Annotated in this window: 208 protein-coding genes, 5 pseudogenes and 1 riboswitch (1 of these 214 cut by a window edge); of the genes and pseudogenes, 98 read left to right on the top strand and 115 right to left on the bottom strand. The window is 70.2% G+C overall.

The features are described 5' to 3' along the window. The 7 genes in view from ACWIHT_RS35675 to ACWIHT_RS35645 are tightly spaced (at most 31 nt apart) and all read right to left on the bottom strand, a layout consistent with a single transcriptional unit that may run on beyond the window. A protein-coding gene (locus ACWIHT_RS35675; RefSeq protein ID WP_456172463.1) for a beta-ketoacyl-[acyl-carrier-protein] synthase family protein crosses the window boundary here: on the bottom strand, positions 1 to 516 show its 5' end (the start). It extends 720 nt beyond the left edge of the window; the window shows 516 of its 1,236 coding nt (coding positions 1-516); it begins with the start codon at positions 514 to 516; the stop codon falls past the left edge of the window. Then, entirely contained in the window at positions 516 to 782 is a 267-nt protein-coding gene (locus ACWIHT_RS35670; protein ID WP_456172462.1) for an acyl carrier protein, read from the bottom strand. Before ACWIHT_RS35670 ends, ACWIHT_RS35675 begins: the two co-directional genes overlap by 1 nt. Next, entirely contained in the window at positions 743 to 1,870 is a 1,128-nt protein-coding gene (locus ACWIHT_RS35665; protein ID WP_456172461.1) for a beta-ketoacyl-ACP synthase III, read from the bottom strand. Before ACWIHT_RS35665 ends, ACWIHT_RS35670 begins: the two co-directional genes overlap by 40 nt. A gap of 13 nt (positions 1,871 to 1,883) precedes the next feature. Continuing rightward, positions 1,884 to 2,723, bottom strand: a complete 840-nt coding sequence (locus tag ACWIHT_RS35660; RefSeq protein WP_456172460.1) for an SDR family NAD(P)-dependent oxidoreductase — start codon at positions 2,721 to 2,723, stop codon at positions 1,884 to 1,886. Beyond that, positions 2,720 to 3,790 carry a 3-oxoacyl-ACP synthase III family protein gene (locus tag ACWIHT_RS35655; RefSeq protein WP_456172459.1) on the bottom strand — a complete coding sequence of 357 codons (1,071 nt, stop codon included), beginning with the start codon at positions 3,788 to 3,790 and terminating at the stop codon, positions 2,720 to 2,722. Before ACWIHT_RS35655 ends, ACWIHT_RS35660 begins: the two co-directional genes overlap by 4 nt. Then, positions 3,787 to 5,634: an acyl-CoA dehydrogenase family protein gene (locus ACWIHT_RS35650; RefSeq protein WP_456172458.1), complete on the bottom strand. Its 1,848-nt coding sequence runs from the start codon at positions 5,632 to 5,634 to the stop codon at positions 3,787 to 3,789. The genes ACWIHT_RS35655 and ACWIHT_RS35650 overlap by 4 nt, the downstream gene beginning before the upstream one ends. 31 nt (positions 5,635 to 5,665) lie before the next feature. Continuing rightward, a complete protein-coding gene (locus tag ACWIHT_RS35645; RefSeq protein ID WP_456172457.1) occupies positions 5,666 to 6,670 on the bottom strand; it encodes an acyltransferase domain-containing protein in 1,005 nt (334 codons plus the stop codon). Between the two features lie 217 nt (positions 6,671 to 6,887). Here ACWIHT_RS35645 and ACWIHT_RS35640 point away from each other — a divergent pair, with 217 nt between their 5' ends. Beyond that, entirely contained in the window at positions 6,888 to 8,273 is a 1,386-nt protein-coding gene (locus tag ACWIHT_RS35640; RefSeq protein ID WP_456172456.1) for a tetratricopeptide repeat protein, read from the top strand. A 166-nt stretch (positions 8,274 to 8,439) separates the two neighbouring features. Then, the gene (locus tag ACWIHT_RS35635; protein WP_456172455.1) at positions 8,440 to 9,528 is read left to right on the top strand and encodes a 4-hydroxy-3-methylbut-2-enyl diphosphate reductase; all 1,089 of its coding nucleotides are present in this window, start codon (positions 8,440 to 8,442) and stop codon (positions 9,526 to 9,528) included. A 217-nt stretch (positions 9,529 to 9,745) separates the two neighbouring features. Here the strand turns inward: ACWIHT_RS35635 and ACWIHT_RS35630 are convergent, their stop codons facing one another. Then, entirely contained in the window at positions 9,746 to 12,037 is a 2,292-nt protein-coding gene (locus ACWIHT_RS35630) for a LuxR C-terminal-related transcriptional regulator (protein ID WP_456172454.1), read from the bottom strand. Positions 12,038 to 12,416: 379 nt separating this feature from the next. Here ACWIHT_RS35630 and ACWIHT_RS35625 point away from each other — a divergent pair, with 379 nt between their 5' ends. The 6 genes from ACWIHT_RS35625 to ACWIHT_RS35600 all read left to right on the top strand — a co-directional run bounded on the left by ACWIHT_RS35625 (position 12,417) and on the right by ACWIHT_RS35600 (position 20,457). Next, positions 12,417 to 15,176 (top strand): AAA family ATPase, encoded by a 2,760-nt coding sequence (locus tag ACWIHT_RS35625; RefSeq protein ID WP_456172453.1) that lies wholly within the window; start codon positions 12,417 to 12,419, stop codon positions 15,174 to 15,176. A 419-nt stretch (positions 15,177 to 15,595) separates the two neighbouring features. After that, on the top strand, positions 15,596 to 16,477 hold the full coding sequence (locus tag ACWIHT_RS35620) for a hypothetical protein (protein WP_456172452.1): 882 nt from the start codon (positions 15,596 to 15,598) through the stop codon (positions 16,475 to 16,477). Between the two features lie 252 nt (positions 16,478 to 16,729). Next, complete coding sequence (locus ACWIHT_RS35615; RefSeq protein WP_456172451.1) at positions 16,730 to 17,491, top strand: SDR family NAD(P)-dependent oxidoreductase; 762 nt, start codon at positions 16,730 to 16,732, stop codon at positions 17,489 to 17,491. 53 nt (positions 17,492 to 17,544) lie between these two features. Beyond that, positions 17,545 to 18,588, top strand: a complete 1,044-nt coding sequence (locus tag ACWIHT_RS35610; protein WP_456172450.1) for a zinc-dependent alcohol dehydrogenase — start codon at positions 17,545 to 17,547, stop codon at positions 18,586 to 18,588. Between the two features lie 88 nt (positions 18,589 to 18,676). Beyond that, complete coding sequence (locus ACWIHT_RS35605; protein WP_456172449.1) at positions 18,677 to 20,161, top strand: MFS transporter; 1,485 nt, start codon at positions 18,677 to 18,679, stop codon at positions 20,159 to 20,161. A gap of 113 nt (positions 20,162 to 20,274) precedes the next feature. Further along, complete coding sequence (locus ACWIHT_RS35600; protein ID WP_456172448.1) at positions 20,275 to 20,457, top strand: hypothetical protein; 183 nt, start codon at positions 20,275 to 20,277, stop codon at positions 20,455 to 20,457. A 65-nt stretch (positions 20,458 to 20,522) separates the two neighbouring features. On the opposite strand, the gene ACWIHT_RS35595 is transcribed toward ACWIHT_RS35600, so the two are convergent. After that, positions 20,523 to 20,945 carry an SRPBCC family protein gene (locus ACWIHT_RS35595; RefSeq protein WP_456172447.1) on the bottom strand — a complete coding sequence of 141 codons (423 nt, stop codon included), beginning with the start codon at positions 20,943 to 20,945 and terminating at the stop codon, positions 20,523 to 20,525. Between the two features lie 188 nt (positions 20,946 to 21,133). On the opposite strand from ACWIHT_RS35595, the gene ACWIHT_RS35590 reads away from it, so the two are divergent. The 3 genes from ACWIHT_RS35590 (at position 21,134) to ACWIHT_RS35580 (ending at position 23,603) form a co-directional block, all read left to right on the top strand. Continuing rightward, the gene (locus ACWIHT_RS35590) at positions 21,134 to 22,282 is read left to right on the top strand and encodes a thiolase C-terminal domain-containing protein (RefSeq protein WP_456172446.1); all 1,149 of its coding nucleotides are present in this window, start codon (positions 21,134 to 21,136) and stop codon (positions 22,280 to 22,282) included. Further along, positions 22,279 to 22,731: a Zn-ribbon domain-containing OB-fold protein gene (locus ACWIHT_RS35585; RefSeq protein ID WP_456172445.1), complete on the top strand. Its 453-nt coding sequence runs from the start codon at positions 22,279 to 22,281 to the stop codon at positions 22,729 to 22,731. Before ACWIHT_RS35590 ends, ACWIHT_RS35585 begins: the two co-directional genes overlap by 4 nt. 113 nt (positions 22,732 to 22,844) lie before the next feature. After that, the gene (locus ACWIHT_RS35580; protein WP_456172444.1) at positions 22,845 to 23,603 is read left to right on the top strand and encodes an SDR family NAD(P)-dependent oxidoreductase; all 759 of its coding nucleotides are present in this window, start codon (positions 22,845 to 22,847) and stop codon (positions 23,601 to 23,603) included. A 177-nt stretch (positions 23,604 to 23,780) separates the two neighbouring features. Here the strand turns inward: ACWIHT_RS35580 and ACWIHT_RS35575 are convergent, their stop codons facing one another. Next, the gene (locus ACWIHT_RS35575; RefSeq protein ID WP_456172443.1) at positions 23,781 to 24,653 is read right to left on the bottom strand and encodes an amidohydrolase family protein; all 873 of its coding nucleotides are present in this window, start codon (positions 24,651 to 24,653) and stop codon (positions 23,781 to 23,783) included. 64 nt (positions 24,654 to 24,717) lie between these two features. On the opposite strand from ACWIHT_RS35575, the gene ACWIHT_RS35570 reads away from it, so the two are divergent. The 4 genes from ACWIHT_RS35570 to ACWIHT_RS35555 all read left to right on the top strand — a co-directional run bounded on the left by ACWIHT_RS35570 (position 24,718) and on the right by ACWIHT_RS35555 (position 30,598). After that, positions 24,718 to 25,482, top strand: coding sequence for a GntR family transcriptional regulator (locus tag ACWIHT_RS35570; protein ID WP_456172442.1), 765 nt, complete (start codon positions 24,718 to 24,720; stop codon positions 25,480 to 25,482). A gap of 34 nt (positions 25,483 to 25,516) precedes the next feature. Further along, a complete protein-coding gene (locus ACWIHT_RS35565; protein ID WP_456172441.1) occupies positions 25,517 to 26,794 on the top strand; it encodes an MFS transporter in 1,278 nt (425 codons plus the stop codon). Positions 26,795 to 27,219: 425 nt separating this feature from the next. After that, the gene (locus tag ACWIHT_RS35560; RefSeq protein WP_456172440.1) at positions 27,220 to 28,677 is read left to right on the top strand and encodes a GntP family permease; all 1,458 of its coding nucleotides are present in this window, start codon (positions 27,220 to 27,222) and stop codon (positions 28,675 to 28,677) included. A 646-nt stretch (positions 28,678 to 29,323) separates the two neighbouring features. Further along, a complete protein-coding gene (locus ACWIHT_RS35555; protein WP_456172439.1) occupies positions 29,324 to 30,598 on the top strand; it encodes a sialidase family protein in 1,275 nt (424 codons plus the stop codon). Between the two features lie 84 nt (positions 30,599 to 30,682). On the opposite strand, the gene ACWIHT_RS35550 is transcribed toward ACWIHT_RS35555, so the two are convergent. From ACWIHT_RS35550 to ACWIHT_RS35520, 7 genes are all read right to left on the bottom strand, one after another. Beyond that, positions 30,683 to 31,348 carry a response regulator gene (locus ACWIHT_RS35550; RefSeq protein WP_456172438.1) on the bottom strand — a complete coding sequence of 222 codons (666 nt, stop codon included), beginning with the start codon at positions 31,346 to 31,348 and terminating at the stop codon, positions 30,683 to 30,685. Continuing rightward, complete coding sequence (locus tag ACWIHT_RS35545; RefSeq protein WP_456172437.1) at positions 31,345 to 32,592, bottom strand: sensor histidine kinase; 1,248 nt, start codon at positions 32,590 to 32,592, stop codon at positions 31,345 to 31,347. The genes ACWIHT_RS35550 and ACWIHT_RS35545 overlap by 4 nt, the downstream gene beginning before the upstream one ends. Before the next feature lie 181 nt (positions 32,593 to 32,773). Then, on the bottom strand, positions 32,774 to 33,589 hold the full coding sequence (locus tag ACWIHT_RS35540) for an ABC transporter permease (RefSeq protein WP_456172436.1): 816 nt from the start codon (positions 33,587 to 33,589) through the stop codon (positions 32,774 to 32,776). Next, on the bottom strand, positions 33,589 to 34,509 hold the full coding sequence (locus tag ACWIHT_RS35535; protein ID WP_456172435.1) for an ABC transporter ATP-binding protein: 921 nt from the start codon (positions 34,507 to 34,509) through the stop codon (positions 33,589 to 33,591). Before ACWIHT_RS35535 ends, ACWIHT_RS35540 begins: the two co-directional genes overlap by 1 nt. A 148-nt stretch (positions 34,510 to 34,657) precedes the next feature. Beyond that, positions 34,658 to 35,650, bottom strand: coding sequence for a TAXI family TRAP transporter solute-binding subunit (locus ACWIHT_RS35530; RefSeq protein WP_456172434.1), 993 nt, complete (start codon positions 35,648 to 35,650; stop codon positions 34,658 to 34,660). Beyond that, positions 35,647 to 37,068 (bottom strand): ATP-binding protein, encoded by a 1,422-nt coding sequence (locus ACWIHT_RS35525; RefSeq protein WP_456172433.1) that lies wholly within the window; start codon positions 37,066 to 37,068, stop codon positions 35,647 to 35,649. The genes ACWIHT_RS35530 and ACWIHT_RS35525 overlap by 4 nt, the downstream gene beginning before the upstream one ends. A gap of 11 nt (positions 37,069 to 37,079) precedes the next feature. Continuing rightward, the gene (locus ACWIHT_RS35520) at positions 37,080 to 37,748 is read right to left on the bottom strand and encodes a response regulator transcription factor (RefSeq protein WP_456172432.1); all 669 of its coding nucleotides are present in this window, start codon (positions 37,746 to 37,748) and stop codon (positions 37,080 to 37,082) included. 176 nt (positions 37,749 to 37,924) lie between these two features. On the opposite strand from ACWIHT_RS35520, the gene ACWIHT_RS35515 reads away from it, so the two are divergent. Genes ACWIHT_RS35515 through ACWIHT_RS35505 form a run of 3 tightly spaced genes read left to right on the top strand, consistent with a single transcriptional unit; the run spans position 37,925 to position 41,293 of the window. Then, a complete protein-coding gene (locus ACWIHT_RS35515) occupies positions 37,925 to 38,950 on the top strand; it encodes an amidohydrolase family protein (RefSeq protein WP_456172431.1) in 1,026 nt (341 codons plus the stop codon). A gap of 5 nt (positions 38,951 to 38,955) precedes the next feature. Then, a complete protein-coding gene (locus ACWIHT_RS35510; RefSeq protein ID WP_456172430.1) occupies positions 38,956 to 39,876 on the top strand; it encodes an amidohydrolase family protein in 921 nt (306 codons plus the stop codon). A gap of 58 nt (positions 39,877 to 39,934) precedes the next feature. Continuing rightward, positions 39,935 to 41,293 (top strand): MFS transporter, encoded by a 1,359-nt coding sequence (locus tag ACWIHT_RS35505; RefSeq protein ID WP_456172429.1) that lies wholly within the window; start codon positions 39,935 to 39,937, stop codon positions 41,291 to 41,293. 727 nt (positions 41,294 to 42,020) lie between these two features. Here ACWIHT_RS35505 and ACWIHT_RS35500 read toward each other — a convergent pair. Then, on the bottom strand, positions 42,021 to 42,236 hold the full coding sequence (locus ACWIHT_RS35500; RefSeq protein ID WP_456172488.1) for a hypothetical protein: 216 nt from the start codon (positions 42,234 to 42,236) through the stop codon (positions 42,021 to 42,023). 341 nt (positions 42,237 to 42,577) lie between these two features. Then, positions 42,578 to 43,321, bottom strand: coding sequence for a glycine-rich domain-containing protein (locus ACWIHT_RS35495; RefSeq protein ID WP_456172428.1), 744 nt, complete (start codon positions 43,319 to 43,321; stop codon positions 42,578 to 42,580). 522 nt (positions 43,322 to 43,843) lie between these two features. Here ACWIHT_RS35495 and ACWIHT_RS35490 point away from each other — a divergent pair. From ACWIHT_RS35490 to ACWIHT_RS35475, 4 genes are all read left to right on the top strand, one after another. Beyond that, a complete protein-coding gene (locus tag ACWIHT_RS35490; protein ID WP_456172427.1) occupies positions 43,844 to 45,034 on the top strand; it encodes an IS110 family RNA-guided transposase in 1,191 nt (396 codons plus the stop codon). Positions 45,035 to 45,133: 99 nt separating this feature from the next. Further along, positions 45,134 to 45,559 carry a hypothetical protein gene (locus ACWIHT_RS35485; protein WP_384450256.1) on the top strand — a complete coding sequence of 142 codons (426 nt, stop codon included), beginning with the start codon at positions 45,134 to 45,136 and terminating at the stop codon, positions 45,557 to 45,559. 276 nt (positions 45,560 to 45,835) lie between these two features. Beyond that, a complete protein-coding gene (locus ACWIHT_RS35480) occupies positions 45,836 to 47,044 on the top strand; it encodes a cytochrome P450 family protein (RefSeq protein WP_456172426.1) in 1,209 nt (402 codons plus the stop codon). Positions 47,045 to 47,092: 48 nt separating this feature from the next. After that, positions 47,093 to 47,863, top strand: coding sequence for a crotonase/enoyl-CoA hydratase family protein (locus ACWIHT_RS35475; protein WP_456172425.1), 771 nt, complete (start codon positions 47,093 to 47,095; stop codon positions 47,861 to 47,863). 579 nt (positions 47,864 to 48,442) lie between these two features. Here the strand turns inward: ACWIHT_RS35475 and ACWIHT_RS35470 are convergent. From ACWIHT_RS35470 to ACWIHT_RS35460, 3 genes are all read right to left on the bottom strand, one after another. Next, positions 48,443 to 48,820 carry a HEAT repeat domain-containing protein gene (locus ACWIHT_RS35470; protein ID WP_456172424.1) on the bottom strand — a complete coding sequence of 126 codons (378 nt, stop codon included), beginning with the start codon at positions 48,818 to 48,820 and terminating at the stop codon, positions 48,443 to 48,445. Beyond that, on the bottom strand, positions 48,762 to 49,769 hold the full coding sequence (locus ACWIHT_RS35465; protein WP_456172423.1) for an ankyrin repeat domain-containing protein: 1,008 nt from the start codon (positions 49,767 to 49,769) through the stop codon (positions 48,762 to 48,764). The genes ACWIHT_RS35470 and ACWIHT_RS35465 overlap by 59 nt, the downstream gene beginning before the upstream one ends. An 886-nt stretch (positions 49,770 to 50,655) precedes the next feature. Then, positions 50,656 to 54,324, bottom strand: coding sequence for an nSTAND1 domain-containing NTPase (locus ACWIHT_RS35460; RefSeq protein ID WP_456172422.1), 3,669 nt, complete (start codon positions 54,322 to 54,324; stop codon positions 50,656 to 50,658). 273 nt (positions 54,325 to 54,597) lie between these two features. Between ACWIHT_RS35460 and ACWIHT_RS35455 the strand changes: the two genes are divergently transcribed. Further along, positions 54,598 to 54,876 (top strand): hypothetical protein, encoded by a 279-nt coding sequence (locus ACWIHT_RS35455; protein ID WP_456172421.1) that lies wholly within the window; start codon positions 54,598 to 54,600, stop codon positions 54,874 to 54,876. Positions 54,877 to 54,878: 2 nt separating this feature from the next. Beyond that, a complete protein-coding gene (locus ACWIHT_RS35450) occupies positions 54,879 to 55,127 on the top strand; it encodes a hypothetical protein (protein ID WP_456172420.1) in 249 nt (82 codons plus the stop codon). 227 nt (positions 55,128 to 55,354) lie between these two features. Here the strand turns inward: ACWIHT_RS35450 and ACWIHT_RS35445 are convergent, their stop codons facing one another. Then, the gene (locus tag ACWIHT_RS35445; RefSeq protein WP_456172419.1) at positions 55,355 to 56,305 is read right to left on the bottom strand and encodes a hypothetical protein; all 951 of its coding nucleotides are present in this window, start codon (positions 56,303 to 56,305) and stop codon (positions 55,355 to 55,357) included. 430 nt (positions 56,306 to 56,735) lie between these two features. After that, complete coding sequence (locus ACWIHT_RS35440) at positions 56,736 to 56,876, bottom strand: ATP-binding protein (protein WP_456172418.1); 141 nt, start codon at positions 56,874 to 56,876, stop codon at positions 56,736 to 56,738. Positions 56,877 to 57,038: 162 nt separating this feature from the next. Here ACWIHT_RS35440 and ACWIHT_RS35435 point away from each other — a divergent pair, with 162 nt between their 5' ends. The 8 genes and pseudogenes from ACWIHT_RS35435 (at position 57,039) to ACWIHT_RS35400 (ending at position 68,260) form a co-directional block, all read left to right on the top strand. Next, on the top strand, positions 57,039 to 57,641 hold the full coding sequence (locus ACWIHT_RS35435) for an O-methyltransferase (RefSeq protein ID WP_456172417.1): 603 nt from the start codon (positions 57,039 to 57,041) through the stop codon (positions 57,639 to 57,641). Between the two features lie 460 nt (positions 57,642 to 58,101). Then, positions 58,102 to 64,338 (top strand): DNRLRE domain-containing protein, encoded by a 6,237-nt coding sequence (locus tag ACWIHT_RS35430; RefSeq protein WP_456172416.1) that lies wholly within the window; start codon positions 58,102 to 58,104, stop codon positions 64,336 to 64,338. 71 nt (positions 64,339 to 64,409) lie between these two features. Further along, positions 64,410 to 64,862 (top strand): hypothetical protein, encoded by a 453-nt coding sequence (locus ACWIHT_RS35425; RefSeq protein WP_456172415.1) that lies wholly within the window; start codon positions 64,410 to 64,412, stop codon positions 64,860 to 64,862. A gap of 1,020 nt (positions 64,863 to 65,882) precedes the next feature. Then, a complete protein-coding gene (locus ACWIHT_RS35420; protein WP_456172414.1) occupies positions 65,883 to 66,503 on the top strand; it encodes a hypothetical protein in 621 nt (206 codons plus the stop codon). Between the two features lie 71 nt (positions 66,504 to 66,574). Beyond that, positions 66,575 to 66,889: pseudogene (locus ACWIHT_RS35415) on the top strand (transposase family protein); the annotation flags it as partial. Between the two features lie 101 nt (positions 66,890 to 66,990). Continuing rightward, positions 66,991 to 67,380 carry an ISAs1 family transposase gene (locus ACWIHT_RS35410; RefSeq protein ID WP_456172413.1) on the top strand — a complete coding sequence of 130 codons (390 nt, stop codon included), beginning with the start codon at positions 66,991 to 66,993 and terminating at the stop codon, positions 67,378 to 67,380. Beyond that, entirely contained in the window at positions 67,377 to 67,754 is a 378-nt protein-coding gene (locus tag ACWIHT_RS35405) for a hypothetical protein (protein WP_456172487.1), read from the top strand. Before ACWIHT_RS35410 ends, ACWIHT_RS35405 begins: the two co-directional genes overlap by 4 nt. A 110-nt stretch (positions 67,755 to 67,864) precedes the next feature. Then, on the top strand, positions 67,865 to 68,260 hold the full coding sequence (locus ACWIHT_RS35400; RefSeq protein WP_456172412.1) for a luciferase domain-containing protein: 396 nt from the start codon (positions 67,865 to 67,867) through the stop codon (positions 68,258 to 68,260). A 63-nt stretch (positions 68,261 to 68,323) separates the two neighbouring features. Here ACWIHT_RS35400 and ACWIHT_RS35395 read toward each other — a convergent pair. Beyond that, positions 68,324 to 68,902: pseudogene (locus tag ACWIHT_RS35395) on the bottom strand (citrate/2-methylcitrate synthase); the annotation flags it as partial. 393 nt (positions 68,903 to 69,295) lie between these two features. On the opposite strand from ACWIHT_RS35395, the gene ACWIHT_RS35390 reads away from it, so the two are divergent. Then, positions 69,296 to 69,835, top strand: a complete 540-nt coding sequence (locus ACWIHT_RS35390; RefSeq protein WP_456172411.1) for a hypothetical protein — start codon at positions 69,296 to 69,298, stop codon at positions 69,833 to 69,835. 137 nt (positions 69,836 to 69,972) lie between these two features. Here the strand turns inward: ACWIHT_RS35390 and ACWIHT_RS35385 are convergent, their stop codons facing one another. The 3 genes and pseudogenes from ACWIHT_RS35385 to ACWIHT_RS35375 all read right to left on the bottom strand — a co-directional run bounded on the left by ACWIHT_RS35385 (position 69,973) and on the right by ACWIHT_RS35375 (position 71,020). Beyond that, positions 69,973 to 70,119, bottom strand: coding sequence for a hypothetical protein (locus ACWIHT_RS35385; RefSeq protein ID WP_456172410.1), 147 nt, complete (start codon positions 70,117 to 70,119; stop codon positions 69,973 to 69,975). Between the two features lie 34 nt (positions 70,120 to 70,153). After that, a pseudogene (locus ACWIHT_RS35380) lies at positions 70,154 to 70,557 on the bottom strand (transposase); the annotation flags it as partial. A gap of 127 nt (positions 70,558 to 70,684) precedes the next feature. Beyond that, positions 70,685 to 71,020 (bottom strand): hypothetical protein, encoded by a 336-nt coding sequence (locus ACWIHT_RS35375; protein WP_456172409.1) that lies wholly within the window; start codon positions 71,018 to 71,020, stop codon positions 70,685 to 70,687. 203 nt (positions 71,021 to 71,223) lie between these two features. Here ACWIHT_RS35375 and ACWIHT_RS35370 point away from each other — a divergent pair, with 203 nt between their 5' ends. Beyond that, positions 71,224 to 71,751, top strand: coding sequence for a SigE family RNA polymerase sigma factor (locus tag ACWIHT_RS35370; protein ID WP_456172408.1), 528 nt, complete (start codon positions 71,224 to 71,226; stop codon positions 71,749 to 71,751). Between the two features lie 649 nt (positions 71,752 to 72,400). Here ACWIHT_RS35370 and ACWIHT_RS35365 read toward each other — a convergent pair. Continuing rightward, a pseudogene (locus ACWIHT_RS35365) lies at positions 72,401 to 73,713 on the bottom strand (IS1380 family transposase); the annotation flags it as partial. 340 nt (positions 73,714 to 74,053) lie between these two features. On the opposite strand from ACWIHT_RS35365, the gene ACWIHT_RS35360 reads away from it, so the two are divergent. Next, complete coding sequence (locus ACWIHT_RS35360; RefSeq protein ID WP_456172407.1) at positions 74,054 to 74,860, top strand: SDR family oxidoreductase; 807 nt, start codon at positions 74,054 to 74,056, stop codon at positions 74,858 to 74,860. Between the two features lie 36 nt (positions 74,861 to 74,896). Then, on the top strand, positions 74,897 to 75,781 hold the full coding sequence (locus ACWIHT_RS35355; RefSeq protein WP_456172406.1) for a helix-turn-helix transcriptional regulator: 885 nt from the start codon (positions 74,897 to 74,899) through the stop codon (positions 75,779 to 75,781). A 282-nt stretch (positions 75,782 to 76,063) separates the two neighbouring features. Here ACWIHT_RS35355 and ACWIHT_RS35350 read toward each other — a convergent pair whose 3' ends face one another. Then, positions 76,064 to 76,342 (bottom strand): hypothetical protein, encoded by a 279-nt coding sequence (locus ACWIHT_RS35350; RefSeq protein WP_456172405.1) that lies wholly within the window; start codon positions 76,340 to 76,342, stop codon positions 76,064 to 76,066. A 99-nt stretch (positions 76,343 to 76,441) separates the two neighbouring features. Then, positions 76,442 to 79,078 carry an alpha-L-rhamnosidase-related protein gene (locus ACWIHT_RS35345; RefSeq protein ID WP_456172404.1) on the bottom strand — a complete coding sequence of 879 codons (2,637 nt, stop codon included), beginning with the start codon at positions 79,076 to 79,078 and terminating at the stop codon, positions 76,442 to 76,444. Between the two features lie 400 nt (positions 79,079 to 79,478). On the opposite strand from ACWIHT_RS35345, the gene ACWIHT_RS35340 reads away from it, so the two are divergent. The 4 genes from ACWIHT_RS35340 to ACWIHT_RS35325 all read left to right on the top strand — a co-directional run bounded on the left by ACWIHT_RS35340 (position 79,479) and on the right by ACWIHT_RS35325 (position 83,859). Further along, positions 79,479 to 80,135 (top strand): class I SAM-dependent methyltransferase, encoded by a 657-nt coding sequence (locus tag ACWIHT_RS35340; RefSeq protein WP_456172403.1) that lies wholly within the window; start codon positions 79,479 to 79,481, stop codon positions 80,133 to 80,135. A 602-nt stretch (positions 80,136 to 80,737) separates the two neighbouring features. Next, positions 80,738 to 81,292, top strand: a complete 555-nt coding sequence (locus ACWIHT_RS35335) for a hypothetical protein (protein ID WP_456172402.1) — start codon at positions 80,738 to 80,740, stop codon at positions 81,290 to 81,292. Positions 81,293 to 81,416: 124 nt separating this feature from the next. Next, entirely contained in the window at positions 81,417 to 83,171 is a 1,755-nt protein-coding gene (locus ACWIHT_RS35330; RefSeq protein WP_456172401.1) for a histidine kinase, read from the top strand. Between the two features lie 31 nt (positions 83,172 to 83,202). Beyond that, positions 83,203 to 83,859 (top strand): response regulator transcription factor, encoded by a 657-nt coding sequence (locus ACWIHT_RS35325; protein ID WP_456172400.1) that lies wholly within the window; start codon positions 83,203 to 83,205, stop codon positions 83,857 to 83,859. Between the two features lie 47 nt (positions 83,860 to 83,906). Here the strand turns inward: ACWIHT_RS35325 and ACWIHT_RS35320 are convergent, their stop codons facing one another. Then, positions 83,907 to 84,341, bottom strand: coding sequence for an ester cyclase (locus ACWIHT_RS35320; protein ID WP_456172399.1), 435 nt, complete (start codon positions 84,339 to 84,341; stop codon positions 83,907 to 83,909). Between the two features lie 98 nt (positions 84,342 to 84,439). Beyond that, positions 84,440 to 84,574, bottom strand: a complete 135-nt coding sequence (locus tag ACWIHT_RS35315; RefSeq protein WP_456172398.1) for a hypothetical protein — start codon at positions 84,572 to 84,574, stop codon at positions 84,440 to 84,442. A gap of 57 nt (positions 84,575 to 84,631) precedes the next feature. Here ACWIHT_RS35315 and ACWIHT_RS35310 point away from each other — a divergent pair, with 57 nt between their 5' ends. Both ACWIHT_RS35310 and ACWIHT_RS35305 read left to right on the top strand, forming a co-directional pair. Then, complete coding sequence (locus ACWIHT_RS35310) at positions 84,632 to 85,294, top strand: hypothetical protein (protein WP_456172397.1); 663 nt, start codon at positions 84,632 to 84,634, stop codon at positions 85,292 to 85,294. A 38-nt stretch (positions 85,295 to 85,332) separates the two neighbouring features. Further along, positions 85,333 to 85,836: a GNAT family N-acetyltransferase gene (locus ACWIHT_RS35305; RefSeq protein ID WP_456172396.1), complete on the top strand. Its 504-nt coding sequence runs from the start codon at positions 85,333 to 85,335 to the stop codon at positions 85,834 to 85,836. Here the strand turns inward: ACWIHT_RS35305 and ACWIHT_RS35300 are convergent. From ACWIHT_RS35300 to ACWIHT_RS35280, 5 genes are all read right to left on the bottom strand, one after another. Continuing rightward, the gene (locus ACWIHT_RS35300) at positions 85,820 to 86,887 is read right to left on the bottom strand and encodes a P1 family peptidase (RefSeq protein WP_456172395.1); all 1,068 of its coding nucleotides are present in this window, start codon (positions 86,885 to 86,887) and stop codon (positions 85,820 to 85,822) included. The two genes, ACWIHT_RS35305 and ACWIHT_RS35300, sit on opposite strands and share 17 nt — an antisense overlap. Before the next feature lie 66 nt (positions 86,888 to 86,953). Then, on the bottom strand, positions 86,954 to 87,952 hold the full coding sequence (gap, locus tag ACWIHT_RS35295) for a type I glyceraldehyde-3-phosphate dehydrogenase (RefSeq protein ID WP_456172394.1): 999 nt from the start codon (positions 87,950 to 87,952) through the stop codon (positions 86,954 to 86,956). 135 nt (positions 87,953 to 88,087) lie between these two features. Beyond that, complete coding sequence (locus tag ACWIHT_RS35290) at positions 88,088 to 89,044, bottom strand: GlxA family transcriptional regulator (protein ID WP_456172393.1); 957 nt, start codon at positions 89,042 to 89,044, stop codon at positions 88,088 to 88,090. A 58-nt stretch (positions 89,045 to 89,102) separates the two neighbouring features. Continuing rightward, positions 89,103 to 89,480, bottom strand: a complete 378-nt coding sequence (locus ACWIHT_RS35285) for a hypothetical protein (RefSeq protein ID WP_019075518.1) — start codon at positions 89,478 to 89,480, stop codon at positions 89,103 to 89,105. Beyond that, positions 89,480 to 89,716, bottom strand: a complete 237-nt coding sequence (locus ACWIHT_RS35280; protein ID WP_200708482.1) for a hypothetical protein — start codon at positions 89,714 to 89,716, stop codon at positions 89,480 to 89,482. Before ACWIHT_RS35280 ends, ACWIHT_RS35285 begins: the two co-directional genes overlap by 1 nt. 88 nt (positions 89,717 to 89,804) lie before the next feature. Between ACWIHT_RS35280 and ACWIHT_RS35275 the strand changes: the two genes are divergently transcribed. Together ACWIHT_RS35275 and ACWIHT_RS35270 are read left to right on the top strand one after the other, a co-directional pair. After that, the gene (locus ACWIHT_RS35275; RefSeq protein ID WP_456172392.1) at positions 89,805 to 90,584 is read left to right on the top strand and encodes an SDR family NAD(P)-dependent oxidoreductase; all 780 of its coding nucleotides are present in this window, start codon (positions 89,805 to 89,807) and stop codon (positions 90,582 to 90,584) included. Between the two features lie 88 nt (positions 90,585 to 90,672). Next, positions 90,673 to 91,476 carry an SAM-dependent methyltransferase gene (locus ACWIHT_RS35270; RefSeq protein WP_456172391.1) on the top strand — a complete coding sequence of 268 codons (804 nt, stop codon included), beginning with the start codon at positions 90,673 to 90,675 and terminating at the stop codon, positions 91,474 to 91,476. A 52-nt stretch (positions 91,477 to 91,528) separates the two neighbouring features. On the opposite strand, the gene ACWIHT_RS35265 is transcribed toward ACWIHT_RS35270, so the two are convergent. Together ACWIHT_RS35265 and ACWIHT_RS35260 are read right to left on the bottom strand one after the other, a co-directional pair. Beyond that, positions 91,529 to 92,395: a CbtA family protein gene (locus tag ACWIHT_RS35265; RefSeq protein ID WP_456172390.1), complete on the bottom strand. Its 867-nt coding sequence runs from the start codon at positions 92,393 to 92,395 to the stop codon at positions 91,529 to 91,531. A 36-nt stretch (positions 92,396 to 92,431) separates the two neighbouring features. After that, entirely contained in the window at positions 92,432 to 92,647 is a 216-nt protein-coding gene (locus tag ACWIHT_RS35260; RefSeq protein ID WP_381239240.1) for a CbtB domain-containing protein, read from the bottom strand. Between the two features lie 57 nt (positions 92,648 to 92,704). Continuing rightward, positions 92,705 to 92,778, bottom strand: a riboswitch (cobalamin riboswitch). A gap of 206 nt (positions 92,779 to 92,984) precedes the next feature. On the opposite strand from ACWIHT_RS35260, the gene ACWIHT_RS35255 reads away from it, so the two are divergent. Next, complete coding sequence (locus ACWIHT_RS35255; protein ID WP_456172389.1) at positions 92,985 to 94,058, top strand: hypothetical protein; 1,074 nt, start codon at positions 92,985 to 92,987, stop codon at positions 94,056 to 94,058. A gap of 44 nt (positions 94,059 to 94,102) precedes the next feature. Here ACWIHT_RS35255 and ACWIHT_RS35250 read toward each other — a convergent pair whose 3' ends face one another. Together ACWIHT_RS35250 and ACWIHT_RS35245 are read right to left on the bottom strand one after the other, a co-directional pair. Next, entirely contained in the window at positions 94,103 to 94,915 is an 813-nt protein-coding gene (locus ACWIHT_RS35250) for a hypothetical protein (protein ID WP_456172388.1), read from the bottom strand. A gap of 117 nt (positions 94,916 to 95,032) precedes the next feature. Further along, positions 95,033 to 95,860, bottom strand: a complete 828-nt coding sequence (locus ACWIHT_RS35245; protein ID WP_456172387.1) for a DUF427 domain-containing protein — start codon at positions 95,858 to 95,860, stop codon at positions 95,033 to 95,035. 269 nt (positions 95,861 to 96,129) lie between these two features. Here ACWIHT_RS35245 and ACWIHT_RS35240 point away from each other — a divergent pair, with 269 nt between their 5' ends. Next, the gene (locus tag ACWIHT_RS35240) at positions 96,130 to 96,618 is read left to right on the top strand and encodes a beta-class carbonic anhydrase (RefSeq protein ID WP_456172386.1); all 489 of its coding nucleotides are present in this window, start codon (positions 96,130 to 96,132) and stop codon (positions 96,616 to 96,618) included. 1 nt (position 96,619) lies between these two features. Further along, positions 96,620 to 96,946, top strand: coding sequence for a hypothetical protein (locus ACWIHT_RS35235; protein ID WP_456172385.1), 327 nt, complete (start codon positions 96,620 to 96,622; stop codon positions 96,944 to 96,946). 1 nt (position 96,947) lies between these two features. Here ACWIHT_RS35235 and ACWIHT_RS35230 read toward each other — a convergent pair whose 3' ends face one another. After that, the gene (locus ACWIHT_RS35230) at positions 96,948 to 97,550 is read right to left on the bottom strand and encodes a TetR/AcrR family transcriptional regulator (protein WP_456172384.1); all 603 of its coding nucleotides are present in this window, start codon (positions 97,548 to 97,550) and stop codon (positions 96,948 to 96,950) included. 146 nt (positions 97,551 to 97,696) lie between these two features. Here ACWIHT_RS35230 and ACWIHT_RS35225 point away from each other — a divergent pair, with 146 nt between their 5' ends. The 4 genes from ACWIHT_RS35225 (at position 97,697) to ACWIHT_RS35210 (ending at position 102,469) form a co-directional block, all read left to right on the top strand. Beyond that, the gene (locus ACWIHT_RS35225) at positions 97,697 to 99,235 is read left to right on the top strand and encodes an MDR family MFS transporter (RefSeq protein ID WP_456172383.1); all 1,539 of its coding nucleotides are present in this window, start codon (positions 97,697 to 97,699) and stop codon (positions 99,233 to 99,235) included. 39 nt (positions 99,236 to 99,274) lie between these two features. Beyond that, the gene (locus ACWIHT_RS35220) at positions 99,275 to 100,408 is read left to right on the top strand and encodes an FAD-dependent oxidoreductase (RefSeq protein ID WP_456172382.1); all 1,134 of its coding nucleotides are present in this window, start codon (positions 99,275 to 99,277) and stop codon (positions 100,406 to 100,408) included. Between the two features lie 129 nt (positions 100,409 to 100,537). Next, entirely contained in the window at positions 100,538 to 101,362 is an 825-nt protein-coding gene (locus ACWIHT_RS35215; protein WP_456172381.1) for a DUF1684 domain-containing protein, read from the top strand. Between the two features lie 129 nt (positions 101,363 to 101,491). Beyond that, positions 101,492 to 102,469 carry a helix-turn-helix domain-containing protein gene (locus tag ACWIHT_RS35210; RefSeq protein WP_456172380.1) on the top strand — a complete coding sequence of 326 codons (978 nt, stop codon included), beginning with the start codon at positions 101,492 to 101,494 and terminating at the stop codon, positions 102,467 to 102,469. A 56-nt stretch (positions 102,470 to 102,525) separates the two neighbouring features. Here ACWIHT_RS35210 and ACWIHT_RS35205 read toward each other — a convergent pair whose 3' ends face one another. Together ACWIHT_RS35205 and ACWIHT_RS35200 are read right to left on the bottom strand one after the other, a co-directional pair. Continuing rightward, positions 102,526 to 103,911 (bottom strand): NtaA/DmoA family FMN-dependent monooxygenase, encoded by a 1,386-nt coding sequence (locus ACWIHT_RS35205; RefSeq protein WP_456172379.1) that lies wholly within the window; start codon positions 103,909 to 103,911, stop codon positions 102,526 to 102,528. Continuing rightward, on the bottom strand, positions 103,908 to 105,008 hold the full coding sequence (locus tag ACWIHT_RS35200; RefSeq protein WP_456172378.1) for an LLM class flavin-dependent oxidoreductase: 1,101 nt from the start codon (positions 105,006 to 105,008) through the stop codon (positions 103,908 to 103,910). Before ACWIHT_RS35200 ends, ACWIHT_RS35205 begins: the two co-directional genes overlap by 4 nt. Before the next feature lie 457 nt (positions 105,009 to 105,465). Between ACWIHT_RS35200 and ACWIHT_RS35195 the strand changes: the two genes are divergently transcribed. After that, on the top strand, positions 105,466 to 106,224 hold the full coding sequence (locus ACWIHT_RS35195; RefSeq protein WP_456172377.1) for an alpha/beta hydrolase: 759 nt from the start codon (positions 105,466 to 105,468) through the stop codon (positions 106,222 to 106,224). 2 nt (positions 106,225 to 106,226) lie between these two features. Here the strand turns inward: ACWIHT_RS35195 and ACWIHT_RS35190 are convergent, their stop codons facing one another. The 3 genes from ACWIHT_RS35190 to ACWIHT_RS35180 are packed head-to-tail and all read right to left on the bottom strand — an operon-like array spanning position 106,227 to position 108,675. Then, positions 106,227 to 107,459: a 4-hydroxybenzoate 3-monooxygenase gene (locus ACWIHT_RS35190; protein ID WP_456172376.1), complete on the bottom strand. Its 1,233-nt coding sequence runs from the start codon at positions 107,457 to 107,459 to the stop codon at positions 106,227 to 106,229. Positions 107,460 to 107,480: 21 nt separating this feature from the next. After that, complete coding sequence (locus tag ACWIHT_RS35185; protein WP_456172375.1) at positions 107,481 to 108,254, bottom strand: maleylpyruvate isomerase family mycothiol-dependent enzyme; 774 nt, start codon at positions 108,252 to 108,254, stop codon at positions 107,481 to 107,483. A 58-nt stretch (positions 108,255 to 108,312) separates the two neighbouring features. Further along, entirely contained in the window at positions 108,313 to 108,675 is a 363-nt protein-coding gene (locus ACWIHT_RS35180) for an STAS domain-containing protein (protein WP_456172374.1), read from the bottom strand. Positions 108,676 to 108,846: 171 nt separating this feature from the next. Here ACWIHT_RS35180 and ACWIHT_RS35175 point away from each other — a divergent pair, with 171 nt between their 5' ends. Continuing rightward, positions 108,847 to 109,344 (top strand): ATP-binding protein, encoded by a 498-nt coding sequence (locus ACWIHT_RS35175; RefSeq protein WP_456172373.1) that lies wholly within the window; start codon positions 108,847 to 108,849, stop codon positions 109,342 to 109,344. A gap of 37 nt (positions 109,345 to 109,381) precedes the next feature. On the opposite strand, the gene ACWIHT_RS35170 is transcribed toward ACWIHT_RS35175, so the two are convergent. Both ACWIHT_RS35170 and ACWIHT_RS35165 read right to left on the bottom strand, forming a co-directional pair. Further along, the gene (locus ACWIHT_RS35170) at positions 109,382 to 110,125 is read right to left on the bottom strand and encodes a class I SAM-dependent DNA methyltransferase (protein ID WP_456172484.1); all 744 of its coding nucleotides are present in this window, start codon (positions 110,123 to 110,125) and stop codon (positions 109,382 to 109,384) included. Between the two features lie 120 nt (positions 110,126 to 110,245). Further along, positions 110,246 to 111,055: pseudogene (locus ACWIHT_RS35165) on the bottom strand (alpha/beta fold hydrolase); the annotation flags it as partial. 241 nt (positions 111,056 to 111,296) lie between these two features. On the opposite strand from ACWIHT_RS35165, the gene ACWIHT_RS35160 reads away from it, so the two are divergent. Next, on the top strand, positions 111,297 to 112,124 hold the full coding sequence (locus tag ACWIHT_RS35160; protein WP_456172372.1) for an alpha/beta fold hydrolase: 828 nt from the start codon (positions 111,297 to 111,299) through the stop codon (positions 112,122 to 112,124). Between the two features lie 48 nt (positions 112,125 to 112,172). On the opposite strand, the gene ACWIHT_RS35155 is transcribed toward ACWIHT_RS35160, so the two are convergent. Continuing rightward, the gene (locus tag ACWIHT_RS35155) at positions 112,173 to 112,658 is read right to left on the bottom strand and encodes a MarR family transcriptional regulator (RefSeq protein ID WP_456172371.1); all 486 of its coding nucleotides are present in this window, start codon (positions 112,656 to 112,658) and stop codon (positions 112,173 to 112,175) included. A gap of 96 nt (positions 112,659 to 112,754) precedes the next feature. On the opposite strand from ACWIHT_RS35155, the gene ACWIHT_RS35150 reads away from it, so the two are divergent. Beyond that, complete coding sequence (locus ACWIHT_RS35150) at positions 112,755 to 113,921, top strand: PP2C family protein-serine/threonine phosphatase (RefSeq protein WP_456172370.1); 1,167 nt, start codon at positions 112,755 to 112,757, stop codon at positions 113,919 to 113,921. Here ACWIHT_RS35150 and ACWIHT_RS35145 read toward each other — a convergent pair whose 3' ends face one another. From ACWIHT_RS35145 to ACWIHT_RS35090, 12 genes are all read right to left on the bottom strand, one after another. After that, positions 113,922 to 114,371: a response regulator gene (locus ACWIHT_RS35145; protein ID WP_456172369.1), complete on the bottom strand. Its 450-nt coding sequence runs from the start codon at positions 114,369 to 114,371 to the stop codon at positions 113,922 to 113,924. It lies immediately after the preceding gene. Beyond that, positions 114,368 to 115,993: a sensor histidine kinase gene (locus tag ACWIHT_RS35140; RefSeq protein WP_456172368.1), complete on the bottom strand. Its 1,626-nt coding sequence runs from the start codon at positions 115,991 to 115,993 to the stop codon at positions 114,368 to 114,370. Before ACWIHT_RS35140 ends, ACWIHT_RS35145 begins: the two co-directional genes overlap by 4 nt. Positions 115,994 to 116,078: 85 nt before the next feature. Further along, entirely contained in the window at positions 116,079 to 117,305 is a 1,227-nt protein-coding gene (locus tag ACWIHT_RS35135; RefSeq protein ID WP_456172367.1) for a PP2C family protein-serine/threonine phosphatase, read from the bottom strand. A gap of 270 nt (positions 117,306 to 117,575) precedes the next feature. Further along, entirely contained in the window at positions 117,576 to 118,601 is a 1,026-nt protein-coding gene (locus ACWIHT_RS35130) for a Ppx/GppA phosphatase family protein (RefSeq protein WP_456172483.1), read from the bottom strand. 55 nt (positions 118,602 to 118,656) lie between these two features. Beyond that, the gene (locus ACWIHT_RS35125) at positions 118,657 to 119,430 is read right to left on the bottom strand and encodes a TIM barrel protein (RefSeq protein WP_456172366.1); all 774 of its coding nucleotides are present in this window, start codon (positions 119,428 to 119,430) and stop codon (positions 118,657 to 118,659) included. Then, a complete protein-coding gene (locus ACWIHT_RS35120) occupies positions 119,427 to 120,365 on the bottom strand; it encodes a sugar phosphate isomerase/epimerase family protein (protein WP_456172365.1) in 939 nt (312 codons plus the stop codon). The genes ACWIHT_RS35125 and ACWIHT_RS35120 overlap by 4 nt, the downstream gene beginning before the upstream one ends. Then, positions 120,362 to 120,973 (bottom strand): nucleoside deaminase, encoded by a 612-nt coding sequence (locus ACWIHT_RS35115; RefSeq protein WP_456172364.1) that lies wholly within the window; start codon positions 120,971 to 120,973, stop codon positions 120,362 to 120,364. The genes ACWIHT_RS35120 and ACWIHT_RS35115 overlap by 4 nt, the downstream gene beginning before the upstream one ends. Before the next feature lie 14 nt (positions 120,974 to 120,987). Further along, a complete protein-coding gene (locus ACWIHT_RS35110) occupies positions 120,988 to 122,514 on the bottom strand; it encodes a GMC oxidoreductase (RefSeq protein ID WP_456172363.1) in 1,527 nt (508 codons plus the stop codon). A 34-nt stretch (positions 122,515 to 122,548) separates the two neighbouring features. After that, entirely contained in the window at positions 122,549 to 123,679 is a 1,131-nt protein-coding gene (locus tag ACWIHT_RS35105) for an ROK family protein (RefSeq protein ID WP_456172482.1), read from the bottom strand. Positions 123,680 to 123,705: 26 nt separating this feature from the next. Continuing rightward, entirely contained in the window at positions 123,706 to 124,557 is an 852-nt protein-coding gene (locus tag ACWIHT_RS35100; protein ID WP_456172362.1) for a carbohydrate ABC transporter permease, read from the bottom strand. Next, positions 124,554 to 125,507 (bottom strand): carbohydrate ABC transporter permease, encoded by a 954-nt coding sequence (locus ACWIHT_RS35095; protein ID WP_456172361.1) that lies wholly within the window; start codon positions 125,505 to 125,507, stop codon positions 124,554 to 124,556. Before ACWIHT_RS35095 ends, ACWIHT_RS35100 begins: the two co-directional genes overlap by 4 nt. A 7-nt stretch (positions 125,508 to 125,514) precedes the next feature. Beyond that, positions 125,515 to 126,816 carry an extracellular solute-binding protein gene (locus ACWIHT_RS35090; protein ID WP_456172360.1) on the bottom strand — a complete coding sequence of 434 codons (1,302 nt, stop codon included), beginning with the start codon at positions 126,814 to 126,816 and terminating at the stop codon, positions 125,515 to 125,517. A gap of 359 nt (positions 126,817 to 127,175) precedes the next feature. On the opposite strand from ACWIHT_RS35090, the gene ACWIHT_RS35085 reads away from it, so the two are divergent. The 8 genes from ACWIHT_RS35085 to ACWIHT_RS35050 all read left to right on the top strand — a co-directional run bounded on the left by ACWIHT_RS35085 (position 127,176) and on the right by ACWIHT_RS35050 (position 135,796). Next, positions 127,176 to 127,706 carry an HdeD family acid-resistance protein gene (locus ACWIHT_RS35085; RefSeq protein WP_456172359.1) on the top strand — a complete coding sequence of 177 codons (531 nt, stop codon included), beginning with the start codon at positions 127,176 to 127,178 and terminating at the stop codon, positions 127,704 to 127,706. A gap of 79 nt (positions 127,707 to 127,785) precedes the next feature. Further along, positions 127,786 to 128,214 carry a hypothetical protein gene (locus ACWIHT_RS35080; protein WP_456172358.1) on the top strand — a complete coding sequence of 143 codons (429 nt, stop codon included), beginning with the start codon at positions 127,786 to 127,788 and terminating at the stop codon, positions 128,212 to 128,214. Between the two features lie 202 nt (positions 128,215 to 128,416). Next, positions 128,417 to 128,983: a carboxymuconolactone decarboxylase family protein gene (locus tag ACWIHT_RS35075; protein ID WP_456172357.1), complete on the top strand. Its 567-nt coding sequence runs from the start codon at positions 128,417 to 128,419 to the stop codon at positions 128,981 to 128,983. Then, positions 128,980 to 129,846, top strand: a complete 867-nt coding sequence (locus tag ACWIHT_RS35070; protein ID WP_456172356.1) for an RNA polymerase sigma-70 factor — start codon at positions 128,980 to 128,982, stop codon at positions 129,844 to 129,846. Before ACWIHT_RS35075 ends, ACWIHT_RS35070 begins: the two co-directional genes overlap by 4 nt. A 191-nt stretch (positions 129,847 to 130,037) precedes the next feature. Beyond that, positions 130,038 to 130,856 carry a hypothetical protein gene (locus ACWIHT_RS35065; protein ID WP_456172355.1) on the top strand — a complete coding sequence of 273 codons (819 nt, stop codon included), beginning with the start codon at positions 130,038 to 130,040 and terminating at the stop codon, positions 130,854 to 130,856. Continuing rightward, positions 130,856 to 133,036: a bifunctional serine/threonine-protein kinase/ABC transporter substrate-binding protein gene (locus tag ACWIHT_RS35060; RefSeq protein ID WP_456172354.1), complete on the top strand. Its 2,181-nt coding sequence runs from the start codon at positions 130,856 to 130,858 to the stop codon at positions 133,034 to 133,036. The genes ACWIHT_RS35065 and ACWIHT_RS35060 overlap by 1 nt, the downstream gene beginning before the upstream one ends. Positions 133,037 to 133,079: 43 nt before the next feature. Further along, a complete protein-coding gene (locus ACWIHT_RS35055; RefSeq protein ID WP_456172353.1) occupies positions 133,080 to 135,278 on the top strand; it encodes a bifunctional serine/threonine-protein kinase/ABC transporter substrate-binding protein in 2,199 nt (732 codons plus the stop codon). A gap of 35 nt (positions 135,279 to 135,313) precedes the next feature. Further along, positions 135,314 to 135,796, top strand: a complete 483-nt coding sequence (locus tag ACWIHT_RS35050; RefSeq protein ID WP_456172352.1) for a WapI family immunity protein — start codon at positions 135,314 to 135,316, stop codon at positions 135,794 to 135,796. A 25-nt stretch (positions 135,797 to 135,821) separates the two neighbouring features. On the opposite strand, the gene ACWIHT_RS35045 is transcribed toward ACWIHT_RS35050, so the two are convergent. The 4 genes from ACWIHT_RS35045 to ACWIHT_RS35030 all read right to left on the bottom strand — a co-directional run bounded on the left by ACWIHT_RS35045 (position 135,822) and on the right by ACWIHT_RS35030 (position 139,445). Continuing rightward, on the bottom strand, positions 135,822 to 136,835 hold the full coding sequence (locus ACWIHT_RS35045) for an ABC transporter substrate-binding protein (RefSeq protein WP_456172351.1): 1,014 nt from the start codon (positions 136,833 to 136,835) through the stop codon (positions 135,822 to 135,824). 8 nt (positions 136,836 to 136,843) lie between these two features. After that, a complete protein-coding gene (locus ACWIHT_RS35040; RefSeq protein WP_456172350.1) occupies positions 136,844 to 137,611 on the bottom strand; it encodes a heme ABC transporter ATP-binding protein in 768 nt (255 codons plus the stop codon). Then, a complete protein-coding gene (locus tag ACWIHT_RS35035; protein WP_456172349.1) occupies positions 137,611 to 138,672 on the bottom strand; it encodes a FecCD family ABC transporter permease in 1,062 nt (353 codons plus the stop codon). Before ACWIHT_RS35035 ends, ACWIHT_RS35040 begins: the two co-directional genes overlap by 1 nt. 281 nt (positions 138,673 to 138,953) lie before the next feature. Continuing rightward, entirely contained in the window at positions 138,954 to 139,445 is a 492-nt protein-coding gene (locus ACWIHT_RS35030; protein ID WP_456172348.1) for an FBP domain-containing protein, read from the bottom strand. 94 nt (positions 139,446 to 139,539) lie between these two features. Here ACWIHT_RS35030 and ACWIHT_RS35025 point away from each other — a divergent pair, with 94 nt between their 5' ends. Both ACWIHT_RS35025 and ACWIHT_RS35020 read left to right on the top strand, forming a co-directional pair. Continuing rightward, complete coding sequence (locus ACWIHT_RS35025) at positions 139,540 to 140,133, top strand: TetR/AcrR family transcriptional regulator (RefSeq protein ID WP_456172347.1); 594 nt, start codon at positions 139,540 to 139,542, stop codon at positions 140,131 to 140,133. Positions 140,134 to 140,253: 120 nt separating this feature from the next. Then, positions 140,254 to 140,790, top strand: a complete 537-nt coding sequence (locus ACWIHT_RS35020) for a hypothetical protein (protein ID WP_456172346.1) — start codon at positions 140,254 to 140,256, stop codon at positions 140,788 to 140,790. 13 nt (positions 140,791 to 140,803) lie between these two features. Here ACWIHT_RS35020 and ACWIHT_RS35015 read toward each other — a convergent pair whose 3' ends face one another. From ACWIHT_RS35015 to ACWIHT_RS35005, 3 genes are all read right to left on the bottom strand, one after another. Next, a complete protein-coding gene (locus ACWIHT_RS35015) occupies positions 140,804 to 141,673 on the bottom strand; it encodes a helix-turn-helix transcriptional regulator (RefSeq protein WP_456172345.1) in 870 nt (289 codons plus the stop codon). A gap of 64 nt (positions 141,674 to 141,737) precedes the next feature. After that, positions 141,738 to 142,676: an alpha/beta hydrolase gene (locus tag ACWIHT_RS35010; RefSeq protein WP_456172344.1), complete on the bottom strand. Its 939-nt coding sequence runs from the start codon at positions 142,674 to 142,676 to the stop codon at positions 141,738 to 141,740. Positions 142,677 to 142,725: 49 nt separating this feature from the next. Beyond that, a complete protein-coding gene (locus tag ACWIHT_RS35005; protein ID WP_456172343.1) occupies positions 142,726 to 143,193 on the bottom strand; it encodes a cupin domain-containing protein in 468 nt (155 codons plus the stop codon). 197 nt (positions 143,194 to 143,390) lie between these two features. Here ACWIHT_RS35005 and ACWIHT_RS35000 point away from each other — a divergent pair, with 197 nt between their 5' ends. Further along, complete coding sequence (locus tag ACWIHT_RS35000) at positions 143,391 to 144,041, top strand: TMEM175 family protein (protein ID WP_456172342.1); 651 nt, start codon at positions 143,391 to 143,393, stop codon at positions 144,039 to 144,041. Here the strand turns inward: ACWIHT_RS35000 and ACWIHT_RS34995 are convergent. Continuing rightward, positions 143,966 to 145,240: an MFS transporter gene (locus tag ACWIHT_RS34995; RefSeq protein ID WP_456172341.1), complete on the bottom strand. Its 1,275-nt coding sequence runs from the start codon at positions 145,238 to 145,240 to the stop codon at positions 143,966 to 143,968. The genes ACWIHT_RS35000 and ACWIHT_RS34995 overlap by 76 nt on opposite strands. A gap of 40 nt (positions 145,241 to 145,280) precedes the next feature. Then, positions 145,281 to 145,778, bottom strand: a complete 498-nt coding sequence (locus ACWIHT_RS34990) for a GNAT family N-acetyltransferase (protein WP_456172340.1) — start codon at positions 145,776 to 145,778, stop codon at positions 145,281 to 145,283. A 26-nt stretch (positions 145,779 to 145,804) separates the two neighbouring features. Here ACWIHT_RS34990 and ACWIHT_RS34985 point away from each other — a divergent pair, with 26 nt between their 5' ends. Next, entirely contained in the window at positions 145,805 to 146,395 is a 591-nt protein-coding gene (locus ACWIHT_RS34985; protein ID WP_456172339.1) for a CGNR zinc finger domain-containing protein, read from the top strand. An 81-nt stretch (positions 146,396 to 146,476) separates the two neighbouring features. Next, positions 146,477 to 147,877, top strand: coding sequence for a glutamate decarboxylase (locus tag ACWIHT_RS34980; protein ID WP_456172338.1), 1,401 nt, complete (start codon positions 146,477 to 146,479; stop codon positions 147,875 to 147,877). On the opposite strand, the gene ACWIHT_RS34975 is transcribed toward ACWIHT_RS34980, so the two are convergent. From ACWIHT_RS34975 to ACWIHT_RS34965, 3 genes are read right to left on the bottom strand one after another with little or no spacing between them, the layout of a single operon-like run. Beyond that, positions 147,867 to 148,931 (bottom strand): threonine aldolase family protein, encoded by a 1,065-nt coding sequence (locus ACWIHT_RS34975; RefSeq protein ID WP_456172337.1) that lies wholly within the window; start codon positions 148,929 to 148,931, stop codon positions 147,867 to 147,869. The two genes, ACWIHT_RS34980 and ACWIHT_RS34975, sit on opposite strands and share 11 nt — an antisense overlap. 19 nt (positions 148,932 to 148,950) lie before the next feature. Then, complete coding sequence (locus ACWIHT_RS34970) at positions 148,951 to 149,526, bottom strand: helix-turn-helix domain-containing protein (protein WP_456172336.1); 576 nt, start codon at positions 149,524 to 149,526, stop codon at positions 148,951 to 148,953. Then, positions 149,523 to 150,239, bottom strand: coding sequence for a metal-dependent hydrolase (locus tag ACWIHT_RS34965; RefSeq protein ID WP_456172335.1), 717 nt, complete (start codon positions 150,237 to 150,239; stop codon positions 149,523 to 149,525). The genes ACWIHT_RS34970 and ACWIHT_RS34965 overlap by 4 nt, the downstream gene beginning before the upstream one ends. A gap of 108 nt (positions 150,240 to 150,347) precedes the next feature. Here ACWIHT_RS34965 and ACWIHT_RS34960 point away from each other — a divergent pair, with 108 nt between their 5' ends. Next, positions 150,348 to 151,127 (top strand): SDR family oxidoreductase, encoded by a 780-nt coding sequence (locus ACWIHT_RS34960; protein ID WP_456172334.1) that lies wholly within the window; start codon positions 150,348 to 150,350, stop codon positions 151,125 to 151,127. A gap of 6 nt (positions 151,128 to 151,133) precedes the next feature. Here ACWIHT_RS34960 and ACWIHT_RS34955 read toward each other — a convergent pair whose 3' ends face one another. Continuing rightward, positions 151,134 to 151,997, bottom strand: a complete 864-nt coding sequence (locus ACWIHT_RS34955) for a winged helix-turn-helix transcriptional regulator (RefSeq protein ID WP_456172333.1) — start codon at positions 151,995 to 151,997, stop codon at positions 151,134 to 151,136. 100 nt (positions 151,998 to 152,097) lie between these two features. Between ACWIHT_RS34955 and eno the strand changes: the two genes are divergently transcribed. Then, the gene (gene eno / locus ACWIHT_RS34950) at positions 152,098 to 153,381 is read left to right on the top strand and encodes a phosphopyruvate hydratase (protein WP_456172332.1); all 1,284 of its coding nucleotides are present in this window, start codon (positions 152,098 to 152,100) and stop codon (positions 153,379 to 153,381) included. Between the two features lie 10 nt (positions 153,382 to 153,391). On the opposite strand, the gene ACWIHT_RS34945 is transcribed toward eno, so the two are convergent. After that, positions 153,392 to 153,688: a putative quinol monooxygenase gene (locus ACWIHT_RS34945; protein WP_456172331.1), complete on the bottom strand. Its 297-nt coding sequence runs from the start codon at positions 153,686 to 153,688 to the stop codon at positions 153,392 to 153,394. 117 nt (positions 153,689 to 153,805) lie between these two features. Here ACWIHT_RS34945 and ACWIHT_RS34940 point away from each other — a divergent pair, with 117 nt between their 5' ends. Further along, on the top strand, positions 153,806 to 154,768 hold the full coding sequence (locus tag ACWIHT_RS34940; protein WP_456172330.1) for a GlxA family transcriptional regulator: 963 nt from the start codon (positions 153,806 to 153,808) through the stop codon (positions 154,766 to 154,768). An 18-nt stretch (positions 154,769 to 154,786) separates the two neighbouring features. Here ACWIHT_RS34940 and ACWIHT_RS34935 read toward each other — a convergent pair whose 3' ends face one another. Genes ACWIHT_RS34935 through ACWIHT_RS34925 form a run of 3 tightly spaced genes read right to left on the bottom strand, consistent with a single transcriptional unit; the run spans position 154,787 to position 158,450 of the window. Continuing rightward, positions 154,787 to 155,719 (bottom strand): NADP-dependent oxidoreductase, encoded by a 933-nt coding sequence (locus ACWIHT_RS34935; RefSeq protein WP_456172329.1) that lies wholly within the window; start codon positions 155,717 to 155,719, stop codon positions 154,787 to 154,789. Further along, positions 155,716 to 156,183: a MarR family winged helix-turn-helix transcriptional regulator gene (locus ACWIHT_RS34930; protein ID WP_456172328.1), complete on the bottom strand. Its 468-nt coding sequence runs from the start codon at positions 156,181 to 156,183 to the stop codon at positions 155,716 to 155,718. The genes ACWIHT_RS34935 and ACWIHT_RS34930 overlap by 4 nt, the downstream gene beginning before the upstream one ends. Positions 156,184 to 156,230: 47 nt before the next feature. Continuing rightward, positions 156,231 to 158,450 carry an MMPL family transporter gene (locus tag ACWIHT_RS34925; RefSeq protein ID WP_456172327.1) on the bottom strand — a complete coding sequence of 740 codons (2,220 nt, stop codon included), beginning with the start codon at positions 158,448 to 158,450 and terminating at the stop codon, positions 156,231 to 156,233. Between the two features lie 184 nt (positions 158,451 to 158,634). Here ACWIHT_RS34925 and ACWIHT_RS34920 point away from each other — a divergent pair, with 184 nt between their 5' ends. Together ACWIHT_RS34920 and ACWIHT_RS34915 are read left to right on the top strand one after the other, a co-directional pair. Beyond that, positions 158,635 to 159,360, top strand: coding sequence for a TetR/AcrR family transcriptional regulator (locus ACWIHT_RS34920; RefSeq protein ID WP_456172326.1), 726 nt, complete (start codon positions 158,635 to 158,637; stop codon positions 159,358 to 159,360). 31 nt (positions 159,361 to 159,391) lie between these two features. Continuing rightward, positions 159,392 to 160,048: a maleylpyruvate isomerase N-terminal domain-containing protein gene (locus ACWIHT_RS34915; RefSeq protein WP_456172325.1), complete on the top strand. Its 657-nt coding sequence runs from the start codon at positions 159,392 to 159,394 to the stop codon at positions 160,046 to 160,048. Positions 160,049 to 160,110: 62 nt separating this feature from the next. Here the strand turns inward: ACWIHT_RS34915 and ACWIHT_RS34910 are convergent, their stop codons facing one another. Beyond that, positions 160,111 to 161,892 (bottom strand): FAD-binding dehydrogenase, encoded by a 1,782-nt coding sequence (locus ACWIHT_RS34910; RefSeq protein ID WP_456172324.1) that lies wholly within the window; start codon positions 161,890 to 161,892, stop codon positions 160,111 to 160,113. A gap of 233 nt (positions 161,893 to 162,125) precedes the next feature. On the opposite strand from ACWIHT_RS34910, the gene ACWIHT_RS34905 reads away from it, so the two are divergent. Together ACWIHT_RS34905 and ACWIHT_RS34900 are read left to right on the top strand one after the other, a co-directional pair. Further along, on the top strand, positions 162,126 to 163,175 hold the full coding sequence (locus tag ACWIHT_RS34905; protein WP_456172323.1) for a rod shape-determining protein: 1,050 nt from the start codon (positions 162,126 to 162,128) through the stop codon (positions 163,173 to 163,175). Then, positions 163,172 to 163,804 (top strand): hypothetical protein, encoded by a 633-nt coding sequence (locus tag ACWIHT_RS34900; protein ID WP_456172322.1) that lies wholly within the window; start codon positions 163,172 to 163,174, stop codon positions 163,802 to 163,804. Before ACWIHT_RS34905 ends, ACWIHT_RS34900 begins: the two co-directional genes overlap by 4 nt. A gap of 1 nt (position 163,805) precedes the next feature. Here ACWIHT_RS34900 and ACWIHT_RS34895 read toward each other — a convergent pair whose 3' ends face one another. Then, a complete protein-coding gene (locus ACWIHT_RS34895) occupies positions 163,806 to 164,720 on the bottom strand; it encodes an expansin EXLX1 family cellulose-binding protein (protein ID WP_456172321.1) in 915 nt (304 codons plus the stop codon). A 148-nt stretch (positions 164,721 to 164,868) separates the two neighbouring features. Here ACWIHT_RS34895 and ACWIHT_RS34890 point away from each other — a divergent pair, with 148 nt between their 5' ends. The 3 genes from ACWIHT_RS34890 to ACWIHT_RS34880 all read left to right on the top strand — a co-directional run bounded on the left by ACWIHT_RS34890 (position 164,869) and on the right by ACWIHT_RS34880 (position 166,152). After that, positions 164,869 to 165,402, top strand: a complete 534-nt coding sequence (locus ACWIHT_RS34890) for a hypothetical protein (RefSeq protein WP_456172320.1) — start codon at positions 164,869 to 164,871, stop codon at positions 165,400 to 165,402. Beyond that, positions 165,399 to 165,686 carry a hypothetical protein gene (locus ACWIHT_RS34885; RefSeq protein WP_456172319.1) on the top strand — a complete coding sequence of 96 codons (288 nt, stop codon included), beginning with the start codon at positions 165,399 to 165,401 and terminating at the stop codon, positions 165,684 to 165,686. The genes ACWIHT_RS34890 and ACWIHT_RS34885 overlap by 4 nt, the downstream gene beginning before the upstream one ends. Positions 165,687 to 165,747: 61 nt before the next feature. Next, the gene (locus ACWIHT_RS34880; protein WP_456172318.1) at positions 165,748 to 166,152 is read left to right on the top strand and encodes a HEAT repeat domain-containing protein; all 405 of its coding nucleotides are present in this window, start codon (positions 165,748 to 165,750) and stop codon (positions 166,150 to 166,152) included. A 17-nt stretch (positions 166,153 to 166,169) separates the two neighbouring features. Here the strand turns inward: ACWIHT_RS34880 and ACWIHT_RS34875 are convergent, their stop codons facing one another. The 3 genes from ACWIHT_RS34875 to ACWIHT_RS34865 form a co-directional block, all read right to left on the bottom strand. After that, complete coding sequence (locus tag ACWIHT_RS34875) at positions 166,170 to 166,676, bottom strand: hypothetical protein (RefSeq protein ID WP_456172317.1); 507 nt, start codon at positions 166,674 to 166,676, stop codon at positions 166,170 to 166,172. Positions 166,677 to 166,895: 219 nt separating this feature from the next. Continuing rightward, entirely contained in the window at positions 166,896 to 168,338 is a 1,443-nt protein-coding gene (locus ACWIHT_RS34870) for a carboxylesterase/lipase family protein (protein ID WP_456172316.1), read from the bottom strand. Between the two features lie 63 nt (positions 168,339 to 168,401). Continuing rightward, positions 168,402 to 169,688 (bottom strand): MFS transporter, encoded by a 1,287-nt coding sequence (locus tag ACWIHT_RS34865; protein ID WP_456172315.1) that lies wholly within the window; start codon positions 169,686 to 169,688, stop codon positions 168,402 to 168,404. A 140-nt stretch (positions 169,689 to 169,828) separates the two neighbouring features. Here ACWIHT_RS34865 and ACWIHT_RS34860 point away from each other — a divergent pair, with 140 nt between their 5' ends. From ACWIHT_RS34860 to ACWIHT_RS34810, 11 genes are all read left to right on the top strand, one after another. Beyond that, positions 169,829 to 171,082: an ROK family transcriptional regulator gene (locus ACWIHT_RS34860; RefSeq protein WP_456172314.1), complete on the top strand. Its 1,254-nt coding sequence runs from the start codon at positions 169,829 to 169,831 to the stop codon at positions 171,080 to 171,082. Positions 171,083 to 171,428: 346 nt separating this feature from the next. Continuing rightward, on the top strand, positions 171,429 to 172,436 hold the full coding sequence (locus ACWIHT_RS34855; protein ID WP_456172313.1) for a LacI family DNA-binding transcriptional regulator: 1,008 nt from the start codon (positions 171,429 to 171,431) through the stop codon (positions 172,434 to 172,436). Positions 172,437 to 172,681: 245 nt separating this feature from the next. Then, positions 172,682 to 174,016: an ABC transporter substrate-binding protein gene (locus tag ACWIHT_RS34850; protein WP_456172312.1), complete on the top strand. Its 1,335-nt coding sequence runs from the start codon at positions 172,682 to 172,684 to the stop codon at positions 174,014 to 174,016. 7 nt (positions 174,017 to 174,023) lie between these two features. Then, positions 174,024 to 174,971, top strand: coding sequence for a carbohydrate ABC transporter permease (locus ACWIHT_RS34845; protein WP_456172311.1), 948 nt, complete (start codon positions 174,024 to 174,026; stop codon positions 174,969 to 174,971). Positions 174,972 to 175,018: 47 nt separating this feature from the next. Beyond that, positions 175,019 to 175,825, top strand: a complete 807-nt coding sequence (locus ACWIHT_RS34840) for a carbohydrate ABC transporter permease (RefSeq protein WP_456172481.1) — start codon at positions 175,019 to 175,021, stop codon at positions 175,823 to 175,825. Positions 175,826 to 175,854: 29 nt separating this feature from the next. Further along, positions 175,855 to 178,581 (top strand): glycoside hydrolase family 38 N-terminal domain-containing protein, encoded by a 2,727-nt coding sequence (locus tag ACWIHT_RS34835; RefSeq protein WP_456172310.1) that lies wholly within the window; start codon positions 175,855 to 175,857, stop codon positions 178,579 to 178,581. A gap of 58 nt (positions 178,582 to 178,639) precedes the next feature. Further along, positions 178,640 to 181,621: a glycoside hydrolase family 2 TIM barrel-domain containing protein gene (locus tag ACWIHT_RS34830; RefSeq protein ID WP_456172309.1), complete on the top strand. Its 2,982-nt coding sequence runs from the start codon at positions 178,640 to 178,642 to the stop codon at positions 181,619 to 181,621. Positions 181,622 to 181,735: 114 nt separating this feature from the next. Next, on the top strand, positions 181,736 to 183,460 hold the full coding sequence (locus ACWIHT_RS34825) for an MOSC domain-containing protein (RefSeq protein ID WP_456172308.1): 1,725 nt from the start codon (positions 181,736 to 181,738) through the stop codon (positions 183,458 to 183,460). Positions 183,461 to 183,628: 168 nt separating this feature from the next. Next, on the top strand, positions 183,629 to 183,964 hold the full coding sequence (locus tag ACWIHT_RS34820) for a hypothetical protein (protein WP_456172307.1): 336 nt from the start codon (positions 183,629 to 183,631) through the stop codon (positions 183,962 to 183,964). A 98-nt stretch (positions 183,965 to 184,062) separates the two neighbouring features. Continuing rightward, positions 184,063 to 184,710: a SigE family RNA polymerase sigma factor gene (locus ACWIHT_RS34815; protein WP_456172306.1), complete on the top strand. Its 648-nt coding sequence runs from the start codon at positions 184,063 to 184,065 to the stop codon at positions 184,708 to 184,710. After that, positions 184,707 to 185,063 carry a hypothetical protein gene (locus ACWIHT_RS34810; protein WP_456172305.1) on the top strand — a complete coding sequence of 119 codons (357 nt, stop codon included), beginning with the start codon at positions 184,707 to 184,709 and terminating at the stop codon, positions 185,061 to 185,063. The genes ACWIHT_RS34815 and ACWIHT_RS34810 overlap by 4 nt, the downstream gene beginning before the upstream one ends. Here ACWIHT_RS34810 and ACWIHT_RS34805 read toward each other — a convergent pair. The 11 genes from ACWIHT_RS34805 to ACWIHT_RS34755 form a co-directional block, all read right to left on the bottom strand. Continuing rightward, positions 185,041 to 186,057: a sugar kinase gene (locus ACWIHT_RS34805; RefSeq protein ID WP_456172304.1), complete on the bottom strand. Its 1,017-nt coding sequence runs from the start codon at positions 186,055 to 186,057 to the stop codon at positions 185,041 to 185,043. The two genes, ACWIHT_RS34810 and ACWIHT_RS34805, sit on opposite strands and share 23 nt — an antisense overlap. After that, positions 186,054 to 186,701 carry a bifunctional 4-hydroxy-2-oxoglutarate aldolase/2-dehydro-3-deoxy-phosphogluconate aldolase gene (locus tag ACWIHT_RS34800; protein ID WP_456172303.1) on the bottom strand — a complete coding sequence of 216 codons (648 nt, stop codon included), beginning with the start codon at positions 186,699 to 186,701 and terminating at the stop codon, positions 186,054 to 186,056. Before ACWIHT_RS34800 ends, ACWIHT_RS34805 begins: the two co-directional genes overlap by 4 nt. Before the next feature lie 30 nt (positions 186,702 to 186,731). Continuing rightward, a complete protein-coding gene (locus ACWIHT_RS34795; RefSeq protein ID WP_456172302.1) occupies positions 186,732 to 187,550 on the bottom strand; it encodes a hypothetical protein in 819 nt (272 codons plus the stop codon). After that, on the bottom strand, positions 187,547 to 188,692 hold the full coding sequence (gene dgoD / locus ACWIHT_RS34790; RefSeq protein WP_456172301.1) for a galactonate dehydratase: 1,146 nt from the start codon (positions 188,690 to 188,692) through the stop codon (positions 187,547 to 187,549). Before dgoD ends, ACWIHT_RS34795 begins: the two co-directional genes overlap by 4 nt. Then, a complete protein-coding gene (locus ACWIHT_RS34785; RefSeq protein ID WP_456172300.1) occupies positions 188,689 to 189,480 on the bottom strand; it encodes a FadR/GntR family transcriptional regulator in 792 nt (263 codons plus the stop codon). The genes dgoD and ACWIHT_RS34785 overlap by 4 nt, the downstream gene beginning before the upstream one ends. Positions 189,481 to 189,514: 34 nt before the next feature. Then, complete coding sequence (locus ACWIHT_RS34780) at positions 189,515 to 190,288, bottom strand: SDR family NAD(P)-dependent oxidoreductase (RefSeq protein ID WP_456172299.1); 774 nt, start codon at positions 190,286 to 190,288, stop codon at positions 189,515 to 189,517. Between the two features lie 52 nt (positions 190,289 to 190,340). Beyond that, complete coding sequence (locus ACWIHT_RS34775; protein WP_456172298.1) at positions 190,341 to 192,401, bottom strand: alpha-galactosidase; 2,061 nt, start codon at positions 192,399 to 192,401, stop codon at positions 190,341 to 190,343. Then, positions 192,398 to 193,246 (bottom strand): carbohydrate ABC transporter permease, encoded by an 849-nt coding sequence (locus tag ACWIHT_RS34770; protein WP_456172297.1) that lies wholly within the window; start codon positions 193,244 to 193,246, stop codon positions 192,398 to 192,400. Before ACWIHT_RS34770 ends, ACWIHT_RS34775 begins: the two co-directional genes overlap by 4 nt. Further along, entirely contained in the window at positions 193,246 to 194,181 is a 936-nt protein-coding gene (locus ACWIHT_RS34765) for a carbohydrate ABC transporter permease (protein ID WP_456172296.1), read from the bottom strand. Before ACWIHT_RS34765 ends, ACWIHT_RS34770 begins: the two co-directional genes overlap by 1 nt. A 1-nt stretch (position 194,182) precedes the next feature. Beyond that, the gene (locus ACWIHT_RS34760; RefSeq protein WP_456172295.1) at positions 194,183 to 195,478 is read right to left on the bottom strand and encodes an ABC transporter substrate-binding protein; all 1,296 of its coding nucleotides are present in this window, start codon (positions 195,476 to 195,478) and stop codon (positions 194,183 to 194,185) included. 78 nt (positions 195,479 to 195,556) lie between these two features. Continuing rightward, positions 195,557 to 197,677, bottom strand: coding sequence for a glycoside hydrolase family 27 protein (locus tag ACWIHT_RS34755; protein ID WP_456172294.1), 2,121 nt, complete (start codon positions 197,675 to 197,677; stop codon positions 195,557 to 195,559). A 223-nt stretch (positions 197,678 to 197,900) separates the two neighbouring features. Between ACWIHT_RS34755 and ACWIHT_RS34750 the strand changes: the two genes are divergently transcribed. Then, entirely contained in the window at positions 197,901 to 201,956 is a 4,056-nt protein-coding gene (locus tag ACWIHT_RS34750; protein ID WP_456172293.1) for a discoidin domain-containing protein, read from the top strand. Positions 201,957 to 201,970: 14 nt separating this feature from the next. Here ACWIHT_RS34750 and ACWIHT_RS34745 read toward each other — a convergent pair whose 3' ends face one another. Then, positions 201,971 to 202,417: an SRPBCC family protein gene (locus tag ACWIHT_RS34745; protein WP_456172292.1), complete on the bottom strand. Its 447-nt coding sequence runs from the start codon at positions 202,415 to 202,417 to the stop codon at positions 201,971 to 201,973. 110 nt (positions 202,418 to 202,527) lie between these two features. Further along, positions 202,528 to 203,574, bottom strand: coding sequence for a LacI family DNA-binding transcriptional regulator (locus tag ACWIHT_RS34740; RefSeq protein WP_456172291.1), 1,047 nt, complete (start codon positions 203,572 to 203,574; stop codon positions 202,528 to 202,530). Positions 203,575 to 203,682: 108 nt separating this feature from the next. On the opposite strand from ACWIHT_RS34740, the gene ACWIHT_RS34735 reads away from it, so the two are divergent. The 4 genes from ACWIHT_RS34735 to ACWIHT_RS34720 are packed head-to-tail and all read left to right on the top strand — an operon-like array spanning position 203,683 to position 207,695. Continuing rightward, positions 203,683 to 204,861: a phytanoyl-CoA dioxygenase family protein gene (locus ACWIHT_RS34735; RefSeq protein ID WP_456172290.1), complete on the top strand. Its 1,179-nt coding sequence runs from the start codon at positions 203,683 to 203,685 to the stop codon at positions 204,859 to 204,861. Between the two features lie 20 nt (positions 204,862 to 204,881). Continuing rightward, a complete protein-coding gene (locus tag ACWIHT_RS34730; protein ID WP_456172289.1) occupies positions 204,882 to 205,643 on the top strand; it encodes an SDR family oxidoreductase in 762 nt (253 codons plus the stop codon). 31 nt (positions 205,644 to 205,674) lie between these two features. Then, entirely contained in the window at positions 205,675 to 206,676 is a 1,002-nt protein-coding gene (locus ACWIHT_RS34725; protein ID WP_456172288.1) for a Gfo/Idh/MocA family protein, read from the top strand. Then, positions 206,673 to 207,695, top strand: coding sequence for a Gfo/Idh/MocA family protein (locus ACWIHT_RS34720; RefSeq protein WP_456172287.1), 1,023 nt, complete (start codon positions 206,673 to 206,675; stop codon positions 207,693 to 207,695). Before ACWIHT_RS34725 ends, ACWIHT_RS34720 begins: the two co-directional genes overlap by 4 nt. 153 nt (positions 207,696 to 207,848) lie before the next feature. Here ACWIHT_RS34720 and ACWIHT_RS34715 read toward each other — a convergent pair whose 3' ends face one another. The 7 genes from ACWIHT_RS34715 to ACWIHT_RS34685 all read right to left on the bottom strand — a co-directional run bounded on the left by ACWIHT_RS34715 (position 207,849) and on the right by ACWIHT_RS34685 (position 213,856). Beyond that, positions 207,849 to 208,697: a sugar phosphate isomerase/epimerase family protein gene (locus tag ACWIHT_RS34715; RefSeq protein WP_456172286.1), complete on the bottom strand. Its 849-nt coding sequence runs from the start codon at positions 208,695 to 208,697 to the stop codon at positions 207,849 to 207,851. Positions 208,698 to 208,826: 129 nt separating this feature from the next. After that, positions 208,827 to 209,714, bottom strand: a complete 888-nt coding sequence (locus tag ACWIHT_RS34710) for a sugar phosphate isomerase/epimerase family protein (RefSeq protein WP_456172285.1) — start codon at positions 209,712 to 209,714, stop codon at positions 208,827 to 208,829. Beyond that, positions 209,711 to 210,610, bottom strand: coding sequence for an NAD(P)-dependent oxidoreductase (locus tag ACWIHT_RS34705; RefSeq protein WP_456172284.1), 900 nt, complete (start codon positions 210,608 to 210,610; stop codon positions 209,711 to 209,713). Before ACWIHT_RS34705 ends, ACWIHT_RS34710 begins: the two co-directional genes overlap by 4 nt. 4 nt (positions 210,611 to 210,614) lie before the next feature. Beyond that, positions 210,615 to 210,947 carry a hypothetical protein gene (locus ACWIHT_RS34700; RefSeq protein WP_456172283.1) on the bottom strand — a complete coding sequence of 111 codons (333 nt, stop codon included), beginning with the start codon at positions 210,945 to 210,947 and terminating at the stop codon, positions 210,615 to 210,617. Between the two features lie 170 nt (positions 210,948 to 211,117). Beyond that, positions 211,118 to 212,338, bottom strand: a complete 1,221-nt coding sequence (locus ACWIHT_RS34695; protein ID WP_456172282.1) for a cysteine desulfurase-like protein — start codon at positions 212,336 to 212,338, stop codon at positions 211,118 to 211,120. Positions 212,339 to 212,374: 36 nt separating this feature from the next. After that, on the bottom strand, positions 212,375 to 213,160 hold the full coding sequence (locus ACWIHT_RS34690) for a response regulator transcription factor (RefSeq protein ID WP_456172281.1): 786 nt from the start codon (positions 213,158 to 213,160) through the stop codon (positions 212,375 to 212,377). Between the two features lie 207 nt (positions 213,161 to 213,367). Further along, entirely contained in the window at positions 213,368 to 213,856 is a 489-nt protein-coding gene (locus ACWIHT_RS34685; protein ID WP_456172280.1) for a PaaI family thioesterase, read from the bottom strand. Between the two features lie 93 nt (positions 213,857 to 213,949). On the opposite strand from ACWIHT_RS34685, the gene ACWIHT_RS34680 reads away from it, so the two are divergent. Then, the gene (locus tag ACWIHT_RS34680; protein ID WP_456172279.1) at positions 213,950 to 214,432 is read left to right on the top strand and encodes a winged helix-turn-helix transcriptional regulator; all 483 of its coding nucleotides are present in this window, start codon (positions 213,950 to 213,952) and stop codon (positions 214,430 to 214,432) included. Here ACWIHT_RS34680 and ACWIHT_RS34675 read toward each other — a convergent pair. Together ACWIHT_RS34675 and ACWIHT_RS34670 are read right to left on the bottom strand one after the other, a co-directional pair. Next, positions 214,421 to 216,484, bottom strand: coding sequence for a GH92 family glycosyl hydrolase (locus ACWIHT_RS34675; RefSeq protein ID WP_456172278.1), 2,064 nt, complete (start codon positions 216,482 to 216,484; stop codon positions 214,421 to 214,423). The two genes, ACWIHT_RS34680 and ACWIHT_RS34675, sit on opposite strands and share 12 nt — an antisense overlap. A gap of 119 nt (positions 216,485 to 216,603) precedes the next feature. Further along, positions 216,604 to 217,272 carry a TetR/AcrR family transcriptional regulator gene (locus ACWIHT_RS34670; RefSeq protein ID WP_456172277.1) on the bottom strand — a complete coding sequence of 223 codons (669 nt, stop codon included), beginning with the start codon at positions 217,270 to 217,272 and terminating at the stop codon, positions 216,604 to 216,606. Positions 217,273 to 217,423: 151 nt separating this feature from the next. Between ACWIHT_RS34670 and ACWIHT_RS34665 the strand changes: the two genes are divergently transcribed. Further along, positions 217,424 to 218,461 (top strand): medium chain dehydrogenase/reductase family protein, encoded by a 1,038-nt coding sequence (locus ACWIHT_RS34665; RefSeq protein WP_456172276.1) that lies wholly within the window; start codon positions 217,424 to 217,426, stop codon positions 218,459 to 218,461. 33 nt (positions 218,462 to 218,494) lie between these two features. Here the strand turns inward: ACWIHT_RS34665 and ACWIHT_RS34660 are convergent, their stop codons facing one another. The 3 genes from ACWIHT_RS34660 to ACWIHT_RS34650 form a co-directional block, all read right to left on the bottom strand. After that, positions 218,495 to 218,932, bottom strand: a complete 438-nt coding sequence (locus ACWIHT_RS34660; RefSeq protein ID WP_456172275.1) for an NUDIX domain-containing protein — start codon at positions 218,930 to 218,932, stop codon at positions 218,495 to 218,497. Between the two features lie 11 nt (positions 218,933 to 218,943). Further along, positions 218,944 to 219,984 carry a LacI family DNA-binding transcriptional regulator gene (locus ACWIHT_RS34655; RefSeq protein WP_456172274.1) on the bottom strand — a complete coding sequence of 347 codons (1,041 nt, stop codon included), beginning with the start codon at positions 219,982 to 219,984 and terminating at the stop codon, positions 218,944 to 218,946. A gap of 104 nt (positions 219,985 to 220,088) precedes the next feature. Further along, positions 220,089 to 220,511 carry an organic hydroperoxide resistance protein gene (locus ACWIHT_RS34650; RefSeq protein WP_456172273.1) on the bottom strand — a complete coding sequence of 141 codons (423 nt, stop codon included), beginning with the start codon at positions 220,509 to 220,511 and terminating at the stop codon, positions 220,089 to 220,091. 311 nt (positions 220,512 to 220,822) lie between these two features. On the opposite strand from ACWIHT_RS34650, the gene ACWIHT_RS34645 reads away from it, so the two are divergent. Next, positions 220,823 to 221,677: a chitosanase gene (locus ACWIHT_RS34645; RefSeq protein ID WP_456172272.1), complete on the top strand. Its 855-nt coding sequence runs from the start codon at positions 220,823 to 220,825 to the stop codon at positions 221,675 to 221,677. Between the two features lie 179 nt (positions 221,678 to 221,856). Here the strand turns inward: ACWIHT_RS34645 and ACWIHT_RS34640 are convergent, their stop codons facing one another. Beyond that, entirely contained in the window at positions 221,857 to 222,759 is a 903-nt protein-coding gene (locus ACWIHT_RS34640) for an alpha/beta hydrolase (RefSeq protein ID WP_456172271.1), read from the bottom strand. Between the two features lie 155 nt (positions 222,760 to 222,914). Between ACWIHT_RS34640 and ACWIHT_RS34635 the strand changes: the two genes are divergently transcribed. Beyond that, a complete protein-coding gene (locus ACWIHT_RS34635) occupies positions 222,915 to 223,796 on the top strand; it encodes a helix-turn-helix transcriptional regulator (RefSeq protein ID WP_456172270.1) in 882 nt (293 codons plus the stop codon). 56 nt (positions 223,797 to 223,852) lie between these two features. Here the strand turns inward: ACWIHT_RS34635 and ACWIHT_RS34630 are convergent, their stop codons facing one another. The 4 genes from ACWIHT_RS34630 to ACWIHT_RS34615 all read right to left on the bottom strand — a co-directional run. Continuing rightward, complete coding sequence (locus ACWIHT_RS34630) at positions 223,853 to 224,878, bottom strand: LLM class flavin-dependent oxidoreductase (RefSeq protein WP_456172269.1); 1,026 nt, start codon at positions 224,876 to 224,878, stop codon at positions 223,853 to 223,855. Beyond that, a complete protein-coding gene (locus tag ACWIHT_RS34625) occupies positions 224,871 to 225,176 on the bottom strand; it encodes a DUF1330 domain-containing protein (RefSeq protein WP_456172268.1) in 306 nt (101 codons plus the stop codon). Before ACWIHT_RS34625 ends, ACWIHT_RS34630 begins: the two co-directional genes overlap by 8 nt. 52 nt (positions 225,177 to 225,228) lie before the next feature. Further along, positions 225,229 to 225,513: a DoxX family membrane protein gene (locus ACWIHT_RS34620; protein WP_456172267.1), complete on the bottom strand. Its 285-nt coding sequence runs from the start codon at positions 225,511 to 225,513 to the stop codon at positions 225,229 to 225,231. Between the two features lie 101 nt (positions 225,514 to 225,614). Continuing rightward, positions 225,615 to 226,558 (bottom strand): amidohydrolase family protein (locus ACWIHT_RS34615; protein WP_456172266.1); only part of this gene is annotated, 944 nt, incomplete at its 5' end.

The raw sequence follows: 226,558 nt of genomic DNA, 5'->3' as shown, positions 1-226,558 counted from the left end.
GATGAGGGCCGTGGCCCCGGAGGCGCAGGCCGTCGAGGTCTGCAAGGAGGGGCCCCGGACACCGAGTTCGAGGGCGAGGTGGCCCGCGGCCATGTTCGGAAGGAAGGCGGGCAGGGTCATGGGGGACACGGTGGCGTGCCCGGTGGTGAGCAGCTTGCGGTGCTGGGTCTCCAGGGTGTCGATGCCGCCCGCCGCGGTGCCGACGACCACGGCGACCCGCGCGGGGTCCCACTCCCTCCCGGCGAGTCCCGCCGAGGTGAGGGCCTCCTCGGCCGCGAGCAGGAGGAAGCGGGTGCTCCGGTCGTGGCGCCAGAGTGTGCCCGGGCGTTGCTCGTGCGGTGGTACGCGGCAGGACAGGGTCACGGGCAGGCCGTGCAGGTCGGGGTCGGTGCGCGCCGCGGAACGTCCGGCGCACACCGCTTCCCAGGTCGCCTCGGTACCGATCCCGCCCGGCGTGACCAGACCGATGCCGGTGACGGCGATCTCCTCCGGGCGCGTCCCGCCGCTCACGCGCATCAGGCCGCTCCGCGGTCGGAGTCCCCGAGCAGCTCGGCCACCGCGCGGGTCACGTCGGCGACGGTGAGATCGCCGGAGGCCGTGGAGTCGTCGAGGGGCACCTGCCACTCCTCCTGGAGGGTGACGTACAGCTCCACCACGGCCAGTGAGTCCAGCTCCAGTTCATCGAGGGTGGCGGCTTCGCGAATCCGGTCGGCGGGGACTTCGAACTTGTCGCTGAGAATGGTCACGAGGCGGGCGTGGATGTCGGCGTGGTCGAGGTCCATGGGTGACTCCTTGAGAGGTCGGCGGTGCGCGGCGGTGCGGTGTCCGGCCCGGCGGGCGGCGCCTGCGAACAAGGCGCGGTGTCCGGCCAGTTGAGGGCGACGGAGGCCCAGGTGAGGCCGCCGCCGAAGGCCGTGAGCAGGGCCCGCTCGCCGGGCCGGACGGCCGCGTGCACGGTGCTGTCGGCCATGACGAGGGGGATGGACGCGGCCGCGGTGTTGCCGGTGTGTTGGATGGTGCCGAACCGGCGGTCCGCGGCGATGCCCAGGCGTTCGGCGACGGCGTCGAGGATGCGCTGGTTGGCCTGGTGGCCGATGAACGCCCCGAGGGTGTCGGGCGGCCATCCGGTCCGCTCCAGGACGGTCCGGGAGGACTCGGTCATACGGCGCACGGCGTGGGCGTAGACCGTGCGTCCCCGCATGTGGAAGTAGTGCGCGTCGGGTCCGGGCGGAGGCAGTCCGCGGGGGTGGCGGGAGCCGCCGCCGGGAACGGTGATGAGGTCGCTGCCGCTGCCGTCGGCCCCGAGGTCGGTGGCGAGGACCGCGCCGGGGGCGTCGCGGTCACCTGGTCGGAGCAGGACCGCGGCGGCGCCGTCGCCGAAGATCGGCGCTGTCGCCCGGTCCCGCGGGTCGACGATCGTCGTGTAGGTGTCGGCGCCGATCACCAGCGGGGTCGAGCAGGTTCCGGCACGGACCAGGGCGGTCGCGGTGACGAGCGCGTACAGGAATCCCGAGCAGACCGCGGCGAGGTCGAACGCGGGGATCGTGCCGAGGCCCAGCCGGTGGGCGACGGCGGGAGCGGTCGCGGGGCAGGGGTGGTCGGGGGTGCTCGTGGCCAGGAGGAGCAGGTCGGGCCGGTGGTCCCCGGCGGAGTCGAGGGCCGCGCGACCGGCGCCGACGGCGAGGTCGCCGGTGCTCGTGCCCCGCTCGGCGTGGCGGCGGCGGGCGATGCCGGTCCTGGTACGGATCCAGGTGTCGTCGGTGTGCAGCGCGCCGCGCGCGATGACCATGGCGTTGTCGACGACGTGTTCCGGAAGACAGGCGCCGATTCCCGTGATGACGGCGGTGGCGTTGCTCTCGGCGGCGGACATCACGCACGGCCCCTTATGCGGCGAACGGTGAGGGCGGCTTGGGATATCCGGCCAGGCCCCCGTCGGGCACCGCCAGTCCGCCGTCGACGACCAGGGCGTGCCCGGTCACGAACGACGAGGCGGGTGCGGCGAGGAAGAGCGTGGCGCCCACCACCTCGTCGGCGGTGGCCCAGCGGCCGAGCGGGACATGGCTGGTGAGCCAGTCGGACAGGGGCTCGGTGCCGACGGCGAAGGCGGTCATGTCGGTGCGGGTCCAGCCGGGGCACAGGGCGTTGACCCGGATGCCCTGGCGTGCCCAGCCGACGGCGAGCGAGCGGGTCAGGGACAGCTGGGCGGCCTTGGTGGCGGCGTACGCCTCCATCATGGGGGTGCCGACGAGTCCGGCGACGGACGACATCAGGATGAGACTGGCCCGCCCGGAGTCGGCCAGGTGCGGGTGGGCGGCGCGGCACAGGGCCGCGGTGGCGTTGAGGTTGACGGTGACGACGGTGTCCCAGTCCTCCTGCCGGGCGTGTTGTAGGGGCACCAGGACCGGTGCCCCGTCGTCGGTGGTGGGAAGCGTGCCGGCGTTGTGGACGACCACGTCGAGACCGCCCAGCGCGGCGGCGGCCCGGTCGACGAGGTCGGCGGCGGCACCGGGTTCCGCGAGGTCCGCGTCGAGGGCGACGGCCTTGCGGCCGCGGTCCTGGACCGACCGCACGGTGTCGTCGAGGGCGGCCGGGGTGCGGGCCGACAGCGCCAGGTCGCAGCCGGCGTCGGCCAGCCCCAGGGCGACGGCTTTGCCGATGCCCCGCGAGGCACCGGTCACCAGGGCGCGGGCGCCGTCAAGGCGGAAGAGGTCAACAGCGTTCATCGGGCGGGTCCTTCTGTCTCGTGGAGTTCGGGTGGAGCGGTCCGGGTGGGCGCGGTGGGGGCCGGTGCGCCGGTCCAGGTGAGCAGTCCGCTGCCCCAGGTCATGCCGGCACCGAACACGGCGAGCAGCACCCGGTCGCCGGCCCGCAGTCCGTTCCGCGCGGCGGCGGCGAGGGCGTACGGCGTGCTGGCGGCGCCGATGTTGCCCACTTCGTCCCCGACGACGACCAACCGGCCGTCGGGGATGCCCAGTTCGGCTCCGATACGGCGGAGCAGCACGGGGTTGGGCTGGTGGGCGACGACTCGGTCGATGTCGTGGAGCGTGAGGCCGGCGCGGTCGAGGGTGTCGGTGATCAGGCCCGGGAAGACCTCGGTGATGAAACGGCTGATGGTCCGGCCGTCCATGCGGATGCGGTGGTCGCCCCGCGCGACCGTGGCCGCGTCGGCGGGCAGACGGCTGCCGCCGGCCGGGATGAGCACCCGGTCGGCGAGGGTGCCGTCGGAGCCGAAGGAGAAGTGGGCGAAGCCCTGCGGGGCGGCCACCGGGGCGAGGATCGAGGCGGCGGCTCCGTCGGCGAACAGCACCGCGGTGCCCCGGTCGGCGGGGTCGAGGAACTTCGAGTACGCCTCGACGCCCACGACCGCCGCGTACCGGATCTCCGGGGAGGCGAGCAGCCAGTCGTGCGCCACCTTCGCCGCGAAGAGCCATCCGGAACAGGCCGCTCCGACATCGAGGGCGACGGCCCCGGTGGCGCCCAGCACGGCCTGGATCCGGCAGGCGGTCGACGGGCCCAGTTCGTCGGGCGTGGAGGTCGCGCAGACCAGCAGCCCGATGTCGGACACGTGGATCCCGGCGGTGTCGGCCGCGGCACGCACCGCACGGGCGGCCAGGTCGGAGGCGGCTTCGTCGGCGGCGGCGACACGGCGTTCCCGTACGCCGGTGCGTTCACTGATCCACTCGGCGGTCACCCCGGCGTCGCGGGCCACGTCGGCGTTGGAACGCACCTGGGCCGGCAGGTACGTGCCCATGCCGAGGACGCCGATACGGCGGCCGGTGGCGTCCGTCATGCCGTGCCTCCGAGCGTCCACGTCAGCCTGGCGTCCGTCGCCGCGTTGACGTCCGGTGCGGCAAGCGGGGCGGCGGCGATGTCGTCGGGAAAGGCGAACGTCTCGGTCAGCAGCGGGAGTTGGGGCAGGAGCGCGTCGCACAGCCGGTCGGCGGCCGCGGTGAGGGCGTCGACGTCCGTGGGCCGCAGCGTGCCGCGGGCGAGCAGTGCTCCCGCCGAGCGGCGGGCCGTGGTGACGCCGTGCAGTGCGGCCAGGGGCGCGAGGGCCCGGGTGAGTTCGGGGTCCGTCGTCCGCGCGAGGGTGTGTGCCACGTCGTCGGCCATGAGCCGGGTCGCGTGCGACTCGCCGAGCAGGCCGGCGTCCTCCAGGAGGGGGTTCCAGAGGTCGAAGGGGTCGGCCGTCTCCCGGGCGCGGAGGTCGTGCCGCTCTCGCAGGTGCTCGGTCAGCAGGTGCTCGTGGCGCCGGGCGAGCGCCGGCCACCACAGCGGCGAGTCGGGGGACGGGTCGTCGGGCGCTGGAGGTAGCGGGGCCGGGACGTACTGTTCGACCAGCGTGCGACCGATGTCGTACAGGATGAGCTGGCTGTCTCCGCCCGCGGTGTCGAAGGCGTGGTGGAAGCCGTGGTATCCGGCGAGGCCGTTGGCGTCCAGATGACCGGAGAAGCCGCAGCGGCGCTGGCAGTCGGCGGCGACACGGGCCGCCGTACGCACGGCGAGGGCCTTGTAGGCGGCCAGGGGGGCGCTGACGGCGGCCCAGGGCGTGAACCCCAGGGCGGTGTCCGCCTGTTGGGTGTCGCCGGCCGTGAGGGAGTCGGCCCACAGGGCGCTCGCCCGGTGCGCGGCGCAGGTCAGGGCGAAAGCGTCGGCGAGGGCGCCCAGCACGGCACGCTGCTGGCTGCGGTAGCCGAGCAGCGGGGCGCCGGGGGCGAGTCGTCCCTGAGTACGGCGCTGCCGTGCGTAGTTGACGGCCTGCACGGCGGACTGGCGGCAGGTCGCGGCGGCCACCGCGGGCATCGTCGCCCACAGCCCCTGGCCCACCCGCAGGGTGCGCTGAAGCCGCAGGTCGAGGGAGTCGGCCGGATCGTGGAAGGTGCCGTCACCGCCGATGCGGGCGCCGTCGCCGAGCCAGTGGGCGAAGGGCAGGCGGACGTGGTGGAAGCGGATGTGGACGTAGTCCAGGGGCAGGGCGCCCAGTTCGAGGCCCGAGGACATCTCGACGCCGGGCAGGGGCCCGTGCTCGTCGGTGATGTCGGCCACGAACGCGAAGACGCCCCTGTCGACGCCCCCGGCGTACAGCCGCGCGAGGACCACGCCGGTCTGCGGGACGGTGCGTGATCCGGCGCTGCAGAACTTGGCGGCGCCCGGGTCGGGGGTGTGCAGGACGAACTCGCTGCTCGCCGCGTCGAATTCGGCGCGGGTGGCCGTGGCGAGGTGGCTGTTCGCCTGGCCCACCTCGGTGATCAGGTAGACGCCCTTGGCGCGTCCGGACTCCAGTGCCGCCATGCGGGCTTCCAAGGCGGCCGGTTCGCCGGAGAGTTGGGCCATGGATCCGAGGCAGAGCAGGTAGTGGACCAGCGCCGTCAGGCACAGGGCGGGATCCGCCACGGCCGTCCAGGCGTGCAGCGCGGCCAGTTGGGCCGGGTCCTCGAAGAGGCGGCGGGCGGGCGGCAGTTCCTCGCCGAGCGCCCGCAGCCGACGCAGCAGGCGCTCGCCGCGGACGCCGTCCGTCCCCGGGCCGTCGGCCAGCGCCTTGTGGAGGGCGGAGAGGAAGGAGGGGTCGCAGGGGCCGTCGACGAACTGCCGTAACGCTTCACGGGCGGCCACGGGAGGAGGTGCGGAGGGCATCGGGAGACTCCAGGGCGATCGGCGGGGAAGGTCATCGGGAAGGAGAACGGGGTTCGGCGAGCGGAGCGCGTACGAGCGTGGGGTGCCGGGCCAGGACCGCGCGGGCGCTGGACGCCAGGGCGCTGCCGGTGCCGGCCTCGAAGACGACGTCCGGTTCGCACAGCGCCGCCTGGCGCAGCACGTCGGGCACCCTGGCGGGCCGGACCAGGCAGTCGGCCAGCCGCCGGGGAAGGTCGTCGGCGGCGGTGTAGGCACGGCCGGCCACGGCCGAGTGGACGGGAAAGCGCGCCTCGGCGCGGGGGTAGGCGCGCACGGCCGCGGCGAACTCCTCCGACTCGGCCCGGAGCGCGGGGTGGTGGGAGGTGAACGGCAGGCGGAGACGGTGGGCGGTCACCTCCGTCCGGGCTGCCGTCGCCTCGACGCGGGCGAGTTCGGCGACGGGCCCGGCGACCACCACGGACCGGTCGTCGTTGACCACGGCCACCACCACGTCCCGGGTGCCCGCACCGTCGATCAGATCCCGTGCGGTCCGTTCCGGACAGGACAGGAGGGTCAGTCCCCCGGGACAGGAGGAAAGGACGCGAGCGAGGTCGTGCGCGGCCCGGGCACCGTCGCCCAGGGTGAGAACACCGGCGGCGGTGAGCGCCGCGATCTCCCCGAAGCTCACCCCGACGACGGCCAACGGCGCCCCGTGGGTACGGCACAGCGCCTGATGCACCGTCATGGACGCCCCGAACAGGGCGAGTTGTGCGGATCCCACGGCCTCGTCGGCCAGCTCGCGAGCGCTCGGCGGTGTCGGTCCCAGCAACCAGGGCCCCAGCGGCCGCAGTTCACGCTCCCCCGCGACGCCGTCGATCACCCCGAAGACCTGCTCGGCGGCCGTGCGCATCGACGGGTCGGCCCGTACGGCGCGCACCAGGGCGCCGACGGAGAAGTCACCCTGCCCGGGAAAGAGATGCACTGTTCTCCACCGGCCGGACGCGTGATCGGGGATCCGCGATGCGCTCGCGTCCGTCTCCATCCTGTCCTCTTCCATCCTTCGCTCCAGGTAAGAGTCACGGCATGAGGGGCGCACGACCGCGGTGGATGCGCCGATCTTGCGCACTGCACACCGCCGCGAGCGCGCTCCAGACTGAGCCTGCTCGCACGAAAGCGCTTCCATCGCAGGTGCGGGCGACCAGGACGTTGAACCTGAGCGGACGTTGAACGTCCGCATCGCATCCACCGGTTGTCACGAAGGCGAGGGACGGGCCGTGCGATCTGCCAGCACACCGAACCAGGACTTACGAAGCCTCCTGGGCCAGGCGGGATGGAGCGGCGCCCGGCTGGCCCGGGAGGTGAACGCGCTCGGCGCCGAGCAGGGAACGGCGCTGCACTACGACCGCACATCGGTGGCCCACTGGCTGGCCGGCAGCCGGCCCCGGCCGCCCGTCCCCGCTCTCGTCGCCGAGGCCCTCTCACGCCATCTGGGCAGGCCCGTCCGGCCGCAGGACACTGGGCTGACCGCACGCGGACAGGACCCGGACGACCTGCCCGGCGCCCCGCCCGGCGAAGGGAGCGGAGTGGACCGCCTCGATCACCTGCTGCGCCTCACCGACCGACGGACCGCCGCCCTGCTGGGCGCCTATTCACTCGGGGCGCTGGCAGCGCCCCACTGGCCCTCCTCCCCGGTCCGGGGACCTGTCGCCCCCCGGAGCGGAACAAGGCCGGCCATCGGCATGGCGCACGTCGAGTCGGCGCGCGAGCTGCTCGATGTTCTCGCCCGCGGCGACGCCGTCTTCGGGGCCGGCCGGATACGGCAGCCGCTGCGCCGGTACCTGGCCACGGCGGTGCTGCCCTGGCTCAAGACGGACGTCAAACCCGCCGTCCGCAGGGAGTTGTTCAGCGTGGCCGCCCGGCTCACCTACCTGTGCGCGTTCGCCCACTTCGACACCAACCATCAGGCCGCGGCCCAGCACTTCTACCTCACGAGCGCCGAACTCGCCCGCGAGGCAGGAGACCGCGTCGGCTACGCCCTGGCCCTGCGCGGCCTGAGCGTCCAGGCCCACGCGCTCGAACACCATGCCGCCGCCCACCGCCTCGCCGAACAGGCCGTACGGGTCGGCATCCGGCACGCTCCCCAGCACCAACAGGCTTTCCTTCTGGGCCAGTTGGCGGTCACCGGGGCGGCCCTGGGCGACCGCGGCCATGTCCGCCATCTCGTGCGGGCCGAGAAGTGCCTGGACAGCGCGGCGGGCGGTACCACCTCACCGGTCGGCTCCTTCCATCCGGGCTCGCTCGCACTCCAGCACGCGGCGGCGGCCCGCAGCCAGGGCCGCCACCAGGCCGCCGTGGAGGCACTCGGCCGCGCCCTGCGCCACCGCCCCGCCGACGAACGACGCTCCCACGCCGTCTGCCTCGCCGAACTGGCGGAGACCCAGCTGACGATCGGCCACCTCGACCAGGCGTGCCACACCTGGCACACGTTCCTGGACCTCTATCCCCACATCTCCAGTGCCCGCGCCGACGACCGGCTCCGGGCCCTGACCGCGCGGCTGCGCCCACACACCGTCAACCAGTCCGCCGCGCTCCTGATCGCCCGGGCGCGCGAGACGCGGAGGAAGCAAAAGGCGGCCGGGGTCTCCCGTGGCGATCACTGATCCATTGGGGTGGTGCTCACCGGCAAGAGCGGCACCGGGGCCGACCAGCCGTCTTGGATGACGCTGTCGCGTGTCCCCAACCTCCCCTTCAGGAACGATGAACCGAAGCGTGCTCTCCGAAGTGTTCCGCGCAACCGCACCACTCCTCGCCCCGGGAACACTGGAAGTGGCCACATCGTGGACGCACCCGGTGCGCGGCCCGATCGACTGCCCCGCCCACCACCTTCTGACGGCACACGCACGACGAGCCGGATACGAAGCCCACTCCCAGGTCCTGTGCCAACCCGTCACTCACGCCGACGGTGCGACGCGGACGACCGTCTTCGCCGTCTCCTACGAGAATCCGGACGGCGGCCACAGCGGACTGGCCATTTCCGTCGACGGTTCGGACACCGCCACGGCCGCATTCGCCCGCGAACAGATCGCGTCCTGGTCCACCGCACTCCGCACCCGCCGGATGCTGTACGTACGCCTCGACGCGCCGCAGGAGCGCTCGGACACCGGGGGTCGAACGGAGACGCCGGTGCCAAGGCAACAGCCGGGCCGCTCCCCCGCCCCATGGAGGGACTGCGGATGTCCCGGCACGACCGCGTGCGCGGCGGCGGAGTACGCCACCCGCTCACTGCGCCGCTTCCTGGACCGGGGTGACGACGTGCTCGTCGTCGGCGTACCGAACACCCACGGCTCCCGGACGTGGCGGGACGGAATCCTCCATGCGCGGGGGCGCCCCGTCGCGACGCTCGACCAGGCCGAATCCCTCACGGTCCCGGATCCGGACCGCCTGGCCTATGTCGTCGCCCCTGGCACCGTCGTGACCGAGGCGGCACGCGTGCTCAACGTGCTGCGCCGACGTTTCCCCCGTCTGAAGGGCCAGCACCCGCGCGAGTGGTGCTACACGATGGACGACCTGAACACCGCCGTCGGCTCGGTACTGGCCCAGTCCGACGTTCTTCTCGTGACCGGCCGCGGAGACAGCCCCGTCGTCAGGACCGCACTGCCCCAGGCGGCCCGCATGGAAGTACGGGTCCGCCATCTTCCGGCCCTCGACCACCTGCGCCCGCAGGACGCCGACGCCGCCACGATCGCCGTACTGGACGCTTCCGCCGACGGACGAGTCCACCGACAGGTGACACAGGCTCTCGACGGCCTCGGACCGGCAAGCCACGTCAGCCGACAGGTGCGCACCACCACGCCGGGGCCCTTCACGTTATGCGCCGGACCGACCGAACCCACCTTGGCGGAAGGCCGCGACTGACCCGCCCACATCAACGAGCACGAGCCCGGAACAGCCGAAAGACCATCCGCGCAGGTCCTCGACGCGAATCCCTCCAGCGTGTCGCGGCCGTCTCCACCGACCACGTGAACGCCTACGCCGACGCGGTCGTCAACGCGGCGGCGACGCCGTCGCGCGAAAGCCCCACCCGAACAGACCCCTCCACCAACTCAGGGCGGTCGACAAGCCCGTCACGGGCTCACAGGTGGAGTCGGCCGGCGAGCATCGCCATGGCGAGTTCGACGCGTGAGCCGTGGCCCGTGCGTGAGAACAGTCGCGACAATCGGCCCTCGACGCTCTTCTCGCTGGCTCGGAGGATCCTCGCGATCTGCTTGTTCGTCAGCCCCTCGGAGACGAGTACGGCGAGCAGCCGTTCGTTCTCCTCCGCGGTGGCCTGCCGACCCGGTACCGCCACTCCGCGCGAGCGCATGAGAAGGCGCAGCCAGAACCGGGGCATCAGTGCGTCGAATTCGCCGAGCAGGTCGTAGGTGTCCCGCAGCATCACCGGATCGCCCATGCCGGAGCGGATGAGTTGGTACAGGACGGCGCTCTCTTCCAGAGGCTGCTGTCGCTGCTGGGCCAGTTGCCTCGCGGCCCGCCCCGCGCCGTGGTCGGTGTGTACGGCCGCGTGCAGGACGAGCCGGATCATCTCGGCCCGCTCGGTACCCAGACTGTGGGCGACTCCCGTTGCCTTCGCCAGGCATTCCTTCAGGACCTCGGGGCGTCCGGCGTGCATCGCGGCGTCGGCCACCCGCAGCCACAACAGGTCGGTCCCCGCCACCACGCCGTCGCACTCGGCGCGGTGCACGGCCGTACGCAGCAGGTGCTCCGCCCGTTCGACCTCTGTGCAGACCAGTTCGCACAGGGCCTGGGCGGAGGTGAGCAGATGCGGCAGCATCGGCTGTCTGGTGCGGGCCAGTGCGAGAAGTTCGCCGGCGCGGGTGAACCGGCCGCCGTAGACGAGCAGGACCGCCGCGTGGTGGTACATCTCGCTCTGGACTGCGTCGCAGGTGTGCACGCCGGTGATGGCGCTCCGGCGTGCCAGGTCCATGGCTTCCCGAGGACGCCCCCGGTGGAGGGCGATGAGCATCCGGCTGGGCAGGCCCAGCTGCCGCCGGTTCCTCCCGGTGTCGGAGAGCAGTTGTTCGGCCCGGCGGATCTCGCCCAGCGTCAGCAGTTCGCCGACCCGGCAGTGCACCTCGGCGGCGGTCGCCTCGTCGGCGCGGTGACGGGCGGGCAGGGTGGCGATGCTCCGCTCCACCCCCTCGGTGTTGCCCAGCCACAACTCGGCCGTCGCGGTGAGGAATTCGGCCTTCCACTCGACCAGTCCGCTCATGTCACTCCGCCGGACCGCGCCCAGCAGGTCGCGGACCTCGTGCCAACGGCCGAGCAGCAGCAGGGCGCAGCCGCGCGTGACGGCTCGTTCCAGAGGCCCCTCCGGGCCGGGGTGCTGGAGCCAGCCGTCAGCCGCGATCTTTTCCAGGGTGGTGATTTCGCCCGCCCGGTACAGAGCGGTCAGGTGGGCGAAGCAGACGTCGAGGAGTTGGTCCGGACGCAGGTGGTCGCGGTGGGTCCGCTGCACGAGCCGCAGGGAGTTCAGTCCCTCCTCGGGTCTGCCCTGCGCCAGGCAGATCTTCGCGTGCTCCAGCAGAAGGCGGAGCCGCTCCACCGGGTCCGAGGCCAGATCGGCGACCGCCCGCAGCCACCGGGCGCCGCGATGGTCGTCGTACGCGTTGTCACCGTTGTCGTGCGCCAACCGCATGGTGGCGGCCATCAGTTCGGTTCTCGCCCGCTCCGGGTCCACCAGATTTCCCGCTGCCGCGAGTTGTTCGGGGAGGTAGGAAGGATCGGCGCAGTGCGCGGTGCCCTGCCACAGCGCGGATACGGCGATCCGGGCCAGGTTCCGCCGCTCGTAGGGGCCGAGCGAGGCCGCGACCGCGGCCCCGGCCAGCGGCAGCCGGTACTCCCAGACGGAATCCGACCGGCGGTAGCGCAGGACGCCTGCCTCCGCCAGCCGCACGAGCAGGCCACGGGCCTCCTGCCCGGTGACGTCGACGGCCTCGGCCGTCAGCCGTGGCACAGCCTCGCCCAACGGGCCGAGGACGGCCACCGCTTTGGCGACCTCCCAGACCGGCCCGTCCGTGTCACGGATGGGCAGTACCAGTTCGTCGATGGCGAACGGGAGCACGCAGGTGTCGCCACCGACGAGGTAGGCATGCCGATCGACCACCCGGACAATTCCCCGGTCCTGGGCGGTTCGCAGCACCGCGCGAGCCGCGGCGGGCCAGCCCCGGGTGAGGCGCCACAGCCAGGAGACCAGCGTCGGTTCCGCGCGGGCCTCGATCTCGGCGGCGATCATGTCACCGAGTCCGCGGCGCGAGAGGGGCCGCAGGTTCACGTGGTGCACCAGCCCTTGCTGCCGCAGTCGGCCGAGCACCGTGGCGAACGCGGTCCGGGACGCCCGGGACAGGGGAAGCGTGACGGTACCCACACATCTCGTGTTCGTCCCGTCCAACTGCCGGATCAAGCCTTCCAGCGAGAGCAGTTCATCCGGGGAGAGATGCTGGAGATGTTCGAGTATGAGTACCTGTCCACGCTTTCCGTCTCCGGCCGCGTAACCGAGCAGGTGGTCGGAAAGCTGAAATTTAGGTGAAGGATCGGAAAAGCTAATGCGCACTGTCTCCGGGGCGGCGGCGAGGGCCTCTGTCCCGTACACCCTGTCGTGCGCCGACAATTCACCGAGAACGGATCCCAGTTCCATACCGGAGGGGCTGCTCAGCACGACAAGCCGCGGGGAGCCGGGCGCGCGGATCGCTTCGAGCGTATCGACGGCGACACGCGCGTAAGGCGGGACGCTGTGCGCTGTATGCATGGATCCTCGCAGGGTGGCAGGGCTCAACCAGATGTTAACCGGCCGCGTCTGTCCAGCGAGGAGAATCGATACGAGGGTGAGGAAGGCGGGAGCGGTGGCACCGAGAGGGGGTCGGACCGTGTCAGGCAGGGAGACCGAGCTGTCGGCCGTCCACGAGGCATACGGGCGTCCGCTGCTCTTCATCGTCCGTGGACAGGCCGGCATGGGGAAAACGACCCTGTTGCGGGAAATCCACCGAACCTGGCGCAGGCGCGGACCGGGAATCGTACGGATTAGATGTAGTGCCGCCATTCCGAGATGGGACCTGTTCGGCGCCCGTGCGGTGGTGAAAGCGTTCAGCGATTCCTTTGCCGACATCGGGAATTCCTCGCTTCCCGACGCGATGGCCGCGGTGAACCGGCTCTGCCTGCCGGAAAGCTACGGCTCGCCCCGCGCGCGATCCGCTCTCTTCGCCGAACTGGTAGGACTTTTCGCGCATCTCACCGAGGACGCTCCCGGCGTCGTACTCATCGACGACCTGCATACCGCCCCCGACCCCGCGCTGGTCGCGGCCGCCGCCCACCGCGTCGGCTGCACGGTCGTGGCGACATACCGCGAGGACGGCTGGGCCACCGGGCCGACCGGCTCGGCCTCGCCACGTACGTTCGCGGACCGGATCATCGACCTCGGCCCACTGCCGGACGACCAGATCGACGACCTCCTGACGGCCGCCGCCCGGGAGCCACTGGACCAGGCCGTGGCACCCGCGCTGCGCGCCGCCCTGGGACCACTGGCCGGAAACCCGGGCACCGTGCTGGACACCTTCGAGGCACTGCGGCGCGAGGGCCATCTCGTGCGGTTCCAGGGCCACTTGTGTCTGCGCGAACCCGCTACCGGGCCGGCACTGCCCGACGACCACGCCCTGGTGCGGCGGGTCGCGGAGTGCGGCGCCACCGGCAGGCAACTGCTCGCGATCACTGCCCTGTCCGGCCGCTTCGCGATGGACGACCTGCCGGACTTCGCGGTGGCCACCGGCCGCGCTCTCTCAACATGCGGCCACACCGTGGACCGCCTCGTCGCTGTCGGGGCCCTCGTCTGCGACGACCACGGGGTACTGCGCGTCCCCTGCCCCGCGCTGGTTCCCGCCGTACTGCCCGGCCCGACCCGTGACGAGGCGGCCGAGGTGCACCGCGCCCTTGCCGAACACCACCTGCGCGGCGACGGCACAGCGGCACCGGACCCGGCGACGACGTCCGACCACATCGTGCTCGCCGGCTCCGCGCTGCCGCCCATGCCCTCCGTCGTGCCGCTTCTGGAGCGCGAGGCCGTCCTGTCGCTCGGGACCTTTCCTGTCCGGGCCGCACGCCGATACCGGGCCGCCCTGCGCCACTGCGAACCCGGTGACACCGCGTACTCCCGCATCCTGGCCGCCCTGTTGCCGCTGCTGGTGCGGACGGGCGACTACGAGGGCCTCGCCGAGGCCGTGGCCGAAGCAGTGCGCGCGGATGGTGGTCCTCGGCAGGCGGAACTCGCGGCGTACGCGGCGTACGCGGCGGTCCACACCGGGCGACCGGTGCCGATGCCCGTACGAGATGTCCTGGCCACCGATCAGGGAACCCGTGCCGCCCTGGAGTTCGCCGACAGCTGGTTCACCGGCCGGGAGCCGCTCCGGACGAGCCAGGTCCACTCCGCCTTCGCCTGTCTCCGCCCCGACGGAGTCGACACGCACTCCACCGACGTCACCGACAACGACCGCTTCGACCCGGTGGCACTCTTCGGGCAGGTGCTCGGGACGGCGGCCTACGGCGAACCGGTCACCGGCCCGCTCGCGGCCTACGCCCGGATCGTGCGGGACTACCGGGACGGAAACTGGGCCGGCATCCCGTCCGGGGCCCGGGCACTCGAACTGGCAGGGCCGCCCTGCACCCCTGTCCACCACGCCGTCCGCCTGATCGCCGCCGAGGTGCATTCGACGATGGGCGACTACGAGGGCAGCGCCGCGTGGTTGGAGTCGGCGGGGCACGACTGTCCTTTCCCCGCGCTGCTGGCCTGGGCTTCCATGGGACTGGCCTACCGGACCGGGGAGTGGGAGCGAGCCCGGAAACTCGGCTGGAGCTACTGCGACGAGCCGACGGAACACATCGGCGGGGGGAGCGCGGTGGGCGTCGGCCGACTGCTCATCCGACTCGCGTTCACCGAGTGGGGAGAGGGCGGTCGCCGGGAACTGCTGCCCCGCCTGTGTACCGAGGCGCAACGGTGGTACTCCCGGCTGGGCGGTACGGAGCTGAAGGCCGCCGCACTCATCACCCGCGCCTTCGCCGAGCGCGACACCGACAGCGCGATCGAGGCGGTGGACGTCCTGCGCGAGCACGGCGGCCGGAGCGAACTGCTGCGGGCGTGCATGACCGTCGCGTTCCTGGCCGACGACCCGCGCCCGTGGCATCAGGAAGCCCACGACATCGCGCGAGGTCTCGGCGACAGCCTCCATCGAACCCCGATGACGGAAGCGATGGGGGCGTCCGGCCGCCTGGATCCGGCGACCTGCGACGACAGCACCCGTGATGGCCCCGCAGCCCTGTCCGGCCTCGAAGCGCCCATCGCCGCCCTGGTCGGGCGCGGTCTGACCAACCGGCAGATCGCGAAGGAACTCCAGGTGAGTGAGAAGACCGTCGAGAACAACCTCACTCAGGTGTTCGCCAAGACGGGATGCCACTCACGGCTGGATCTGGCCCTGGCCGTGATGGAGGGTCGGCTCACCTCGTTCCTCCCGCGTTCGTGAGGGATTCCCCCCGGGAAGTGGCCGTGCCCTCCGACCAGGAGGTCCAGTCCACCAGGATGTCTCACAGAGGCGCCCTATCCGCCTCACAGCTTCCAGCACAACCGCACGGAGGTAAGACCCCCACACGCACAGCACAGCACGGCGCGACTCCGAAGCGGGCGCCCGTGAAGACTGGAACGGCCCGCGCAGCAGTTCGCTCCTGACGACGACTGCTCCTGCGCCCCCGTGAACCCCCACGCCTGTCGGCCGACCCGTGCTCAGACGAGCCGTGGACCCGACCTGGCCGTCAACTTCTCCACCCCGACGGGGAGTTGCCCACCGGAGCGAACCTCTGCCTGTTCCGGTGGCGTGCGGCTCTCCACGCACATGGTTCCCCCACTCTCACACCTTCGGGCTTCCCGCCCCCAGAAAGGAAGACCATGAAAGACAGGGCCAAGGTCGAGGACCTGCTCGTAGCGTCGGATCTTCAGGTGCAGTCCTCGGAGACCGCCTGGAAGCACGTCAGAGCCGAGTACGTCGACATCATCGACGACATCCTGGCGACGCTGGCGCCGAGCGGCCCCTACGCGTACACCGTCAGCCCGTCGGTCGAGGAGGGCAAGGAGCTTCCGACCCAGCGCATCGTCACGACGTTCGACGAAATCGCCGCCTCCTACCGCGGCATGCACCGGTACGCCGCCGTGGTGGCGATCCGTCCCGTGGCCGAGATCAACACCTCTTGGTACACCTTCGTCAGCGGCCGTGGGCGAGGACGCCTCAAGACGACCGGTGAGGAGAGCGAGCGGCCGGTCATCGTGCTGTTCCCGACGATGGGCTCCGAGGGCATCACCGGGGAGCTGTTCTGGGGCAGGACCCAGCAGGACAGCATGCCGGGAGACCCGGCCGACGGGGTGCTGGCCAGCCGGTACTCGGTGGCCGGGCTGCACGAGACCCTGCTCGACGCGTATCGCAAGGGCGATGTCGACACGATCGTCGAGAAGGCCCACCCCGAGATCCAGGGGGGTGTGCGCGACTACGTGTCGCATTCCGGGACCCTGCCCGAGATGCACACCAAGGACGATCTGCGAGGCCACCTCGAAGCGTTCTACGAGGCGTACTCCGTCCGCTCGATCGATGTCGTCAACCGGCACTTCGACGACTGGTTCTTCTTCCACGAGCTGCGGTGGACGGTCGAGGCCCGGCAGGGCGCGAACGCCGGACAGAGCTTCCGCCACCACACCGCCGAGTACGCCGAGGTGTCGGCCGCCGGACTCGTCGTCGCGCACATCGGCCACGGCACGGACCAGATCAAGCTCGGCTGATTCGGCGTCCTGCCCGCACCGCGCCGGGCAACGCCGTTGCCGACCAGCGGACCGGGGCGCTGAGCGGAGCGTCCCCGGAGCGCCGACCCCGTGGGGACGGAGACCGGCGCTCTCCCCGGACCCGGCGGCGGACGGACACCTCGTCCGCCGCCGGGTCTGAGATCACCGAAGACGCCCGGACCTGACGGGACCGGCCGTCCCTCCCGTACACGGAACATCCCAGAACCACTTGCACACGAAGGAGCACCCGCCATGAGCACCGGTCTTGAAGGGCGCAGTGTGATCGTCACCGGTGCCGGGTCCGGCACCGGCCGGGCCGCGGCCGTGCGGTTCGCGCGGGAGGGCGCGTACGTGCTGGTCGCGGACCTGAGACGAGCGGGTGCCGAAGAGACCGTCAAGGCGGTCGCGGATGTGGGAGGAACCGCCCTCTCCGTGGTCGGCGACCTCAGCGACCAGCGGGTCGTGGACCAGGTCGTCGACACCGCCGTCGATGCCTTCGGCGGCGTGGACGTCCTCGTGCACAACGCCGCGATCATGGACCGGATGTCCGTCGTCAGCGAGACCGGCGACGCCGAGTGGTACCGGGTCATCGAGGTCAACCTGACGGCACCGTTTCTCCTGACCCGCGCCGTGCTGCCGCACATGATGGCCGAGGGGCGCGGCTCGATCGTCTTCACCGCGGCCGAGGCCGGACTGCGCGGCAGCATCGCTGGCGCCGCCTGTACCGCCTCCAAGCACGGCGTCATCGGCCTGGTCAGGTCACTCGCCGTGACCTACCTCGGTGTCGGTATCCGTACCAACGCCATCGCACCGGGTGGCAGTGGCACCGACTTCCCGGGCACCGCCGTGTCCAAGGTCCACGGTGACAACGTTCTCGCTCCCCGCTTCGGCGGTACGAGCCGCGTCGCCACCGTCGAGGAACAGGCCGCCGCCATCGTGTTCCTCGCCTCCGATGCCGCCGCCCACATCAACGGCACCGTCCTGCCCGTCGACGAGGGCTGGTCCGCCGCCTGACGGACCGTCCGCCCCTCCCCCGTGCTCAGCAAGGTTCAGAAAGAGAGCTCCTCATGGCCACGATGAAGTCCGTACAGACCGGTGGCGTCGGCAAGATCGAGACGGTCGACGTCGAGCGTCCGGCGCCCGGCCCGAAGGACGTGCTGCTGAAGATCCGCGCCTGCGGTATCTGCGGCACCGACGTCACCTTTCTCCACATGGGCGGCATGCCCGCGATGGCGCATCTGGGCGGGGACCTCGTGCCCGTGCCGCTGGGCCACGAGCCGGCCGGCGAGATCGTCGAAGTGGGCACCGAGGTCGCCGACCTGAAGGTGGGCGACCGTGTGGTCGTCAATCCGCAGGACGCCCCGACCGGACTCATCGGCTGCGGCGGAAAGTTCGGCGGGATGAGCGAGTACCTCCTCATCGAGAACGCCGTCGCCGGCGAGAGCCTCGCGGTCTTCCCCGACACCGTGCCCTTCGACGTCGCCGCCCTCAACGAGCCGATGGCGGTGGCCCGGCACGCCGTCAACCGCTCCCAGGCGGCCCCCGCCGACAAGGTGGTCGTCTTCGGCGCCGGGCCGATAGGCCTGGGCGCGGCGATCTGGCTGAAACTGCGCGGAGTCGGGCACGTCGTCGTCGCCGACGTCATCCCGTCCCGCCTGGAGACCGCGCTCGCCGTCGGCGCGGACGCGGTGATCAACTCCGCGGAGGAGGACGTCACCACGCGGCTGACCGAACTGCACGGCGAGGCCGTCAACGCGCTCGGCCAGCCCCGCGCAGGGACCGACATCTACATCGACGCCGCCGGAGCCCCCGCTGTCTTCCAGGCCGCCGTCGACTCCGCGAAGTGGGGCGCCAAGCTGGTCATGGTCGCCGTACAGAAGAAGGGGTCGGACGTCGACCTCGGCGGCATGCTCCGCAGCGAACTGACCCTCATCGCTTCCCAGGGCTACCCCACGGAGATCTTCGAGGTGACCCCCGAGATCGTGGAACACCATGAGCGCTTCGAGAAGCTGATCAGCCACCGCGTCCCGTTCGCCGAGGCCGACCGCGCCTTCGAGCTCACGCTGACGCCGGGTGCCGCGGAGAAGGTCGTCGTCGTCTTCGACGAGTAGCCCAGGACGGCAGAAGAACGTGCCGGGTTCCGGCAGTCGCATCTCCCTCCGCTCTCTTCCCCCTTGTCCATTCCCTGGAGGCCGTTTCATGTCCGACGCCCCTGCCCGGCCCTCAGCCGTCGGGAGCTCCGCCCCGGTGAGGTCGAACACTGTGGTGGCGGTGCTGGCCTTCGCCGGAATCGTCGTCTCGCTGATGCAGACGCTCGTCATCCCGATCGTCCCCGAGCTGCCACGGCTCCTCGACGCCTCGGCGTCGAACACCGCCTGGGCAGTCACCGCCACCCTGCTCGCCGCCGCCGTCGCCACTCCGGTGATCGGCCGCCTCGGCGACATGTACGGCAAACGCCGCATGCTGCTGGTCAGCACCGTCCTGCTGATAGCCGGCTCGGTCGTCTGCGCGCTGAGCGACTCCGTGATCCCGATGATCGCCGGACGGGCTCTGCAAGGCCTCGCCGCCGGTGTCATCCCGCTCGGCATCAGCATCATGCGCGACGTGCTGCCCGCCGAGCGGCTGGCCGGCGCCACCGCGCTGATGAGCGCTTCCCTCGGCGTCGGTGGTGCCCTCGGCCTGCCCTCCTCCGCCTTCATCGCCGACAACTTCGACTGGCACGTACTGTTCTGGACCTCGGCCGCCCTCGGCGCCGTCGCCCTCGTGCTCGTCCTGGTCCTCGTACCCGAGTCGGAGGTCCGGACCGGCGGGCGCTTCGACCTGGTCGGCGCCTTCGGCATGGCGGTCGGCCTGATCTGCCTGCTGCTGGCCGTCTCCAAGGGCAGCGACTGGGGCTGGACGAGCACCCCCACGATCGGCCTGTTCGCCACCACCATCGTCGTACTGCCGGTGTGGGGCTACTACGAACTGCGCACCAGCCAGCCGCTGGTGGACCTGCGCACCACCGCCCGCCGCCAGGTGCTGGTCACCAACCTCGCCTCGGTGGCGATCGGTTTCTCGATGTTCGCGATGTCCCTGGTGCTGCCGCAGGTGCTCCAGCTGCCCGAGGCGACCGGCTATGGCCTCGGCAAGTCCATGCTGGCCGTGGGTCTGGTCCTGGCGCCGCAGGGCCTGGTGATGATGACGATGTCGGCCGTGTCGGCACGCGTCACCAAGGCCAAGGGACCGAAGATCACCCTGATGTGCGGCGCCGTCATCGTCGCCGCCGGCTACAGCTTGAGCCTCGTGCTGATGTCCGAGGTCTGGCACATCACACTGATCGCCTGCACCATCGGCGCCGGTATCGGCTTCGCCTACGGCGCCATGCCCGCCCTCATCATGGACGCCGTACCCGCCTCCGAGACCGCCGCCGCCAACAGCCTCAACACGCTGATGCGGTCCATCGGCACCTCCTTCGCCAGCGCCATCGCCGGCGTCGTCCTCGCCCAGATGACCACCGACTTCGGCGGCCACCCGCTGCCCGCCGAGAACGGCTTCAAGGTGGTCATGGCCATCGGCGCGGGCTCGGCCCTCGTCGCCTTCGTCATCGCCTCCTTCATCCCACGTCGGCACACCGGTGTCGAGGAGCCATCGGCCGCCGACGGCCCGAAGGACTCCACAGAGGTCACCGCGGCCGGCGTCTAGGTATCGAGAACACCGACTCCAGGGCCGCCGAACCTTTTCCGGCACTCCAGCAGACACCCAGACACCTCAACACCCAGACACCCAGACACCCAGTTTCCCGAAAGGAAATTCCCGTGAAGACACTCCTCTCCTCCCGCCCCGTCCTCTGGTTCCTCTTCCTGTTCAACCTCGCCATCGCCGCGGTCGCGCCCTTCGCCATCGACGGCAACCAGGGCCTCATCACCAGCGCCGCCATGGGCGTCATCGCCCTCGGCGCGGGCACCGGTCTCCTCCGCGGTCGCGGCCAACGCGCCTGACCCGGGAACGGGCTGCCCCGCTCCGGCTCACGTACGTCGGTTGGCATGTCCGTCCTGCCCACTGGTCAGGACGGCGCCGCCAGCGGGTCATCGCCGTGGGAATTGACAGCGGCGACAAGCTCGGCGAACAGGGTGTCGTAACTCGCGGCCCGTTGTTCGGCGATCTCGTGCGGAAGGTAATCAGTGACCCAAATTAGACGCGCCCGTTCACGATGATCCACCTCGACCCGCATCTCGGCCTGGTGATGCTCAGCCCCGTTGAGACCTCGCACCGTGTACGCCGCCCGCCGGTGCACCGGGTCGACCGACACGTTCCGCTCCCAGATCTCCCGGCCGTCGGCCAACGTGACGACGCGATACTCCCCCTCCTGCCGCTCGGCCCGGCACAAGGAGAAGACATGCACCTCCGACCTGGTATAACGCTCGATGAAGTCCCAAGCCGTATCGGCCGACACATCGAGATCCGCACTGCGGTAGATGCTGCTCAAAGGGTCACCCTTCCGGAAGGTCGAGGACCGTCACCCCGGCGGACCAGCCCCGCCGCGGTGCAGCGGCCGAACGTGTGCGGCACCGTTCCCCTGTTGCCAGAGGCTAGCCAGCGGAGCCGAGTAGAGGATAGAAAAGTGTCATCTATTTAGATTCGATGATGGGCCCGCGACAAGGGCACGGAGGTCGGATGGATACGCGTGAGGCAGCGGTCGTGGGCATCGGCCGGACGCCGTTCAGCACGTCCTCGGGCCGGACCCCGTTGGCCATGGCCGCCGAAGCCGCGCGCGCCGCGCTCGACGATGCCGGGCTCCAGCCGAACGAGGTGGACGGCGTCATCGACTTCCACACCAACGACTCCGCAGCAGCGGCCGACGTCGCACGGGCCATCGGCGCCTTCGACCTCGGGCTCGCGATGGACGTGTACGGCGGGGGCAACATCGCGGTCACTGTCGTGGGTCAGGCGTTCGCCGCGGTCCAGGCCGGTACCTGCGAGGTGGCGGTCGTCTTCCGTTCCCTCCAGGGCAGGTCGGGCAATCGCTACGGGCGGGGGGAAAGACCCGCGCTGCCGATGAGGGGCGAGATGCAGTTCGCCGCCCTGAACGGGTTCGTCGTGCCGCCGATGTGGATCGCCATGTTCGCCCAGCGGCACAAGCACGTGTACGGCACCCGGGACGAGGACTTCGGACAGATCGCCATCACCACCCGCAAGCACGCCGCGGCCAATCCCCATGCCATGCAGCGACAGGTGATCGACATGGACGACTACCTGTCCGCCCGCTGGATATACGAACCGTTCCGCCTCTACGACTGCTGCCTGGAGACCGACGGCGCGGTGGCCCTCGTGGTCACGACGCTGGAGCGGGCCAGGTCTCTGCGACATGACCCGATCCGGATCGTGGGCTTCGGCGAAGCCCACACACACGGCGGTTCCTGGACGAACTTCCCCGACATGTCCGAGATGTACTCCGCCTACGCGTCCAAGCGCCTCTGGGCGAGCACCGGTCTGCGTCCCGCGGACCTGGACGTCGCCTGCATGTACGACTGCTTCACCGGGACCGTGCTGGCCACGGTCGAGGACTTCGGACTGTGCCCGAAGGGCGAGGTGGGCGCGTTCTTCGGCGAGGGCCGGGCCACGTACGGCGGCGATGTCGTGGTGAACCCGCACGGCGGACTCCTGTCGGAGGGCTACCTGCACGGCCTCAACCACCACTACGAGGCGGTCCTCCAGTTACGCGGCGACGCCGGCGGCCGCCAGGTCCCCGATGCCCGCCACGCTCTCGTCACCGCAGGGGCCGGCCCAGCGGGCGGCGCCCTGATCTACGAGGCGTCGCGATGACCCGGACCGGGCCGGTCCCGGCACCACCGGCACCGCTGATCGACAGGGACAGCGCCGGGTTCTGGGAGGCCACGCGGGAGGGACGCATCGCACTGTGCCGCTGTTCGGACTGCGGCGTCTGGCTGGCCAGACCACTCGAACTCTGCAACCGCTGTGGTGGACCGACGTCGTTCACCGACGTCACCGGTACCGGCACCATCTACAGCTTCATCGTGGTCCATCACGGCAGCGTGCCGGCGTTCGCGACCCTGGTTCCCTACGTCCTCGCCCTCGTCGAGTTCGACGAGGGGCCCCGGCTGCCGGGGATCCTGCTCGACGAACAGGGGCCGGGAGTGGCCATCGGCCAACAAGTGCGCGCCGAATTGCGGCAGTTCGCCGGTGCCGAGGAGTACGCCGTCGTCTACCGCCGTGTGACCGACGACAGGCGGCCCTCGGTACCCGATGCGTGAAGACGCAGTCCGTGGAGGTCGCTCGCCGGTCGGGCGACCGTCTCAGCAGGCGGACGGCAGGCCGAGTCACGACACGCACCGCATCCCAGGAATCGCGAGCACGGGAGAGACGGATGTCCGAGGACGAGTACCGGGGCAAGGTCGCGATCGTCACAGGGGGCGGCCGGGGGCTGGGACGTGCTTTCGGCGCCGCGTTGGCGGCGCGGGGCGCGCACGTGGTTCTCGCCGATGTCGACGGCGCCGCGGCCACATCGGCCGCCGCGGCGTTCACAGCGCAGGGCAGGAGCGCGACCGGAACCGTCTGCGATGTGACCGACGAGGACGGTGTCGCGGAGATGATCAGCGGAATCGCCGAACGGCACGGTGGTGTCGACATCATGGTCAACAACGCGGGTCTGCACGGGGCCGATTACTACCAGCCGTTCACTCAGCTCGGACTCACGAAGATCCGGAGGCTGTTCGACGTCAACATCACAGGCGTGGTCATCTGTTCGCTCGCGGTGAGGGAGGCCATGCACGGACGGACCGGCGCCAGTATCGTCAACATCTCCTCGTCCGCGGCCTACGCCAACCGGAATGCCTACGCCGTGTCCAAACTCGCCGTCCGTGGCCTGACAATGTCGTTCGCGCGCGAGTTCGCGGACGACGGTATCCGCGTGAACGCGATCGCACCCGGGCTCATTTTCACTGACACCATCCGGGCCGAGGTACCACGCGCCGAGGTGGAGCGCGCGCTGGGCGAGCAGATTCTCCAACGCGAGGGTACGGAGGGAGACATCGTCGAGGCCCTGCTCTACCTCACCTCGACGAAGGCGTCCTTTCTCACCGGGGAGACGTTGCGGGTCACGGGCGGCTTCGGACTCTCCGTCTAGTGCCGACACAATGCCCGTCGATCGAGCCCCGGACCTTCACGCCGGCCAGGACGATCGACCGGACAGAGTTCATCAACAGGACGAACGCTGCCTGATGCGGCACCGGCCCTCTGGTCCACCTCGAAGCCCTGGCGGACCGACCGGCACTCCACGTCCGTCCTGGGCAGCGCGGTCGAATCAGCCCTCTGTCCGGGCTGCCGCAGGTCCGGGCGTGCCTGGGTCAGCTACCGCGACCCGAGGCGTCCAGCCGAACAGCTGGGCCGGATTGGCGCACAGGATGCGCTGGACCTCGCCTGGACCGACTTCCGCCGTGAGCCAGGTCAGGGTCTCGCCGTAGACGCGCCCCTCCTCATGCCGGGTCCACGGCCAGTCGCTCCCCCACAGCATCCGTTCGCCGCCCCTGGCACGCAGCAGGCTCCGCATCATGGCGGTGGCCGCCTGCGGCGCCGATCGGTAGGGTGCCGCCGCCTTGACCCATACATGCTGTGCCGCCAGCACACGGGAGAGCGCGGCCGAGCCCGGGAAGGACGACGACGCGGCGGCCGGCAGTCCCAGATGGTCGACGACGACGGCGCCGGGCCAGCGCAGTAGCCAGGGTTCCAGCTCCTCCCACTGTCGTTGTTCCGCCTGCACCTCCAAGTGCATTCCACGCGCGGCCAGTTCATGCGCCAGCCGGCTCCAGGGCGGCTCGCCCAGCGGGGGCACCGGACGGCTGATCAGGTTGAGACGGATCCCGCACACGCCCGCCTCCACGAGCCGGTCGAGTTCTTCCCCCGGCGTTCGGGGCTCGATGACAGCCACACCGCGGAGACGGTCCGGCGCCTTGCCGAGGCCGTCCAGCAGGTAGGTGTTGTCCGTTCCGAGGAAGCTCGGTTGCACCAGAACCCCGGCCGCGAGGCCGTGCGCGTCCAGCAGCGACAGGTAGTCGTGCACCGTGGCGTCGTAGTCCGGGCTGTACCGCCGCTCGTGCGCCAGCCGCAGGCCGCTCGTGAAGACGTGGGCGTGGGTGTCGAAGGCCGCGGGCGGCCACGGGGGCTCGATGGAAGTCACGCGGCAAAGAATAGTCCTATGAAGGACTAGACGTCAGCAGGATTCGGGGCCATGCTTTCTCGCCATGCAGTCCATCTCACCCACGCCAGAAAGCCCCGGAGCGGCCGCCCTCTCCCGGACCGACCCGCGCCTGCCCCTGCACGCCCGGCTCCGGGAAGTGCTCGCCGAGCGCGTCCGTTCCGGAGAGTGGTCTCCCGACGAGCCCCTGCCCGCCGAATCCTCGCTGGTCGCTCACTACGGAGTGTCCCTGGGAACGATGCGGCGGGTGTTCCGCGACCTCGTCGACGAAGGACTGCTCGAACGGCGTCAGGGGACCGGGACGTTTGTCAGGAGGGCGTCCTTGGACGCTTCCCTCTTCCGCTTCTTCCGCTTCGGGACCGCGGGGAGCGGCTTTCCCCAGAGCCGCATCCTCTCCGCGGCCCGTCAGGTGAGTACGCCGGCCATTGCCTCCGCCCTCCGCATCACCGCCGGTGCCGAAGTCCTGCACCTGCACCGGCTACGGCTCTACGACGGACAACCCGTCCTCGTCGAGGACATCTGGCTTCCCCTGCCCTTGTTCGAGCCGCTGGAACGCATCGGCACCGACGACCTCGGTGACCTGCTGTACCCGACCTACGAAAGTTGCTGCGGCCACATCGTCGCGGCGGCCACGGAGGAACTCACCATCGACGCCGCCACCGCGGCCGACGCCCTGCTCCTCGGGTGTGGACGCGGGGAGCCCGTGGCCATCGTCGAACGAGTCGCCCGTTCCCACGACGACAAGCCGCTGGAGTACCGCCGCTCACGAGGACTCGCCCGCACCTTCCGCTACCGCATCGACCTGCGCTGACCTGCCCTTTCCCGCACACGAAAAGAGCCGCTCCATGTTCGCTTGGTACCGGGACACCGACAAGCCGCAGAAGCGAGCGTTCTGGGCCGCCTTCGGCGGCTGGACACTCGAAGCCGCCGACGCCCAGATGTTCGGACTCGTCCTGCCGACGCTGCTGGCCACCTGGCACCTGAGTACCGGAGCCGCCGGCACTCTCGCCTCCGTCACCCTCATCTTCACCGCGTGCGGCGGCTGGCTCGCGGGCTGGGCCTCCGACCGTTACGGCCGCGTCCGGGTCCTGCAGTGGACGATCATCGTCTACTCCCTGGCCACCGTCCTCATCGGCTTCACCACCGACTACTCCCAGCTGATGGTGCTGCGCAGCGTCCAGGGCTTCGGTTTCGGCGGCGAGTGGGCCGCCGGTGCGGTCCTGGTCAGCGAGTACATGGGCACCCGACACCGGGGGCGTGCGCTGGGCACCCTGCAGAGCGGATGGGCGCTGGGCTGGGGGCTCGCCCTGGCGACCTACACCGTCCTGTTCAGCCTGTTCCCGGAAGAGTGGGCCTGGCGGGCGATGTTCTGGCTCGGCGCTCTGCCCGCCGCCCTCGTCGTCGTCATCCGCCGCAAGGTCACCGACCCGCCGCTCTATCGGCAGCGGACCGCGAAGGCCGAGAACCGGGCGTCCCTGCTTCGGATCTTCAAGCCGGACCTGCTGCGCGTCACGCTGCTCGGCGCCCTGCTCGGCCTGGGCAGCCACGGCGGCTACTACGCGCTGACCACATTCCTGCCCACGTACCTGCGGACGACCCACCACCTGTCCGTCCTCAAGACCAGCGGTTACCTGGCGGTCTTCATCGCCGCCGCGTTCTTCGGGTATCTCACCTCAGGACATCTGGCGGACCGGATCGGCCGCCGCAGGAACATCATGTTCTTCGCGGTGATGTGCCTGGTCTCGGTCGTGGTCTACCTGTTCATGCCGATCAGCGACACGCAGATGTTCTTCCTCGGCATCCCGCTCGGCTTCTTCTCGGCAGGCATCCCCGCCGGGCTCGGATCGCTCTTCGCCGAGCTGTACCCGACTGCGATCCGCGGGACCGGACAGGGTTTCTGCTACAACTTCGGGCGCATCGTCGCGGCGGCGTTCCCCGCGCTCGTCGGTTTCCTCAGCGACCGGCTCGGCATGGGCGCCAGCATCGGCCTCTTCGCGGGAAGCGCCTACGGCATCGCCGTCATCGCCGCCGCTCTCCTCCCCGAGACCTCGCACACAGAGCTGGACACGCCTGCACCGACCTCTGCCGAAGGGGCCGTACCCCCGTTCGCGTCAGCTCGCTGACCCGCGCCACCAGGCCGTCCGCCTCACCGGCACGAGCCAGCACGAGCCGGCATGCGCGATCACTCGCTCTTCATGGAACGCGAACCCCGCCGTGACCGGTGAGGACGACGGCGTCCACGCGGGCACTGGGCCTCGCCCGAATCCCGCACTTCGCGCGGGGCCGCAGCCCCCGCCAGGCATCAGCGGCGCGGGGAGGCAGATCCGGCCGGCCGGGCACGGCTGAGGCAACGGGCCCTCCACTCCGCCGGCGCACAGGTCCATGACCCGCCCCGTCCACGCCGACACTGCTCCGGGCCGGACTCCTCACCGAACACACCCTCGTGAACCTTCGGCGCGGGGCCGCGGAGTCATGCCGCCCCGCGCTTCACGAACCGCCCTGCGACACCCGGCCCGGTTCGCGGCCAGAATCCGAAAGGCACCTTGGTATGACTCCGCACGCCTGGGCACTGCTGCTCATCCTGACCGGAGCGATCGCGGTGTTGATCATCCTGATCAACTCCCGTCTTCGCATACATCCGTTCGTCGCGCTCGTCGTCGTCACCGTCGGCACGGGGCTGGCGGCCGGTGAACCCGTCGGTAAGCTGACGGCGTCCATCGAGGACGGCGCCGGCGGCACCCTGGGAGACGTTGGAATCACCTTGGCGCTGGGAGCCATGCTCGGCCGTCTGCTGTCCGACTCGGGCGCGACCGACGCCATCGCTCACGCCATCGTCGACCGGGCCGGCACACGGCGACTGCCGTGGCTCGTGACGGGCGCCGCCTTCGTCATCGGCGTGCCGATGTTCTTCGAGGTCGGCCTGATCGTGCTGCTTCCCCTGATCTTCGGCGTGGCGCGCAGGCTGGAGGCTCAGGGCGGCACCAAGGGTTCGCCGTACGTCCTGCTGGGTGTCCCGGCCATCGCCGCGCTCTCCACACTGCACGGCATGCTCCCGCCGCACCCCGGCCCGCTGACCGCCATGACCGGACTCCACGCCAGCCTCGGCCTCACCCTCCTGGTCGGCATCGTCTGCGCCGTCCCCACCGTCGTGCTCGCCGGTCCCGTCTACGCCCTGTGGATCGCGCCCCGGCTCGGCGGCGTCCACCCGGACGCCGCACTGGTGGCCCAGTTCACCGGCACCGGACAACAACCCGCCATGGCCCCGTCCCCCGACCGCCCGGACAGCCCCCCTGCCACCGTGCTCCGCGACGGTCCCGGGACGAAGACCCTGACACGCTCTCCCCTGCCAATCGGTCTCGCGGTGTCCTCCGTCCTGATCCCGGTCGTCCTCATGCTGCTGCGCACCCTCGCCGAGACCACCCTCGACGAGTCGAACCGGCTGCGCTCCGCGCTGACCTTCGTCGGCGAACCCCTCATCGCCATGCTCGCCGGATTCCTCTTCGCCCTGGGCATCACGGTCGCACGCGGCACCAACCAGGGCGAGGAGACCCGCCGTTCCATGACGGCCAGTCTTCAGTCCATCGCCTCCATCCTGCTCATCATCGGCGGGGGCGGCGCGTTCAAACAGGTCCTCCAGGATTCCGGCATCGGCGACGCCATCGCGTCCGCGGCCGAGGGCACCCACATGAACCTCATCGTCCTGGGCTGGCTGATCGCCCTGCTCCTGTCCCTCACCACCGGTTCGGCCACGGTCGGGATCGTCTCCGCGACCGGCATCGTCGCACCGCTGGCCGGCACCGGCGGCGGCCTGGAAGCCTCTGTTCTCGTGATCGCCATCGGTTCGGGCTCACTCGGCCTGAACTATGTCAACCACGCCGGCTTCTGGCTGGTCAAGGAATCCTTCGGGATGGACCTGACGCAGGCGGCGAAGACACAGACCGTCGTGCAGACCCTGGTGAGCGTCCTGGGCCTCGGGATGGCCCTCCTTCTGTCCGCCTTCGCCTGACAACCTCGCCGGCGTCTGCCGACGGCGGTCGGAGCCGGCCGTCGGCCGCCTGACGCCGTCGCCGCAGCACGTCTGTTCCCGACGGGCGCGGCCTGGCATCCAGGCTCGGAGGCCGGAACTCCACACCAGGACGACCATGCTCGACGCGGTGCAGGACCGGTAGTCCGCCGTCCTCGGCCAGCACGGCGGTGACGACCGCAGGCACGGAGGCGCCAGGCACGCGGCGGCCGCCGGCCCTGCCACCCCTCTTGATGTCAATCGCCGCGTTCCCATTGATCTATATCGCCAGTTTCAGGCGGCTCACCCACGAATGCGATATTCGCCCGGCGCAATGGTACTGCGGTACCACTCCGCCGGATCAATTGTCTCCCGTGGTCCCAGGGACGCGACAGCGGATATCTCTAGCCTGAGCTGGCTGGATCACAACGCAGCGAAGATAAGTAGTTTACCTTGCGGCGGAGTCAATTTTGCCTTTTCGCAAGGAAACGAGCCATTGACTCTGGAACGCGGGCGGGAAACCGACGTCAGCGGGCCGGACCGGAAAACGGAAATTGAGGATCACATGGCGCTGTTCAGAAATTCCTCCACGACTTTAAGTGCAGCGGCGTTCTCCGCACTGTTCCTGGTGTACGGAACATCTGCCGCGGTGGCTGCGCCGAACGGCGCGGGCAACGCGAGCATTCACGAAGTCGACGTCACCAACATGGCGGCCACCAAGGAGGGCCAGCCGACGGTCGCCGTCAACCCGAGAAACCCGAAGAACCTCGTCTTCGTCTCGACGATCTTCCCGCCGTCACCGGGCCTGGAGCCGGTCGACGGCGGCTGCTTCCTCGCCTACTCGAACGACCGGGGCGACACGTGGACCCAGGTCGCCTGGCCGCTCGGCACCGCGGCACCCAAGTGCGGTGAACCGAGCGTGCAGTTCGACGCGAAGGGCACCGTCTACGTGGACAACAACCAGGTCAGCTCCGGCCTGGCCGCGAACCTGGTGAACCACAACCAGGTCGCGAAGTCCACGGACGGCGGCAAGACCTGGAGCGACCCGGTGTCCACCCCGCTGCTCCTCGGCGGGGCCCCGAAGATGCGCGTGGACGCGGCGACCGGCAAGGTCTACGCGGTCGCCGGGGCGGCCTGGGAGTACCCGAGCGCGGTCTCCGTCAGTTCCGACGGCGGCAAGACCTTCAGCAGCGACTCACGGGTGATCCCTGGTCCGATGCCCTGCATCGAGGTGGCGCCGGGTATCCCGCTCGTGTGCGGCTATCCGGGCCGGGAGATCGCCGTGTACGGCGGGATCCTCGTGTCCGCCTCCCAGGAGGCGGGTCAGCCGGTGAACTTCCACGTCAGCCGTGACGACGGCAAGACGTGGACGAACACCACTCTCAAGGACGGCCAGGGAAACCCGGTCGCGGCGGGCACCGGCTCCCTGGTGCCGGTTCCGGCCCTGGGTGCGGCGGCCGACCCGGTCCCGTGGGTGGCGGCCGACACCTCCCACCGCGGCCGGTTCGCCGTGATGGTCCCCCGGGACTCCAACACCCTCGACGTCTACGTCACCCCGGACGCCGGCAAGACCTGGACCGGACCGACGACGATCGCCGCGACGGGCGCCCTGCGGCCGGCGATCGACTTCGGCGCCAACGGTGACCTGGGGGTCATGTGGCGAACCACGACGGGCGACGCGTTCTCGGCCGTCTCGTTCGACCACGGACGCTCGTTCAGCGCCCCGGTGCAGGTCAACCATGTCACCGAGCCGGTCGGCGAGACGGGCCCTCCCGGTGACCGCTGGTCGGGCATCACGCTGACCGACAAGTACGCCTACGTCACCTGGGCCGACGGGCGGAACAACTCCTCCCTCGACTCGATCATCAGCCGCGTGCCGCTGAAGCTGTACAAGAAGGAGGCCGCCTCGACGTCGACCAACTGAGACACGAAGCCTGACGCACGGCAGTGTGCCGCCGAGTCACCTCGGCGGCACACTGTCATGCCTACGACATGGAAGACCGCGGCCTCACTTCCGGGGCGTGACCAGTCCCGCGTCGTAGGCGATGATCACCGCTTGGATACGGTCCCGGGCGCCGAGCTTGGCCAGCACCCGGCCGACGTGCTTCTTCACCGTGGACTCGGTCAGCACGAAGCCCTCGGCGATCTCTGTGTTCGTCCATCCCATGCCGATGGCCACGAGCACCTCGTGCTCGCGTTCGGTGAGCGTCACCAACCGCGGGTCCCTACGAGGCTCGGCATCGGGCGCCAGGACATCGTGGGCGTGGGCGTCGAGCAGCCGGCGGGTGAGCCTGGACGACACAACGGCATCACCGGTCGCGACCGCCTGGATCCCGGCGAGGAGTTCCGCCGGCTTGACGTCCTTGAGCAGGAAGCCACTGGCCCCGGCGCGCAGCCCGGCGTAGGCGTACTCGTCGAGGTCGAAGGTGGTCAGGATCAGCACGCGGGTACGGCCGCCCGCCGCCACGATGCGGCGGGTCGCCTCGATGCCGTCGAGACCGGGCATCCGTACGTCCATCAGGACCACGTCTGGGCTCAGTTCGGCCGCCATGCGCACGGCCTGCGCACCGTTGTCCGCCTCGCCCACGACGCTCACGCCGGGGGAGCCGTCGAGCAGCATCCGAAAGCCCATGCGGGGCAGCGGCTGGTCGTCGGCGATCAGGATCGTGGTCATGGTGTGGGTTCTCCGGAGGTGGCCTGGGCGGACGGATCGAGCAGGACGTCGACGATCCAGCCCTGCCCGTCGTCGCGTGGTCCGATGGTCGCGGTGCCGTCGTAGAGCGCGGCCCGTTGGCGGATGCCGACGAGGCCATGTCCACTGTCGCCGCGGTGAGCCGTGGACGGTCTCCGCGAGAGTGAACCGGTGTCGGTGACCCGGACGCGCAGCAGCCCGCCCTCGACCGCGACCGTGACGTCGGCCGCGGCGCCGGGGCCGACGTGTTTGAGGGTGTTGGTCAGGGCTTCCTGCACCACCCGGAACACGGTGAGCTGCACGCCCCGGCCCAGCGCGTCGACCGGGCCCACCGTGCGGTAGGCCACCGGCAGACCGGCCGCGCGCACCCGGGCCAGCAGGGGCTCCAGGTCCCGGACGCCCGGCTGCGGGGAGCGCGAGGTGTCCTCCGGATCCGCGGATTCGCGCAACACGCCCAGTACGCGCCGGAGTTCGTCCATCGCCTGGCGGCCGGTGTCGCCGATGAGATGGAGTGCCTGCTCGGTGCGGCCGGGGTCGCGGGTGGTGAGCACGGCGGCGCCGTCGGCGAGGTTGACCATGACGGACAGGTTGTGGCCGACGATGTCGTGCATCTCCCGGGCGATCCGCGAACGCTCCGCCGCCGCCGTCAGCCGGACCCGCTGGTCCCGTTCGACCTCCAGCCGCGCCGCCCGGTCCCGCAGCGCCGACAGGTACAGCCTGCTGATCCGGACGGTCAGGCCCAGGGCCACTGCCCCGACGCCGGTACCGACGGACAGGACCAGAAAGGCCACCGGACCGTCCGTCGGAACCACGGTGACCACGAGCACCACCCATCCCACCACGGTCACCGGCAGTGCCCAGCAGATCGCGCGGGGCGAGGCGTGCAGCGCCAGGTCGAACAGGGCGATCAGCAGGACGAGGGCGGCGGCGGGTCCCAGGCCCAGCGACCACATGACCGGACACACCACGAGGCAGACACCGAAGACCGCGGCAGGACGACGGCGCCGCCACCACAGCGGCACGACCAGCACGGCCGCGATGCCCAGCACCACCCCGACCGGCAGGCCGGCGCCCACCGGGCGCGACACGGGGTGGCCGGGGCCGTGCACGAGCAGGTCCGGCGGCGCTGCGGCGGCGACCAGGACCACCACGACGGTGTCGAGAAGCCAAGGCCGCCGCCGGTCGGCCCCCCGCAGCCGGTCCAGCACCCGCAGCAGCAGCCGCATCACGGGATGCGCCCAGACGGCCTCGGCCCCCGCGCCGACAGTCGGTCGTCCGGGGACCGGCTCGGGCGAGGGCGATGCCGTTGCTGCCCGAACCGACCCGGGCGGGCGGGAAGTCGATCCCGCTTCGCCCGAGTGACCCGGCCTCGTGTCATCCATCGGATCCATCCTCGCGGACGGGATCTCAGACGTCACTGCGACGCAACCGGTAAGCAGCACCGACCAGCAACAGCACGGCCCACACCAGCAACGCCGTGAAACCCGCTCCGGGACTGACCAAGGAGTCGCTCGACTCGTGCAGGGTCATCACCGACTGGCCCGCGTTGCTGGGCAGGTAGCGGCTGACGGTGTCGCCCAGTGAGCTGGGCAGCAGGCCGGTCAGACCCGGCAGCACGAGCACCACACCGGCCAGGATCGCGATGCCCCCGGCGTTGTTGCGCACCAGCAGTCCGACCGTCACGCCGTACACACCGACCAGGCCCAGATACACGCCCGCGCCCAGCAGGCACCGGAAGACCCCGGCGTCCCCGAGGGACAGGGCGATCGGCTCGCCGTGCAGCGCGGCGCTCCCCAGCAGGAACGAGAGCAGGGCGCCGAGCGTGGACGTGACGAAGGCGATCGGGCCGTAGACCGCGCACTTCGCCCACAGCACGGGCAGTCGGCCCGGCACCGCGGCGAAGGTCGAGCGGACCATCCCCGTGCTGTACTCACCCGCCGACAGCAGAACCCCCAACGCACCGACGGCCAGCGCCGCGAGGTTGGTACCGGCCAGCGCCAGGGTCAGCGCCGCTCCGGACTGCGCGTCCTTGCCACTGAGCGGGCCGTCGGGACTGTAGAGGGCGGCGGCGATCGACCCGATGGCCACCAGGAACAGTACGGCCACCCCCAGCGTGATCCAACTGGAGCGCAGCGACCAGAACTTGGACCATTCGGAGCGGACCACGCGCCGACCGGAAACGCGGTACACGGGCGAGGTTTCGGTGATGGTGCTCGCGGTCATCAGGCGGCCCTCCCGGCGTCGCTGCTCTGGTACTCCACGGCGTCGTGGGTCAAGTTCATGAACGCCTCCTCCAACGACACCGATTCGGCGGCCAGTTCGTACAACGGCACCCGGTGCTCGGCCGCCACCTCCCCGATCCGCCGGGTGTCCAGACCGGACACCACCAGCCGCTCGGCACCCGTCGAGGTCACCGTGACCCCCGGCGCCGCCAGCAGCGAACGCAGCCGCGCGGGCTCGCGGGTGGCGACCCGCACCCCCTTGTCCTCCGACCGCTCCACCAGCGCGTCGACGGTCGTCTCGGCCAGCAGCCGCCCCCGCCCCACGACCACCAGCCGGTCGGCGGTCTGCGCCATCTCGCTCATCAGATGCGAGGACAGCATCACCGTACGGCCCTCGGCGGCCAGCCCGCGCAGCAACTCCCGTACCCAGCGCACCCCTTCGGGATCCAGGCCGTTGACCGGCTCGTCCAGCATCACGACCGCCGGATCACCCAGCAGCGCGGCGGCGATGCCCAGCCGCTGCCCCATCCCCAGCGAGAACGCCCCGACCCGCTTGTGCGCCACCGCGTGCAGACCGGCGAGGTCGATGACCTCGTCCACCCGCCGCTTCGGCACGCCATGCGTGTACGCCAACGCCATCAGGTGGTTGAACGCGGACCGCCCCGGATGCACGGCCTTCGCCTCCAGCAGTACCCCCAACTCCTGCAAGGGCGCGCGGTGTTGGGCGTAGGGCTTGCCGTTGACCAGGGCCGTGCCGCTGGTCGGCGCGTCCAGGCCCACGATCATCCGCATGGTGGTCGACTTGCCCGCCCCGTTCGGCCCCAGGAACCCGGTGACCTGTCCGGGCGGGGCGGTGAAACTCAGCCCGTCCACGGCCGTCTTGTCCCCGTACCGCTTGGTCAGTTCATGAACTTCGATCACGGTGGTGCTCCCCGCTTCCGTCGGGCCCGGCGTCCGACCGGGTCACTGCTTCGAGGCTAGGAGCGGCCACGGCGCGACCCGTGGACCCGGAGGCCACAATGACCGCTGGTCACTGGTACCGCGGTACACCGGCAAGGTCGTCCCGGGCTCAGCCGTGCAGTGCGCGGTATGCCGTGATCGCCCCCGGGTGCAGGGGGATGGCGCCGGTGCCGATGAGGCTGCGGACGTCGAGGAACTGGGTGCCGACGGCGTTGCGGGGAACGAGATCGGTCGCGCGCTGGACCAGCAGGCGGGTGAGCGCCTCGGCCATACCGCGGGGCAGTTCGGGGCGGCACACCAGCAGGTTGGACACCCCGATGGTGGCGACCCCGCCCGCCGCCCGGTACGCGCCCTGCGGCAAGGACACCTCTTCCAGGCCCGAGGCCGCCTGGCCGCCCGGTCCGCCGAGCCGGGGCAGCAGGCCGGCCAGCGGCAGGAACCGCAGACCGAACCGGTCGTCCAGCTCGGACAGAACCGGCAGCGGTACACCGCCCGCCACGAGCAACGCGTCGACCGAACCCGCCCGCAGAGCGTCGGCCGCGTCGGCCAACGGCAGATGGCGTACGGCGACCTCGGTGCCCGGCGACAGACCCGCGGCGTGCAGGATCTGTTCGCCCAGTACGGCCGCGCCCGATCCGGCCGCGCCGAGCGACACGGTGTGCCCGGCCAGGTCGGACACCGTACGCACGCTCGAATCGGCACGGACGACGAACTGGAGGTAGGTCTCGTACAGCCTGCCGATCGCGCGCAGGGGCACGGGACGCGGGAAGAGGGCGGTGCCCTGGGCCGCCCGCGCGGTGTCGGTGAGGACGAGCGCGAGGTCGGCGCGGTGGTCGCGGAGCAGTTCGATGTTGGTGAGGCTGCCCGGGGTGGTGCGGACACGGCAGCTCAGGCGGGGGTAGACCGCCGTGAGTTCGGCGGCGAGGAGGCGGCCGAAAGCCTCGTAGAAGGCGGTGGGTTCTCCGGTCGCGAAGCGCAGGACACCACTCGGTCCGGGCCGTTGCCCGGAGGCGTCGCCCGTGAGTGCGCCCCCGAGGACGGCGGCGGTCGTCGCGCCGAGGGCTGCGTGGAGAAGGGTGCGGCGGTCGACGGGGCGGGTCATCGTGCACCGCCGTCACTACGGTCGGTCACGGCGCACGGCAGAAGCGCTGTGGCCCGCAGTCCTCGCGGTCGCGCGGGCTCCAGCTCCAGTCGGCCGCCCCGCCCCGCCAGCAGTTGTTCGACGATGGCCAGCCCCAGGCCCGTTCCCGCTGTCCCGTCCTGTCGTTGTCGGCCTGAGCGCCAGAATCTCGTGGTGGCCTGGGCGATTTCCTCCGAGGTCAGGCCGGGCCCGTCGTCCGTCACGGTGAGGGCGGCGTGCGGTCCATCGACGGTGCAGCGCAGGGAGATCTCGGCATCGGGGCCCGCGTACTTGATGGCGTTGTCCAGGAGGATGTCCGTGATCTGGGCGAGTTCGTGGTCCGTACAGGCGGCCGTGACCGGGATCGCGTCGGTATGGAGGGTGAGGCGGGTACCGGCCCGATGGGCGACCGGCTCCCACAGCCCGTACTGGGTGGTCGCGACCGCCGTGGCGTCGCAGTGGGCGTCGGAGTCGTCGGTCACGGCGAGTTCCCCGGCGCGGTGTTCCGCGGTGGCGAGGGTCAGCATGTCGTCGAGCAGGGTCTCCAGGCGGTCGAGTTCGGTGGTCACGCCCGTGTACGTGCGGTCGGCGGACGCGGGGAGGTGGCGGTGCAGGGCGTCGACGCGCAGCCGTAGCGCGGCCATGGGGTTGCGCATCTGGTGGGAGGTGTCGGCGACGAGCCGGCGCTGCTGTTCCAGGGCCGCCGTGACCGTACGCGCCATGCGGTTGAAGCCGGTCGCGAGCTGGCGCAGTTCCGGTGGGCCACCGGCCCGGGTCTGTTCGGGCGGGAGCCCTGCGGCGAGTTGTCCGACCGCGCGGTCCAGGCGGCGCAACGGGCTGACCACCCACCGCGTCGCGGCCCGCGCGAGGACCGTACAGGCGACGGCGACCAGGGCGGTTCCCGCGATGACGGCGGCCCAGCGCCGGGTGATGTCCTCCGCCGCCGTGTCGACCGAGGCCCGGAGCACGACGGCGCCGGACACCCGGGTCCCGGTGCCCGCGGGCTCGGCGAACATCCGGGCCCCCTTCGACCAGGGACGCAGTGCGCCCGTGGGATGCGCGGTCTGGTTGCGCAGCGCCGCGTCGAGCAACCGGCCTACGGCGGGGTCGGCGGCCCGCATCCCGCCGGTCTGGACGATCGGTCTGCGGCGGGTGTCGGTGACGACGAGCGGTTCGCCGTACAGCTGGGTGTAGCGACGCGCCTCGGCGGTGACGGCCGAGGTGTCGCCGGTCTGTTCGGCCTGGTCCATGAGGGAGGCGAAGCGGTCGAGGTCCGCGCTGCGGGCGAGGACGAGTTGCTGGGTGCGGTCGGACGCGGTGAACAGCAGCAGCGGTACGGCGAACGCGGCCACCGCGATCACGACGAACAGCAGCAGCGCTGCCTGGACCCGGGTGCGCACGCGTCGGCTCCTCAGTTCCCGGGGTCCCCGAAGCGGTAGCCGAAGCCCCGGATCGTGGTGACCAGCTCGGGGCGGGCGAGCTTGGCCCGCAGCTGGGTGAGGTGGACGTCGAGCGACCGGGACACGGAGTGGTACGCGTCGCCCCACACCTCGTCCAGGAGCTGTTCACGGCTGACCGCGGTGCCCGCCCGTCCGGCCAGCACGGCGAGGATGTCGAACTCCTTGGTGGTCAACTCGACGTCGGCCCCGGCGACCCGGACCCGACGGGCGTCGAGATCCACCTCGACGTCACCGGCACGGACCGTCCGTACCGTGGAGCCGTCCCGCGCCGCGGTCCGCCGGGTGACGGCGTCGATCCGCGCGAGCAGCTCGGCGAGGCGTACCGGCTTGACGAGGTAGTCGTCCGCCCCGAGGCGCAGTCCGCGTACGACCGAGCGCTCGTCGCCGCGGGCGGTGAGCACCACGACCGACATGTCACTGACCGCCCGCAGGGCGCGCAGCACGTCCAGGCCGTCGGTGTCGGGCAGGCCCAGGTCGAGAAGGAGCAGGTCGGAGCTGCGGTGGTAGGTCAGGACGTCCCGGCCGTACCGGACGCGTCTGGTGACGTGACCGTGGTCGTAGAGGACCTCCACGAGCGCCGCCGCGACCCCGTCGTCGTCCTCGGCCAGCAATATCTGCACTCCGCCCACCTCCTTTCGACCACTCCGACGATCCCGTCCAGCCGAATGTAAACCACACCGACCGGGTGCTCGCCGGAGTGTTAAGGGGAGGTTAGTTCTGCGTTCGGCCCTCTCGTCCGCCGGTGCGGGGCGGGGCCAGGCTGCACGGCACCCAGCAGCTTGAGAAGGACGCCGTCATGATCATCGACTGTCACGGTCACTACACGACCGCCCCACCGGCCCTGGAGGCATGGCGCAAGCGGCAGATCGCCTCCCTCACCGATCCGTCGGCCGCCCCCGCCCGCGCGGACCTGCGCATCGGCGACGACGAACTGCGCGAGACCATCGAGCCGAACCAGCTGCGGCTGATGGACGAGCGCGGCATCGACGTGACGGTCTTCTCGCCCCGCGCGTCGTTCATGGCCCACCACGTCGGCGACTTCGAGACCTCCGCAGCCTGGGCGGCGATCTGCAACGAACTCTGCTTCCGCGTCAGCCAGTTGTATGCGGAGCGCTTCGTGCCCGCCGCGATGCTGCCGCAGTCGCCGGGCGTCGATCCGGCCACCTGCGTACCCGAACTCACGCGCTGCGTCGAGGAGTTGGGTGCCGTAGCGGTCAACCTCAACCCCGACCCCTCGGGCGGCCACTGGACCGCCCCGCCGCTCACCGACCGCTCGTGGTACCCGCTCTACGAGAAGATGGTGGAGTACGACATCCCGGCGATGATCCACGTCAGTACGAGCGTCAACCCGGCCTTCCACACCACGGGCGCGCACTATCTCAACGCCGACACCACGGCGTTCATGCAGTTGGTCCAGGGCGACCTCTTCGCCGACTTCCCGACCCTGCGCTTCGTCATCCCGCACGGCGGCGGGGCGGTGCCGTACCACTGGGGCCGATTCCGCGGGCTCGCGATGGCGCTGGGGAAGCCTCCGCTGGAGGAACACGTCCTGGGCAACGTCTACTTCGACACCTGCGTCTACCACCAGCCCGGCTCCGACCTCCTCTACGACGTCATCCCGGCCCGCAACATCCTCTTCGCCTCGGAGATGATCGGCGCCGTGCGGGACGTCGACCCGTGCACCGGCCACCACTTCGACGACACCCACCGCTACGCGGAGGCCGCCAAGCTGCCCGCGGACGACCTGTCGGCAGTCCAGGAGCACAACGCCCGCGCCGTGTACCCCCGCCTCGACGCGCTGCTGAAGCGCCAGGGCCGGTGAGGCACATGAGCGCCCTCGCCCCCAAGTCCCCCGGCTGGCTGGACTGGTACGCGAACCCGTCCCAACCGGCCTTCCGGCTCCCGCCGGGCACCGTCGACACCCACTGCCATGTCTTCGGCCCGCAGGCCGAGTTCCCCTTCGCACCGGAACGCAAGTACACGCCCTGCGACGGCGGCAAGGACCAACTGTTCGCGCTCCGCGACCACTTGGGCATCGCCCGCAATGTCATCGTGCAGGCCACCTGCCACGGTGCGGACAACAGCGCCATGGTCGACGCCGTCCGGGCGTCGAACGGCCGGGCACGCGGCATCGCGACCGTACGACCCGACATCGACGAGGGCGAGTTGCTCGCGCTCGACGCGGCGGGCGTGCGCGGAGTGCGCTTCAACTTCGTACGGCGGCTGGTCGACGCCTCGCCCGAGGACGACCTCCAGACGATCGCCAAGAAGGTCGCCCCTCTGGGCTGGCACGTCGTCCTCTACTTCGAGAGCGCCGACCTGCCCGAACTGGAGGGATTCTTCGGTTCGTTGCCCGTGCCGCTGGTGGTGGACCACATGGGCCGCCCGGACGTGACGCGGCCGGTGGACGGCCCGGAGTTCACCCGCTTCCTGCGCTTCGTCGAGGACAACGACGTGTGGGTGAAGGTGACGTGCCCCGAGCGCCTCAGCGTGACAGGACCGGCCGCCCTCAACGGCGAACGTCACGCGTACACAGACGTCGTCCCCTTCGCCCGCCGCGTCGTGGCGGAATTCCCCGACCGAGTGTTGTGGGGCACCGACTGGCCGCACCCCAACCTCACCGACCACATGCCGGACGACGGCCTCCTCGTCGACCACGTCCCGCAGATCGCGGTCACCGACGCCCAACGCCACAAGCTCCTCGTCGCCAACCCGATGCGCCTGTACTGGCCCGGCGAGGACGGCTGACTCCCCAACTCCCCTTCCAACTCCCTTCCCCGCTCCCCGACTTCGACAAGGGCCGCTCATGCAACACGCCAACGCGCTGAACCGGCTGGACCGGCTTCCCATCTCCCGCTTCCACAAGGTCACCCTGCTCGCCGTCGCCTTCGCGTACTTCTTCGAGTTCGCGGACATCAACAGCTTCGCCACCACCGCTCCGAAGCTGATCAAACTGTGGGGCGTGACGGTCGACCAGATCGCGTACGTCACCTCGCTGTCGTTCGTCGGCATGTTCATCGGCGCGATCGTCGCCGGATCGATCGCCGACCGCTGGGGCCGCAAACGGGCCCTGCTGTGGACGACCCTCTTCTTCGGCCTCTCCTCGTTCGCCGCGGTGTTCTCCTGGGACCTGGTCTCCCTGGGCGTCTTCCGCGTCCTGACCTCGGCCGGCCTGTCGGCGATGACCGTCGTGGGAGTCGTCTACGTCAACGAGATGTACCCGTCGGCGACCCGCGGCAAGTACCAGGCGTACGCCATCGCCATCGGCATCTGCGGCACCCCCGTCACCAACCTCATCGCCAGCGCGGTCGTCCCGCTCAACGACTGGTCGTGGCGGCTCGTCTACCTCTGGGGCTCCCTGGGCATCCTGCTCGTCCTGTTCACCCGGCACCTCAAGGAGTCACCGCGCTGGCTCGAAAGCAGGGGCGACCACGCCACGGCGGACGCGATCCTGCGGGAGATAGAGGCACGCGTAGCCGCGGAGAAGGGCCCGCTCCCCGAACCTGCTGCCCCGGCCGACGAGAAACCGTCGGCGAAGGCACCGCTGCGGCTGCTCCTCCAGCGCAAGTACCTGCTCCCGACGCTCCTGCTCACCGCGCTGTGGATGACCCAGACCATCGGCTTCTTCGGCTACTCCAGCTGGGCACCCACCCTGCTGGCCAAGGAGGGCTTCAGCGTCGAGAAGTCCGTCTTCTACGTGGCTCTGACCACCGTCGGCGCACCCCTCGGCTGCTACCTGGCCTCCCTGGTCACCGACCGGTTCGAACGCAAGTGGTGCCTGGTCGCCTTCGGCACGGTGATCGCGGTGTGCGGCCTGCTGTACGGCCTCACTTTCAATCCGGTCCTCATCGTCGTGTTCGGCTTCCTGGTGAACCTCTTCGAACGCGGCTACACCGCTCTCGCCTACGCCTACTCCCCCGAACTCTTCGACACCCGCAGCCGCTCCCTGGGCACGAGCGTCTCCTACGGCCTCGGCCGCCTGTCCAACGCCGCCGGCCCCCTGATCGTCGCCGCGCTCTACAACGGCCACGGCTACCAGAGCGTCTTCTACTTCATCGCCGGCACCTGGCTCCTCGGCGCGATGATCCTGGCCGCCTTCGGCACCCGCACACTCTCGGCACGCCTCGCGGAGGCGGAACGGCAACGGGTGAGCGTCCCCGCCTGACCAGGGACCGGCACAACCGACCGCCATGCAATCGGCGTGCCTGCCCGGCCGGGAACGCATCACGCACGACCGACCAGCAGCGGCGGCACGTACCACGACGACGACAACGCAAGCTAGTTCGTCGCAGTCGGCCACACAGAGCTGCTCAAGGCCGACGTGTGCTCCAGCAACTGCCGTCCAGCAGCCAACGCCGGGGCTCCTATTCGCCGAAGAGCCGCCATTCCCCCGCCGCCGCGGGCGGCCTGACCAGCATCTCAGAACGAGCATCGAGTGAGCGTCGCGAGCGCCATTCCAGCGTCAAGATATCGCCCGTAACGCCCACACGGCACATAATGCGCACACACAAAATCGCAGGTCAGGGCGCCTTGGCTGTCGGCTCAAGGATCGCAACTCACTCCACATGGTGGGTCATCGGAAAGACATGAAGCAGCACGGCACCTGCGCCAATCAGGGACGCTCGCCGACACGCCCGACGAATCTCGTCAGCCATGGGAGCCGCGCTCCGGCAGCCTCGTCATGAGCGAGGGGAACATAAACCGCACATCGCCGGTTAGCCAAGCCGGCGTTTTTGCAGACGATTATTGTCCGACGTCTGCCCCGAGCACTCCCACGGATCGATCCGTCAGCGACAACTCCCCGCGACAACGGAGGTGCATTCCCTGCGCCCTCCCGTTGAGAGTCGCTTCACCCGTCGCCGGTGGCCTTCTCCCGTATCCGTTTGGATTGTTTACGGGCGCAGGGTGAGGGTGAGTCCGGTGCCGGCGAGGCGGCCGTCGATGAGGCCGGGTCGGAGTTGGATATGACGCGGGCCCCGACGCGGGGTGCGTTCGAGAAGCACTCCGGAGAGTCGGCTGCGCGCCCTGGGACTGCCCGTGCGCACCGCCCGGAACACGACCGTGATGCAACTCGCCGCACACATGCCTGCCTCGATTCTCGCCAGCATGATCGGCCTCACACCCAGCACTGCACCACGACTCGCACGGTGGCTCCGAAACCCTAGAGGGCCCGACGGCGAGTGCCAGCAGCCCAGGCACGACACCACCGACCCTCACGTTAATTCCGGGACGGATGCGCTCCCCACGCAGCAAAACGGGTAACCGCCGACCGGCACTTTGCCATCGGACTTCGATCATTCGCGTGTTCGTGCCGTTGAACCTTGATCGGCATGGGGCGCAACACCCGGTCACAGGCGGGCAGCAGGTGTCGTACGGCCGGGTCTCCCGACATTGATGAGACTCCATGAAATTTCAGAGACCCTCATCAACACCGAGCGGCGGAGCGGTGTCAGTTGCTGAAGCTGAGGACGACGCAGCCGGTGCCACCAGTACTGCCGTCGTAGGCGTCGCCGCTGTTGCCTCCGTAGCCTCCCTCGCCGCCTGCCCCGGCCTGTGACCCACAGGCGCTGTACGGGAGGCTGGTGTTGTCCGCGGAGGCTCCCGCGCCACCGGCACCGCCGGAGGAATGCTCGGTCCCCTCGGCACCGGACTTGCCGCCACTGCCGGTGATCCCGGTGCCCGTGGACTTGCCGACGGTGCAGGTGGTGGTACCGCCAGCGCCGCCTGCCCGTCCATAGCCCGGGTACCCCTGGCTACCCATGCCGATGAAGCGCCCCCTCTGGCCGCCGTCCCCGCCGGAGGCACCCTTGGCCTCAACGAACGAGGGGTCCCTGGTCTCTTTGCCGAACCTGACACTCGTCGGCGCTCCGGAGCCACCCGTGATCCCGTTGGTCGAAACCCACTCGGGCAGGGCGCTGCGGTAGCCGATGCCGCCAGGGCCGCCCTTGCCGCCCTTGCCCACCGTGATGGCGATGTCCCGTCCGGCGATGTAGGGGCCGCTGCAGGTGATGATGCCTCCTCCGCCAGCTCCTCCACCTCCGCCACCGCCGAACCCCGATTTTCCTCCGCCTCCGCCGCCTCCTCCACCGCCGGCGCCGATCAGGGAGACCGTCAGGATGTGGTAGCCCTTGGGGCCCGTGCAGGTGTACGTTCCCGCGCTCCTGTAGGCGGTCGGCTTGAGCGAGGTGCCCACTGCACAGGGCGAAGATGCGACTGCGGTCGCGGGACCACCGCCCCAAATCACTCCGCCAGCCAAAACCGCACCAACCGCGCATAGCGCGGCCGAACGCTTGGTGAAGATCGAATTCATGTCCTCAAAACGAGCTGCGGCTCCGCCCGTCACTCCCTCGTCGCCGGGCCCCCTGCGCCTCGGCCGCCCCGCGGTGGCTCAGCGGCAACACGCACGTCACCAGTGACCGCGCATGAACCCACGACGAGTCGCACGTGACGCACGCCACTCAAAGATCAATGGCACGCGATCAAAATTCCCTACGTTGTTCTGCGGGAGGCGGTGAGCCCTTCGTATGGTTCACCCACCCAGGGGTGCCGGGTGCGGCTTTCAAACTTCTGCCGCTTGTGGCTTCCATCGATTGGCCGCCCCGCACCCCACGACGACTCGGCTGCCAATTAGGAATTGCGATTGATCGCCAAGTAGGGAATCGACAGCGAGGTCGTCCGTCGGGAGGCACAGCACCCCACCGCACGGAGGCACCACATGGCCGCGATCTGGGCCGGCATAGACGCAGGCAAGACCCACCGCCACTGTGTAGCGATCGACGAGAGCGGCCGTCGGCTGCTGTCGCGACGCGTCGCCAACGACGAACCCGAGCTCCTCGAACTCCTCGTCGACGTCCTGGCCTTGGGTGATGCGGTGACCTGGGGCATTGACCTGGCCGACGGTGGAGCCGCCTTGGCCATCACAATCCTGCTCAGTCACGACCAGCCGGTGCACTACATCTCCGGCCGGGCCATCCACCGCGCCTCTGAGAGCTACCGCGGCGAAGGCAAGACCGACGCAAAGGACGCCGCGATCATCGCCGACCAGGTCCGCATCCGCCGTGACCTGCACCCCTTGCGCGTCGGAGATGAGACCGTGATCGATCTCAAGATCCTCACCGGCCGGCGCACGGATCTGGTCGCGGACCGCACCCGCACCGTCAACCGGCTCCGAGCCCAACTGTCTGGCATTTTCCCCGGCTTGGAGCGGGCCCTGGACCTCACCAACACCGGCCCCCTCACCCTGCTGACCGGCTACCGGACCTCGGCCGCCCTGCGTCGGCTCGGCATCAAGCGGCTGGAGACCTGGCTCCGCAACCGCAGTGTCCGCAATGCCGACCAGCTTGCCCAGACAGCCGTCCAGGCTGCCGAGCGCCAGCACACCAGCCTCCCCGGCGAGAGGCTCACCTCGCAGATGGTGCAGACGCTGGCGAGGGAGGTGATGGCCCTCAACCAGCAGGTCGCCGAGCTCGACAAGCTCATCGAGGCCCGGTTTCGCGACCACCACCACTTCGACGTGATCACCAGCATGCCCGGCCTGGGCGTCATCCTCGGCGCCGAGTTCCTGGCCGCCACCGGTGGCGACATGAGTGCCTTCGGCACCCCGGACCGCCTCGCTGGCTTCGGCGGCGTCGCCCCCGTCCCGCGTGACTCCGGCAAGATCAGCGGTAACCTGCGGCGCCCCCAGCGATACAGCCGCAGGCTCCAGCGTGTCTTCTACACCTCCGCGCTGTTCAGCATCCGACGCTGCGACGAGTCCCGCCGGTTCTACGACCGTAAACGAGCCGAGGGCAAGCGCCATACCCAGGCCGTCCTCGCCCTCGCCCGCCGCCGCGTCAACGTCCTCTGGGCCCTCCTGCGAGACGGACGGTGCTACCGGCCCGCACCACCGATGCCAGTCGCCGCATGACGCGCCTGCCTGCGATCCGTGCCTCCCGGACAACCTGGTCGTCAGATCCCCCCGAGTGCGGAAGGATCAGCCGGATCGATGCCGCAGGGAGAGAGCCCAGTGATCACTGCCACTCAGGGAGTGAAGCTCGCATCGCAGTGCGAGAGCTGCGGTGGTGAGCTGGTCCGCGACGTCGGTCAGTTCATCGACCGCGGTCGGTTGTGGTGGGGCGTTGAAGGGCAGTGCCAAGCCTGCCCGAACGCATGGTGCGAGATGGACACAGGCCCAGCTCCCGATGACATCAGGCAGGCCCTACTGACCAAACACGGGCCCGCTCGGCTTCACCTTGCGGACAAGGACGCAAGCCTCGTTCCCGTGCTGCGGGCACTGCGCGAGATGCAGCACCTCTCGCTGGGCGAAGCGCGGCTCATGGCCGCCGATCTTAAGGAAGTCGGCCTGGTCGGCACGTCCGTGGAAATGGCCTACCTGGCCGAGGGACTACGCAACCGGTCCGTCACGGTGACCATCACCTCGTCGCCTACCTGACCGTTGCTGAACCTGACCGGGATGGGTTGACAAGCGGCATTAGGAATCGGTGGCACAGGGCAGTGACTGGGCATCCCAGTCGGCCGCTGTCCCGTCTCATGCGATCTGGCCCCAGTCTCAAACGATCTGGATCGATGCACTCGTCGTCCAGGTTGACCAGGTCCATCGGGACCGCTCCCCTCCGTCCTGGCGGGGTGGAGCTGGCGGGTTCGTATCTTCCGGCCGGCACTGGTCGTTGATGCGGTGTCCGTGCCGGTTTTCGATCTCGGAGCTCCCGTGTCCGCTCCCGCAGTGCCGTCTCCGCCTCCCGAACTGCTGGCCGCGCGGGTACAGGACCCGTACCCCTACTTCGCGTGGCTGCGCCGACATGCGCCCGCCCACCCGGACCGCAGAAGCGGGCGGCCCACCGTGTGGCAGGTCTCCCGCTACGACGATGTCCGCGCCCTGCTGACCGATGGTCGGCTGAGCAAGGAGCCGAGCCGGGTGCCCGGATACGTTCCGGGGCCTGCCGGGCTGAACCGGCATCTCGTCCATGCCGATCCCCCGGACCACACCCGGCTGCGGACCCTGGTGAACGCGGCGTTCGTGCCCCGCCGTATCGCGCAGCTGGAACCCTTCATCGCGGACACCGCCAACCGGCTGCTGGACCGGGTCGAGCGGCACACCCACGTGGATGTCATCGCGGCGTTCGCGGCGCCGCTGACCTTCCGGATGATCTGCGCGATCCTCGGCGTGCCCGGGGAACTGGACAACGCGGCGACGCGGGACACCCTGATGGCCACCATCGCCCCAGCTCCGGGCGTGGACCCGGCCCGGGTGGAGGGCGATCTGCACGCCCTGCTGGACATCCTGATCGCCGGCAAACGCACGGGGTGCGAGGGTGACGGGGTGGACCTGCTGGGCGCGCTCGTGCAGGCCAGTGACGACAGCGGGGCGATGAGCGAGGAGGAACTGCGCTCCACCGCCTACCTCCTGCTGCTGGTGGGACACGACACCACCATGAACCTCATCGGCAACGGCATGCTCGCCCTGCTCCGCAACCCCGACCAGGCCGCCCGCCTCACCGGACCGGGGGCCGGCCCCGGCCTGGTCACCACCGCCGTCGAAGAACTGCTGCGCTACGACTCCCCGGTACGGGACGCGACGTTCCGGTGCGCGGCACAACCGATCGCTCTCCATGGGCAGTTGATCGGCGAGGGGGACATCGTCAGCCTCCTGATCGGTTCCGCCAACCGGGACGAGGCCCGCTTCCCGGACGCCGACCGGCTCGATGTGGGCCGGACGCCCAATGACCACCTCGCCTTCGGCTACGGCCCCCACTTCTGCATCGGCGCCGCCCTCGCCCGCCTCGAAGGCACCGTCGCCTTCCCCCTGCTCCTCGAACGCCTGGGACCCGTGGGTCTGGCCAAGCCGGCCGACGAGCTCCCCTGGCGGCCGGCCCGGGTGATGCGCGGACTGGCCGCACTGCCCGTCGTACGGAACTGACCGCTCCCGCCCGCCCTGCCGAACCGTCCCCGAACAGGAGCACACCGGATGGACAGCCAAGACCCCGTGACGGTGACCGAGCCGCGCGCCGGCGTCCTGCTCATCACTCTCAACAGGCCCCACGTCCGCAACGCCGTCGACCAGTCCCTGGCCAACGCCATGGACGCGGCCCTGACCCGGCTGGAGACCGACCCGTCACTGGCCGTCGGCATCCTCACCGGAGCGGGCGGCCACTTCTGCTCGGGCATGGACCTCAAAGCCTTCCCCACCCAGGGCGTTCCGGTCGTCGCCGACCGCGGGCTCGCCGGACTGACCCGCGCTCGCCCGCGCAAGCCGCTCATCGCGGCCGTCGAGGGCGCGGCCGTCGCCGGAGGCTTCGAACTCGTCCTGGCCTGCGATCTCGTCACCGCCGCCGACACCGCGTTCTTCGCCCTGCCCGAAGTCGCCCGCGGGCTCATCGCCGCCGAAGGCGGAGCCATCCGTCTCCCCGGCCGCCTCCCCTACCACGTGGCCATGGAAATGCTCCTGACCGCGACCCCGCTGCCCGCCCCGGACGCGGCCCGGTACGGACTCGTCAACCAGCTCACCCCCGAAGGCGAAGCCGTTCACGCGGCCCTCGCCCTGGCCGGCCGCGTCCAGGCCCACTCCCCCGACGCCGTCCGCATCACCAAGCAGATCGTCCAGGACACCCGCGGCCTCGACGATCACACCGCCTACACCGTCCAGGACCCCCTCAGCACCCCGGTGTTCACCACCGCCGCCGCCACCGAAGGCGCCCACGCATTCACCGAGAAGCGCTCACCGGCCTGGCACCGGTAGAACGTTCGCCGAGAGCGGCCTTGGCCTCGCGAGGCGACGGCCTTGCTACGCGAGTTCAGCTCCCTGTTCACCGAACTGGATCAGCGCCTCGACGAGTTGGGACCAAGTACCCCCTCTTGAGAGGCCGCTGAACGACGCCAGAGCCAGGGGGCACTCTTCATTGGGGTCGCTGATCGTGACCGTGGCCGTTTCCAGGGAGTTCAACCCGGCAGGGAAAGTCCAGGTGATGACGCGGCCTCCCGACGGAGTGCAGTCGTCCGGGTAGCTCGGCCGGAGGATCGTGAGTCCGTCGGGCACGTGCAGGGTGATCTGGCGCGGGGAGGCGATGCGTTCCGGACCGCGGTTGACGACGAAAGTGTGGACGTCAGTGCTGCCGCCCGGCGGTGCGGGATCCAGGTCGAGGCGGACTGCCTCCAGGTCCGGCCGGGATCGACACCGACCGCTGCCCCGGGGGCTCGGAATGGGATGCGCCGGCGGGGCGAGCAACGGTGGTCGGTATCCGGACGCGCTTGAGTTGGGGGATGTCGGATCCGACATCGCGGTGAGACACCGCGACTCCTCCACCTCGACGGGACATCGTCACTCGTCGGCCGAGTTCCCCTTCCGCCACCTCCATCGCCAGAACTCGTCGACCCGCTGGTCGTGTTCGAAGCCGTCACCGAGTGGCCCCACCCGTTCGATCGCCTCGGCGGTGCGCGGGTCGTCCCGCAGGGCGAGACCGTAGGCGGCCTCCAGACGCACGAGTTGGTTGCCCTCCCCGAGCAATGCGGCCAGGGCGTCGGCAACAGCGGGCGTACGATCCGGGGAACCGGCCAGCGCTGCCGCGGCCTCGCCCCGCACATCGGCATCCGGCGCCTCGACCAGCAACAGCAGCGCCCGGGTGATCTCCGGGAGAAGGTCACCGTCCCGCCATGCTCGCCTCGCATGCCCTGAGCCGCACTCCAGCGTCCGGGTCACGCATGAGGGTGAGCAGGGCAGCCCTGCCCGCGGGCGTGCGGGGAAGGTATTCCGTGCAGAGGGCATAGGGCACTTCGCGGCGTACGCGCGGGTCGGGATGGCCGACGTGACGAAGACCGATGGCCTCCTGGCCCGGATGATCGCGGTTGGTGAAGGCGTCGAGCACCTTCGCGAGCATCTCGCCGTCCGTTTCCTCTGCCGCCCACGCGGTCAGGAGTTCGCCCTCCTTCTTCTCGTAGTAGGGACTGGTGTCGAGGAGCCCCCGCATTCGCAGGTAGTCCACGACGAACCGGCGACGCGCCCGGTCCGGGGCGTGACGATGGGCCACCACCGCGGACCAGGTCTCGAAGCTGCGGCGCTCGGTGAGGATCCAGCAGACCGTCGACCAGTCCACATGCTCCTCGTCGGGCTGCTTCACAGCGCGGGCGATCAGTTCGTCGACGGGGGTCAGAACACGGAAGGCCCACTCCAGCGCGGTCAGGATGGCCCCGTGCCCAGCCCGCACGACGAGGCCGCCGAGCGTGACCTGATCGACCCAGTCGTACTCGCCGTCCTGAACGCGGACCGTCGCGGCCGGACCGGGCGCGGCCGTCCTGCGCCGCAGTTCCTCGACCGCACCCGTCTCGTACCAGCCCCGGGCCAGGGCGAGCAGCCGTTCACGGGCGGCTTCCGGAAGTCGCAGCCGGGGCTCCTTGCCCAGCGCCGCCGAGAAAACCGCCGGGGAGCCAGTGTCGACGGCACGCCACAGTGGCGTGGTCCCGTCCGGCAGTACCCGGTCAGGGTCCGCGCCGCCCTCCACCAACGCCTCGGCCACCTGCGCGTCGTAAGCCGTCACCACCACGCACAGCACCGGCAGCCCGTTCGCGTCCACCGCGTCCGGATCCGCGCCCCTGCTCAACAGATCCCGAACCGCCGACACAAGCCGGCCGTCGAGTCCGTCCTCGCCCATGTTCCCGCCCCCGCTCCGAATGTCATCGTTGGCCAGCCCATACGCCGTCAGCTGTCTGCGGCCTCGACCTGGCTCGCAGCACCGCCCTTCCGCCAGCTGCGAGAGCCTCCCTACGGTGCCCAACTCACCCGATCCTCCGCCAGATTGCACTCTCAAACTATCTGGCAGCCGCGCGGGAAAGACCTGCCACCTGCCGACCGCGACACCCTGGAGGCACACCCGCCGAAAGCACACAAGCCGGAACCAGGCGATCAGAGCACCGAACCATCACCGCATGAGACGTCGGAACCGGGCCCAACTCCTCGACACCGCACCACCGTTGGAGGCGACCACCGAACGCCGAAACCCACCAGCGTCGACTCACGAGCGATCACCACGGAGTCGGCCTTGGTGTCTCGCGGGAGAATCGGGCGACCGTCCGCCTCGTGAAGCGCGCCGCGGAACTCACTGGCCTGGCGACCGCACGGGCATCCGAGGGCTACCGGACACTCGATCTGGACCAACACATCGGTGTTGTACGGCACGACCACGGTTCCCCCGAGGTGTCGGTGCGTGCCGTCCGACCCTGCCGCTGTTCGCCGCCGCGGCCGATGGGCTCGCGCCACGCGATCATGCAGGGACCGCGTTCCTCTCGCTTGCCCGACGCTGGCACCAGCAGGGTCGCGGTGAAGGGCATGAACCGCCCGGGAATACGGCGCCTTGGTGCTGGCAAGGACGCCGTCACCAGCCACAAATGGCGGTGACGTTCCCACGGCGTCATCCGTGCACGGCTCTACGACCGGAGGCCACCCCGGGGAGGCTGGAGTTGGCCGTCGAGCCGGTTGAGCGAAGGCAGGAAGGGGCGCATGTCTGGAGGCCCGTCTGGAATTCGGTATTGCTGGCCTCGCTACGGGCATGGTGAGCGGTAGGGCTCGGGGATGTAGAGGCCACGTTCCTGTGCGGTCAGGGCGGCTCCGGCCCGTGTGCACACGCTGCCGACGATGGCGTCGATGTCGGTAGGGCGGATGAGGAGCGTCCTGACGGCTGGACTGACGGCGATCATCATGCCGGTGCTGGTGAGGGTGGCCCGGCCGGTGTCGCCGCTGTAGACGATGGTGACGTCCGGTTGCCGGGTGCCTGAGACGCGCCACAGCCGAGCGGAGCCCTCCACCGCTGTGGAGGTGAGCAGGCGCGTACCGTCCGGGGTGATGTCGACCGCGACGGGCGCCGTGTGGCCTCGCAGGATATGGGGTTTCGCCGCCCGGTTCCGTAGGTCCCAGAGGTAGGCGTTGTTGTCGTGGCTGCCGGCGGCGAGGAAGGTGCCGTCGTCGTTCGCGGACAGGCTTCCGACGGCGCCGCCGCGCACGGGCAAGGCGACGAGGTAGGGGCGTGCGCGGGGAGACGTGGTGTCCCAGAGCTGTACGCCTTGCTGATAGGTGCCGATGGCCACGGTCTTGGTGCCGCCGAGGAAGGTCAGGCTCAGGACGTTCACGAACTCCTTGCGCGTCAGATGGGCGATGGCCGGCGGGGCGGACGAGGCGCTGAGCCGGGTGATGTCCCAGGCGATGGCTGTGGCGTCGTTGCCGCCGGTCACCAGGGTTGTCCCGTCACGGCTGAAGGCGAGGCTGGTGATGGAGTTGTCGCCGTGCGCGTACCAGTGGCTGACCCGCTTCGGGCGGTAAGGCTTGGTGATGTCCCACAGGCAGACGGGCGTACGGGCGCCGAACCCGGACGCCGCGACGGCAGCCAGGCGGCCGTCGCGGCTGATGGCGGCGGCATCGAGCGGGCGTCCTTCGCAGCCCATGGGACCCTCGGGGCGTGGCTGGTCGTGGGTGGTGTCCCAGAGCCTGGCGGTGCCGTCATCGCTGGTGGTGACGGCGAGTGGCCGGTCGCGGCTGGTCTGTAGCGTAGTGATCGCGTCTCGGTGGCCCTCCGGTGGGACAACCGAGTGCCAGAGGTAGGCGCCGCCGTCGGAGGTCGAGGCGTGCAGTGAGGTGCCGTCGGCTCCGAAGGTCAGGCCTTCTCCGGTCCGCGCGGGCAAGGACAGCGGAAAGGGACCCCAGTGGTCGGCGGTGTTCCACAGGCGTACGGTGCTGTCGCTCTCGCCGACCGCCAGGGTGCGCCCGTCCGGGCTGAGGGCGAGGTCGATGGCGATGTTGGGGGACGCGTACAGCCAGTTGAGGCGGCTGGTCACCGCGTGGGCGTCGACGCGGGCGAGCCAGACGGGGCAGGTCCTGCCATAGGCGGTCAGGGCGAGTGTGTGGCCGTCGGCGCTCAGAGCGACCGCGTGGAGCGTGGGCTGGCTGCCCGGCACCTCGACCCGGTGCCGCGCGGGGTTCCCGGGATCGGTGAGTCCCCAGGTGAAGGCCTGGTGGTCCGTGCCGATGGTGGCCAGGACGCGGCCGTCCCCGCTGAGCGACAGGTCGGTGATCTGCCCGGTGTGGCCCTGCCAGTGGTGCAACCGATACGGACGGCTGATTCGGGTCGTGTCCCACAGGCTCAGGACGCCCGAGGCGTCGCCGGTGACCAGCCGGGTTCCGTCCAAGCTGAACGCCATGCCGGTGACCTTGCCGACGCTGTGGGGCAGCGTCCACGGCGGGTCGTGGGCGAGCGCGTCGCGCAGTTTCCACATCCGTACGGGGCCGGTGGCGGCGGCGACTGCCATGACGCCGTGCGGGTCGATGGCGATGCGGGTGACCGCTGAAGCGGATACGCGGAGGATCACGGGGCGGTGCGGTGCCGGTCCGCGGGTGTCCCAGACGGCGACCCGGCCGCGCCGAGTGCCCACCGCGATCAGCCGGTGGTCGGGGCTCATCGCCGAGACCGTCGCGTCCGTGCCGCCGCCCAGATAGCGGGTGACATACGGCGTGGACGATGAGCTGAGCAGGGCGCCGTCGGATTCCGCCGAGCGGGCCGCCTTGCGGGCGGCGAATGCCAGCTGCGCGGCGAGGGCGGGGTCGGCACGGCGTACGGCGTCCGACTGTGCGACCAGCCTGGCGGAGGTCGCCTGGTCACGCCGGGTGTCAGCCTCCCTCTTCTGGACGACGGTGGATATCAGCGCCGCCGTGGCGGCCAGAAACAGAACGGCCAGAGCCGCCACAAGACGGCGCAGCCGGCGGATGCCGCGCTGTTCGTGGCAGCGGCCCGTCTTGAGGAAGGCCTCGATCAGCGGTGTCGTACGTGCCGGATGGGCGGCGGACCACTCCTCGGCGGCGGCCAGACGGCTGCCGCGGTAGAGCAGGCTGTCGTCGCGGTCTCCGCCGTTCCAGGTGGAGGCCGCGTCGGCCAGTTCTTGACGCAGGAGCAGGCCGACGCGGTCGGCGTCGATCCACTGGCGTAACCGTGGCCAGGCGTGCAGCAGCGCCTCGTGGCTGATCTCCACGGACCCGGCGTCGGCGGTCAGCAGGCGGGCGCGGGTGAACTCCTCGACCACGGACAGGGCCGCGGGTTCGTGGTGCTCGGTGTGGTCGATGCGCCGGCGGGTGTCGGCTTCGCTGCCGTCGCCGACCCGTACCAGGCTCAGCAACACGCGCCGGGCCGTCTCGCGCCCGGCGGGGGTGAGTTGTGCGTAGGCGCGTTCCGCCGTGGTTGCCACGGCCCGGTGGACACCGCCCGTGGCTTCGTAGCCGGCGACGGTGAGCCTGCCGTCGTCGCGGTGCTGCCAGGTGGCGCGCAATGCGTGGGAGAGCAGTGGCAGGGCCCCGGTTTCGCAGTCGCGTGCTCCGAGGTCCTTCATGAGGACGTTGACCAGTCCTGGTTCCAGGGTCAGACCGGCCGCTGCGGCGGGTTCGGTGATGGCCTGGCGCATCTCCTGGGCCGTCATCGGTCCCAGGGGCAGGGAACGGACGCGCAGTGCCTCGCGCAGCCCCGGGTGGGTCAGGCAGTGACCGTAGAAGTCGGCCCGCATGCCGATGACTACGGGGAGGCCGGCCCGGGCCAGGTCGCACAGTTGGTCGGCGAAGGATTCACGTTCGCCCTCCGGGGCCAGGGTGAACAGTTCCTCGAACTGGTCCACGATCAGCAGGGCGTGGCTGGCCAACGGCCTGCGGCCGGCCTGTTCGCGCAACTCGCGTACCGGATGGGCGGTGGGAGTGAGGTAGAGCACGGACGGCTCGCCCGGTACCCGGCCCGGCAGCGCTCCCTGGGCCACCGCCGGGGCGAGACCGGCGCAGAGCAGGGAAGACTTCCCGACACCGGAGGGTCCCAGCACCATCACCGGATGCCCCTCGCTGCCTACGTCCCCGAGTTGGCACACCAGGTCGGACAGGGCCTGGGCGCGTCCGAAGAACCAGCTCGCGTCCTGCGCGCGAAACGGCGCCAGCCCCCGGTAGGGGCAGGTGCCAGGCATACCGACGGCGAGCGCCAGCAGTTCACCGCCCGCCCCGAGCCTCTCGTCACAGCGGCGGGCGAACAGCTCGTCCGGCCGCCGGTGCCCGTTCTCGACCCGGCTGATGAATCCCTTGTCGCTGAAGACCGCCTCAGCCAGCGCCTTCAGTGACAGGCCCGCGGCTTTGCGCCTGCGGCGCAGCTCCGAGCCGAAAGTCACCTCGTCATCAGGATCGCCGTCCAGATCCATGCCCTCCCACCCCTGCCTGCCTGACGCAAAACACACCGCCCCATCACCCAACGACGGTGGGTACGCCGTCGTAACGCAACAGGTCAGAAGGCGTTGCGGGGTTGCAGCCGATTCAGCAAAACGCAACCGCTGTCGGCCGGCCGCGGATGGTCGAAACATCGGAGCAGCGGCTCCCCGAGACACCTCGGCCGCCGCATCCCACCCCTGTGAGTCACAGCGGGGGCAGCACGCCGCCACCCGCCGGACAGCTCATCTGACCGGAAGGACCACGTCATGTCCGTCCTGCTTCGTCACCCCGTGCAGACCTGCTCGGGCATCCTGCTCAGCGCCACCCCGCTCGCCGGCGATGCCGCTCCTGCGGCACCGGCCGCCTCGGCCGACACCGCCCGGCACCCGGCCGTCTTATCCGCGTCGTCCGCAGCGTCCGACGCGCACCTACGGCAGAACGCCGACGGCACTGTCACTGCCGCACTCCCCGGCCCTACCCGCGGCGCGACCGCCCTCGACAGGCCTCGCGACGCTTCCCGGGCCGCGGTCGCATGGAGCGGCTGACCGTGGAGTTCCACTCCTGGGGGGCTGTCCTGCGGCTACGGAAGCCCTACGCCGACAAGCTGGTGAGGCGGCTGCGCACCGGGGCCGGCGTCGCGACCGTCGCCAATCTCTTCCCCCCGCTCGCGGGATACGCCGCGGCCCTGTCCGCGATCCTCGCCCTGGGCGCCACAGCCATCGAAAACTGCACCGGCCCCCGCGGAGTCAACCTCTACCTGAGTTACAACGGCCTGCCCTGGTGCTCCGAACTCTGACCCGTCCCCTCACCCCGGCGCCGGCTCTCCACGAGCCGACGCCGGGCCCGCCCACTGCCCACTCTGTCCTTGAACCGGGAGCCGACCATGAGCCCATGCCCGACCGCCTCGCACCGCGGAACCCGCCGCCTGATCGCCCTCGTTGTCTCCGTCGCTACTGCGGCAGCCCTCATCGCGTACGACTCCACAGCCGCGACCGGACGCCACCGCCGCCCACGACGGCTCAGCTACCGGGACGCCTGCTCAAAGGCGTAACCATGCGTGTACGCGGTGCGCCTGGTGTGGTTGACGGTGTCCCCGTAGGTGCCGCCGTGGATCAGGACGGGTTCACCGCTGTGGTGCCGGACGAGCAGAGAGAGTCGCAGCCTGCCGCAGCCGACCGGCAGGGACGACTTGGCCAGGGTGAGCGAGTTCGGCACGGTCCGGTGGTGTTCGAAGCGCGTGATCAGGGAGGTGGTCACCGGCCCGCGCAGCGGCATGCCGCACGACCTGCCGTCCGGAGTCTGGGGCTGTGCCTCCACCCACGTGGACACCTTGCTGGGCTCAGTGCCGTCGTAGACGCATTCGGCGTAAGGAGGCCTGCTGCCCTGATTGCAGGTGGTCAGCTGCACGTCCTGGCGCACGGTCACGTACGGTTGTGAACTGGTGGGCGTGTATGAATGGCCGTTGGTACGCAGCAGGCTCTGACGACTGCCGCCCACCGCATAGTCCTTCTTCAGGAACCACTGGCCGATCGCGCCGGCGGGAGTCGCGGTGGTCACGCGGACAGCACCCCGCGGCGCAGTCAAACGCACGTCCACGGGCCCCTGCCGCTGCATCGTGGAGTTGAACTTGACCTCCACCTTGCAGGTGTACGTCACGTTTCCGGTGGACTGCGGGGCCTTGAACACCCATCGCAGGACCGGACTGACCGTGTCGTGGAAACCGGGTGCGATGTTGTCCCCGAAATGCACTCCATCGGGGCGCCCGAGGGGGATGTCTGGGCAGGACAGGAAAGCACCAGCCTCCACATTCTGCCCGCGCGTAAGACGGGTGACGGCCGTCATGGAGAAGGAGCTGACGTCCATGACGACCCGCTGCCGGGGCCGGGCCGTAAACCGCACCGAGGCTCCTGGCACGTCGAACCACGTGTCCTCGTGCTGCGGGAGACGGCTGCCGGCCAGCACGTCGTGGTACACCTTCACAACCTGATCCGGGTCGGCAGCCCGTAGCGGCGTGATCGCAGCCGCGCCCCCAGCTGGCGCGACCGCCGCCACCAAAGCCATGATCACAGGTGTCCCACGCCGCAGAACGGACCTGACCAGGGGCGCTACTTGCCGTGCGGTGTGCCTCATCTAAGGGGTCTCCATCAGGAACGATGCCATGGCTTGCCAGTCGAGCAACGACGCTGGGGCGCGGAAGTCACGTCGAGGACATGCGGGTGAACATCCACGCTGATGCGACACCGTCAGAGCCACAGCCAAGGCACCAGCTGGGTCGCGAGAACGAAGCTGAAACGGCCGACACCGAGATCACTGGCACCGTCGACCGGGCCCGAGGAAGACGGCGGCATCTGTCGCCCAGCACACCGCATCCGTATGGATGTGTGCAGCAGGGGGGTTCGTACGCTCACCGTTTGCGGCTGCTGCGCCAAGCCACCTTGAGGTCCTTCTCGATCGCGGCCTGGACCGGGCCCTCGGTGAAGTGGATCTTGCCGGTGCCCGAGGGCCCGGCGATCACCAGGTTCTCCGCGCGACCGATCCATTCCAAGGTGGCCAGGGATTTCTCGGTGGGTTCGGGATGGTGGAGTCCTCTGCCCGCCAGGAGGCAAGCCAGACCACTTCCTCGCCTTCGTCGGAATCGCCGCCTCCCTCATCTGCTACCGCCGACTCAGCTGCACGGCTGCACGGCTGCACGGCCACAATGTGCGGCATGTCGCTTCAGGGAACAGATGCCTACCGGGACGACCACACCCTGCCTCCGCTGGTCCAACGAGCCGTCGAGGCGGCGCGCACGCACGGTTTCGCCTTCTCCTGCAGGCCCGAACAGGGACGTCTGCTCCAGGTACTGGCCTCAGGGGCACTCCACAGCATCGCCGAGACCGGAACGGGCTACGGTGTCGGGCTGGCCTGGCTGGCCTCCGGCTCAGCCCCGGGAACCCGGCTGACCAGCATCGAACGGGACCCGAACCGAGCCCGCATCGCTGCGGAAGTCTTCCGGGACTGCCCCGATGTGGCGATCCTCCACGGCGACTGGCAGCGCGTCGAGGAGCACGGCCCCTACGACCTGCTCGTACTCGACGGCGGAGGCCAGGCCAAGGGCAATGGCGCCGCGGACCCCGCTCGGCTGCTCGCCGCAGGCGGCACGGTAGTGATCGACGACTTCACCCCGGCCGTCACATGGCCACCTCGCTTCAACGGCGCCCCCGACCAGTCTCGACTGCACTGGCTCGAACACCCCGAACTTCGAGCCACAGAACTACGCCTCGCGGCAGACCTCAGCGTGATCGTCGGCACCCGCCTACCCACCAGCTGAGAGCAGCCGCATCACCAAATGCAACGACGTCCAAGTAGCCGATGGCTGCATCTTCAGCGCGTTGCCGGTAGACCGATTTCTGACAGTTAGATGAAACTGTCCATCTCTTCACATTCCATAACCACTTTCCTTCATCATTTGGAAAAACCTTGAGCGACCTCACGGAACCCTCTTACCTCACGCTTAAGGAATCCCAAAGAACGGCGAAGCACCCAAAGAGGACAAAGGAATCCGTCGACCCAGTCGAGACGTGCAGGAAATTTGTCAAACCATGTAATTTTCTTGAGTTTAATTCACACTTTCCCTCTGGCCAGCCGGATGCTGCATTTTGCCCTTTGTGAAGATCAGCTCGTTTCTGTTGGCTCCGCGCACTGCGGGGCACCTGGGGAGGGAGCTGATCGTGCGTCACAGACCTGTGGCCCATGGCAGATCGAGAAGAAGAACGTTCCGAACGAGCCGGTTGCGGCAGATCGCCGTTGGCCTGGCGATGCTGGTCGCGGCCGAGACCACGCTGGTGTCGCAGGACACCGGGGTGGCGTTCGCCTCGGAGGCGTCCGCTTCGGCGTCCGAATCCGCGAAGTCGACCGGAACGGCCCAGTCGTTGGGCCCTGCGGAGGCGCAGGACGAGGCATCAGCGGTACTGATGGCCCGTCTGCAGGACCGGAACATCGAGGTGTTGTCGGCCCGGACAGCGGACTCCACGACGTACGCCCTACCCAGTGGGGAGCTGGAGACAGAGGCGTACGCGGGTCCAGTGCGGGTGAAGCAGGACGGTGCCTGGAAGGACATCGACACGTCGCTGTCCGACACGGGTGCCGACCTCACGCCGGCTGCCGCGGCGGCGGACATCGCGGTCTCCGACGGCGGAGACACGCAACTCGCCACGGTCACCAAGGGCCAAGAGTCCTTCGGGTTGAGCTGGCAGGACAAGTTGCCCACTCCCGAGGTGAAGAACAGCACTGCCTCCTACGACTTGGGCAGTGGCCAGACTCTCTCGGTCACCGCGCTGGCGCAGGGTTTCTCGGAGAACATTCAGCTCAGCCAGCAGCCGGACGGCGACGCGGTCTCGTACCGCATCCCACTCGACTTGGACGGGCTGAAGCTGTCCCAGGCCGACTCCGGGCACCTGCTGCTGAAGAACGACAACGGGGACCTGGTCGCCGAGGCGCCCGCGCCGGTGATGTGGGACGCCTCCAAAGACCCGGCCTCCGGCGAATCAGCCCATCAGGCACGAGTCGCGACGAAGATCGATACCGCTGATGACGGAGCGCAGGCCCTGGTGCTGACTCCGGACGCCGATTTCCTGGCAACGGCCACGTATCCGGTGACCGTGGATCCCACGACCACGCTGGCGGTCACCACCGACACCTGGATACAGACCCCGGACTACCCCGACTCCCAGGTCTCCTCGCAGGAGTTGAAGTCGGGAACCTACGACTCAGGCACAGACATCGCGCGGTCGTACCTCAAGTTCGACGTGTCGAAGTTCGTCGGCAAGCACATCACCGACACCAACCTGGCGCTGTACAACTACTACTCCTCGACCTGCTCCACGGCCGGTTCTGGCACGACGGTCCGCCGGATCACCTCCACATGGTCGTCCACGTCACTGACCTGGGCGACCCGACCCTCGTCGTCGGGAACCGGAGCCGTGGTCAACACCGGCGCCCACGGTTATGACTCGTCCTGCCCGGCTGCCTGGTCGAACTGGGACATCGACGCCATCGTGCAGGCGTGGGCCGACGGCAGCACCAACTACGGCCTCATGGTCTACGGCACCAGCGAGAGCGACTCCACCACCTGGCGCCGCTTCCGCTCGGCCAACTACACGACCTCCGGTTACGCACCGAAGCTGACGGTCACCTACAACTCGTACGCGACCACGAGCGCGCTGGCGATCTCGCCGAGCTCGGTCAACGCCTACAGCGGCAAACGGTACGTGACCACCTACACCCCGACGGTCTCGGCGAAGGTGACCGACGCGGACGGCTCCACCGTCAAGGGCCAGTTCGAGATCACCAACGACCCGTCGTACAGCGGTGAGACCACCTACTCCTACACCGGCATCTCCGCCTCGGTCGCCTCCGGCGGCACCGCGAAGCTGACCATCCCCAGCGCGAGCCAACTGGCCGGGGCACACCTGCGCATGCGGGTGCGCGGCTACGACGGCACGGACTACGGGGCCTGGTCCTCGTACATCTACTTCGTGCCGAACGTCGCCAAGCCCGCCGCCCCAACCATCTCCTGCGACCCGTACAGCGAGACCACGTGGACGCCGAAGGCGGACAGCGGTGCGACCTGCACTCTGGACACCTCCTCGACCGACGGCATGGGCTTCTACTGGGGTGTGGACGACACCTCAGTGCCGAACCGTGTCTACGACACCGCCGACGGCAACGGCGGCGACCCGCTCACGGTCACGATCGCGCCGGACCAGGACTGGCACAAGCTCTACGCCAAGACCGTCGACTCCGGAGGAAACCTGTCGACCGCGACCACCACATACGCGTTCGGTGTCGGTGACGGCGCGGGCCTGCTCACCCCAGGCGACGGCGACAGCACCGCGCGCCGGATCAGCCTGACCTCCACCGGCAAGAGCATTTACACTGGTGTCACCTACCAGTACCGGCGCGGTGAGAACGACTCCTGGACCAACGTGCCGGTTGCGGATGTCACCAAGTCATCGGACGGCTCGGCGGTTTCGGCCTGGCCGGTCGCCGTGTCAGGTGGCTCGCCCGCGGCTCTGACGTGGAGTGTCACCAACTCCCTGTCGCAGGACGGTTCCCTCGACATCCGGGCCGCCTTCACCGACGGCACGGCCACCGTCTACTCCCAGCCGCACACCATCACTCTGGACCGCAACGCCGGCACCGCCCCCAGCGCCGATGTCGGCCCCGGCTCGGTCAACACCCTCACGGGTGACTTCACCGTGTCCGCGACCGACGCATCTGGCTTCGACCTCTCCGTGTCGCGCACCGCGTCCTCTCGCCGCCCGACCGCCGGATCCGACGCAGAGGGCCAGGTGGCCATCTTCGGCCCGCAGTGGACCTCGGGCACGACCTCGGAGATCACCGACTCCGACTGGGTGGACATCCATAAGACCTCGTCCACCTCGGTGGCCCTGGTGGACGTGGACGGCGATGAGACCGGGTTCACCGCCACCGGCTCCGACGGCTGGAAGCCCGAGCCCGGCTCCGAAGACCTGGCACTGACCAGCACGAAGAGCTCAGGCAGCACCACAAACGACCTGACTCAGGTCTCGGCCTTCACCCTGAAGGACGACGACGGCACCACCACCACGTTCGCGAAAGTGGATCCGGCGGCGACGACGTGGCAGGTGTCCAGCACCTACCTGCCGACCGACAACTCCATCACCAAGGTGGTCCCGGAGAAGGTCACCTCCGGCACCACCATCCTCGCCCGGCCGAAGTACGTGATCGCCCCCACCTCAGCGGCCACGGCCTCGACCTGTGAGGGCACGCCGTCCACAAAGGGCTGCCGGATGCTGGAGTTCGTCTACGCGACCTCCACCACCGCCACCTCCAGCGCGCTGGGCAACTACACCGGGCAGGTCGCACAGATCAAGGAGTGGGCCACCGACCCGGGCGCCTCCACGGCAACCTCCACGGTCGTGTCGCAGTACTCCTACGACACCTCCGGCCGCCTGCGTGAACAGTGGGACCCGCGGACCGGGCTGAAGACCGCCTACACCTACGACAGTTCCGGACGTATCACCACCCTCACCCCGCCCGGCGAACTTCCCTGGACGTTCACCTACGGCACGGCGGGCAACGCCGCCACAGCGGGTTCCGGAATGCTGCTGTCGGCCTCCCGCCCTAACCTGACGGCAGGTACCAAGAGCACCACCGACGGCACGACCGCAACCGTCAACGTGGTCTACGACGTACCGCTCACCGGCTCGAAGGCGCCCAACGCCATGGGCACCTCGGACGTAGGCACCTGGGGCCAGGACGACGTGCCGACCGACGCGACCGCCGTCTTCCCGGCGGACTCGGTGCCGGCGTCGAACACAGGTAGCGCCTTGGCCGCGTCCGACTACAAGCGGGCGACCATCACCTACACCGACGCCTCCGGGCGGGAGGTCAACACCTCCGCGCCGGGCGGGCACATCACCACCACCGGGTATGACCAGTTCGGCAACACGGTGCGTGAACTGACCGCCGGCAACCGCGAATTGGCGCTCGCCACCAGCGGTGACGGACTGGCCGAGCAGGTGGCGCTGAGCATCGACCAGATGACCTCGGCCGACCGCGCCGATGTGTTGTCCACCCGCTCGGTGTACTCCTCCGACGGTCTGCGTGAGACCGACGAATACGGCCCGCTGCACCAGGTGACCCTCACCTCGGCGCTCACAGCCGGCTCCGGCGGCACGGACCTGGCCGCGGGAACCGCGTGGCCGGCCCGGCAGCACACGGTCAACACCTATGACGAGGGCCGCCCGACCGACGGCACGGCCACCGTCACCAACCAGGTCACCACCACCAAGGTGGGCGCGTATGTGGACGGCTATCCGTCCGACGGAGACGTGCGCACCACGAAGTCGGAATACGACTGGGTCAAGGGCCTGCCCACGGCCAGCACCACCGACCCGTCCGGTCTGGCGCTGAAGACCACGACCTCGTACGACTCCCAGGGCCGGGTCACCAAGACCACCCTGCCCAAGTCGTCCGGCTCGGACGCGGGCGCCACGGTGACCACCTACTACGCGGCCACCGGCACCGGAGCGTGCAACGGCAAGCCGGAATGGGCCGACCTGCTCTGCTCCACCGGCCCGGCCGCCGGCATCACCGGCGGCGGCACCAACCCGACCCAACTCCCCACCAAGACCATCGAGTACGACCGGTGGGGCAACACCGCCAACACCTACGAGACCGCGAACTCGGTCACCCGCACCACGGCCAACACCTACGACACCGCGGGCCGGCTCAAGACAACGGCTGTCAGCGGCGGGGTGGGCACCGCGGTGCCGGACACGTCCATGACCTACGACGCCGACAGCGGTGACGTGGCCACGGTCACCGCCAACGGGCAGACCATCACCCACACCTACGACCAGCTCGGACGGGAGATCTCCTACACCGACGGCGCCGGCAACACCGCCGCCACGCAGTACGACGCGCTCGGGCGCGTGGTGAAGACCACCGACTCCGCTCCGTCGACGACCACGTACACCTACGACACGTCCAGGGACCCGCGCGGAGTGGAGACCTCCCGCACCGACTCCGTCGCCGGCACCTTCGCCGCGACCTACGACGCGGACGGCGACCTCACCACCGAGTCCCTGCCCGGCGGCTACACCCTGACCGTCGGCCAGGACGAGACCGGCGCCGAGACCTCCCGGGTCTACACCCAGGACAGCGACAGCACAGTCGTCGCCTCGGACAGTACCGACGAGAGCGTCCAGGGCCAGGTCGTGGGCGACACGAACACCGCCGGCCAGACCCGCAGCCGCGGCTACACCTACGACGCGGCCGGACGCCTCACCAGGGCCGACGACACCGACCCGGACGGCGCCTGCACACGCCGCGACTACACCTTCGACAACAACACCAACCGCACCGCCGTCGCCGTCGCCACCAGCGACGTCGGCTCGGCCTGCACCTCCACCGGCGCGACGACGACGTCATACGCCTACGACAGCGCGGACCGACTGGAAACCACAGGCACGGTCTACGACACCTTCGGCCGCACCACCACCCAGGCGTCCGGCGCGATCATCGGCTACTACGCCAACGACCTCGTCCGGCAGCAGACCTCCGGCACCAGCAGGCAGACCTGGAGCCTGGACGCAGGCGGCCGCCTCGCCGTCTGGACCACCGAGTCCAACAGCAGCGGCACCTGGACCCAGACCGGGTCCAAGACCAGCCACTACGGCTCCGACGGCGACAGCCCCGACTGGATTCAAGAGACCAGCAGCACCATCACCCGCAACGTCCAGGACATCAACGGTGCGCTGGGCACCGTCACCGACGCCACCGGCTCCACCGTCCTGCAACTGACCGACATCCATGGCGACGTCACCGTCCAACTCCCGCTGGACACCACCCAGGCGCCGACCGCGCTCGCCTACGACGAATACGGCAACACGGAGGGTGACACAACCTCCGCCCGCTACGGCTGGCTCGGCGGCAAACAACGCTCCAGCGAAACAGTCACCGGCGCCACCCTCATGGGCGTGCGTCTCTACGACCCCGGCACCGGACGCTTCCTGTCCACCGACCCCGTGCCCGGCGGCAACGCCAACGCCTACGAGTACTGCGGCGGCGACCCACTCAACCGCTACGACCTCAACGGACAATGGGGGTTCTGGAAGCGCTTCAAGCGCAAGGTCAACCGCTGGAGTGCCAGCGGCCTCGGCTGGGGCCTGTCGAAGGTCGGCCGCCTGACGGGATACCGCTGCTCGTACATGTACGGCATGCGGGTCTGCCGCGGTGGTTGGGGCCTCCACGGCAGAGGTGGAACCACCCTCGGCACCACCTACTTCACCTCGAACAACGCGAAGTACCTGACGAAGAATAGAATCCGGCACGAGAAGATTCACCGGCGCCAGTGGCAGCACTACGGACTCGGATTCCTCAGGCGATACCTCGGTGCCGGCGGCAATCCCTGTCACAACCGGTACGAGCGCCAGGCCAATCTGAGGTGGGGAGGGTACGCGGAGCAATGCCATCTGTGACCTATCGGCGATCTCGCATCGCTCTCCCTCTTCTCCTCGCCTCGACCACGTTCCTTGCGGCCGGGTGTGACTTGGCAGCGTCGGACCCGGCGAACCCGCCCGTATCCGGCGCCCGGGTGGAGGGAACGTCGATCGTCGTCAAATTCCCCGTCTGTCCCACCGACAAAATCCGGCGAGTCGAGGTCACCGACTTCGATGACACCAAGAGCGACAACCCACGCGTTCTGTGGTGGGCTTCCGACCCCACCACACAATCGGCGAGGAGCGGCATCGTCATCCTCTGGTCGGCAGAGGGGTTCGGACACCATGCCGCGGCCCCAGCCAGGTCCGCCGTCCCCCGCAACCTCGACGTCGGCTACGCGCTTCCTTCAGGTGACGGATACGACGACGTCTTCAACCTGGGCACGATCTCCAAGGCGAAGCTGAAGGCCGGTCAGTACTGGACCCACGACGGTCCCAGGACCGCGGCGCAGATCGACGCACAGCTCTCCTGCCACAACGACAAGACCACACCCAAGCCATAGACGACTCCTCCGACCAGAAAGAGACCGCAGCCGAATGAAAGCAAGATGCCGCCCCTAGCAGCGGCATCCGCCACACCGAGGCAACTCACGCGAAGGGCCGCCTCCTCCAACCAAGAACGAAGGTGGGAGGCGGCCCTTCGCCACGCCTGTCGCCGACCGCACCCTCACAGGGGCGGATCACCGAGATTCATATAGCAGGTCAGAGACATTGCTGACTGCGATCAGGGGATCAAGTTTCTGGCCCGGACTGCTTCTACGATTCGCCCCGAACCGGCCACCATCGCGAACGTCCCAACCGGTCCCCCCTTTTTTTTCGCGGTCCGCTGCGCCCGTCGGCACCTCATCGGCGACGGTCAAATTCCTGGTCTTCCTCACGGGTCCCGCCCCCAGTGACCGGCGTCTACTGCCCGGACTCCCAACAAGCTGCCTACACAAGTGAGACCCACCGACACCGATGAACCGCTCACGCCCAAGATCCGGACCAGTTCCGGGCCAACGAACGACTCTGGGCACGGACACGCACGATTTAAACTGGTCAGCGACCTGTAGCTCGTGTACCACCAGCAGACCAAGAACCTGCTGAGCGCTCCGCGCAAACGACCGAGTACCACCTGGGATCGCGAAATTCTCAGCGGCACCCCCAGCCGGACTACACATGGGCGTGGTCTGCGCCAATCTGTACGTGCTTTTCAAGCGGCGGGACTGGCTCTAGGCCGCTCCCCGCATCTGCGTCGTAGAGCCCCGGCGCCTCACCGCCTGTGCCCAGGGCTTCGGCGTAGTCGGCGAGCGTCCGTTTCGTTATCACTTGTGATGAAGAGAGGGCGAGCGGGCGGTTCCTGCTCACGTCCGTTGCGCCCGGGAGCCCTTGCGTCTTCCCCCGCACCGTCGGGTGGGGCGGGCCGACTGCGCTAGGAGATGATCCCGTGCGTGGCTGAAGAGGCAGGTACAGATGCGAATGACGCTTGTGCATGGGCTGAGCGACTGGGTTGGGCGTTCGGGCTCATCGCGGAGGAGCCGGCTGTGCGAGGTGCAGCGCTCGTCCATCTGGCCGAGGCTCAGAGGAAAGTCACGGACGCGCTCGACCGGTCCAACGAGATGTGGCTGCTGACGCGGCCCCTGGGAGCGGACGAGCAGTACCGGGAGCCAGCCTTTCGACAGGCACTCCAGAGGCATTGGCAAGCCCAGAGGCGTTCGCTGCCTGACGGGGTGTGGGATGGCCCTGTGGGCGGGGATCTGGCGACGTGGCCGGGGCTGCCCTACGCGCTGCTCTTCCTGGAGTGGGAGGCGAGGTACTCGCTGGAGTGGACGCAGCATGCGAAGGCGTGGGGTACGAAGGAGACCCTGATCCGTAAGGTGGCCCGTGCTCCCCGGGAGGAGGCGATCAGGGCGAAGCTCACCGACCTGGTCGAGCTCGTCGTCCATCGTGCGTATCGCTGCAAGGATCGCGAATATGTGCGGGTGGCCCGGGCTGTCGACAGCGCTGACCTACGGGGCAGGCTCGATCGGGCAGCCGGTTCGGACAGTCCGTGGGCCCGTTGCCACGCCGGGTATGTGCTCTGGCTCCTTGACCGCCCTGACATACCGAACACCCGTCGTGTCTGGCGGACCTGGGTGGCAGGCGAGGCTGCGTCGTTGCTGTGACCGGGGGCGAATGCAGGAAAGGTTCACGTGATCATGGAGTGCTCTACACCCCGTGACCTGCCTGGAAGACCGTGCCTGCCGACGCATCACCCCTGATTCCGCCTGCCCTTGACCGGCTCCGCGAGCAGTCCGACGTCGGGCCCGGGGAGGTGCCCGGCCTGCTGGAGCGGCTGGCTCAGGTGCCGGATCCGCGCGATCCGCGCGGCGTACGCCATGCTCTGGCCGTCGTGCTCACGCTGACCGCGTGCGCGGTGCTGACCGGCGCGACCTCGCTGCTGGCGGTCGGCGAGTGGATCGCGGACGCGCCGCCGCACGTGCTGGAGCGACTCGGCATGCGCGCCGATCCGGTACCGCCCCGGAGGCTGGTGCCCTCGGAGGCGACGGTCCGCCGGCTGCTCACCCGCATCGACGGTGACGCCCTGGACCGGGCGGTGGGCGGATGGCTTGCCGACCGCCAGCCGAGAGCACCGGGCTTCGCGGACTGTCCGTGGACGGCAAGTCCCCGCGCGGTGCGGCGAAGGCTCAGGGACGGAGGATCCATCTGCTTGCCGCGGTGGAGCACACCACTGGACTGGTCCTGGCCCGGCTCGACGTCGGCGAGACGACCGGTGAAGTCCCCCGCTTCCGGCCGCTGCTCGACACCGTCGCCGACCTGGCCGCAACCGTGGTCACCAGCGACGCACTCCATACGCAACGCGAGCACGCCGCCTACCTCCTGGGCCGCGGGGCCCATTACATCGCGATCGTCAAGGGCAACCAGAAGAAGCTACGCAGGCAGCTGAAGTCCCTTCCCTGGACGGACATCCCGTTCCAGGGCCGCACCCGGGGCACCGGACACGGTCGCGCGGAGATCCGCCGGATCAAGGCGCCACTGTGAACAACCTGCTCTTCCCCGGCGCCCGCCAGGCCGTCCAGATCAAGCGCCGCCGCACCGACCGCAAGACCGGCAGGACCACCATCACGACCGTCCACGCGGTCACCAGCCTGACCGCCGAGCAGGCCGCCCCCGTCCAACTCGCGAGACTGATCCGCGACCACTGGAAGATCGAGGCCCTGCACCACGTCCGCGACACCACCTTCGCCGAGGACGCCTCCCAGCTGCGGACCGGCAACGCACCCCGCCCGATGGCGACCTGGCGCAACCTCGCCGTCGGCGCACTCCGGCTGAGCGGCGTCAAGAACATCGCAGCCGACCTCCGTCGCAACGCACGCGACGCCCGCCGACCCCTCGCACTCCTCGGCCTCGCATGATCACAAAGCGGGCGCCCGCCGACTACGCCGAAGCCCTGGGGCACACCTGGGATCAGTTACGTATCCGTCATGTCCTGGTGGCCGGGGAGTGAGCTGGTCATTATGACTACATGACATTGGCCTCGCGTGCCTTCACGCAATTGGCGACCTGGCCCGACCTCACCGAGGCGGAACCGAGCTGCGGTGTCGGCCGGGCCCTGCGGTCCGCCCATGGCGAGATCGCGCATTTCCACTCCGACGACGACGTCGACCTCTATCTCACGGCCCGCGCCATAAGACGTTTCGAGGACCACCTCAGGGCAGCATCGGCCGTGCAGCTCGTACTCGGCTCGCATTGGGTGACGGTGCGCCTCGGCGTTCCCTCGGATGTGCAGCTCCTCATGACGCTCGTCAGCCTCGCCCTTCAGGCGCAGCAGTCACGGCCGGTTCCGGGCGATGCTCCGCGGGCGGAATGCAATGACCATCGCAGCTCGGTGCGTCCGGGCGAGAATTTCAGCGGCCGCTGAGGGGAGCCTTCACGAGTCGTCGCCGACTGCCGCGATCCCGCCACCCGCGCGCGTGCCGTTCCGCTACGAGGCTGTCGGCACCGCCCGCTGTTCCTGTCCGGCGTAGGAGGCCAGCGGGCGGATCAGGGAGTCGTGGGCGAGTTGCTCGGTGATGTGGGCGGTCCAGCCGGTGATGCGGCTCATGACGAAGATCGGTGTGAAGGCCGGGATGTCGAAGCCCATCAGGTGGTGGGCCAGGCCCCTCGGGTAGTCGAGGTTGGGGTGGATGCCCTTGCGGGTCAGCATGGCGTGCCGCAGGGCCGCGTGCAGGGTGGCGAGGCGGGTCACCTCGGGGTCGGTTGCGCGGGCGACCAAGCGGTCGAGGGCGTCCTGCATGATCGGGACGCGGGAGTCGCCGTGCTTGTAGACCCGGTGCCCGAAGCCCATGATCTTCCGCTTGGTGGCCAGCGCGTCGTCGAGCCACGCGTCGGCCTGTTGCGGGTCGCCGATCTTGTTCAGCATGTGCATCACGGCTTCGTTCGCGCCACCGTGCAGCGGGCCCTTCAGCGCGCCGATCGCTGCGGTGACGGCGCTGTAGACGTCGGAGAGGGGCGAGGTGACGACCCGCGCGGTGAACGTCGAGGCGTTGAAGCTGTGTTCGGCAGGTCAGGCCGGCATCCGCGAGGTCGGCGAAGGAGTCGTAGGCAGGCAGCCGGTTCACGTCGGTGGGCACCAGGTCGGCCTGGTGGCTCGGCTCTCCGACGGGCACGGCCCTCATTCGACGACGGCGAACGCGGCACCGTTGTCGAGGTCAAGCATTTGGTCAACGCGCTGGTGCGCAGGACGTCCGGGTAAAGCCCCCCCTGTGGAGGCCGAGCTTCCTGTTGAGGGGGTGCACCGAGACCACCGAGGTCTTCACGCCGACGGCGGGATGCATCACCATACGAATGCACGCGAGGTCGGCAGGAGGGGAGAAACTTGGCCGACAACGATCCGGCATTGCCCCTGCCGCACGCCAGCCCGAGGCGCCCTGGGACGCCGGGCATACCAGCCACCATGGACGCCTTGACATCCGTGGCCGCGCCTCTGTTGGCGGGCGCGGCCATCGCCACCATCGGGGTACTGTGCACGGACTCAGCGGCGTTTCGCTGGCCCGCGCTGTCAATGCTGCTTTTCACATGGGCCGCTATTTCCCTTGTTGCCTGCGTCCAAATATCCATCAGGGCCAGGCGATTCCTCTACACCCGTGACGAATTCCTGACCTGGACTCCATCCGGTGCCGAACTAGACCGTGAGATCACAGAAGCTGAATCGGCGATACGGAATGAACACTTTGAGCGGTGGCTCGGGCTGAGCATGGTGGCCACATGGGCTTATCAGGCGGGAGTATGCCTCCTGGCGCTCGGCACAAGCGCATTGCTTATTCCTAAAGCGGGTACGTCCACAGGGGACGCGGTACTGAGATGGATTGCCATCGGTTCCATCCTGTCCATGCTTGCTCTTCATGCCGTATTGGTCATCAGACGCTTCTTTAAAGAAGTGGATGACCTCGCAGGACTAATGGGCTCGATATATGTTGCGCCGAACACGCCATAGCTGGAAGGGCATCAAAACTTCATGGTGAGCACGGCCCAGTCGGCGCGGGGACCAACCGCCCGTCGCGTGAAACTCAGCTTTACGGACTCGGCCGAAGTGCGCCGGCTGCGCAACCAGTACGGCAGCCTGACCGAACTTCAGCCGAACCTGCTCTCAAGGCCGACCCGCTCCGCGCCGGAGTACTCGCCCCGTTCGAGTCCGACTGCCTGACGACGTACGGAGTCACGGTCGCCTTCGACACGGATACCGTCGGTCTCCCCCAACAGCAGCTTGTGGCCGGACAATGAATCCTCACCTGGATGCCGACGCTGGCGTTGCCGGGCCGTGGTCGACGAACCCGACGAGCGGATGGTGGCCGAAGGTCTTCTTCCATGCTGGGGTGGCGTCCTGCTTCTCGGAGTGCGCAAGGACCAGAACCCCGTCGATGTCCACGATCACCTGGCCGTCGGCGGCCGGACTGTCCGCGCCGGCCAACTCCCAATGGCGACATCGGCGAGGCAGTCCCCGCCCAGAGCGACTCCGAGCGCGACATCCAGCAGGACCTTGCCCGGGTCGTGCACCGTCCTCGGCTTACGCCACCGCGCCATTGCCGCCGATATCGCGGTGTCCAGGCCCACCGTGCGGACTGTCTCGACCAGCAGCACTGCCCCGGCCTGCGAGACCGCCCCACTGCCACCGCCCTCGAGGCGGACACGCGGGTACACCCCGACACGCGTGCCCAGCTGGAGAGTGCTTCCTTCCGTGCAGCCAACAGGACCCTGGACAGGTCCCATCGTTGCAGTTCAGAAGCACTCTCCGCTTATTTGATCAAGGCATGGGCGAGCACACTCATGAGAGAGACGAGGTCGATCAGCCCTTCGGCGCGTGAGCTATCGCGATCGTCTTCATCTTCAGGGTGCGCACCGCCGCCGGGTCGGTCACGGGCCGGGAAGTCTGCCCCTTGGCCACGGCGGCCTTCTTCGCCTTCAGGGCCTGTGCGGCTTCGGGGCTCGGCGTGGTGCGAGAACTCTTCTCCTTGGCCGCGGCGGCAACCGCCTCGGCCTTCTGCTTCTGTGCGCGTGCGGATTCGTCGTCCGTCGTGGAGTGCGAGGTCGCCGTGGCCGCGTGGACCTGCGACCCCGCCGCCACTGTCAAGCTGCCGAGTGCGAGAGCGCTGACCGCGGCGGTCCTGAACGTCGTTCCCATCCTGCTCGGCTTACGGGGAGCTGCATGGCGCATGGGAGTTCCTCTGCTGTCGGTTTGACTTGGACAGCTGGACTACGCAGCGCGGGGCCTCGGACGCGACACCCGGATGCGGTGATACGGATCACAGGGAACCGCTGTAGCGGGGGATCAGCGCTCGTGCGTACTTCCCGTACAGAAGACCCCTGGCCGTTCTGTGGACGGATATGAATGGCGGAAGAGTGGCGAGAGGCACGGCGGAAGAGGAGTTCGATGAATTCTATGCGGTGGCCTACCCCAGGCTCGTTCGGCAGCTTTACGCGATGACCGGTGATCTGCCGGAGGCCCAGGATGTCGTCCAGGAGGCGTTCATAAGGGCCTGGGGCCGACGTGGGATATTCACGAGCGACGGTTCCCAGGAGGCGTGGATCCGCACCACGGCCTGGCGGCTCGCCGTATCGCGCTTCCGGCGTCTGCGGCGCGGTGTGCAGCTCATGCAGCGCCATCACGACCAGCGCCACATCGAAGGCCCGTCCCCCGAGCGCATCGCTCTCGTCGAGGCACTTCGCACTCTTCCGAAGAAGCAGAGAAGTGCCGTCGTCCTCCACCACCTGTGCGACCTCAGCGTCGAGCAGATCAGTGCCGAGACCGGCTGGCCGGCCGGCAGCATCAGGGTCTGGCTGGTCCGCGGACGCCTGTCGCTCGCCCGCCACCTTTCCGCCCTGCCGGACCAGGAGGTGGGCCATGTCGGATGAGTACGAGCGTCCTGTCTGGCTCATCGAGAGCGTCGCCCAGTTGGAGAGTGTCCGGGTGGAACGGCCGGTGTCCGCACAGGAGTTGCGTCACCGAAGCGCCCGACGCCGTCAACGCCGTACCCGCTCCGCTGTCATTGCGGCGATCGCGGTGGTGGCACTCGGTGCGAGCGCCTACTGGAATTCCGTGGGCGCGGACCGATCGGCGGAAAATCCCGCCCGCCTCGGTGAGGTTTCCAAAATATCGGCGGCCCAGGAGAAACTGCGGGCTTACTACTCGGTTCTGCCGGATGCCTTCGCCACCCGACATTCGAATTCGAAGCTGCGGAAGCTGATGACCGCGTATTTCACGGACACGGCATTGAAGCGAGAAGCTGTTCTCGAAGGCCGCGGAGCCGGCAACTTGGCGGCCACGTGTGGGGATGTGGAGGCCACCACCACCTTCACCGTCGGCGACCCCCGCAGCGCAGGGGCCAACACCGTCCGTGCACGCGTGACGAGCAACAGCGCACCGGAACCGATCGAGGTGGATTTCGACCTCCTCACCATGAGAATCTTGAGATGGTCCTGCCCCGACGGGTCCTGACCTCTGCCGACCGTCACGGGCCGTAGGACCCGGGTACCGGAGGGCCGGCGGTGCATGCCCTGTGCTGAAAAGCTGGGTGAAGTCCTCGCTCCAGGGCCAGCGCTCGGGCAGGTACAGGGTGAGGCGGCGGGCGGAGCGGGCCAGGCGGGCGGGCACGTTGATCAGGCGATCACGAATGGTGGCGGTGGTCGCCCTGGCACGAAACGCGGAGGCCAGCGCGCCGGCGGCGCGGGTCAGGTTGTGTGCCAGGGCCGCCAGGGCAAACCACGCGGCATTGGCCTGGAAGTGACCGGACGGCGCGTGGGCGAAGCCGCTGTTCTTGACATCGGCGATCACCTGCTCGACGACAGCGTGCCGACGGTGGTCACGCTCGGCATCCCTCAAGGCGAGCGGGGAGTCGGTGAACGCGGCGTGGTAGCGCCAGATATCGAAAAGCATGCCCTGCTCGGCGGGGACGGTACCGGCGCTCAGGCGCTTGGCGCGGCGCGCGATCGGTCGGGCGGTGACCTGCTGTTTCTTCGGCTTGGAAGTGAAAGCGGTGTAGCGGATCTCGGCTGTCTCGGCGTCGGAGATCCAGCACTGGCCCTCCTCGTCCCAGCTCGCTTGGGGATATTTGATCGGTGTCCAGGCGTCCTTGTCGATGCGGGCGATGGCGGCTTTGGCGGAGGTGTTCATCCGCATGGTGGTGGAGAAGCGGGCACCCAGGGCCCGGCAGGCGTTGATGACGTCGGCGCCGTAGAACGCGGAGTCCGCCCGCAGCACCAGCGGGCCGCCGGCGCCGCAGGCGCGTGCGGTGCGGATGGTCTCGGTGACGAGCGCTGCCGCCCCGCGCGCGGAGTTCGAGGGTCCCTTGCGTAGCCTGATGGCAGCGATCACGGGGGCGGACAGGGGTGTGGAGGCGACGCCTAGCAGTGCATTCAGGCCCTTGACCTTGCTGTATCCGTATCCGGCGCCTCGTTTGGAATAGCCGTGGGTGCGGCGGATGGTGTCGTCGATGTCCACGTAGGCGGCCTGGTCCGCGCCGGGCAGCAGCGGGGTGTGACGGGCCAGTTCGTGCAGGAACCGGCGGGCCACGGCGTGCGGTTGCTTCACATGCCCGTGGGTGAAGGAGCGCAGGAACGACCCCGGCGCGGACGGGGCCCGCACTCCGGAGAACAGGCGGCCCATCGCGCCATGCCGCCCATCAGCGACATCAGTTTCGCCGCAGGGAAGGCGCCGGTGCCGTCCTTCGAAGTGGGCAGCCGGACGTGCTCGCCGGCCTGCTTGGGCAGACCGCACCGCTCGGTCGGCCGCACCACCGGCTCCAGTCCGCCGTATGCGATCAGGTTCGGGGCATCGAACGCGGATGAGACGTCCGCTGCGGCATGGGAACTTTGCATCTCGGAAGTGCCTTGTCGACCGTGCCTGATGTGGTCCTGGAAAAACCGCATCATCGCAGTTCGCAAGGCACTTCTTCGTTTCTGGGTGATTTCTGGGTGAACCATCCACGGACATCAAGCCGGGGTGATCCGGACTCAGCGCACCAGGGAAGGGGGGTTCTGGCAGTACCTGTATCACCAGGGTCTCCCCGACGTTCCAAACACCTGTCAACCTGGTTGAACCGAAAGCGCCGACAACACTCCATGGAAACGTACCGCAGCTTCATCATCATTCAATTCAGCTACCCCGAATACGCGACCGTGTCGGCGCATTCCTTTACGACAGAAGTGACGGAGACCAATGGCGGAGAACCAGTTCACCACTCACACAGAACTTTTCGATCTGAGGGGAAAGTACGCCCTTGTCACTGGCGGCACCAGAGGCATTGGCATGATGATAGCGCGCGGCCTTCTCCAAGCGGGCGCCCGCGTCGTCATCAGCTCACGCAACGCGGACACGTGCGCGGAGGCACAGCGTCTACTATCCGAATTCGGCGACGTTCGGGCAATTCCCGCCGACCTGTCCAGGCACGACGAGTGTCAGCGCCTCGCCGATCTTGTCCAGGCCGACTCGGAACGCCTGGACATCCTTGTCAACAACGCGGGAGCGATGTGGCGCGAGCCGCTGGAGACGTTCCCGGACGAGGCCTGGGACACAGTGCTCGACCTCAACCTCAAGGCGCCGTTCTGGCTGGTGCAGGCACTGCTCCCGGCACTTCGTAAGGCGGGCACCGCCGATGATCCCGCACGGATCATCAACATCGGCAGCATCGCCGCCATCCACGTCGCCCCGTCGCCCAACTACTCGTACGCCAGCAGCAAAGCGGCACTCCATCAACTCACCAGGGTGCTTGCCAGAGAGCTGGGCCCACAGCACATCACGGTGAACGCAGTAGCACCGGGAGTGTTCCCGTCGCAGATGATGGCGACCACTCTCGATGCCATCGGCGACACGATCGCGGCGGCGGCCCCTCTGCGCCGGGTCGGCCGCGACGACGACATGGCGGGTGCCGCCGTGTTTCTCGCCAGCCGGGCCGGGTCCTATCTCACGGGCGCCATCATCCCGGTGGACGGCGGCACCGCAACGACCGCAACAAATATCCATTAGCCTGCGGGACGGGCTTACGATGAGGAGACAACCGCGATGGATCTACGCACCGAGATCCGGGAGTTTCTCAGCTCACGTCGCGCCCGCATCGCACCCGAGCGGGCGGGCCTGCCCGCTTACGGCGGCAACCGCCGGGTCAAAGGTCTGCGCCGCGAGGAGGTCGCGCTGCTGGCGGGGGTATCGGTCGACTACTACGTGCGCATGGAGCGCGGCAGCCTCGCCGGTGCCTCCGACGGCGTGCTCGAAGCGTTGGCTTCTGCCTTGCAGCTCGACGAGGCCGAGCGCGACCACCTGTTCCACCTCGCGCGCCAATCGAGGGCGCCCCGCAGCCCACGCCGGCGCAGGCCTGCCGTGACTGTGCGCTCAACGCTGCAGCAGGTGCTCGACGCGATTTCCGGTGCGCCGGCCTGGATCGGTAACGGCCGTTATGACGCGCTCGCCATGAACCAACTCGCTCGCGCGCTGTATTCACCGGTGCTGGCCGACCCGCGACGGCCCGCGAACACAGCGCGGTTCGTCTATCTGAACCCTGAGGCGGCCGGAGAATTCTTTGTCGACTACGACCAGGTTGCCGGTGGCGTGGCCGCGAAGCTGCGTATGGAAGCCGGCCGCAATCCGCACGATGAGGAGCTGATCGCCCTGGTCGGCGAACTGTCAACGTGCAGTGAGCTGTTTCGGCAGCGGTGGGCATCTCAGGACGTGCGGCTGCACCGGTCCGGCCGCAAGCGTATGCACCATCCGATCGTGGGCCGGCTCGACTTGGACGTCGAATCCCTGGAACTGCCCGCCGAACCCGGCCTGCACCTCAACATCTACACCGCACCCGCGGGCACACCGACCGCTGACAATCTGGCGCTCTTGGCGTCGTGGGCGGCCACCCAACAGACGCTGGCGACCGAGCTCGAAGCACACAACGGATAGTCCAACCCCTTCAGCCGTACCAGGGTCCGTCTCCCCGACCAGCGCGGGCAGACCACACCGCTCGGCCAGCCGCACCACCTGCTCCAGCCCGCCGTACGCGATCAGGTTCGGATCATCGAACGCGGATGAGACCGCCGCCGCGGCGTGGGAAGACTGCATCTCGGAAGTGCCTTGTCGATCCTGCCTGATGTGGTCGCAGACAAACCCCATCATCGCAGGTCGCAAGGCACTTCTTCGTTTCTGGGTGAACCATCCACCGGCATCAAGCCGGTGGATCCGGGCTCAGTCGGTCAGATCGACTGTCTCGACCAGCAGCACTGCCCCGGTCTGCGAGACCACCCCGCTGTCACCGCCCTCGATATGGACGAGCACGCTCATGAAAGGACGACGCCAAGGGCCGACGACTCGACGCGTGTGGGCCGCGGAAGGCTTCGGCAAGCAGACCGCGCCCAGGAGCAGTAGCCCGTCCACGGACAGCGGCCGGATCCACGCGTTCAGATCAAAGCCGCGCTTCTGTAAGGCCATCTGACCGGTTTCGGCGCAACCAGCCATCGAGACCACCGTCGCCCACCATGTCTCCGGTCCGGGACAGGCAGACCCGCGTTGGCCTGCCCTGGAGGGGTTCACTGTGATGGTGGGCCAACTCGGGCCCAAATGGCGTCAGTTGCCGCGCGTCTCGCTCACGATGCTGTGCTCGCCGGGGCCGAGGCCCGACACCGTGACCGTGCCGTCGGTCACGGTCACGTCGCGGGTCGACGCGCGCTTCCCGTCCCAGAGGGTTCTCCGGCCGACGGACACGCGTTGCCGGCGCGCGTCACCGGGCAGAATGACGGACCCCTGGGTGTGCTTGGGTACGCGGACGGTGAGGCGGAAGACGCGGGTGCTGTTCTCCCACTCGACGCCCAACGGGCCGTAAGGCGTGGGGAGTTGACCCGTCGCCCAGTCGACGGGGCCGGGTTGCGGGCGCACTTCCCAGGTGGCGTAGCCGGGTGAGGTCGGCCGGGCGCCGAGGAGGTTGTTGGTGAGCGCGGGCAGGACTCCGGTGGACCAGCCGTGCGCCATGCTGGTGTAGGCGTCCTCGTACAGCGACCCGTTCGGGCCGATGCCCTCCCAGTTGGTGATGCCGGGGTCGTTCTTGTCCATCCAGCCGTACATACGGCGGATCTGGTCGAGCGCGGAGTCGACCTGGCCGGTCAGGAAGCGGGCCTCGATCTCCGGGTAGGAGGTGAAGGCGTAGACCCGCTGGGAGGCCTGGTCGAAGATCGTGTCGTTGTCCATGAAGGCGTTGCCGTACGGCCGTTTCGTCGTCGCGTCGAGATGGGCGAGCGCGGAGGTGGCGCGGTCCGCGTCGGCGATGCCGGTGACGACCGCGAGGGAGTTGCCGTCCTGCGCGTGGCGCACCGCGCCGGTCGAGGAGTCCAGGTAGGCACCCGCATCCGCGTCCCACAGCAGCGAGTTGACGGTCTGCGCGACCTTGTCCCCCCGCCCGCTCCAGCGCGTGGCGTCGGCCTTCTGGCCCAGCAGGGTCGCCAACTGGGCGGCGTTCTGGAGGGCTTGGACGTAGAGCGCGTTGTAGTAGGTGACCCGGCCGGTGCGGCCGAGGAACGCGTAGTCGCCGTAACCACCGGTCCCGTTGAGGCCCTTGCTCAGCAGGCCCGCGTCGTCCGTGACGCTGGGGTACCAGGTGTCCAGGACCTTCAGCAGGGTGGGGTAGTAACGCGTCGCGTACTGGCGGTCCCCGGTGTAGAGGACGTAGTCCCAGCTGCAAGTGACCCAGTACAGCGGATAGTCGAAGAGCGGCAGCGTGTAGTTGCCGATGGAGGCGGGCGGTATCCAGCCGTCGGCGCGCTGGTGGTCGGCGAGGTCGGCCAGGACGTTGCGGGCCGCGGCTGCCGCGTCGTCGTGGGTGAGATAGAGGGTGCGGGCGGAGACGGCGAGATCGCCGACGTACGGGTCGCGGTCGCGCTTGGCACCGTCCTGGAGGACCAACTTCCCCTCCAGCGTGGCACTCCAGGCGTTGCGCGGATCGACGTCGTCCTGGCGGAAGGTGTCGGTGACGAGTTCGTTGGTGTACGCGGCGCCGTACCAGTAACGATTCAACTCGTCGTCGGAGCACAGGAACCAGCCCCGGTAGGTGCTCGGTGTGCCCACATAGGCGGTGAACTGGAGGGCCACTGAGTCGATTTCGACCGTCCCCCAGGGCTGCGCGGCGGGGCTGTCCGTGGCGAGTGCGTCGAGGCTGATCTTGAGGTAACGGAATCCGTGCAGTCCGTCCGCGAAGACCTTGTCGCCGGCCTGGAAGCCTTTGTGGTCGGTCCAGTTGGCGCCCTTCGCGGGTACGGCGAACTGGTCCGTGCCCTGTCCGGCGCCGCCCGCCTGGTCGGAGCGGGTGAAGTCCGAGCGGTCGGTGAGGAATTGGCGGGTCTCGGAGAACGCGACGCGTACACCTGGGGAGTTGGCGGATGCGGAGGTGAACCTGATCTGCGGATATCCGACCACGACCTTGCCGAAGTCCACGGTGACGCTGGCCACGGGGATCGGCTCGACCGGCGCGGGCCAGACCTCGTTGACCCGGGTGAAGTTGCCGTGCGAGGTGTCCTGGGCGTGGGTCACCGTGATGCGCACGCGGTCAGTGTCGACCTGCTCCGTGAACGGAACGGCCTTCTGTACCGCGTCGTTGCCGGTGACCGTCGCGGCGGTGTGCCAGTCGCCGTCGCGCCACACGTCGACGGTGTAATCGGTGGGCACGCCGTCGCTGTTGGAGATCACCGTGATGCCCTTCAGGGTCGCGACCTGCGGCGCGGTGATGGTGAGGACGTCGGGGAACACGCCGAGGGTGTCGTCGTTCCAGAAGGTGTCCGGGTTTCCGTCGATCGCGTTGGAGGCGTCGTAGGTGCGCGGCTGACCGTCGTTGCCGTTGTTGCCCGCGTGTGCCGAGGAGGCCTCGGCCGTGGTGCCGGCGGGCCAGGCGGGCGCCGCCGCGGGCTGCGGGCGCCGCAGGACTGATCTGGAACCGCCGGGCTTGAGCAGCGCGTTGGGGTTCTTCACGTCTCCGGTCGACGCGACGATCCGTACCGGCCGGACCGTGCGCGAGGACGGCCCCTGGACGTAGCGGTGCCAGCCGCCGGCGCGACGCGACGGGCTGCCGGTGAGCGAAGCGGAGGCTTCCGCGGCGGGGAGCGCCTCCGCGGCGGGAAGTCCGGTCGAGAGGGATACTGCGGTGAGTCCGACGGTGCCTGCTGCGGCCAGAGCTGCGCGACGGGAAATGCCTTTGTCCGGTGTGCTGTTCGACGCCATGCTGTCCCCTTGTGCGGCAGTGGATTGAATCGTTTCACTCGGCAGCTGCGTGGTGACGCTATCCCGAACACCGGATTCCCGTACAGCGCTGGGACAGAAGTTGTTCGACGCGTCCGATGTCGGTCAGGTCGCGCGGGGATTCCGGTCAGAGGTGGCATGCACGGCACTCCGCGCACGGTCGGACGGGGGCAGAACTCGGCCAACTGACCGCCGCTTTCCGGTCATTGACACGCCGTACGAGTCGCGCCGCCCACCCCACGGACCATGGTCGCGGTCATCCGCTCGTCAGTAGGTGTTGTTCCTCGACTCGCTTCCTTGGACTGCGCCAGGCAGCCCGGAGGCGGTTGAACCTTTTTCGGAACACGGTGTGCATGCCGCAGGGACTTGATGGACTGGGGCAATGAAGATCTTGTCGCCTCGTGTGCTGCGGGCTCTTGAACGCTTCAACGCCGCATACCCCTGGGACCACAACGCCCACTACCACCGCTGGATCCTGCGGCAGTTGCCGAGGCGCTTCCACCGCGCCCTGGACGTCGGTTCCGGCAGCGGTGACCTCGCAAGGCGCTTGGCCGGACGAGCCGATGTAGTGCAGGCCGTCGATTCCGATCCGGTGATCACAGCTCAGGCCCAGAAGCTGACTCCTCCCGGGCTCCCTGTCACCTTCACCGTCGCGGATGCGACAGCCGCGTTCCCGGCCGGCCAGTACGACGTGATCACATGCGTCGCCACGATCCACCACCTGCCGTTCGCAGAGGCGCTCACCCGCTTCCGCCGTCATCTGGCGCCGGGAGGGACCCTGGTGATCGTCGGCCTGTCCCGCGCACAGACACCGGCAGACCACCTGCTCGGTGCCGTCGCCATTCCGGCCAACGCCGCCATGGGCTGGCTGAAGAACAAGGGGCGCCCGTCGCAGCGGCCCGTCTCCATGACGGCCCCCACCCGCTCGGCGGACATGGCCTTCGACGACATCGTCCGTGAAGCCGGAGACGTCCTCCCCGGCGCGCGGCCACGGCGACGATTGTTCTGGCGCTACACGCTCGTATGGAGTCAGTCCTGAGCAGCCCGTGGCCCCTTCGACCGAGGGTCGGTGCAGGGCACTTGCGGGTCAGGCAGCGGGGGTTGGCGCGACGGGCGGACAACTCGGTCGTAGCGAGGAGGACTTGGCGGACGCCGAGAAGTGCTCCTGTCGCCGTGACACACAGGTAGGCGACCGCGTGTCCGTCGACGAGGCGCTGGGGCGACGACGCCTCGCGGCACTCGTCCATGACGATCGCGCACCTCGACGCGGAAGTACCGCCTCGCCCGGCTCGCGATATCGGGGCGTGAGCCCAACAACCCGATGGTGTACGGGTGTTGTGCGGAGTCGACCACCTCCGCGCCAGCGGTTCCTCGACGATGAACAGCACCGACAGGCTGCGCGAGGCACGCAACCCGCCCAGCGCCCGGACGGGCCGTCATCGAGGCCTCCGGCAGCCCGCTGCTCGCCGAACTCCGGGACAGCCTGGAGCAGCAGATCGACGTCGGCCTCCGGCCTGCTCGGCGGAGCGTCGAAGACGCCGTGCGGGCGTCGAGCGCGCCACGCACATCACCGATCCCGCGCAAACAGAACGCTGATCGGTCGCTGACAGGATCTTCATACCCTGCCGGGATGTTGGCGCCATGTCCTCCTTCGTCCAATCCATCCAGCCCGTGCGCCACGGCATCGTCGGTCCCGGCCTGACAGTTCTCGCAGCCGCCACGGCCCTCGTCATGCTCACCTCCTGCGGCAACGGTGGGATCGGCACCCGCGACGAGGGTGTCGCTTCCATCGCCACCCCTTCCGCCACCGCCGGAAAGACGGCGGATCCGGACGCCGGACACGTGCGGATCCGGCTCGACGACAACCAGCAGGACGTCAACAGGCTCTGGGACGCCTGGACGGACTGCCTCCACGATCACGGTGTACCGGCCGACCGGAAACCCGCCCCCGACAGCCCGGCGCTCAAGGCCTGCGACTTGAGATACCCTCTTCAGCCGGTGGAAATGGATCCGGCGAAGAATCCCCGTTACAGCGACGGCGTGCGGGCCATGGTCAAGTGCATGAACGGTCACGGGATCAAGAGCGTGGTCTCCGAAGGGAATTGGGCGCTCGTCAGCGGTGACAGCCTGAATCTGCCCGACTTCGACAAGTACAAGGTCGCGTGCCAGGTCAAGTCCTTCAGCGACAACGGCTGACGGACCCGTCGACAGCGCACCTGCCCGAGCCCGCCTGCTCCTCGGACCGCTGTACGACTTTGGTCGCTCGTGGTCGCGACGAACGGAGGCTGTGCGGGCGGGCAGTGATGTCTACCGTTGGCGCGTGGACGTGAAGACGAAGGCGCGCGAGGTCCGGAAGCAGTTGGGGGCGGCACATCTGTGGTCCCGGCGGCAGATCGTCGGCGAGACGGTGCTGGCTCTGGTGCTGGGCCTGTTCGCGATGCTGAGTTTCTCCGACGGGGGCGCGCCGCGGATGATCGCGGCGGCGGTGACCGCCGTGGTGCTCTCGCTGCTGCGGCGGTCCTTCCCGGCGACCGTGCTGGTTCTCACCGGTGCGCTCGCCGGTGGGCTCGGCACCTTCGGGGTCGTGCTGATGGCCGCGAGCTGGTCGGCGGGGGCACGGATCGAGGCGCCGCGACGGGCACTCGCGCTGTTCGGGACGACCTTCGTCCTCTTCACGGGACTGTCCGTCAGCCAAGCGCCCTTCAACGTGTTCGCTGCGCAGACACTGGTGTTCACCGCGCTCGCGTTCCTGGCGACGACAGTGGTGCCCGGTCTCACCAGTCGCTACCGCGCCCAGCGGCGCAGGCTGGTGCACGCGCTGCACGAGCACAACGCCCAACTGCTGCGCGAACGCGAGATCATCGCGTCCCACGCCCGCCTGCGCGAGCGGCAGCGCATCGCGCAGGACATGCACGACAGCCTCGGTCACCAACTGGCTCTGATCGCCGTCCACACGGGCGCCCTGGAGGTGGACCGGGACCTGACGGACGGGCAGCGCGAGGTGGTAGGGGTCCTGCGGGAGGCGTCCGTGGCCGCGATGCACGAACTGCGCGAGGCCGTCGGCATCCTGCACGACGGCACACCGGACCGGGCCCGGGAACACGAGCCCGACCCGGAGCCCGCGGCCAGGGGTGTGGCGGGGATAGCCGACCTGGTGGCGGTGTCGCGAGGGGCGCATTCGGCCGTGGAGCTACGGCGGGCGGGCGAGGCACGGCCACTGACCCCGGCCGCCGATCACGCGGCGTACCGGATCGTGCAGGAGGCGCTGACCAATGCCCTGAAGCACGCGCCGGGAGCCTCCATCGCCGTCGAGTTGCGGTACGAGCCGGACTCCCTGGTGGTCGAGGTCGCCAACGGTCCGATACCCGTGACGACCGGCGGCGGACGGCACACCGTGGTCAGCGGCGGGCAGGGCCTCACGGGCCTTCAGGAGCGGGCCCGGCTGGTCGGCGGCATGGTGCATACGGGCTCCACGGCCGAGGGCGGGTTCCGGGTCGCGGGCGTTCTGCCGTACGGCCCGCCACTGCGCACGCCGGGCGGGGACCAGCGGCAAGTGGACTCGGCGCGGAAGGGAACGACGTTCGTCGATGGGGCGAACGACTTCCGGGGGCAGAGCGAAGGGGTGGTGCCCGGCGACGGTGGTGCGGACATCGACTGGTCCGGTGCGCCGGACAGGCAGAAGGAGTTCGACATCGCCATGGGACGCAAGGGGAAAGGCATTGTGATCGGATGCAGTGCCGCAGTGGTGGCCTTCCTGGTTCTCGGAGTGCTGGCCGTCGTGCTGGTCGTCAACCTGGTGGAGAAGGAGTCCGACAAACTCATGATCCAGCCGTCCGTCTACAACTCCGTGAAGGTCGGAGACACCGAGACGGCGGTGCGGGACAAGCTGCCGCACGGTAAGTCGTTCATAGCCAAGGCCATGGTCGGCAAGGGGCCCGCCGAGCCTCGGGGGTCGACGTGTGCGACCTACCTGTCGACGGAGGACTGGCCGAACGAGGGGGACAAGATGCCCGCCTACCGCTTCTGCTTCAAGGACGGCAAACTGATCGAGAAAAGGGCCTACTTGGTCAAGTAGCAGCCAACACCGCACGTCATGCAGGAGAGTTGTGATCAGAGTCCTCGTCGCGGATGACGAACCGCTCATCCGGGCGGGCATCAGGATGATCCTCACCTCCGCCGACGACATCGACGTCGTGGCGGAGGCGGCCAACGGTCGTGAGGCGGTCGACCTGGTCCGCGCCCACTCCGTCGACGTGGCACTGCTGGACATCCAGATGCCCGTGCTGGACGGGTTGTCCGCACTGGCCGAGCTGCGGCGAGTGGCACCGGCCGTACGTCCGCTGATCCTGACGACGTTCGGCGAGCGGGAGAACGTACTGCGTGCGCTGAGCCAGGGAGGCGCCGGGTTCCTGCTGAAGGACTCGGCACCGGCCGAGCTGATCCAGGCGGTGCGGGCGGCCGCGGCCGGGGACGCGTATCTGTCACCGGCCGCCACCCGCCATGTGGTCGACTCACTCGCCTCGGGACAGTCCGCGGCGCGCGGCGAGGAGGCGCGACGGCGGCTGGAGACACTGAGCACCCGCGAACTGGAGGTGCTCGCACTGCTCGGCGAGGGCTTGTCGAACGCCGACGCGGGCGAGCGGATCCATGTGAGCGAGGCGACGGTGAAGACGTACGTCAGCCGGATCCTGACGAAGCTGCGATGCGAGAACCGGGTGCAGGCGGCGCTGCTCGCGCGGGACGCGGGGCTGGAGCCCGGCTGAGGCACGGGCCCCCGCGGCCATCTGCGGTCGCGAGTGGTCGTGAGTGGTCATCGACCGCCAGGCCGGGCCCCCAACTGCTCCATCAGGGAGAACAGGTTGGCCACGCCCCAGTGCTCGGTGATCCGCCCGTCGACCACGCGCATGGCGTCGACGGTCTCGAAGTGAATCGCCTTGCCGGTGGGGGCGATTCCGAAGAACTCACCCTCGTGCGTCCCGTGGTAGGTCTTGTAGGTGGTGACGAGGTTGCCCTCGGCCGCCTGCCAGTGGATCACCGCGCGGAAGTCGGGAAACGCGGCCCGCAGCACCTTGTAGAGCTCCAGGGCACCGGCCTTGTCGGGCGTACGGCCGGGCTGCGGGGTGTGGTCGACGAAGTCGTCCGCGAACAACTCGTCGTACAGCGCGTAGTCGCCGCCGCCCTGGACCTCCTCCGTGTTGCGCCTGACCACTGCCTTGGCGGCCTCGCTCACGCTGGTCACGGTCATGACTCGCTCCTCTTCGCAGGGGGATGTGGGGGGACGCGGGGGGGGGGACGAAGGGGGCCGAGACTACCGGTTTCGGGCACACAAGTAGTTGGCAGTCGTCAGCGTACGGGTGAGTCGATGCGGTCCAGGATTCGCTCGGCGTCCTGGCCGAGGCGGCGCAAGCGCTCGCTGGACAGGATGTCGACCACGAGATGACGCACGTGGGCGGTGAAGCGCCCGCTCTCCCTGGGCACCCACCGGCCGGACCCGGCCAACAGGCACCACGCTCTGACTCCGGCGGCCACTCCGGTGTGATCTACCCCGGGCTGGCCCAGCGGAAGAGCGCGGGCACCGGCATCCTGTACTCGGAGGAGAACGACCCCTACGGGTCGACCGCCGAATGCCCCACCGCTCCCGTGCACTTCGTCCGGATGTGGGTCCTGCCCGACGAGGTCGGCATCGCTCCGGGCTACGAACAGCTGCAAATCGACGGCGAGTTGCTGTCCGGCGGGCTGGTGACGGTGGCGTCCGGCATGGACCGGCATGGACCGGCATGGACCGGCACCAGGACATCAGCGCCAACCTTCCACCTGTGGCGCCCTGAGACCCATGTACGGGACACCTCTCCCCATGTACGGGACGCCCCTTACGACTTGAGGCCGATGTGGCTCATGTGGCCCGAAGGTTCAATGGCGCCCATGCCGAGCGAAGTCGAAAGCGACGTCGAATGCCCCCAGTGCCATCACACCTTCGAACCCGGTGCGGTCCGCCCGGTCGACCCCGGTGTGATCCGCTGGTTGACCGAGGAGCTGACCTGGTCCGGTCAGGAGCCCACCGAGCGCATGTACTCGGACTATCTGTACTCGGCCGGCGACACCCCGGTGTCACGGCAGCGCTTCGTCCAGGACCTCGCCTACCTGGGTGTGCCGGAGATACGGGACGCGGACGGGACCTGTTTCCTCGTCAGAAAGTGACTTGCTCCGCCGGTGGCCCGCCTGGGTAGAGTCGGTCGGTGCCCGAGTTGCAGCGGCTGCGCGCCGATCATGCCCCGGCGGTCCTGGCATTCGAGTTGGCGAACCGCGACTACTTCGCCGCCTCCGTCACCGACCGCGGCGACAACTACTTCGCTCGCTTCACCGACCACTACGACTCCCTGCTTGCCGAGCAGGAAGCCGGGATCTGCGCCTTCCATGTGCTCGTCGCCGAGGACGGCTCCGTCCTCGGCAGGTTCAATCTGTTCGACCTCGTCGAGGGCGGCACCGCCGACCTCGGCTACCGGGTGGCACAGCACGTCGCCGGGCAGGGTCTGGCCACCGCGGCCGTCGAGGAACTGTGCAGGCTGGCGGTGACACGGCACGGTGTGCGTACGCTCCGGGCGGCCACCTCGGACGCGAACATCGCGTCCCAGAAGGTGCTGGCCAAGGCCGGGTTCGTCCCGGACGGCCGGGCGCTGCCGTCCGAGATCGGTGGCAAGCAGGGCACCTGGTACGAGCGCGACCTCACCCCAACAGACTGAGCAGCGCCGTCGCGGGCAGCGGCCAACGGGTGTGCCCGCGCGGGCCCGTCACCCGGGTCGCGGTGAGCAGTGAGTTCAGCACCGCCTCTTCCACGGCGTCCAGCACCGCTCCGAAGAGGGCATCGAGCCCGGCATCCGGCACCACCGCCGGTCCGGCGGGCGTGCCCAGGGGACGGGTGCCGAACGCGAGGCCATAGTCGCCGCTGCCGTGGCCGTAACCCGCGCCGACCCGGGCCAGCGCGTAGACGGCGCGGCGGGCGAGCCGGGTGAGTTGGCGGGCGTCCAGGGGCGCGTCGGTCGCGACCACGACCATGCAGGAGCCGGTCTCCGGACCGGAATCGGACTCCTCGGTGGCGACACCCACGTCGACGGGAGTGACCGTACGGCCGCGTACCCGCAGGGTGCCGGCGAAGTTGGCCTGCACCAGCACACCGACCGTTGTCTCCCGGCCCGCGAGCGGTACGCGTCGCGACGACGTGCCGATGCCGGCCTTGAAACCGAGCGCGGTCATCCCGGTGCCCGCGCCGACCGAGCCCTCGGCGACCGGCCCGGTGGACGCGGTGTCGAGTGCGGCGCGGACGTGTTCCTCGCGGACCGGACGCGACCGGATGTCGGACAGGAGACCGTCGTTGCACTCCCCCACCACGGGGTTCACGCTCCGGACGTCCGCCCCCTCGGGCCGTTCCAGGACCCAGCCGACCAGGGCGTCCGCGACCCGGAAGGCGGACAGCGTCGAGGTGAGCAGCACCGGGGTTTCCAGCGCGCCGAGTTCGGCGATCTGCGTGGTGCCGAGGAGCTTGCCGTAGCCGTTGCCCGCGAACACCCCGGCGGGCAACGGGCTTGCGGGGCCCACTCCTTCGGGCAGGATCGCGGTGACGCCGCTGTGCACCTGCGGCGGGCGGATCAGCGTGGTGTGCCCGACCCTGATGCCGGGCACGTCCGTGATCGCGTTGTGCGTCCCGGTGGGCAACTCGCCGATACCGAGCCCGAGTTCACGGGCTCGGCGGGGCACGGCGGGGGTGAGCGGAACGGGGCGGGGCGACTCGGGCATGGCCGGACACTACGGCAGCACCGAGCACGCCAGCGGGCGAGGGTCACCCGCCCCGCTTTGTCGGTGTCAGCCGGCGGCGAGGAGTTCCAGGGTGTCGATCACCCGGTTGGAGAAGCCCCACTCGTTGTCGTACCAGGCGACGACCTTCACATGACGGCCGTCGACACGGGTGAGGGCCGAGTCGAAGATCGACGAGGCCGGGTTGCCGGTGATGTCGGAGGAGACCAGCGCGTCCTCGGAGTACTCCAGGACGCCCGCGAGGGGTCCCTCGGCCGCGGTGCGGTAGGCCGCCAGCACGTCCTCGCGGGTCACATCGCGGGAAACCGTGGTGTTGAGCTCGACGATCGAGCCCACCGGCACGGGCACCCGGATCGAGTCGCCCGACAGCTTGCCGTCGAGGTTCGGCAGGACGTGACCGATCGCCTTGGCCGCGCCGGTCGTGGTCGGCACGATGTTGACCGCGGCGGCACGGGCGCGGCGGGCGTCGCGGTGCGGGCCGTCCTGGAGGTTCTGCTCCTGCGTGTAGGCGTGCACCGTGGTCATGAATCCGTGCTCGATACCGGCGAGTTGGTCGAGCACCGCGGCCAGTGGTGCCAGCGCGTTGGTCGTGCAGGAGGCGTTGGAGACGATCGTGTGCGTGGCCGGGTCGTAGGCGTCGTTGTTCACCCCGAACGCGAGCGTGACGTCGGCGCCGTCCGAGGGCGCGCTGACGAGCACCTTGCGCGCGCCCGCGTCGAGGTGGACGCGGGCGGCCTTGGCGGAGGTGAAACGGCCGGTGGACTCAAGGACGAGGTCGACATTCAGCTCGGCCCAGGGCAGGTCCGCGGGGTCGCGCTCGGCGAGCACCTTGATGCGCCGGCCGTCGACGACAAGGGTGTCCCCGTCGACGGAGACGGGGCGGCCGAGCCGGCCGGACGTCGTGTCGAAGGCGAGCAGCCGGGCCAAAGTGGCGGGCTCCGTCAGGTCGTTGACGGCGACGACTTCGAGGGTGCTGTCGCGTTCGAGCAGGGCGCGCAGCACGTTGCGTCCGATGCGGCCGAATCCATTGATGGCGATGCGAGTCATAAGTGAAGTCCCTTCGGTTCGACTCCAGGCTCGCGCGCGGCGACCTTCGGTGACAGTGGCGCGATCGCCACGGTTCAAAAGGATTTCGCCAAAGCCGTCGCGGGGCTTTCGCTCAAGGCCGTCGCGCCGCCTCGGCTACTCCCCCTGGGCAAAGGTGCGCCGGTATTCGCTCGGTGTGGTGCCGAGCAGGCGGTGGAAGTGCAGCCGGAGGTTCGCGCCGGTGCCGAGGCCGACGTCGGCGGCGATCTGCTCGATGCCCCGCTCGGACCGTTCGAGCAGTTCGCGGGCCATGTCGATGCGAGCGCGCATGACCCACTGCATCGGCGTGTAGCCGGTCTCGTCGACGAAGCGCCGGGAGAACGTGCGCGGTGAGACCGCTGCTTGCCGGGCCAGTGTTTCGAGGGTGAGGGGCTCGCCGAGCCGGTGCAGGGCCCACTCGCGGGTGGCGGCGAACCGTTCGCCCAGCGGCTCGGGCACGCTGCGCGGCACGTACTGCGCCTGGCCGCCGCTGCGGTAGGGGGCCGCGACCAGCCGCCGGGCCGCGTGATTGGACGCGGCCACTCCGAGGTCGCCGCGCAGGATGTGCAGGCAGAGGTCGATGCCGGAGGCGGCGCCCGCCGAGGTCAGCATGCTGCCCTCGTCGACGAACAGGACGTTCTCGTCGACTTTGACGAGCGGGTACTTGGCCGCGAGGGCCCGCGTGTAGTGCCAGTGGGTCGTCGCCCGCTTGCCGTCGAGCAGGCCGGTGGCGGCCAGTGCGAAGGCGCCCGTGGAGATCGCGGCGAGCCGTGCGCCCCGGTCGTGGGCGGTGTTCAGCGCGTCGAGAACGGCCCGCGGCGGGTCCTCGCGGTCCGGGAACCGGTAGCCGGGGACGAAGACGATGTCGGCCCAGGTCAGCGCGTCGAGGCCGTCGGCGACGTGGTACGACAGCCCGTCACCGCCGGTCACCAGACCGGGAGCCGCACCGCACAGCCGCACCTCGTACGGCATGCTCGCCCGGGTCGTGAAGACCTGCGCGGGGATACCGACGTCGAGCGGTTTGGCGCCTTCGAGGACGAGGACGGCGACACGGCGGAGGCGGGCGGCTGACACGGGACCAGCCTACGCAGCGGTACGCCCGCCCGGTCGCGAGGACCCGGGAAGGACCAGGTCAGACCTTCCAGGAGCGCAGCTGGTCGGCGACAGCCACAACGCCGACGCGGGTGTCGCGGATCTTGCGGACGAGCTCGGAGAGGGCGCCGTAGGGCGGGTCGATGCCCTCGCCGGACTGGCCCATGTACTGGGCGGCGACGAACGCGGCGTACAGGCTGTTGCGGTGCGGCAGCGGCTCCAGGCGCACGATGGTGTGCATGAGCGCGGCGGCCCGCCAGGCGGCGTCCGGATCGGCGGCGGCGAGGGTCGGCAGCTTGGTCTTGTGCCGGGCTACGGCGGCCACGAGCGCGGAGTAGTCCGAGACCGACATGTCCTCGTCGGAGAGGGCGGCCTCCTGGACGTCGAGCAGCCAGGAGACGTCGATGTACAGGTGCATCAGGCGGCCGCGGCCCCACCGCGCTCGGAGGGCGGCACCTCCTCGGGGAAGGCGTCGTCGAACTCGCCGCGCAGCCGCTCGGCCCACACGGACGCGCCGGCGACGAACCGGCCGCGCTGCATCTCGCGGACGCCGAGGTCGTGCAGGTACTGCTTGAGGCTCTTGCCCTCGGCCGCGGCGGCGGCTCGTACTCCGTCGAGTTCCTCTTCGGTGAAGGACACGTTCAGTGATGGCATGCGTCGATGGTACCTAGTTGGTGCCACCGGTGCGAGAGGCTCGTCCCCCGGGACCGGATCGCGGGGGACGGGCGCCTAGGCTGCGGGAATGATCTCTCGCGACTATCTCTTCGACATGTTCTCGCTCGACGGCCGGGTGGCCGTGGTGACGGGCGGTAGTTCCGGCATCGGCCGGGCGGTCGCCGGGGCGCTCGCGCGGGCGGGGGCCCGGGTCGTCGTAGTGGCCCGCAAGGAGGCCGAACTGGCCGCCACCGTCGACGAGTTGGCGGCGGATGGGTGCCGGGCCGCGTGGGTGAGCGGCGATCTCGGGACCCGTGACGGAGTGCGTGCGGCGGCGGAGGCCGCGGCCGGAGTCTTCGGTGAGCCGGACATTCTCGTGAACAGCGCGGGGATCAACCTCCGGCCTCCGATGGGCGAGTTGGGCGAGGACGTGTGGGACACCACGATGGCGGTGAACCTGGAAGCGCCCTACCTCCTGGGGCAGCGCTTCGGTCCCGGCATGGCCGAGCGGGGCTTCGGGCGGATCATCCACATCACCTCCCAGCAGGCGCATCGCGCGTTCGTGCAGAGCGGCGCCTACGGGGTGTCCAAGGGGGCGTTGGAGTCGCTGGCCCGGTCGCAGGCCGAGGCGTGGTCGCCGTACGGCGTCACCTGCAACACGCTGGTGCCGGGGTTCGTGATGACGCCGCTCAACGCGCGGCTGTCGGACGACCCGGAGAAGGTGGCCGCGCTGGCCGCCCGAACGATGGTCGGGCGCAACGGACTTGCCGAGGACTTCGCGGGCGCGGCGGTGTTCCTGGCGAGCCGCGCCTCCGCCTATGTCACCGGGCAGTCGGTCTTCGTCGACGGCGGGTTCTCCGTGCACTAGGCCAACACCCCGCGGGCGTCGCCCAGTTGGAGATCGGGTCGCGGGTGTCGTGGCAGACTGCTGGCCGACGGATCACAGGAGGACGGGAATGACACCTGCCGGATCAGGCGCGGACGGCATAGACACGAGCAGACCCCAATCGGCCCGCATGTACGACTACTTCCTCGGCGGCAAGGACAACTACCCGGTCGACTGGGAAGCCGCGGAGAAGGTCATCGCCCTGTTCCCCGCTGTCAGGCACATGGCCCGGGTGAACCGTGACTTCATGCACCGGGCGTCCCGGCTGTTGGCGGGGCGGGGCATCCGGCAGTTCCTCGACATCGGTACCGGGATACCCACCCGGCCCAACCTCCACCAGGTCGTCCAGGCCATCGAGCCCGGCGCCCGCGTGGTGTACGCGGACAACGACCCGATCGTCCTCAGGCACGCCGAGGCGCTTCTGCACAGCACGCCCGAGGGAAGTACGACGTACATCCAGGCCGATGTGAGAGAGCCGGCGAAGATCCTCGCGGCGGCGAAGGAGGCGCTGGACTTCGAGCAGCCCGTCGCCCTGTCCCTGGTGGCACTTCTGCATCTGGTGGCCGACGAGGACGATCCCCATGGCATCGTCGGCGAACTGGTCGCGGCACTGGCGCCCGGCAGTTACCTGGCCCTTTCCCACGCGACCGGTGACTTCGATCCCGAGACCTGGGAACGGGTCGTAGAGGTCTACCGCAGGGGCGGCACGCCCGCGCAGGTGCGGTCGCGCGATGAATTCACCGCGTTCTTCACGGGACTTGAGCTGGTCGACCCGGGCATAGAACTCGCGGCGCGCTGGCATCCCGAACCCGGGGAACAGCGGAACGGGACCGAACAGATCCCGCTGTACGTCGGAGTCGCCCGCAAGGCGTGACGCACCGAGCGCGGTGATCCTCTCGATCACCGCGCTCGTCGTGGGCAGTTGGTCACGCCGGGACGGGGTCCGGCTCCTGTGACGGGGCGGTGGCGTCCGGGCGCGCGGGCCGGAGGAGCCGTTCGGCGAGCGGGGCGAAGATCAGGCCGAGGGCGGTCCAGAGGATGAGCTGCGCGGCGACGGAGTAGAAGCGGAAGGTGAACAGCACGTCGGCCGGGAAGCCCGGGTAGACGATGGTGCCCTTCGAGTCCTTCAGCGGCAGCGGTGTCTCGGTGGCCTGGTTGCCGAAGTTGGCCTTGTTGTACGAGAGATGGCCGAGCTGCGGCAGCAGCAGCATGACGATCCCGATCGCCACGACGAACGCGGCACCCGCGAGGAGGCTGGCGTTCCAGTTGCCGAAGCGGGCCTGGAGCCGCTTGCCGAGATAGACGGCGCCCGCGAGGAAGGCGACGGAACACACGACCATGATCAGGTACAGCGCGCTGCGCTGCTGGATGGTCTCCTCGTGGCCGATCGCGGGCGGGTTGGCCGGGTACTTCAGGAACGGCACCAGGTACATGCCGAGGAAACCGCCGCCGGCGACGAGCAGCGCGAGGTTGCGGGCCCGCAGACCGCCGGTGCGGCCGAGGCAGACGGTGTAGGCGACGGCGAACAGGGCGCCCATCGCCATGCCGAAGAGGATCATGCCGGCGCCGATGCCGACGTTGGCCTGGATGGTGCGGCTGAACAGTTCGTGTTCGTGGCCCTCGACGGGCAGGCCCGCCGCCTTGTCCAGGGCGTTCTGGGCGGCGTCACGGCCGCTCTCGTAGTCGATGGCCTTCGCGATCTGCGGTTCGGCGAATATCCGCGCGAACACGAACGCGAGCAGGCCCGCTACTGCGCCGGCGAGGACGCCGCGCAGTATGAGCTTCTTTTCCATGTCGAGTTGTCCGTACGTCCAGGTGCCGGCGGAGGGTCAGTGGCAGGGGAAGCCGAGGAAGTGGCGGGCGTCGTGGACGAACTCGTGGACGTGCATGTCGTTGCCGAACACCGACACGGCACCCTGGTCGACACCGATGAAGTAGTAGACGGCCAGCGCGATCAGCGCGGTGCCGACCAGCCAGACGATCGACTTCGAGATCGGCAGGACGACCGGCGTGGACACCGGACGGGATGTGGAAATGCTGCTCAAGGTGAGCCCTCCTTCGGGATCGTGCGTCCCTTGCGTGTACGGGCGAGTGAGGGTTCAGTGTCTGACTCGCCCACCACCTTCCGGCGGCGGGCTCACAGTGGCGCGACCGTGCTGGAATTCCACCAGCTTCCTTATGCCATCACTACAGGGGGAGAGTACGGCGCGGCTCTCCGGACCGTCAATCAGGCCTGTGCCGGGATGTGCGACCCGCGTACGTCACACGGGTGGCCCATCCGCGTGGCGGCACGGACGGCGGGCGCCTACTACTGGACAGGATCAGCTTGTTCATCGCGCTTCGGGGGGCGATAGCAGCATCACCCTCTTCATGGAGCCGAGCATGACCACCCGCTCTTTCCCGCCCAGCCCGGACCAACACGACATACCTCACGACAGCGCCGAGGGTGAGTACGTCGATCCGATGCACAGCCTGGTGCATGCCGCCGTAGCCGACCGGCCGTTGGAGGAGGTTCTCCAGCTCATCACGTTGCTGGAGCAGTCGCCGAAGTACGCGCAGGCCACCGTCGACGCCCTGCGGGCGATCGGTGTGGACCGGTCCGTGGAGGACGTGACGCGCCTCGTGACCCTGCTGACGCGGCCACCGCGTCATCTCGACTCCGCCGACGAGACCATCCGCGCGGCGGCCGAATGCCGGCCGGTGGAGGAGGTCACCCGGCTGATGGCCCTGCTGCACCGGGCTCCGCTGGAGCCGCACTGCGGCGAGGAGGCGGTACGGGCCGCGGCCGGCCGCCCCGTCGAGGAACTCGTCCAGTTGATCGGCCGCCTGGCCGAGGAACAGGACGCACCCGTCCAGGCCCCGGGAACGGCGGCGGATCCGTCCACCGTTCCGGCCGATCCCGGCTCGGAGACGACTGGACCGGTCCCGGACGGCGCGCCCGCGCCGGAACACCCGGGCGACCGTCCGGCGCGCCGAAGACGTCCGCGGCCTTCGCCTACGGCAGTTCGGCGCGCCGAACTCCCGGTCTGGCCGCGGCTGTTCGCGGCGGCGGCGCTCCTGCTGTGCGGACTGTCCTACTTCCCGCTGCACCGTGACGGGGCCTCGGGTGCCGCCTACGGTTTCGCGCTCGGGGTCTCGATCCTGTGCGTGCTGCTGGCACCGGCGCTGGTTCTCCAGGGCGGGCTGCCGGTGTTGGTCGTGTCCACGGTGGTACCGGCCGCGCTGGCGGCGATCCAGCTGTTCGACGGACGGTTCCACTCCACGCGGTTGTCCGAGGCGTTGCGGATCACCGCCGTACCGCCCTGGTCGGCGGGGCTGTTGGCCGCCCTCGCCGCGCTGGCCGCGCTCACGGCCCTGCTCGCGCTCCTCACCGCACGGAGGCTCGGCAGGCACCTCACCCTTCCCGACCACCCCGGTGACCGGGAACCGGCCGAGGCGAACCGGACACCTCAGTAGCGACCGCCGTCGTACGACAGCCTCCGCTCGGCCGGAGCGGGGGCTCAAGGAGCGGTGGCGTCAGGGCTGTTGGCGACGCCGCTGCTCGCGGACGGCACGGCTGACGCCGAGGTCTCGGGGCTGGTACCGGCACTTTGGCCGGCGCCGGCGCCGGTACCGGAGGTCGTGTCCGGCTCCGCGCTCGCGGACGGCGAGGCCGAACCACCCGACTGTGACCCCGCACCGCTGGTCGCGAGCGGTGTGGGTGTCGGACTGGGTGCGCGAGCGGGTGTGTCGGCCGAACCGCCGCCCATCGACGTTCCCTTGCCCGATTCGTTCCTCACCGCGGCGGCTATCGGCTTGCCCATGATCAGCTCGCCCGCGGTGACCGTGACCATCGCCAGCGCGAACACCAGGCCTGTCGCCAGCGCGTACTTCTTCCAGCCGATGGACTTCCAGAGGGAGCCGGTCCGACAGGTGGTCACCGACTCGTCGTCGGAGGGGGCGGTGGTCGGGATCGCGTCACCCATCGGGGTGTCGTCGGGTAACGCGAACGCCGCCCGGGCGTCCGCGCGTTGTAGCGCCCGTTCCTCACTCGGTGTCAGGGCCAGCGCGACCGCCGGCACCCGTCGGCGGATCCCCTCACCCGTCCGTCGGAAAGCGTGCTGGAAGACCGCCGCGCCGGTGGTCGCACTGGTACTGACCACGGCGGCACCGATGATGGTCCCGGTCACCCCCAGCAAGGACGCCAGTACGGCGCCCACCACGGTGGCGAGCGCGCTCGCTACCACCTGCACCACGGTCAGGTCGAGCACCTTGCGTTTCGGTGTCCGCTTCTTCTCTTCCCGCTGTTTCTCTTCCTTCTTCTGACTCTCCATCAATGACCTTCAACATCCTTTGGCAGTCCCGGAACACGACAGCCGTCGATGACGGCATGTGCAAGGAGTCGACTGCCCGGTGAGCCGAGTTTCACCTCGGCCGGCGCCAACAGGGCCTCAACCGGTCGGCGGCCGACCCGAAAGCGTCTCGGTGAAGTGAGTGACGGGGCGTTCCAGGGTTTCGCCGTCCACGGTGATGTCGACCGCCTCGTTGTAGAAGGCGAGCAGGTCTTTGACGGCGCCCACGGCGGGGAGCGGCTCCGGATAGCTCCAGACGATGTTCGGCGGGACACCCGGACCGCCGGACCCGCCGCGCCACGACCAGTACGTGGCGGTCCCCTTGTAGGGGCATCCCGTGCTGTGGTCGGTCGGTTCGAAGAGGTCCAGGCGGACGTCCTCGCGTGGGATGTAGTACCGGGTCGGCAGGCCGGTCTCGAAGAGGAGGACCGGTCGGTGGGTGTCGGCGACGACCGTGCCGTCGATCCCGACCCGGACGTGACGGCTGCTGGGGAGGGCGTCCACCCGTTTGTGCGGGTCGCGGGGGTGGATGAAGATCTCTTCCTCCTCCTCGTACCAGTGGTCGAGGCCGCGCCCGACCCGCCGGAACCACTCGAAGGCGATGTGCCCGGCCAGGTCCTCCGCGGGGAAGGTCCAGGCCGCGTTCTCCACCGACTGGCCGTCGATTTCGAGGTCGTAGAAGACGTGTGATCCGGTGTGTGTGCCGGTCGGGGGGTTCTTCGCGGGGCGGAGCAGGTCCTCGCGGACCTCGTGGTGCGGGAAGGCGTAGAGGGGTACCGGGACTCCCGGCTCCCAGACGAGGACGGGGTGTCTGCTGTCGACGACGGTGACGTCGCCCTTGAGGCCGCGGACCCAGCGTCGGCTCGGTTCCCACAGCAGTCCTTCGGGCGTGGTCCTGACGTCGCGCGCGCTGGGGAAGGTGCTCATGACCGTTTCTCCTTCGGTCCGGTTCGCCTCGGTGACAGTGTGGTGCGGCGCGCGGGCGGCGGCGACCGGTCGGGCCCGAACACGTGTTTACTTGCCAGTTGTCGCTGGTGGAAGGTTCACTGGTCGGGTGCCGACCTTCGCCACCACGCTGACGGGCTTCTGGCCCTCGCGTCGTGCCTACGTCTTCGATGTGTTCTGTTGCTGTGCGCCGGTCCCGAACACCACTCCCGCACAGCACCTTTCAGCACACACGAGAACCGAGGTCCACCATGTCCGTGACCGATGAACTGCTGGCCAACAACGCCCGTTACGCGGAGACCTTCGAGGGTCCCCTCCCCCTGCCTCCCGCCCGGCACCTCGCCGTCGTGGCCTGCATGGACGCGCGGCTGAACGTGTACGCGATCCTCGGCCTGAACGAGGGCGAGGCCCACGTCATCCGCAACGCGGGCGGTGTGATCACACCGGACGAGATCCGTTCCCTCGCGATCAGTCAACGGCTCCTCGGCACCGAGGAGATCATCCTCATCCACCACACCGACTGCGGCATGCTGACCTTCACGGACGACGCCTTCAAGGCCGCGATCGAGGAGGACACCGGTATCCGTCCGTCCTGGGCGGCGGAGGCGTTCGGCGAACTGGACACCGACGTACGGCAGTCGATCGCGCGCATCAAGGCCGACCCCTTCATCGTGCACAAGGAGAGCATCCGAGGCTTCGTGTTCGACGTGGCCACCGGAAAGCTCAACGAGGTCGGCTGACATGCTGTTTCGCAGACGGCGAGAACAGCCCCCGCGCATCGAGTCGCCCAACTCGCCCGAGGCGCTGATCCGTTCGGTCGCCGAGAGCCTCAGGCGTCGAGCGGGCATCGATGCGCGGCCCACGAGATCACTGGCCACTGTCATCGATCTGATCGAGAACGACGAGACCGACATGGCCATCGACAATCTCGCGCACGTGATCGAGTGCTTCCGTATCCCCATCAACCGCGCTGAATACGACCAACTCGTGGCAGCCGCACAGCAGTTGGACGCGATGGACTCGCTCACCGACCTGAAGGTGGAGCAGTTCGTGAGCGAGCGGGCCTGAGTCAGGGGCGGGCGAGCGCCTGCCAGCCGTTGTCGAGCAGGTCGAAGGCGCGCGTGATGGCCTCGTCGGTGTCGGGGTGCCCCCGGGTGGCGCGGGGGGCTTCGAGGGCGAAGTGGGCCAGGGCCGCGCAGGCGGGGTCGCCGGAGGGAAGACCGCTCTCTTCGGCGATGACCCGCGCCAGGGCGGCGGCGTGGCGCAGCCACATGCCCTGGAGGTAGTCGCGCAGGGCCGGGGTGCTGTCGATCAGCTCGAAGAAGGCGGCGAAGCGGGGGTCTCCGTCGGCCGCGGCCCTGCGGTGGCGCAGGGCGTGGTCGCGCAGCGCGGCCGGGATCGACTGGCCGTCGGGGCGTTCACGTACGGCGGCGAGCAGTCGGGCCTCCTGGTCGGCGTCCTCGTCGAAGACCAGGGCTTCCTTGACGGGGAAGTGCTTGAAGAGGGTGGTCGTCGAGACGTCCGCGGCGTCCGCGATCTCGCGGATGCCGACGTCGTCGTATCCGCGTTCCAGGAACAGGCGCAGGGCGGCGTCGGCGATGGCCTGGCGGGTGGCGGCCTTCTTGCGCTCGCGGCGTCCCACCGGGACGGGCGCGCTCCGGGTCTCGGTCATGCCCGCCATCCTACCCCTCACGATTGACCGACTTCAAAAGTTGAGTCGTTGCACTTATTGGGTCGGTGTGCTTTTCTGGAGCCGTGGCCGCGAGGCATCGCCCGGCCACCTCCCTTCTCCCGCCCATCCGAAAGGAGCGACCAGCCATGCCCACGACTGCGTCCCCTCCCGCCACCGAACAGGCCGTCCCGAAGAACGTGCGCTGGGTCCTGCTCGGCGTGATGCTCGCGATGCTGCTGTCCATGCTCGACAACATGGTCGTCAGTACGGCGATGCCCACGATCGTCTCCGACCTCGGCGGCCTGGAGCACATCTCCTGGGTCGTCACCGCCTACACGCTCGTCACGGCCGTCACCACCCCGATCTGGGGCAAGTCCGGTGATCTGTTCGGGCGCAAGCCCATGTATCTGGCGTCGATCGCCGTGTTCATCGCCGGGTCCGCGCTGTGCGGAGCGGCCCAGTCCATGGGCGAGTTGATCGCCTTCCGTGTCGTGCAGGGAGTCGGCGCCGGCGGGATAGGCGCGGGCGCGTTCGCACTGATCGGTGCGCTCGTGCCACCCCGTGAGCGGGGCAGGTACCAGGGGATGACCGCCTCCGTCATGGCGATCGGCACCATCGGTGGCCCCCTGCTCGGCGGGTTCATCACCGGCCATTTCGACTGGCGTTGGGCCTTCTACATCAACCTGCCGCTCGGCGTGGTCGCCCTGGTGTGGCTCTGGCTGAAGCTGCACACCCCGGCCGAGCGCGTCCGGGCGACCATCGACTGGGCGGGCATCACCCTGCTGACCCTCGCCATCACCGCGATCGTGCTGGCCGCCACCTGGGCGGGGAGCACGTACGCGTGGGGCTCCTGGCAGATCCTCTCGCTGGGGGCCGCCGCGATCGTGGGGCTGGCGCTGTTCGTCCGGGTGGAGAAGCGCGTCGACGAGCCGCTGCTGCCCCTGTCCGTGTTCACCGGCCACCGCAACTACCCGCTCGCGATGGGCATGATCCTGGTCGCCGGTGTGGTCATGTTCGGTGCGGGCCTGTACCTGCCGCTCTTCCAGCAGACCGTGCAGGGCGCCTCGGCCACCGACTCCGGGCTGCTGATGGTGCCCATGATGATCCCGGTCGTGATCGCGTCCACCCTCGCGGGCAAGATCATGTCCGCGACCGGAAGGTACAAGATCTTCCCCGTCCTGGGGATCGCGTTCCTCACGGTCGGCCTGGGCCTGCTCGCCGGCATGGACGCCGGTACGTCACGCCTGCTGACCGGCCTCTACATGGCGCTCGTCGGTACCGGCCTGGGCTTCACCCTTCAGATGTCCGGCACCATCGCGCAGAACAGCGTCTCGATGCGCGACATGGGTGCCGCGATGAGTTCGGTCAACCTCTTCCGCACCCTCGGCGGCTCCCTCGGTGTCGCCGTGTTCGGCTCGCTGTTCACCCGGGCCATCGGGTCCCACCTGGCGGGCACCGGCGGTACCGCCACGGACGTGAACGCCCTGCGAGCGCTGCCCGCGGGCGCCCGCGACACCTATCTCCACGCGGTCGTCGACGGCACCAGCCACATCTTCCTGACCGGCGCGATCCTCTCCGCCCTCGCCTTCGTCGCCGCACTCCTCGTCGTCGAGGTCCCGCTGAAGAAGGCCGACGGGCCCGCGACCGACGGCACCACGGCCGCCCCCGCCACCTCGGCCGGCTGACCACCCCCCGCCCCCGCACGCCCCGAACGGAGCACCACCATGAACACCATCCCCACCCCCCGTATCGCGATCATCGGCGCCGGTCCCGGCGGCCTGACCTGCGCCCGCATCCTCCAACTGCACGGCATCACCGCCACCGTCCACGACCACGAGTCGGGTCCCGGCATCCGCGACCAGGGCGGCACCCTCGATCTGCACGAGGACAACGGCCAGATCGCCCTGCGCGCGGCCGGACTGCTGGAGGAGTTCTTCCGGCTCGCCCGCCCCGAGGGGCAGGAAATGCGCCAGCTGAACCCGCGGGGCACGCTCCTCTTCCACCACATCCCCGAAGAGGGCGACCGATTCAAACCGGAGATCGACCGCGGCCAACTCCGCGATCTGCTCCTCGGTTCCCTTCAGCCCGGAACAGTGCGCTGGGGTCACACCCTCCAGTCCGTCGACGGCCCCGACGACGGCCCCCGGCGGCTGCGCTTCACCGACGGCACCACCGTCGAGGCCGACCTCGTCATCGGCGCGGACGGCGCCTGGTCCAAGGTCCGCCGAGCCCTCTCCCCCGCCGTCCCCGAGTACACCGGTGTCAGCTTTCTCGAAGCCTGGTTCCACGACGTCGAGAACCGGCACCCCCACATCGCCGAACTCGTCGGCCGGGGCAGCGCAGCCGCGGCCGACGGCGACCGCGCCCTGTTCGCCCAGCGCAGCAGCGCCGACCACATCCGCGTCTACGTCATCCAGCGCGTCCCCGCCGACTGGATCACCGCGAGCGACCTGACCGTCCAGGACACCGACGGCATCCGCGCACTGCTCCTGGAGCGGTACCGCGACTGGTCACCGGCCCTGCGCCGCCTGATCGGCGACAACGACGGCCCTTACGTCGACCGCCCCATCAACGCCCTGCCCGTCCCGCACACCTGGGACCACAACCCCACCGTCACCCTGCTCGGCGACGCCGCCCACCTCATGCCCCCGCTCGGCGTCGGCGTCAACCTCGCCATGCTCGACGCCTGCGAACTGGCCCTCGCCCTCGCGCACCACGACACCGTCGACGAAGCCCTCCACGCCTACGAGAAGACCCTGCTGCCCCGCTCCACCGAGATGCAACGACTCCTCGACCGCGGCGCCGAACAACTGCTGTCCACCGAACTCCCCGACTTCGCCACTGACGGCGCCCACTGACCGACCGGGTCGTGCTCCATCCCGACACGAAGCTGTCACACACGGGCCGGAATCCCCCGCCTGGCGGCCGGGGTTGGCACTGGTAGGACCCCGTTTCGAGGCCTTGCCTCGTGCGACGAAGGAGTGATCATGACCGTTGACGTCACCACGACGGATCTGCGGGCCTTCGCCCAGGAATGGCTGGAGTGGTATCGCGGTCAGGAGGAACGGCTCGCCGCCCCGCACGGATTCCTGGCGATCACCGGACTGCACTGGCTCGACGAGCGGCCGCAGCGGTTCCCGGACGCGCCGGGTGCCTGGTGGACCGACGCCGAGGGAGTCGCCGTAACCCTCGACGACGGTGAGGAACTCGTCGTGGGCGGCACGCCCGTGCGCGGTGAGCACCGGTTCGGCGTGCTGCCCGAGCGGGGCGGTGTCGACGCGGTGTGGGGTGACGCCGTGATCGAGGTGGCCAGGCGCGGCGGGCACGACATCGTCCGGCCCCGGCACCCGGACGCGCCGCTGCGCACCGCCTTCGCCGGTACCCCCGCCTACGCGCCCGATCCGCGCTGGGTGGTGCGGGGACGGTACACGGCCTTCGAGTCGCCGCGGCCGACGACCGTGGGCGCCGCGGTCGAGGGACTGGAGCACGTGTACGACGCCCCGGGCCGGGTCGATTTCGAACTGGACGGACATCCGCTGGCCCTGACCGCGTTCCCCGGACGCGGTCCTGGCTCGCTGCTCGTTCTCTTCACGGACGCCACCTCCGGAGTGACCACCTACGCCGCGAACCGGGCCCTCGCGCTCGCCGCGCCCGCCGGCGACGGCACGGTCGTCCTGGACTTCAACCGCGCGGCCAACCTCCCCTGCGCCTATACCGACCTGGCCACCTGCCCCCTGCCGCCCGCGGAGAACCGCCTGCCGGTCGCCGTCGAAGCGGGGCAGAAGATTCCACGGGAGCGGGGCGGAGTCTGACACGAAGCTGACAACCAAGCGCGCCTCTTTGTCGTCACCATGAGGGGCGCGCTTTTGTGCGGCCCTGACCCCCCCACCCTCCACGTGCACCGATCACGCGCACTGACCTCGCGCGGGAATGAGGGCCGTATGCTCCGGATTCACTTCACCTCGCGGGACCTGCAGAGCGTCCGGGTCACCCGCCAACCCCAGGCACTGTGGGAACTCGTATGTGGTGTCTGCCGGTTGGACAACCGGCACGGGGCGCTCGAATTCGGGCACTGGCGCCGTTCGGTGCACGACGAGTTAGCCAGGGACCCTCGGGCCGGACGGGCCCTGCTGCCATTACGGACGCTGATTCCTCCGGTGGGTTACATCCCCGACTTCCTCACGCCGTCCGTCACGGCCGGTGGTCTGGCCGGTGGGCTCGACGAGGTACGGGCCACCTCCCGCGCCCGGTTGACCCGTGAGCTGTCCCGGCTCGCCGAGACCCGCCCGCTGCCGTCGTGGGTCTCCACCCTCGACCGACCGGGGACCAAGCCCCTGGGGGCGTTGACGCGAGCGCTGGAAGTGTCCTGCGGGACACTGCTCGATCCGTACTGGCCCCGTGTCCGGGCCGCCGTCGTCGATGATGTCGAACTGCGCTCACGCGCGCTCCTCGACGGGGGCACCTCCGCCCTCCTCAACAGCCTGCGCCCGCACGCCCGTTGGCGCGATCCCGTGCTGGAGGTGGACTTTCCCGTCGAACGCGAACTGTATTTGGAGGGGCGGGGCCTGTTGCTCGTCCCGTCCTACTTCTGCTGGCGCAGGCCCACCGCGCTCGCGGACCCCACGCTCGGGCCGGTGCTCGTCTACCCGGTCGCCAAACAGCCCCTGGAGATCGTCCGGGAGAGCGGGGACGGGCTGGAGCGACTGCTCGGCCGGACCCGGACGGTCGTACTGGCGCATCTTGCCGGTCATGGTCCGCGGACGACGTCCGAGGTGGCCTCGGCGGCCAACATCGCGTTGCCCAGCGCCAGTTACCAGCTCGCTGTGCTGCGCGACGGAGGTCTGGTCACCAGTCACCGGGACGGCCAGTTCGTACGGCACTCGGCGACGCCCCTGGGGCTGCGTCTGCTGGACCGCTGACAGACCGCTGCGGTGGCCACCGTGCACAGGGGGACGATGGCCACCGCCGCCGTGGGTCAGCCCGCCTGCCCGCGGTGCGTGAGCGGTGCGCGCAGACCGAGGTGTTCGCGCAGGGTCGTGCCGGTGTACTCGGTGCGGTAGACGCCGCGTTCCTGGAGTGCGGGGACGAGCAGGTCGACGATGTCGTCGAGGCCGTCGGGGATCAGGTACGGCGTGACGTTGAAGCCGTCGACGGCGCCGTGCCGGACGTAGTGGGCGAACTTGTCGGCCAGTCCCTCCGGGGTGCCGACATGGCCGCGCTGGGGGCCGAGCGCGATGACGGTCTCGCGCAGCGACCAGCGGTTCGCGTCGGCCTTCTCCCGCCATTCGGCGACAACTTGGCGAGGGTCGGCGATGCGCCGTGCGCCGAAGGAGCCGTCGTTCTCGGCGACGACCGGGTCCTCCTTGGGCAGCGGCCCGTCGGCGTCGCGGCCGGAGAGGTCGATGCCCCACAGCAGTCCCGCGATGCCCAACGCCGTTGCCGGGGTGACCTGTTGGAGGCGGATCCAGCGCTTCTTCTCCAGGGCCTCCTCCTCGGTGGCGCCGATGATGATCTCGGTGCCCGGGAGGATGCGCAGGTCGTCCTCGGGCCGGCCGGCGGCCCGCAGTCGGGCCCGTAGGTCGTCGGCGAAGGCGAGCGCGTCGTCGAAGTCGTTGCCGTGCGCGGAGAAGATGACGTCGGCGTTGCGGGCGGCGAAGTCGCGGCCCTCGCCGGAGTCCCCCGCTTGGAAGATCACGGGGTGTCCCTGGGCGCTGCGCGGCAGGGTGGGTGCGAGGTCGACGTCGAACTGCGGTCCCTGGTGGCGGACTTGGCGTACGGCGTCGGGTGTCGCCCAACTCGGTGCGGCGGCCGAGCCGGAGACGGGCGCGTCCGTCCAGCCGTCCCAGAGGGCGCGGGCGACGGTGAGGAACTCCTCGGCGCGCCGGTAGCGGTCGGCGTGGTCGAGGTAGCCGCCGCGGCGGAAGTTGGCGCCGGTCCAGGCGTTGTCGGTGGTCACCACGTTCCAGCCGGCGCGGCCCTCGGAGAGCAGGTCGAGGCCGGAGAGGCGGCGGGCGAGGTCGGCGGGTTCGTTGAAGGTGGTGTTGGAGGTGCTGACCAGGCCGATGCGGTCGGTCACGGCGGCCAGCGCGGCGAGTTGGGTGATGGCGTCGGGCCGTCCTGCGACGTCGAGGTCGTGGATCTGTCCGTCGACCTCGCGCAGCCGTAGCCCCTCCCCCAGGAAGAACGCGTCGAACAGGCCGCGTTCGGCGGTCCGGGCGACGCGCCGGAAACTGGCGGGGTCGATCTGGGAGCCGCTGGCCGGGTCCGACCAGACGGTCCAGTGGTTGACGCCCTGGAAGAAGACGCCGAGATGGAGTCGGGCGTCCGGGCGGGGCACGTCGAGGGGGTCGGTGCGGGTCATCGGGCTTCCTCCTGGACGGCCGCGGCGGCGTACCGGTTCGCGGGCCGGTCGAGGCCCAGGTGAGTGCGCAACGTCGCGGCGGGCAGGGGCCGTTGGGCGTGCCGTCGTTCGAAGAGGTGGGGCAGGACGAGCCGGGAGAGTTCCGGGAGGTCCTCGTCCAACACCAGCGGATGCAGCCGTACTCCGTCCACCACTCCCCTCAACTCGCCCAGCAGCAGGGCGAGTCCGGCGGCCGAGCCGATGTGGCGCAGGCGTCCCCGGTCGGGCCAGGGCGCGTGGCGTTCGAGGTCGGCGACGCGTTCCTCGGCGGTGGCGTGGGCGGTGTCGAGGGCGACCTCGATCTCAGCGAAGGCGAGGGGCGTTCCGGCGGTGGCCGCGCCCGAGGTGACTTCCAGGAGATCACGGCCCTCGACGAGGGCGACGTCGAGCTGCCCGGCGGGCACGCGGTCGGGGCGGCCCAGGACGACGAGTTGGCCCTGCGGCGGGCGCGGCACGATCGCCGGGCCCTTGACCGTATAGGTGTCACCGGTGAAGTCGACGTAGTGCAGCCGCTCGCGGTCGAGGTAGCGGCTGGTGGCGACGGAGCGGATGACCGCGTCGTCCTCCCAGGAGTCCCACAGAGCGCGGACGACCTCGACGCCGTCACGCGACTCGCGGGCGCGGGCCGCGGCCCCGTCGACGAGCGGGCGCCCCCACACGGAGGCCGCCTCGGGCCGCGTCTCCTCGCTCACCACCCATCCGGCGCGCCCGGCCGAGATGTGGTCCAGGGACGCCAACTGGCTGGAGACATGGAACGGTTCGGCGTAGGTGAGCGGCACGACGGGCGCGACCCCGACGACACTGGTCGACGCGGCGATGAACGCGGCCCGCTCCACCGCGCCGATCCGGCCGACCACGTCCGGGCCGGTGCCGGGCGGGAGCGCGCCGTCGTCCAGGGTGAGCAGGGTGAACCCGGCGTTCTCCGCGTCGGCGGCGACACGGGCCACCCGGCGCGGGCTCAGCAGGTGGTCGGGCGAGTGGGCGGCGCGGCGCCAGGCGACGGGATGGGCGCCGTCGCCGTCGATTTCGAGGGCGAGCCGCAGGGCGGAGCCGGACATGGGGGTTCCTTCCGAGAACGCGTCGAGACGGACGGCCCGTGGGGCCGACGTGGGTCAGGGGCGTACGGAAGGACAGACGGCGGAGGCGGTACGGCAGTAGTCGACGTGCCGCCGGATGATCAGCCGCGCGCCCGGGACGGCACCGTGAGGTGCCGTGTCACGTGCGCGCATGGGGCCTCCACCCGTCCGGGAGCGATCGCCTCAACCTTCGTCGCCGGTCCCGGAAGATGTCAAGAACATTAGATGTACGTGCATGCGGCAGTGGCTCGCCATAATGCGTTGGCCGCGCGGACTAGGGGGCTGCTAACTTTCCGTAGGCCGTGAACGCACGCGAGGAGGTGAGACCCATGAACGCAGTATCCAGGTGGGTGCTCCCCCTCTTCTCCACGGTTGGGCCAGCGACCTAGAGGTCGCCGGGAGCGCCGCACGACAAGGCACTCCCGAAAGGCAACACCCCATGAACTCAACGCACTTCCACTTCACCGCCGAGACCACGTCCGACGGTGTCGTCCAGCACGACTTCACCATGGGCGAGATCACCGGCGCCCTCTGGTCGCCCGAATCCGGCGCCGACCGCGCGCCCTTGATCCTGATGGGCCACGGCGGCGGCAACCACCGGAAGTCCCCCGCCATGACGGGCCGCGCCCAACTCCTCGTGGCACACGGTGGTTTCCACGTCGCCGTCATCGACGCACCCGGCCACGGCGGCCGCCCCCGCACGGCGCACGACGAGCGGGAGATCGCCACGATGCAGCAGGCGATGGCGGCCGGCGAACCGGTCGGCGAGATCGTCGTCCGGTACAACGCCCACCTCGCGGAGCGCGCCGTACCGGAGTGGCTGGCCACCCTGGACGCCCTCCAGGAGCTGCCGGAGATCGGCACCGAAGGACCCGTCGGCTACTACGGCCTGACCATGGGCACCGCCATCGGCATCCCGCTGACGGCGGCCGAACCCCGCATCACCGCCGCGGTGTTCGGCCTCTTCTGGTACGACGACGCCCTCGCCGAGGCGGCCCGGCGCATCACCGTTCCGATCGAGTTCGCCCTCCAGTGGGACGACGAGCACATTCCGCGCCCGTCCGGTCTCGCGCTGTTCGACGCCTTCGCCTCGAAGGAGAAGTCACTGCACGTCAACTCGGGCGCCCACATGGAGCTGCCCAGGTTCGAGGCGGACAGCGCGGTGCGGTTCTTCGTACGGCAGCTGCGCCGCAGCTGACCTCAACGCGGCGGCCCCGCGCCCTCCCCGAACTCCAGTCCTGTCATGAGTTCGGAGAAGGCGCGGGCCGCGCCGGGGGCCGTGAAGAGCCGGTCGAGCCGGGCACGGGCCAGGCCGCGCCGGAAGGGCCCGGAGTCGGTGGCGTCGCCGGCGTCGTGGAGCATGCCGGTCATCCAGTGGGAGAACTCCTGATCGCTCCAGACGCGGCGCAGACAACGCGCCGAGTAGGTGCGCAGACCCGTGTCGTCGTGGTCGTGGACGAAGTCGCGTACGGCCCTGGCGAAGAGGTCGGCGTCGTAGAGCGCGAGGTTCATGCCTTTGCCGCCCATGGGCGAGACGATGTGCGCCGCGTCGCCGACGAGGTACAGGCGGCCGTACTGCATCGGGTCGTGGACCAGGCTGCGGAGCCGGAAGGTCTCGCGGTCGGTGATCGGGCCGGAGACGAGGGCCGGGTCGCCGAGCCGGGTGCGCAGGGCGTCCCAGACGCGGTCGTCGGGCCAGGCGTCGGGGTGGTCGTCGGGCGGGCACTGGAGGTAGTAGCGGCTGGTGTACGGGCCGCGCGGGAAGTGCGCGGCGAAGCCCTGCGGGCTGACGGCCAGCAGCGGGTGGGCCGGGGGCGGGGCGTCGGCCAGGACCGTCAGCCAGCCGATCCCGTGATCGAAGGCGTACGGCGTGAGGGCCCCGTCGGGGACGGAGGTGCGGCTGATGCCGTGGTCGCCGTCGCAGCCCGCGACGAAGTCGCAGGTGAGGGTGCGGAGTTCGCCGTCCGGGGTGCGGTAGCGGACGGTCGGGTGGTCGCCGGTCAGGCCGTGCAGGGAGACGTCGGTGGCCTCGAAGCGCAGGTCGCCGCCGTTCGCGAGGTACTCGGCGGTGAGTTTCTGGACCAGCATCTGCTGGGGGCAGAGCCGGGCGGTCGGTCCTTCGGAGCCGTCGTAGTCCGACACCAGATGGGGTTCGCCGTCGACCCGGAGCTCCAGGATGCCCTCGTGCGGGACCCCGCCCAGCACGCGGTCGGCCAGCCCCCAGGAGTCGAACATGCGCACGGCGCGGGTCTCGACGATGCCGGCCCGCTGGCGCTGCGCCACGTACTCACGGCTCCGGCGTTCCAGCACGACACAGTCGACGCCGCTCTGCCGCAGCAGGTTCGCGACGGTCATACCTGCCGGTCCCGCGCCGATCACCACCACGGTCGTGGACTCCGGGGTCTGACTCAACTCCCGTGATTCGTCGGCCACTTGACCACCTCCGGGAGCACTCTATGCCTCCGGGTCCCAGGCGATGAGCTGGTCGAAGAGTCGTTGCTCGCCGTCGATCTTCAGGGGTTCGACGTAGGTACGGCCGTACAGGAAGAGAACCAGTTCTCCGGCCGTGGCCCGGGCGGAGGCGTAGGCGGTGTCGGCGGGGATCGGCGCGGACGCGGGGATGGGCGTGGCCGTCGCGCCGGCGGCGGAGAGTTCGAGGCGCCAGGACCGGCCCTCGGTGGCGTGGTAGTCGACGGTGGCCGGGTCGTGCGGCCAGGGGCTCGTCGTCGCGTTGCAGGTGAACACGAACTCCTCGACACCGTCCACCGCCGCCTCCTCGGGCAGCGGCCGCGGGTCGCCGACGGTGAGCTGGGCGTCGTAGGTGTGCACCGTGGCCTCCTGGACCTGGTGCCGGGCGACGGCACCGGAGGTCTCCGGGGACTGCGAGTCGGCCCACCAGGTCCAGCAGCCGCGATCCGGGCCGAACTCCCGCAGTGCACCCAGGAGTTGCCGCGTGGACTCGGCCGACCAGGCGAGCAGGGCCTCGCGCTCCCGGGGTGCTTCCGAGGCGGCGGGGGTCGCCCGGCTGTCGGCGGGACCGGCGGCGACGACGGCGGCCCAGCGGCGGTGCACGGTGCCGAGATGGTGCACCAGGTCGAACAGGGTCCACTCGGGGCAGGTCGGCACCTGTGCGTCGAGGCTGGGCGCGGCGGCGACCGCGGCCCGGAACGCCGTCGACCGTTCGTCGATCAGCCGCAGCAGGTCCGCGAATTCGAGAGTCTTCGTCACGCCGAATGTCTATCACCGCGCTCCGCCGACGGGACAGCGGATTTCGCCACCCCAACTGTCAGTCCGTGAGGGCCTGTTGGACCGTCGGGTAGCAGTCGATGACTCCGTCGATGCCGACGAGCTGGATGATGCGCAGCACGGAAGGAGCGGTCTCGGCCAGTCGCAGCCAGCCGTCCGCGCGGGCCAGCTTGTGGTGGACGGCGAGGAGAACGTTGATGCCGCTGGAATCCATGAAGGTGACCTGGCGCAGGTCGAGGACGACGTGCGGGGCGACCCCGTCCGGCAGGTCCAGCGCCTCCTTCAGCGAGCCGGCCGTCTGCTGGTCGATCTCCCCGGCCGCGGCCACGACCACGATGCCGTCGACGACGTCGGTCCTGACCGACAACTGCCCCGGCTGCCCCGCTTGTTCGGTGTCCACCATCTGTCCTCATACACGAGTGGGTGAGCGCTACGGATCAGGACGTTCATCCGAAGTGCTGCCCCGCATCGTACGGTTGATGCCCGCGTGCGGTGGAGCCGATGGAAGTCGACGGAGTGGGTGGTGTCTCACGGGGTATGCGCGGGGCACGCGGAAGGCGGTGAAACGATCCGGATGGAACCAGACTCTTCGGAGGACGACGACACAGCGCCGCAGGCCAGGGCACGGACCTGGCCCCTACGGTCCACCGTGGCACTGGACGGGGACGGCTCGTGCATCGCCGAGGCCCGGCGGCTGGCCGCGATGTTCCTCACCCGGGCACGGGCCGAGTACGGGTTGCCGGTGTCGGCCCGCGCCATGGATCTCACGCAGTTGGTGGTCAGCGAACTGGTCACCAACGCCCGTAAGTACGCGCCCGGCCCGGTGTTGATGGATCTGCGGATCGTCGGTGCCCTGGTCGAGGTGGAGGTGTGGGACTCCGACCCGGTGCTGCCGGTCGCCCGCGCCGCCGACGCCCAACGGGTGGGCCAGCACGGCCTGGAGATCGTGCGGGCGGTCGCGCGCGGCTTCGAGGCGCGGCGCGAGCCGGTGGGCAAGCGCATCACCGCGCGCATCGCGCTGACGGACGGCCCCGACACGGGTCTCACCGACGGCGGCCCGCACCGGACGTGAGTCGGGGTGGTCAGGGCGTGGCCGGGACTCGGAGGGCTCAGGGCTTGTCCGGGAGGCGGTAGACGGAGACATGAGAAGTCGACTCGGCGGTGAACTCCGCCCCGTTCCAGTCCGCGTGTCTCGTCTCCAGTTCAAAGCCCGCCAACTGGGCCATGAGGTCGAGTTCGGCCGGCCAGATGTAGCGGTGCGGGCTGAGGTCGACGCGCGCCTGTCCGGTCCCGTCGAACCGGAAGTGGTGCGACACGACCTGCTGGTCGAGGACGTCGTAGGTGTCCAGACCGATGTAGTCGGGGTCGGTCAGCCAGACGGTGGCGTGCTGGCCCGGCGGCAGCTTGCGCAACTCGGGTACCCAGAGCTCGATCACGAACCGGCCGCCCGGTACGAGATGGCGGGCGGCGTTGCGGAAGCACTCGACCTGCGCGGCCTGGGTGAGCAGGTTCGAGATGGTGTTGTAGACGAGATAGACCAGGCTGTACTCGCCGGGGACGACCGTGGTCGCCATGTCGCCGACGGTCACCGGGATCGTCGCCTCGTCCGCCTTGGTCCGCAGTCGCTCCACCATCGGCCGTGACAACTCGATGCCGGTGACGGGGACTCCGCGTTCGGCGAGCGGCACGGCGACCCGGCCGGTCCCGACGGCGAACTCAAGTGCCGCGCCGTCTCCGGCGAGTTGGGCGAGTCGGTCCACGGTCGGCCCCAGCGTCTCGGGCGCGAACATGCCGGTGTCGGGGGTGTCGTAGCGCCGGGCGGTGTCGGCGTCCCAGAGATTCTCCTGCTGCATTCCGCCAACAGTCGTGCCCGGCCGCCGAGTTGTCCAACGGAATTCCGGCGCCGGGCGCTGGAGGAACTCGCCGATGCGGGCGGCGAGTCGGGGCCAGAGTTCCTGCGGGAGGTGGTGGCCCATCCCGTCGAGGATCAGCAGTTCGGCATCCGGTACGGCGGCGGCCGTGGCGTGGGCGCCGCTGACGTCGCACACGATGTCGGCGGCGCCGTGCACCACCAGCGTGGGCACCCGCAGGGAGCGCAGCCGTTCGGTGCGGTCGCCCGTCGCCACCACCGCGAGGCCCTGCCGCTGGATGCCGAGGGGGTCGTAGCCCCGGTCGAAGACGCGTCCGGCGCGGTCGGCCGCCGCCTGTGCGTCGAACGCGAAGCCGGGGGACGCGGCGAGTCGCAGAGCGCGCACCTGCCATGCGACGAACGCCTCCCGGTCCCGCGGTGGTGCGCCCAGTTCGGCGAACACGGAGAAGTCGGCCTCCCCCACGCCGGGTTCACCGGTCGTGGACATCATCGAGGTGAGCGAGCGGACCCGCTCCGGGTGCTCGATCGCGATCATCTGGGCGATCATGCCGCCCATCGAGGAGCCGACGAGGTGTACGGCGTCGAGGCCGAGCACGTCCAGCAGGCCGACAGTGTCGGCCGCCAGGTCGGAGAGCGTGTAGGCGGCCGTCGAGAGGTCACCGGCCAGGGCCGCCGCGAAGTCCGGGACGGGCGCGTCGGTGAAGTGGGTCGACCGGCCGGAGTCCCGGGTGTCGAACCGGATCACGTGCGAGCCCCGGTCCACCAGCGCCCGGCAGAAGCCCTCCGGCCAGTTGATCAACTGTGCACCGGCTCCCATGATCAGCAGGACCGGCGGTGCGGCGGGGTCACCGAAACGTTCGTAGGCGATCTCGATTCCGGACGGGCCGACGTTCCGCGCGATCTGTTCAGGCATGGCCGAAACGGTAGTCGGCGCACGGGCGCCGAAGATCGAACCACGGTCCGACGTTTTTCGCCCGCCCCCGGGGTTACGGTGGAAGTGGCCGAGGAATTCGCCCGACACGCGGAAGTGCCTCGCCTCGCCTAGAGTGTTGTGGTCGACGTGTTCATTCCGGTCGTCTCTCGCCGCCGACCCATTCCGTCGACTCCCCGTATGACGTACTCGCACAGTTCGAGCATTTCGGGAGGAAAACACCATGCCTTTCGCCACCAGTACGGACGGCACGCGGATCTTCTACAAGGACTGGGGGTCGGGGCAGCCCGTCGTGTTCTCCCACGGGTGGCCGCTGACGGCCGACGCGTGGGATCCCCAGCTGAAGCTGATGGCGGACAACGGCTTCCGTGCCGTGGCCCACGACCGGCGCGGGGGCGGACGTTCCGATCAGCCCTGGGACGGCAACGACCTCGACACGTACGCCGACGACCTGGCAGCGGTCATCGAGGCCCTCGACCTGCGCGACGTGATTCTCGTCGGCCACTCGACGGGCGGCGGGGAGGTCACCCGCTACATCGGCCGGCACGGGTCGGGCCGGGTCGCCAAGGCCGTTCTGCTCGGCGCGATCCCGCCGCTGATGCTCAGGACGGACGCGAATCCCGAAGGGCTGCCGATCGAGGTCTTCGACGAGATCCGCGCGGGGGTGGAAACGGACCGTTCGCAGTTCTATAAGGATCTCAGCGCCCCGTTCTTCGGCGCCAACCGCGACAACTCGACCGTCACCCAGGGAACTCGTGACGAGTTCTGGCTCTGGAGCATGACCGTGGGAATCAAGGGCGCCTACGACTGTGTCAAGGCGTTCTCCGAGACCGATCTCACCGAGGACCTCAAGAAGATCGACGTACCCACATTGATCGTGCACGGCGACGACGACCAGATCGTTCCGATCGTGGCCTCCGCCGACAAGTCCTCGAAACTCGTCAAGGACGCGACCTACAAGATCTACCCGGGCGCTCCGCACGGCCTGGCGTTGGTGCCCGAGTTCGCCGAGCGGTTCAACGCGGACCTCCTCGCCTTCGCCCGCGGCTGATCACTTCACCGTCGCGGAGCGTGACATGGGTGCTCGTGAGCGGCCCGGTCAGGCGGTGCGTCTGTCGGCGGACTCGTCGTGGTCGTGGAGCTGCGCGGACGCCACCGCGCAGAACGCCTCCAGGCCGGTGAGCAGCGCGTCGCGCCCGGCGGCCGGCATCTGTGCCAGCACCGCGCCCAACGCCTCCTCGCGGCGGGTCCGCAGGTCCGCCAGAAAGGCCCGCCCCGGATCGCTGAGGTACAGCCGCACCTCACGCCGGTCCGTGGGACTCACCTCGCGGTCGACGAACCCGGCGGCCTGCAACCGGTCGCAGAGCCGACTCGTCGACGGCGGGGTCGAAGCCAGGTGGTCGGCGAGGGTGCGCAGGTTGATGCCCTCGTGGTGTTCCAGGATGAACAGGACCCGCAGCTGCGAGGCGGACGCCGGCGCGGTCGAGGCGCGTCCCCACAGCACTTCCAGCAGTTCCGCGGCCGTGGCGGTGACCCGCGCCACCTCGGCGGGTTCGGGGCGGGGGTGGATGGAGGTCACGATCACACTCTCGCAGGCACAGGGACGGGTACCAGCCTACTAGGCACGCCCTACCCGTTCTCCGAGGGAGAGATTGGCATATCCACGAACGTGAACAGACTCATGACTGTCGAGCGGGCGCTGCGTACCGCGGCTCCCCACGAACTGCCCGACGTGGTCGGGCGGGAACTGGTCCGGTGGTACGCGGCGGACTCCGTGGAGCTGCTCGTGGCCGACTACGGCCTGACCGTGTTGCAGCGCGTCACCGAACTGCCGCACACCCTGCCGCCCGTCTCCGTGCACAACACCCCCGCGGGCCGCGCGTTCGGCGCCCAAGAGCCTTTCGTGGAGGGGAACTTCGGGGACGGCAGCGTGTGTGCCCACCTTCCGATCAGTGTGCGCGGAGACCGCCTCGGCGTGCTCTCGGTGACGCTCCCCGGCGGCGACCACGTACGCGGGTGTCTTCCCGAACTGACCGAGCTGGCCGAGGTGTTGGGCCACGAGGTGCTGGTGGCCGAGCGCGACACCGACCTGTATCTGCGGGCCAGGCGCAAGGACCGGCTCACGCTGGCGGCGGAGATGCAGTGGCAGTTGCTGCCCGGCCGCTCGTGCTCCCGCCCCGAGTTCGACCTCGGCGCCCAACTGGAGCCGGCCTACGCGATCCATGGCGACAACTTCGACTGGTCCGCCACGGCCGACCGGCTCACGCTCTACGTCTCGAACGGCATGGGCGAGGGCATCGAGGCCTCGCTGCTGACGAACCTGACGGTCAACGCCCTGCGCAACGCGCGCCGGGCGGGCATCCCCCTCGCCGACCAGGCGGCCCTCGCGGACCAGGCGGTGTACGCCCACTACCGGGGCCGTAGCCATATGTCCGTGTTGATGTTCGACTTCGAACTCACCACCGGGCGAACGCGGGTGGTGGACGCCGGGTCTCCGCAGACACTGCGGCTGCGCGACGGGGTGGTGGAACGGATCGCGTTCGACGCGCAGTTGCCGCTGGGCATGTTCGAGGAGACCGACTACATCGAGCAGGACTTCCAAATCGAGCCCGGCGACAGGATCCTCTTCGTCAGTGACGGGGTGTACGCCGTGGCCTCGCCCAGGGGTGAGGCGTACGGGGACGCGGCGCTGGCGCGGGCGGTCCAGCACACGAGGCTGCTGCCCGCGGCCGACGTGCCCCGGGCCGTGCTGCGCGAACTGACCGGCCACCGCGGCACACCGACCCCCGACGACGACGCCCTGGTGGTGTGCCTGGACTGGCGCGGACGCGGTCCCGCGGCGCCGTGATCATCCGGAGCGATGGGGCAGGCGGACCACCTGCACGAAGAAGTCGTCGATCTGCCGGACCGCGGCGATGAACTGGTCCAGGTCGACCGGCTTGGTGACATAGGCGTTGGCATGCAGTTTGTAGCTGCGGAGGATGTCCTCCTCGGCCGACGAGGTGGTCAGGACGACGACGGGGATGTGTGCCAGTTCCGGGTCGGACTTGATCTTCTCCAGGACCTGACGGCCGTCGTACTTCGGCAGGTTGAGGTCGAGCAGGATGAGGTCGGGCTGCGGGGCGCCGGTGTGCGCGCCGCGCCGGTAGAGGAAGTCGAGGGCCTCCTCGCCGTCCCGGACGACATGGAGGGTGTTGCCGATCTTGTTGTCCTCGAAGGCTTCGCGGGTCATCAGTTCGTCGCCCGGATCGTCCTCGACGAGGAGGACGTCTATGGGGGTCGCGTCGGGGAGGGTCATGTCAGGGCCTTCTGGTCGTCGGTGGAGGTGTCCGTGGTGGTGTCCGTAGAGGTGGCTTCCGCTGCGAACGGGAGCGTGAAGCAGAGGCGGGTGCCCTCGCCGACCGTGCTGTCGATCCAGATGCGGCCGCCGTGGTGTTCGACGATCTTCTTGCACAGGGCGAGTCCGATGCCGGTGCCGCCGTAGGCGTCGCGGCTGTGCAGTCGCTGGAAGATGACGAAGACCTTGTCGGTGAACTCCTCGGGGATGCCGATGCCGTTGTCGGTGACGCTCAGGCGCCACATGCCGGGGGTCTCGGGGTCGGTCTCGCAGGTGACGGACACGTGCGGGGCGCGGCCCGGGTGGCGGAACTTGAGGGCGTTGCCCACGAGGTTCTGCCAGAGCATGGTCAGCAGCGTCGGGTCGCCGACGGTCTCGGGCAGTGTCTCGGGCCGGTCGATCCGGGCCTCCGACTCCTCGACGGCCGCCGCGAGGTTCCGCAGTGCCTTGTCCAGCGCCTGGTCGAGACCGACCTGCTCCCGGGTGTCGTCGAGTCGCCCGACGCGGGAGAAGGTGAGCAGGTCGTTGATGAGCACCTGCATGCGTTTGGCGCCGTCGACGGCGAAGTCGATGTACTGCAACCCGCGTTCGTCCAGTTGGTCGCCGTACCGCTTCTCCAGCAGCTGACAGAACGAGGCGACCTTGCGCAGCGGCTCCTGCAGATCGTGCGAGGCGACATAGGCGAACTGTTCCAACTCGGCGTTGGACCGGCGCAGTTCGACGGCCTGGGCGTCCAACTCATCGGCCTGGCGGCCGAGTTCCTCCTCCTTCTCGTGGGAGGCGTCGAGTTCGGCGACGATCCGTCTGCGCATGCCCTCGACGGCTCCGGCCACCGCGGTGAGGTCGGCGGGCCCGTCCCCGGTGATGCGGTGCCCGAAGTCGCCCGCGGCGACCCGTTCCGACGCCGTGCTGAGCGCCTCCAGGGGCCGGGTCACCAGCAGTCGTACGAGTACGGCGAGGGCGACGCCGGTGAGCAGGAAGGCGGCGACCATGCCGCTCAGCACGGTGTCGCGCACCGTCCGCTGGTGGGCGAGGTGGGCCCGGCCCTGCTTCACCGCCCGCGCGAGTTCGGTGTTCTGGGTCGCCCAGAGGGCGCGCAGCCGGTCGAACTGGCGCTTGCCGCTGTCGAGGGTGGTCTGGTCGACGGCGTGCGGCCGGCCGGGGGTGACGGCGGCGGCCAGGGGTTCGGCGTAGGTCCGCCGCCAGTCGGCCGCCCCGCGCTCCACCGCCCGTAGATCGGCGAGCAGTCGGGGCCGGTCGCGGAGCTGTTCGCGGAGCCTGGCCGCCGAGCGGGCCTCGTCCTGTTTGCCGCTGGTGTACGGGGCGAGGAACTGTTTGTCGGCGGCGATCGCGTAGCCGCGGATGCCGGTCTCCTGGTTGACCAGGGCGGCCTGGAGCCGGTACGCCTCGGTCTGGGCGGGCTGTACGCGCTGGAGCAGGTCGTCGGTGACGGCGGCCGTCCGGCTCAGCAGGTTCGCGCCGATCGCGCTGCCGATCACCACCAGCAGCACCATGAGCGACAGTGCGAGGAAGAACCATCCCTGTACCGTCAGCCGGCGCCCGATCCCTGTTCCGCCCGCCATTGCCCTCACCGTTCGTCTCGTCGCGACACCCTCTCGTCCCACCTGCTCGTTTCCGGCGCGGTGAATCACGTCCGGGGCAGCTGTCTCATGTCCAGTGCAGGTGCAGCACGGCCACGTCGTCCGCCAGGCCGCCCCGGGTCTCGGCCAGGGCCTCGGCGCGGGCGATCAGTTCGTCGACGAACGGCGCCGGGGCCAGTGCGGCCCGCTCCCGGGCCAGCCGCAGCAGACCCTCCTCGCCCAGGCGCTCCGAGCCCCGGCCGACATGTCCCTCGAAGAGTCCGTCGGTGAAGAGGACCACGGCCGCGCCCGTCGGTACGGAGAGGTCCGCGACCGGCCAGTCCGCGAGACCGGGAACCAGGCCCAGTGCCGGACCGCCGGGCACCTCCACCCATTCCACACCGCCACCGTCCCGCATCAGCAGTCCGTGGTGTCCGGCGCGCACCACGCGGGCGGTGCGCTCGCCGGGTGCGGCGGTGAGACAGACGAGGGTGGCGAAGACCTCGCCGCGGACGCGCTCGGCGACGAGGAGTTCCTCCAGCCGCGCCACCTGTTCGGCGCCCGTGACACCGCTGAGCACCAGCGTGCGCCAGGCGATCCGCAGGGCGACACCGAGGGCGGCCTCGTCGGGGCCGTGCCCGGAGACGTCACCGACCACCGCGTGGACCGTGCCGTCGACGCTCTGCACGATGTCGTAGAAGTCGCCGCCGAGCAGCGCCTGCGCACGCCCGGGACGGTAGCGGGCGACCGCCTCCACGCCCTCGCCGCGCAGCAGGGGTCTGGGCAGCAGCCCGCGTTCCAGGCGGGCGTTCTCCTGGGCCTGCATCCGGCTGGACTGGAGGGCGACGGCCGCCCGCTCGGCCTGCTTGCGCTGGATCGCATAGCGCACGGCGCGTCCGAACAGGCCCGGTTCGACCCGGCCCTTGACCAGGTAGTCCTGCGCCCCGGCGGCGACGGCGGCGAGTCCGGTCTCCTCCTCGGCGAGCCCGGTGAGGACCACGACAGCGGCCCGTTCGGCGCCCGCCCGTACCCGGGAGAGCGCCTCCAGCCCCTGGGCGTCCGGCAGATGCAGGTCGAGCAGGACACAGTCCGGTACGTCGGCGGCGAGCGCCTCGGCGGCCTCGGCCATCGACCGCACCCACCGCAGACGTATCTTCAGCGCGCTGTCGGCGACCAGTTCCTCCACCAGCAGCGCGTCACCCGCGTCGTCCTCGACCAGCAGGACGGAGGGCTGCCAGGCCGGCCAGGTGTCCGGTCCGACCCCTTCGCCGCCCACCGACAGCAGGTCGTCGGCCCGTGGCCGTGGCACCACCATGGCCCTGCCCTCCCCACCGCGCTGTCCCCCGCGAATATAGTTGCCGTCGGACAACAGTCGAGAGCATACCGGTACGCCGGGACGCCCCGTACGCGGTCGGCGAGGCCCGCACCGGAACCGCCCGACGCGCCCCGCGTCCAGCGTTGTTGAGGGTACGACGGGCGGCCGGGAATCGGTGCGGAACCGCTTCGTTCGTCGCCGAACCGTAGGGCTGGCGGTGGTTGCCCGGACCGGTACCAAGTGGCAGGGGGGCGAACGGAGTTCGGGCGGTCAGCCGTCGGCGGTCGTCGGTGCCGGACCCGGTGCGATGCGCAGGGCGGCCCTTCCCGCCGGTTCCGCGTCGGCGCTGCGGCGGGTCAGCTCGGTCCACCAGGAACCGCCGTCCTCGATGTACCGCAGCAGGATTCCCTCGCGGATGCCCCAGGGGCAGACGGTGACGGTCTTGATGCCGGTCAGCTTCATCACCGTGTGCCCGACCACGGCTCCGGCCAGGCTCTGCGCGGCCCGCGGTGCCGAGACACCGGGGAGCAGGGCCCGTTCGGCCGCCGCGAGGGCGGCCAGCCGGTCGAGGCCCACCCGCAGCTCCGACCGCACCAACCTCCTTTCCACGAAAGGACCTTGGCGACCGGGCGCGGCACCGCAGAGTCGCGCCAGCTGCTGAAAGGTGCGTGAGGTCACCACCGTGGTCCGTGGCCCTTCCCAGCGGATCCGCGCGGCCACGTCCCGCAGTTGGTGCCGTACCTCGCGCCGCATCGCCTTGACCGTCTGCTCGGGCGGCCGGTCCTGGCCCGGCAGGAAGTCCCGGGTCAGCCGGCCGGCACCGAGCGGAAGGGACGCCACGAAGTCCGGCAGCCGGCCGCGCCCGAACGCGACCTCGAAGGATCCGCCCCCGATGTCGAACAGGGCGAGCGGCCCGGCCCGCCAGCCCATCCAGCGCCGGGCGCCGAGAAACGTGAGTTCGCCCTCCAACTCCCCCGGCAGCGTGGACAGTCGTATCCCGGTCTCGGTATGCACCGAGCGCAGCACGTCGAGCCGGTTGGGTGCGCCGCGGACGACCGCCGTCGCGAAGGCGAGGGGTCCTGCCGCGCCCCAGTGCCTGGCGGTCTCCTCGGCGGCCGACACCGCCTTCACGAGCTGGCGTACGGCCTCGTCGGGGATCTCCCCGTGCGGCCCGACGCGCTCGGAGAGCCGCAACTTCCACTTGGCCGTGTGCACCGGCAACGGCACCCCGTCCCCGACATCCGCCACCACGAGCCGAACCGTGTTCGACCCCACGTCCACCACACTCATCCGCATGAGCCGGTGAGTACCCAGGCTGAGCAGCGTCAGTCGCAGCTGGACAGTGACCTTGTCAGAGGAAGGCACGGGCCGCGGCGTAGACCTGGCCGCTGTCGCCGAGCGGTGTCGCCTCGATGCCTACGTAGCCGTCGTAACCGGCCTTGTGGAGCCAGGCGAGTTCGATGGCCCAGTCGACGGTCCCGGTACCGAACTCGTGGCGGCCCGGGATGTCGGCCGCCTGGACGTGGCCGATCAACGGGACGGCGTCCTGGATCTCCGCTCCGAGGGGCTCGCCGTTGAGGATCGCGTGGTAACGGTCGTAGAGGAAGCGGACGTTGGGGAGGTCGATCGCGCGCAGGAGAGAGAGCGCCGTGCGTGAGTCGGAGATCAGGGCGTGGGGACCCTCGTGTGCGCGATTGACGACCTCCACGAGGAGTTCGAGGCCGCTCCCGCCGACCTCCTCTCCCGCCCGTGCGAACACCTCTGCCGTGTTGCGGAGTTGAGCGGCGGGGGCGATTCCCGGGACGACGTCCCCGGCGAGTACGACGAGTCCGGGAGTGTTCAGCTGTCGGGCGGCGTCGGCGGCCGCCCGTACGCGGGTGAGGAACTCGTCGTGCGACGACGGGTCGCCCAGGTCGCACTTGTCCCGCCACGACTCGACGCACAGAGTGATCAGGCGCGTGCCGGTCGCCTCCAGCGCGCGGGCGAGGCGGGGCAGGTCCTTGTCCCACCACTCCCAGATCTCCACCGCGCGGAACCCGGAGTCGGCCGCGGCGCGTACACGGTCGTCGAGGGGCCGCTCGCCTTCGAGGAACATCAGCTCGACGCAGGCGGAGAAGTCGATCACGGGCGAACCGCCTTGCCGGCCACGGCTGTTCCGGCTCTGAGGGCGGCGACGGGGTCGGGCGCCTCGTCCAGTTCGATGAGTACGGTGCCGGCGCCCGGGGTGCGGGACATGGCGTCGGCCCAGCCCTGCCAGTCGACGATGCCCTTGCCCAACTCGGCCATATAGAGCTGTTGTTGAGTGAAGACCGTTTCGTCGATGGTGAGTTCGGTGTCGATGGGCTTGACCGCGTCCTTCCAGTGGGCGAGGGCGATGCGCGGGGCGTGGCGGCGGGCCACCGCCACCGGGTCGCCGCCACCGAGGGCGATGTGGCAGGAGTCGGGGCACAGCCAGACGTAGCGCGGGTCGGTCAGGGCCATGAACAGGTCGATGTCCCGCTCGTACCAGAGGGTGCTGTTGGACTCCGTGTGGAACGCGAGCTTCACGCCGAGACGCGAGACGGCCTCACCGACCGCGTGCGCGATGTCGGCCATGCGGGTCATGTACGCGGCGTCGACGAAGAAGGGCGGTCGCGTGCCGAACGTCGTCCGCATCGGCAGTCCGGCGACGAGGAGTTCCGCCCCGACGTCGGCGAGGAAGGCGGCCCGGCGTTCGGCGTCGGCGACGATCGCGGGCAGATCGGCGCCGCCCCGCCAGCCGGGGGCGTCGCTGTCGGCGATGAACGCGCTGACGACGGACAGCCCCCGGGCCGCCAGTTCACGGCGGAAGGCGGGTGCGCTGCCGAAGGCCCGCAGGGCCGACTCGATATCACCCGGCGCGAAGGTCAGCTCGATGCCCGTGACACCGGCCGCCGTCAGCGCGTCCATCACGCGGGCCCAGAAGCGCTCGGGGTGGGCCAGGGCCCATTCGCGCACGGCGTCGGCGGAGGGGAGGTCCCAGAAATCCGGGTGGTAGAAGGTGATGACGTCGGTGGCGAAACGCGGTGCCGTGGTGGTCATTCGGTGCCTCCGCGGGCGTTGTAGACGACGATCCCGTCGGCCGCGTCGACGGCCTCGCGATAGTTCCGGAACACGGTCAGCGCCTCGTCCCGGAGCACATCTCCTACGACGTCGATCCCGCGCGCCTCGAACTGCTCGGCCCAGTCGGCGCCGAGGGGGCCCTCGTCGAAGGTGGTGATCTCCTCCAGCTCGGGCCCCTCCCCCGCGACCACGAGACCGCGCACCCCGGACCACATCGTGGCGCCGTAACACTGCACGCAGGGACGCCAGTTGACGACGAGTTCGTGCGCGGGCAGTCCCTCGGCGCCCAAGTCCCAGCCGCCGAGGGCTCTTTGGGCGAGACCCAACGCGACGACCTCCGCGTGTGCGCCGGAGACGCCGGAGGCCAGTACGACGTTCACGCCGACGGAGACGATCCGGCCGGTGTCGCGCTCGGCGACGAGGGCCGCGAACGGACCGCCGTCACCCTCCCGCCAGTTGCGGTCGGCGAGGCGGTGCACGAGCCGCATCCGGTCGGCGCGGTCGCGGACCACGGCGGGCACGTCGGCCAGCTCGTCGTCGATCCAGGCCGGCAGCGCCACGCGGTATTCCTTGACTGTGCTGATCACGGTCGGACTTCCTTTCAGCGCGCGGCGAGCGGCGCGGTACGGGTGGTGACGGCTCGGGCGGTCCGTACGGCGGTCACCGCGCCCGTGAGGGTGACGTTGGCGGCCATCGGGGTGGGGATCACGCCGTTGCCGGCGAGGTACAGGTTGTCGTAGCCCCACACCCGGCCGTCCGGGTCGCAGACAGTCGTGCCGTCGTCGGCGACGCCCGCCCGGACCGTGCCGGTCACGTGCAGGGCGGAGCCGGGCGGGAGCAGCGCGAGTTCGGTGGCGGGGTCGAAGGGGCCGAACTCCTCGGCCAGTGACCGGACTTCGGCGGACGCCCGGTCGATGAGCGCGCGGTCGGCGTCGGAGTACTCGAACTCGACGCGGATGCGCGGCAGTCCGGCGAGGTCGGTCTCCGACTCCGAGAAGACGAGGCGGTTCTCGGGGCGCGACTCGACAGGGGCGTACAGGGTGAGGCCCACGGCGTGCGCGAGCGGGCGGCCGTCCTCGCCGACGTACGTCCGGTTCATGATCTGTCCGTGGAAGGGCTGTGCCGTTCCGTTCTGCGGCAGCCAGAGCGAGTCCGTGCTGAACTCGCCGGTGCGGGGCAGGGGCAGGTCGTCGAGGGCGAGGCCGAACCGGTCCAGGTCGAGCAGCACCCGGGCGGTGATGAACGCGTGCTCGTTGAGCCTGCGGCCCAGGGCCGGGGGGCGGATGCCCGAGGCGAACAGCAGTTGCGGGGTGCGCAGCGCGTCGGCGCACACGACGACGGTGTCCGCGTGGAGTTCGGTCTCCGTGCCGTCGGCGACGCGGCGCAGTCGGGCACCGGTGACCCGGCCGTCCGAGACGAGCAACCTGGTGACGAGGGTGTCGGTCAGCAGGGTGGACTCCGGGTCGCCGCCGGACGCGATGGGCGGGAAGATCGTCCCCGGTGCGGTGCGCGGCATGGGGCCGGATGCCGTCGCCGTGACGGCCATGGGCATGGGCTGCGGGCGCCGGTCGGCCGGTGCCGTGTCGTCGTAGCGCCTTCGTAGTACGTCGAGGACCAGGTGCCCGATCTCGGTGGGGCCGATCGGGGAAGGTGTGACGGCGAGCAGTCGGCGCGCGGTGTCGAGGTCCGCCGCCCAGGCGGCCGGGTCGCCGAAGTCGAACACCTCGTCGTCGGCGGGCCACGGGGTCGCGGCGGTCCAGTGCACGCCCATACCGCCCGCGTTCCAGGCGAGCGCGGTCGCGGGCATCGCCTCGGCGTCCTCGCCGAAGGCCAGCGCGTGGAACATGCCGGGTGTCAGGCCGGTGAGGCTGTCCGCCGTCTCGCGCACCACCTCGGCGCCGGTGTACATGCCCTGGATGCCGCTGACGACCTGTTCGTTGTAGCGCGCCCAGAGGACCGGGTCGTCGACATCGTGCAGATGCAGCCCGGGCGTCCCGCCGATCGCGCTGCCGCCCTCGATCATCGTGATGCCCAGCCGCGGATCGCTGTCCCGCAGCAGCCGGGCCACCACGGATCCCATGATGCCGCTGCCCACGATGAGGACGTCGGTGTGCGGGATGTCGGTCACAGGGGAACTCCAAAGTCGTTTCGTGTGGGGGGAGTTACGCGCCGGGGACGAGCGGGCCGAACAGCTCGGTGTCCATCCGGTCGAGGGCCAGCTTCACGGCGCCGATCAGCGCGGCGTCGCGGCCCAGGCGGGTGGCGCGCAGCTCGATCGCGGGGGTACGGGCCACGCGCATCGCCTCCCGCACCCGGGGCAGCAGCACGTCGGCCGCGTCCTCAAGACCGCCGCCGAGCACGATCAGCGAGGGTGCGACCGTCCAGGACAGGGTGGTGAGGATCGAGGTGATGTTCTCGACGAACTCGTCGACCTCGGCGAGCGCTTCCGCGTCTCCGGCCCGGGCGGCCTCGAAACGCTCCAGGGCGGTACGGCGCCGGTCCGCCTCGGGTGCGGTGAGCCAGGCGACGGGGTGGTTCGCGACCGAGCCGACCGGTATCGAGTGCGCCTCGACGATCTCGCCGGCGGCCCCGTCCAGACCCCGGTGCACGGCGCCCCGGATGAGGATGCCCAGGCCGGTCCGGTTGCCGAGGACCGCCCAGACGACGTTGTCGTGGTCACCGGCCGCGCCCCGCCAACGCTCCGCCAGCGCACCGAGGTTGGTGTCGTTGTCGGCGAACCAGGGCATCCGCACGCGCCGCTGGAGCTCGTCGGGCAGATGCACGCCCTCCCAGCGCGTGGTGTGCACCAGACGTCGTACGACACCTTCGTCGTCGATCGCGCCGCCGGCCGCGACCGCACCGGCGCGCAGCCGGTCCGGCGAGCCGCCGGCGTCGTCGAGTGCGTCCCGTACGAGGGCCGCCGCGTCGTCGAGTGTGGACCGCGGATCCTGGTAGGCGCGCAGGGGGCGGTCTGCCCGGCCGAGGATACGGCCGCGGACGTCGGCCACCACCGCGGACACGTCCAGGGTGGTGATGCGGACCGCCGCCAACAGGGCTTGTTCGGCGCGGAGTTCGTACCGGCGGGCGGGGCGGCCGGCGCAGCCGCTGGTCGGCACGCGGTCGAGTTCGGTGACCCAGCCCGCTTCGATGAGCGAGTCCAGGATCAACTCGTTGGTGCGGCGGGAGAGTCCGGCCCGCCCGGCGAGTTCGGTCAGGGTCATCGGTCCGGCCGACACCGCCAACGTACGCAGAATGACTGAGGTGTTGACGCGGCGGACGGCGCTCTGGTTCATCCCGTTCGTCGCGGACTTCAGGGGGGTCACCTCATTCCCGTTCCGGCGATGCCCTGCACGAAGTACCGCTGAAGGAAGAGGAAGAGCACGAGCACCGGCAGCATGACGACGACGGCACCGGCGAGCATCAGGCCGTAGTCGGTCACGTGCGCCGCCGCCTGGCTGGTGGCCGCGAGGCCCACCGGCAGCGTGTAACTGGACGTGCTCTGGGCGACGATGAGCGGCCAGATGAAGTAGTTCCACGAGTTGAGGAACGACATGATCGTGATCGTCGCGACCGCCGGACCGGCCAGCGGGAGGAAGATCCGGAAGAAGATGCGGAACTCACCGGCCCCGTCGATGCGGGCCGCCTCCAGCAACTCGTCGGGGATCGAGGACGCGTACTGCCGCATGATGAACACCGACATCGGCATCGCCAGGCTGGGCAGCGCGATACCGGCGAGGGTGTCCGCCAGGCCCATGTCCACGGTGAGCACGAACTGCGGGACGAACACCGCGGTGAACGGCACCATCATCGCCGCCATGACCGCGCCGAACGCGAGCCGCCTGCCCGCGAATTCGAGTTTCGCGAGCGCGTAACCGGCGGCCGACGCCGCCACGATGTTGCCGACCACCACCATGGCCGCGACCACGACGCTGTTGACCACGAACCGGCCGAAGCCCTGGGTCCTGAACAGCCGGGTGAAGTTGTCCAGCGTGAAGTGGTGGGGGACGAGGGAACCGGGGTCGGAGCGGATCTCGTCGAGGCCGCGCAGCGAGCCGCCGATCCCCCAGACGAACGGGAGCAGCGTGAGCAGCGCGCACAGGACGAGCGCGGCGTAGAGCAGGGGCCGGGCAACGGGCCGCGCCCGTACGGCACTTCGGGCGACGGCGGTCATGTGCGGGGCCTCAGCAATCGGAACTGGACGACGCTCACCAGGGACACGAGCAGCAGGGTCACGAAGGAGGCGGCCGAGGACACCCCGAACTCGCCGACCCCGAACTGGTGGTAGGTGTACAGCGCCACGGACTCGGTGGAGCCGAGCGGGCCGCCGTCGGTGAGCAGATAGGGCTCGTCGAAGACCTGGAGGTAGAAGACGGTGAGCAGCACCGACACCATGAGGGTGGTGGGCCGCAGCAGGGGGAGGGTGATGTGCCTCAACTGCCGCCATTTTCCCGCCCCGTCGAGGGCGGCGGCCTCGTAGACGTCCTGCGGGATCGACTGGAGTCCGGCGAGGAAGAGGACCATCGCGGTGCCGAAGTTGCGCCAGACGCCGAGCAGGATGACCACGGGCATGGCGAGGTGCTGGTCGTCCAGCCAGTTCGGTCCGGCGAAACCGAACGCGCCGAGCGCCTTGTTGACGGTGCCGCTCGGGTTGAAGGCGTACTGCCAGATCAGTGCGGCGGCGACGACGTTGGTGACGACCGGTGCGAAGAACACCGTACGGAACAGGCCGCGCAGCCGCCGGATGCCGGAGTTCAGCGCGATGGCCAGCGCGAAACCGACGCCCATGGTGAGCGGTACGCCGACGGCGACGAAGACGGCGGTGTTGAGGATGTCGCGGCGGAAGGTCGAGTCCTGGAACAGCCGGAGGTAGTTCTCCAGGCCGGTGAAGTCGACCGCGAAGGGATGCCGTAGGTCCGCGCCGTGCAGGTCGGTGAGGCTGAAGCCGAGCGCGGCCACCGTCGGGATCACCGTGTAGAGCAGGAACACGGCGAGGAACGGGGTGAGGAACAGCCAGGCGACAGCCGTTCGCCGCAGGCTCCGGTTGTGGACGCGCGCGGGGGCCGTGACCGGTCGGGCGTGCGGTGTCGTGTGTGGCGCCCGAGGGGTGAGGGTGGTGGTCATGGGCGGCTCACTTCGTGCTCGTGCCGACGCTCTCGGCGTAGGCCTGGAGGTTCGCGGCGGCCTTGGCCGGGGTCTCCTTGCCCTTGGCCACGGCCTCCATCTCCTTGCCGAGCCGGGTCGCGACCTGCTGCCAGGTGCTCACCTGCGGGAACGCCCGCGCCCTTTTCAGCTGCGTGAAGAAGGCGTCGAGGAGCGGCTGCCCCTTGATGGCCGGGTCGTCCCACGCCGACACGACCGCCGGCAGTGAGCTGTACGCCTTGAACTGCGCGACCTGGGTGCTCGGCTTCGCGAGGTGGCGGATGAACTTCCACGACGCGTCCGCGTTGCCGCCGGTCGCGAGCACGCCCCAGCTGCCCCCGCCGGAGAAGGAGGCACTGCTGGAAGCGCCGGCCGGCAGCGGTGCGGTGGCTACGTGCGATGCCGTCCAGCCGGTCTTCTTCGCGGCGGTGTCGAGCTGGCCGACGACCCAGGGGCCGGTGATCATGCAGGCCGTCCTGCCGGAGACGAAGTACGGCTGGGAGTCGAGGAAGGTGGGGGTCGCGGTGTCGGCGGAACCGGACGTGAAGAACGACGCGTTGTACTTGATCGCGTCGACCATCGCCGGTGTGTCGAGCGTCCACGTGCCGTCGGCGGAGAGCAGGGAGCCGCCGGCCTGCCAGGCGTACATCGCGGCGTCCTGGCCGTTGAAGATGTCCCAGCCGTTGTCGGCCCCGAGCCCGTGCACGGCTCCGGCACCCTCCAGCGCCTTGAAGAACGGCACCATCTCGTCCCAGCTGGTGGGCGCCTTGACGCCCGCCTTCTTCGCGAGGTCGGCGCGGTAGACGAGGGCGTACGTGTACGCGTACCAGGGCACCGTGTAGGCGATGTCCTTGGCCACTCCGGCGTCCCACAGGCTCTTGAAGAAGCTGCCGGAGTCGACGAGCCCGTCCGGCACCGGCCGCAGGATCGCCGGGTCGAGGAACTGCGCCTGCGACTCGGGGAAGAACTGGGCCACGTCCGGGCCCTTGCCCGCCGCGATCGCCGCCTGGAGCTTCGTGTAGTAGTCGGAGTTCGGTATCAGCGTGAACTTCAGGGTGACGTCCGGGTTCGCGGCCTTGAACGGCTTGATCACCTTGTCGAGCACGCTGGCGTCGTCCTGGGTCGCCCAGACATTGACGGTGCCGGTAGCCGGGGTGGTGCCGATCGGCTTGGCGGCGGTCTTCGCGGTGGCGGTCTCGTCCCCGCGCCCGCAGCCGGTCAGGGCGAGGGTGCCGAGGAGAGCTGTGCCCGCGGTCAGTCTGAGGACACCGCGACGGGAGGGGTTGGACACTCGATGGCTCCTGTCTCAGGACATCACTGAGGACAGTGATGTTTTTTCGCGAGAAAGCACCTCTTGCGGCTTGAAGGAGCCAATGGGTGCGATGACGCCTATGCGACTGGCGTTAAAGCTAGGAAGTACCTATTTCGACGGCGTGGCGGAGCCGTCACGAATAATTTCGGAACTTGTAGCGAAATCGGCCGCGCATGCCGTCCGGGGTGGGTCGTCGTCCGCCCGGAACGCCTCGAACCTAAGCAGCCCGACAGCTACAGCAGTGCAGTCGGATGACGGATGGTGCCCGGACCGCCGAGCCCTAGCGTCGGGGTTGGGAAAGAGGCGACCGGCCCATGTCCCCTCGGCCGAGAAGGGAAGTGATCACCGTACTCAGCTCACCCAACGCCCTGTTGTGGCGCGGCATCCTCGCGGTCGCGTTCGGACTGGTATCGCTGGTGTGGCCCGGCATAACCGTGGGCACATTCGTCTACCTGTTCGCCTTCTACGCCTTCTTCGCCGCGGCCAACGACGCCGTTCGCGCGTTCAGCGGCAACCGGGCGGGGCCGGTCTTCGGCTGGCTGCTACTGGCCCTGCTGTCCGCCGTGAGCGGAGCCGCCGCGATCCTGTGGCCGGGCATCACGGCGCTGGCACTCACCCTCTGGGTCGGCGCGTGGGCGCTGGTCACCGGCGCTGTCGAGATCGGCATGGCCACTCAGGAGGGCGAGTCCGCCGGAGAGCGCGCGATGTTCATGCTGACCGGGCTGGTCTCCGTGGCCCTGGCGTTCGCGCTGTTCGTGCGGCCGGACGTCGGCGCGGTCTCACTGGCGACCGTGTTCGGCCTGTTCAGCCTGATGTACGGGACGTCCGGCATCGTCCTCTCACTCCACCTGCGGCAAAGAGCGGCATAGCGGCACGCGTGGCGTCGGCGGACCCGCGCCGCGCGCTGTCCGAGACCCACCGAATCAATCTCACGAGACAGGAATCATCATGGACAAGCTTTCGGACCAGCTCGGCAAGTTGGCGGACCGGACGAAGAAGGTCGAGGACACCGCCACGGCCGCCAAGGCGAAGAACCGCGCGCAGCTGGAGACGACGAAGACCAGTCTCAAGGCATCCATCGATGCCGTGGGAGCCAAGACCGACGACGCCAAGGCCCGGGCGCAGGGCCGGCTGAGCGACGCGCACGACTCAGTGCAGAAGCACTTCGCCGACCGCCGTGCGGCGAGCGCCGAGCACAAGGCCGAACGCGACCTCAAGAAGGCCGAACGCCGCGCCGACGACGCCGAGCAGGATGCCGCGGACGCGATCGCCCTGGTGCTCTACGTACTGGACCAGGCCGAGTACGCCGTCGTGGACGCCGTGCTCGCCCGCGCCGACGCCGACGACCTCGCCGCCGCGACCGGAACCTCCGGGTGACGGCCCGCTAGGACCGGCCCTGTTCCGCGTGCGGGCGAGTTCAGGGCCGCCCGACAGGACGGCCGCACCCTCGCCGTCGGTGGCGAGGGTGCGGCCGTCCGGCGTCCCGATGTCACATCCTCACGTCCGCCGGTGTCTTCATGCCGAACCGCCGGGCGGACACACGTACTGGCCCGGACAGGCACACGTACAGGAGGACATCATGACGCTTCGCGTTCCGAGGGCCGAGCTTCCCGTCGAGCTGCGCGAGAACCTGATCAAGCAGCTCGGATCCGTGCCCGAACCCATCGAAGTCCTGTGGAACCACCCCCAACTCGCCGCCGCGAACCAGGAGTTCACCGCGAAGGTGGCCACGCTGGACGCGGCGGACGCGAGTCTGAAGACGTTCGCGCACATGGCCGTGGCAGCGCAGGTCGGGTGCGGTTGGTGCCTCGACGTCAACTACTTCTTCGCGCTGAACCAGAACCTGGACCTGACGAAGGCGAGCCAGGTGCCGCGCTGGCGGCAGGCGGACGTGTTCTCGCCGCTGGAGCGGGACGTGCTGGAGTACGCGGAGGCCATGACGACCACACCGTCCACCGTCACCGACGAGTTGTCGCGGCGCCTGCTGGACCGGCTCGGCCCCGCAGCGCTGGTCGAACTCACCGTGTACATCGGCTTCGCCAACATGGCCGCCCGGTGCAACACCGCCCACGGGATCACCTCGCAGGGCTACTCCGACTCCTGCGAGATCCCGTTGGCCGCGCGATCGGGGAAGATGTCGGCATGACCGAGGATCCCTTCGTCACCCACCGCGGCCTGCTGTTCACCGTCGCCTACGAGATGCTCGGCTCGGCCGCCGACGCCGAGGACGTCTTGCAGGAGTCCTGGCTGCGCTGGGCCGACGTCGACCGGTCACAGGTACGGGACGCGCGGTCGTACCTGATCCGGATCGTCACCCGGCAGGCGCTCAACCGGCTGCGCGCCCTGTCGCGCCGGCGTGAGGAGTACGTGGGCGAGTGGCTGCCGGAACCGCTGCTCACCAGTCCCGATGTCGCCGAGGACGTAGAGCTGGCGGAGAGTGTGTCGATCGCGATGCTGACCGTGCTGGAGACGCTCGGGCCCACCGAGCGGGCGGTGTTCGTGCTGCGCGAGGTGTTCGAGCTGTCGTACGGCGAGATCGCGGAGGTCGTCGGGAAGTCCGCGGCGACGGTGCGGCAGGTCGCCCGGCGGGCGCGGGAGCATGTGGCGGCCCGGCGGCCACGGGTGAAGGTGAGCCAGTCGGAACAGGCGGCCGTCGTGGAACGGTTCCTGCACGCCCTGCGCACCGGCCATCTGCGGGAGTTGATGGAGGTGATGGCGCCGGACGTGGTGCTGGTGACCGACGGCGGCGGGGTCGTCGCCGCCGCGCTCGCCCCGATCCACGGCGTCGAGCTGGTGGCACCGATCCTCGCCCGCGCGCACACCCTGGTGGCCGCGTTCGACACCACTCCCCTGTGGCTCAACGGCGAGCCCGCGGGCCGGATGGACGTCGACGGTGAGCCGTCCGCGATCAGTCTCGTGGTGGAGGACGGCCGGGTCACCAGGATCTACGTGGTGCGCAATCCCCGGAAGCTGACGCAACTGGACGAGCCGACCGAACTCGTCAGGTGAGTCCGCTTCGACTCCGAACTGCCCTCCGTACAGCATGAGTTGAGGAGCCATCGGCACTACGATCGACTCGTCTGTACGAATCCTGTGCGAAGCCGGAAACAGAAACGGAGCGCGGGGAACCGTCCCGCGACCGGGTGCATCGGTAGGGGCATGGGGTCGGCCGTACGGCAGGCCGTGGAGGGGGCGACGTCGTGGCGTATGCCGGAGCACTACGGGTCGGTGGGGTGGTGGCGGCCTGTAGTGGGCTGTTGCTGGGGTGCACAGGGGGCGGTTCCGCATCGCCGCCGACGCCGTCCGGGACCAACCCCAGCGCCACCGCTTCTACCGCTTCCGCCACCCCCGAGACGGACCCGGCCCGGGAACCGAAGACCGCGACGCAGGCCCAGGCACTGATCCAACGGGTCATCTCGGGGCCGGAGTTGTTCGGAACCGGGGTGGAGCGGGCGACGCCGTACGAGAGTGACCCCGGACAGTGGGCGGTGCTGGGGGACGACTGTCTGTGGCGCCTGGAGCCGTTACCCGGTGACGCGCTGGCCACCCTGACCCGGCACTTCGAGGTGCCCGCGACCGGCGGAAAGGGCGCCGTGCGGCTGTCGGCCACGGTCACCGTGCACCGCACCGCGCTCGACGCTTCGTGGGAGCAGGCCCGGATGCTGGAGGAGGACCTCGACTGCACCGAGCAGACCCAGCGGCCGGGTGAGCGGTTGACGGGCTTGCAGTCGCTGTCGTTCGCGCGCGGCGAGGGCGGCAACACCAGCGGCGACGATCTGCTGCTGGAGACCGGCCAGTGCCTCAGTGACACGCGCGGGGGCCCGTATCCGTACTGGTGGCAACAGGCGGTCCTGGGCTCGGTGGTGGCCGGTACCTCCGTGTGCGGGGGGCGCGGCCGGAGCGAGCAGGAGCTCAACTCCCTTGTGGCGGAGGTCCTTCCGAGGATGCTGCTGCGAGTGCAGGAGGAGACCGGCCGCACCACCGGGTCCGCGTCGGGCGCGAAGGGCGGTGGTTCGTGATGGAGCGGCTGCTTCCCTCCGATCCCTCCCGGCTCGGCGGATACCGGCTGCTCGGGCGGCTGGGCGCGGGCGGCATGGGCGTGGTCTACGTGGCGCGCGGTACGGCCGGGGAGCTGGCGGCCGTGAAGGTGATCCAGCCCGAGTTCGCCCAACAGACGGAGTTCCGGGCCCGGTTCAGACGTGAGGCGGACTCCGCGCGCGGGGTGGACAGCCCGTGGGTGGTGCCGGTGCTGGGCGCGGACACGGAGGGGCCCGCGCCGTGGCTGGCGACCACTTTCGTGCCGGGCCCCTCGCTGGCCGAGGCGGTGGCGGAGTGCGGGCCGTTGCCCGCGCGGGTGGTGCGGGTCCTGGGCAAGGTGCTGGCGCGTGCCCTGGACGCCGTGCATCAGGCGGGTCTGGTGCACCGGGACGTCAAGCCGGGCAATGTGCTGCTCGCGCTGGACGGGCCCCGGCTGATCGACTTCGGTATCGCCCGGCCCACGGCGGCCGAGGAGACCGAACTGACCTCGGACAGCATGGTGGTGGGCACACCCGGGTTCCTCTCCCCGGAGCAGGCCCGTGCGCTGCCGGTGGGTCCGGCGAGCGATGTGTTCTCGCTGGGCTGTGTGCTGGCGTACACGGCGACCGGACGGCTGCCGTTCGGTACGGGTACGGCGGACGCGCTGCTGTACCGGACCGTGCACGACACCCCGGACCTGGACGGGGTCGAGGACGTCGAACTCCGCTCCCTGCTGGCGCGCTGCCTCGCCAAGGAACCCGAAGCCCGGCCCCAAGTCGCCGAGATCGACGCCGAGTTGGTGGAGGACGCACCGGCCGGTTCCATCGGCTGGCTGCCGGACCCGGTGGTCCGGATGGTCGCCGACCGGTCGGCGCGGATGCTGGCGCTGCCCGGTATCGAGCCGACCGAGGTCCCTGACGAGTCCGCTCCCCCACGTCCGGGCCGTCGTCGGGTACTTGCCCTCGCCGCGGGCGGTACGGCGTTGCTCGCGGCCGGTGGCGGGGCGGCGCTGTGGGCGGCGCTGCGCGACAACGACCGTACGACACCGGCGGGTTCGGCCACCGGCCGCTCCTGGACCATCGGTGTCCAGGCCGATCTGAGCGGCCCGCTGAAGGCGGCGGGGACGGCGCAGGAGCGGGCCGCACGGCTTGCGGTGGAACAGTTCAACTCCCGCGAGGACAAGGCATTCACGCTCACTCTGCGGGTGCTGGACGACCGGAGCGATCCGGCCCGGGCGCAGGCGGTCGCACGTCAACTGACCGCCGACCGTGATGTGTTCGCAGTGCTCGGCCCCACCGGTTACGCCTCGGCGCAGAGCGCGGTGGCGGTGTACGAGAGCGCCGGGCTGCCCCTGATCACCGTCTCCGAACTCTCGGTCTCCGCCGTCCAGTCGGCGCTGCTGGCCAAGCCGAAGAGCTACTTCCGGGCCGCTCCACTGGCCGCGTACTCGGCGTTCGCCACCGTCACCGCGCTGACCACGCAGGGTTCCCGGCGCCCGGGGCTGCTGGTCGACCGGGCGGGCGGGATCACCGGCATGGAGTCCGTCAACGTCGTCCACAGCTCGACCCACGCGGCCGGCATCGCCCTCTACGCCCGGGTGGTGCCCGCGCTCGCGCCGGACGTGTCGACCGTCGTCGCCGACATGCTGGCCCACGGCGTGGACGGCTTCTACTACACCGGCACTCCCGAACGTGCCGCCCCGCTCGCCCGCGCCCTGGCCGCACGGGACTTCAACGGCCCGCGTTTCCTGGACACTTCGTCGGCCACTCCGGCCTTCGTCTCGGCGGCGGGCCCGGCGGGCGAGGGCTGGCAGGTCCTGGCTCCGTACATCGACCCGGCCGCCACGGCCGTACGGCCGTTCGCCACCGCCTATCGGAAGCGCTACGGCACCGCGCCGGGCGACTGGGCCGCCGAGGCCTACGACGTCACCCGCCTGCTCGCCGACCGGCTCACGGCCCTCGCCGGGAGCGGGGCGAGCGCGAGCAACGGAACCGGCGGGAGCGCGCCGCACCGCCCCACCCGGGCTCAAGTCACCGGCGCGCTCGCCAAGTCCGGGTTCAAGGGGCTGGTCACCACCTACACGTTCGACGCCGACCACCAGCTCGTCACCCGGCAGGTACAGCGCTACCAGGTCAAGGACGGCCGCTTCGTCTACACCGGTCCGGTGGGGCTGTCTTCCTGACCGTTGGAGAAAGCCGTCACCGAGCAGCAACGGGAGCCACGGGATGCGGGCACTGCGGGCCGAGGACCCGGAGGAACTGGGCGGACACCGGCTGCTCGCGCGCCTCGGTGCGGGCGGGATGGGCGTGGTGTATCTGGCCCGTACCGCCGACGGAACGCCCGTCGCGCTGAAGGTGATCCGGGCCGAGTACGCGGCCGACCCGGCCTTCCGTGCCCGCTTCCGGCGCGAGGTGCGGCTGGCCACCGGCCTGACCGGCCGCTGGGTGGTCGCGGTGACGGCCGCGGACACTGAGGCGCGGGAACCGTGGCTGGCCACCGCGTTCGTCCCCGGCCCGTCGCTGGCCGAGGCGGTGGACGGACTGGGGCCGCTGCCCCCGGAAACGGTCGCCGTGCTCGGTGCCCGACTGGCCCAGGCGCTGGGCGAGTTGCACGCGGTGGACCTGGTGCACCGGGACGTCAAACCCGGCAACATCCTGCTGGTCCCCGACGGCCCCCGGCTCATCGACTTCGGCATCGCCAAGGGTGCCGGGGCGACCGCGCTCACCGCCCCCGACGCGGTCGTCGGCACCCCGGGCTACCTCTCCCCCGAACAGGCCCGGACGCGCGGCGGCGAGGTCGGTCCGGCCAGCGATCTGTTCTCCCTGGGCTGCGTGCTGGCGTACGCGGCGACCGGGCGGCGGCCGTTCGGCACCGGTGACGCGCCCGTGATCCTGTACCGCACCGTCCACGAGTCCCCCGACCGCACCGGCCTCGCTCAACTCCCTTCGCCACTGCGGTCGGTGATCGACGGCTGCCTCGCCAAGAATCCCGCGCTCCGCCCGACGGCGGCCGAGGTCCGCTCCGCGCTGACGCACGACGAACACCAAGACGAAGTCGCCGTCCCCCCGACCGACTGGCTGCCGCCCGCCGTGCTCCGACTGGTCGCCGAGCGCTCGGCCCGCGCCCTCGACCCGCCGCCGCGCACGGCGGGGCCGATCGTCCCCGAGGCGCTCAACACGCGTACAGCGCGGGGGTTTTCACGCCGCCGTGTGCTGACGATCGGCAGCTCGGCGGCAGCCGTCCTCGCCGCGTCGGGCACCGGGGCGGCCGTCCTGCTCACCCGGGGCCACCCGGCGACGGGCGGTGCGGGCCACGACATCCCCACGCACACCCTCGCCCTGCACGCCGATCTGACGGGGCCTCAGAGAGCCCTGGGCAAGGCACAGCAGCGCGGCGCACTCCTCGCCGTCGCCGCCCACAACGCCCGCGGCGACGCCAACTACCGCCTGGCCCTGTCCTCGTACGACGACAGAGGTGACGCCGCACGAGCGCGGGAGATCGCCCGGCGGGTGCTCGCCGCGCCGTCCGTGAGCGCCGTCATCGGCCCCAGCACGACGGTCGGCGCCCGTGCCGCCGCGCCGCTGTACGCCGCCGCGTCCATGCCGGTGGTCCTGGTGTCGGTCGACGACGCGACCGCCGGACTGTCCACCACGAGCCTGCGCACCCTGTGCGTGACCAGGGCCTCCGACAGCTCACAGACGCTGCCGATCCTCTCCTACCTGACCAGGGACCGCCCCAGCCACCGTACGGCGGTCGTCCAGGACCGCGCGGCGGGCGAGACGGCCGTCGACATCAACCGGAACCTGGTGGCGACGCCGCCCAGCGGCGGAACGGTCACCACGCACCAAGTGGCCGCCGGCACAAGCGACTTCGGCCCGGCCATCGCCCACGCCCTGGCCACCGGCCCGCAGGCGGTCGTCTTCGCCGGCACGTCAACACGCCGGGCCGCGGCCTGCGCCCGGGCCCTGGCCGCGGCACGGTTCACGGGGGCGGTGGCCGGGTTCGAGCCCGTCATGCGTGCCGACTTCCTCACGGCGGCCGGGCAGGCGGCCGAGGGCTGGGTCTTCGAAGCGCCGTACACCGAGGCGCAGTCGGCCGACACCAAGGCCGCGAAGACGTTCACCGCGGCCTACCGGGCACGCTACGGCGAGGCGCCCGGCCGCTGGTCCGCCGAGGCGTACGACGCCGTCGGCCTGATCGCCCGAGCCCTCGACGCACTCGGCACCACGACCGCGATCGAGCCCGCACAGGTCGCCGAGGGCCTCTTCCATCTCTCGTACGACGGGGTGGCCAAGCCCATCCGTTTCGACCAGGGCACCACCCACACGATGGACCCGGCGGACACCGCGTTCCTGTACCAGGCGAGGGACGGGGCGTTCCGCTTCCTGGGGCGCTACGACCAGGTCCGGGCGGCGAAAACCTAGTTACACCGCCGGAGGGCCACTGGCATCCTGTGGCCGTGCACCTCAGCGATCATGCGACCAGTGTCGAACTCCGGCCCCTGCGCTATCAGTTCCCCAAAGTTCGCGGTAACCGTTACGACGACAACTGGCTGATCATCGGCGCCAAGGTGACGACGTCCGAGGGCAGTTGGTCCTTCGCCGATCCCTCCATGCTGATCCACGAGGCCCACCAGGTCACCGCCTGGCTGCGCGGGGCGGCCACGGGGACGGTGGACGTGACCCGGCTCGACGCCGAAGGCTATATGTCCCCGGACACATGGTTCAACGAACCGGTGCTGGCCTTCAGCCTCGCCGAGCGCGGCGAGGCCGGGGCGCTGGTCCGCGTCCACCTCTCCCTGGAAGCCCTGCCCCCATGGCGGCAGGGCGAGGCCAGACCGAACATCTACCAGTACTTCGAGGAGATACAGGTGGATACGGCGGCACTGCTCCGCGCGGCCGACGAGTGGGAGCACGCTCTGGCTTCCTTCCCCACCCGCTGATCGGCGCCGGTCCCACCGGGACGCCTTACCGGGCCGCCTCCTGCCCCGCCGCCACCGTGCGGAGATACGCGCCGAGGCGGGCGATGGCGGACGGGTTGCGGGGGCTCTCGACGAGGTCGACGTAGTCCAGGACGAAGATCCGGCGGTGCTTGACGGCTGAGACGTTGCGGAGCGGGGCGTAGGAGAGGAGGAACTTCTTCTTCTGTTCCGCGCTCACGTCGCCGTAGTCGCAGATCACGATGACATCGGGGTCGCGCTTCACGACGGTCTCCCAACCGACCGTGGTCCAGGAGTCGTTGACGTCGTGCATGACGTTGACCCCGCCGGCCTCGCTGATGATCTGGTCGGGGGCCGCGTAGCGGCCCGAGGTGAACGGGGCGTCCTGGCCGCTGTCGTAGAGGAAGACCGTGGGACTCTTCGCCGGTGCCTCGCTGTGCACGGTGGCGATCTGCTTCTTGAAGTCGGCTATCAGGGTGGCCGCGCGCTTTTCGACGCCGAACAGCTTTCCGAGGTTGGTGAGGTCGGTGTAGAGGGCGTCCAGGGGCGGCATGATGCCGCGCGAGGTGTCGGTGCGGCCGTTGCGGCAGGACTCGGTGAGGACGTACGAGGGGATGCCGAGCTTCTTGAGGGCGTCGGGGGTGAAGCCGCTGTCGTCGCGGAAGCCGTAGTTCCAGCCTGCGAAGACGAGGTCGGCGCGGGCGTCTAGGACGTTCTCCTTGGTGAGTTGGTCCTTGGACAGCCACTTGACCTGCTGGTAGCCGTCCTTCCAGGGCACGTCGGTCAGATCGCCCTTGTCGTCGGGCATGGCGAACCCGGCCATGCGGTTCTCCAGCCCGAGGGCGAACATCAGCTCGGTGATGCCGACGTCGTTGGTGACGACTCGCTTCGGGACGGTCTTGTACGTCACCTTCTGGCCGCAGTTGGTGAGGGTGACCGCCTCGGTGGGCCGGGTGTCCGCGGTCGACTCGACACTCGCACCGCAGCCGGTGGCGGTCACGGTCGCGGCGAGACAGAGAGCGGCGGCGAGCAACTTGCGCATAAGGGTCCTCACGTGGTGGGCGGGAGCAGATCGAACAGGAGCTGGACGGCGCCGGTCTCCGGGTGTCGTACCGGGTGCGCGCGGACTCCGAACACCTCGGCGAGCAGGGCGGGTTGGAGCACGTCGTGCGGTGCGCCGGACGCGACGATCCGGCCGTCCGCGATCACGTACAGCAGGTCGCAGTGCGCGGCGGCGAGATTTAGGTCGTGCAGGGCCGCGAGTACGGTCAGGCCGCTGCGCCGGACCAGGGACAGCACGTCCAACTGGTGGGCGATGTCCAGGTGGTTGGTGGGTTCGTCGAGGACCAGGACGCGTGGGCGCTGGGCGAGTGCGCGGGCGATCAGGACGCGCTGCTTCTCTCCGCCGGAGAGGGCGAGGAAGCCTCGGTCGGCGAGGTGGGCGACACCGGTGCGTTCCATGGCGTCGGCGCAGATCTCCCGGTCCGACGCGGCGGTCCGGTCCCGGTGCGGCAGCCGCCCCATCGCGACCACCTCGGTGACGGTGAAGTCGAACTCGGCCGACGACTCCTGCGGCAGCGCGGCCAACACCCGTGCGGCGGCCCGTGGTTCCATGGCGTGCACGTCGTCGCCGTCGAGCCGGACCGCGCCCCCTGCCGGTCGCAGCGCCCGGTACAAGCACCTCAACAGGGTTGATTTTCCACTGCCGTTGGGGCCGACGAGCCCGACGAAGGCCCCGGAGTCCACGGCGAGCTCGATGTCGTCGACCAGCCGCGTCGCGCCCGCGTCGACCGACAGTCCCTCGATGTCGAGCCGCATCAACGCCCCCCGAACGCATAGCCGCCGCGCCGCATCAGCAGCAGGAAGGCGGGCACTCCCACGACGGCGGTGATGACTCCGACCGGGAGTTCGGCCGGGGCCAGCAGCAGCCGGGACAGCACGTCCGCCCACACCAGGAGCACCGCTCCGGCCAGGGGCGCGACCGCGAGGACCCTGCGGTGGTCGGCGCCGACGAGCATCCGTACGAGGTGGGGCACCATGAGGCCGACGAAGCCGATGGCGCCGCTGACCGCCACCACCGTTCCGGTCACGGCCGCGGTGACGAGGAACAACTCCCGGCGCAGCCGGGCAGGTTGGACGCCGAGCGCGGCGGAGGTCTCGTCCCCCATCGCGAGCGCGTTGAGCGGTTCCGCCCGCCACCGCAGCCACGCCCAGCCGGCCGCCACGGTGACGGCGGCCAGCGGCACCTGGGCCCAGGTCGCGCCGCCCAGGCTCCCGAGCAGCCACATCATCGCCGAGCGGGCCGCCTCGCCACGGGCCGCGCCGAACACCATCACGGTGGTGACGGCTTCGAAGCCGTAGGCCAGCGCGGTCCCGGTGAGGATCAGCCGCAGCGGGGTGAGGCCGTGCGGCGAGCGGGCCACCGCGTACACCAGGACCATGGCGGCGAGCGCCGAGGCGAACGCGGACGCGGACAGCGCCCAGACACCGAGACCGGCGAACGCGCCCAGCAGGATGACCGCGTTGGCGCCGACCGCCGCGCCGGAGGAGATGCCGAGGACGAACGGATCGGCGAGCGCGTTGCGGACCATGGCCTGGACGGCCACGCCGACGGCCGAGAGCCCGGCGCCGACGACGGCCGCGAGGACGACCCTCGGCAGCCGGATCTCCCAGACGATGGTGTAGTCGGCGGCGTCGTCGGCGTGTATGGTCCCGCCGCTGACTCCGGCCCACAGAAAGCGGAACACGTCCGCCGGTCCGATGCCGGCGGCCCCCAGTGCGACACCGCACACGAGGGAGACGCAGAGCAGGACCAGTAGCCCAAGTATCAGCAGCGGCTGGGGTGTTCGGGCCGGGCCGGAGCTCGGAGGTCGGCGCACGATCGGCGGTCCTTCACCTAGGGCCGCCTGGTGAGCCTCGGTCGAGGAGACAGCCCGTACGACCGTGCCGGCCGCTCGGATCCCCTCTCGCAGTCCACGGCGAGCAGTCAACGGGTCGCACCACCCACGGGCGATCGGGCTCACGCGACGACCAGGGGTCGCCACGCACACCGTTGCGGGTCAGCGCCGGATTCTCACCGGACTTCCCCCGCGGGAGGCTTGGGGAGCCTAACAAACGGGGACGAGCAGGTCGGAGGCGCCCGCGCCGGAACCCCGGCCGGTCACGCGCCCACTCTCGCGATGAACGTGGCGAGGTTCGTCACGGTCCGGCGGATCTTCTCCTCCAGGGTGAGGGACTCCTGGAGGCGGGCGCCGACGCCCGTGTCCTTCTTGCCGCGTACGTAGAGGGAGCAGGCGAGGTCGCTGCACATGTAGACGCCGACGGAGTTGCCCTGCTGTCCGGCCTTCCCCGACCTGGGGGCGACCATCAGGGAGACGCCTCCGGTGTGGGTGGTCAGGCAGACCGAGCACATGCTGCGGCGCTGCTGCCAGGAGCCGGCGCCGGAGGTGCGCAGCTGGACGCCGACCGGGCGGCCGTCCAGCTCGGTCACGACGTAGGCCCGGTCGGGGGCCTGGGGATCTCGCCAGCCCAGGAAGTCCAGGTCGTCCCAGGATCGTTCGGCGAGGTCGCGGGGGACGGACAGGCGTTTGGCCTCGCCCTTGGTGCAGTTGACGAACGCGGCGCGGATCTCTTGCTCGGTCAGCGGCTTCATAACGGCCACGCTAATTTGCCTAATCGACTTAGGCAAATGCATAATCTTCGAAGCCACAGAGTGAGACGAGTGGGAATCGACGCGGAGGACGGCCATGGCAGGGACCGGACGGGTGGGACTGACCACGGAGCGCCTGGTCCGGGCGGGCGCTGACCTGGCCGACGAGATCGGCTTCGAGCAGGCGACCCCGGCGGAGCTGGCCCGGCGTTTCGGCGTCAAGACCGCGAGCCTGTACTCGCATGTGCGGAACGCCCACGACCTCAAGACCAGGATCGCCCTGCTCGCCCTGGAGGAACTGGCCGACCGGGTCTCCGCCGCGGTGGCCGGACGGGCCGGCAAGGACGCCCTGACCGCCTTCGCGAACGCCTACCGCGACTACGCCCTCGACCATCCGGGACGCTTCGTCGCGGCCCGGTTCCGGCTCGACCCGGAGACGGCCGCCGCCAGTGCGGGCGTCCGGCACGCGCAGCTGACCCGGGCGATCCTGCGCGGCTACGACCTGACCGAACCGCACCAGACGCACGCGGTGCGACTGCTGGGCAGCGTCTTCACCGGCTTCGTCGGCCTGGAGTCCGCCGGCGGCTTCGACCACAGCGCCCCCGACGCGCAGGAGAGTTGGACCGAGATCCTCGACGCGCTGGACACTCTGCTGCGCACCTGGCCCACAGCGCCCGCGTCACGACCGTAGAAGCCCGCATCACGACCGTGGAAGATGGCGAACCGCCGTCCGGCGCCGACGCGGACGAATACTCTACGGATACACACGGACACGACACGCTGATCGCGCGGCCGACCGAGGAGGAATCCCGTGTCATCGCCCCTCGAACCCCAGCACGCTCCTATCGGCGATGTGGGCGCGGCGCTCATGATCGTCGACTCCCGGCTCAAGACCGTCCACGACGGCAGGACCGGGGTCGATCCCGAACAGCAGGCGCTGATGGAGCAGTTCATCGCGTCGCTGGGTCCCGAGGGAGTCGAGGACGTCCTGGCCGGCACGTGCACCCTCATCTACATCTTCATGACGTGGCTGAGGAAGGCGCACGAGAGTCAGGGCAAGGACGTCATCGAGTACGTGGTGCCCACCCTCGTGGGCACGCTGCGCATGATGCCCAGGAGCGTTCCGCCCGGGGCCGTCCCCACCATGGCCGGTCTGGTCGTCGCCGCGGGCATCGGACTGAGCCCCAATCTGTGGCGCGAGCAGTACGGGGACTGGACCAAGGACGAGATGACCCCGCTGGAGGCCACAGCCTTCCTGCTCGCGGAACACATCAACCGCATCACGGACGACCCCGACTCGGCGACCCGTCTGATCACCGACGCGCTGTCGCGCGCGGACGAGGACTGACGTACCGCGAGCTTCACGGGACCCGGGCCGGCTGGGGGCGGGCCGCGCGCAGATCGTCCAGCTTCTCCGCGTCGCCCGTCCCGGCCGCCGCCGTGTACGTGACGATCCGGAGGTCGGTCCCGGCGGCCATCACCACGTCGAGGTCGAGGTCGATGTCCCCAACTCGGGGGTGCTCTATGGTCTTTCGGTCTCCGACGTGGGTGCGGGCCGTGCCGTTTGACCACAGGCGGGCGAAGCGCGGGCTGTCGCGCAGCAGGCGGTCAACGAAGGCGACGAGCCGCGCGTCGTGGGGATGCGCGGCGGCCGTGACCCGCAGGTCGGCGACGAGATCCTCCTCCTCGACCTCGTCGCCCGCCCAGGACCGCACGGGCCAGCCCGCGATGGGCGCACGTCCGTGTCCGCCGCCCGGCCGGAACATCCCGGCGACGAGGTTGTGCTCGTCCCAGCCGTAGGTGCGGGGATCGCCGATCGCGGCGGACCACATGTCGTTCCAGCCGATGAGGGTCCAGTCGGCGGCGAACACCGCGGTGGGGCTGTCGGCCAACTGCCCCACGAGCCGGTGCACCCGCGCGGGCATGTGCCTGGACACGTCCCCGGTCGCGGGCGGCGCGAGGTGGGCGCAGCGGAACAGGTGGTCGCGTTCGGACGGTTCGAGGCGCAGCGCCCTGGCCAGCGCGGTGACCACCTGGGCCGAGGGGTTGCGGGCGCGGCCCTGCTCCAGCCGGACCACGTAGTCGACCGACAGGCCCGCCAGCCGGGCCAGTTCCTCCCGGCGCAGTCCGGGGATGCGCCGCTCCCCGTCCGGCTCCAGCCCGCTGTCCTGAGGTGACACGCGCTCTCGCCACCCCCGCAGCGCGATGCCGAAGTGGTTCGTCGTAGCCATGCGCACCATCGTTGTCGAAACGCCGTACGGCACACGGAAGTTCGGCCTGCGCACTACGGATTCTTTACCCGACGGCCCCGACGCCCCCGAGCACCTCGGCGCCTTCGGTGACGTCCGCCCAGTGGGCCCGCGTGAACGCGGCTGCCGCGTCGAGCGCTTGGGCGCCCTCGTCGAGCATCACCGCGAAACCCTGGAAGACGTGCGGCACTTGGGACCAGACCTGAAGATCGACCCGTACGTCGCACTCGGCGGCGCGCGCGGCCAGTCGTACGGCGTCGTCCAGCAGGATCTCGTGCGAGCCGACCTGGACGAGCAGCGGCGGCAGGCCGGTCAGGTCCGCGAAGACGGGGCTGGCGTAGGGCGTGGTGGGGTCCGTGTCGCGGAGATAGTCGTGGGCCCGCCTGCGCATGCCCTCCGGGGTCAGCACGGGATCGACGGTCGCCTTGCTCACCACGCTCGCGCCGGACATGCTCAGGTCGGCCCACGGGGAGAACACCGCCGCCGACGCGGGCTGGGGCAGCCCCGCGTCCTTGGCGGCGACCAGCGTCGCGGCGACGAGACCACCGCCCGCGGACTCGCCGACGAACGCGATCGCGGAGCTGGGCAGTCCGTCGTCGAGGAGCGCCCGGTAGACGGCCAGGGCGTCGTCAACCGCCGCGGGGAACGGGTGCTCGGGGGCCAGCCGGTAGTCGACGCAGACGGCGCGCGCGTCGGTGCGCCGGACGATCTCGGCGGCCAGGCCCACGGCGTCGGCCGCCGAGCCGATCGCGTAGGCGCCGCCGTGCAGGTAGAGGACCACGGTCGCCGGGTCGCTCGCGGAGGTCTCGACGGTGACGACCGGTACACCGCCCAGTTCGCCCACCGTGGTCGAGACGTCGGGGGGCAACGGGATGGACGCCATCAACTCGGCGAAGACGGCGCGCTGTTCGGCGACGTCGCCGCCGAGGTCGAGCGGAGCGTGCCGCAGCAGTTCGTCGAGGGCCTGGCGCTGTTGCCGGGACATGGCTGTGCCTTTCGTGGTTCAGGTGAAAGCCGTGAGGGGAGTTGAAGGGTCAGCGCGGCGGGCCGACGATGATCTGGCCGTACTGGTCGGCGGCCTCCGCCATGAGGTCCCGGGAGATCTCGAAGCCCTCCGGACGCGGGGTCTTCAGGTCGCGTCCCGCGTGCCGGAACATGCCCTCGATGCCGCCCGGTGTGCAGATCATGAGGAGGTCCGCCGTGTCGGAGGTGATCCGGTAGCCGTGCGGGACGTTGCGCGGAAGGAAGACGATGCCGCCCTCCGACAGCTCCATCTCCTCGTCGTCGCACCACAGCAGCGCGCTGCCCTTGATCAGCATGAAGACCTCGTCCTCACGTGTGTGCGTGTGGTATGGCGGCGCCTCGCCCTTGGCGACGGAGAACCGTCCCACGGTCAACTGCCCGCCGGTGGCCGCCGCGTCCAGCAGTACGGCGAACTCACCGCCGTCGAGCCATTCGAGTTTCTGCTGCTGCTCGGGCTGTGCGAGGTAGGCCAGGGTCATGACGGTGTCCGTTCTGCGTCCGTGCCGCGTTCTGTACCGCGCGATCACGGGGATGACTCGGTCGGTTCGATGATCCTCTTCGCTCCGCCCCGGCCGCCAGGCATACGGGTAGGACCAGCAGTACCACTCCCCCGGGGCCCGCCCGAGGTGTCACGCGCGTCCGGGACGGTCACCGTCGTGTGGCATCCTCTGCTGCCATGAACGTCTCGACTGATCAACAACTGCCGTCCGAGGGCGAGGACATGGAGATCCGGGCGGTCTCCGCCGAGCGACTCACGTTCTTCGGGGACGCGGTCGTCGCCATCGCGCTCACGCTGCTGGCCCTGGAGCTGCCGGTACCGGAGGGCACGACCAACTCCGAGCTGTGGCACTCGGCTTCGGACCACCGCGAGAGCTATCTGGCGTTCATGATCAGCTTCGTGGTGATCGCCGCGCACTGGCGCTCCCACCACCGGGTGTTCCGCTATGTCACGGCGTCCAACGGCAAGTTGACGGCCCTCACCATGTACTGGCTGCTCACGCTGGTGATCACCCCGTTCGCGACCGACGTGATCGGCGGGCACGGAGCGTTCCAGGCCCGGTTCGTCTTCTACGCCACCGTGCAGTTCACGTCCTGTCTCCTGTTCATACTGATGGTCGACGAGGTCCGTCGCGACGACCTCTACCGCACCGGCACCCCGCCCGAGCTGTTCTCCCGGACGATCCGCGGGATCGGCATGGTCGCCGCGGGCTTCCTGGTGTCGATCCCGGTCTCGTTCCTCACGCACTGGGCCTATCTCTGCTGGATCGTGGTACCGGTCGCCGACACGATCGCCGCCCGGCGCCGGAGCAACAAGCTCTCGGCATGAGCCTGTTGGGCCTGCTGCTGTCGTAGCGCCAGGCGGACGGCGGGCGGTGCCGCCAGGCCGGTGAGCAGGAACAGCGCGCCCACGACGTACCAGCCGGGGCGGCCCCAGGTGATGCACAGCGCGATGAGCAGCCCCGGGCCGAACGCCTCCGCCAGGCCCGCCCCCAGGCCGAACACGCCGAGGTACTGGCCCGTGGCGTGGCGCGGAGCGAGCGCGAAGGACACCTCGAAGCCGGCCGCCGCGTGCCACAGTTCGCCGACCGTGTGGACGACCACGGCCGTGATGAGCAGTGCCGTGGCGGCCCACGCCGGGGTCCCCGCCGCGAGCGAGATCAGCGCGCAGGCGACGAGGAAGGCCACGCCCGCCCGCCGGTAGGCACGACCACCGGCCACCGGAGAGTCGATGCCACGACCGGCCCGTACCTGAAAGGCGACGACGATGACCGTGCCGGTGAGCATCGTGCCCGAGATGAGCCAGTGCGGTGCGCTGGTGGCACCGATCAGCCAGAGCGGGACGGCCACGGTGAGCACCTTGAACTGGATGGCCATCACGCCGTCGAGAACGGTCAACAGGAGGTAGGGACGGTCCCGTAGAGCGCTCCATCGGGAGCCCTCCAGCACGGGTCCGGGCGCGACGGACGGCAGCAGGAACAGCGTCGCCGCCGCGCAGACGAACGCGATCGCGTTGCCGACGACCATGCACCGATAGGCGCTCAGGGTGCCCACCTGGACGATCCAGCCGGCGCCCAACGCGCCCACGGAGATCCCCACGTTGGTGACGGCACGCAGCCGGGCGCGGAACTCCTGCGGCCGGTCTCCTCCGTAGTGCCTGATGAGCGGGGTACGGGCGGCGAGTCCGGCCGCCTTCGCCGCGGCGGCCAGACCGATCACGAGGACGAACGACCAGAAGCCGTCGGCCAGTACGAACCCGGCGGTGGCCAGTGCCTGCACCAGCAGCGTGATCACGTAGACGCCACGGGCGCCACGCACGTCGGCGAGATGTCCTACGGCGATGCCCACGGCCGGGGCGACGAGTCCGGCGACGCCGAGGCCGAGGCCCACCTGCTCCGCAGGCAGCCGTACCGCCTGGGTGAAGTACAGGACTCCGGCCGTCAGATAGAGGCCGCTGCCCATCGTGTAGACGAGGTTCGAGGCGACGAGCACCCGCTGCGGTCGGCTGTCGGGGATCAGCTTGGGCATGAAGTGGCTCCGGTTTCGGGGCAGTTGTGGTCGTGACGGATCACGGGCGCCAGTACAGGGAGGGATCGGGGTGTTCGGTGAAACCGAGGTCGCGGTACAGCGGTTCGCCCTCGGCGGAGGCGTGCAGGTCGACCCGGGCGACACCGCTGTCCTGGAACCAGTCGAGGAGGCCGCGCACGATCGAGCGGCTGTGTCCGCGTCGCCGGTGGGCCGGGTCGGTGACCACGCCGAGCACGTGCCCGATCCGGCCGTTGCGCAGCTGCGGTCCGGGCAGTCGCTGCTCGACGGTGCCGATGCCGCAGGCGGCGAGGGTGCCGTCGGCACCGTCCACGACGAGGACGCGCACGGTGTCCGCCGTCAGCTGTTCCTTGAGCACCACGGCCAGGGCGTCCAGCCAATCGCCGTCCACCGACGGGGGGTTGAAGAAGTCGCCGGCCAAGTCCTCGAAGAGGAGCACCCGTAGCCGTACGAGTTCCACGAGGTCGTACTCCACGGCCCGCCGGACCCGGGACGGATCTGTGTTGTCGCGTTGTCGCATGGCGATCAGACTGCTGTAATGGCCTTATGCACCTCAACCCTTACGGCGAGGATGCCGTGAACCTGGCCGCGGATCTGGTCAACCGGCCCCCCGCCGACGCCGAGGAACTCGCGGATCGCTGTCGCGATGCCGGTCTGGTGCTGGAGCGGCCGACGACCGCCGAGGACCTCGACCGCGCCCGCCACGCGTTGCGGTCGTGGGAGAAGGTCGTCGACGCCACCGACGAGCAGGAGCGCGCGGAGCTGGTCAACCGGATGCTGGAGGAGGCCGCCGCCTATCCACGCATGACCGACCACGCGGGCAGCGGCTGGCACCTGCACTACCGCGACGACCGGAAGCCGCTCGGCGATGTGCTGTTCTCCCTGATCTCGGTGGGTACGGCACTGCATCTCACGGGACGCGGAATGCACCGCCTGAGGCGCTGCGCCGTGACCGAGTGCGGCGCGGCCTTCGCCGACACCTCCCGCACGGGGCGGCAGCGCTACTGCTCCCAACTCTGCGCCAACCGCGACGCGGTACGCCGGCACCGGGCCCGAGGTCAGGAAAAGGAGGCATCCAGTATGTACAAGGGAAAATCCAGTTCATCAGTGCGCAAATCGATCACTGGATCGGTGTAATCGGCACATACGTCCCACCGTCAAGGGATCTAGCGTCGGAGTGCACGGGGCCGCACGGACCAGAAAGGCATCCCCACACTCATGCCCATCCCGCATACCGCCGTCATGCCCGAAGCCGAGTTCGACACCCTGACCGTCTCCCGCCGGACCGGACAGTCGGCCGCCGCCGACCTCCTGCTGCCGGTCGACGAACTGCCCGAGACGTCGTCCTCGCCCGACCTGATCTGCCGCCGCGTACGCGACGAGCTGATGCTCGACGGCAACGCACGCCTCAATCTCGCCACCTTCGTGACGACGTGGATGGAGCCGCAGGCAAGGGAGTTGATGGCGGAGACGGCCGAGAAGAACCTCGCCGACCGCGCCGAGTACCCGCAGATCACCGCCATGGAGGAGCGCTGCGTACGGATGCTGGCGCGCCTGTGGCACGCACCGCACCCGGAGCAGGTCAGCGGCTGCTCGACCACCGGTTCCAGCGAGGCCGCGATGCTCGGCGGACTCGCCCTCAAGCGCCGCTGGCAGGAACGCCGGCGCGCCCAGGGCAAGGACACCGCGCGCCCGAACCTCGTCATGGGCGCGAACGTGCAGGTGTGCTGGAAGAAGTTCGCCAACTACTTCGAGGTGGAGCCGCGTTACGTCCCGATGGAGCCGGGCCGCTACCACCTCACCGCCGACGCGCTCACCGCGTACTGCGACGACAACACCATCGGTGTCGTGGCGATCCTCGGCTCCACGTTCGACGGCTCCTACGAGCCCGTCGCGGACATCTGCATGGCCCTGGACGGCTACCAGGCCGCCACCGGCACCGACATCCCCGTGCATGTCGACGGCGCGTCCGGCGCGATGGTCGCCCCGTTCCTCGACCCGGACCTCATGTGGGACTTCCAGCTCGAACGGGTCGCCTCCATCAACACCTCGGGGCACAAGTACGGGCACGTCTTCCCCGGCCTGGGCTGGGCGTTGTGGCGCGACGCCGAAGCCCTCCCGGACGACCTGGTGTTCGAGGTCGACTACCTCGGCGGCAGCTCCCCCAGCTTCACGCTCAACTTCTCCCGGCCGGGGGCGCATGTCGTCGCGCAGTACTACAGCTTCCTCCGCTACGGCTTCGAGGGACTGCGGGACCTGGCGGACCAGAGCCGGACCACCGCCCGCGCCCTCGCCGCGCGCATCCGCACCATCGCCCCCTACGAGTTGATCACGGACGGCTCCGAACTCCCGGCGTTCGCCTTCCGGTTGACCCCCGGCACACCGGGCTTCACGGTGTTCGACGTCTCCCACGGCATGCGCGCCCGTGGCTGGCATCTGCCCGCCTACAGTTTCCCCGCCCCGTGCCAGGACGTCTCGGTGCTACGGCTGGTGGTGCGGACCGGGTTCACCGCCGAACTCGCGGGCATGTTCGTCGCCGACCTGACCGAGGTCACCCGCAACCTGCATACCGCCCTGCCGACGCTCGCACCACCGCTCAAGCCACTCGTCACCGCCTGAAACGGCGGACCGCGTCGAGGAGTTGGTCGATGTCGTCGGCGCTGTGCGAGAACGCGGTGACGAACCGGACGATGCCCGGCTCCCAGCGGTCGTGGTAGAAGGCGTAGCCCTCGGCGAGGAGTCCTTCGGTCACGTCCTGGGGCAGACGGCAGAAGACGATGTTGGCCTGCGGGGCGGCCAACAGGCCTGTTCCGGCGATGGACTTGAGGCCGTCGCCGAGGCGGGCGGCCATCTCGTTGGCCTGCCGGGCGTTGCGCAGCCACAGACCGTCGGTGAGGTACGCGTCGAGCTGGGCCGTCTGGAACCGCATCTTGGAGGTGAGTTGACCCGCGCGCTTGGCGCGGAAGGCCAGCTCGCCGGCGAGCGCGGGGTCGAAGGAGACGACGGCGTCGGCGGTCATCGCGCCGTTCTTGGTAGCGCCGAAGGACAGGACGTCGACACCGGCTTTCCACGTCATCTCCGCTGCGGTGGCGCCGAGTTGGTCCAGCGCGTTGGCGAAGCGGGCGCCGTCCATGTGGACGCGCAGTCCGGCGTCCTTGGCGATGCCCGACAGCCGGCGGATCTCCTCCAGTGTGTACACGCTGCCGCTCTCGGTGGCCTGGCTGATGCTCACCACGGACGGCTGCACGCTGTGCACGTCACCGGCCCGGCGGCGCACCGCCGTCTCCAGCGCGGCGGGGTCGATCCTGCTGTCGGGGCCGGGGACACCGACGAGCTTGGCGCCGTTGGTGAAGAACTCCGGTGCCCCGCACTCGTCGGTGTTGATGTGACTCTCCGGGTGCGAGAGCACGCTGCCCCACGGCGGGGTGAGGGCGGCCAGGCTCAGACCGTTGGCGGCGGACCCGGTGGAGACCGGGAACACGTCGACGCCCCGCTCGAAGATCTCACCGAGCCTGCGGCGGGCCCTGTCGGTGTAGGGGTCGTTGCCGTACGGCAGCATCTGTCCGGCCGCCGCGTCGGCGACGGCCCGGGCTATCTCCGGGGAAGCTCCGGCCATGTTGTCGCTGATGAAGGCACGACTGGCGGGGGTGGTGGCGATGGCGGTGGCGCTCATGGGCGGGAGTTCCTCGGTCTCAGGTGCTGATGGGGGAGGCGAAGACGACGGTGATGTCGACCTCGTCCGCGCCGGTGCGGTAGAAGTGCGGGGCGTCTCCGGCGAAGGCGAGCATGTCGCCGGGACCCAGGTCCTGCGGGGCGTCGACGGGTCCGGCGGTGACGTGGCCGGTGGCGATGAGCAGGTGCTCGATCGTGCCGGTGGCGTGCGGTACTCCGGCCAGCTCCGTCTCCGGCGGAATGCGCAGCCGCCAGATCTCCAGGCTGTTGCCGCTGCTGATCCGGCGGAGCAACTCCCTTGAGACCTCGCCCGGTTCGATGTCCGTGGCCGCCCGGAACACCGGCCCGGTGTCGGCGTCCCGCGCGAGGAGGTCGGCGATCGGGATGCGCAGGGCGATCGCGATGGCGTCCAGGGTGTCGATCGTCGGATTGCCGTTCCCGGCCTCCAGCTGCGACAGCGTGGCCTTGCTGAGCCCGGCCCGCCGGGCCATCTCCGCGGCGCTCATCCCGCGCTGCTGACGGCGCAGCCGGATCTTCGCGCCGACCGCGGCCGCCGTACTGCTCACCGGCCGGCGGCCGGCCGGCGGGGGCGTCATCGAGGGCTCCGGTGGGTCGCGGAGTAGGACACGCGGATACGGCCCTTCTTGACCTTCAGCGTCGGCAGCACCAGCTCGGCGAGGTCCCCCAGGCTGCGCACATGCGTGCCCCCGCACGGCGCGGAGTGCAGCGTGTCGAGCCGCACCACGCGCCGCCCGTCGGGCAGATACCGAGCTGAAACCGGCAGGTCGTCGGCGATGGCTGCCGCCACCCCGTCCCGGAGCACGGCGGTCACCTCTTCCCGCCCGTCCGGATCACCGAGCCGCGCGTCCGAGTCCGGCGCCTGGAACTCAATACGCGCCTGCCCGGGGAAGTGAATACTGCCGACCATCTCCCAGCCCTGCGTCCGCCCGACCGCCTCGACAAGGTGCCCAGCGGTGTGCAGCGCGGCATGCAGCATCCGGGCCTCAAGATCGATCCGGGCCCGCACCCGCTCCCCCACGTCGAGCGACGGAAGCCCGCCACCCACCGCCACGACCAGTCCCGAGTCGTGGTCCCGCTCCGGAACGATCTCGACGTCCTCCAGCCACCCCCGGTCGGCGGGCTGTCCCCCGCCCTGCGGATGGAACAGACAGTCCTCTACGGCGACCCAGGGCGTCCCGCCCCTATCGCCGACCGCGATGACGGTCGTGTCGACCTGTTCCAAGTACGTGTCGTCGAGGTAGGCGCTGATCTGCGCGCCCTCCCGAGAAGCCGCGATTGAATGAACCATGCGTTCACTATACCGAACCCGCGAGCGATACTGAACGCATCGTTCGTTTTATTCAACACCCGAAAAGGCAGTTGCCGACACCGTCCCCGCCATGAACGATCTCGGACCATGACGACGAGCACCGACCACCACCCCTCCACCCGCCCCCTCGCACTCGTCACCGGAGTGGGGCGCACCGTCGGTATCGGTGCGGGCATCGCGCGTCGGCTGGCGGCCTCGGGCTGGGACATCGCCTTCACCTACTGGACTCCCTACGACGAGCGCATGTCCTGGGGTGTCGAGTCCGGCGCGACCTCGGCCATCACCGACGCGCTCAAGGAACACGGCGCCGCGACCACGGCCGTCGAGGCGGACCTGTCCGACCCGGACGCCCCGGCCCGCGTCTTCGACGAGGTCGGACGCGGGCCGGGCGGTGTCACCGCCTTGGTGATGTGCCACTGCGAGTCGGTCGACTCCGGTCTCCTCGACACCACCGTCGAGAGCTTCGACCGGCACTTCGCGGTCAACGCGCGCGCCAGCTGGCTGCTGATCCACGAGTACGGCCTACGGTTCGCCGCCGCTCCGGGCACCGGCCGGATCATCGCCCTCACCAGCGACCACACCGTCAACAACCTCCCCTACGGCGCGAGCAAGGGCGCCCTGGACCGCATCACGCTCGCCGCCGCGCACGAGTTCGCCCACCTCGGGATCACCGCCAACGTCATCAACCCGGGCCCGGTGGACACCGGTTGGATGACCGAGGAGGGGCGGGCGGAGGTCCTGCGGCAGACACCGCTCAACCGTCTCGGCACGCCACGGGACACCGCCCACCTGGTCGACTTCCTCTGCTCACCGGAGGGCCAGTGGGTCAACGGCCAACTCCTCCTGAGCAACGGGGGTTTCGCATAGCGGACGTCACCGGGCGCAGTCCGCGGACAGCCGCAGGCTCTCCGCGACCGCGTGCGGGATGTCGTCGACGGGGAACAGTGCGTGCCGTACGGTCCGTTCGGCGTCGATGATCAGGATCAGCCGTTTGTGCCGGAGTCGGCCCGCCGCACGGAAGGTCGGCAGCCGCAGGGCCGCGGCGAGTCGCTGAGCCTCGTCGGAGAGCAACGGATACGGGATCTCCTCGGTGCGGGTGAACTCCTCCTGTTCGTAAGGGAGTTGAGTGCTGACTCCGCGCACGTCCACGCCCGCCCGGCGGAAGTCGGGCCAGGCGTCACGGAAGAGGCGGTTCTCCAGCGTGCAGCCCTCGGCACCGGGGATCGCCGGCTCGCCCCAGTCGATGCCACTGCCCGGGTAGGTGAACAGCACGGTCGCGGCGGCGTCCGGTGAGACGACGGGCAGGTCCGTGCCCTGGATGCCCGGGAGTTGAAGATCGTCGGGCAGGCGGGTGCCGGGCAGGGCGTGCACGCGGGTGTGTTCGGCGCCGTCCTCGGCCGCGGTCGCGGTGAGGGTGCCGTCGCCGAGCATCCACCGGTCGCCCCAGTCCTGCATCGCCGCGAGCAACGGCAGCAGCGCGAGCCCGGCGTCCGTGAGCACGTACTCGTAGCGCACCGGCCGCCGCTGATAGAGCCTGCGGTGCAGCACCCCGCTCGCGACGAGCCGGCCGAGCCGCTCGGTCAGGACGTTGCGGGACAGGCCGATCCCGGCGGCCAGCGCGTCGAAACGGACATGGCCGCGGACGATCTCCCGCAGCACCAGAACGTTCCACCAGTCCCCCAGGACCACGGCGGCCTGGGCGATGCCGCAGGTCTCGTCGGCGTTGTGCATCCTCATGCGCCCATAGTAGGTTCTCTTTCAGGACTAACTTTGTTTCATGACGGAACTTACCGCCCGCCGACGTCCGGGACGCGGGCCCTGCGTGAGGAGTTGCACCGTGACCGCCATCAGCCGGGTCGTCGCACGCGAGATCATCGACAGCCGGGGCAACCCGACCGTCGAGGTCGACGTGGAACTCAAGGACGGGTCGCTCGGCCGCGCCGCCGTCCCCTCGGGCGCCTCCACCGGAGCCAGGGAAGCCGTCGAACTGCGCGACGGCGACCCGACGCGCTTCCACGGCAAGGGAGTTCGCCGCGCCGTCGACGCCGTCAACGAGACCATCGCCGACGCCGTGACCGGACTCGACGCGGAGAACCAGACGACCGTCGACCACACGATGATCGAACTCGACGGCACCGACACCAAGTCGCGCCTCGGCGCCAACGCCCTGCTCGGCGTCTCCCTGGCCACCGCCAAGGCCGCCGCGGCCGCCCACCGGCTCCCGCTCTACCGCTACATCGGCGGCGTCGACGCCCGCCTGCTCCCGGTACCGATGATGAACATCGTCAACGGCGGCGCCCACGCCGACAACCCCCTGGACTTCCAGGAGTTCATGATCGCCCCCATCGGCGCGGCCACCTTCGCCCAGGCCGTCCGCATGGGCTCCGAGGTCTTCCACACCCTGCGCCGCGATCTGATCGCGGCCGGACACAGCGCCAACGTCGGCGACGAGGGCGGCTTCGCCCCCGACCTGCGCACCGCCGACGAGGCCCTCGACTTCGTCCTGCACGCCATCGAGCGCACCGGCTACAAGCCCGGCACCGACATCACCCTCGTCATGGACCCCGCCACCTCCGAATTCTTCCGCGACGGGGTCTACGACTACACGGGCGAGGGCGTCCGCCGCACCCCCGCCGAACACGCCGACTACCTCGCCGAGTTGGTCGACCGCTACCCCATCGCCTCCATCGAGGACCCGATGGCCGAGGACGACCACGACGGCTGGCGCGACCTGACCGCACGGCTCGGCGAGCGCTGCCAGCTCACCGGTGACGACGTCTTCTGCACCAACGAGACGCTATTGAGTGCCGGGATCCGCGACGGGATCGCCAACTCCGTTCTGGTGAAGGTGAATCAGATCGGCACCCTCACCGAGACCCTGGCCACCGTCGCGACCGCCCACCGGGCCGGGTACACCGTCGTGATGTCCCACCGCTCCGGCGAGACCGAGGACACCACGATCGCCGATCTCGCCGTCGCCACCGGCTGCGGACAGATCAAGACCGGGTCGCTGTCCCGCGCCGACCGCACCGCCAAGTACAACCAACTCATCCGCATCGAGGAGGACTTGGGCACCCAGGCACGGTACGCCGGGCGGGACGCGCTGGGACTGCGCCGCTGAGGCGCCCGCCTCAGGAGACCTTCGCGCCCAGCAGGTCGACCGGGGCGATCAGCGGCGGCGCGCTGAGCTTCGTCCCCGCGATCTCCCCCAGGGCGGCGGCGATCCGGCCGGTCAGGTGGGCCTGCCGTCCCTGCTCGTCCTCGAAGGTGTCGAACACGCCGAAGGTGGTGGCGTTCTCGCGGAACGCGAACCACGTGACCGTGCCCTGTTCCTGTTCGGCGAGCTCCTGGGCACCGCGGAGCAGGGCCTCCACTTCGTCGGCGTGCTCCGGCTTGGCCTCGACGCGTACCAGCAGACCGACCTTCATGTCACCACTCCTTGTGCATACGTCCAGGGCGCCGGATGTCCGGCGCACCTCGAACCTATGGCGATGGTCGGTGATCACATCAGCGGCGGAAACGACACGGTTGATAGCGTTCCCGCCATGCGAGTAGCGGTTGTCGTCTACGACGGGGTGTTCGACTCGGGGCTCTCGGCCGTCCTGGATGTGCTGAACAACGCCAACGCGCTGGGCGGACAGCTCCATGAGTCGTCGCCCACCTGGGACGTCACCCTGGTCGGGCCCGGCCCGAAGGTGCGGACCCGGGCGGGACTCCTCGTGGCGCCCGAGCCGCTCGAACTGGCCGACACGGCCGACCTCTTGGTCGTACCGGCGTTCGGGGAGAGCGATCCCTCGGCACTGGTCGACCATGTGGGCGGCGAGGTGTCCCGGCCCGTCCGGGACTTGATCGCGCGCACCCGCGCACGGGGGACGACCATCGCCTCGGCGTGCGCGGGCACCTTCCTACTGGCCGAGGCGGGGGTGCTGGACGGGCTGCGGGCCACGACGTCCTGGCCGCTGTCGCCCGCGTTCCGGGACAGATATCCCAAGGTCGAGCTGGATCACAGCCGGATGGTGATCAGCTGCGAGGGCGTCATCACCGCGGGCGCGGCTTTCGGCCATGTCGATCTCGCGCTGGCGATCGTGCGGGCGGCCAGCCCCGCGCTCGCCGACCTGGTCGCCCGCTATCTCGTGGTCGACGAACGCCCCTCGCAGGCCGCGTACACGATTCCCAGCGCCCTGGCCCAGAGCGATCCCACGGTCGCGGCCTTCGAACTCTGGACCCGTGAGCATCTGGCCGAGCCCATCGGCATTCCCGCGGCGGCCAGGGCCATCGGGGTCAGCGAGCGGACGCTCCAGCGTGCCGTGCGGCGCACCGTCGGAACGTCACCGATCCGGTTCGTGCAGGACCTGCGGATCGAACGCGCCTCCCATCTGCTGCGCACCACCGGCCTCTCCCTGGAGACCATTGCCAGGAGGGTCGGCTACGAGCACCCCAACACCCTGCGCGTGCTGCTGCGCGAACGCACCGGGAAGACCACGTCGGCCCTCCGCGACAGCAAGTAACGTCGGTCCAGGGGCAGTTCAGGGGATGAGGACGATCTTTCCGCGTGTGTGGCGCTGTTCGAGTTCGGCGTACGCGTCACGGACGCGGTCGAGCGGGTAGGTGGCGGCGACGGGGATCTCGATACGGCCGGCGGCCACATGGTCGGCCATTTCGGTGAGGACCTCGCGGGTGGAGGCGCCTTCGCTGCCCGCGCTTTTGGTGCCGAGTTCCTGCGCCTTCTGGAACGAGATGATCGTCTCGATCCGGTCCCGGGGGATGCCGAGATCGACGGCGAGTTCGACGTAGTCGGGTCCGAACAGGTCGATGAACGCGTCGATCCCGTCGGGTGCCGCCGCGGTGAGGGCCTCGGCGAGTCCGTCGCCGTACGGGACCGGGGTGACGCCGTGGGCGGTGAGCCAGTCGGCGTTGGCGGGTGAGGCGATGCCGAGGACGTTCACGCCGCGTACAGCGAGGAGTTGGACCGTGACGGTGCCCACTCCACCGGCGGCGGCCGAGACGGCGACGGTCTCGCCGGGCTTGGGGGCCACCGCGTCCACGGCGGCCCACGCGGTGCAGCCGACGACGTAGAGGGAGCCGGCCACCTCCCAGCTCAAGGCGCCCGGCTTGGGGATCAGTTGGGTCACCGGTACGACGACGTGGGTGGCGTGGCTGGAGCGCTGCCAGGAGAAGCCGAGGACCTCGTCACCGACGCCGAAGTCGGTGACGCCCTCGCCGAGCGCGGTGACGACTCCGGCGAGGTCGCTGCCCTGGCCGGACGGGAAGGTCGCGGGGAACAGCTCGCGCATCGCGCCCGAACGGATCGCGGCCTCACCGGGGTTGACGCCCGCCGCCCGGACCTCGACGAGGACTTCTCCGGCGGCGGGGCTGGGCATCGGCACCTCGGTGACGTACAGGACGTCACGGTCGCCGTACTCGTCGAAACGGACTGCGCGTGCTTGTGCGGGGCTCATCTGGTCTCCTTCGTCAGGGGTGTTGGCCCAGGGTCCGGGGTGCGTGGGTTGGCGACACGGAGTACGGCGAGCGTGCTCGCGAGGTGGCCGAGCTGCGCGGCCGGGAGCGGACCGGCCAGCCAGGTCGCGAGCTCCCGGTCGAAGACGGGACCCGCCTCGGCCACCAAGTCCCGCCCGGCCGCCGTCAGTTCGACGATCGAGGAACGGCGGTCGGTGCGGTGCGGCCGTCGTACGCAGCGGCCCGCCCTCTCCAGCCGGTCGACGGCCTGGCTCGCGCCACCGACCGTGATGGAGAGAGCGGCGGCGATGTCGTTGACCCGGCAGGAGCCCGCGCGTTCGACGACGAGCAGCACGTTCAGGCTGCCCAGGGTCACAGCGCAGTCCTGGCGGAGCCGGGCGTCGATCCCGTTCCACAGGTCCGTCTCGAAACGCACCAGGTCGTCGAACAGCTGCCGCAGGTCCACGGGCGGGCTCCTTCCGGCCACATGCATTAGCTCTAATCAACTTAGCTCTAATGCACTTCGGACGCACCCCTGACGATCGGATCGGTCACGGCTGCCGGGGCGGCACCGCCCTCGCTGAGGCCGAACCGTGCGTGGAACCGGCGCAGGAAGCCGGGCGCGTACCAGGCCGAGCGGCCGAGCAGCCGCATCGCGGCGGGGACGAGGACACCGCGTACGGCGACGGCGTCGATGAGGATGGCCAGTCCGCTGCCCAGGCCGAACAGCTGCATGAAGCTGAGCTTCGCCGTCCCGAAGGCGAAGAAGCTCACCGCGAGGAGACAGGCCGCGGCGGTGACGATGCGTCCGGTGTGTCCGAGGCCGTTGGTCACGGCGGACTCGTTGTCGGCGCCCTGGTCGTGGAGTTCCTTGATCCGGCTGGTGACGAAGACCTCGTAGTCCATCGAGAGGCCGAAGGCGATGCAGAACATCAGCACGGTCATGGAGACGTCCATCGGCTGTGCCGTGAAGCCGAGCAGGGAGGAGAGATGGCCGTCCTGGAAGATCCAGGTCATGACGCCGAGGGTGGCGCCCAGGCTGATCATGTTGAGGAGCAGTGCGCGCAGCGGTTGTACGACGCTGCCGGTGAAGAGGAAGAGCAGGAGGAAGGTGGTGAGGGCGACCAGGGCCACGGCGAGCGGGAGCCTGCTGCCGACGGAGTGCTTGGAGTCGACGAGTACGGCGTCGACTCCGCCTACCAGAGGCCGAGTTCCGGCTGGCGGGGCGATCGCCCGCACCTTCCGGACCAGGCTCTGGGCCGCATCCGACTTCGGGGTCAGCGTGCTCACCACGTTGATCTGCTGCGCGTCGGTGCGGCCGAGGACGGTAGTGCCGGGGGCGGTCAACCGCCCATCTGCATAAGTTCCCTTGCTGGTCTCGACGCGGACGACGCCCTTGAGCCCGGACAGTTCGGTCGCGTACGACTCCAGTGGGGCCTTGGCCACGGGCTTGTCGATGACGACGTGGAGGGCCGCGTCGTCGCTGCCGTTGAACTTCTCCCGCAGGACGGCGGAGACCTGGCGGCTCGCCGCGTCCTCGGGCAGGACCCGTTCGTCCGGGGTGCCGAAGGTGATGCCGAGCAGCGGGCTCGCAGCGAGCAGCAGGACCGCGAGGACGGGCAGCGCGGTGAGCGCGGGCCGCCGCATGACGGTGCGGGCCAGCCGTCCCCACAGGGGCGCCCGGGTGCCGGAGCGGCCACGGTTCGCCCACGGCAGCCGCCCGCCGTTGACGCGGTGGCCGAGGACGACGAACAGGGCCGGCATGACGAACAGGGTGCTGACGGCCGCGATGACGACGACACCGACCCCCGCATACCCGAAGGAGCGCAGGAAGTACTGCGGGAACACCAGCAGGGCCGCGAGCGCCGCCGCGACGGTCGCGGCGGAGAACGCGACGGTACGGCCCGCGGTGCTCACGGTCCGCCGTACGGCGTCGTCCACGCTCGCCCCGGTCGCGAGCTGTTCCCGGAACCGGCTGACCATCAGCAGCGCGTAGTCGATGCCGAGGCCGAGCCCCAGTGCGGTGGTCAGATTGACCGCGAAGACGGAGACGTCGGTGACGCTGCCGAGGAGGAACAGCTCCGCGAAGGTGCCCGCGATGGCGATGGTTCCGATCGCCAGCGGCAGCAGGGCGGCGACCGCGCTGCCGAAGACGAGCAGCAGGAGTACGAGGGTGAGGGGCACGGCGATGGACTCGGCGAGGACGAGGTCCTTGGCCGACTGGGTGCCCATCTCGCTGGTCACGGCGGCACCGCCGCCCGCCCGGACCGTGAGGGAGTCCTCGTACGGTCCGGCGTAGGCGTCGATGACGCTCTTCGCGTTCTCGTCCCGCTCGGTGTCGTTGCCCTTCACATGGGCGAGCACCACGGCTTCGCGGCCGTCCTTGGATCTGAGGTCGGGGCTGGACGTGTCCCAGAACGAGATCACGTTCTCCAGGTGCTGTTCCCTCTTGAGCTTGGCGACCAGGGCCCGGCCACTCCGCTCCGCGGGCGTCCCGTCCACGCGGCCTTCGGTCGCGCTGACGAGCAGGACCAGGTTCGTCTCCCCGCCGAACTTCCGGTCGATGACCTTCGCGGCCCGGGAGGAGGCGGAGGACGGGTCGTCGTAGCCGCCTCCCAGCAACTTGCCGAACGCGCCGGCGCCCAGGACCCCCATGAGGGCCACGGCCACGACGGCGACGACGAGTACCAGCCGCGACCGGCGGATCACCAGCTCGGCCATACGTTCAAACACGCCCGTTCTCCTTTGCTGTCCGTACGTCGAAAAAGGCGCGAAACAGCCGGAGTCGGCCAATGAGGCATTCTTCGTCGCCGCGCACGACGCTAGTGAGGAGCAAGAGGATTTGGCAGTGTTAGATTTTCCTCACACCTCGCAACTTCACGTCCCCCGGCGCGAGTTGCGGTCGTACGGTGAACGCATGCCCGCCGAAGGAGCCACGACCGCCCTCCCGTCCCTGCGCGAGCGGCGCCGGGCCGCGGCCACCCAGGAGATCGTGGAGGCCGCCGAGCGCCACCTCACCGAGCACGGCCCGGCAGCCCTGTCGCTGCGCGCGGTCGCCCGCAGCCTCGGCATGACCGTGCAGGCGCTCTACCACTACTTCCCGAGCCGGGACGCCCTCATCACGGTCCTCGTCACCAAGGCCTACGACGACCTGGCCGACGCCGTGCAGGCCGCTGTCGACACCCCGGCGGACGACCCGGACCTGCCCCGCCTGGTACGGGCGGCCGAGGGCTACCGGCGGTGGGGCATCGCCCACCCGGAGCACTTCCAACTCCTCTACGGCACACCGCTGCGGGACTACGCGGCACCGGCCGACGGTCCGACCACCCAGGCCACGCGGCGGATGAGCATGATCTTCGAGCGCGAACTGTTCGAGGAGTTCACCCCGGAACAGCTCGCGGCGGCCGACATGCCCGCACTCTCACCCCAACTCCGGGAGTATCTGGAGCAGTTGCCGCACTACGGCCAGGGGCGTCTGCCGTCGCCCGCGACCGCCCTCCTGATGAGCGCGTGGGGACATCTGCACGGGCTCGTCGCCCTGGAGGTGTTCGGGCACACCGCTTTCCTCGGCGGGCACCAGGCCGAGTTGTTCCGCATGGCGATGCGCAACCTGCTGGCGGACATCCACCGCCGTCTCACGTGACACGGTCCGCCCGGGCACATAGCGTGCCGAGGTGGATCTCTTCTCCCGCTCCTGGACAGCTCTGCTCGCCGCGGTCGCCGACCTCAAGGACGCCGATTTCGCACGGCCCTCGGGGTGTGCCGGGTGGCTGGTGCGGGACCTGGTCTGCCATCTGGTCATCGACGCCCAGGACGTGCTGATCACCCTCGTGACTCCCGCCGACACGGAAGTGACCCGCGACGCGGTGAGCTACTGGGCGGTCAGCCGGACGCCGCCCACCGGTGACGACCCGCTCGACGCGCTGATCGTCCGGCTGGCCGCCGCGTACGAGGAGCCCGGGCTGCTCAAGTTCCATCTGGACGACGTCGGTTCGGCCGCCGGCCGTGCCGCCCGGCTGGCCGACCCCGGTCTGCGGGTGAGCACTCAGGACCAGGTCCTCACCGCGGGCGACTACCTCTCCGCGTACGTCCTGGAGTGGACGCTGCACCACCTCGACCTGGTCGGACACCTCCCGGACGTGCCGGGACCGCCCGTCGAAGCACTCGCGGGGGCACGCGAGTTGCTGGAGCGGATCGCCAACACCCCATTCCCCACGTCCTTCTCCGACCGGGACGCGCTGCTCGTCGGCACGGGACGGCGGGCGCCGACGGAAGCGGAGACGCACCGACTCGGCTCACTCGCGGCGCAGTTGCCGCTGTACCTCGGCTGACCTGTCGGCAACTCGGGCCGTGCGCGCCCGAGTTGCCGACATGTGGCGAGCGGCCGTACCGGTCAGAGCGCTGCCGCCGCCGCGCGGCCCGCCTGCCGGCCGGAGAACAGGCAGCCGCCGAGGAAGGTGCCCTCCATCGAGCGGTAGCCGTGCACTCCCCCGCCGCCGAAGCCGGACACCTCACCGGCCGCGTACAGACCGGGAATCGGCGCACCGGTGGCGTCCAGGACCCGGCCCGAGAGGTCGGTCTGAAGGCCGCCGAGGGTCTTGCGGGTGAGGATGTTGAGGCGGACGGCGATCAGCGGTCCGGCGGCCGGGTCCAGGATCTTGTGGATCGCGGCGGTGCGGCTGAGTGAATCGCCGGTGTAGGAAAGGGCGTTGCGGATGCCCATCACCTGGGCGTCCTTCGAGTAGGGGTTGTCGATCTCCCGGTCCCGGGCCTCGATCTGCCGCTGGAGATCGGCCAGTTGGATCAGGCCGTCGCCGGTCAGCTTGTTCATGCCGAGGACCAGTTCGGAGAGGGTGGTGGCGGTGATGAAGTCGACGCCGTTCTTCCTGAACTTCTCGATCGGCTCCGGCGTCTGCCAGATGCGCGAGAGCAGCATCAGGATGTCCTTGTTGGTGAGGTCCGGGTTCTGTTCGGACCCGGAGAGCGCGAACTCCTTCGCGATGATCTTGCTCGTGGTGACGAACCACGAGTAGTCGTAGCCGCTCGCGGTGATCGAGCCCAGGGTGTGGAGGGTGTCGTAGCCCGGCATGTCGGGGGCGGAGAACCGCTTGCCCTTGGCGTCGAACCACATCGAGGACGGGCCCGGGAGGATGCGGATGCCGTGGTTGGGCCAGATCGGGTCGTAGTTCTTGAGGCCCTCGGTGTAGTGCCACATCCGGTCGGGGTTGACGATCCGGCCGCCCGCCGACGCGGTGATCCCCAGCATCCGGCCGTCCACGTAGGCGGGCACACCGGTGATCATGTTCTTGGGCGCGGGGCCGAGCCGGGCCGGCCAGTTCTGCCGTACGAGATCGTGGTTGGCGCCTATGCCGCCCGAAGTGACGATCACGACGGGGGCCTTGAGGTCGAAGTCGCCGACCACGGTGCGGGAGGTGGCCTTCCCGCGCTGGGCGGTGCTGGGTTCGAGGATCGAGCCGCGAACTCCGGTCACGACGCCGCCGGTTCGGACGATCTCGTTGACCTGGTGGCGGAACTTGAAGGTCACCTTGTTGTTCGCGACCCCGGCCCGCACCTGCTTCTCGAACGGCTCGACCACGGCGGGGCCGGTGCCCCAGGTGACGTGGAAGCGGGGCACCGAGTTGCCGTGTCCGTCGGCGAGGCCGCCGCCGCGCTCGGCCCAGCCGACGATCGGGAACCAGCGGATACCGAGGCCGTAGAGCCAGGACCGCTTCTCGTTGGCCGCGAAGTCCACATACGCCTCGGCCCACTTGTGGGCCCAGTAGTCCTGGCCGCTCGGGTCGTCGATGCCGCGGTCGAAGCCGGCCGTGCCCTGCCAGTCCTGCCAGGCCAGCTCCTGGGAGTCCTTGATGCCCATGAGGCGCTGCTCGTCGGAGTCGATCAGGAACAGTCCGCCGAAGGACCAGAACGCCTGACCGCCGAGGTTGGACTCGGGCTCCTGGTCCAGGAGCAGGACCTTCTTTCCGGCGGCGACCAGTTCGGCCGTCGCGACCAGTCCGGCCAGACCGTGGCCGACGACGATGGCGTCGGCGTCCGAGGTCCCGGCCGCGAACGCCGGTGCCGCGTGCGCCGCGAGGGCAGCGCCGGCGGCGACGCCACCGGCCACCGTCAAGGCTCTTCGTCTGCTGATCGCCGTGGGGGACGTCGAGTTCTCCATGAGGTGCCTTCCGAAATGAGGTACGGGAGGTGCGGGAGGTGTGACGGACACGTGGCGCGCGCCCGCGACACCTCTGTTGTTACCGCCGGTAGCACCCAGGGAAACCAAGCTGTGTCGGGAGTGTTGCGGAAGTCGGATTCCGGGCGCTCGCACCGGACCGCACAGGTACGACCGCCGGTATGTCGCCCATCACCTAAGATCGCCGCACAGGACAACGGTGCGGGGGTGGCGGCGTGCTCTGGTGGGTTCTGGAAGAGATACGAATACAGCGGACGGGGCGCAACGCCCGTTACTCGCAAGTGGTGTTGGAGCTGGCCTGGAATCCGGGCCCGGGCTCGGACGCCTCGCTCGCGGCGGAGCTGCTGGCGGTCGGCGTGCCGAAGGCGTCCCCATTGTGGCCGCCGATCGGGTCGGTGGTTCTCGTCGCGCCCGGAGCCGACGCGCACCCGGGAGTGCCACCGGCCGTGGACACCGTCCGGGAGCAGTGGCCGGCGGCCGTGGTCACCGTGGTGGACGAGACGGTGGCCGCCCTGCTCGGTGCGGACCCGGAGCCGCGCGCGTGTGTCGTGGTGCACCAGGACGCGGTGCACACCTCCGTCGCCCTCGTCGCCGGGCGTGAGGTGGTCGCGAGCGGTCTGGCCACCGGGGGCGCGCGAGGTCTGGCCGACGCGGTGATCGGGCATGTGCGCGACGGTCACCGCATCGACCTCGGCCTGGAAGTGGCGTGGTCCGCCGTCGTCCACGGCGGCGCGTTCGCGCCGTCGCCGACGGTGCCCGGCCCCATGTCCGTCCACGGATCGCTGATCACCGACGACGCCCCCGGCCCACGACAGCCGGTCGAGGTCGCCCTCTCGCCGACCGAACTGCGCGCCGTCGTAGCCCCCGCCTACCAGCCGGTGGTGGACCTCGTGGCGCGGGTACTGCGTGACACGCCACCGGAGACCGCCCGGCAGGCGACCGCCGGCGGGCTGCTGCTGACCGGCCCGCACCCACCCGGAGCGGAGGACCACCTGACGGAACTCACCGGGCTGCCCGCACGCCGGGTCGCCGAACCGACATCCGGTTTCGAACACCCTCAGGTCCTCCGCAACGGAGTGGCCCGCCTGCTCGCCGAGAATCCCCCGGCCCCTGTCATCGAGGACCGCACCGAGCGGTTCCGCCAAGTCATCGCGGACTGGGCCTCCTCCTCGGTCGCGGACCAAGACGCCTACACGCCGGAGGAGTTGGCGCTGCTGGAGGCGCTCCGCCTGCTGCCGGGTCGTCCGAACACCCACGAACGGTGAGCGCCACCGGGCGGAGATGGGCCCTGCGGCTGCTGTGGACGGTACTCGCGGTCCCGGTGAGCGCGGCACTGACGGCTATCGCCTTCGGCCTCGTCTACGGCGCGTCGCTGACGCCCGTCGGATGGCGGAACCCGATGGTCCTGGGCTTCGGCGCGCTCGTACTGGCCGGTGCTCTGGGCGGGCTGGCGTTCGTCCTGTACGACGTGCGGGGCGACGACAGTGGGTGGGCGATCCCGGTACGGGAGACCGCGGTGGCCGCCTGCGTCGCCGCGACCATGCTGGTGTGCTGGCTCGCGCTGAAGGATCAGGCTCTGCACGAGCACGGCCGAGCCGTCCGGGCGGTCGTGACGGACCTGCGGCCCAGCACCGGCGTGTACGACGCCGGAACGAATGCGGTCCTGGCCGACGCCGCTCACCACCGGCGGCTCGGCGTCATCGGAGCGGGGCACCTCGCCGTCGGCGACCGTCTCACCGTCACGGTCGATCCCCGGGGCAGATACGGCGTCAGCGCCGGCCCGCCGCCCGCCACTCCCGAATGGTTGTGGGACCTGTCCGCCGTACTCGCCGCGATTCAGGCCCTGTTCACCGCCTCGCTCGGTTTCAGCGCCGCCACAGGGCGAGAGCGCTGACTCAGTGCTTGGCGAACTGGAGGCGCGTGGCCTGTACGACGTCGGGGCGCACCGCGAGTGCGGGGACGGTGAGTTGCTCGCCGTAGATGTCGGTGAGCCTGATCGCGCCGCCGCAGCCGCTGCCGCTCTCGGAGAGGAAGTAGTTGTAACTGGCGCGCGGCAGTTGACGCCAGGTGCCGCCCGCGAGGACCTCCAGGCGGGCCAGCGGATTGCGGTGGCCGATCGCCTGGATACCGCACCAGTAGCGGCTGGACCCGGTCTTGTAGCGGATCGAGATCGTGTCGGAGGTGCTGGGGCTCACCAGATTCCAGGTGATCGGGATCCGTCCGGCCGAAGGGCTGGCGAGTTTGGCGAAGGCCTGCGCGCTGAGGTCGATCTGCCCCGGCGCGCAGTCCCCCGGGCACTCGTTGGTGATCCGAACGGTGACGGTGGCGCCGCCCGCGCGGACGAGCACATACGCCCCGCACGCCTTGGACGACTCGTAGTCGGTGGTGTTCATGGCGCCGGTCAGGACGTCGCCGCTCGGGTCGTACAGGCAGGCGCCGCCGCCGTCCGCGTCGTAGAAGGTGGCGACACCGCGGTAGGTGACGCCGGGCCGGATGCGCCCCGCCAACGAGGCGGTACCGGCGGCCCGTTGGGGGGTCTTCGTGGCCGACGGAGAGGCCGAGGTGGCGGTCGGACTGGCGGACGGTGTCACCGACGGCTTCTTGGACGCGCCGGTCGCGCGCGCGGACGGAGAAGCGGAGGCGGTCGAAGTACCGGTCGCGGACGGGGAGTTCACCGCGGATCCGCTGACGGCGTGTCCCGCCTCGGTCTTCACGTCCTCGCCGCTCTTGTCACCGGGCAGCAGCACCAGGGCGAGCGACACGACGATGAGCACCGCGGCCGCCGACAGAAACAGCCACCGCTTCGACACCGGACCTCCTCGACAACCACCCTCCGTTGTCCGGAGTGATGGAGGAGGCGATCGTGCCAGCCTCCGGGGGACGTCGGCAAGCCCTTTCTGCGGATGGGCAGTTGGGGCGGGTGTCGAGTGGAGTGACCGGTGACGATTGAATACGGTCATGGACTCCCCGATATGGGCCGCGCTGTCGGCCGCCGAGCGTTCCGCCGTCGACGGTCTGATCCAACGAGACCACCGCATCGCGGCAGTCGCCCGGATGCGTGAGGCGTTCCCGGCCGAGACCAGGCCGGGGCTGTACGAAACCCTGGATGTGGTGACAGAGCGCTACCGGGAGTTGGGCCAGCGGTTGGAGCGCCTGCCGACCCCGCCCCTGGACCTGACGACGCTCACGGAGCAGGTCGAGGCGTTGCCCGGCCCGACCGTGGCCGTCGAGGCGCTGTGGGACGGCGACAGCGAGGGCTGGTACGTGTACCTGGTGGCGCACACGGACGTCCCGCTCGCCGAGCACCAGCTCGCCAGCGTCCGGAAGGGTGGTGACCTGCGGCTGTTCAACGGCGTGGTCCCGCCATGGCCCGAAGCGCGAGAAGCGGAGACGGTCGGCCGTGCCCTGGCCGAGCGGTTCGGCGTGCCGTTCCACTTCGCCAGCCCCGACGAACCCGACCTCGACGCCCCGCGCTGGAGGACCGTCTCGTGAGCCGCACCGCCGCACAGCTCGACGCCCTCACCGCCGAACCGGCCGACCCTGACTGCGACTTCGACCGGATCGAAGCCCTGGAAGGCGAGCTGCTTGCCGCCCGGGACACTGCCCTGATCCCCCGCCCGCAAGAGCACCTCGTCGGCGCCGTGGAAGCCGGGAACGGGTACGGACGCCACGTGCTCTGCGGCATTCTGGCCGCGACAGTCGGCTCCCGAGCCCTGCCCGGCCCGAACTTGCTGCGGGCCTTCGCGCACGATCTGGGGACGACCAGGACTCCCTGACGGCGACGGCGACCGAATTCGCCCGCCAGGACCGTGCCTACGCGCGGGGCATCATCGTGCCGTGGGCCACGGGCCCCGACTCCCTGGCCTGCGCAGGACGGCGCTGTGGCTGCTCGGCTACGTTCCCGAACCGGACGGCCTCGACCTGCCGGCCGACGCCGCCCGGGATCCGGACGCCCGCGTCCGCAGTGTGACGGTGGGGGCCATCGGCAGTCACACGGAGACCTCGGCGCGGGCAGTCGATCTGCTGACGGCCCTGCTCGCGGACCCCGGCCCCCAGCTGCGAGTGAGCGCCCTGAGCACCCTCGGTTTCGCACGCCGACCGGGTCGCCATCACCCTGAGCCGGTTCCCCGCCCCCGAACCGGCGACCTTGGCCGTACTGGGCGCCCTCGCCCGCGACCCCGACACCTGTGTACGGGAGAAGGCTGTCGCCGCCCGAAGAAACTCGCCGCCCGAGTCATGTGAAGCACCGCCGAAAGTTCTCACCGACGCTCGAACCCGTCGTCCCGACTCCAGTGGAGAGTCGTGTCCTTTCCGAAGACGACCCGTTGCCCGTCGTCGGAGACCGAGGCCTGTTCCCAACCGTCGATGTTCTTCGTGACGTTGATGTTCCAGTCGGTCAGGTCGTCGACACCGACGGCCGCGATGGACTCGGTCGGGGGCTCGCCGTCGTAGCAGTAGGTGCCGAAGTCGGCGATCGCCGCGACGATTCCGTTCTTGGTGCGCAACTGGATGCCCTGGCAGGCGTCGGTCCCGGTGCGGTAGATGATCGTCGGTTCGGTCCAGGCCTTTGCCCGGGGGCTGTAGTGCTGCTCGACGAGCCCCTTGCCCCGGCGGTAGTGCAGGGCCACGCGGCGGCCGTCACCGAGTTCCGCCTCGGCGTTGTACGGGCTCGGACTGCCGCTCCAAGGGAGGTCGCTCTTCTGCAACTTGGAGGCGTAGACCGTGGATTCGGGTGCGGTGGAGGCACTGCCAGAGGGGTCTGTCACCGGCGCCGGGTTCCGATGCGCGCATCCCGCCGCCAGAGTCACCGTCACGAGCACGCCCAGCATCCTTCTGACCGGCGCCCTCATGCCGGGCCTGTGCATACGTGCCTCCCGTCGCCCCTCCGCAGCATAGGGGCGACCTGTACCTCCGCAACGGACCTCTGCTGTCGGGCCGGGCAGGTCAAAGGGCATACCGGCCCGACAGCGGAGATCCAGCCGGGTTCAAGGAGTGGTCGGCGATCCGGTCCAGATGCGGCGCTCCGCGCTCAGCGGGTCGTCCAGCGTGTGCGGGGTGGTGTCCCAAGTCATCGTGGTGCGGCGCTTGTTGGTGTAGCGGGGCCACTCGGGGCCCGGGTCGAGGTCGTGGACGAAGGCGACCCAGGCGCCGTGCATCGCGTCGGCGAGGGACTGGGGCGGATGCGGGCCCGTCGCGGCCGTGACGCGCTCGGCGTCGAGGAGGTCGAACGCGAAGGGGATCTCCACGCAGTGGACGGCGCTGCCATAGGTGAAGTGGTAGAGCCAGGTGGGGAGTTCGTGGTGTGCGCGGGCTTCGGCGAGGGCGAGTGAAGGGCCCCGGAAGATGGCGTCGGTGAGGGTCTGGCCCATGCGTTGTGCCGGGTCGTCGTCGTTGTGGAGGGTGACGTAGGCGGCTACGGCCTCAGGGTCCAACCCGTTTGCGGCCAGCACCGCTTGTACGGCCTCCATCGGCGCGGGAGCCTCTGCCGCGCTCGTCCCGACCGGCGGGTTGAACTCCCGCTGGGTGAAGCCGAGCAACAGCGGGACAAGAGCGGCGCTGCCGTCGGCGAAGGCCTCGGGCACGGGGACAGGGATCAACTCCCCGTCGGCGAAGGGCGCCAGCGAAAGCCCGGCCTCCGGAGTGGCCAAGGCGTCCTGGAGCGCGAGCAGTTCGTCGACGGTCAGGTCGCGGAGCGCGGAGGCCAGGGCGGGGACACCCGTGCGTTCCGTCAGGCGGGCCGAGTCGGCGAGTGCGTCCCGTCGGTGCTGGGGGGACCTGACGGCGCCGGACTGGGAGATCGCGGCGCGGAAGAGTCCGTGTGCGGAGGGAGTGGCCATCAGGGTCTGCGCGGCGCCGCCGCCGGCCGACTGTCCGGCGACGGTGACCTTCGCGGGGTCTCCGCCGAACGCGCCGATGTTGTCGCGCACCCAGGTCAGTGCGGCGATCCAGTCGAGCACGCCACGGTTGTCGGGGGCGTCGTCGAGGTGGAGGAAGCCCTCGATGCCGAGCCGGTAGCCGATCGACACGAGGACGATTCCGTCGCGGGTGAAGGCCGAGCCGTCGTACCAGGGGCTGGCGGCGGATCCGGCGACGTAGCCGCCGCCGTGGATCCAGACGAGGACCGGCAGGCCCGCGCCCGGGTGCGGGTCGGGGGTGAAGACGTTGAGGTTCAGGACGCCGTCGCCCGGTATCGAGGGTTCGGGGATGGTGGTGGGGCCGTCGAGGATGAAAGGGCGGCGTTGCGCGGTGGGTCCGTACCGGGTGGCGTCCAGTGGTTCGGTCCACGGCTCGGGCGGGACGGGGGCGGCGAAGCGGAGGTCGCCGACCGGGGGCTTGGCGTAGGGGATGCCGAGGAAGCGGGCGGTGGTGTGCTGCCACGTCCCGAGGACGGGTCCCTGGGACGTGGTGGCGATCACGGACTGGGGCACGGAGCAACTTCCTTGTGGAGGAGGGCGGTTGTGGGCGGTGGTCGAAGTCTCGTGCCTGATCCGCTACTTGACGCTCTTGATCGGCCGGATGGCGAGCGCGCTGATCAGGACGACGGCCATGGCGAAGGCGAACAGGACGCGGTAGCCCGGCAGTTTGTCGGAGCCCGCGGCGAAGGAGGTGATGAGTACGGAGGCGATGATCGGGCCCAGGGCCTGGGGGATGTTGGTGGCGATGTTGAGGATGCCGAGGTCCTTGCCGGCGGCCGAGCCCTTGGGCAGGACCTCGGTCATCAGGGCCATGTCCAGCGACATGTACGTGCCGAATCCCATGCCGCTGACCAGCGCGTAGGCGTACATCGCGGGCAGGGTGGGGCTGAGCAGCGGGATGGCCATGGAGAGGGCGAGCAGGACAGACGCGCCGATCACGAAGATCTTGCGGCGGCCGGTGCGGTCGGAGATCTTCGCGGCCGGGACGGCGGCGACGAGGGTGCCGACGAGGGCGAGCACGGACATCAACTGCTGGGCGCTGTCCACCGCGTCGCCGTCGAGGCCGACGTAGTCCTGGAGGGCGTAGCGCTGGTAGGTGGCGACGCCCCAGTAGCCGAGGATGAAGGCCATGCGGGCCACGAACGCCCAGGCGAAGTCCGGGTGTTGGCGCGGGGAGACCCAGAAGCCGGTGAGGAAATCCCGCCAGGAGAAGGGCTGCGGGGGTTCGGGGCGGGTGCGGTCGCGGTTGAGGAGGACGAACGCGAGCACGATCACGAGGACGATCGCGGCGATGACGCCGTATCCGAGGCCGAGGCGTCCGGCGTAGCGGGCGGCGAGGATCACGCCGAGGGTGGCGCCGAGGTTGGAGCCGAGGCCGACGAAGGCGGAGACGATGCCGAACCGGCGGGGAGCGACGCGGTCGGCCATGACGGCGGTGAGCGGGGCCTGGACCACGTTCAGCAGCACCTGGACGGCGACCCACAGCAGGGTGAGCCAGAGCAGGGTGGCGGCGTGGGAGATGGCCAGCAGGGTGAGGACCGCGCCGACGGCGCCGAACAGCATCCAGGGGGTGCGGCGGCCGAGGCGGCCCCGGGTGCGGTCGGAGATGGCGCCGATGATCGGCTGGGCGAAGAGCGTGACGATGGACGAGGTCATCGTCACCAGGGCGAGGTTCGATTCCTTCGCGGCGGCGTCGAGGTTCTGGATCTGGGTGGGAAGCAGGACCACGACGAGGCCGGCGTAAGCGGTGTAGAGAGCGGCGAATCCCGCACCCATCGACCACATCAGGACGTTGACCTGGGAGCTGCCCAGGGTGTCGTCCTTTCGGGACGTGGCGGGGGCGGAAGAGGTCGAAGCGGACAAGGACGCCTCCACGGGGACGGACCGGCTTCGTTGCCGGTGTCGGGAGTATGGACTCGCCCATTTATTTATTTCAAGACTCGAAAAAATATATCTTGGCCACCCTGTCCGGATCGCACCCCGCCGGAGGCACAATCGTGCGTGTGAACGCCCCCGCCGACTCGACCGACGTACGACGCCGCAATCTGGCCCTGGTGCTGCGGTATCTCGACGCCCACGGTCCCTGCGCCCGTACCGAGGTCGCCGCCGGGACCGGTCTTGTGCACGCCTCCGTCACGGCGCTCGTCGCGGAACTCATCGACCGCGGTCTGGTCCGTGAGGCGGGCTCGGTTCCGTCCGGCGGCCGGGGCCGACCCCGGCGGCTGCTGCGGCTGGTGCCCGAGCGCGTGGTCGTCCTCGCCGCGCAGGTGACCCTGGAGTCCGTGCACGTCATGGCGGCCGACTTCCGCGGCCGTGTCCTGCACCGCGAGTCCGCGCCGCACCACGCGCCGTACGGCGATCCGCGCGCCCTGGCCGCGGTCGTCGGATGTGTCGCGCGGGCAGCCGAAGCCGCGGTGCGGGACGCCTCACGTGACGCCCATGTCGCCCAACTCACCGTCGCCATGGCCGGACCGGTCGTCGGACCCGGCCAACTGGTGGCCGCGGCCATCGACTTCGGCTGGCACAGCACCGACCTCCGCTCCCTGGTGGTCGCCGAACTCCCCGGTCTCGACTGCCCAGTCGACGTGGTCAACGACGCCAACATGGCGGCCCTGGCCGAGTACCACGCCCTCGCGGCCGACGGCGTACGGCACCCGGAAACCGTCGCCTACATCAAGGCCGACACCGGAGTCGGCGGCGGGCTGCTCGTCAACGGCCGTGTGCACAGCGGGAGTCACGGCATGGCGGGCGAGATCGGGCATCTGCCGATCGCCCTCGACGGTCCCGCATGCCGGTGCGGCACCCGGGGTTGCCTCGCGATGTACATCGGGCCCGAACCCCTCATCCACGCGGCCGGGTTGGACGCCGTCGCCGAGGCGCAGGGGGGCGAGGCGGCGCTGGCCGAGCTGGACCGCCGGCTGCGCGCGGGCGACCCGGACGCGACCGCCGCGCTCGGCGCCGCCGGACACGCCCTGGGTGCGGCCGTCCTCGGCGTCTGCGGTGTCACCGACGTCGGGGAGATCATCCTCGGTGGCTACCTAGCCACCTGGGCCGCGTGGCTCCGGCCCGGCCTGGACGCTCGCCTGGCCGGACGTCGCGCCCTGGCGCCGGACACCCAGCCGGACATCACCTTCGGCGTCCTCGGCACGGAGGCGACACTGCGCGGCGCCTTCCAGACCTGCCGCGACGCACTCCTCGACGACCCGACCAGCGTTCCCGTCCTCCCCCGGACCCCGGTCGCCGTGACGTCCCCGTAGCCCCGCGACCATACGGCGGCGGGCCCTCCCCCTTCGCCATGCCCCCGGAGCGCCCCGACACCCGCGCCGGGCACCTCCGGCCGGTCGCCGTCTCTTCGTCCGGCCGCCCCAGACCTGCCGCGACGCCCTCCTCGACGACCCCACCAGTGTTCCTGCCCTCCCCCGGACCCCGGTCGCCGTGACGTCCCCGTAGCGACACCGCGGTACGACGGCGAGGCCGGCCCCGGCGCCCGCCACCCGTGCCGGCGCCTCGCGCCGGTGGTCGTCGCTTCGTCCGGTCGCCCCGCTACGTGCATACTCGGGCCTTGCGCGCGCACCGGCGTTCGCGAGAAGCGGGAGGTGGGCGATGGTGCTGCCATCAACAGCGGGGACCGAGCCCCGGAAAATCACGATCAATGACGTCGCCAAGTCGGCGGGGGTGTCCCGGCAGACCGTGTCACGGGCGCTCAACGACAAGGACGAGATCGACGTCGACACCAAGCAGCGGGTGCTCGACGCCGCTCGCGCGCTCGGGTACCGGCCGAGCAGGTTCGCCCGCGGTCTGGTCCGCCAGGACACGATGACGATCGGGCTGGTCATCCCCGACCTGCTCAACCCGTTCTTCACCGAGGTCGCCGCCGCCGCGCTGGAGGCGGCCCGGGCCCGTGGCTGGCAGGTCGTCGTGTACGACACCGGGGACCGGGCGGAGGAGGAACTGGGCACGCTCCAGGTGATCAGCTCCCAAGTGGACGCGGTGATCGGCTACTTCAGCTGTCCCGAGGGCGAGTTGGAGAAGTTCACGCGGGGCATGCCGGTGGTGCTCATCGGCCGGGAGCAGCCGACGCGGTTCAGCGCGATCACGATCGACGGCTCGGCGGGCGTGCACGCGGCGGTCGCGCATCTGGTCGCGCGGGGGCACACCCGGATCGGGATGCTCGACCACCACACCCGCGCCGAACCGAGCATCCGGCACGAGTGGTTCACGACGGCCGCGACGGCACACGGCATCGACCCGGGCCTGGTGGTCGGCGCGGACCAGACCGCCGACGGCGGCGGAGAGGCGCTCAGGGCCATGCTCGCCGCCCACCCCGACGTCACCGCGGTCTTCACGTTCAACGACATCATCGCGATCGGCGCCCTGCGGGAAGCCCGCCGACTCGGCAGGAACGTCCCGCACGAGCTGGCGGTCATCGGCTTCGACGGCCTGCAACTCGGCGCACTGGTCGAGCCCCCGCTCACCAGCGTCGCCCTGGACACGCGCGGGCTCGGCGCCCTCGCCATCGAGCAGATCGCTCGGCTGCTGTCGGGCGCGGAGGCGCTGGCGGCCGACGAACTCGTCGTACAGGCCGAACTGCGGCTGAGCGGCTCCGCCTGACCCGCACGGGTGCGCATCCGGTCCGAATGTCTTGACACTCGCCCGCGCCGAAGCGCAAACTTCCGAACATTCGCAACACACTTGAAACAGGTTTCGCACGGAGAGTCCCGTGAACGCTCACGGGAGCGCTCACGGAGACCTCGTACCGCAACAAAATGGTGTACCCACTCCAGCAGGAATCCCTCCCGGGGGATCAGCACCGAGCCGCCTAGCACCGCCGCTAGTCGTTGTCTGGAACGGAAACTATGAGCAGCAGAATCACTCGCTTCCGCCTCGCCGTCGTCGCCGTGGCCGCCAGTGTCTCCGTAGTCGCCGGATGCTCGTCATCCACGACGTCGGCCAAGACATCCGCGACCTCCTGCGCCCCCGCGAAGGGCAAGGTCACCCTCCAGTACTGGAACACCGTTCCGGGCATGGACAAGGTGGTCGCCCTGTGGAACAAGAAGAACCCGAACATCCAGGTCGAGACGAAGAACATCTCCAACGACCAGTACGGCATCCTCAGCAACGCCCTCAAGGCGGGCAAGGCCCCCGACCTCTCCCAGGTCGGCTACGACGAACTCCCCAACCTCCGCACGCAGAGCGCCTTCGTGGACGCGTCGGCCTGCTCGGCGGCCACCGCGGCCAAGTCGAAGTTCGTGCCGTGGACCTGGTCGCAGGCCAGCTTCGGCAACACCGGCGTGTTCGCCATGCCGCAGGACACCGGCCCGATGGCCCTCTATGTGCGCAGCGACATCTTCAAGAAGTACGACATCGCGATCCCGACGACCTGGGACGAGTACGCGGCCGCCGCGGCGAAGCTGCACAAGGCGGACCCGAAGCTCGACATCACGTTCTTCGACCCGAACAACGCCGAGTGGTTCAACGGGCTGCTCTGGCAGAACAACGCCCAGATGTACAGCTACTCCGGCGACAAGTGGCAGGTCACGGTCGCCTCCGACCAGAGCAAGCAGGTCGCCGACTACTGGCAGAAGCTGATCGCCGGCAAGCTCGTGCGCACCGACCTCGCCAACGGTTCGACGCAGATGTACGCGGCGTACCAGAAGGACCAGATCGCCAGCTACGTCGGCGCCGCCTGGGGCTACAGCATGTTCCGCGACAACCTCCCCAAGCAGGCCGGGAAGTGGACGATCGTCCCGATGCCGACGTGGGGTTCGGACGGCGCCTCCGGTGACTGGGGCGGTTCGACCGTCGCGTTCATGAAGGGCAGCAAGCACCTCTACGAGTCGGTCGAGTTCAACACCTGGCTCAACACCGACCCGGAGGCCCTCGCGCTGGAGAACCAGCTCGGCGGCCTGTACCCGGCGGCCGACGCCGGGCTCCAACTCCCCGCGCTGTCCAAGGGAGTTCCGTACTACAACAACGAGAAGATCTTCGACGTCTTCGCCGCCTCGTCCAAGAAGATCAACACCAGTTTCGCCTGGGGCCCGACCCAGAAGACGGTGAACCTGGCGCTCCAGGACGCGATGGCCAAGGCGGCGGCCGGGAGCGGCACGCTCTCCGACGCCCTGGCGACGGCTCAGGCGGCCGCGCTCAAGTCGATGAAGGATCAGGCGATCCCGGCAGCGGCGGGCAAGTGACCGCACGATGACCGACATCGCAACCCGCGCGACGCGTCGGGCGGCATCGCCCGGGGGCCGTCGCCGTCTCAACGGCGGCGGCCCCCGGGCGGGCACCATCTTCGCGTTCGTGATCCCCTTCTTCCTCCCGTTCGTGCTCTTCTACCTGGTGCCGGTCGGCTACGCCCTCTGGCAGAGCGTCCGCGTCGTCCGCCGCACCGGCGGGCAGTACGGCACCTCGTACACGACGTTCGGGGGCTTCGAGCAGTACACGAAGGTCTTCCAGAACGACGAGTTCTGGTCCAGCGTCGGCCGCATCGGGCTCTTCGGCATCGTGCAGGTGCCGGTGATGCTGTTCGTCGCCCTGGTGATCGCGCTGCTCCTCGACACTCCGCTGCTGCGGCTCAAGTCGGTGTTCCGCATCACCGCGTTCATGCCGTACGCGGTACCCGGCGTGATCGCCGCGATCATGTGGTCGTACCTCTACTCGCCCCAACTGAGCCCCGTCGTAGACCTGTTGAACGGCATCGGGCTCCATCCCGACTTCCTCGGTCCTGGCGCGGTGCTGTGGTCGGCGGCGAACATCTCGACGTGGCTGTGGACCGGCTACAACATGCTGATCATGTTCTCGGCGCTGCAATCGATCCCGCAGGAGCTGTACGAGGCCGCGAAGTTGGACGGCGCGAGCAACTGGACGATCGCCTGGCAGATCAAGGTCCCGATCATCGCTCCGTCGATCATCCTCACCACGGTGTTCTCGATCATCGGCACGCTCCAGCTCTACGCCGAGCCGGCCGTGCTGCGGCAGATCTCCTCGAACATCTCCAGCACGTTCACGCCGAACATGCTGGCGTACGCGGTGGCCTCTGGGAACAACTACCAGCAGGCCGCGGCCATTTCGGTGGTCATCGCCGTCATCACCTTCGTCCTGAGCTTCGGGTTCATGCGACTGACCTCGAAGAGGGCCGGCCTGTGAGCAAGCAAACCGTGAACCGTGAGAGCCAGGTCAGCCGTACGGCCGCCATGGCCCTGATGCTCCTCCTGGCGATCTACTTCCTGCTGCCGATCTACTTCCTGATCGTCGCGGCCACCAAGCCGCAGGGGGATCTGGCCGCCACCAACGGGCTGACGTTCTCGCACTTCAACCTGTTCGAGAACCTGCGTGTCCTGTTCACCCGCAGCGACGGCGTCTTCGGCAAGTGGATCGTCAACACCGTGATCTACGCGGTGTTCGGCGCGGTCGTGGGCACGCTGATCTCCGCGCTGTGCGGCTACGCGCTCGCCAAGTTCCAGTTCCGGGGGCGGGAGTTCCTGTTCTCCGTCATCCTCGGTGGCGTACTCGTCCCCACCACCGCGCTGGCGCTGCCGCTGTTCCTGCTGTTCTCGGCGACCGGGATCGTCAACACGTACTTCGCGGTGTTCCTGCCGAGCATCGTCAGCCCGTTCGGCGTCTATCTCGCCCGGATCTTCGCCAACGCGGCTGTCCCGCAGGAGCTGTTGGAGTCGGCGCGCCTCGACGGTGCCGGTGAGTTCCGCACGTTCTTCTCGGTGGCGTTCAAGCTGATGACGCCGTCGCTGGTGACGATCTTCCTGTTCCAGTTCGTCGCCATCTGGAACAACTTCTTCCTGCCGATGGTGATGCTCCAGAAGGAGTCCCTCTTCCCGATCACGCTCGGCCTCTACGAGTGGAACGGCCAGACCGCGCGGGCCCCGCTCCTCCAAGAGTCCGTGATCACCGGCTCGTTGGTGTCGATCGTGCCCGTGATCATCTTGTTCATCCTGCTCCAGCGGTTCTGGCGCACCGGACTCGCCGCCGGTTCCCTCAAGTGACCGCCCCCGCACAGAAGGTGCCACCCGTCATGAGCGACTCCGCTGTCTTCGTGCCCCATTTCCACTGGGACCGGGAGTGGTACGAGCCCTTCCAGGTGTTCCGGCACCGGCTGGTCGCCGCCCTCGACACCGTGCTGGAGACGGCGGAGACGGACCCGGACTTCCGGTTCACCGTCGACGGTCAACTGGCCGCGATCGAGGACTACTTGGAGATGCGGCCGGAGAACCTCGACCGTGTCGTCGCCCTGGTCCGGGAGGGCCGGCTCGCCATCGGCCCGTGGCTGATCCTGCTGGACGAGTTCCTCTGCTCCGGCGAGACCATCGTGCGCAACCTCCAGATGGGCTGGGCGGCGGCCGAGGAACTGGGCGGCGCGATGCCGGTCGGCTATCTCCCGGACATGTTCGGCCACATCGCGCAGATGCCGCAGATCCTGGCGCGGGCAGGCATCGAGCACGCGGCGCTGTGGCGCGGGGTGCCCGGCTCCGTCGACGGCCACGCCTTCAACTGGCGGGCGCCGGACGGCTCCCAGGTCCGCACCGAGTTCCTCTTCGACGGCTACGACAACGGCCTCGACGTACTCCTCATCCCCGAGCGGATCGGGCGCGCCCTGGGCGACTACGCGGAGATGACGGCCGAACGGTGGGGCGGCGACCCGGTGTTGGCGATGGCCGGCACCGACCACAACGCGCCCGACCCCCGACTGGCGTCCTGGCTACGGCGGGCCTCTGGCGAGGGGCGTCCCATCACCGTCGCCACGCTCGACGAGTACGTCCGCAAGCACGTCCGTGACGAGGTGTCCGCCGTCGTCACGGGCGAGCTGCGCAGCCATGTGCGCGGCAACATCCTCCCGGGCGTGCTGTCGGTACGGCTCGGACTCAAGCAGCGGATGGCACTCGCGGAACGCACGATCGACCACGCCGAGCGCGTGAACGCGCTGTGGTCCCGGCGCGACGACTCGCCGTTCCTCCGCCTCGCCTGGCACAAGATCATCGAGTCGACCGCGCACGACTCGGTGGTCGGCTCCGGCACCGACGAGACCTGCGACCAGGTCGCCGCCCGCCTCGCCGAAGCAGCGCAGACGGCCCGTGCCGTACGGGACGCGGCACTCGCCGAACCCGCCGCCCTGGTACCGAGCGACGGCCATCTGGTCGCCAACCCGCTGCCGTTCGACCGTACGACGCTGGTCGAGGTGGACGTCGTGGCCCCGCCCGAGGGCACCGCGCTCCTCGCGACCGCCGCCGACGGCTCGACGGCCCCCGTGCAGCTGATCTCCCAGGCGCCGACCGTCCTCGCCGACGAGCGCATGGACGCCTCGCAGTTGGAGCGCGTGCTGCGCCGTATCCACCGCCGCGAACTCTTCGGCCGGCTGATCGACCACTACGAACTCACCGCCGGTGAGCTGGTGTTCCACCTCGCCGAGGTGCCGACGAGCGGCCCCTTCGACCTGCTGATCCTGCGCCGCGAGGTCGCCGAGGCAGCGGCGGCGCATCCGGGTGAGTGGCGGGTCCTGACACTGGAGGAGGCCCGGGCCACCGCGCTCGTACCCGCGCACGTGCCCGCCTCCGGGCTGGCGAGCTTCCAGGTCGAGCCGAGCGAGACCACCGCCTCGACCGCGTCCGTCCCCGCCACGGCGACGGACCGCACCCTCACGAACGGCCTGGTCGAGGTCACGGTCGCCGCAGACGGCACCCTCGACATCACCGGGCCGGACGGCATCGTGCTGCACGGCGTGGGGCGCCTGGTCGACGGCGGTGACCGGGGCGACAGCTACAACTACGCTCCGCCGGCGCAGGACGTCCTCGTCTCGGATCCCGCGGAGATCACCGTCGAGGTGCTCGAAACCGGCCCGCTGCGCTCGCGGTTGAGGGTCACGCGGGTCTACGAATGGCCCGCCGCACTCTCCGCCGACCGCGATGTCCGCGCCGACCTGACTGTGTCCACCCCGGTGGAGACGATGGTGGAAGTGCGGGTGGGCGAGCCGTTCGTGCGGGTCTCCACGTCCTTCCTGAACCAGTCCGCCGATCACCGGCTGCGTTTCCATGTGCCGCTGCCCGAGCCGGTGACCACGTCCGCCTCGGCCGGGCAATTCGCCGTCACCGAGCGCGGGTTGACCGCCGAGGGCGGCTGGGGCGAGTATCCGCTGCCGACCTTCCCGGCCGGTTCGTTCGTGTCGGCGGGCGCGGCCACCGTCCTGCTCGACCACTCCAGCGAGTACGAACTCGTCGGCGACGGCGCCGAATTGGCCATTACCCTGCTACGCGCGATCGGCTCGATCAGTGTCAACATCCACCCCCTGCGCGACGAACCGGCGGCGAGCGAGATCCCCGTACCCGGTGCGCAGGACCTCGGGATGCGGATCGAGAACCGGTTCGCCGTCGTGCCCTCGGCGTCCGGCTGGCGGGGTGCGCACGCGGTGGCGCTCGCCGAGGAGTTCCGGAACGATGTCCTGGTGACTCGTGGCACCGGGGACGCCGGGGGTCAACTGCCGCCGGACACCGCCGGGTTGCGGGTCGACGGGGAGGACGTCCTCGTGTCGGCCGTCCACCGCGTCGGTGGCGACGACGCCCAAGTCACCGGCACCGAGGTGCGGTTGACCGCGATGAGCGACACCGCGTCCACGGTCCGTGTGACGGGGACCTTCACCGAGGCCACGACCGTCGACCTGCTGGGCAGACCGCTCTCCCGCACCCCGGTCACCGACGTGCTCGAACTCGACCTCGGTCCCTGGGAGATCCACACCATCGTGCTCCGGTAGACCGCCATGATCGAATGCAATACGCCCCGTTCTGCTCTCATGAAAGCGTTGTGACCTCTTGCTCCCCGAGTTCTCCTCCCGTGTTTCCGACCTCGCACCCGGCCGTGGTGCCCTGCGCCCGGCGCGCTCGTGGCTGCACTCCGACGCGAAGTCCCTCTCCCTGAACGGGTCCTGGCGTTTCCGCCTGTCCCCCACCGCGTCGGCGGCGGAGGACTTCGCGGCCGAGGGCTTCGACACCGACGGCTGGGACAGCATCCCCGTGCCCGCGCACTGGGTGCTGGAGGGCGACGGCGCCTACGGCCGCCCGATCTACACCAACATCCAGTTCCCGTTCCCGATCGATCCGCCGTACGTCCCGGACGAGAACCCGACCGGCGACTACCGCCGTACCTTCGACGTGCCCGCCGACTGGTCGGACGCCGAGCGGGTCGTGCTGCGCTTCGACGGTGTCGAGTCGCTGTTCACGGTGTGGGTCAACGGAGCGGAGATCGGCGGCGCGAGCGGCAGCCGACTGGCCCACGAGTTCGATGTGACGTCCGCTGTGCGGCCCGGCGAGAACGTGGTCGCCGTGCGCGTGCACCAGTGGTCGGCAGCCAGCTACGTCGAGGACCAGGACCAGTGGTGGCTGCCGGGCATCTTCCGCGATGTCACCCTCGTCGCCCGGCTGGCCGAGGGCATCGAGGACGTCTGGCTGCGGACCGGCTTCGACGACGGGCGCGGCCGGGTCGAGGCGGAGATCACCGCCGACGCGACGGCGTTCCCGGTCACCCTGCGCATCCCCGAACTGGGCGTGGAGCAGGTCTGGGCCACACCGGCCGACGTCGCGCCCGTCGACATCGCCGCCGTAGAGCCGTGGTCCGCCGAGCAGCCGCGTCTCTACGACGCCACCGTGTCGACGGCCGCGGAGACCGTCAGCCTGCGCGTGGGCTTCCGTACGGTCGAGATCCGCGGGGACCAGTTCCTGGTCAACGGGCGCCGGGTCGTGTTCCACGGCGTGAACCGGCACGAGACGCACCCCGAGCGCGGCCGGGTCTTCGACGAGGCGCACGCCCGCGAGGACCTCGCCCTCATGAAGCGGTTCAACGTCAACGCGATCCGCACCAGCCACTACCCGCCGCACCCCCGACTGCTGGACCTCGCCGACGAGTTCGGGTTCTGGGTGATCCTGGAATGCGATCTGGAGACGCACGGCTTCGACAAGGTCGGCTGGACCGGCAACCCCAGCGACGACCCGGCCTGGCGCGAGGCGTACCTCGACCGGATCGAGCGCACCGTCGAGCGGGACAAGAACCACCCCAGCATCGTGATCTGGTCGCTCGGCAACGAGGCGGGCACCGGCAGCAACCTCGCCGCCATGTCCGCGTGGGTCCACGCCCGCGACGCGGAACGCCCGGTGCACTACGAGGGCGACTACACCGGCGAGTACACCGACGTCTACTCCCGGATGTACGCGTCCGTGCTGGAGACCGAGCAGATCGGCACCGACGGCTCGCGCGCCCCGCTGCTCAACTGCACGCCCTCGCAAGGCGCCAGGCAGCGCACCAAGCCGTTCCTGCTGTGCGAGTACGCCCACGCGATGGGCAACGGACCGGGCGCGTTCGACCAGTACGAGGCGCTGGTGCGTGAACACCCGCGCCTGCACGGCGGTTTCGTCTGGGAGTGGCGCGACCACGGCATCCTGGCCACGGCTCCGGACGGAACGCCGTACTACGCGTACGGGGGTGACTTCGGGGAGGTCATCCACGACGGCAACTTCGTGATGGACGGCATGGTGTTGAGCGACGGCAGCCCGACGCCGAGCCTGCACGAGTTCAAGGCCGTGGTGGCGCCGGTGGACTTCGCGTTCGACGGCGAGAAGGTCGCGATCACGAATCTGCGGCATACCGCCGACACGTCCGACCTGCGGTTCCGCTGGCGGGTCGAGCACGACGGAGTGCCGGTGGACTCAGGGGAGTTGGAGGTCCCGCGGGTCGGGGCGGGCGACTCGGGGTGGGTGTCGCTGCCTGACGTGGCGGTGGTGCCGGACGCCGAGACCTGGCTGACGATCGACGCGGAGCTGGCGCGGGACACGGCGTGGGCGTCCGAGGGTCATGTGGTGGCAACTGCCCAGCTGGACCTGTCGGTTCGACGTCCGGCGCCCGGCGTCCGGCCCCGCAGCGGCTGGCGGCCCGGCGACGGGACGCTCACGCTCGGGATCGCCGAGTTCGTCGGCGGTTCCCTCGTGCGGCTCGGTGAACGTGCCGTATCGGGGCCCCGGTTGGAGCTTTTCCGCGCGCCGACCGACAACGACAAGGGTGCGTGGGGCGAGGTGGAGGAGAGCGACGCGAGCGTGTCGGGGGTGTCCAACGCCGAGCTGTGGCTCCGTAACGGGCTCGACCGGCTGACCTCGCGCCGGGTGTCCGTGGAGCGGACCGCGGACGCGCTGCGCACGGTCGACAAGGTCTCGGCCGCCGACTCGGGTCTGTCGGTGCTGGTGGAGTCCGTCTGGTCGCGGGAGAGCGACGGCGAGGTGGAACTGCGGGTGGAGATCCAGCCCTCGCACGGCTGGAAGACGGTGTGGCCGCGGATCGGGGTGCGTTTCGAGCTGCCCGACGGCACGGCTCCCGTCGACGGCGCCGAGTGGTTCGGTCTTGGCCCGCTGGAGTCCTACCCCGACAGCCTGCGCGCGGCTCGCACCGGCCGCTTCACCGCGGGCATCCGTGACCTCTCGGTCGAGTACGCGCGACCCCAGGAGACGGGACACCGTTCCGCGGTACGCCGACTGGCACTGACGACCGGCGACACCGAAGTGCTGCGCGTCGAGGCGCTCCCCGACACGCAGGGCCGCCGTCCCGGCTTCACGCTGAGCCGTCACACCCCGCAGGAGGTCGCCCGGTCCGGACACCCGTTCGAACTGCCGAATTCGACGTCGAGCCACCTGACCGTCGACGCCGCCCAGCACGGCCTCGGCTCACGGGCCTGCGGCCCGGACGTGTGGCCCGCGTTCGCGCTGCGCCCGGAGGCCCGCACGATCAGGCTCCGGATCACGCCACCGAACTAGCCGTCCACTGAGGGCGCGGTCTCGCACGGCGGCGACCGCGCCCTCAGTATGGGAGGGGACGACCGCCGTCCCGGGTGCGACCGTGCCGGTCGTCCCCGTGGGAAGGAGTTCCCCGTGCCCACCCTGCTGTCGGTGAATGTCGGGATGCCGAAGGACGTTCCGTGGGAGGGCAGGAACGTCCGCACCGGTGTGTGGAAGTACCCGGTGGAGGGCCCGGCCATGGTCCGGCGGCTCAACATCGACGGCGACGGCCAGGGCGACACGGCCGGTCACGGCGGCGAGCAGCGGGCCGTGCTCGTCTACCAGATCCAGTCGTACCGGCACTGGCAGCGGCACTTCGGCCGCGACGACCTCGGCTACGGCCAGTTCGGCGAGAATCTCACCGTGGACGGCCTGCTCGACGACGAGGTGTGCATCGGCGACCGGTACCGCATCGGCGAGGCGGAGTTCGAGGTCACCCAGCCGCGCGTCACCTGCTACCGGGTCGGAATGCGGTTCGGCGAACCGGAGTTGGCCGCCCTGTTGGTGAGCCATCACCGTCCCGGCTTCTACATGCGGGTCGTCCGGGAGGGCCATGTACAGGCCGGCGACCGGATCGTACGGACCAGGACCGGTCCAAGTGCGCTGAGTGTGGCCGACACGGACGCGCTGCTCTACCTCCCCGACCGCGACCCCGCGAAGCTGCGTCTCGCTCTGAACGTGCCCGCGCTGAGCCCCGGTTGGCAGGGGTCGTTCCGGGATCTGCTCGCCGCCGCCGAGGGTGCGCAGCCCGCCGCCCACCCGGCGTGGGACGGTTTCCGCCCGCTGCGGGTGACGGACGTGACCGCCGAGAGTACGACGGTCACCTCGATCCGGCTGGCCGACCCCGACGGCGCCCCGCTCCCGGTCGCCCGCGCGGGCCAGTACCTCACCCTGCGCGTCCCCATCGCGACCGGCCCAGCCCCCGTGCGCAGTTACTCGCTCTCCGCCGCGCCCGACACCGGCAGCTACCGGATCAGCGTCAAACACGAACCGCACGGGACGGCGAGCGGCTATCTGACCACGCTGCTGCGGCCCGGCGCGGACCTCCAAGTCGCCGCGCCCCGGGGCGAGTTCGTGTACGCCGACGGAAGCGGGCCGGTGCTCCTGGTCTCCGCGGGGATCGGCCTCACGCCGGTGCTGTCCATGCTGCACGCGCTGGCCGCCCGGAAGAGCGAGCGTGAGGTCTGGTGGATCCACGGTGCCCGCGGCCCCCGCGAACACCCCCTCGCGGCCGAGGCCCACGACCTCCTCGCGTCGCTGCCGCACGCGCACGAGCAGGTCTTCTACAGCGCGGCCACACCCGAGGAACGCCGGCGTGCCCACGCCTCCCCGGGCCGCCTTACCAAGGACAGGCTGATCGCGCTGTCCGTCCCCGCCGACGCGACCGCCTACATCTGTGGCCCCGCCCCCTTCATGACCGACATCCAGCAGGCGCTCACCGAGGCGGGCATCGATCCGGCGCACATCCACACCGAGTTGTTCGGGGCACTGGCCGCCATCAACCCCGGAGTCACCGGGCGGCCCGCCCGAGCGCCTCACCAGCCGCAGGGGCCGCCCGGCACCGGCCCGACGGTGACCTTCGCGCGCAGCGGTCTCACCGTCCCGTTCGACGACGGCGGGCGCAGTGTGCTCGAACTCGCCGACGCCTGCGACGTCCCCACCCGCTGGAGCTGCCGCACCGGCGTCTGCCACACCTGCGTGACGCCTCTGCTGTCCGGCACGATCACCTACTCCCCCGAACCGCTCGAACCGCCGGCGGCCGGTGAGGTCCTCATCTGCTGCGCCCGGCCGGGAACGGACATCGTCCTCGACATGTGATGCGGCCTTCGCCGCGGAGCCGTAGAAAAACCGACCCGACCTGCAACCTCGATGCGGTCGGAACGTCTGTCCGGGTGGAGGCGCCTCCGAGCCAGGGCCTTCGCCACGGGACACCACCTGTGGCGGCGGCCCGACAGACCGTTCACGATCGACGATTCGAGGAATCACATGTCCGCAGGTCAGGCTGTTCGCAGCAGCCTCCGCCCGGGCCGGGTGCGGCTCGCGCTCGGAGTCACCATCGCCGCCACCGTGCTCGCCGTGGGCGGCACCCTCACCGCCCACGCCGATACCGCTCGCCCCGCCCCGCACAAGAGCGGGTCCATGGTCGTCCCTCCGTGCGAGGCCCCGGACCCCAGCCCGGTCGAGGCGGTGCCGGGCGGGAAGTTCCACCTGCCGAAGCATCTCCCGCAGAAGACCTTCCGCACCGTCGTCGGCGAATGCGGACCCGACACTCCGAGCGTCGGGGACCCGGTGGAGGCGACGCCCGTCCCGGGTTCGAAGTAACCAGCCCGCCGAGGTGGAGCCGCCGGGTCCTCGTCCGGCGGCTCCACCGCCCGTCCGGTGCGTCCGGGCGTACGCCGACCATGATGTCCGGGAGATCCATGACCACAGCGACGACCCTTGCCGCCCCGGCCCGGCCGACCTCGCGCGGATGTTCCCCGGTGGCGCTGTGGCAGGCGGTACGGCGGCTGGTGCGTGAGGCGGCCTCGGGCGGACGGACGCCGACGGTTCCGGATTCGCCGGCAGTCCCCGCCGACGTCGGCGAACCCGACATCGACGCGCTCTACGCCCACCGCCGCCTTGACCTGGTCCGGCTTGCCCTGCTCCTGGTGGACGACCTCCCCACGGCGGAGGACGTCGTCCAGGACGTCTTCGCCGCGCTCTACCGCCGCTACGGCGCGCGGCCGGCCGGTCTGGACAACCCCGACGCGTATCTGCGCACCAGCGTGGTCAACACCTCGCGCTCGGTGCTGCGCCGCCGCCGTACCGTACGAGCCCATGTCCCCGAACGCGCGGGGCACGCGCCCTCGGCGGAGGAACCCGTGCTGCTGCGCGAGGAGCACGGTGAAGTGATCGCCGCCCTGCACCGGTTGACCCGGCGGCAGCGCGAAGTGCTGGTCCTGCGCTACTGGTCCCATCTCAGCGAGGCGCAGATCGCCGACACGCTGGGGCTGTCCCGCGGTGCGGTCAAGTCCACGGCGAGCCGGGCACTGGTCGCCCTGCGCCGAGAGTTGGAGGCTCCCCGATGATCGAACAGGACCACGGTTCCGGTGTCCCGCCGGGCTCCGTCGAGCAGCGGCTGCGCGCCGCCCTGCGCGCCCGGGCCGACTCCGTCGACTTCTCCGCGCTGCGCCCCGCCGTCCCGCCGACCGCACGGGCCCGGTTCCGTCTCACGGCCCTCCGGCCCGTCCGCCGTACCGCTCTCGCGCTGCTGGTCGTGGCCGCCGCGGTGGTCGGCGTCCTGTTCGCGGTGGCGTATCCGGACCACAGGGCGCCGGTCGGGCCCGCGCGCCCCCCGACGGTGTCGCCCTCCCCCGGTGACATGGACGCCAGCCCCGGCCCTCCCGTGTCGAACCCGGTCACCGCGGTGCCCCATCCGTGACCGGGACGGCCAACTGCCCTGCCGCCACGGCCCATTCGTCGGCCGGGAGGGCGAGGAGCCGTTCGATCCGGGCGCTGTCCGGCAGGGGTCCGTGATCGGCGGTCACCTTCAGTGCCGACGCGGCCGTGATGTGTCCGAGCCGCAGCGCGCGCTCCATGTCCTCGCCGCGCAGCAGACCGGTGAGCACCCCGGCGGCGAAGGCGTCGCCCGCGCCGACCGGCTCCACCACGTCCGTGCCGAGCGCGGGAACGGTCCAACTGCCCTCCGCGCCGAAGGCGACGGCCGACCGGCCGCCGTCCTTGACGACGAGGAGGCGCGGGTGCGGCAACAGGCGCCGTACACCCGCCGGTTCGAGGTCCGCGTCCCAGAGGTCCTGTGCCTCGTCGAGTCCGACGAAGGTGATGTCGGCCCGGTCGGCCAGGTCGCGCAGCACGGTGGCGGCCGTGCCGGGCGGCCACAGCGCGGGGCGGTGGTTGACGTCGAAGCTGATGGCGTACGGCCGTTCGTCCGGCGGGACGGCGAGCGCGGTGGCCACCAGGCTCCGGCAGGACGGGGACAGGGCCGCGGTCACGCCCGTGAGATGAAGGACGGAGGCCGACCTGAGCCGGTCGTCGTCGAGTACGTCGGGGCCCATCGCGGAGGCCGCGGAGTTGCCGCGGTAGTAGTGGACGCGGGTCCTGCTGCCGGTCGGCTCCTTCAGGAGCAGGCCCGTGGGCCGCTCCGGGTCGCGGCGCACGCCGCTCACGTCGACGCCCGCCGCACCGACCTCGGCGCGCACCCGCCGCCCCAGGGCGTCGTCGCCGACCGCCGAGATCCAGGACACGGGGATCCCCAGGTCGGCCAGGTACATGGCCACGTTGGACTCCGCCCCGGCCACCGACACCCGCAGGTCGTCCGCGTTCTCCAGTGACGCGGACGGGGCCGGGGCCAGGGCCGCCATGGTCTCCCCGATGCAGACCACCGCGCCTTCGGCCGACCGCAACCCGTTCCTCATGACGCCTCCCCCGCGAACGAGGCTTCCCGTACGACGGTCAGCAGGGCCCGGGCCCGGGTGCGCAGCGCGCTCCGGCTGCCGCCGTCGGCGGCGTCCCCGACCAGCGGCGAGCCGACTCCGACGGCGGTCGCTCCGGCGTCCAAATACGCCCGGGCGGCCGCCTCGTCCACGCCGCCCACCGGCACGAACAGCTCGTGCGGGAACGGTCCACGCAACGCCTTCAGATAGGCGGGACCACCGGCCTCGGCGGCCGGGAAGATCTTGAGCGCGGCGGCACCGAAGGGGCGTGCGGCCAGGATCTCGGTGGGGGTCATCACTCCGGCCAGTACCGGCAGGCCGAGTCGGTGTGCCTCGCGGATGCCGTCCCCGAGCGCGGGGGTGACGGCGAAGTTCGCGCCGACCCGCAGGGCGGCGCGGGCGTCGTCGGCGGTCAGGACCGTGCCGGCGCCGAGGGGCCGGTCGGGGCCGAGTTCCTTGCGGGCCCGCTCGATGACGGACAGGGCGTCCGCACCGGTCAGGGACACCTCGATCAGTTCGACGCCTTCCTCGGCCAGCGTCAGCACGGTGCGTACGGCGGCTTCCGGATCGGTGCCGCGGACGATCGCGAGGAGGCGATGGGTGGCCAGAGCCGCTCGAAGATCCATGGGGCGAATTCCCTTCCCGTTCAGGTCGGTTCAGGCACAGCGGCAGTACGTGGTCAGCGTCAGCCGCCATCGCGTCTCGCCCGAGGCAGGGACCCGGGCGGCGTCACCGGGGCCCGCCTCCGCGAGGTCGAAGACGCGGCCGAGCATCGGTTCGACGCCCGTGCTGCGATAGGGGTCCTGGGCGGGAAAGCCACCCAGATTGCGCCACAGCGCGATGGACAACGGCTGCCCGTCGGCTTCGAGGGCGAGCGAGAGCCGGTCGTCCCGGTCGTGGACGCAGCACTGCGAAGCGTCCACGACGGCTCCTACGGCGGTGCCGTCGTCCGGCCCGAACCCGTCGAGGCGCACTCCGCGCGGCGCGGGCCAGTCGCCCTCCACCCACGGAGCACCCGCGGGCCACGCATCGTCCAACAGCGGCGCCGCCTCGGGGAAGAGCCGGGTGCGCGCTCCCTCACGGAGACGCAGCCCCGCCTGGTCGGAGAGGTCCAGCAGGGCGTGCGCTGCCCATACGAAGCGGAAGCCCGCGTCGGCCGTCAGGACGTAGTCGGCCTCGGCACCGTCGGAGGTGGCGCGCACGGTACGTGCCAGCGTGAAGCGGTCGCAGCGAACGACGTCCGCCTCCCCCTCCCCCGTCCAGGGCCGTGACCAGGCGTCTCCGTGGTCGGGATCGCCACGGACCGTGGGGACGCATTCCTCCAGTCCGCCCGCGTCCACGAAGGCGTCGCCGGGGAAGGCCTTCTCCCGCTCGGGTGCGTCGCGCCGCCACAGCCATTCGCGGTCCCCCGCCCGCAGCGAGGTCCAACGCCCGCCGTGGGCACGGTCGATAACGATGTCCAGCGGCACGGTCACCACTCCGCGAAGGAGCCGTCGGGGTGCCGCCACACGGGGTTGCGCCAGGCATGACCGGTGCGGTCGGCGGCGCGTACTGCGGTCTCGTCGACGGTGATGCCGAGGCCTGGGGCGTCGCCGCGCAGGGCGTGGCCGTCGACGAACCGGAACGGCGCGGGGTCGACGAGGTAGGACAGCAGGTCGGCGTCCTTGTTGTAGTGGATGCCCCGACTCTGTTCCTGGATGAGGAAGTTGGGGGTGGCGAAGGCGACTTGGAGGCTGGCCGCCAGCGCGATCGGGCCGAGCGGGCAGTGCGGGGCGAGCTGGGCACCGTAGGCCTCCGCGAGGGAGGCGATACGGTGCACCTCCGAGATGCCGCCGGCGTGGGACAGGTCGGGCTGGACGACGGCGATGCCCGCGGCGAGGGGAGGCAGGAACTCGGCGCGTCCGTAGAGGCGTTCACCGGTGGCGAGGGGTACCGGGCTCGACTCGACGAGGCCTGCCAGCAGATGGCCGTGCTCGGGCAGGACGGGTTCCTCCACGAACAGCGGGTGCAGCGGGGCGAGTTCGGCCAGGACGCGGCGGGCGGCCGGGGCGGTGAAGCGGCCGTGGCAGTCGACGGCGACATCGCGGTCCGGGCCGAGCGCCTCGCGGGCGGCGGCGACACGGGCGACGATGGCGGCGGTCTCGGCGAGGGTGGGGATCGGCGAGGTGGCTCCGGCGGCGTTCATCTTCACGGCGGTGAAGCCCGCCTCCACCTGGGCGGCGATCTGCTCGCTCAGCTGGGCGGGTTCGTCGCCGCCGACCCAGGCGTAGACCCGGACGCGGTCGCGCACCGGGCCGCCGAGCAGGGCGTGCACGGGAGCGCCGTAGGTCTTCCCGGCGATGTCCCACAGTGCCTGGTCGAGGCCGGCGACGGCGCTGGAGAGGATGGGGCCGCCCCGGTAGAAGCCGCCCTTGGACATCACCTGCCAGTGGTCCTGGATGCGCAACGGGTCCTGGCCGACGAGGTGTTCGGCCAGTACGTCGACCGCGGCGCGCACCACCTCGGCGCGTCCTTCGACGACCGGTTCGCCCCAGCCGACCACGCCTTCGTCGGTCTCGACCCGGCAGAACAGCCAGCGGGGCGGGACGAGGAAGGTCTCGATACGGGTGATCTTCACTGGGAGCGGGAGCCTTCCGTCTCTTCGGAGTCTGTCTCTTCTGGGTCTGTCTCTTCGGGGTCTGTCTCCGAACCCTCTTCGGACTCGCCGAGGCGGTCCAGGTCGCGCCCTGCCTGGTCGAGCAGGGCCCGCATCGCCGCCTCGGCGGCCTGCGGGTCCCGCTCGCGTACGGCGTCCAGGACGGCGCGGTGAGCCGGGACCGGGTCCTCGCTGTGCGGGGCGCTGTGCACGATGCGGTCGCGGTGCGCGAGGCCCGACTCGATGACCATCTCCATGCGTTCGAGGAGTTCGTTGTGGGTGGCGGCGAGCAGCGCGCGGTGGAAGGCGAGGTCGGCCTCGACGGCGTGGGCCGCGTCGCCGCCCTCCTCCCCCATCGCGTCGAGGGCGCCGTCCAGGGCGGCCAGGTCCGCGTCGGTGCGGCGCTGGGCGGCGAGGCGGACGGCGGCGGGTTCGATGATGGCGCGCACTTCGGCGAGGTTGTGCAGCAGCGCCCGGTCGGACTCGGAGGTGGAGGCGCCCTCGAACTGCCAGCGCAGTACGTCCGCGTCGAGCAGGTTCCACTCGGCGCGGGGGCGCACGAAGGTTCCGCGACGCTGCCGGGCGTCGACCATCCCCTTGGCCGCGAGCACCTTCAGCGACTCGCGCAGCGCGGTCAGACTGACGTCCAACTCGCTTTGCAGCGCGACCAGATCCAGCGTGGCCCCTTCGGCGATCTCGCCGCCCAGGATGCGGCGGGCGAGGACTTCCACGGTCTGGCCGTGGACGCCGCGTCGGGCATAGGGCGTCATGTCGTACAGCCTTTCTGCTGGTTGGGGAGCGTGGTCATGCGGAGGCCTTGACGACGCTCCAGCCGCCGTCCACCACGAGACTCGTCCCGGTGATGAAGGAGGCTTCGTCCGCGCTGAGGAAGGCGATGGCCGCGGCCACCTCCTCGGGTGTGCCGAAGCGGCGGGCGGCCGTCTCGGCGATGCTGCGTTCCCGTTCCTCGGGCGGCACTCTGTCCCAGGCGGCTGTGAGTACCGGTCCCGGCACGACGGCGTTGACACGCACAACGGGCCCGTATTCGACGGCGAGTTGGCCGCAGAGGGAGAGCAGGGCGCCTTTGGCGGAGGCGTAGGCGGGATGCCCGGGGAGGCCCCTGTGGGCGTGCACGGACGAGGTCAGCACGACCGCGCCCCGCCGCTCCTCCAGATCGGGCAGGACCGCCCGGAAGCCGAGGAAGCTGCCGGTCAGGTTGACGTCGAGCTGCCGCTGCCAGGAGGCGAGGCTCATCTCGTGGGCGGGTCTGACGTCGACGGTGAAGGCGTTGCTGACGAGGACGTCGACGGGCCCGAAGCCGTGCGCGGCCCCGACGATCCGCGCCCAGTCGTCCTCGGCCGCGACATCGGCGGCCACGAATCTGGCCCGCCCGCCGTCCTTGCCGATGCGTTCCGCCACCGCCTCGCCCCGCTCCTCGGCGATGTCGACGAGCACGACGGCCGCTCCCTCCTCGGCGAGGCGTACGGCCGTGGCGGCGCCGATTCCTGAGGCCGCTCCGGTGATCACGGCCGTGCGCCCGGTGAAGCGGGCGCCGTGCCGTCGTACGGGCTGGTCCATCGTGGGGTTCGACTCCTTCGCGCGTCAGGGCTTGCTGGAAACATAACGGGGCTCACTCGCGCAGCAGCACGACCAGGTCGGCATCATGATCGGCACTCCACGCGAACGGCAGCCCGTGGTGCAGCAGATGGGCTCCGCCGTACGACGTCCCGGTCGCCGTGTCCCGGTAGCGCGCCGCCGGTTCGAGTCCCCGCAGCCGGAGCCGTTGCGCACGCCCCGGCACGAGCGGGGCGCCGTCGAGCCGTCCGGTGCTGAGCGCGGCGACGACGGTCCGGTCCCCGGCGTCGTACTGCACCCCGCAGCTCGGGTCGTCCGGTGTGCCGAGGAGCCGTGCCTCACCGTGGTGGATCACGTCCCGCACCTCCTTGTACCGGGCGATCCAGCCGGCGGCCTCGGCCCGCTGCTCCGGCGTCCAGGCGCGCAGGTCGGCGCCGATGCCCAGGACTCCGCACATGGCGTTCACGAAGCGGAAGGCGAGGCTGCGCGGGCGGGGGTCGAAGACGCCGGGCGCGTCGGTGACCCAGGAGCTCATGACGTGCGGGGCGTGCGCGTGCAGGAACCCGTGCTGGATCCTCAGTCGGTCCAGCGGGGCGGTGTTGTCGCTGGGCCACACCACGTCGGTGCGCGTGATCGTCGTGTGCTCGATCCGGCCGCCGCCGCCCGCGCAGCCCTCGACGGTGACGTCGGGGTGGGCGGACCGGAGGTGGTCGAGGACGCGCAGGTATCCGGCGACGTGCTCGGCGTCCAGGTCGACGCGGCCTGCGCCGGGGCGTCCGCGTTCGGTGGGCGGCCGGTTCATGTCCCACTTGAGGTAGCCGATGTCGTACGTGCCGAGCAGCCGGTCGAGGGTGGCGATCACGAAGTACTGGACGTCGGTCCGGCCCAGGTCCAGGAGGAGCTGGTTGCGGACGAGCCTCCCGGGGCGGCCCTCGATCCGGTAGACCCACTCGGGGTGTTCGGTGTGCAGACGGCTGCCCGGACTGACGGATTCGGGCTCTATCCACAGGCCGAAGTCCAGGCCCAACGCCCTTACGTCCGCGATGAATTGATCGAATCCCTGAGGGAAGGCGGCCGGGTCGGGCCACCAGTCGCCTAGTCCCGCGGTGTCGTCGGCGCGTCCGGTGAACCAGCCGTCGTCGACGACGAACAGTTCGGCTCCGATGTCGGCGGCCGTCTTCGCCAGCTCCAGTTGCCCGGCCGCTTCGACGTCGAAGCCGGTGGCCTCCCAGGAGTTGTAGAGGACCTTGCGGGGGCGCCGGAGGCGTTCGCCGGTGAGGTGTCGCTCGTAGCGGTGCCAGACGCGGGAGAGTCCGTCGAGGCCGTCCGGGCTGAAGGCGCAGGCGAGTTGGGGGGTGGCGAGGGTTTCGCCGGGTGCGAGCGGGACCGCGCCCTCGTGGGGCACGCGGCCCGCTCGCACCCGCACGGAGCCGCCGGGTTCGGCCTCCGCGGTCATGTGCCAGTTGCCTGGCCAGGCGAGGGCGATGCCGTACGCGGCCGGTGCCTCGGCGTCCTGCACCGCGAGCCAGGGCGCGTACGCGTGTCCCGGGACGCCTTGCAGGCTGCCGATGGTGAACGTGCCTCTGGGCAGGTCGAGTTGGGTGCGCTGGAACTCCTGCGACCACTGGCCGGTGAGGTACGTGAGACGGGCGGCTCCGGTGATCGGGATGTTCACGGCGGCCGAGTCGAGCCGCTCCAGGCGGAGTTCGGCCGTGGCGGTGAACTCCGCCCAGCGGAGGATGACGTCCGTGCCGGGGACGGTCTCGTAGTGGAGAACGGTGCGCAGGCCCAGCCGCTCGTCACGGAAGGCGAACCGCAGCGCGGTCTCCTCCGCCTCCACGTGGTCGAACTCCCACCACGAGCCCCGGTCCCCGCCCGGGCCCGAGACCACCAGCTCCGAGCCGGTGAACGGCCTTGTCCCGTACGGCAGATACTCGGCGGGGGCCGCGTCGGCGGGGGTGATGAAGTGGGTGCGCCGCGACCAGTCGAGGGCGGACGGGCCGTCCTCGACGCCGAGCGGTCCCCAGGCGTCGAGTTCGACCCAGGGGCCGTCCGGGGACAGACGCACGGTGTAGCTGGTGTTCTCGGTGCGCAAGGTCCAACGCTGGTACGTCACTTGACCGCCCCGAGGTTGAGCCCGGCCACGAAGTGCCGCTGGAAGCGCAGGAACACGGCGACGGTGGGCGCCGCGGCGATGACGGAACCCGCCGCGATGACGTTCCACATCGACACGAACTGGCCCTGAAGTCCGATGAGGGCGGCGGTGATCGGCATCTTGGTGTCGCTGCGCAGGACGGTGATGGCCCAGAGCAGGTCGTTGAAGATCCAGGTGAAGGACAGGGCGCTGAGCGCGGCGAGGGCGGGGCGGGTCAGCGGGAGGATGATCCGCCAGAAGATCTGCCAGGGTCCCGCGCCGTCGACGACCGCCGCCTGCTGGATCTCCGCCGGGATCGAGCGCATGAACCCGTGCAGGACGAAGACGTAGAAGCCGACGCCGAAGCCGATCTGCACGCCGATGAGCGCGGGGAGGGTGTCGTAGACCCCCATCACCTCGCTGAGCTTGGACACCGGGATGAGAAGGATCTGCGGTGGGAGCAGATTGCCGCCGAGCATGAGGAGCAACAGGGAGCGGCGGAAGGGGAGTTCGTAGCGGCTGAGGGCGAAGGCGGCCATCGCGGCGAGGGCGAGGGTGACCAGGACGCTGGGCACGGTGACGATCAGGCTGTTGATGAGGGCGCGCTGCTGGCCGCCGTCGACCCAGGCCTGGCGGAAGTTGCCGAGGGTGAAGGAGTGCGGCCAACTGCCCAGGCCGTACGCGGCGATGTCGTCGAAGGAGCGCAGGCTGGTGACCACGACCAGGGCGATGGGCAGCAGCCACAGGATCGCCAACGCGCCCGCGCCCAGGTGGAATCCGGCGGTCGCGGCCCGTTTGCGGCGCAGGGCCGTGGAGTTGGCGGACATCAGTCGGCCTCCCGGAACGCGCGGACGAGGTAGGAGCAGATGACGCCGAAGGCCAGCACGAAGATGACGGCGGCGAGCGCGGAGCCGTAGCCGAGTCGCAGGGACTGGAAGGCGGTCGAGTACATGTAGGTGCTCAGCAGCTCGGAGGAGTGGTAGGGGCCGCCGCGGGTCAGGGACCACACGACGTCGAAGGAACGCAGCGAGTCGATGACGATGACCGACAGAACTACCGCGTTGACGCTGCGGAGTTGGGGCAGGGTGACGTGCCGCAGGCGCTGCCAGGCGCCGGCGCCGTCGACCTTGGCGGCCTCGTACAGGGCGGGATCGATGCCCTTGAGGCCGGCCAGGTAGAGGACCATCACGTAGCCGATCTGGCGCCAGAGCGCGGGGACGATCACGGCGTAGAGGGCGGTGTCCTGGTCGGCGAGCCAGGCGTGGCGGAGGCTGCCGAGGCCGACGGACTGGAGGAGTTGGTTGAGGACGCCGTCGGGCTGGTAGATCGCCTGCCAGACCAGGGCCGTCGCGACCAGGGAGAAGACGACGGGCAGGAACATGGCCGCGCGGTAGAAGCCGACGCCGCGGCGCTCCTGTTGGAGCAGGAGCGCGGCGGCGAGGCCGAGCAGGGCGGACAGGCCGCCGAAGAGGACGAGCCACAGGACGGTGTGGCCGGTCGCGCCGCGGAAGACGTCGTCGTGGGCCATCTCCCGGAAGTTGCCCAGGCCGATGAACTGCGGCGGGGAGACGCCGTCCCAGCGGGTGAAGGCGAGGTAGAAGCCCTGCGCGGCGGGCCAGAACACCCACACGGCCTCGACGAGAAGGGGGACCAGCACGAAGGCGAGGACCAGCGGGGGTGTGCGCCGGGGCCCCCGAACCCGCTTGCCCTGGGCGGGCGTTCGGGTCGGGGACGTCCGGTCGGGCGCGGTCAGGACGGCCATGTCAGGCGTTCCAGATCTTCTCGGCATCACGCTGCCAGTCGGTGAGGATGCTCCCGATCGACTTGGGCTTGGCCAGGAACTTGATCAACGCGTTGTCGGCGGTGGGCTGGAGGGCGTCGCTGGAGTCCCGGTTGAAGAACTGGGTGATCTCCGCCGCCTCCGCGACATGCGCGCGGCCCTTCTTGACCAGCGCCGTGCCCGAGTCCTTCGCGTCGGGGTGGCAGGGCAGGACGGTGCCGGAGGAGCCCTTGATGTAGATCTCCTGGGCCTCGGCGGTGGCGAGGTACTTCATCAGGTCGACGACCTGGTCGTGGCGGCCGGTGCGGGCGCTGGCGAAGTAGCCGTCGACTGGGGCCTCTTCGGCGAGCGGGACCTTCGAGTCGATGATCGGGAAGCGGAAGAAGTCGATGTCGTCGAGGGCGTCCTTGGGGGCGGCGTCGGCGAAGAAGGTGCCGATGAGCATCATGCCGCTGCGGCCGTTGAGCAGGGAGGTGGTGGCGTCCTGGAAGGCGACGGCGGCGCCGTTCGGGTCGAAGTACGGCAGCACCTCCTGCCAGCGGTCGAAGACCTTGCGCACCTCGGGGTCGGTGAACTTGTGCTTCCCTGCGAGGAGTTGGCGGTGGTACTCGGCGCCGTTGATCCGGATGTCGAGGTAGTCGAACCACGCAGAGGCCACCCAGGCCGTGCCGCCGCCGGCGCCGAGACCGATCGGGTTGACGCCCTTCTTCTTGAGCTTGTCGCACAGGTCGAGGAAGTCGTCCCAGCTCTTGGGCTCGCTGACGCCCCACTTGGCGAAGTTGGACTTCCGGTAGAACATGCCCCACCAGTAGTAGGTGCTGGGCACGAAGATCTTCTTGCCCGAACTCGTCGACGTGCAGAGCGTGTTGAGCGCCTTGGAGTAGCGCTTGAGGTCGGGCGAGGTGGTCCACGCGTCGTCGAGGTCGAGCAGCAGGTTCTTCTTGGCGTACGCGTCCGCGACCGAGCCGGGGTACCAGGTGTACACGTCGGGCGGGTTGGCCGAGGTGAGGTAGGTCGGCAGCTGGGTGCGGTAGGTCTCCGCGGCGACCGTGTTGAGGCTCGCCCTCTCGGACCCCTTCTTGGCGTAGGCGGCGACGAGGTCCTCCATCGCCGCCTTGGCCTGCGGGGCGGAGAGGTTGGACTGGAGGGTCACCGCACCCTTCGAGGAGCTCTTGCCGGTGGAGGTGGAGGTGACACAGCCGCTGAGCAGCGTCGCAGCTCCGGCGGCGCCGAGCCCGGCGAGGAACCGGCGTCTGTCCGGCTGATGGATGGTGGTCATGAATGGCTCCCTGTGGATCCCTCGCGGGCGGATCCAGGTTCGCGTGGCGTCCCCACCACGTCAAGAATAATTACTAATTTATTTGAACTGAGTCCGGTGGACGTAGCCGTCGACTCCCCGGTACACCACGTGGACCGTTCCACCCGGCCCCGCCACCGCACCGAGCGCGCCGTCGAACGCCGCGCTGGGGAAGGCCACTTGCTTGGTCCACCCCTGCCAGGCACCGTTCTCGAACCGCTGCTGCCAGAGCGTGTAGTCGGCGGCCCGCGCGTACAGCACCACGGCGTCCCCCACGGCGACCAGCGTCGGGCTACCGCTGACGGTCCCGCCGAGCGAGGACCACGGCGACCACTCCCCCGACGCGTCCCGGGACCGCGTCCACATGTCGTCGGCCGCGCTGCGCACGGCGACATGGAGCTGCCCCTGAGAGTCCACGACCGCGGACGGCCGCCCGTAGACCGCCCGGCCACCGGGTGCGTCGAGCGAGGACCAACCGGTCGACGCGCCACGCTGCACGACCTGCCCGTCCGAGCCCGTCGCGAACAGGGTCCAGTGCGCGGGATCGGTGAACGCCACCGACGGCGCGTCGGCCACCTGCCCGCCCAGGTCCTGCCACGCGCCCCAGCGCCCGGCCGCGAACACCCGCCGGTACACCCGCGAGTCGGTGCCGCGCACGAACACGTCGATCCGGCCGCCGGCCGAGGCGTAGGCGGCGGGCTGCCCGAGGATCCGGGCCTTCGTCGGACCGCCGAGGTCCTTCGCCTTGCCATCGGCCTGCTGGACGAGCGAGCCGTGCGGGCCGCGCAGGAAGATGCCGCCGTCACTCACCATGGCCGGACTCGCCGTGGTCCGCTGCCCCAGATTCGTACCGGGCAGCGCATCGGCCCCGGTCAGCTTCAGGAACGCGGTGCCGTGCGCGGGGACCTCGACGGTGTACGACCCCGTGTGCGTACCCCGGTCGGCACGCGCCCGCAGGTCCCGTACCTGGACCGGTCCACCGAGCCCGGCATCCGCGAACTGCACGGTGCGCGGGGCTGGTTGGTCCGACCGGTTGAGCAGCACGACCGCGCGCTGCCCGCGCCCCTCCAGCACCTTGCTGTACACGTCCCCGACCGAGTCGGTCGCCACGCGCACGCCCTGGACGGCCAGCGGATCCTGGTCGACCGCGATGATCTCCGGGTTGCGCAGGGTGCCCAGCATGGAGTCGGACAGGGTGCGGGGGTCGGAGCCGAGGACGAGCGGCGAGCCCATCTCGGCCCACATCACGAACTGGCTGGTCGACTCCTCCTGGCTCAGCTCGTACGACCCGTCGGTCATCCTGCGCATCGGGATGAGGTAGTCGGGGTCGTTGTAGTGGCCGGGTCCCTGCGCCTCGGGGTGCCAGGCGTTGGCGTCCATGTTGCGCAGGATGTTGGGCCATTGACCCGGGCTCGCCGTGCCCCAGGCGATGTCCGTGCCGGTGCGCCAGGAGTCGGCGGTCGTCGGGCCGTAGACGTAGGTGTTGTGCGCGTCCTGCTCCGGTGTGTGCGGCAGGCCCCAGTCGTCGGTGAGCGGGTTGCACAGGTTCAGCAACATCTTGCGGCCGGACTTGGCGACCGCGTCGCTGAACTCCTTGAACGCCGGGCCCGGATCGAGCTTGGCGCCGATGCCGCACAGGAAGTCGACCTTGACCGCGTCGATCTTCCAGTCGGCGAACTGCCGGGCGTCCTGGTCGTAGTGGCCGCGGCTGCCGAGCCCGCAGCTCTTGCCGCCGTCGTAGGCGCCGGCGTCGGTGTAGATGCCCGCGCGCAGTCCGCGTTTGTGGAGGTAGGAGACGAGGGCCGGGATACCGGAGGGGAAGCGGTCCGGGTTGGCGACCAACTGCCCTTGCGCGTTGCGCGGGTTGTCGGCCTGCCAGCCGCCGTCCAGCCACACGATGTCGTACCCGCTGTCCCGCAGACCGCTGCTGACCAGCTTGTCCGCGACGGAACGCACCTGCTGTTCGGTGGGCGCGCCGAGCCCGTAGTAGGTGTTCCAGCCCATGTAGGGCGTCGGTGCGAGCCCGCTGTCGTAGTAGTCGGGCGCACCCTGGTCGGCGCCGGTCCGTGCCGTGGCGGCCGGGGCCGCGGTCGCCGCCAGTACGGTCGCGATGGCGATGACGGTGGCCCGGCGGGTCAGTCTCGTTACCGCGGGTGTGCGGACCTGCGGATGTGAAGTCACTTGCCTCTCCCGAGGGTTGGGAAGCAGGAGGACGTGACGCGGGCCGCACTGCGACAGGGGGCCCGGGGCGTCACGGCGACGACTGTGGCGTGCGACCGAAACCCTGTCAATATTAATTCCTAATTTATTAGAAGGTCGCTTCAGGGGTTGACACAGCTTCCCTCGCGTCACAGCCTTTGGCAACGTTGTCAGTACCGCCGGTTTTTGATGGGACATCACGCTCATGACAGATCAGTCGGGTTCACCACACGTGTCGCGCCGCGCCTTCGTCACCACGGGTTCCGGTCTGCTGGCCGGCTTCGGGCTCGGTTTCTCCGCGCCCGCGTCGGCCGCCCCCTCCTCCCCCGCCCAACCCGGTGAACTCGCCCTGTACCGGCCGGTATCGGTCTCCTCGACGGCCTACGCGCCCACCCCGGGTACGTTCGTGGTGGACCGCCTCAACTCGCCGGGCGTACGCGGCAGCGGATGGCGTGCCGGGGCGGGCGACCCCCAGTGGATCTCGATCGATCTCCAGGCCCCGTGCGAGGTCACGTCGATCCGCGTCACCTTCGAAGGCGACGTGAGCGACCCGGTGTTCACGCCGCCCACCTCGGGCAACCCGGCCGACGGCACAACAGGCAAGGAGATCCAGTCCAGTTACTCGGTCGAGTACGTCGTCGAGACCTCGGCCGACCACACCTCCTGGACCGCCGTGCACCGCACCACGGCGGGCACCGGCGGAGTCGTGAGCATCCAGCCCCCTCACCCGGTCACGGCCCGCTGGATACGGCTGACCTCGACCCGCCGCTCCAACCCCAACCCCCTCGGCCTGAACGGCTTCGAGGTCTACGGCACCGTCAAGGGCCACCGCCCGTCGGCCACGGGCTGGACGGACTGGGGCACTCACACCGGCCCGGCGCCGAAGCTGGCAGTGGCCGACGACGGCACGGTTCCGGTGGAGTCCGGCTGGCGGCTGACCCTCGACGACTGGGCGGGCGGCGACGGTACGCAGCTGTCCAAGTCGTCCTTCGACACAAGCAGTTGGCTCCGCGCCACCGTCCCCGGCACGGTGCTCGGATCGCTCGTGGACCAGGGCAAGCTGCCCGATCCCGTCGCGGGACTGAACAACCTCTGTATCCCCGAGGCCCTGTCGCGCCACGCGTGGTGGTACAAGCGGGACTTCGAACTGCCGCGCGGTCTGCGCACCGGGGCCGGGCGCCGGATCTGGCTGGAGTTCGACGGCGTCAACCACACGGCCGACATCTGGCTCAACGGCCACCAAGTGGGCGGGCTCACCTACCCCTTCGCCCGCTCGGCTCTCGACGTGACCCAACTCCTCGCCCCGGGTGGGACGAACGCGCTCGCGGTGAAGATCACGCCGATGCCGGTACCCGGCAGCCCCGGCGACAAGGGCCCGGCCGGTGAGTCCTGGGTGGACGCGGGCGCGAACCAGATGAACCTCAACTCCCCCACCTACCTGGCCGCTTCGGGCTGGGACTGGATGCCGGCGGTACGCGACCGGGCCGCCGGCATCTGGAACCACGTCCGGCTGCGCTCGACCGGCCAGGTGGTGATCGGCGATCCGCGGGTCGACACGCTGCTGCCGGACCTGCCCGCTCTGTCGGTCGCCGAACTGACCGTGGTCGTCCCGGTCCGCAACGCCGACACCACCGACCACCGGACGACGGTCTCCGCGGCCTTCGGCGACGTACGGGTCAGCAAGGTCGTCAACGTGCCCGCGGGCGGGAGCGTCGACGTCGTGTTCGCCCCCGACACCTTCACCCAACTGCGGCTGCACGACCCGGAGTTGTGGTGGCCCAACGGTCTGGGCGATCCCGCGCTCCATCGGCTCGCCCTGGTCGCCTCGGTCGACGGCTCGGAGAGCGACCGCCGCACCACCCGCTTCGGCATCCGTCAGTTCGGCTACGAGTACGAGGTGCCGCTGCCGTTCGCCAACTCCGGTGACGCGTATACCCAGTCGGTGACCTTCGACCGGCGACAGGCCCGGTATGTGCGCGTCAAGTGCCTTACCCGGGCCTCCGGTTGGGGTTACTCCCTGTGGACTGTCGCCGTACGCGACAGCGCTCGGCCCGCCACCGACCTGGCCCTGCACGCGCACGCCGACGCGTCGAGCGCGGACGGGGACGACCACGGCGCGGGCAACGTGACCGACGGCGATCCCGGCACCCGCTGGTCCTCGGCCTACGAGGACGACCAGTGGATCCGGATCGACCTGGGGTCGGCGCAGTCCTTCGACGGGGTCGACCTGGTCTGGGAACAGGCGTACGCGAAGACCTTCGTGGTGCAGGTCTCCACCGACAACGCCACCTGGACCGATGCCACGTCGGTGGACAACGGCGCGGTTCCCCTGCCCTTCAACAACGGCAACGCCAGCTTGCAGACAGAGGACTTCGCGCCCCGGACCGCGCGCTATGTCCGTATCAACTGCGGGTTGCGCAACACCAGTTGGGGCAACTCCCTGTGGTCCCTGAACGTCATCGACAGCACCGCGCCCGGCACCGACCTCGCCCTCCGTCGTACGACGACCGCCTCCACCGAGGATCCCGACCACCCGGCCGCGCACGCCACGGACGGCGATCCGGGCACCCGCTGGTCCTCCGCCTACGAGGACCACCAGTGGATCCAGGTCGATCTGGGTGCCTCGCAGCGGTTCGACCGGATCGCCGTCCTGTGGGAGTCGGCGTATCCGAAGACCTATGTGATCCAGGTGTCGGACGACACGGACACCTGGAGCGATGTGAAGTCGGTGTCCAACACCCCGGATCCGCTGAAGATCAGTGTGAACGGGGTGCGGGTCCTGGCCCGGGGCGGCAACTGGGGCTGGGACGAGCTGCTGCGCCGGATGCCGCCGGAGCGGATGGACGCGGCCGTGCGGATGCACCGGGACATGAACTTCACCATGATCCGCAACTGGGTCGGCACGTCCGACCGGGAGGAGTTCTTCGCCGCCTGCGACGAACACGGCATCCTGGTGTGGAACGATTTTCCCAACGCGTGGGGCATGGACCCGCCGGACCACGACGCCTTCAACTCCCTCGCCCGGGACACGGTGTTGCGCTACCGCATCCACCCCAGCGTGGTGATCTGGTGCGGCGCCAACGAGGGCAACCCGCCCGCCGCGATCGACCAGGGCATGCGCAAGGCCGTGGAGGAACAGGTCCCCGGCGTCCTCTACCAGAACAACTCGGCCGGCGGCATCATCACCGGCGGCGGACCCTACGGCTGGGTCGAACCGGAGAAGTACTTCGACCCAACTACCTACGGCAGCAAGGACTTCGGTTTCCACACCGAGATCGGCATGCCTGTCGTCTCCACCGCCGCCAGCCTGCGGAACATGACGGGCGACGAACCCGAGTGGCCGATCCGGGGCGCCTGGTACTACCACGACTGGAGCGAGCGCGGGAACCAGGCACCACAGACCTACAAGGCCGCCGTAGAGGCGCGTCTTGGGGAGGCCACCGGTCTGGACGACTTCGCGCGCAAGGCGCAGTTCGTCAACTACGAGAACACACGCGCCATGTTCGAGGCCTGGAACGCGAACCTCTGGGACAACGCCAGCGGCCTCATGCTGTGGATGTCCCACCCGGCCTGGCACAGCACGGTCTGGCAGACCTACGACTACGACTTCGACGTCAACGGCACGTACTACGGCGCCCGTTCGGCCTGTGAGCCGCTGCACGTCCAGGCCGACCCCGAGGGGCGGGTCATCGCCGTCAACCACACGCGTGCCGGACTGCGGAACGCCTTGGTCTCCGCGCAGCTGCTCGATCTGTCGGGCCGTCGGCTCGGCGGGAACAGGAGCGCCCGGGTGGATGTCGCACCGGCCACGACCGCGAAGGCGTTCAGCGCTCCCTGGACCGACGACCTGCCCGATCTGCACCTCCTGCGTCTGACGCTGGAGGACGGTGACGGGCGGCTCCGGTCGCGGAACACGTACTGGCGTTATCGCACTCCGGCCGCCATGCGGGGCTTGAGCGGGGCGCCGAGGACAACGATGTCGGCGACGCTCGGACGCGTGACCCGTTTCGGAAACCGTTCCGGGCTCGCCGCCACCGTCCGCAACGACGGTCCCGCCGTCGCCGCGATGGTCCGGCTCTCGCTGACGGACGGCGCGACCGGCCACCGTGTGCTGCCGACGCTGTACAGCCACAACTACCTGTGGCTGCTGCCCGGAGAGTCACAGACCGTCACCCTGTCCTGGCCTGCCCGGGCACTGGCATCGGGGCATCCGCTGCTGACGGTGGAGGCCTACAACAGCCGCCCCGCTACGGCGCGTTGACGGTCAGCGGTGCGTCAGGACGCCTCCACCGCCGCCTTGATGCGCTGCCCGAACGCGGGAGCGTCCTTGCGGGCCGCGCTCAGCGCGAAGCCCACGAGCAGTTTTCCGACGCCGTGGCCTTCGAGGACGTTGTAGATCCGCACCCTGGTCGTGGTCGGCCCGGTGGATTCGAGGTCGTAGCCGCCCTCGTCGGCCGTCACGACGTTCTTCGAGGTCTCCGCCCAGCGGATGCGGTGGGGTGCCTCGAACTCGGTGATGCGGAAGGTCCGGCCCGTCTTCATCCCGGCGTCCTTGACCGTGCTGGTGAAGACGGTGCCCACGGCCGTCGGGCCCTCCGGGGTCTTCGTGATCTCCTGGACCCTCGGGCTGAACTTCGGATCGTTCGTGCCGGCGGCGAGGAAGGCGAAGACCTCCTCGACCGGGCGGTTGACCTCGGCTGTCGCCTCGAACTGACCGGCCATGGTTCCTCCTGTGCTGCGATCGCTGGAGTTCCGGCTGAGCGCGCGCTGATGGGCCGAGCACCAGCCTATCGGCGCGGCCCCGGCCGTGCCCTTCGCGGCGTCCGCCGGTATCAGTCGGCCGGTGCCGGGGAGGGTGCTCCCGGCGGCATGTTGAACGGCGTGACGACCTGGATCGCCGAGGGCAGGGACGGGCCGTCGTCGGGGAGTGCCTTGTGGGCGCGCATGATGATCTGGCAGGCGCGGCGCGTGTCCTGGCGCAGGTCGTGGTGGAGCACGGCTGACAGGCGGCGCTCGCGCAGCAGGCGGGTGTTGTCGTGGTCGAGGTCGTGGGCGATGAACACCGCGCACTCCCGGCCGAGCGCGTCGAAGGCGTCGAGGGTGGCGAGGTTGCCGCCGCCCGCCGAGTACACGGCGATGATGTCCTCGTCCCGCTTGAGGGCGGCCAGGACGAGATCGTGCTGGGTGGCGTCCAGGCCGTCGCTGTCGGTGACCTCGACCAGGGACCTCCGGGGGTCGGCCAGGCGCATCGCGCTGCGGAAACCCATCTCGCGTTCCTCCTCGCCCCGGAAGGAACCCCGGCTGATGGTGGTCAGCACATTGCCGGGCCGTTTGCCCAGCCACTGGCCCAGCAGGTAGGCGGCGGTGGCGCCGGCCGCGCGGTTGTCGATGCCGACGTAGGCGAGGCGTGCGCTGTGCGGGAGGTCGGTCACCAGGGTGACCACGGGAATACCGGCCGTGATCAGCCGGGCGACGGCCGCCGCGATCTCCGGCTCGTCCGGGGCCTTGAGGATCACGCCCTGGCTGCCGCGCTTCGCGATCCCGTCCAGGGTCGCGGTCAGTTCGGCGGGCGGGCAGGTCTCGCGGAAGTGGAAGCGCGACCGCACGAGAGCGGGATGCAGCGAGGGCAGTTCGGCTTCGAGCGCGTCCCGTACGGCGGTGGAGAAGCGCTCCGGGGTCTGCATCACGATGTCGATCATGAAGGTGCGGCCGCCGAGCCGGACCTGGCTCTGCTGGCGGTCCAGGTCCTTGATGGCTTCCTGCACCTCCCTGATGGTGCTCTCCGTCACGTTGCCCCGCTGGTTGAGGACACGGTCGACGGTGGCCGTACTCAGCCCGGCCTGACGGGCGATTTCCCTGATCGGGTATTGATGTCGCATGTCTGATCTCCCGGACCGATGATGCACTTTTGATGTAGCGGCAAGCATTGAATGATGGGTTTGAGTTATCAAGACTGTCAGAAACACACGGACAGTGAAAGGACTCGGATGTCTCCCATCACCGCAGGGACGCGGACTTGGCTGACCGAGGCGGACTGCGATCTCGACGCGTTCCGCTCCCTCGTGGAGCGGCGCACCGACCTCGCCGACCACCCGTCGGCCGAGCGCATCGAGCAGAACGTCCCGCTCTACGACAGCACCCGGCTCCGCGGACTCGCGACCACTCCCGAGGGCCGCCGGGACGTACAGAGCGAACTGGTGCGGGCGCTGCTCGACGGGCCCGGCATCGTGGTCCTCAAGGGCGCCTTCCCCGACGAGGCCGTCGTGGACCGGGCCTCCGACGCCTTCCGCGCCCTGATCGAGGAGGAGCGCGCGAGCGGTGCGGGACGCGGCGACCACTTCGCCAAGCCCGGCGCCAACGACCGTGTGTGGAACGCCCTGGACAAGGTGGCCGTACGGGCGCCCGAGGCGTTCGCCGACTACTACGCCAACGACATCCTGGAGCTGATCTCCGAGGCCTGGCTCGGCCCCGCCTACCAGGTCACCTCGCAGGTCAACGTGGTCAACCCGGGCGGCGCGGCACAGAGCGTCCACCGCGACTACCACCTCGGCTTCCTCTCCCAGGAGCAGGCGGCGGCCTATCCCGCGCACGTCCACCGGCTCTCCCCGGTGCTGACGTTGCAGGGCGCGGTGGCGCACTGCGACATGCCCGTCGAGTCCGGCCCGACGCTGTATCTGCCGCACTCGCAGAAGTTCGAGCCCGGCTATCTCACCTGGCGGCTCCCGCGGTTCGTCGAGTACTTCGACTCACACCGCGTCCAACTCCCCCTGGAGAAGGGCGACGCGGTCTTCTTCAACCCGGCGCTCTTCCACGCCGCAGGGCACAACCGCTCGGCCGACATCAGGCGCATGGCCAATCTGCTCCAGGTGTCCTCCGCGTTCGGGCGTGCCATGGAGACGGTGGACCGCGAGGCGATGGCGAACGCCCTGTTCCCGGTGCTGCTGAGCCGCAAGGCCGAGGGCGTCTCGGACGACTGGCTGCGTCGCGTGATCGCCGCCACCGCCGAGGGCTACCCGTTCCCCACCAACCTCGACCTCGACCCGCCGGTCGAGGGCCTCGCCCCGCCCTCGCAGGCGGACACCCTGCGGCGGGCCGTCGCCGAGGACTGGGACCCCGGGCGGCTGCGCCACGAACTACAGGCCGCGGCCAAGCGGCGTCAGAGCTGAGACAAGGACACATCACTCTCATGGGACTGCTTGAGGGCAGAGTCGTCCTCGTCAACGGCGGCAGCCAAGGCGTCGGCGCGGGTGTCGTGCGGGCCGCCGTGGCGGAGGGCGCGACCGTCGTCTTCACCGGCCGCCGAGCCGAGGTCGGCGAGAAACTCGCCGCGGACACGAGCGCACTCTTCGTGCGGGCGGACCTCGCCGATCCGGCGCAGGCGCGGGACAGCGTCGTACGGACCGTCGAGGCCCACGGGCGCATCGACTGCCTGGTCAACGCGGCGGGGCTCACGTCACGCGGCTCGCTGCTGGACACCACACCGGAACTGTTCGACCAGCACATCGCCATCAACCTCAAAGCACCGTTCTTCGCGATGCAGGCCGCCGTGGCCGACATGACGGCGCGCGAAGCACCCGGGACGATCGTCGGCATCGGCTCCAACTGCGCGCACGGCGGGCCGCGTTATCTGGCCCCCTACTCGGCGGCCAAGGCCGGACTCGCGGGCCTGACCCGCAACGCGGCGCACGCACACCGCTTCGACCGGATCCGGATCAACACGATCAACATCGGCTGGACCGACACCGAGGGCGAGGACGCCACGCAACGCGCCTTCCACGGCGCCGACGACAACTGGCGGGAGCAGGCCGCCCGTTCGCAGCCGATGGGCAAGCTCGGGCAGGTAGACGAGATCGCCGAGTTCGTCGTCTTCCTGCTCTCCGACCGCAGTGGCGTGGTCACCGGCTCGGTCATCGACTGGGACCAGAACGTCGTCGGCGGCCAGGACTGAGCCGCACCCCGGCAGAAGGAGCACGTTTCCCATGCGCATAGGCATCATGGGGCTGGGCCGCATCGGCGCCTTCCATACGGGGACCCTCGCCGGACTGGACGCGGTGAACTCCCTTGTGGTCACCGACCCGGTGGCCGCTACGGTCGCGGCGGTCACCGAACGCTTCGGGGCGACCGCCGCCGACTCCCCCAAGGCGCTGCTCGCGGCCGGGGTCGACGGTGTCGTCATCGCCGCCGCGACCGACACGCACCCCGAACTCGTCCTCGCCGCCGTCAAGGCGGGCATCCCCGTGTTCTGCGAGAAGCCCGTGGCACGAGGCATCGAGGAGAGTCTTGAGGTGCTGCGCGCGGTGCGGGGCAGCGGCATCGAGGTGCACATCGGCTACAACCGGCGGTTCGACGCGGGCTTCATGGCCGCGCGCCGGGCCGTGGTGAGCGGTGAACTCGGCGCCCTGCACACCGTGCGATCCACCACCCTGGACCCCGCCCCGCCACCACCCGCCTACGTGGCCACCTCGGGCGGCATCTTCCGCGACTGCGGCGTGCACGACTTCGACATCGTGCGCTGGGTGACCGGCCGCGAGGTGGTCGAGGTGTACGCGACCGGCGGCAACCGTGGCGCCGAGTACATCCGGGCGGCAGGCGACGTCGACACGGCGTCCGCCCTGCTCACCCTGGACGACGGCACCATCGCCGTCGTCTCCGACTCCCGTCACAACGCCCGCGGTCACGACGTACGTCTGGAACTGCACGGCACGAAGGACAGCATCGCGGTCGGCCTGGAGGACAAACTGCCGCTGCGCTCCGTCGAGCCGGGCGCCGGCTTCCCGGCCGGAGTGCCGCACACCTTCTTCATGGACCGGTTCGCCGAGGCCTACCGGGCCGAACTCACCGCGTTCACCGAGGTGGTGGCCGGCACCCGCACCTCCCCCTGCACGGTCGCGGACGCCGTCGAGGCGAGCAGGATCGCCGAGGCATGCACCCGGTCCCGCCATGAACACCGCCCGGTACGACTCGAAGAGGTACGCGCATGACGACGGACGAACCGCTGCGGATCGGTGTTCTGGGCGCGGCCCGGATCGCCGAGTTGTCGATCGTGGGACCGGCCCGGGCGACCGGCCACCGCCTCGTCGCGGTGGCGGCCCGCGACCGGTCCCGGGCCGAGACCTTCGCCGCCGCCCACGGCGTGGAGCGGGTGGTCGGTTCCTACGCCGACCTCGTCGCCGACCCGGAGGTCGAGGTCGTCTACAACCCGCTGGCCAACAGCCTGCACGGGCCGTGGAACCTGGCCGCTCTCCGGGCGGGCAAACACGTCCTCACCGAGAAGCCATCGGCCAGTAACGCGGCGGAGGCGGCCGAGGTCCACGAGGCCGTCGCCAAGTCGGGCACGGTGTTCATGGAGGGCTTCCACTACCTCTTCCACCCGGTCGTCCTACGCCTCCACGAGCTGCTGGACAGTGGGGAGTTGGGTGAACTCCGGCACGTCGACACCATGGTCGCCATGCCCGCGCCGCCGGACAGCGACGTGCGGTGGTCGCTGCCGCTCGCGGGCGGCGCGCTGATGGACCTCGGGTGCTACAGCCTGCACGCCCAGCGCATGCTCGCGCCGTGGGCGGGCGGGACGCCCCGATTGGTCGCCGCGCGCGGCGGCGAGAAGGCCGGGGCCCCGGGGATCGACGAATGGCTGGACGCCGACCTGGAGTTCCCGGGCGGCGCCACGGGCAGCGCGCGGTGCCACATGGCCCACGAGACCTGGCAGATGAGCTGCCGCGTCGTGGGCTCACGCGGCGAGGCCACGGTGAAGAACTTCGTGCAGCCCCATCTCGACGACCGGGTCGTCGTGCGTACGGCGACGGCCGGTGAGCGCACCGAGGAGCTCGGCCGCCGGTCCTCGTACACCTACCAACTGGAGGCCTTCGCCGCCCACTTGAGGGGCGGTGCGCCGCTGGCACTCGACGCCGATGACGCGCTGACCACGATGGGGCTCGTCGACGACTGCTACCTGGCGGCGGGGTTCCCGGTCCGGCCGCGTACGGTGCTTCCAACGGCCTGAGACTGAACAGCGGTTGGGGCGTGCCCAAGCACAGCACGCTGAAGTGGTCGCCCTCAAGGGCCGCGAGAACGTGCCCCCGTACATCAAAACAGAAATGAAAACAGGGGCGGCGGGAACGACCGTGGTTTCGCTCCCGCCACCCCTGTGGCTCTTTCAGTTCACGAGTGCCGCGGCACTCCTGTATGCCGCCGCGGCGGCCTCCCGCACCGGCAGCGCGCGGTGCGCGTCGGAGAGGATCTCCACGCCCCAGGGGCCGCGGAAGCCGGCCGTACGGAGCGCGGCGATGGCCCCGGACAGGTCGAACGAGCCCTCCCCACAGAGGCGCCGGCGATGGACGGTGTCCTCGAAGAGCGTGCCGACGACGTCACTGTCGGCGTCGTTGAGTTCCACGCCCACGATCCGCGAACCGGGTACCTCAGACAGTTCGGCGGGCGGGGTGTGGGCCCGCTCGGTGTGCCAGACGTCGATGATGAGGCCGCCCGCGGGGTGACCAGCGGCCTCGACGAGCCGTAGCCCGTCGTGCACGGTCTTCAGGTTGGACCAGGGCAGCGGCTCGACGCCGAGCCGGGCGCCGACCCCGTCGGCCTGCGCGGCCAGTACGGCGAACTCCTTGGCCCAGACGTCGAGGTCCCAGGGCTCGTCCGCCACGTCGGGGCCGATCTTGAAGGTGCGGGCGCCGAGTGTCTCGATGGCCTTCAGCATGCCGGTCCGGATCTCGTCCGACGCGGCCCGCCGGGGTCCGTCCGCCCACCAGTCGGTCAGCAGCTCCAGCTCGACGTGGTCGATCCCGTTGTCCGCGAAGAGCGACCGGATCCCGGCCATTCCGAATTCTCGCTCGGCCTCGACCAGGTCCACGTACAGCAGCCCGAAAGCGGTGAATCCTGCCTCGCGCGCCGCTTCCACGCGTTCCCGCAGATTCAGCGGACTGCGCTGGTCCTCCTCGTCGGGAGCGGTGTCGCCCGCCGTGGTCCAGCAAGTGGCCAGAAATTCGTCAGCGGTCATTTACTTTTTCCTGGATTCCTCACACTCGGAAAAGACGCGGCACCCGATCGCTCCGGCATTCTGAAATCAACTCGGCACATCAGTCAATCCTTCAGAACACATCAAAAGCACATCAGGCCCGTATACCGGCTACGCGACACCGCGCAGCACCGAGCGCAGGTGCTCGGCGCTGGCCCACACGTCCTCGACCGGGCCCTTCGCCTTGGGCTCCTCGGTGAGGATGGTGTCCTGCTCCAGGACGTACCAGCCGTCGTAGCCGCGGGCGCTGAGGTGGGTGACGATGGCCTCGACGTCGACGTCCCCGGCACCCAGCGGGCGGTACATGCCCTTGCGGACGGCGTCGGTGTAGCTGAGCTGTCCGTCCTGGACCTTGGCGGCGAGGGAGGCGTCCACGTCCTTCATGTGGGTGTGGGCGATCCGCTCGGGCGCCTGACGGGTGAGTTCGGCCGGGTCGGTGCCGCCGATGAGGAGGTGGCCGGTGTCGAGACAGAGGGAGATCGCCGAGTGCTCCAGGACGCGCCGGACCTCGTCGCCGTTCTCGATCATCGTGCCGACGTGCGGGTGCAGGACGGCACGCACCCCGCGTTCGGCGGCGAGCGAGGCGAGCCGGTCGAGGTTGGACAGCAGCAACTTCCAGCCGTCGGCGTCGAGTTCGGGGCGCGAGTCGTAGCCGTCCTGGCCGGTGACGGCCGACAGCACGAGCACCTCCGCCTTCGAGGCGTCGTAGCCCGCGAGGAGCTGTTCGGCCTCGGGCAGCGGGTCGTGGCCGGGCACGTGCAGCAGCAGCGGGGTGAAGCCGCCGACCGCGTGCAGGTCGTGGTCGGCGAGGGTGCGGGCCATGGCGCCGGGCTCGGCGGGCAGGAAGCCGTCGGGGCCGAACTCGGTGGCGGACAGGCCGACCTCGCGCATCTCGTTCAGCACGCGCTCGGGCGTCAACTGGTAGCCCCAGCCGGGCACTTCGCAGACGCCCCAGGAGATGGGAGCGCCGGCGATCCTGTTGAGGGGGGAGGTGGTCATGCTGTGGCCTTTCTGAGATTCCAGTCGGAGTTGGCGACCGCGGCCGGCGGCCGGCCCGCGAGAACGTCCGCGACACCACGCGCCGCGTCGACGAAGGTCAAGGTCGTCGCCCGGCGCGTCCTACCCATCGGATGAGGGGTGAGAACCACGTCGGGATGATCGAACAGTGGATGGTGGAGAGCCGGTTCCGGATCGAACACATCCAGTCCTGCGCCCGCCGGCCGCCCCGATTCCAGTGCGGCGAGGGTGGCGTCCGGGCCGAGCGGCCCACCGCGTCCGCAGTTGATCAGGATCGCGCCCGGTCCGACGCGGGCCAGCAGTCGCTCGTCGCCGAGGTGCCGGGTCTCCTCGACGTGCGGGGCGTGCGGGGCGTGCGGGGTCAACACGTCGCTGGTCGCGGCCAGTTCGTCGAGGTCCACGACGGAGAGCTCGGCCGGGGGCGGGCCGAACGGGTCGTAGGCGCGGGTCACCATGCCGAGGGTGGCGCCGTCGAGGTCGCCGACCGGGACGGTGCTCCGCGCGGCCCGGCGGCCGTCGCGGACCAGCCCGGTCAGCGGTGCCAGCCGCTCGGTGAGGTGCCGGGCCATGGCGAGGACGCCCTCGGCCACGGCCCGGCTGCCGCTTTTGGGGGTGATGGCCACGGGGATGCCACGGGCGGAGGCCGCCGTCACGTCGACCATGTCGACGCCGACACCGGTGCGGGCGATCGTCCGCAGCCGCGGCGCCCGCCGCAGCAGTTCCGCGTCGGCCCGCCGGTCCGCGCGCACGACGGCGCCCTCGGCGACCGCGAGGCCCTCGGCCGTGGAATCGGTGACGAAGGTGGCCCCCTCCACCGGGACGGGTCCCACCGTGTCGGTGTCGACGGGGCCGAGGGCCACCACGACGTGGTTGCTCATACGATCAACTCCGCACCGGGTGGCCGAAGTTCGCGCACGGAACCGCGGGCACCGGCTGCCAGGCGCCGCTTCCCGCGGAGGCCGCGAGCCGGATCGGGTCGCCGGAGCGCGATGCCTCGCCGGTGGCCTCGGTGATGGTCCTGCCCGACTCGGAGCCGATGGTCCGCGCGATGTCGGCGGCCCGCCGGTCGGCGAGGGCCCGCTCGACGTCGTCGGGTCCGGCCACCGCCAGGGTGCCGACGGTCGCATCGTCGAAGGGAGGCGTGACGTCCTGGGTCCGTCCTTCTCCCGCCGATGTCTGCCATCGGCTTCCGATGAGCAGTTCCACAGGCGCCATCGCCTTCTCCCTCCAGAAACCCTCGCGACCGTCGTGGCGGGTCCGAAGCGCCGATCGACCGGCGACCAGGCGGTTTACCTGGGCGTAACGGTAGGCGCGGCGCGGGGCATTGTTGAAGGGGTGGAATCCATCATTATCCCGTCAATGGGCACCTCTTTTTTCCGTCATCGCTACGGCCGCTTCAGGAACAGCTCCAGTCCGGTCAGGAGTCGGTCGACGTCCTCGCTGTCGGTGTAGGGCGCGAGGCCGATGCGCAGGCCGCCGGAGTCGCCCAGGCCGAGGCGGCGGGAGGCCTCGATGGCGTAGAAGGAGCCGGCGGGTGCGTGGACGTGGCGTTCCGCGAGGAAGCGGGAGGCGTCCTGTGTGCCGTGCGCGCCGAAGGACTCGTCGAGGGTGAGAAGTACGGTGGGGGTGCGCTCGGCCGCGTTGGAGTGGACGGTGATGCCGTCCAGGGCGGCGAGCCCCTGGTCGATGAGCGTGCGCAGGACGTCCTCGTGCCGGTGGAGTGCGGCGAGACTGGCCGTCAAGCGTTCGCGGCGGCTCCCGGCGGCCCCCGTGTCGAGGCCCGCGAGGACGTCGACCGCCGCGCTGGTGCCGGCGAGCAACTCGTAGGGCAGGGTGCCGAGTTCGAAGCGTTCGGGGACCGCGTCGGAGGAGGGGAGGAGCTTGTCCGGGCGCAGGGTCTCCAGCAGTTCGGGCCGGGCGGCGAGGACGCCGAGGTGGGGGCCGAGGAACTTGTACGGCGAGCACACGAAGAAGTCGGCGCCGAGCTGCCCGAGGTCGACCAGGGCGTGCGCGGTGTAGTGGACGCCGTCGACGTGGAACAGGGCTCCCGCCTCATGTGCGAGGCGCGCTATCTCGGGGATCGCGGGCCGGGTGCCGATCAGGTTGGAGGCGGCAGTGACGGCGACCAGCCGGGTGCGTGCGGAGAGCGCGGCGCGGAGGTGGTCGAGGGTCAGTTCACCGGTCGCCGGGTCGAAGTCCGCCCAGCGGACGGTGGCGCCGACCCGCTCGGCCGCCTGTGTCCAGGGGCGGATGTTGGCGTCGTGGTCGAGGCGGGTGACCACGATCTCGTCGCCGGGTGCCCAGGTCGTGGCGAGGGTGCGGGCGAGGTCGTAGGTGAGCTGGGTGGCGCTGCGGCCGAAGACGATGCCCGCCGGGTCCCCGGCGAGGAGGTCGGCCATGGCCTGGCGGGCGCCGGTGACGATGGTGTCGGCGTTGCGCTCCCCCGCCGTGACCTGGCCCCGGTTGGACAGCGGGTTCGACAGTGCCCGGGTGATGGCCTCGATGACCGGGCGGGGTGTCTGGGTGCCGCCGGGGCCGTCGAAGTGGGCGGTCCCGGTGCTGAGGGCGGGGAACAGGGCGCGCAGGGCGGTGATGTCGTACGTCACGAAGGTGTGCTCCTGTCGGTGCGGCGGCTCGGGTGGTCAGCGTCCCGTGCGGGGTGGGAGCAGGCCGATCTCCTGCGCCCGTAGCACCGTACTCACCCGGTCGCGTGTGCCCAGTTTCCGGTACAGGCTCTCCACGTGCTTGTGCACCGTGCGCACGGAGATGCCCAGGCGGTGGGCGATGGCCGAGGCGGTGAGGGCGTCGGCGAGGAGCAGCAGGACGGTGACCTGGCGGGGTGTGAGGCGGCAGTCCTCGGGGATTTCGGGCGGGGCCTGGGTGGCGCGCCAGCGTTCGAGGAGTTGCCGCTGCTGTTCCACGCCGGCCAGCAGGGGCTGGATCATCTCGGCGGCCCGGACGTGGTCCTCGGTGAAATCGGCACCGGCCCGGTAGACGAGGGCGCCGGTGACCGGGGTGGCCGTGCCCGGCAGCGGGACGGCGAGGACGTGGTTCGCGTCCATCAGGCGGCTGATCGTGCCCGCGGTGCGGCTGTCGGCCCAGCCCTTGCCGGCCATCCGGTGGGCGGTTCCGGGGCGGCGGGCGGCACCGGCCGTGACGTAGTGGTCCGCGAAGGGGTAGCCCCGGCGCAGTACCGCCATCGCCTCGTCGTCGATCCGCCCGAGGTGTGCCGCGGCGGCGGGCGAGAGCCCCATCGCGCCGGTCCGGTCCGTCCACTCGCCGAGCTTGTAGATCAGCGCCTCGCCCCCGCACAGGCCGGGCAGTGCCGCGGCGACCATCGGCCACAGCCGTGCGGGATCCCGTTCGTGCAGCGCCGCGACCGCCACGGTCAGCATGCGCTCGTACGCCCCGGTCACCCCGACCGTCATAGGCCCTCACGATCCCGCTGTGTCACATGCACGTACGTACTTCTCCCCATACCACCACGGCAACGGCTTGCGGCAAACTTCAGAGCGTGCCTGCAAGGCCCGAGACCGTAAGGATCAAGGGAGTTGACGGTACGGATCCGCCTGCGCGGGGGACAGGCGGACTCCTCCCCTACGACTGTTTCCGGTCAGCGGACGGTCAGGCCACGGTCAGGGCACGGGAAACAGCAGGCAGCTGCTGGTGGCGTGGGCGAGCAGCCGGTCCTTCTCGTCGAACAGCTGGGCCTGGGCGAGCGCGGTGCGCCGTCCGCCGTTGAGGACGGTGCCGACGGCGCGGATGCGGCCGGTGTCGGCGGTGACCGGTCGCAGGAACTTCACGGTCAGGTCGAGCGAGGTGTAGCCCATGCCCTCAGGGAGCGTCGACTGCACCGCGCAACCGGCAGCGGAGTCGAGCAGGGTGGCGAAGACTCCGCCGTGCACGCTGCCGATGGGGTTGTAGTGCTCCTCCCCCGGTATCAGGGAGAACACCGCGCGACCGTGTTCCACCTCGTCGAGGGTGAAGTTGAGGGTGGCGCCGATGGGCGGTGCGGGCAGCCGTCCGCCTTGCAGTTCACGCAGGAACTCCAGACCCGTGGTCCGTCCTACGGCGGCTGCCGAGACCCCCGGATCCTCCCACTCGTACGTCCGTGAACGTCCCATGCGGTACTGCCTCCTCTGCTGGCTTCTTCAATAGAAGCTAGATCCCGTCGCAGCTGACTGTCAATGACAGAGCCAGGTGGCTAGGGTGGCGGCATGGAATGGCTCGATGTGAGCACGGAGAACTGTCCGGTCCAGAGCACGCTCGATCTCGTCGGCGAGAAGTGGACCCTGCTGATCCTGCGGGACGCCTTCATCAGGGTCCGCCGTTTTGACGACTTCAGGCGCCATATCGGGCTCTCGGACGCGGTGCTGTCCGACCGGCTCCGCAAGCTGGTCGCGGCCGGGATCCTGACGACCGTGCCCTACCAGGAGGCGGGGAGCCGGACGCGCAACGAGTACCGGCTGACGGGCAAGGGCCGCGATCTGTGGCCGATCCTCATGGCGCTGCGGCAGTGGGGCGAGGCATATGCCGCCGACCCCGAGGGCCCGGTCCTCGACGTCCGGCACACCGCGTGCGGCGCGCCGGTACGGGTGGTGGTGGAGTGCGACGGACCGCACGGCGCGCTGGCGCCGACCGAGGTCACGGCCGCGCCAGGACCCGGGGCGCGGCCGGTCCGAAATCCGTTACCGGAGTGAGCGCTTGGGCGACGCGGCACCGACGGCGAGCGTGGTGCCGTCGCCCCGGTGGACGGTGGCGGTGGTGAACAGCGGTGCGGTGCGGGTGAGTTGGGCGCTGCCGGGGATCTCGGGGTACAGGCCCAGGCTCGCCCACACCGCCCAGGACGACATGGCGCCGAGGTCGTCGTTGCCGACCAGGCCGCCGGGTGCGTCGCTGAACAGCGTGGACAGCGCGCGGTGGACGACGGCCCCGGCGCGGTCCGTGTGGCCGACGTGGGTGTACGCCCAAGGGGTCCCGAAGGAGGGCTCGTTGCCGAGGTAGGCGTAGGGCTCCGAGGCGCCCGCGTTGAGGCTGCTGAAGAAGGTGTCGAGGCGGGTGGTGACGGCGGAGTCGCCGCCCATGGCCGTGAACAGTCCCGGCAGGTCCTGCGGCACCATCCAGGTGTACTGGGCCGCGTTGCCCTCCACGTACTCCGTCTTCTGGGCCGGGGTGAAGGCCGGCCAGGTGCCGTCGGCGGCCCGGGGCTGGATGTACCCGGTGGCGGGGTTGAAGAGGTTGCGCCAGTTCCCGGAGGCGCGCAGCAAGGTGTTGTAGGTGGTCAAGTCGCCCAGTCGGTGGGCGAGTTGGGCCAGGGCGTAGTCGGCGACGGCGTATTCGAGGGTGGTGGAGACCGAGCCCCACACCCCCTTGGTGCCGGCGGGGACGTAGCCGAGGGTGTCGTACTGCGTGTGGCCGGGGCGCTGACGGTCGTCCTGGCGGTCCGCGAGGGCCGTGCGCAGCAGGACGTCGGCGTCGAAGTCGGTGCCGCCGAAGGCGTGGATCGCGGACGCGATGGCGGGCAGCGGGTCGCCGACCATGACTCCGCTGCCGCCGTTCGCGAGGGTCCAGCGGTCGAAGTACCCGGCTTGCAGGCCCTGGTTGAGGACGGACTGCGCGATGTCGGAGGCCTCTCGCGGGGCGAGCAGCGCCAGCAGCTGGACCTGGCAGCGGTAGACGTCCCAGCCGGAGAAGTTCGCGTACTGGACGTGCCCGGTGCGGGTGCGGTGGACGAGCCCGTCCATGCCGGTGTAGCGGCCGTCGGTGTCGCTGAAGACGCTGGGGTGCAGGAGGGCGTGGTAGAGCGCGGTGTAGAAGACGCGGCGCTGGACGTCGGTGCCGCCACCGACGGTGACGCGGTTCAGCCACTGGTTCCAGTCGGCGCGGACGGCCTGCTCGACGGTGTCGTACGACCGTCCCGCCTGCTCGGTGAGCGCGTTGCGGCGGGCGCCCTCGACGTCGACGAAGGAGACGCCGACCCGGGCGGTCACGGTGCGCACGCCGGGGGCGAAGGTGACCATGGCCGAGCCCGCCTTGCCGTCCGGGTGGGCGGACTGGGCGAAGGGCTGGTCGAAGGTGGCGTGGAAGTAGAGCCGGTAGCGGTTCTTGGACTTGCAGAAGGCGCCGCTGTCGCTGTACCCGGACAGCGTGTCGGTACCGATGTCGACCGATCCGGTGGCCGCGGTGAACGCCTTCGCCGCGTCGATGCTCACCGCGGCCGGGCGGGTGTCGGTGGCCGGGTAGGTGAAGCGGGCGATGCCCGAGCGCTGGGTGGTGGTCAGGTCGGTGCCGATGCCGTTGTCGAAGGTGACGTGGTAACTGCCGGGCGCCGCCTGCTCGTTGGCGTGCGAGAACGTGGCGTAGGCCGGGGGTGCGGCCTCCTGCGTGGGCATGAAGGGGACGTTGCCGTAGGCGGCGCAGCCGGCTCCGGAGATGTGCGCGAGGCTGAAGCCACGGATGCGGTTATCGCCGTAGGAGTAGCCGCCGTGCTGGTAGGTCACGGTGTCGGGGCTCCACTGCATCCCGCCGAGCGGGGCCGTGGCGCCCGGGAAGGTGTTGCCCGCGCCGCCGCCGTGGCCGAAGTCGGGGCCGCCGGGAGCGGTGCCGACGAACGGGTTGACGTACCGCGCGAGATCGTCGACGGCCCGGGGCCGGGGCTTGCCGTCCGCCCGGACCGGGGCGGCGGCGGCCGTTCCGGACGCCACGAGCACCGAGGCCGCCAGTACGGCCCGCAGCAGGGGAAGTCGCACCACGTTTCTCCAGCCAGACAGGGAACCCGCCGCCCGCGCGGCGCCGGACGGCGAGTGTCCCCAACCCGATCTTCACAACGGCGCCGCCACACCGTCGGGGTCACTGGAGCAAGCCGGTCGGGTCAGCGGGTCGCGCCTCCCCCGCGCTCCATCAGCCCGGCCAGTTCGGACGCGAAGAGCTCGGCCGGGTCGAAGCCCATGCCGGTGAAGTGGCCCGCGAGTTCCAGGGAGAGGACGCCGTGCAGGCGGGTCCAGAACGTCAGGGCCCGGTGGAGGGCCGCGGGAGGGGCGGGGTGGTCGCCCGCCCACTCGCGGTGGTCCGCGAGATGCGTCTCGAACGGTGTCGCGGGACCGTCCACCCGGCCCACGGCGGCGCAGGCGTCCAGCAGGGTCGTCATGATCTCGGACGCGATGCCGGTGATGTCGTCGGGCGCGTGGTAGCCGGGGACGGGGGTGCCGTAGACGAGGAAGTACCGCTGGGGGTCGTCGAGGGCCCATGCGCGCAGGGTGTGGGCGAGTCCGGGCAGGTCGGTGCCGCTCTCGGCGGCCGTGCGGAAGGTGTCGGCGAGGCTGCGGTACGCGTCCCGGACGAGTTCGGTGATCAGGTCGTCCCGGCTGGCGAAGTAGCGGTAGAGCGCGGGCCCGCTCATGCCCATCCGCTTGGCGATGCCGTTGAGGGAGAGCGCGGAGGCGCCGGCGGTGGCGATCTGCTCCCGCGCGTGGTCCTTGATCTCCGTACGCACCTGGTCGCGGTAGCGCTCACGCGGGGTCCTCGTGCCTGTTTCCGCCATGACCGGCCACCTTCCACACTCACGGGACTACATGCTCAAGCTTCAGTTAGAAGGTATCACGATCGCACTTGACGACCCCTTCTAGCGTGCGTTAGAACTTATAACGAACACGAAAGCACCTAGCTCGCCGCAGCTCACAGTGGAGGTCACCATGAACAACACCACCGACGCACTCGTCGAGGTCGTCCTGCCGGGCAAGGTCGAGCCCGAGGGCCTGGAGGTCCGGCACGGAGCCGTCCCCGTCGCGGGCCCCGGCCAGGTCGTGATCCGGATGGAGGCGACCGGCGTCTCCTTCGCCGAACAGCAGATGCGCCGCGGCCGGTACTACGACCAGCCCCCGTTCCCCTTCGTCCCCGGCTACGACCTGGTCGGCACCGTCCAGAGCACCGGCACCGGCGTGGACGCGGGCCTGGCCGGCACCCGGGTGGCCGCGCTGGTGAAGGTCGGCGGCTGGGCCAGCCATGTGCTCGTCGACGCGGCCGACGTGGTGCGGGTGCCGGCCGGGGTCGGCGCGGCGGAGGCCGAGACCGTGGTGGTCAACGGCATCACCGCCTGGCAGATGCTGCACCGCAAGGCCCGCATCCGCGCGGGCCAGACGATCCTGGTGCACGGCGCCAACGGCGGTGTCGGCACGGTCCTGGTCCAACTCGCCCTCGCGATGGGCGTGCACGTGATCGGCACGGCGTCACCGCGCCACCACGACACGCTGCGCGAGCAGGGCGTCGAGCCCATCGACTACCGCACCCCGGACCTCGCCGCCCGGGTCCACGACCTCGCCCCGCGCGGGGTGGACGCGGTCTTCGACCACGTCGGCGCCGAGAGCGCCGTCCGCTCCTGGCGCCTCCTCGCCCCCGGCGGCACCCTCGTCTCCTACGGCAGCGCCGCCACCCGCGACGACGAGGGCTCCAAGCAGCTGCCCGTGCTCAAGATCCTCGGCCGCGTCTGGATGTGGAACGCGCTGCCCAACGGCCGCCACGCCTACTTCTTCAACGTCTGGGCCGGACGCGCCATGAACAAGAACCGCTTCCGCGCCCAGCTGCGCACCGACCTCACCCAGGTCTTCGCCGCCGTCGAGCGCGGCGAGGTCACACCGCGGATCGCGGCCCGCCTGCCACTCGCCCGAGTCTCCGACGCCCTCCGCCTCGCCGAGTCGGGAACGGTCGCGGGCAAGGTCGTACTGACGCCGTAGTGACATCGCAGCACGGCCTCCCGACGGCGACCGTCAGGCCGCGACCCACGCGTCGACATGCCGGAGTACGTAGTCGGCCAGCTCGGGCGGCTGAAGGTTGAGGGCCGCCACGGCGGAGCGGCTCAGCGCCACCCGGACCGGTTCGAAGTCGCCCGTGTCGGGGTCGTCGAGCTCGGGACCGTGCCGGCGGTCCGGGTCCATGTCGAGCAGGTCGGCGAGGAAGTAATGCTGTACGACAGTGGTCGTCCCACCCGGTTCGGTCAGGGTGAGGACCTCGGTGGCGGGACCGATCGTGGCACCGATCTCCTCCAACACCTCGCGGCGCAGGGCCGATTCGAGGTCCGCGTCGGCGGGCTCGACGCTTCCGCCGACGGTCGTGCAGTAGGAGTCACCGCCCGGCCAGCCCCGCTTCAGGAACAGCAGCTGACCGCGGTCGAGCAGCACGACCCGCGCCTTGTGACGGACCTTCATGCCCGGTGAACCTAGCGAGGCGGCGGCGCCGAGGAGGCGCGGACGACGAGTTCCACCGGTGGTTCGGTCACCGGCAGCGGGGGTTCCCGCGGGTTCTCGATGGCGTGGACGAGGAGCTTGAGACCGATGCGTGCCATCGCGTCGAACGGCTGTCGTACGGTCGTCAGCGGTGGAGTCACGTAGGCGGCGACCGGGGTGTCGTCGAAGCCGACCACGCTGATGTCCTCCGGGACCCGCCGGCCGGCCTCCGTCAGGGCGCGAATCAGGCCGATCGCCATGTCGTCGTTGGCGGCGAACACCGCGGTGACGCCGGGGTCGTCGGCCAGTGCGCGACCTGCCGCGTAGCCGGAGGCCGCCGACCAGTCGCCCTGTACGACCGGCGGTTCCGCTCGACCGTGCGCGGCGAGCGCCGCCCGCCAGCCTTCGAGTCGGTCCCGGGCCGAGTACCAGCGCTGGGGTCCCGCCAGGTGGTGGACCGTGGTGTGGCCCAGCTCCAGCAGATGTTCGGTAGCGGCCCGCGCCAGCCGACTGGACACGATCCCGGCCGTCACCACATGGGGCGCGACGAAGGGCGGCGGCGCGCCGAGGACGAGCACCGGCACGTCGACCCGCGCGGACAGGTCGGCGCCGTCGTCCTCGTCGATCGGCTCGGAGATGACGATGCCGTCCACGCCCTGGTCGAGGAGTGAGTCGACGGCACCGGCGATGCCCGCCGACTCGCCCTCCATCGTGTTGACCACACGCAGCGCGTAACCGGTGTCGCGTACGGCTCGCTCGACGCCCATGAGCAGCGAGGCGGGGCCGTACAGGGCGGTACCGAGCGTCACGACGCCGATGGAACGGGTGCGTCCGGAGGCCAGCGCGCGGGCCGCGTTGTTCGAGCGGTAGCCGAGTTCCTCGGCCGCCGCCAGGACCCGGCGGCGTACGTCGGCGGAGACGTACGGCTCGTCGTTCATGACCCGGGACACCGTCTTCTGCGACACGCCCGCCAGACGCGCCACGTCCACACTGCGCGGTGCGGCTCCCGCGCCGCGTCCTGTCCCTGATGCCATGGCGTCTCCCGATCTTCGGCAGCCGCATCCTAGCTCCCGCCCGATGCCCGCAGGCCTCGCACTGTCGGGAAGCGCGAGGCCCGAAGGTGCTTGTTCCCCCCTTGTCAGACCGTGGCCGTGAGGGTCACGTCGATGTTGCCGCGGGTGGCGTTGGAGTACGGGCACACCTCGTGGGTGGCCTTCACCAACTGGTCGGCGGTGGACTGCTCCAGGCCGGGAAGGTGCGCGGTCAGCGACACGGCCAGGGTGAAGCCGCCGGTGTCCAGCGCGAGCAGGGCGACCTTCGACTGGACGGTGGAGGCGCCCAGTTGGACGCCCTGGCCGCTCGCGATCAGGCGGAGTCCGTTGTGGAAACAGGCCGCGTAACCGGCGGCGAAGAGCTGCTCGGGGTTGGTCCGGTCGCCGCCGGGGCCGCCCATCTCCTTCGGGACCGCGAGGACTTCGTCCAACACGCCGTCCAGGGAACGGACTTCGCCGTTGCGGCCGTCGCCGGTCGACAGGGCCTCGGTGGTGTACAGCGCAGACATGGTGATTCCCTTTTCGTGAGTGCCGGGGCGTGATTGCTACGACGTGAGTGTGCTGCCGTCGGCCGTTCGCAGCCTGCCCCTGCCAGGGGCACGCTTCCCGCCCCTGGGTGATCGGCCCTCGCCTCATGGCCAGCCCGACAAGGGCGGGCAAACCGTCAAGCATCACCCCCGCACAGACATACGACTCTCGTTCATATCTACGAACTTGGCTCCCGGTGGGTGCCGTCCTCGCCGAACCTCTGATAGTTAAGTTTCCTATCAGTTCGGCGGCACGACCAACTCCCCACCCCCCACCACCATTTGGAGTCCCAGTGGTCCACCCGTTCCGTGCCTCAGCGACCCCCGAGCCGGCCAGCCCCTCGCGCCGGACGCTCCTCGCGCTCCTCGGTGTATCGCTCACGGCAGTACCTCTGCTGCGCACTCCGCAGGCCTCGGCAGCCTCTCCGGCGGTCCGGGCGATCGGCCTCGACGACCCGGCGAAGAAGGAGATCGCCATGAAGCTGGTGTCGAGCGCGGAGAACTCCTCGCTCGACTGGAAGGCCCAGTACAAGTACATCGAGGACATAGGCGACGGCCGCGGCTACACCGCCGGGATCATCGGTTTCTGCTCCGGCACCGGCGACATGCTCGACCTCGTCCAGCTCTACGCGACCCGCAAGCCCGGCAACGTCCTCGCCAAGTACCTGCCCGCGCTGCGCAACGTCAACGGCACCGACTCGCACTCCGGCCTCGACCCGAACTTCCCGAAGGACTGGCGCACCGCGGCGCAGGACACGGTGTTCCAGCAGGCGCAGAACGACGAACGCGACCGCGTGTACTTCAACCCCGCCGTCAGCCAGGGCAAGACCGACGGGCTCCGGGTGCTGGGCCAGTTCACGTACTACGACGCCATCGTCATGCACGGCGACGGCGACGACCCCACCAGTTTCCGCAACATCCGCGCCCGCGCCCTGCGTTCGGCCAAGCCGCCGGCCCAGGGCGGCAACGAGACGACGTACCTCAACGCCTTCCTCGACGCCCGCGTGTGGGCCATGCAGCAGGAGGAGGCCCACAGCGACACCACCCGCGTCGACACCGAGCAGCGCGTCTTCCTCCGCAACGGCAACTTCGACCTCAACACGCCGCTGTCCTGGAAGGTCTACGGCGACAGCTACCACATCAACTGACCTGTGCTGTCGGCACGTTGAGGCAGGGCGCCGGGACCCGAGGTGATGGGTCCCGGCGCCGGGTCGACCCGACCGATCCGAGGGATCTCCACCACAGCAGCATCGCCTCACCCCGGAACTGGATCATGAAGGTTGCAGGAGTGACGTTCGCTCGGGGCCGGCCGCCCGGGGGATCCGGGTCAGAGGTACTTGGTGAAGAACGGCGTGAGGTGGGCGGTCACCTGGTCGACGTACTCGGGGACGTCGTAGAGCGAGACGTGTCCGGCGCCGTCGACGACGGACAGTTCCTTGGGGCCGCTGACCCTCGGCAGAAGCCGCTCGGCCTGCCACAGGGAGCCCGCCTCGCTGCCGGCGACCATGAGGAGCGGCTGGGTGAGCAGGGTCTCGACCTGGTGGAAGGCGTCGTAGGCGTAGATCTTCGCGATGCTGGTGAACAGCATGCGGTTGTCGGAGCGGGCGTGCCGGGCGCGAGGGGTGCGGTAGTAGTCGTGGGCCTCGGCCATGTCGGGGACGGTGGTCTCGTCGACGGTCTCGGGCACGTAGGGCACGATCGCGGCGTCGGTACCCTTGGCCTCGGCGGTCCGCTGCCGCGCCACCGCGTCGAGGGTCGCTAGCTGGGTGGCGACGGGCTCGGTGCCGTCCCAGCCCAGACGGTAGGCGGCGCCGATGTCGATCGGGCTGACGGTGCCGACGGCCTTGATCCGGCGATCGGTCATCGTGGCGTCGACGGCGTAGCCCGCTCCGGCACAGATGCCCAGCACTCCGATGCGGTCGGCGTCGACGTAGCCGAGCGTGGACAGGTGGTCCACGGCGGACCGGATGTCGTCGACTCGGGAGGCGGGGTCTTCGAGGTAGCGGGGCTCTCCGCCGCTCTCGCCCTGGTGGGAGGCGTCGAAGGCGAGGGCGACGAAGCCCTCGCGGGCCAGCTCGGCGGCGTAGAGGCCGGCGGTCTGTTCCTTGACGCCGCCACCGGGGTGGACGGACACGATCGCCGGGTACGACCCGTCCTCGGCGAAGTCGTCGGGGAGGTGCAGGATTCCGGCCATGGTGATGCCGGCGTTGTCGAAGGTGATGCCCCGCATGACGATTTCCTTTGTTGTCTGTTCGGCGGAGGGACAGGGGGGCCGCTCGGGCCGACAACCATGCAACCGGTGGATCGGCGCGTGAGGGAGTCACCGTCGAAAGGTGTAAAGGCAGGGCATCCCACCAGGCCGCGCCGCTGCCTAGCCTGAAAGGCATGGACCACCGCAGCGAGATCCGCGAGTTCCTGACCTCCCGCCGGGCCAGGATCACCCCCGACCAGGCCGGACTGCCCAGCCACGGGATCCGTCGGGTCCCCGGCCTGCGCCGCGCCGAGGCCGCGCAGCTCGCCGACGTCAGCGTCGAGTACTACGCCCGCATGGAGCGGGGCAACCTCACCGGAGTCTCCGACGCGGTCCTGGACGCGCTCGCCCGCGCCCTGCGGCTCGACGACGCCGAGCGCGCCCACCTCTACGACCTGGCCCGCGCGGCCGCACCGAGTCCGCGTCGACGCCACACCCCGGCCTCTCAGCGGGGAGTGCGGCCCAACGTCCAGCGACTCCTCGACTCGATGACCGACTCCCCCGCGTTCGTCATCAACGGCCGCACTGACGTCCTGGCCGCCAACAGTCTCGGCCGCGCCCTCTTCGCACCGCTCCACGCCGGCGCGGCCCAGCCCCCCAACCACGCCCGGTTCATCTTCCTCGACCCCCGCTCCCACACCTTCTGGGACGACTGGGACCACGCCGCGGACGACGCGGTGGCCCTCCTGCACGCCCAGGCCGGCCGGACCCCCTTCGACCAGGACCTGACCGCCCTGGTGGGCGAACTGTCCACCCGCAGCGAGGACTTCCGCGTCCGCTGGGCCCGCCACGACGTACGCCGCCACACCACCGGGCTCAAAAGCCTGCGCCACCCCGCGATCGGCCCGCTGCGCCTCACCTTCGAGGCGATGACACTCGTCGCGGACACCGATCTGACCCTCTTCGTCTACGGCGCTGAACCCGGCACCCCCTCCGAGGACGGCCTGCGCCTGCTCGCCACCTGGACGGCCACCCACGATCGGCAGCGGGCGGCTCCCGTCACCGACGACACCTGAGCGACTGTCCGAGCCCTTCGAGGCAACGCGGCGGAGCCGACGGTCCTTTCCGCGCCTCAAATACCGCTGCGGGAGGGCTGCCTGGGCTCACGTGGGCGGGATGCCCGGCCATGAGGACGCACGTGGGCCAGGGCGAAGCTCGACAGCTCACGTGCGATGTCCGGGCCGCTCGGTGTGTAGATGACCTCGCCGAAGCCTTGGTCGACGAGGCGTTCGACGCTCTGTCGGATGCGGCGGATGTCGCCGACCATGGTGGTGTGGTCGATGTGCTCCAGCAGTGCGCGGTCGCGGTCGGGCAGGTGGGTGACGTGGCCCTCGAAGGTCAGCAGGTGGCGTGCCTGCGGCGGTTCGAGCGCCTCGACCGTGTCCCGCCACTGTCGGCCGCCCGGCAGGGCGTCCACGGCCTCGGCGCCGCCGTACGCGTAGGCGTTGTGCCAGTCCAGGACCCGCCACGGACCGATCGCACGGCGCACACGGTCGCTGCCGGGGTCCTCGCCCGGGTCCAGGACGGTGCCGGACACCATGGTCGCCGCGGGGAGGTCGGGGTGGACGGGCCCGATGATGCCGTCGGCGATCTCGGCCGCCAGTGCGGCGCCCCGCGGTCCGAACGCGCTGAGCCACAGGGGGACTTCCAGCGGACGCGACCGCGTGAGCCCCTCCGCGTGGAGCATCCGTACGGGCTTGCCGTCCACCAACGCCGTCTCCCCTGCCAGGAGTCGGCGCAGCGCCCGCACGTAGTCACCCAACTCGCCGAGTTTCATGGGTGGTTGCCCGACCGTGAGGCGTGCGGTGAAGCCGGTGCCGAAGCAGGGACGGAACCGCCCGCCGGACAGGCGCGCGACGGTGGCGATCGCCGAGGCCATCGCCATGACTTCGCGTTGCGCCGGGATCAGCACGGCGGTGGCCAGCCCGATCCGGCTGGTGCGGCGGGCGGCGAGCGCCAGGTGGACGAACGGGTCTTCCCACAGAGGTGCCGAGTCGTAGATCCACACCCGCGCGTAGCCGAGCTGCTCGGCCAGCTCTGCGAGTTCGGCGAAGTCGGGTCCCGGTGGAAGTCCGCAGGACAGCTCGAACTCAGTCACGTGGCATCTCGAAACCGCTCAGCAGCACTGCGTGCGACTCGGCCGCGGCCTGCCGCAGAGGCCGTGCTGCGGCGTAGGACTCGGAGTCGTACCAGGCCTGGGCCGCTTCGACCGACTCGAATTCGAGAATGACCGTGCGGTTTCCGTGCCATTCGCCTTCCAGTACCCGGGGTTGCCCGTCGACGACCAGCGGCTTGGCCCCGCCCTGCGCCATGGAGGGTGCGGCGGCCCGGCTGTACGCGGCCATCCCCTCGTCGTCCTTGATGGCTTCCGTGACGACGACGTATCCCTTGGGCATCGAATTCTCCTTTGGAACAAGCAGGTTGAGGATTTCTCGCGCGGGCACCGAATCAGAACGGTGGCGAGACAGGGTTCAGCCGGTGCGCTCTTCCGAGCCGGCGGACGGCCGGTAGGACGTGGCGAGGAGACCCAAGGCGGCACCCGCGCCCACCGCTAGAGCACCCGCAGACCACCAGGCACCCGTGGAACATCAGGCCCACATACGCGGTACACGCCGCGCCCGTCAGGAGGCCGAGGCCCAGCAGCACTCCCGCGACGATCTCGGTGCCGGCCGCGAGCCGTGCGTGCAGCCATGCCGGGCGCAGCCCGAGCGAAGCGAACCAGACGGTCGCCAACTCCCTTGACGATCCGGGTGGGGTACGGCGACGCCAACCGGCTACGTCGACCGGCCCCTCCCCAAGGGCCGGTCGACGATCGGTCCGCGGCTCGCTCGCGGTCAGGCGCTCTCGGTGACCGGGGCGAGTTTCCTGCTCTTGTCGAAGTGCACGACATCGGCGAGCGTGCCGCCCAGGATGGCCGCGCGGTCCGCGTCGTTGACGCCCTCGAAGTTCTCCGCGATGCACTCCGCGCTGCTGCGGAAGGTGCCCTCCGCGTGCGGGTAGTCGTTGCCCCACATCACCGTCGACAGACCGGTGATGTGACGCGCCTTGACCGCCGTGGGGTCGTCCGCGAACTGCACATGGATCTGGCGGCGGACGTACTCGGTGGGCTTGAGCGGGTAGGGCCACTTGTCATTGATCGCGAACAGCCGCCCCATCGAGGGCTGCTCGTTCGCCGGACGGCTGTCGTCCCAGAAGCCCAGCCACCAGTCCGGATCCTGACCGGTGCCCGTCTTCCACGCCTTGTCCATGTAACCCATGAAAGAGACCAGCCAGCCGGCCGTGTACTCGATCAGGTTGAAATGCAGATCCGGGAAACGCTCACACACCCCGCCACCGACCAGGCTGGCGATGATGCCCTGCGGACCCGCCACACCGGCACCGGCCGCGAAGCCCATGGTCCGCCCCGCCACCATGTCGTCGGTCAGGTTCCCCTTCCCCATGTTCATGGCCGACATCAGGCCCCGGACAGTCACCGCCGTCTCCGAGACCTCCTCCTTGACCTTCACCCCGCCGGTCGCCACGTGGATGAACACCGGCAGCCCGTGCGCCTGCGCCGCCGCCCACACCGGGTCGTACTCCCGCGCGTAGTACGGCAGCGGCGGAATCTCCGGCAGCAGGATCGCCCCGAGGCCCATCCGCGCGCACCGCTCGATCTCCGCGACCGCCTCCGGGACGTCCGTCAGCGGGATCGCGGCGGTGGGGCGCAGCCGGTCCTTGTAGGGGAGGTACCTCTCGACGAGGTAGTCGTTCCACACCCGCGCGTGAGCCATCGACAGCT

It is taken from the genome of Streptomyces sp. NPDC002276 (assembly GCF_053891435.1).
Note: the sequence above shows the minus strand (reverse complement) of the source record. Positions and strands in the feature narration are given on the sequence as shown.

Excerpts from the sequence above, each read along its gene's own strand:
- ACWIHT_RS35670 (WP_456172462.1), bottom strand. The coding sequence starts at position 782 with ATGGACCTCGACCACGCCGACATCCACGCCCGCCTCGTGACCATTCTC.
- ACWIHT_RS35665 (WP_456172461.1), bottom strand. The coding sequence starts at position 1,870 with ATGTCCGCCGCCGAGAGCAACGCCACCGCCGTCATCACGGGAATCGGC.
- ACWIHT_RS35660 (WP_456172460.1), bottom strand. The coding sequence starts at position 2,723 with ATGAACGCTGTTGACCTCTTCCGCCTTGACGGCGCCCGCGCCCTGGTG.
- ACWIHT_RS35655 (WP_456172459.1), bottom strand. The coding sequence starts at position 3,790 with ATGACGGACGCCACCGGCCGCCGTATCGGCGTCCTCGGCATGGGCACG.
- ACWIHT_RS35650 (WP_456172458.1), bottom strand. The coding sequence starts at position 5,634 with ATGCCCTCCGCACCTCCTCCCGTGGCCGCCCGTGAAGCGTTACGGCAG.
- ACWIHT_RS35645 (WP_456172457.1), bottom strand. The coding sequence starts at position 6,670 with ATGGAAGAGGACAGGATGGAGACGGACGCGAGCGCATCGCGGATCCCC.
- ACWIHT_RS35625 (WP_456172453.1), top strand. The coding sequence starts at position 12,417 with ATGGATCCTCGCAGGGTGGCAGGGCTCAACCAGATGTTAACCGGCCGC.
- ACWIHT_RS35620 (WP_456172452.1), top strand. The coding sequence starts at position 15,596 with ATGAAAGACAGGGCCAAGGTCGAGGACCTGCTCGTAGCGTCGGATCTT.
- ACWIHT_RS35615 (WP_456172451.1), top strand. The coding sequence starts at position 16,730 with ATGAGCACCGGTCTTGAAGGGCGCAGTGTGATCGTCACCGGTGCCGGG.
- ACWIHT_RS35610 (WP_456172450.1), top strand. The coding sequence starts at position 17,545 with ATGGCCACGATGAAGTCCGTACAGACCGGTGGCGTCGGCAAGATCGAG.
- ACWIHT_RS35605 (WP_456172449.1), top strand. The coding sequence starts at position 18,677 with ATGTCCGACGCCCCTGCCCGGCCCTCAGCCGTCGGGAGCTCCGCCCCG.
- ACWIHT_RS35590 (WP_456172446.1), top strand. The coding sequence starts at position 21,134 with ATGGATACGCGTGAGGCAGCGGTCGTGGGCATCGGCCGGACGCCGTTC.
- ACWIHT_RS35585 (WP_456172445.1), top strand. The coding sequence starts at position 22,279 with ATGACCCGGACCGGGCCGGTCCCGGCACCACCGGCACCGCTGATCGAC.
- ACWIHT_RS35580 (WP_456172444.1), top strand. The coding sequence starts at position 22,845 with ATGTCCGAGGACGAGTACCGGGGCAAGGTCGCGATCGTCACAGGGGGC.
- ACWIHT_RS35570 (WP_456172442.1), top strand. The coding sequence starts at position 24,718 with ATGCAGTCCATCTCACCCACGCCAGAAAGCCCCGGAGCGGCCGCCCTC.
- ACWIHT_RS35565 (WP_456172441.1), top strand. The coding sequence starts at position 25,517 with ATGTTCGCTTGGTACCGGGACACCGACAAGCCGCAGAAGCGAGCGTTC.
- ACWIHT_RS35560 (WP_456172440.1), top strand. The coding sequence starts at position 27,220 with ATGACTCCGCACGCCTGGGCACTGCTGCTCATCCTGACCGGAGCGATC.
- ACWIHT_RS35550 (WP_456172438.1), bottom strand. The coding sequence starts at position 31,348 with ATGACCACGATCCTGATCGCCGACGACCAGCCGCTGCCCCGCATGGGC.
- ACWIHT_RS35545 (WP_456172437.1), bottom strand. The coding sequence starts at position 32,592 with ATGCGGCTGCTGCTGCGGGTGCTGGACCGGCTGCGGGGGGCCGACCGG.
- ACWIHT_RS35540 (WP_456172436.1), bottom strand. The coding sequence starts at position 33,589 with ATGACCGCGAGCACCATCACCGAAACCTCGCCCGTGTACCGCGTTTCC.
- ACWIHT_RS35530 (WP_456172434.1), bottom strand. The coding sequence starts at position 35,650 with ATGACCCGCCCCGTCGACCGCCGCACCCTTCTCCACGCAGCCCTCGGC.
- ACWIHT_RS35515 (WP_456172431.1), top strand. The coding sequence starts at position 37,925 with ATGATCATCGACTGTCACGGTCACTACACGACCGCCCCACCGGCCCTG.
- ACWIHT_RS35510 (WP_456172430.1), top strand. The coding sequence starts at position 38,956 with ATGAGCGCCCTCGCCCCCAAGTCCCCCGGCTGGCTGGACTGGTACGCG.
- ACWIHT_RS35505 (WP_456172429.1), top strand. The coding sequence starts at position 39,935 with ATGCAACACGCCAACGCGCTGAACCGGCTGGACCGGCTTCCCATCTCC.
- ACWIHT_RS35500 (WP_456172488.1), bottom strand. The coding sequence starts at position 42,236 with ATGCTGGCGAGAATCGAGGCAGGCATGTGTGCGGCGAGTTGCATCACG.
- ACWIHT_RS35490 (WP_456172427.1), top strand. The coding sequence starts at position 43,844 with ATGGCCGCGATCTGGGCCGGCATAGACGCAGGCAAGACCCACCGCCAC.
- ACWIHT_RS35475 (WP_456172425.1), top strand. The coding sequence starts at position 47,093 with ATGGACAGCCAAGACCCCGTGACGGTGACCGAGCCGCGCGCCGGCGTC.
- ACWIHT_RS35465 (WP_456172423.1), bottom strand. The coding sequence starts at position 49,769 with ATGGGCGAGGACGGACTCGACGGCCGGCTTGTGTCGGCGGTTCGGGAT.
- ACWIHT_RS35460 (WP_456172422.1), bottom strand. The coding sequence starts at position 54,324 with ATGGATCTGGACGGCGATCCTGATGACGAGGTGACTTTCGGCTCGGAG.
- ACWIHT_RS35455 (WP_456172421.1), top strand. The coding sequence starts at position 54,598 with ATGTCCGTCCTGCTTCGTCACCCCGTGCAGACCTGCTCGGGCATCCTG.
- ACWIHT_RS35435 (WP_456172417.1), top strand. The coding sequence starts at position 57,039 with ATGTCGCTTCAGGGAACAGATGCCTACCGGGACGACCACACCCTGCCT.
- ACWIHT_RS35400 (WP_456172412.1), top strand. The coding sequence starts at position 67,865 with ATGACATTGGCCTCGCGTGCCTTCACGCAATTGGCGACCTGGCCCGAC.
- ACWIHT_RS35390 (WP_456172411.1), top strand. The coding sequence starts at position 69,296 with ATGGACGCCTTGACATCCGTGGCCGCGCCTCTGTTGGCGGGCGCGGCC.
- ACWIHT_RS35375 (WP_456172409.1), bottom strand. The coding sequence starts at position 71,020 with ATGGGAACGACGTTCAGGACCGCCGCGGTCAGCGCTCTCGCACTCGGC.
- ACWIHT_RS35370 (WP_456172408.1), top strand. The coding sequence starts at position 71,224 with ATGAATGGCGGAAGAGTGGCGAGAGGCACGGCGGAAGAGGAGTTCGAT.
- ACWIHT_RS35360 (WP_456172407.1), top strand. The coding sequence starts at position 74,054 with ATGGCGGAGAACCAGTTCACCACTCACACAGAACTTTTCGATCTGAGG.
- ACWIHT_RS35355 (WP_456172406.1), top strand. The coding sequence starts at position 74,897 with ATGGATCTACGCACCGAGATCCGGGAGTTTCTCAGCTCACGTCGCGCC.
- ACWIHT_RS35345 (WP_456172404.1), bottom strand. The coding sequence starts at position 79,078 with ATGGCGTCGAACAGCACACCGGACAAAGGCATTTCCCGTCGCGCAGCT.
- ACWIHT_RS35340 (WP_456172403.1), top strand. The coding sequence starts at position 79,479 with ATGAAGATCTTGTCGCCTCGTGTGCTGCGGGCTCTTGAACGCTTCAAC.
- ACWIHT_RS35335 (WP_456172402.1), top strand. The coding sequence starts at position 80,738 with ATGTCCTCCTTCGTCCAATCCATCCAGCCCGTGCGCCACGGCATCGTC.
- ACWIHT_RS35320 (WP_456172399.1), bottom strand. The coding sequence starts at position 84,341 with ATGACCGTGACCAGCGTGAGCGAGGCCGCCAAGGCAGTGGTCAGGCGC.
- ACWIHT_RS35300 (WP_456172395.1), bottom strand. The coding sequence starts at position 86,887 with ATGCCCGAGTCGCCCCGCCCCGTTCCGCTCACCCCCGCCGTGCCCCGC.
- gap (WP_456172394.1), bottom strand. The coding sequence starts at position 87,952 with ATGACTCGCATCGCCATCAATGGATTCGGCCGCATCGGACGCAACGTG.
- ACWIHT_RS35285 (WP_019075518.1), bottom strand. The coding sequence starts at position 89,480 with ATGCACCTGTACATCGACGTCTCCTGGCTGCTCGACGTCCAGGAGGCC.
- ACWIHT_RS35280 (WP_200708482.1), bottom strand. The coding sequence starts at position 89,716 with ATGCCATCACTGAACGTGTCCTTCACCGAAGAGGAACTCGACGGAGTA.
- ACWIHT_RS35275 (WP_456172392.1), top strand. The coding sequence starts at position 89,805 with ATGATCTCTCGCGACTATCTCTTCGACATGTTCTCGCTCGACGGCCGG.
- ACWIHT_RS35270 (WP_456172391.1), top strand. The coding sequence starts at position 90,673 with ATGACACCTGCCGGATCAGGCGCGGACGGCATAGACACGAGCAGACCC.
- ACWIHT_RS35265 (WP_456172390.1), bottom strand. The coding sequence starts at position 92,395 with ATGGAAAAGAAGCTCATACTGCGCGGCGTCCTCGCCGGCGCAGTAGCG.
- ACWIHT_RS35255 (WP_456172389.1), top strand. The coding sequence starts at position 92,985 with ATGACCACCCGCTCTTTCCCGCCCAGCCCGGACCAACACGACATACCT.
- ACWIHT_RS35250 (WP_456172388.1), bottom strand. The coding sequence starts at position 94,915 with ATGGAGAGTCAGAAGAAGGAAGAGAAACAGCGGGAAGAGAAGAAGCGG.
- ACWIHT_RS35245 (WP_456172387.1), bottom strand. The coding sequence starts at position 95,860 with ATGAGCACCTTCCCCAGCGCGCGCGACGTCAGGACCACGCCCGAAGGA.
- ACWIHT_RS35240 (WP_456172386.1), top strand. The coding sequence starts at position 96,130 with ATGTCCGTGACCGATGAACTGCTGGCCAACAACGCCCGTTACGCGGAG.
- ACWIHT_RS35235 (WP_456172385.1), top strand. The coding sequence starts at position 96,620 with ATGCTGTTTCGCAGACGGCGAGAACAGCCCCCGCGCATCGAGTCGCCC.
- ACWIHT_RS35230 (WP_456172384.1), bottom strand. The coding sequence starts at position 97,550 with ATGACCGAGACCCGGAGCGCGCCCGTCCCGGTGGGACGCCGCGAGCGC.
- ACWIHT_RS35225 (WP_456172383.1), top strand. The coding sequence starts at position 97,697 with ATGCCCACGACTGCGTCCCCTCCCGCCACCGAACAGGCCGTCCCGAAG.
- ACWIHT_RS35220 (WP_456172382.1), top strand. The coding sequence starts at position 99,275 with ATGAACACCATCCCCACCCCCCGTATCGCGATCATCGGCGCCGGTCCC.
- ACWIHT_RS35215 (WP_456172381.1), top strand. The coding sequence starts at position 100,538 with ATGACCGTTGACGTCACCACGACGGATCTGCGGGCCTTCGCCCAGGAA.
- ACWIHT_RS35210 (WP_456172380.1), top strand. The coding sequence starts at position 101,492 with ATGCTCCGGATTCACTTCACCTCGCGGGACCTGCAGAGCGTCCGGGTC.
- ACWIHT_RS35205 (WP_456172379.1), bottom strand. The coding sequence starts at position 103,911 with ATGACCCGCACCGACCCCCTCGACGTGCCCCGCCCGGACGCCCGACTC.
- ACWIHT_RS35200 (WP_456172378.1), bottom strand. The coding sequence starts at position 105,008 with ATGTCCGGCTCCGCCCTGCGGCTCGCCCTCGAAATCGACGGCGACGGC.
- ACWIHT_RS35195 (WP_456172377.1), top strand. The coding sequence starts at position 105,466 with ATGAACTCAACGCACTTCCACTTCACCGCCGAGACCACGTCCGACGGT.
- ACWIHT_RS35180 (WP_456172374.1), bottom strand. The coding sequence starts at position 108,675 with ATGGTGGACACCGAACAAGCGGGGCAGCCGGGGCAGTTGTCGGTCAGG.
- ACWIHT_RS35175 (WP_456172373.1), top strand. The coding sequence starts at position 108,847 with ATGGAACCAGACTCTTCGGAGGACGACGACACAGCGCCGCAGGCCAGG.
- ACWIHT_RS35170 (WP_456172484.1), bottom strand. The coding sequence starts at position 110,125 with ATGCAGCAGGAGAATCTCTGGGACGCCGACACCGCCCGGCGCTACGAC.
- ACWIHT_RS35160 (WP_456172372.1), top strand. The coding sequence starts at position 111,297 with ATGCCTTTCGCCACCAGTACGGACGGCACGCGGATCTTCTACAAGGAC.
- ACWIHT_RS35150 (WP_456172370.1), top strand. The coding sequence starts at position 112,755 with ATGACTGTCGAGCGGGCGCTGCGTACCGCGGCTCCCCACGAACTGCCC.
- ACWIHT_RS35145 (WP_456172369.1), bottom strand. The coding sequence starts at position 114,371 with ATGACCCTCCCCGACGCGACCCCCATAGACGTCCTCCTCGTCGAGGAC.
- ACWIHT_RS35140 (WP_456172368.1), bottom strand. The coding sequence starts at position 115,993 with ATGGCGGGCGGAACAGGGATCGGGCGCCGGCTGACGGTACAGGGATGG.
- ACWIHT_RS35135 (WP_456172367.1), bottom strand. The coding sequence starts at position 117,305 with ATGGTGGTGCCACGGCCACGGGCCGACGACCTGCTGTCGGTGGGCGGC.
- ACWIHT_RS35130 (WP_456172483.1), bottom strand. The coding sequence starts at position 118,601 with ATGCGGATGAGTGTGGTGGACGTGGGGTCGAACACGGTTCGGCTCGTG.
- ACWIHT_RS35120 (WP_456172365.1), bottom strand. The coding sequence starts at position 120,365 with ATGACCACCACGGCACCGCGTTTCGCCACCGACGTCATCACCTTCTAC.
- ACWIHT_RS35105 (WP_456172482.1), bottom strand. The coding sequence starts at position 123,679 with ATGAACCAGAGCGCCGTCCGCCGCGTCAACACCTCAGTCATTCTGCGT.
- ACWIHT_RS35100 (WP_456172362.1), bottom strand. The coding sequence starts at position 124,557 with ATGACCGCCGTCGCCCGAAGTGCCGTACGGGCGCGGCCCGTTGCCCGG.
- ACWIHT_RS35095 (WP_456172361.1), bottom strand. The coding sequence starts at position 125,507 with ATGACCACCACCCTCACCCCTCGGGCGCCACACACGACACCGCACGCC.
- ACWIHT_RS35080 (WP_456172358.1), top strand. The coding sequence starts at position 127,786 with ATGGACAAGCTTTCGGACCAGCTCGGCAAGTTGGCGGACCGGACGAAG.
- ACWIHT_RS35075 (WP_456172357.1), top strand. The coding sequence starts at position 128,417 with ATGACGCTTCGCGTTCCGAGGGCCGAGCTTCCCGTCGAGCTGCGCGAG.
- ACWIHT_RS35070 (WP_456172356.1), top strand. The coding sequence starts at position 128,980 with ATGACCGAGGATCCCTTCGTCACCCACCGCGGCCTGCTGTTCACCGTC.
- ACWIHT_RS35060 (WP_456172354.1), top strand. The coding sequence starts at position 130,856 with ATGGAGCGGCTGCTTCCCTCCGATCCCTCCCGGCTCGGCGGATACCGG.
- ACWIHT_RS35055 (WP_456172353.1), top strand. The coding sequence starts at position 133,080 with ATGCGGGCACTGCGGGCCGAGGACCCGGAGGAACTGGGCGGACACCGG.
- ACWIHT_RS35045 (WP_456172351.1), bottom strand. The coding sequence starts at position 136,835 with ATGCGCAAGTTGCTCGCCGCCGCTCTCTGTCTCGCCGCGACCGTGACC.
- ACWIHT_RS35040 (WP_456172350.1), bottom strand. The coding sequence starts at position 137,611 with ATGCGGCTCGACATCGAGGGACTGTCGGTCGACGCGGGCGCGACGCGG.
- ACWIHT_RS35030 (WP_456172348.1), bottom strand. The coding sequence starts at position 139,445 with ATGAAGCCGCTGACCGAGCAAGAGATCCGCGCCGCGTTCGTCAACTGC.
- ACWIHT_RS35025 (WP_456172347.1), top strand. The coding sequence starts at position 139,540 with ATGGCAGGGACCGGACGGGTGGGACTGACCACGGAGCGCCTGGTCCGG.
- ACWIHT_RS35015 (WP_456172345.1), bottom strand. The coding sequence starts at position 141,673 with ATGGCTACGACGAACCACTTCGGCATCGCGCTGCGGGGGTGGCGAGAG.
- ACWIHT_RS35010 (WP_456172344.1), bottom strand. The coding sequence starts at position 142,676 with ATGTCCCGGCAACAGCGCCAGGCCCTCGACGAACTGCTGCGGCACGCT.
- ACWIHT_RS35005 (WP_456172343.1), bottom strand. The coding sequence starts at position 143,193 with ATGACCCTGGCCTACCTCGCACAGCCCGAGCAGCAGCAGAAACTCGAA.
- ACWIHT_RS35000 (WP_456172342.1), top strand. The coding sequence starts at position 143,391 with ATGAACGTCTCGACTGATCAACAACTGCCGTCCGAGGGCGAGGACATG.
- ACWIHT_RS34995 (WP_456172341.1), bottom strand. The coding sequence starts at position 145,240 with ATGCCCAAGCTGATCCCCGACAGCCGACCGCAGCGGGTGCTCGTCGCC.
- ACWIHT_RS34990 (WP_456172340.1), bottom strand. The coding sequence starts at position 145,778 with ATGCGACAACGCGACAACACAGATCCGTCCCGGGTCCGGCGGGCCGTG.
- ACWIHT_RS34985 (WP_456172339.1), top strand. The coding sequence starts at position 145,805 with ATGCACCTCAACCCTTACGGCGAGGATGCCGTGAACCTGGCCGCGGAT.
- ACWIHT_RS34980 (WP_456172338.1), top strand. The coding sequence starts at position 146,477 with ATGCCCATCCCGCATACCGCCGTCATGCCCGAAGCCGAGTTCGACACC.
- ACWIHT_RS34975 (WP_456172337.1), bottom strand. The coding sequence starts at position 148,931 with ATGAGCGCCACCGCCATCGCCACCACCCCCGCCAGTCGTGCCTTCATC.
- ACWIHT_RS34970 (WP_456172336.1), bottom strand. The coding sequence starts at position 149,526 with ATGACGCCCCCGCCGGCCGGCCGCCGGCCGGTGAGCAGTACGGCGGCC.
- ACWIHT_RS34965 (WP_456172335.1), bottom strand. The coding sequence starts at position 150,239 with ATGGTTCATTCAATCGCGGCTTCTCGGGAGGGCGCGCAGATCAGCGCC.
- ACWIHT_RS34960 (WP_456172334.1), top strand. The coding sequence starts at position 150,348 with ATGACGACGAGCACCGACCACCACCCCTCCACCCGCCCCCTCGCACTC.
- ACWIHT_RS34955 (WP_456172333.1), bottom strand. The coding sequence starts at position 151,997 with ATGAGGATGCACAACGCCGACGAGACCTGCGGCATCGCCCAGGCCGCC.
- ACWIHT_RS34945 (WP_456172331.1), bottom strand. The coding sequence starts at position 153,688 with ATGAAGGTCGGTCTGCTGGTACGCGTCGAGGCCAAGCCGGAGCACGCC.
- ACWIHT_RS34940 (WP_456172330.1), top strand. The coding sequence starts at position 153,806 with ATGCGAGTAGCGGTTGTCGTCTACGACGGGGTGTTCGACTCGGGGCTC.
- ACWIHT_RS34935 (WP_456172329.1), bottom strand. The coding sequence starts at position 155,719 with ATGAGCCCCGCACAAGCACGCGCAGTCCGTTTCGACGAGTACGGCGAC.
- ACWIHT_RS34920 (WP_456172326.1), top strand. The coding sequence starts at position 158,635 with ATGCCCGCCGAAGGAGCCACGACCGCCCTCCCGTCCCTGCGCGAGCGG.
- ACWIHT_RS34910 (WP_456172324.1), bottom strand. The coding sequence starts at position 161,892 with ATGGAGAACTCGACGTCCCCCACGGCGATCAGCAGACGAAGAGCCTTG.
- ACWIHT_RS34890 (WP_456172320.1), top strand. The coding sequence starts at position 164,869 with ATGGACTCCCCGATATGGGCCGCGCTGTCGGCCGCCGAGCGTTCCGCC.
- ACWIHT_RS34855 (WP_456172313.1), top strand. The coding sequence starts at position 171,429 with ATGGTGCTGCCATCAACAGCGGGGACCGAGCCCCGGAAAATCACGATC.
- ACWIHT_RS34850 (WP_456172312.1), top strand. The coding sequence starts at position 172,682 with ATGAGCAGCAGAATCACTCGCTTCCGCCTCGCCGTCGTCGCCGTGGCC.
- ACWIHT_RS34845 (WP_456172311.1), top strand. The coding sequence starts at position 174,024 with ATGACCGACATCGCAACCCGCGCGACGCGTCGGGCGGCATCGCCCGGG.
- ACWIHT_RS34840 (WP_456172481.1), top strand. The coding sequence starts at position 175,019 with ATGGCCCTGATGCTCCTCCTGGCGATCTACTTCCTGCTGCCGATCTAC.
- ACWIHT_RS34835 (WP_456172310.1), top strand. The coding sequence starts at position 175,855 with ATGAGCGACTCCGCTGTCTTCGTGCCCCATTTCCACTGGGACCGGGAG.
- ACWIHT_RS34820 (WP_456172307.1), top strand. The coding sequence starts at position 183,629 with ATGTCCGCAGGTCAGGCTGTTCGCAGCAGCCTCCGCCCGGGCCGGGTG.
- ACWIHT_RS34815 (WP_456172306.1), top strand. The coding sequence starts at position 184,063 with ATGACCACAGCGACGACCCTTGCCGCCCCGGCCCGGCCGACCTCGCGC.
- ACWIHT_RS34810 (WP_456172305.1), top strand. The coding sequence starts at position 184,707 with ATGATCGAACAGGACCACGGTTCCGGTGTCCCGCCGGGCTCCGTCGAG.
- ACWIHT_RS34805 (WP_456172304.1), bottom strand. The coding sequence starts at position 186,057 with ATGAGGAACGGGTTGCGGTCGGCCGAAGGCGCGGTGGTCTGCATCGGG.
- ACWIHT_RS34800 (WP_456172303.1), bottom strand. The coding sequence starts at position 186,701 with ATGGATCTTCGAGCGGCTCTGGCCACCCATCGCCTCCTCGCGATCGTC.
- ACWIHT_RS34785 (WP_456172300.1), bottom strand. The coding sequence starts at position 189,480 with ATGACGCCCTATGCCCGACGCGGCGTCCACGGCCAGACCGTGGAAGTC.
- ACWIHT_RS34780 (WP_456172299.1), bottom strand. The coding sequence starts at position 190,288 with ATGGACCAGCCCGTACGACGGCACGGCGCCCGCTTCACCGGGCGCACG.
- ACWIHT_RS34770 (WP_456172297.1), bottom strand. The coding sequence starts at position 193,246 with ATGTCCGCCAACTCCACGGCCCTGCGCCGCAAACGGGCCGCGACCGCC.
- ACWIHT_RS34765 (WP_456172296.1), bottom strand. The coding sequence starts at position 194,181 with ATGGCCGTCCTGACCGCGCCCGACCGGACGTCCCCGACCCGAACGCCC.
- ACWIHT_RS34760 (WP_456172295.1), bottom strand. The coding sequence starts at position 195,478 with ATGACCACCATCCATCAGCCGGACAGACGCCGGTTCCTCGCCGGGCTC.
- ACWIHT_RS34750 (WP_456172293.1), top strand. The coding sequence starts at position 197,901 with ATGACAGATCAGTCGGGTTCACCACACGTGTCGCGCCGCGCCTTCGTC.
- ACWIHT_RS34745 (WP_456172292.1), bottom strand. The coding sequence starts at position 202,417 with ATGGCCGGTCAGTTCGAGGCGACAGCCGAGGTCAACCGCCCGGTCGAG.
- ACWIHT_RS34740 (WP_456172291.1), bottom strand. The coding sequence starts at position 203,574 with ATGCGACATCAATACCCGATCAGGGAAATCGCCCGTCAGGCCGGGCTG.
- ACWIHT_RS34735 (WP_456172290.1), top strand. The coding sequence starts at position 203,683 with ATGTCTCCCATCACCGCAGGGACGCGGACTTGGCTGACCGAGGCGGAC.
- ACWIHT_RS34730 (WP_456172289.1), top strand. The coding sequence starts at position 204,882 with ATGGGACTGCTTGAGGGCAGAGTCGTCCTCGTCAACGGCGGCAGCCAA.
- ACWIHT_RS34725 (WP_456172288.1), top strand. The coding sequence starts at position 205,675 with ATGCGCATAGGCATCATGGGGCTGGGCCGCATCGGCGCCTTCCATACG.
- ACWIHT_RS34720 (WP_456172287.1), top strand. The coding sequence starts at position 206,673 with ATGACGACGGACGAACCGCTGCGGATCGGTGTTCTGGGCGCGGCCCGG.
- ACWIHT_RS34715 (WP_456172286.1), bottom strand. The coding sequence starts at position 208,697 with ATGACCGCTGACGAATTTCTGGCCACTTGCTGGACCACGGCGGGCGAC.
- ACWIHT_RS34710 (WP_456172285.1), bottom strand. The coding sequence starts at position 209,714 with ATGACCACCTCCCCCCTCAACAGGATCGCCGGCGCTCCCATCTCCTGG.
- ACWIHT_RS34705 (WP_456172284.1), bottom strand. The coding sequence starts at position 210,610 with ATGAGCAACCACGTCGTGGTGGCCCTCGGCCCCGTCGACACCGACACG.
- ACWIHT_RS34700 (WP_456172283.1), bottom strand. The coding sequence starts at position 210,947 with ATGGCGCCTGTGGAACTGCTCATCGGAAGCCGATGGCAGACATCGGCG.
- ACWIHT_RS34690 (WP_456172281.1), bottom strand. The coding sequence starts at position 213,160 with ATGACGGTCGGGGTGACCGGGGCGTACGAGCGCATGCTGACCGTGGCG.
- ACWIHT_RS34685 (WP_456172280.1), bottom strand. The coding sequence starts at position 213,856 with ATGGGACGTTCACGGACGTACGAGTGGGAGGATCCGGGGGTCTCGGCA.
- ACWIHT_RS34680 (WP_456172279.1), top strand. The coding sequence starts at position 213,950 with ATGGAATGGCTCGATGTGAGCACGGAGAACTGTCCGGTCCAGAGCACG.
- ACWIHT_RS34670 (WP_456172277.1), bottom strand. The coding sequence starts at position 217,272 with ATGGCGGAAACAGGCACGAGGACCCCGCGTGAGCGCTACCGCGACCAG.
- ACWIHT_RS34665 (WP_456172276.1), top strand. The coding sequence starts at position 217,424 with ATGAACAACACCACCGACGCACTCGTCGAGGTCGTCCTGCCGGGCAAG.
- ACWIHT_RS34660 (WP_456172275.1), bottom strand. The coding sequence starts at position 218,932 with ATGAAGGTCCGTCACAAGGCGCGGGTCGTGCTGCTCGACCGCGGTCAG.
- ACWIHT_RS34655 (WP_456172274.1), bottom strand. The coding sequence starts at position 219,984 with ATGGCATCAGGGACAGGACGCGGCGCGGGAGCCGCACCGCGCAGTGTG.
- ACWIHT_RS34650 (WP_456172273.1), bottom strand. The coding sequence starts at position 220,511 with ATGTCTGCGCTGTACACCACCGAGGCCCTGTCGACCGGCGACGGCCGC.
- ACWIHT_RS34640 (WP_456172271.1), bottom strand. The coding sequence starts at position 222,759 with ATGCGGGGCATCACCTTCGACAACGCCGGCATCACCATGGCCGGAATC.
- ACWIHT_RS34635 (WP_456172270.1), top strand. The coding sequence starts at position 222,915 with ATGGACCACCGCAGCGAGATCCGCGAGTTCCTGACCTCCCGCCGGGCC.
- ACWIHT_RS34625 (WP_456172268.1), bottom strand. The coding sequence starts at position 225,176 with ATGCCCAAGGGATACGTCGTCGTCACGGAAGCCATCAAGGACGACGAG.